The sequence below is a fragment of the Polycladidibacter hongkongensis genome, from assembly GCF_001561995.1.
GTDB lineage: Bacteria > Pseudomonadota > Alphaproteobacteria > Rhizobiales > Stappiaceae > Pseudovibrio > Pseudovibrio hongkongensis.
Genome location: NZ_LLWC01000024.1, coordinates 1 through 230686 on the forward strand (window position 1 = coordinate 1; position 230686 = coordinate 230686).

General features: G+C 54.2%; 207 protein-coding genes, 12 tRNA genes, 3 pseudogenes and 1 riboswitch (1 of these 223 cut by a window edge). Of the genes and pseudogenes, 139 read left to right on the forward strand and 83 right to left on the reverse strand.

Going from position 1 to position 230686, the window contains the following annotated elements; all coding sequences use genetic code 11:
• The 7 genes from AYK82_RS11495 to AYK82_RS11525 form a co-directional block, all read left to right on the forward strand.
• The coding region (locus AYK82_RS11495) for a DUF4815 domain-containing protein (protein ID WP_156453335.1) at positions 1-1892 on the forward strand (1892 nt) is incomplete at its 5' end.
• 15 nt (positions 1893-1907) lie between these two features.
• Positions 1908-2867 carry a hypothetical protein gene (locus tag AYK82_RS11500; RefSeq protein ID WP_068315770.1) on the forward strand — a complete coding sequence of 320 codons (960 nt, stop codon included), beginning with the start codon at positions 1908-1910 and terminating at the stop codon, positions 2865-2867.
• A gap of 6 nt (positions 2868-2873) precedes the next feature.
• Complete coding sequence (locus AYK82_RS11505; protein ID WP_068315773.1) at positions 2874-3290, forward strand: hypothetical protein; 417 nt, start codon at positions 2874-2876, stop codon at positions 3288-3290.
• 35 nt (positions 3291-3325) lie between these two features.
• Positions 3326-3550 (forward strand): Acb2/Tad1 domain-containing protein, encoded by a 225-nt coding sequence (locus AYK82_RS11510; protein WP_068315775.1) that lies wholly within the window; start codon positions 3326-3328, stop codon positions 3548-3550.
• Positions 3551-3666: 116 nt separating this feature from the next.
• On the forward strand, positions 3667-4899 hold the full coding sequence (locus AYK82_RS11515) for a phage tail sheath protein (protein ID WP_068315778.1): 1233 nt from the start codon (positions 3667-3669) through the stop codon (positions 4897-4899).
• Between the two features lie 27 nt (positions 4900-4926).
• The gene (locus tag AYK82_RS11520) at positions 4927-5436 is read left to right on the forward strand and encodes a phage major tail tube protein (protein WP_068315781.1); all 510 of its coding nucleotides are present in this window, start codon (positions 4927-4929) and stop codon (positions 5434-5436) included.
• A 62-nt stretch (positions 5437-5498) separates the two neighbouring features.
• On the forward strand, positions 5499-5789 hold the full coding sequence (locus tag AYK82_RS11525) for a phage tail assembly protein (RefSeq protein ID WP_068315783.1): 291 nt from the start codon (positions 5499-5501) through the stop codon (positions 5787-5789).
• 117 nt (positions 5790-5906) lie between these two features.
• Here AYK82_RS11525 and AYK82_RS11530 read toward each other — a convergent pair whose 3' ends face one another.
• Together AYK82_RS11530 and AYK82_RS17995 are read right to left on the reverse strand one after the other, a co-directional pair.
• Positions 5907-6233 carry a hypothetical protein gene (locus AYK82_RS11530; protein ID WP_068315785.1) on the reverse strand — a complete coding sequence of 109 codons (327 nt, stop codon included), beginning with the start codon at positions 6231-6233 and terminating at the stop codon, positions 5907-5909.
• Positions 6230-6397, reverse strand: a complete 168-nt coding sequence (locus AYK82_RS17995) for a hypothetical protein (RefSeq protein WP_156453336.1) — start codon at positions 6395-6397, stop codon at positions 6230-6232. The genes AYK82_RS11530 and AYK82_RS17995 overlap by 4 nt, the downstream gene beginning before the upstream one ends.
• 204 nt (positions 6398-6601) lie before the next feature.
• On the opposite strand from AYK82_RS17995, the gene AYK82_RS11540 reads away from it, so the two are divergent.
• The 6 genes from AYK82_RS11540 to AYK82_RS11565 all read left to right on the forward strand — a co-directional run bounded on the left by AYK82_RS11540 (position 6602) and on the right by AYK82_RS11565 (position 11996).
• Positions 6602-8953, forward strand: coding sequence for a phage tail tape measure protein (locus AYK82_RS11540; protein ID WP_068315791.1), 2352 nt, complete (start codon positions 6602-6604; stop codon positions 8951-8953).
• A 21-nt stretch (positions 8954-8974) separates the two neighbouring features.
• Complete coding sequence (locus AYK82_RS11545) at positions 8975-9400, forward strand: phage tail protein (RefSeq protein ID WP_068315794.1); 426 nt, start codon at positions 8975-8977, stop codon at positions 9398-9400.
• Between the two features lie 5 nt (positions 9401-9405).
• Positions 9406-9624, forward strand: a complete 219-nt coding sequence (locus AYK82_RS11550; RefSeq protein ID WP_068315797.1) for a tail protein X — start codon at positions 9406-9408, stop codon at positions 9622-9624.
• 6 nt (positions 9625-9630) lie between these two features.
• Positions 9631-10653 (forward strand): phage late control D family protein, encoded by a 1023-nt coding sequence (locus tag AYK82_RS11555; protein WP_068315799.1) that lies wholly within the window; start codon positions 9631-9633, stop codon positions 10651-10653.
• Between the two features lie 166 nt (positions 10654-10819).
• Complete coding sequence (locus AYK82_RS11560; protein ID WP_068315802.1) at positions 10820-11212, forward strand: MbcA/ParS/Xre antitoxin family protein; 393 nt, start codon at positions 10820-10822, stop codon at positions 11210-11212.
• 43 nt (positions 11213-11255) lie between these two features.
• Positions 11256-11996: an RES family NAD+ phosphorylase gene (locus AYK82_RS11565; protein WP_068315805.1), complete on the forward strand. Its 741-nt coding sequence runs from the start codon at positions 11256-11258 to the stop codon at positions 11994-11996.
• A 24-nt stretch (positions 11997-12020) separates the two neighbouring features.
• On the opposite strand, the gene AYK82_RS11570 is transcribed toward AYK82_RS11565, so the two are convergent.
• Entirely contained in the window at positions 12021-12236 is a 216-nt protein-coding gene (locus AYK82_RS11570; RefSeq protein ID WP_068315807.1) for a helix-turn-helix domain-containing protein, read from the reverse strand.
• A 428-nt stretch (positions 12237-12664) separates the two neighbouring features.
• Here AYK82_RS11570 and AYK82_RS11575 point away from each other — a divergent pair, with 428 nt between their 5' ends.
• From AYK82_RS11575 to AYK82_RS11595, 5 genes are read left to right on the forward strand one after another with little or no spacing between them, the layout of a single operon-like run.
• Entirely contained in the window at positions 12665-13510 is an 846-nt protein-coding gene (locus AYK82_RS11575; protein WP_068315816.1) for a lysozyme, read from the forward strand.
• 44 nt (positions 13511-13554) lie between these two features.
• Complete coding sequence (locus tag AYK82_RS11580; RefSeq protein ID WP_068315819.1) at positions 13555-13764, forward strand: hypothetical protein; 210 nt, start codon at positions 13555-13557, stop codon at positions 13762-13764.
• Positions 13761-14156 (forward strand): hypothetical protein, encoded by a 396-nt coding sequence (locus tag AYK82_RS11585; protein ID WP_068315822.1) that lies wholly within the window; start codon positions 13761-13763, stop codon positions 14154-14156. Before AYK82_RS11580 ends, AYK82_RS11585 begins: the two co-directional genes overlap by 4 nt.
• A gap of 15 nt (positions 14157-14171) precedes the next feature.
• The gene (locus tag AYK82_RS11590; RefSeq protein ID WP_068315825.1) at positions 14172-14498 is read left to right on the forward strand and encodes a hypothetical protein; all 327 of its coding nucleotides are present in this window, start codon (positions 14172-14174) and stop codon (positions 14496-14498) included.
• A gap of 12 nt (positions 14499-14510) precedes the next feature.
• Positions 14511-15764, forward strand: a complete 1254-nt coding sequence (locus tag AYK82_RS11595) for a metallophosphoesterase (protein ID WP_068315828.1) — start codon at positions 14511-14513, stop codon at positions 15762-15764.
• Here the strand turns inward: AYK82_RS11595 and AYK82_RS18000 are convergent.
• The 7 genes from AYK82_RS18000 to AYK82_RS11625 form a co-directional block, all read right to left on the reverse strand.
• On the reverse strand, positions 15761-15922 hold the full coding sequence (locus AYK82_RS18000; protein ID WP_156453338.1) for a hypothetical protein: 162 nt from the start codon (positions 15920-15922) through the stop codon (positions 15761-15763). The two genes, AYK82_RS11595 and AYK82_RS18000, sit on opposite strands and share 4 nt — an antisense overlap.
• A gap of 362 nt (positions 15923-16284) precedes the next feature.
• On the reverse strand, positions 16285-17268 hold the full coding sequence (locus AYK82_RS11600; RefSeq protein WP_068315830.1) for a hypothetical protein: 984 nt from the start codon (positions 17266-17268) through the stop codon (positions 16285-16287).
• A gap of 76 nt (positions 17269-17344) precedes the next feature.
• Positions 17345-18406, reverse strand: a complete 1062-nt coding sequence (locus tag AYK82_RS11605; RefSeq protein WP_068316437.1) for an ABC transporter ATP-binding protein — start codon at positions 18404-18406, stop codon at positions 17345-17347.
• Positions 18407-18431: 25 nt separating this feature from the next.
• On the reverse strand, positions 18432-19271 hold the full coding sequence (locus tag AYK82_RS11610; protein WP_068315833.1) for a carbohydrate ABC transporter permease: 840 nt from the start codon (positions 19269-19271) through the stop codon (positions 18432-18434).
• Entirely contained in the window at positions 19271-20311 is a 1041-nt protein-coding gene (locus AYK82_RS11615; RefSeq protein WP_082733912.1) for a carbohydrate ABC transporter permease, read from the reverse strand. Before AYK82_RS11615 ends, AYK82_RS11610 begins: the two co-directional genes overlap by 1 nt.
• Before the next feature lie 231 nt (positions 20312-20542).
• Entirely contained in the window at positions 20543-21775 is a 1233-nt protein-coding gene (locus tag AYK82_RS11620; RefSeq protein ID WP_068315837.1) for an extracellular solute-binding protein, read from the reverse strand.
• 43 nt (positions 21776-21818) lie between these two features.
• Positions 21819-22826, reverse strand: a complete 1008-nt coding sequence (locus AYK82_RS11625; RefSeq protein ID WP_082733896.1) for a LacI family DNA-binding transcriptional regulator — start codon at positions 22824-22826, stop codon at positions 21819-21821.
• 151 nt (positions 22827-22977) lie between these two features.
• Between AYK82_RS11625 and AYK82_RS11630 the strand changes: the two genes are divergently transcribed.
• From AYK82_RS11630 to phnE (AYK82_RS11650), 5 genes are all read left to right on the forward strand, one after another.
• Positions 22978-25380: a glycoside hydrolase family 9 protein gene (locus AYK82_RS11630; RefSeq protein ID WP_068315842.1), complete on the forward strand. Its 2403-nt coding sequence runs from the start codon at positions 22978-22980 to the stop codon at positions 25378-25380.
• 237 nt (positions 25381-25617) lie between these two features.
• A complete protein-coding gene (phnC, locus tag AYK82_RS11635) occupies positions 25618-26463 on the forward strand; it encodes a phosphonate ABC transporter ATP-binding protein (protein WP_068315845.1) in 846 nt (281 codons plus the stop codon).
• Between the two features lie 39 nt (positions 26464-26502).
• Entirely contained in the window at positions 26503-27432 is a 930-nt protein-coding gene (phnD, locus tag AYK82_RS11640; protein WP_068315848.1) for a phosphonate ABC transporter substrate-binding protein, read from the forward strand.
• 112 nt (positions 27433-27544) lie between these two features.
• A complete protein-coding gene (gene phnE, locus AYK82_RS11645) occupies positions 27545-28420 on the forward strand; it encodes a phosphonate ABC transporter, permease protein PhnE (protein ID WP_068315850.1) in 876 nt (291 codons plus the stop codon).
• 12 nt (positions 28421-28432) lie between these two features.
• On the forward strand, positions 28433-29788 hold the full coding sequence (gene phnE, locus AYK82_RS11650; protein WP_208976481.1) for a phosphonate ABC transporter, permease protein PhnE: 1356 nt from the start codon (positions 28433-28435) through the stop codon (positions 29786-29788).
• Between the two features lie 72 nt (positions 29789-29860).
• Here the strand turns inward: phnE (AYK82_RS11650) and AYK82_RS11655 are convergent, their stop codons facing one another.
• Positions 29861-30853 (reverse strand): HAD family hydrolase, encoded by a 993-nt coding sequence (locus AYK82_RS11655; protein WP_068315856.1) that lies wholly within the window; start codon positions 30851-30853, stop codon positions 29861-29863.
• 72 nt (positions 30854-30925) lie between these two features.
• A complete protein-coding gene (locus AYK82_RS11660) occupies positions 30926-32548 on the reverse strand; it encodes an arylsulfatase (RefSeq protein WP_068315858.1) in 1623 nt (540 codons plus the stop codon).
• A gap of 572 nt (positions 32549-33120) precedes the next feature.
• Between AYK82_RS11660 and AYK82_RS11665 the strand changes: the two genes are divergently transcribed.
• From AYK82_RS11665 to AYK82_RS11695, 7 genes are all read left to right on the forward strand, one after another.
• Positions 33121-34224 (forward strand): porin, encoded by a 1104-nt coding sequence (locus AYK82_RS11665; protein ID WP_068315861.1) that lies wholly within the window; start codon positions 33121-33123, stop codon positions 34222-34224.
• 399 nt (positions 34225-34623) lie between these two features.
• Complete coding sequence (locus AYK82_RS11670) at positions 34624-36066, forward strand: porin (RefSeq protein WP_068315864.1); 1443 nt, start codon at positions 34624-34626, stop codon at positions 36064-36066.
• A 696-nt stretch (positions 36067-36762) separates the two neighbouring features.
• The gene (locus AYK82_RS11675; protein ID WP_068315867.1) at positions 36763-38292 is read left to right on the forward strand and encodes a porin; all 1530 of its coding nucleotides are present in this window, start codon (positions 36763-36765) and stop codon (positions 38290-38292) included.
• A gap of 577 nt (positions 38293-38869) precedes the next feature.
• Positions 38870-40276: a porin gene (locus tag AYK82_RS11680; protein WP_068315870.1), complete on the forward strand. Its 1407-nt coding sequence runs from the start codon at positions 38870-38872 to the stop codon at positions 40274-40276.
• A 582-nt stretch (positions 40277-40858) separates the two neighbouring features.
• Complete coding sequence (locus AYK82_RS11685; protein WP_068315873.1) at positions 40859-42133, forward strand: porin; 1275 nt, start codon at positions 40859-40861, stop codon at positions 42131-42133.
• A gap of 387 nt (positions 42134-42520) precedes the next feature.
• A complete protein-coding gene (locus AYK82_RS11690; protein ID WP_172795236.1) occupies positions 42521-44164 on the forward strand; it encodes a porin in 1644 nt (547 codons plus the stop codon).
• A gap of 601 nt (positions 44165-44765) precedes the next feature.
• On the forward strand, positions 44766-45995 hold the full coding sequence (locus AYK82_RS11695; protein ID WP_068315879.1) for a porin: 1230 nt from the start codon (positions 44766-44768) through the stop codon (positions 45993-45995).
• An 86-nt stretch (positions 45996-46081) separates the two neighbouring features.
• Here the strand turns inward: AYK82_RS11695 and AYK82_RS11700 are convergent, their stop codons facing one another.
• Complete coding sequence (locus tag AYK82_RS11700; protein WP_068315882.1) at positions 46082-48334, reverse strand: transglycosylase SLT domain-containing protein; 2253 nt, start codon at positions 48332-48334, stop codon at positions 46082-46084.
• Positions 48335-48757: 423 nt separating this feature from the next.
• Between AYK82_RS11700 and dapA the strand changes: the two genes are divergently transcribed.
• From dapA to AYK82_RS11720, 4 genes are all read left to right on the forward strand, one after another.
• Positions 48758-49636, forward strand: a complete 879-nt coding sequence (gene dapA / locus AYK82_RS11705) for a 4-hydroxy-tetrahydrodipicolinate synthase (RefSeq protein WP_068315885.1) — start codon at positions 48758-48760, stop codon at positions 49634-49636.
• Between the two features lie 54 nt (positions 49637-49690).
• Positions 49691-50170, forward strand: coding sequence for an SsrA-binding protein SmpB (smpB, locus tag AYK82_RS11710; protein ID WP_068315888.1), 480 nt, complete (start codon positions 49691-49693; stop codon positions 50168-50170).
• 59 nt (positions 50171-50229) lie between these two features.
• Entirely contained in the window at positions 50230-50757 is a 528-nt protein-coding gene (yjjX, locus tag AYK82_RS11715) for an inosine/xanthosine triphosphatase (RefSeq protein WP_068315891.1), read from the forward strand.
• Between the two features lie 254 nt (positions 50758-51011).
• A complete protein-coding gene (locus AYK82_RS11720; RefSeq protein ID WP_068315893.1) occupies positions 51012-52724 on the forward strand; it encodes a methyl-accepting chemotaxis protein in 1713 nt (570 codons plus the stop codon).
• Positions 52725-52809: 85 nt separating this feature from the next.
• Here the strand turns inward: AYK82_RS11720 and parC are convergent, their stop codons facing one another.
• From parC to rpoZ, 9 genes are all read right to left on the reverse strand, one after another.
• Positions 52810-55059 carry a DNA topoisomerase IV subunit A gene (parC, locus tag AYK82_RS11725; protein ID WP_068315896.1) on the reverse strand — a complete coding sequence of 750 codons (2250 nt, stop codon included), beginning with the start codon at positions 55057-55059 and terminating at the stop codon, positions 52810-52812.
• 56 nt (positions 55060-55115) lie between these two features.
• Complete coding sequence (recO, locus tag AYK82_RS11730; RefSeq protein WP_068315899.1) at positions 55116-55898, reverse strand: DNA repair protein RecO; 783 nt, start codon at positions 55896-55898, stop codon at positions 55116-55118.
• 27 nt (positions 55899-55925) lie between these two features.
• Complete coding sequence (gene era / locus AYK82_RS11735; protein WP_068315908.1) at positions 55926-56870, reverse strand: GTPase Era; 945 nt, start codon at positions 56868-56870, stop codon at positions 55926-55928.
• Positions 56871-56903: 33 nt separating this feature from the next.
• Entirely contained in the window at positions 56904-57614 is a 711-nt protein-coding gene (rnc, locus tag AYK82_RS11740; RefSeq protein ID WP_068315911.1) for a ribonuclease III, read from the reverse strand.
• A 70-nt stretch (positions 57615-57684) separates the two neighbouring features.
• Entirely contained in the window at positions 57685-58437 is a 753-nt protein-coding gene (lepB, locus tag AYK82_RS11745; protein WP_068315914.1) for a signal peptidase I, read from the reverse strand.
• 228 nt (positions 58438-58665) lie between these two features.
• Positions 58666-59085: a holo-ACP synthase gene (gene acpS / locus AYK82_RS11750; RefSeq protein WP_068315917.1), complete on the reverse strand. Its 420-nt coding sequence runs from the start codon at positions 59083-59085 to the stop codon at positions 58666-58668.
• Between the two features lie 54 nt (positions 59086-59139).
• Positions 59140-59757: a DUF2062 domain-containing protein gene (locus AYK82_RS11755; RefSeq protein ID WP_068315920.1), complete on the reverse strand. Its 618-nt coding sequence runs from the start codon at positions 59755-59757 to the stop codon at positions 59140-59142.
• A gap of 193 nt (positions 59758-59950) precedes the next feature.
• The gene (locus tag AYK82_RS11760; RefSeq protein ID WP_068315922.1) at positions 59951-62194 is read right to left on the reverse strand and encodes a RelA/SpoT family protein; all 2244 of its coding nucleotides are present in this window, start codon (positions 62192-62194) and stop codon (positions 59951-59953) included.
• Between the two features lie 92 nt (positions 62195-62286).
• The gene (rpoZ, locus tag AYK82_RS11765) at positions 62287-62682 is read right to left on the reverse strand and encodes a DNA-directed RNA polymerase subunit omega (protein WP_068315924.1); all 396 of its coding nucleotides are present in this window, start codon (positions 62680-62682) and stop codon (positions 62287-62289) included.
• Positions 62683-63409: 727 nt separating this feature from the next.
• Here rpoZ and AYK82_RS11775 point away from each other — a divergent pair.
• Entirely contained in the window at positions 63410-63994 is a 585-nt protein-coding gene (locus tag AYK82_RS11775) for a LabA-like NYN domain-containing protein (RefSeq protein WP_068315930.1), read from the forward strand.
• A 112-nt stretch (positions 63995-64106) separates the two neighbouring features.
• On the opposite strand, the gene AYK82_RS11780 is transcribed toward AYK82_RS11775, so the two are convergent.
• The 6 genes from AYK82_RS11780 to hemB form a co-directional block, all read right to left on the reverse strand.
• A complete protein-coding gene (locus AYK82_RS11780; protein WP_068315932.1) occupies positions 64107-64892 on the reverse strand; it encodes an arginyltransferase in 786 nt (261 codons plus the stop codon).
• A 92-nt stretch (positions 64893-64984) separates the two neighbouring features.
• Positions 64985-66823, reverse strand: coding sequence for an SLC13 family permease (locus AYK82_RS11785; protein ID WP_068315935.1), 1839 nt, complete (start codon positions 66821-66823; stop codon positions 64985-64987).
• Positions 66824-66898: 75 nt separating this feature from the next.
• On the reverse strand, positions 66899-67417 hold the full coding sequence (locus AYK82_RS11790) for an RDD family protein (protein WP_068315938.1): 519 nt from the start codon (positions 67415-67417) through the stop codon (positions 66899-66901).
• 176 nt (positions 67418-67593) lie between these two features.
• Positions 67594-68157, reverse strand: coding sequence for an RDD family protein (locus AYK82_RS11795; RefSeq protein ID WP_068315941.1), 564 nt, complete (start codon positions 68155-68157; stop codon positions 67594-67596).
• Between the two features lie 132 nt (positions 68158-68289).
• Positions 68290-69525 (reverse strand): threonine ammonia-lyase, encoded by a 1236-nt coding sequence (locus AYK82_RS11800; RefSeq protein WP_068315944.1) that lies wholly within the window; start codon positions 69523-69525, stop codon positions 68290-68292.
• A 119-nt stretch (positions 69526-69644) separates the two neighbouring features.
• A complete protein-coding gene (gene hemB, locus AYK82_RS11805; RefSeq protein WP_068315947.1) occupies positions 69645-70670 on the reverse strand; it encodes a porphobilinogen synthase in 1026 nt (341 codons plus the stop codon).
• Between the two features lie 270 nt (positions 70671-70940).
• On the opposite strand from hemB, the gene AYK82_RS11810 reads away from it, so the two are divergent.
• From AYK82_RS11810 to AYK82_RS11885, 16 genes are all read left to right on the forward strand, one after another.
• Positions 70941-72083: an acyl-CoA dehydrogenase family protein gene (locus AYK82_RS11810; RefSeq protein ID WP_068315950.1), complete on the forward strand. Its 1143-nt coding sequence runs from the start codon at positions 70941-70943 to the stop codon at positions 72081-72083.
• 45 nt (positions 72084-72128) lie between these two features.
• Positions 72129-73214 (forward strand): enoyl-CoA hydratase/isomerase family protein, encoded by a 1086-nt coding sequence (locus AYK82_RS11815; RefSeq protein ID WP_068315952.1) that lies wholly within the window; start codon positions 72129-72131, stop codon positions 73212-73214.
• Between the two features lie 71 nt (positions 73215-73285).
• Positions 73286-73717: a DUF6163 family protein gene (locus AYK82_RS11820; protein WP_068315954.1), complete on the forward strand. Its 432-nt coding sequence runs from the start codon at positions 73286-73288 to the stop codon at positions 73715-73717.
• A 41-nt stretch (positions 73718-73758) separates the two neighbouring features.
• Positions 73759-74661, forward strand: a complete 903-nt coding sequence (gene mmsB, locus AYK82_RS11825; protein ID WP_068316444.1) for a 3-hydroxyisobutyrate dehydrogenase — start codon at positions 73759-73761, stop codon at positions 74659-74661.
• A 164-nt stretch (positions 74662-74825) separates the two neighbouring features.
• Entirely contained in the window at positions 74826-75338 is a 513-nt protein-coding gene (gene ldtR, locus AYK82_RS11830; RefSeq protein ID WP_068315957.1) for a transcriptional regulator LdtR, read from the forward strand.
• Positions 75339-75635: 297 nt separating this feature from the next.
• Positions 75636-77027 carry a L,D-transpeptidase family protein gene (locus tag AYK82_RS11835; protein WP_068315960.1) on the forward strand — a complete coding sequence of 464 codons (1392 nt, stop codon included), beginning with the start codon at positions 75636-75638 and terminating at the stop codon, positions 77025-77027.
• Between the two features lie 23 nt (positions 77028-77050).
• Positions 77051-77230 (forward strand): DUF6898 family protein, encoded by a 180-nt coding sequence (locus AYK82_RS11840; RefSeq protein ID WP_068315964.1) that lies wholly within the window; start codon positions 77051-77053, stop codon positions 77228-77230.
• A 211-nt stretch (positions 77231-77441) separates the two neighbouring features.
• Positions 77442-78752 carry a serine hydroxymethyltransferase gene (glyA, locus tag AYK82_RS11845; protein ID WP_068315967.1) on the forward strand — a complete coding sequence of 437 codons (1311 nt, stop codon included), beginning with the start codon at positions 77442-77444 and terminating at the stop codon, positions 78750-78752.
• Between the two features lie 103 nt (positions 78753-78855).
• Complete coding sequence (nrdR, locus tag AYK82_RS11850) at positions 78856-79338, forward strand: transcriptional regulator NrdR (RefSeq protein ID WP_068315969.1); 483 nt, start codon at positions 78856-78858, stop codon at positions 79336-79338.
• 127 nt (positions 79339-79465) lie between these two features.
• The gene (gene ribD, locus AYK82_RS11855; RefSeq protein ID WP_208976482.1) at positions 79466-80605 is read left to right on the forward strand and encodes a bifunctional diaminohydroxyphosphoribosylaminopyrimidine deaminase/5-amino-6-(5-phosphoribosylamino)uracil reductase RibD; all 1140 of its coding nucleotides are present in this window, start codon (positions 79466-79468) and stop codon (positions 80603-80605) included.
• Between the two features lie 24 nt (positions 80606-80629).
• Positions 80630-81232, forward strand: coding sequence for a riboflavin synthase (locus AYK82_RS11860; RefSeq protein ID WP_068315975.1), 603 nt, complete (start codon positions 80630-80632; stop codon positions 81230-81232).
• Between the two features lie 159 nt (positions 81233-81391).
• Complete coding sequence (gene ribH, locus AYK82_RS11865) at positions 81392-81841, forward strand: 6,7-dimethyl-8-ribityllumazine synthase (protein ID WP_068315978.1); 450 nt, start codon at positions 81392-81394, stop codon at positions 81839-81841.
• A gap of 6 nt (positions 81842-81847) precedes the next feature.
• Positions 81848-82339 carry a transcription antitermination factor NusB gene (gene nusB, locus AYK82_RS11870; protein ID WP_068315980.1) on the forward strand — a complete coding sequence of 164 codons (492 nt, stop codon included), beginning with the start codon at positions 81848-81850 and terminating at the stop codon, positions 82337-82339.
• 57 nt (positions 82340-82396) lie between these two features.
• Entirely contained in the window at positions 82397-83407 is a 1011-nt protein-coding gene (thiL, locus tag AYK82_RS11875) for a thiamine-phosphate kinase (RefSeq protein WP_068315983.1), read from the forward strand.
• 94 nt (positions 83408-83501) lie between these two features.
• The gene (locus AYK82_RS11880; RefSeq protein ID WP_068315986.1) at positions 83502-84722 is read left to right on the forward strand and encodes an MFS transporter; all 1221 of its coding nucleotides are present in this window, start codon (positions 83502-83504) and stop codon (positions 84720-84722) included.
• 178 nt (positions 84723-84900) lie between these two features.
• Positions 84901-87030, forward strand: coding sequence for a sodium-translocating pyrophosphatase (locus AYK82_RS11885; protein ID WP_068315988.1), 2130 nt, complete (start codon positions 84901-84903; stop codon positions 87028-87030).
• 205 nt (positions 87031-87235) lie between these two features.
• On the opposite strand, the gene AYK82_RS11890 is transcribed toward AYK82_RS11885, so the two are convergent.
• The gene (locus tag AYK82_RS11890) at positions 87236-87673 is read right to left on the reverse strand and encodes an outer membrane protein assembly factor BamE (RefSeq protein ID WP_068315991.1); all 438 of its coding nucleotides are present in this window, start codon (positions 87671-87673) and stop codon (positions 87236-87238) included.
• 135 nt (positions 87674-87808) lie between these two features.
• Between AYK82_RS11890 and AYK82_RS11895 the strand changes: the two genes are divergently transcribed.
• The 6 genes from AYK82_RS11895 (at position 87809) to AYK82_RS11925 (ending at position 92372) form a co-directional block, all read left to right on the forward strand.
• A complete protein-coding gene (locus AYK82_RS11895) occupies positions 87809-88354 on the forward strand; it encodes a ubiquinol-cytochrome C chaperone family protein (protein ID WP_068316008.1) in 546 nt (181 codons plus the stop codon).
• A 46-nt stretch (positions 88355-88400) separates the two neighbouring features.
• A complete protein-coding gene (locus AYK82_RS11900; protein ID WP_068316011.1) occupies positions 88401-88976 on the forward strand; it encodes a YceD family protein in 576 nt (191 codons plus the stop codon).
• A gap of 228 nt (positions 88977-89204) precedes the next feature.
• Complete coding sequence (gene plsX / locus AYK82_RS11910; protein WP_068316017.1) at positions 89205-90251, forward strand: phosphate acyltransferase PlsX; 1047 nt, start codon at positions 89205-89207, stop codon at positions 90249-90251.
• A 15-nt stretch (positions 90252-90266) separates the two neighbouring features.
• The gene (locus AYK82_RS11915) at positions 90267-91244 is read left to right on the forward strand and encodes a beta-ketoacyl-ACP synthase III (protein ID WP_068316019.1); all 978 of its coding nucleotides are present in this window, start codon (positions 90267-90269) and stop codon (positions 91242-91244) included.
• Between the two features lie 125 nt (positions 91245-91369).
• Positions 91370-91684 carry an integration host factor subunit alpha gene (locus AYK82_RS11920; protein WP_068316022.1) on the forward strand — a complete coding sequence of 105 codons (315 nt, stop codon included), beginning with the start codon at positions 91370-91372 and terminating at the stop codon, positions 91682-91684.
• A gap of 31 nt (positions 91685-91715) precedes the next feature.
• Positions 91716-92372, forward strand: a complete 657-nt coding sequence (locus tag AYK82_RS11925) for a MerR family transcriptional regulator (RefSeq protein ID WP_068316025.1) — start codon at positions 91716-91718, stop codon at positions 92370-92372.
• Positions 92373-92374: 2 nt separating this feature from the next.
• On the opposite strand, the gene AYK82_RS11930 is transcribed toward AYK82_RS11925, so the two are convergent.
• Positions 92375-92959: a TetR/AcrR family transcriptional regulator gene (locus AYK82_RS11930; RefSeq protein ID WP_068316028.1), complete on the reverse strand. Its 585-nt coding sequence runs from the start codon at positions 92957-92959 to the stop codon at positions 92375-92377.
• Between the two features lie 86 nt (positions 92960-93045).
• On the opposite strand from AYK82_RS11930, the gene AYK82_RS11935 reads away from it, so the two are divergent.
• Genes AYK82_RS11935 through AYK82_RS18005 form a run of 3 tightly spaced genes read left to right on the forward strand, consistent with a single transcriptional unit; the run spans position 93046 to position 94232 of the window.
• Positions 93046-93759, forward strand: coding sequence for an alpha/beta hydrolase family protein (locus AYK82_RS11935; protein ID WP_208976483.1), 714 nt, complete (start codon positions 93046-93048; stop codon positions 93757-93759).
• A gap of 36 nt (positions 93760-93795) precedes the next feature.
• The gene (locus tag AYK82_RS18215; RefSeq protein WP_208976484.1) at positions 93796-94050 is read left to right on the forward strand and encodes a hypothetical protein; all 255 of its coding nucleotides are present in this window, start codon (positions 93796-93798) and stop codon (positions 94048-94050) included.
• 17 nt (positions 94051-94067) lie between these two features.
• On the forward strand, positions 94068-94232 hold the full coding sequence (locus tag AYK82_RS18005; protein WP_156453340.1) for a hypothetical protein: 165 nt from the start codon (positions 94068-94070) through the stop codon (positions 94230-94232).
• A 317-nt stretch (positions 94233-94549) separates the two neighbouring features.
• On the opposite strand, the gene AYK82_RS11940 is transcribed toward AYK82_RS18005, so the two are convergent.
• Complete coding sequence (locus AYK82_RS11940) at positions 94550-95374, reverse strand: hypothetical protein (protein WP_068316030.1); 825 nt, start codon at positions 95372-95374, stop codon at positions 94550-94552.
• 372 nt (positions 95375-95746) lie between these two features.
• Here AYK82_RS11940 and AYK82_RS11945 point away from each other — a divergent pair, with 372 nt between their 5' ends.
• The 9 genes and pseudogenes from AYK82_RS11945 to AYK82_RS11985 all read left to right on the forward strand — a co-directional run bounded on the left by AYK82_RS11945 (position 95747) and on the right by AYK82_RS11985 (position 107946).
• Positions 95747-96211 carry a hypothetical protein gene (locus tag AYK82_RS11945; protein ID WP_068316033.1) on the forward strand — a complete coding sequence of 155 codons (465 nt, stop codon included), beginning with the start codon at positions 95747-95749 and terminating at the stop codon, positions 96209-96211.
• A 205-nt stretch (positions 96212-96416) separates the two neighbouring features.
• Positions 96417-97076, forward strand: coding sequence for a protein-L-isoaspartate O-methyltransferase family protein (locus AYK82_RS11950; protein WP_068316036.1), 660 nt, complete (start codon positions 96417-96419; stop codon positions 97074-97076).
• Between the two features lie 442 nt (positions 97077-97518).
• Complete coding sequence (locus AYK82_RS11955; RefSeq protein WP_068316039.1) at positions 97519-98889, forward strand: TolC family outer membrane protein; 1371 nt, start codon at positions 97519-97521, stop codon at positions 98887-98889.
• A gap of 255 nt (positions 98890-99144) precedes the next feature.
• The gene (locus AYK82_RS11960) at positions 99145-99855 is read left to right on the forward strand and encodes a DUF2497 domain-containing protein (protein WP_156453341.1); all 711 of its coding nucleotides are present in this window, start codon (positions 99145-99147) and stop codon (positions 99853-99855) included.
• A gap of 154 nt (positions 99856-100009) precedes the next feature.
• Entirely contained in the window at positions 100010-102844 is a 2835-nt protein-coding gene (locus AYK82_RS11965) for a valine--tRNA ligase (RefSeq protein ID WP_068316045.1), read from the forward strand.
• 152 nt (positions 102845-102996) lie between these two features.
• Positions 102997-103416 (forward strand): annotated as a pseudogene (locus AYK82_RS11970) (DUF2155 domain-containing protein); the annotation flags it as partial.
• A 253-nt stretch (positions 103417-103669) separates the two neighbouring features.
• The gene (locus AYK82_RS11975) at positions 103670-104377 is read left to right on the forward strand and encodes an ABC transporter ATP-binding protein (RefSeq protein WP_068316053.1); all 708 of its coding nucleotides are present in this window, start codon (positions 103670-103672) and stop codon (positions 104375-104377) included.
• Positions 104374-106737: an ABC transporter permease gene (locus AYK82_RS11980; protein WP_208976485.1), complete on the forward strand. Its 2364-nt coding sequence runs from the start codon at positions 104374-104376 to the stop codon at positions 106735-106737. Before AYK82_RS11975 ends, AYK82_RS11980 begins: the two co-directional genes overlap by 4 nt.
• A 6-nt stretch (positions 106738-106743) precedes the next feature.
• The gene (locus tag AYK82_RS11985; protein WP_068316058.1) at positions 106744-107946 is read left to right on the forward strand and encodes an efflux RND transporter periplasmic adaptor subunit; all 1203 of its coding nucleotides are present in this window, start codon (positions 106744-106746) and stop codon (positions 107944-107946) included.
• Between the two features lie 59 nt (positions 107947-108005).
• Here the strand turns inward: AYK82_RS11985 and AYK82_RS11990 are convergent, their stop codons facing one another.
• The 6 genes from AYK82_RS11990 to AYK82_RS12015 form a co-directional block, all read right to left on the reverse strand.
• Positions 108006-108467 (reverse strand): hypothetical protein, encoded by a 462-nt coding sequence (locus tag AYK82_RS11990; protein WP_068316060.1) that lies wholly within the window; start codon positions 108465-108467, stop codon positions 108006-108008.
• Between the two features lie 177 nt (positions 108468-108644).
• On the reverse strand, positions 108645-109313 hold the full coding sequence (gene aat, locus AYK82_RS11995; RefSeq protein WP_068316062.1) for a leucyl/phenylalanyl-tRNA--protein transferase: 669 nt from the start codon (positions 109311-109313) through the stop codon (positions 108645-108647).
• Between the two features lie 11 nt (positions 109314-109324).
• Positions 109325-110680, reverse strand: coding sequence for an acetyl-CoA carboxylase biotin carboxylase subunit (gene accC, locus AYK82_RS12000; protein WP_068316065.1), 1356 nt, complete (start codon positions 110678-110680; stop codon positions 109325-109327).
• 14 nt (positions 110681-110694) lie between these two features.
• Complete coding sequence (accB, locus tag AYK82_RS12005) at positions 110695-111150, reverse strand: acetyl-CoA carboxylase biotin carboxyl carrier protein (RefSeq protein WP_068316067.1); 456 nt, start codon at positions 111148-111150, stop codon at positions 110695-110697.
• A gap of 346 nt (positions 111151-111496) precedes the next feature.
• A complete protein-coding gene (locus tag AYK82_RS12010) occupies positions 111497-112255 on the reverse strand; it encodes a DsbA family protein (protein ID WP_208976486.1) in 759 nt (252 codons plus the stop codon).
• 72 nt (positions 112256-112327) lie between these two features.
• A complete protein-coding gene (locus AYK82_RS12015; RefSeq protein ID WP_082733901.1) occupies positions 112328-113773 on the reverse strand; it encodes a M48 family metalloprotease in 1446 nt (481 codons plus the stop codon).
• A gap of 160 nt (positions 113774-113933) precedes the next feature.
• Here AYK82_RS12015 and AYK82_RS12020 point away from each other — a divergent pair, with 160 nt between their 5' ends.
• On the forward strand, positions 113934-115085 hold the full coding sequence (locus AYK82_RS12020) for a pyridoxal phosphate-dependent aminotransferase (protein ID WP_068316450.1): 1152 nt from the start codon (positions 113934-113936) through the stop codon (positions 115083-115085).
• Positions 115086-115184: 99 nt separating this feature from the next.
• Here AYK82_RS12020 and AYK82_RS12025 read toward each other — a convergent pair whose 3' ends face one another.
• Both AYK82_RS12025 and AYK82_RS18220 read right to left on the reverse strand, forming a co-directional pair.
• A complete protein-coding gene (locus tag AYK82_RS12025; RefSeq protein WP_068316070.1) occupies positions 115185-118652 on the reverse strand; it encodes an Rne/Rng family ribonuclease in 3468 nt (1155 codons plus the stop codon).
• 802 nt (positions 118653-119454) lie between these two features.
• The gene (locus tag AYK82_RS18220; RefSeq protein WP_208976494.1) at positions 119455-119670 is read right to left on the reverse strand and encodes a hypothetical protein; all 216 of its coding nucleotides are present in this window, start codon (positions 119668-119670) and stop codon (positions 119455-119457) included.
• A 28-nt stretch (positions 119671-119698) separates the two neighbouring features.
• Here AYK82_RS18220 and AYK82_RS12035 point away from each other — a divergent pair, with 28 nt between their 5' ends.
• The gene (locus AYK82_RS12035; protein WP_244265760.1) at positions 119699-120868 is read left to right on the forward strand and encodes an N-acetylmuramoyl-L-alanine amidase; all 1170 of its coding nucleotides are present in this window, start codon (positions 119699-119701) and stop codon (positions 120866-120868) included.
• Between the two features lie 194 nt (positions 120869-121062).
• A complete protein-coding gene (locus AYK82_RS12040) occupies positions 121063-123501 on the forward strand; it encodes a penicillin-binding protein 1A (protein ID WP_068316078.1) in 2439 nt (812 codons plus the stop codon).
• Positions 123502-123595: 94 nt separating this feature from the next.
• Here AYK82_RS12040 and AYK82_RS12045 read toward each other — a convergent pair whose 3' ends face one another.
• Positions 123596-125209: an arylsulfatase gene (locus AYK82_RS12045; protein WP_068316080.1), complete on the reverse strand. Its 1614-nt coding sequence runs from the start codon at positions 125207-125209 to the stop codon at positions 123596-123598.
• Positions 125210-125521: 312 nt separating this feature from the next.
• Here AYK82_RS12045 and prfB point away from each other — a divergent pair.
• Together prfB and AYK82_RS12055 are read left to right on the forward strand one after the other, a co-directional pair.
• A protein-coding gene (gene prfB / locus AYK82_RS12050) for a peptide chain release factor 2 (RefSeq protein WP_156453342.1) occupies positions 125522-126653 on the forward strand; the annotation gives its coding sequence in 2 pieces (ribosomal slippage) (positions 125522-125590 and positions 125592-126653; 1131 coding nt in all).
• Between the two features lie 203 nt (positions 126654-126856).
• On the forward strand, positions 126857-127363 hold the full coding sequence (locus AYK82_RS12055; protein WP_156453343.1) for a hypothetical protein: 507 nt from the start codon (positions 126857-126859) through the stop codon (positions 127361-127363).
• Positions 127364-127945: 582 nt separating this feature from the next.
• Here AYK82_RS12055 and AYK82_RS12060 read toward each other — a convergent pair.
• The 3 genes from AYK82_RS12060 to AYK82_RS12070 form a co-directional block, all read right to left on the reverse strand.
• On the reverse strand, positions 127946-128167 hold the full coding sequence (locus AYK82_RS12060) for a hypothetical protein (protein WP_156453344.1): 222 nt from the start codon (positions 128165-128167) through the stop codon (positions 127946-127948).
• 11 nt (positions 128168-128178) lie between these two features.
• Complete coding sequence (locus tag AYK82_RS12065) at positions 128179-128736, reverse strand: IS110 family transposase (protein WP_068316091.1); 558 nt, start codon at positions 128734-128736, stop codon at positions 128179-128181.
• Between the two features lie 92 nt (positions 128737-128828).
• Complete coding sequence (locus AYK82_RS12070) at positions 128829-130073, reverse strand: MFS transporter (RefSeq protein ID WP_068316093.1); 1245 nt, start codon at positions 130071-130073, stop codon at positions 128829-128831.
• Between the two features lie 70 nt (positions 130074-130143).
• Between AYK82_RS12070 and AYK82_RS12075 the strand changes: the two genes are divergently transcribed.
• Positions 130144-130557 (forward strand): helix-turn-helix domain-containing protein, encoded by a 414-nt coding sequence (locus tag AYK82_RS12075; RefSeq protein WP_068316096.1) that lies wholly within the window; start codon positions 130144-130146, stop codon positions 130555-130557.
• A 77-nt stretch (positions 130558-130634) separates the two neighbouring features.
• On the opposite strand, the gene AYK82_RS12080 is transcribed toward AYK82_RS12075, so the two are convergent.
• The 4 genes from AYK82_RS12080 to bcp form a co-directional block, all read right to left on the reverse strand.
• Positions 130635-131024 (reverse strand): hypothetical protein, encoded by a 390-nt coding sequence (locus AYK82_RS12080; protein WP_156453345.1) that lies wholly within the window; start codon positions 131022-131024, stop codon positions 130635-130637.
• A 135-nt stretch (positions 131025-131159) separates the two neighbouring features.
• On the reverse strand, positions 131160-132524 hold the full coding sequence (locus AYK82_RS12085) for a M23 family metallopeptidase (RefSeq protein WP_068316102.1): 1365 nt from the start codon (positions 132522-132524) through the stop codon (positions 131160-131162).
• 128 nt (positions 132525-132652) lie between these two features.
• On the reverse strand, positions 132653-133492 hold the full coding sequence (locus AYK82_RS12090) for a ferritin-like domain-containing protein (RefSeq protein ID WP_068316105.1): 840 nt from the start codon (positions 133490-133492) through the stop codon (positions 132653-132655).
• 28 nt (positions 133493-133520) lie between these two features.
• Positions 133521-134165, reverse strand: coding sequence for a thioredoxin-dependent thiol peroxidase (gene bcp / locus AYK82_RS12095; RefSeq protein WP_425272579.1), 645 nt, complete (start codon positions 134163-134165; stop codon positions 133521-133523).
• Here bcp and AYK82_RS12100 point away from each other — a divergent pair.
• From AYK82_RS12100 to AYK82_RS12110, 3 genes are all read left to right on the forward strand, one after another.
• Positions 134150-137443, forward strand: a complete 3294-nt coding sequence (locus AYK82_RS12100) for an AsmA-like C-terminal domain-containing protein (RefSeq protein WP_068316110.1) — start codon at positions 134150-134152, stop codon at positions 137441-137443. The two genes, bcp and AYK82_RS12100, sit on opposite strands and share 16 nt — an antisense overlap.
• A 118-nt stretch (positions 137444-137561) precedes the next feature.
• Positions 137562-138293: a phytanoyl-CoA dioxygenase family protein gene (locus AYK82_RS12105; RefSeq protein WP_068316113.1), complete on the forward strand. Its 732-nt coding sequence runs from the start codon at positions 137562-137564 to the stop codon at positions 138291-138293.
• Positions 138290-139294 (forward strand): TylF/MycF/NovP-related O-methyltransferase, encoded by a 1005-nt coding sequence (locus AYK82_RS12110; RefSeq protein WP_068316116.1) that lies wholly within the window; start codon positions 138290-138292, stop codon positions 139292-139294. The genes AYK82_RS12105 and AYK82_RS12110 overlap by 4 nt, the downstream gene beginning before the upstream one ends.
• Before the next feature lie 159 nt (positions 139295-139453).
• Here the strand turns inward: AYK82_RS12110 and tyrS are convergent, their stop codons facing one another.
• From tyrS to AYK82_RS12130, 4 genes are all read right to left on the reverse strand, one after another.
• Entirely contained in the window at positions 139454-140707 is a 1254-nt protein-coding gene (gene tyrS, locus AYK82_RS12115; protein ID WP_068316118.1) for a tyrosine--tRNA ligase, read from the reverse strand.
• 110 nt (positions 140708-140817) lie between these two features.
• On the reverse strand, positions 140818-141201 hold the full coding sequence (locus AYK82_RS12120) for a bleomycin resistance protein (RefSeq protein WP_068316122.1): 384 nt from the start codon (positions 141199-141201) through the stop codon (positions 140818-140820).
• 460 nt (positions 141202-141661) lie between these two features.
• Complete coding sequence (gene glnA / locus AYK82_RS12125) at positions 141662-143071, reverse strand: type I glutamate--ammonia ligase (RefSeq protein ID WP_068316125.1); 1410 nt, start codon at positions 143069-143071, stop codon at positions 141662-141664.
• 144 nt (positions 143072-143215) lie between these two features.
• The gene (locus tag AYK82_RS12130; RefSeq protein WP_068316128.1) at positions 143216-143554 is read right to left on the reverse strand and encodes a P-II family nitrogen regulator; all 339 of its coding nucleotides are present in this window, start codon (positions 143552-143554) and stop codon (positions 143216-143218) included.
• Between the two features lie 334 nt (positions 143555-143888).
• Here AYK82_RS12130 and AYK82_RS12135 point away from each other — a divergent pair, with 334 nt between their 5' ends.
• From AYK82_RS12135 to AYK82_RS18370, 4 genes and pseudogenes are all read left to right on the forward strand, one after another.
• Entirely contained in the window at positions 143889-144281 is a 393-nt protein-coding gene (locus AYK82_RS12135; RefSeq protein WP_068316130.1) for a VOC family protein, read from the forward strand.
• A gap of 48 nt (positions 144282-144329) precedes the next feature.
• Complete coding sequence (locus AYK82_RS12140) at positions 144330-145871, forward strand: bifunctional ADP-dependent NAD(P)H-hydrate dehydratase/NAD(P)H-hydrate epimerase (protein ID WP_068316132.1); 1542 nt, start codon at positions 144330-144332, stop codon at positions 145869-145871.
• A gap of 122 nt (positions 145872-145993) precedes the next feature.
• Positions 145994-146076 (forward strand) — tRNA-Leu (locus AYK82_RS12145).
• Positions 146077-146406: 330 nt separating this feature from the next.
• Positions 146407-146688 (forward strand): annotated as a pseudogene (locus tag AYK82_RS18370) (integrase core domain-containing protein); the annotation flags it as partial.
• A 354-nt stretch (positions 146689-147042) separates the two neighbouring features.
• Here AYK82_RS18370 and AYK82_RS12155 read toward each other — a convergent pair.
• Together AYK82_RS12155 and AYK82_RS12160 are read right to left on the reverse strand one after the other, a co-directional pair.
• Positions 147043-147119: transfer RNA gene (locus AYK82_RS12155), tRNA-Pro, on the reverse strand.
• Positions 147120-147249: 130 nt separating this feature from the next.
• Positions 147250-147789: a polysaccharide biosynthesis/export family protein gene (locus AYK82_RS12160; RefSeq protein ID WP_172795237.1), complete on the reverse strand. Its 540-nt coding sequence runs from the start codon at positions 147787-147789 to the stop codon at positions 147250-147252.
• A 338-nt stretch (positions 147790-148127) separates the two neighbouring features.
• Here AYK82_RS12160 and AYK82_RS12165 point away from each other — a divergent pair, with 338 nt between their 5' ends.
• A complete protein-coding gene (locus AYK82_RS12165) occupies positions 148128-150296 on the forward strand; it encodes a hypothetical protein (protein WP_156453346.1) in 2169 nt (722 codons plus the stop codon).
• Positions 150297-150381: 85 nt separating this feature from the next.
• Here the strand turns inward: AYK82_RS12165 and AYK82_RS12170 are convergent, their stop codons facing one another.
• On the reverse strand, positions 150382-150597 hold the full coding sequence (locus AYK82_RS12170) for a DUF2842 domain-containing protein (protein ID WP_068316144.1): 216 nt from the start codon (positions 150595-150597) through the stop codon (positions 150382-150384).
• A 254-nt stretch (positions 150598-150851) separates the two neighbouring features.
• Here AYK82_RS12170 and AYK82_RS12175 point away from each other — a divergent pair, with 254 nt between their 5' ends.
• On the forward strand, positions 150852-151976 hold the full coding sequence (locus AYK82_RS12175; protein WP_208976487.1) for a COX15/CtaA family protein: 1125 nt from the start codon (positions 150852-150854) through the stop codon (positions 151974-151976).
• A 50-nt stretch (positions 151977-152026) separates the two neighbouring features.
• Here AYK82_RS12175 and AYK82_RS12180 read toward each other — a convergent pair whose 3' ends face one another.
• The 5 genes from AYK82_RS12180 to AYK82_RS12200 all read right to left on the reverse strand — a co-directional run bounded on the left by AYK82_RS12180 (position 152027) and on the right by AYK82_RS12200 (position 156337).
• Positions 152027-152383: a DUF1622 domain-containing protein gene (locus AYK82_RS12180; RefSeq protein ID WP_068316147.1), complete on the reverse strand. Its 357-nt coding sequence runs from the start codon at positions 152381-152383 to the stop codon at positions 152027-152029.
• A gap of 111 nt (positions 152384-152494) precedes the next feature.
• Positions 152495-153247: a flavodoxin family protein gene (locus AYK82_RS12185; RefSeq protein WP_068316151.1), complete on the reverse strand. Its 753-nt coding sequence runs from the start codon at positions 153245-153247 to the stop codon at positions 152495-152497.
• A gap of 222 nt (positions 153248-153469) precedes the next feature.
• Positions 153470-154759: an O-acetylhomoserine aminocarboxypropyltransferase gene (locus AYK82_RS12190; RefSeq protein ID WP_068316154.1), complete on the reverse strand. Its 1290-nt coding sequence runs from the start codon at positions 154757-154759 to the stop codon at positions 153470-153472.
• Between the two features lie 301 nt (positions 154760-155060).
• On the reverse strand, positions 155061-155480 hold the full coding sequence (locus AYK82_RS12195) for a CoA-binding protein (protein WP_068316157.1): 420 nt from the start codon (positions 155478-155480) through the stop codon (positions 155061-155063).
• Positions 155481-155515: 35 nt separating this feature from the next.
• Positions 155516-156337, reverse strand: a complete 822-nt coding sequence (locus tag AYK82_RS12200; RefSeq protein ID WP_068316160.1) for an enoyl-CoA hydratase — start codon at positions 156335-156337, stop codon at positions 155516-155518.
• A 269-nt stretch (positions 156338-156606) separates the two neighbouring features.
• Here AYK82_RS12200 and AYK82_RS12205 point away from each other — a divergent pair, with 269 nt between their 5' ends.
• The 4 genes from AYK82_RS12205 (at position 156607) to rpsI (ending at position 159025) form a co-directional block, all read left to right on the forward strand.
• Positions 156607-157047, forward strand: a complete 441-nt coding sequence (locus AYK82_RS12205) for a PaaI family thioesterase (protein ID WP_068316163.1) — start codon at positions 156607-156609, stop codon at positions 157045-157047.
• Positions 157048-157180: 133 nt separating this feature from the next.
• The gene (locus AYK82_RS12210) at positions 157181-157669 is read left to right on the forward strand and encodes a hypothetical protein (protein ID WP_156453347.1); all 489 of its coding nucleotides are present in this window, start codon (positions 157181-157183) and stop codon (positions 157667-157669) included.
• Positions 157670-158081: 412 nt separating this feature from the next.
• Positions 158082-158546 carry a 50S ribosomal protein L13 gene (gene rplM, locus AYK82_RS12215; RefSeq protein ID WP_068316169.1) on the forward strand — a complete coding sequence of 155 codons (465 nt, stop codon included), beginning with the start codon at positions 158082-158084 and terminating at the stop codon, positions 158544-158546.
• 2 nt (positions 158547-158548) lie between these two features.
• Positions 158549-159025 (forward strand): 30S ribosomal protein S9, encoded by a 477-nt coding sequence (gene rpsI, locus AYK82_RS12220; RefSeq protein ID WP_068316172.1) that lies wholly within the window; start codon positions 158549-158551, stop codon positions 159023-159025.
• A gap of 264 nt (positions 159026-159289) precedes the next feature.
• Here the strand turns inward: rpsI and AYK82_RS12225 are convergent, their stop codons facing one another.
• Entirely contained in the window at positions 159290-160198 is a 909-nt protein-coding gene (locus AYK82_RS12225; protein WP_068316175.1) for a LysR family transcriptional regulator, read from the reverse strand.
• 94 nt (positions 160199-160292) lie between these two features.
• Here AYK82_RS12225 and AYK82_RS12230 point away from each other — a divergent pair, with 94 nt between their 5' ends.
• Positions 160293-160934 (forward strand): class I SAM-dependent methyltransferase, encoded by a 642-nt coding sequence (locus AYK82_RS12230; protein ID WP_068316178.1) that lies wholly within the window; start codon positions 160293-160295, stop codon positions 160932-160934.
• A gap of 52 nt (positions 160935-160986) precedes the next feature.
• Here the strand turns inward: AYK82_RS12230 and AYK82_RS12235 are convergent, their stop codons facing one another.
• On the reverse strand, positions 160987-161595 hold the full coding sequence (locus tag AYK82_RS12235; RefSeq protein WP_068316181.1) for a DUF6653 family protein: 609 nt from the start codon (positions 161593-161595) through the stop codon (positions 160987-160989).
• A gap of 29 nt (positions 161596-161624) precedes the next feature.
• A complete protein-coding gene (locus tag AYK82_RS12240; RefSeq protein ID WP_068316185.1) occupies positions 161625-163436 on the reverse strand; it encodes a PHA/PHB synthase family protein in 1812 nt (603 codons plus the stop codon).
• A gap of 330 nt (positions 163437-163766) precedes the next feature.
• Here AYK82_RS12240 and AYK82_RS12245 point away from each other — a divergent pair, with 330 nt between their 5' ends.
• Positions 163767-164081, forward strand: coding sequence for a hypothetical protein (locus AYK82_RS12245; RefSeq protein WP_068316188.1), 315 nt, complete (start codon positions 163767-163769; stop codon positions 164079-164081).
• A 31-nt stretch (positions 164082-164112) separates the two neighbouring features.
• Here AYK82_RS12245 and AYK82_RS12250 read toward each other — a convergent pair whose 3' ends face one another.
• Complete coding sequence (locus AYK82_RS12250; protein ID WP_068316191.1) at positions 164113-164478, reverse strand: pyrophosphohydrolase domain-containing protein; 366 nt, start codon at positions 164476-164478, stop codon at positions 164113-164115.
• A 235-nt stretch (positions 164479-164713) separates the two neighbouring features.
• On the opposite strand from AYK82_RS12250, the gene AYK82_RS12255 reads away from it, so the two are divergent.
• The 5 genes from AYK82_RS12255 to AYK82_RS12275 all read left to right on the forward strand — a co-directional run bounded on the left by AYK82_RS12255 (position 164714) and on the right by AYK82_RS12275 (position 170751).
• Positions 164714-165898 (forward strand): LL-diaminopimelate aminotransferase, encoded by a 1185-nt coding sequence (locus AYK82_RS12255; RefSeq protein ID WP_068316194.1) that lies wholly within the window; start codon positions 164714-164716, stop codon positions 165896-165898.
• Positions 165899-165974: 76 nt separating this feature from the next.
• Positions 165975-167300, forward strand: a complete 1326-nt coding sequence (locus AYK82_RS12260) for a homoserine dehydrogenase (protein WP_068316197.1) — start codon at positions 165975-165977, stop codon at positions 167298-167300.
• 48 nt (positions 167301-167348) lie between these two features.
• Positions 167349-168344 carry a class II fructose-bisphosphatase gene (gene glpX / locus AYK82_RS12265; RefSeq protein ID WP_068316199.1) on the forward strand — a complete coding sequence of 332 codons (996 nt, stop codon included), beginning with the start codon at positions 167349-167351 and terminating at the stop codon, positions 168342-168344.
• A 161-nt stretch (positions 168345-168505) separates the two neighbouring features.
• Positions 168506-170335 (forward strand): single-stranded-DNA-specific exonuclease RecJ, encoded by a 1830-nt coding sequence (gene recJ, locus AYK82_RS12270; protein WP_244265761.1) that lies wholly within the window; start codon positions 168506-168508, stop codon positions 170333-170335.
• Between the two features lie 44 nt (positions 170336-170379).
• Positions 170380-170751: a DUF423 domain-containing protein gene (locus AYK82_RS12275; protein WP_068316202.1), complete on the forward strand. Its 372-nt coding sequence runs from the start codon at positions 170380-170382 to the stop codon at positions 170749-170751.
• A gap of 198 nt (positions 170752-170949) precedes the next feature.
• Here AYK82_RS12275 and AYK82_RS12280 read toward each other — a convergent pair whose 3' ends face one another.
• The gene (locus tag AYK82_RS12280; RefSeq protein WP_068316205.1) at positions 170950-173019 is read right to left on the reverse strand and encodes a M3 family metallopeptidase; all 2070 of its coding nucleotides are present in this window, start codon (positions 173017-173019) and stop codon (positions 170950-170952) included.
• Between the two features lie 47 nt (positions 173020-173066).
• Positions 173067-173567, reverse strand: a complete 501-nt coding sequence (locus tag AYK82_RS12285; protein WP_068316209.1) for a CAP domain-containing protein — start codon at positions 173565-173567, stop codon at positions 173067-173069.
• Between the two features lie 292 nt (positions 173568-173859).
• On the opposite strand from AYK82_RS12285, the gene AYK82_RS12290 reads away from it, so the two are divergent.
• The 9 genes from AYK82_RS12290 (at position 173860) to AYK82_RS12330 (ending at position 183904) form a co-directional block, all read left to right on the forward strand.
• A complete protein-coding gene (locus AYK82_RS12290; RefSeq protein WP_208976488.1) occupies positions 173860-175947 on the forward strand; it encodes an ArnT family glycosyltransferase in 2088 nt (695 codons plus the stop codon).
• An 11-nt stretch (positions 175948-175958) separates the two neighbouring features.
• Positions 175959-176990 carry a phosphatase PAP2 family protein gene (locus tag AYK82_RS12295; protein WP_068316212.1) on the forward strand — a complete coding sequence of 344 codons (1032 nt, stop codon included), beginning with the start codon at positions 175959-175961 and terminating at the stop codon, positions 176988-176990.
• Positions 176991-177055: 65 nt separating this feature from the next.
• A complete protein-coding gene (locus tag AYK82_RS12300) occupies positions 177056-177823 on the forward strand; it encodes a glycosyltransferase family 2 protein (RefSeq protein WP_156453348.1) in 768 nt (255 codons plus the stop codon).
• Positions 177824-177832: 9 nt separating this feature from the next.
• Positions 177833-178150: a lipid-A-disaccharide synthase N-terminal domain-containing protein gene (locus AYK82_RS12305; RefSeq protein WP_068316215.1), complete on the forward strand. Its 318-nt coding sequence runs from the start codon at positions 177833-177835 to the stop codon at positions 178148-178150.
• Between the two features lie 606 nt (positions 178151-178756).
• Positions 178757-179779, forward strand: a complete 1023-nt coding sequence (locus AYK82_RS12310; RefSeq protein ID WP_068316216.1) for an amino acid ABC transporter substrate-binding protein — start codon at positions 178757-178759, stop codon at positions 179777-179779.
• A 71-nt stretch (positions 179780-179850) separates the two neighbouring features.
• On the forward strand, positions 179851-181053 hold the full coding sequence (locus tag AYK82_RS12315; RefSeq protein ID WP_068316217.1) for an amino acid ABC transporter permease: 1203 nt from the start codon (positions 179851-179853) through the stop codon (positions 181051-181053).
• 1 nt (position 181054) lies between these two features.
• Positions 181055-182185 carry an amino acid ABC transporter permease gene (locus tag AYK82_RS12320; RefSeq protein ID WP_068316218.1) on the forward strand — a complete coding sequence of 377 codons (1131 nt, stop codon included), beginning with the start codon at positions 181055-181057 and terminating at the stop codon, positions 182183-182185.
• A gap of 28 nt (positions 182186-182213) precedes the next feature.
• Positions 182214-183011 (forward strand): amino acid ABC transporter ATP-binding protein, encoded by a 798-nt coding sequence (locus tag AYK82_RS12325; RefSeq protein WP_068316219.1) that lies wholly within the window; start codon positions 182214-182216, stop codon positions 183009-183011.
• Positions 183012-183250: 239 nt separating this feature from the next.
• Positions 183251-183904: an outer membrane protein gene (locus AYK82_RS12330; RefSeq protein WP_068316220.1), complete on the forward strand. Its 654-nt coding sequence runs from the start codon at positions 183251-183253 to the stop codon at positions 183902-183904.
• Positions 183905-184139: 235 nt separating this feature from the next.
• On the opposite strand, the gene AYK82_RS12335 is transcribed toward AYK82_RS12330, so the two are convergent.
• The 5 genes from AYK82_RS12335 to cls all read right to left on the reverse strand — a co-directional run bounded on the left by AYK82_RS12335 (position 184140) and on the right by cls (position 189080).
• Complete coding sequence (locus AYK82_RS12335) at positions 184140-184763, reverse strand: outer membrane protein (protein WP_068316221.1); 624 nt, start codon at positions 184761-184763, stop codon at positions 184140-184142.
• A gap of 376 nt (positions 184764-185139) precedes the next feature.
• Positions 185140-185781: an outer membrane protein gene (locus AYK82_RS12340; protein ID WP_068316227.1), complete on the reverse strand. Its 642-nt coding sequence runs from the start codon at positions 185779-185781 to the stop codon at positions 185140-185142.
• Positions 185782-185999: 218 nt separating this feature from the next.
• Positions 186000-186833 (reverse strand): 3-mercaptopyruvate sulfurtransferase, encoded by an 834-nt coding sequence (gene sseA / locus AYK82_RS12345; protein WP_068316230.1) that lies wholly within the window; start codon positions 186831-186833, stop codon positions 186000-186002.
• 3 nt (positions 186834-186836) lie between these two features.
• Positions 186837-187553 carry an alanyl-tRNA editing protein gene (locus AYK82_RS12350; RefSeq protein ID WP_068316233.1) on the reverse strand — a complete coding sequence of 239 codons (717 nt, stop codon included), beginning with the start codon at positions 187551-187553 and terminating at the stop codon, positions 186837-186839.
• A gap of 96 nt (positions 187554-187649) precedes the next feature.
• Positions 187650-189080 carry a cardiolipin synthase gene (gene cls / locus AYK82_RS12355; protein ID WP_068316235.1) on the reverse strand — a complete coding sequence of 477 codons (1431 nt, stop codon included), beginning with the start codon at positions 189078-189080 and terminating at the stop codon, positions 187650-187652.
• A gap of 162 nt (positions 189081-189242) precedes the next feature.
• On the opposite strand from cls, the gene AYK82_RS12360 reads away from it, so the two are divergent.
• Positions 189243-190301, forward strand: coding sequence for a bifunctional transcriptional activator/DNA repair enzyme AdaA (locus AYK82_RS12360; RefSeq protein ID WP_068316236.1), 1059 nt, complete (start codon positions 189243-189245; stop codon positions 190299-190301).
• Between the two features lie 40 nt (positions 190302-190341).
• Here AYK82_RS12360 and AYK82_RS12365 read toward each other — a convergent pair whose 3' ends face one another.
• The 6 genes from AYK82_RS12365 to AYK82_RS12390 all read right to left on the reverse strand — a co-directional run bounded on the left by AYK82_RS12365 (position 190342) and on the right by AYK82_RS12390 (position 193263).
• Positions 190342-191379, reverse strand: coding sequence for a cysteine synthase A (locus tag AYK82_RS12365; protein ID WP_068316237.1), 1038 nt, complete (start codon positions 191377-191379; stop codon positions 190342-190344).
• Between the two features lie 185 nt (positions 191380-191564).
• Entirely contained in the window at positions 191565-192230 is a 666-nt protein-coding gene (locus tag AYK82_RS12370) for a hypothetical protein (RefSeq protein ID WP_068316244.1), read from the reverse strand.
• 181 nt (positions 192231-192411) lie between these two features.
• Entirely contained in the window at positions 192412-192816 is a 405-nt protein-coding gene (locus AYK82_RS12375) for a hypothetical protein (protein WP_068316245.1), read from the reverse strand.
• A 164-nt stretch (positions 192817-192980) separates the two neighbouring features.
• A tRNA-Asn gene (locus tag AYK82_RS12380) sits at positions 192981-193055 on the reverse strand.
• 22 nt (positions 193056-193077) lie between these two features.
• Positions 193078-193152 (reverse strand) — tRNA-Asn (locus AYK82_RS12385).
• 36 nt (positions 193153-193188) lie between these two features.
• Positions 193189-193263 (reverse strand) — tRNA-Asn (locus tag AYK82_RS12390).
• Positions 193264-193497: 234 nt separating this feature from the next.
• A riboswitch (cobalamin riboswitch) is annotated at positions 193498-193755 on the forward strand.
• 38 nt (positions 193756-193793) lie between these two features.
• Between AYK82_RS12390 and cobU the strand changes: the two genes are divergently transcribed.
• The 6 genes from cobU to AYK82_RS12420 are packed head-to-tail and all read left to right on the forward strand — an operon-like array spanning position 193794 to position 201783.
• Positions 193794-194366 carry a bifunctional adenosylcobinamide kinase/adenosylcobinamide-phosphate guanylyltransferase gene (gene cobU, locus AYK82_RS12395; RefSeq protein WP_068316249.1) on the forward strand — a complete coding sequence of 191 codons (573 nt, stop codon included), beginning with the start codon at positions 193794-193796 and terminating at the stop codon, positions 194364-194366.
• Positions 194363-195496, forward strand: coding sequence for a cobalamin biosynthesis protein CobW (gene cobW, locus AYK82_RS12400; protein ID WP_068316250.1), 1134 nt, complete (start codon positions 194363-194365; stop codon positions 195494-195496). Before cobU ends, cobW begins: the two co-directional genes overlap by 4 nt.
• A 6-nt stretch (positions 195497-195502) precedes the next feature.
• Complete coding sequence (gene cobN, locus AYK82_RS12405; RefSeq protein WP_068316252.1) at positions 195503-199267, forward strand: cobaltochelatase subunit CobN; 3765 nt, start codon at positions 195503-195505, stop codon at positions 199265-199267.
• A 27-nt stretch (positions 199268-199294) separates the two neighbouring features.
• Complete coding sequence (gene cobO / locus AYK82_RS12410) at positions 199295-199924, forward strand: cob(I)yrinic acid a,c-diamide adenosyltransferase (protein ID WP_068316254.1); 630 nt, start codon at positions 199295-199297, stop codon at positions 199922-199924.
• A 49-nt stretch (positions 199925-199973) separates the two neighbouring features.
• Positions 199974-200306 carry a YrhK family protein gene (locus AYK82_RS12415; RefSeq protein ID WP_082733906.1) on the forward strand — a complete coding sequence of 111 codons (333 nt, stop codon included), beginning with the start codon at positions 199974-199976 and terminating at the stop codon, positions 200304-200306.
• Positions 200269-201783 (forward strand): cobyric acid synthase, encoded by a 1515-nt coding sequence (locus tag AYK82_RS12420; RefSeq protein ID WP_082733907.1) that lies wholly within the window; start codon positions 200269-200271, stop codon positions 201781-201783. The genes AYK82_RS12415 and AYK82_RS12420 overlap by 38 nt, the downstream gene beginning before the upstream one ends.
• Before the next feature lie 10 nt (positions 201784-201793).
• On the opposite strand, the gene cbiB is transcribed toward AYK82_RS12420, so the two are convergent.
• The 5 genes and pseudogenes from cbiB to AYK82_RS12445 all read right to left on the reverse strand — a co-directional run bounded on the left by cbiB (position 201794) and on the right by AYK82_RS12445 (position 205766).
• Entirely contained in the window at positions 201794-202765 is a 972-nt protein-coding gene (gene cbiB, locus AYK82_RS12425) for an adenosylcobinamide-phosphate synthase CbiB (protein WP_068316257.1), read from the reverse strand.
• Positions 202766-202771: 6 nt separating this feature from the next.
• Positions 202772-203767 carry a threonine-phosphate decarboxylase CobD gene (cobD, locus tag AYK82_RS12430; RefSeq protein ID WP_068316258.1) on the reverse strand — a complete coding sequence of 332 codons (996 nt, stop codon included), beginning with the start codon at positions 203765-203767 and terminating at the stop codon, positions 202772-202774.
• 123 nt (positions 203768-203890) lie between these two features.
• Positions 203891-204340 (reverse strand): hypothetical protein, encoded by a 450-nt coding sequence (locus tag AYK82_RS12435; RefSeq protein ID WP_068316260.1) that lies wholly within the window; start codon positions 204338-204340, stop codon positions 203891-203893.
• A gap of 243 nt (positions 204341-204583) precedes the next feature.
• A pseudogene (locus AYK82_RS18010) lies at positions 204584-204703 on the reverse strand (IS3 family transposase); the annotation flags it as partial.
• Between the two features lie 286 nt (positions 204704-204989).
• Entirely contained in the window at positions 204990-205766 is a 777-nt protein-coding gene (locus tag AYK82_RS12445; RefSeq protein WP_068316262.1) for a hypothetical protein, read from the reverse strand.
• A 242-nt stretch (positions 205767-206008) separates the two neighbouring features.
• Here AYK82_RS12445 and AYK82_RS18120 point away from each other — a divergent pair, with 242 nt between their 5' ends.
• Positions 206009-206326, forward strand: coding sequence for a hypothetical protein (locus tag AYK82_RS18120; protein ID WP_172795238.1), 318 nt, complete (start codon positions 206009-206011; stop codon positions 206324-206326).
• Positions 206327-206546: 220 nt separating this feature from the next.
• Here the strand turns inward: AYK82_RS18120 and AYK82_RS12455 are convergent.
• Positions 206547-206620 (reverse strand) — tRNA-Cys (locus AYK82_RS12455).
• 824 nt (positions 206621-207444) lie between these two features.
• On the opposite strand from AYK82_RS12455, the gene tig reads away from it, so the two are divergent.
• The 8 genes from tig (at position 207445) to AYK82_RS12495 (ending at position 215154) form a co-directional block, all read left to right on the forward strand.
• Positions 207445-208791: a trigger factor gene (tig, locus tag AYK82_RS12460; protein ID WP_068316264.1), complete on the forward strand. Its 1347-nt coding sequence runs from the start codon at positions 207445-207447 to the stop codon at positions 208789-208791.
• 390 nt (positions 208792-209181) lie between these two features.
• A complete protein-coding gene (clpP, locus tag AYK82_RS12465) occupies positions 209182-209817 on the forward strand; it encodes an ATP-dependent Clp endopeptidase proteolytic subunit ClpP (RefSeq protein WP_068316265.1) in 636 nt (211 codons plus the stop codon).
• A 234-nt stretch (positions 209818-210051) separates the two neighbouring features.
• Positions 210052-211317 (forward strand): ATP-dependent Clp protease ATP-binding subunit ClpX, encoded by a 1266-nt coding sequence (clpX, locus tag AYK82_RS12470; RefSeq protein ID WP_068316266.1) that lies wholly within the window; start codon positions 210052-210054, stop codon positions 211315-211317.
• A 433-nt stretch (positions 211318-211750) separates the two neighbouring features.
• Positions 211751-214180 (forward strand): endopeptidase La, encoded by a 2430-nt coding sequence (gene lon / locus AYK82_RS12475; RefSeq protein ID WP_068316269.1) that lies wholly within the window; start codon positions 211751-211753, stop codon positions 214178-214180.
• 156 nt (positions 214181-214336) lie between these two features.
• Positions 214337-214639: an HU family DNA-binding protein gene (locus AYK82_RS12480; protein ID WP_482811860.1), complete on the forward strand. Its 303-nt coding sequence runs from the start codon at positions 214337-214339 to the stop codon at positions 214637-214639.
• A 237-nt stretch (positions 214640-214876) separates the two neighbouring features.
• Positions 214877-214952, forward strand: a tRNA-Val gene (locus AYK82_RS12485).
• Between the two features lie 26 nt (positions 214953-214978).
• Positions 214979-215054, forward strand: a tRNA-Val gene (locus AYK82_RS12490).
• A 24-nt stretch (positions 215055-215078) separates the two neighbouring features.
• Positions 215079-215154: transfer RNA gene (locus tag AYK82_RS12495), tRNA-Val, on the forward strand.
• A 66-nt stretch (positions 215155-215220) separates the two neighbouring features.
• On the opposite strand, the gene AYK82_RS18125 is transcribed toward AYK82_RS12495, so the two are convergent.
• Positions 215221-215562 carry a hypothetical protein gene (locus AYK82_RS18125; RefSeq protein WP_068316272.1) on the reverse strand — a complete coding sequence of 114 codons (342 nt, stop codon included), beginning with the start codon at positions 215560-215562 and terminating at the stop codon, positions 215221-215223.
• A gap of 38 nt (positions 215563-215600) precedes the next feature.
• Here AYK82_RS18125 and AYK82_RS12505 point away from each other — a divergent pair.
• The 19 genes from AYK82_RS12505 to nuoN all read left to right on the forward strand — a co-directional run.
• Positions 215601-215677: transfer RNA gene (locus tag AYK82_RS12505), tRNA-Asp, on the forward strand.
• A 44-nt stretch (positions 215678-215721) separates the two neighbouring features.
• A tRNA-Asp gene (locus tag AYK82_RS12510) sits at positions 215722-215798 on the forward strand.
• A gap of 45 nt (positions 215799-215843) precedes the next feature.
• Positions 215844-215920, forward strand: a tRNA-Asp gene (locus tag AYK82_RS12515).
• A gap of 416 nt (positions 215921-216336) precedes the next feature.
• Complete coding sequence (locus AYK82_RS12520; protein ID WP_156453351.1) at positions 216337-216516, forward strand: hypothetical protein; 180 nt, start codon at positions 216337-216339, stop codon at positions 216514-216516.
• Between the two features lie 40 nt (positions 216517-216556).
• On the forward strand, positions 216557-216922 hold the full coding sequence (locus tag AYK82_RS12525) for an NADH-quinone oxidoreductase subunit A (RefSeq protein WP_068316275.1): 366 nt from the start codon (positions 216557-216559) through the stop codon (positions 216920-216922).
• Positions 216913-217497 carry a NuoB/complex I 20 kDa subunit family protein gene (locus AYK82_RS12530; protein WP_068316280.1) on the forward strand — a complete coding sequence of 195 codons (585 nt, stop codon included), beginning with the start codon at positions 216913-216915 and terminating at the stop codon, positions 217495-217497. Before AYK82_RS12525 ends, AYK82_RS12530 begins: the two co-directional genes overlap by 10 nt.
• 63 nt (positions 217498-217560) lie before the next feature.
• Positions 217561-218163 (forward strand): NADH-quinone oxidoreductase subunit C, encoded by a 603-nt coding sequence (locus AYK82_RS12535; RefSeq protein ID WP_068316282.1) that lies wholly within the window; start codon positions 217561-217563, stop codon positions 218161-218163.
• An 11-nt stretch (positions 218164-218174) separates the two neighbouring features.
• On the forward strand, positions 218175-219359 hold the full coding sequence (locus AYK82_RS12540) for an NADH-quinone oxidoreductase subunit D (RefSeq protein ID WP_068316284.1): 1185 nt from the start codon (positions 218175-218177) through the stop codon (positions 219357-219359).
• A complete protein-coding gene (nuoE, locus tag AYK82_RS12545; protein ID WP_068316287.1) occupies positions 219359-220165 on the forward strand; it encodes an NADH-quinone oxidoreductase subunit NuoE in 807 nt (268 codons plus the stop codon). Before AYK82_RS12540 ends, nuoE begins: the two co-directional genes overlap by 1 nt.
• Positions 220166-220168: 3 nt before the next feature.
• Positions 220169-221467 (forward strand): NADH-quinone oxidoreductase subunit NuoF, encoded by a 1299-nt coding sequence (gene nuoF, locus AYK82_RS12550; RefSeq protein WP_068316290.1) that lies wholly within the window; start codon positions 220169-220171, stop codon positions 221465-221467.
• Between the two features lie 19 nt (positions 221468-221486).
• A complete protein-coding gene (gene nuoG / locus AYK82_RS12555; protein WP_068316292.1) occupies positions 221487-223583 on the forward strand; it encodes an NADH-quinone oxidoreductase subunit NuoG in 2097 nt (698 codons plus the stop codon).
• Between the two features lie 10 nt (positions 223584-223593).
• Positions 223594-224658, forward strand: coding sequence for an NADH-quinone oxidoreductase subunit NuoH (gene nuoH / locus AYK82_RS12560; RefSeq protein WP_068316294.1), 1065 nt, complete (start codon positions 223594-223596; stop codon positions 224656-224658).
• 1 nt (position 224659) lies between these two features.
• Complete coding sequence (locus AYK82_RS12565; protein ID WP_068316296.1) at positions 224660-224899, forward strand: hypothetical protein; 240 nt, start codon at positions 224660-224662, stop codon at positions 224897-224899.
• A gap of 41 nt (positions 224900-224940) precedes the next feature.
• Positions 224941-225423 carry an NADH-quinone oxidoreductase subunit NuoI gene (nuoI, locus tag AYK82_RS12570; RefSeq protein ID WP_068316298.1) on the forward strand — a complete coding sequence of 161 codons (483 nt, stop codon included), beginning with the start codon at positions 224941-224943 and terminating at the stop codon, positions 225421-225423.
• A 117-nt stretch (positions 225424-225540) separates the two neighbouring features.
• Complete coding sequence (locus AYK82_RS12575; RefSeq protein WP_068316302.1) at positions 225541-226152, forward strand: NADH-quinone oxidoreductase subunit J; 612 nt, start codon at positions 225541-225543, stop codon at positions 226150-226152.
• A gap of 88 nt (positions 226153-226240) precedes the next feature.
• Positions 226241-226549 carry an NADH-quinone oxidoreductase subunit NuoK gene (gene nuoK / locus AYK82_RS12580; RefSeq protein ID WP_068316305.1) on the forward strand — a complete coding sequence of 103 codons (309 nt, stop codon included), beginning with the start codon at positions 226241-226243 and terminating at the stop codon, positions 226547-226549.
• 7 nt (positions 226550-226556) lie between these two features.
• Positions 226557-228557 carry an NADH-quinone oxidoreductase subunit L gene (gene nuoL / locus AYK82_RS12585; RefSeq protein WP_068316307.1) on the forward strand — a complete coding sequence of 667 codons (2001 nt, stop codon included), beginning with the start codon at positions 226557-226559 and terminating at the stop codon, positions 228555-228557.
• Complete coding sequence (locus AYK82_RS12590) at positions 228557-230080, forward strand: NADH-quinone oxidoreductase subunit M (protein WP_068316310.1); 1524 nt, start codon at positions 228557-228559, stop codon at positions 230078-230080. Before nuoL ends, AYK82_RS12590 begins: the two co-directional genes overlap by 1 nt.
• 16 nt (positions 230081-230096) lie before the next feature.
• Positions 230097-230686, forward strand: partial view of an NADH-quinone oxidoreductase subunit NuoN gene (nuoN, locus tag AYK82_RS12595; RefSeq protein WP_068316313.1) — the 5' portion only. The gene runs 853 nt beyond the window's last position; 590 of the gene's 1443 nt are visible here — the first part of the coding sequence; it begins with the start codon at positions 230097-230099; its stop codon lies beyond the right edge, outside the window.

The window sequence follows — 230686 nt, forward strand, 5'->3', positions numbered from 1 at the left end:
AGGTGCACAACGATTTTGCAGGGACGCCGCGCGTTGAGAATAACGGCCCGGGCCGCTACACCATGCAGGATATCGGCGAGCTGGCCTCGCTGCTCTATCGCCAGCTGGATGCGCTGGCTTTGGCGCAATCGCGTCAACGCTTGGCAGACCGCGAGCCACCGGCAAGATACGGCATATTTGCCGATGCGCATGTGGATGACCGGTTTCGTGATGCGGGGGCAGTGCAGACACTGGCCTCCTCTGGCGGCGTCTTGGCGCTGGCACTGACAACAACCGTGCATAATCTGGCGCTGCAAACGGTAGCGACATTGCCCTACGAATTGGAACCAATTGTCGAGCAGCCCCTTAAAAACGACTGCGTGAAAATCAACCGCTTTGCCAATTTCGAGCCCGATCCGGCAGAGATCGAGGTTACCCCTGCCAGCGATTTCTGGGTGGATGTGCGCGAGGAATGGGCCAGCCAGCGCACCCGCACCATTCGCGGCGGCGGCCCGCGCACAGTGAGCAGCGTGGAGCAACTGGGCGCCCGCGAGGAACCTGCCAGCTTCATCCGCGCGCAAACGCTGGCAATTGAGCTCACCCGCATGGCCGCAGGCGAACGGCTGCAAAAACTTGAATTTGACGGCGTGGACATGACGCCCGCAGGCGCGCATGTGGCTGATGAGGACGGCGCTTTGCAGATCGCCCTGCAAATACCGGCGCTCACATTCCCCGTAGGAGAAAAACTGGTGCGGGTAACGGGGATGGCCGGATCATGGGCCGAGGCGAGCTTTACCGCACGCGGGCGCACCTTGGTGCAGATGCGCCGGCGCGTGGTCACACGGTTTGAGCAGTTGCCACGGCGGGTGCGCCGGCGGCGCAATGATCCTCGCGGCCAGATCGTTATCCTGCCAGATCAGGGCCGCCATCTGGGAGCGTTCTGGGCGGAGTTCTGCGCCATTGGCGACAAAACAAAGCCGGTGGTGTGCGAGCTGCGCGCTGTGGGCGGTGATGGCGACGTGCTGGATGAGGTATTGGCGCAAACGCAGGTGGATATGAGCACTGTGAGCACAGGTAACTGGACACAGTTTGTATTTGCCGATCTGCCCTATCTACCGCGTGACCGGCGCTATGCGCTGTGCCTGCTCACCGGCGATAACGAGCACGCCATATCGCGCGCTATTGTGGGCAATGCGGTGGATTTTAACGACCAGATCCGCGTCACCAAAAACGCCTATGCATTGGGGAATGAGGTGGAGAGCTCTACCGGCTCCAGCTGGAACCATTTGCACGATAGTGACTTAAAATTTGCCTTGCATGCGCCGCGCTTTACCCAGCTGGAAACGCGCCTATCACTTGGCGTGGTGGAGCTAACCGCTTGCTCGGACCTGCTCATTCGCGCCGCTGTGGAGCTGCCCGAGGCGGGCTGCGCGGTACATTTTGAGGTGGAGCGCGCCAGCGGTGAACTGCTGGTGCTCGAGGCCGATACGCCGCTGCAGCTGGACGCGTTTTTAGATGAGCATGTGGAGGTGTTTGCGGTGCTCAAAGGCACGGCCACCGCATCGCCAGTGCTCATGCCCGGTGTGCAGCTGGTTGCAAGCCAGCTCGCCAGCAGCGGCCAGTATGTCAGCCGCGCGTTTAAAGTAGGCGGTGCGGATAGTCTGCCCGTGCGCGTGGATGCGCGCCTGCCAGCCGGGGCTACCGCCACCATATCGGTGCGCGATAAATCGGGCGGCTGGGTAGAGCTGGCGCAGGGTAGTGCCGAACCGCTGGACCTGCCGGGCTGGCAGGATGTTCGTTTTAGCGCGGACCTCTCCGGCCAATTGGGGCAAATGAGTGCGGTAAAAATCGAGCTGACAGGCACACCGGCGGCGCGGCCTTACATTGCCGCCACCCGCGCCGCTGCGATTTAGGAAAGATGAGCGATCATGGCAAAAACCGACAATCTCGGCCTCGATCTGATCGATGGCACCACTAAAAACGTTGCCGAGGAATGGAAGAAATTCAACAGCAACAGCCAAAAACTGGATGGCGCGGTGGCGCAGGTAAAATCGGAGCTGACGGGCAAAGCGGCGGCCGACCATGGCCACCAGATCGAGGAGGTGCAGGGGCTGGCGCTGGAACTGGCCAAAAAAGCCCCGGCCAATCACGGCCATAAACTGGACCAGTTGAGCGATGTTGAGGCGCAGGCCGCGCCCATCGGGGCGGTGCTGGTGAAGCGCCCCTCCGGCTGGCAGCCACTGCCCGGCGCGGCAGAGGAAATCGCCAAGGTCAAGGATAAGGCAGATGCAGCCACCACAGCCACCGCTCTCCAGCAGGTAGAGGCAGATGTACAAACCGCGCTAGAGACGAAGGCGGATAAGGCGGAGGTTGCTGGCTTAAAAACCTATGTAGGAATAGAAGAAAAAATCATTACAAAGTCGGGTCCATTCCCACTACCTCAAAACGCTTTCGGTCCGTTGAGTATCGAAGTTGTTGGCGGCGGTGGAACTAGGATCAGTGGAGAACCCTATACCGGCTCTGGCGGGTATTCCAAAAAAATACTGTCTCCAATCCCGATTGGGCTTATTTTGGATTGCGAAGTGGGGCGCTCCTCTCGGCCTACTGGGGGGACAACATCAGTGACGGCGGTTGGCGTGAGTATGCACGCTACGGGTGGCGGCGAGCGCAAGAATCAAGGGTTGGGTGGCGGTGGAGATGTAAACCTTGGCGGCGGTTATGGCAACTTCCCTCCGGGGGAATATATTCAAACCAAACGCGCCGCCGTATGGCTCGTGCATGGCATGGGTGCGTGGGCGGGGGGTGGTGTTGAAGCAAATGGGCAGAACGGTGCAATCCGTCTCAGGTATCTAGTCAATAAGCCGTATAATGATGCAATCACCTTGTGAGGTCACATGACAGCAACCTTCAAAATATTGTCTACGAAAAATGTGATTGTTGGCCGCGCTACCCCTGAGTTTGAAAACTGGCTCACCGGCAAATACGGCGCGGATGGCTGGGAACGGGTTCCAGATCCAGAACCAGAGCCCCCAACCCGCCCCGAGATTATCACCCAGATTAAAGCCGAAGCGCATCGCCGGATTATCGCGTTTTGTCCTGAGTGGAGGCAGCGCAACCTGACAGCTCGCGGCACCGAGTTTGCGCTCAAACTCTCACAGGGCGGCACTCTCACTGCGGCAGAGCTGGCAGAGGTCGAGGCTGGGCAGGCGATCTGGGACCACATCACCGCTATCCGCAATGCATCGGATGTAATCGAGGCCATGGAGCCACTGCCTGATGACATAACCGCCGCTGAGTTGTGGCCTGACTAAACTCAATACACAGACCTTAATAAGGAGAGGCGTAAATGGACAATCAACACCGTAAAATCAAAGGTTATCGTGAGCTTTCTCAAGATGAAATTGACTTGATGAATGAAATCAAGATCAAAGGGAAAGAACTTGGCGAATTGACAGAAAAACTATTCAGCTCAGATGCAATAGATAAGCGTTGGTTGGCGATTGGCACTACGAACCTACAGCAAGGGTTGATGGCGCTAACCCGCTCAGTTGCAAAGCCAGACTTCTTTTAAGATCGGCCTTATGTCTGAAACTAGGAAGGTTTTGAACATAAGGCAGATCTTATACTCAGTTTCGATGATAACCACCACCCGCCCATTGAGGCGGGTTTCTTATTGGAGACACGCACATGAGCAAGCCCGCGATCGGCATGCAATTCTCGTCGCCCAAAGATCAGTCGTTTCCGGTCACCAAGGGCGATCTAAGCAAAGTTCTGGTAATCGATACCAGTGAAGACGCATCAGAAAGCGAATTCAAGCTGGATACGCCGGTTCGTTTTTCATCCTCTGACACTGAGGCAACGGATGCGTTAGGCACAGGGCTCCTAATGAGCCATATGCGCGGAATTCAGGACCAACTAACCGGCCTCAATTCCTCAGCTGATGTCACTGTTGTGCGCACTAAAAAAGACGCCGACGCAGCAAAAACAGCGGCGTCCATCAAGGGAGTTATTGATGGTATTGACCAAATTCCATCAGCTGTAAACGCAACGCCGGGCGTTGTTGTTGCAGGCTCCACGGCCTACCGCGCCGATGACACAACCGCCAGTCCGGTAGTTGCAGCGCTCGAAGCCAACCTTGGGAAAATCCTCGCTGTTGCGCCAGTTGATGTGGACCCGACCACAAAGGAAAAGTCCATATCAGCACGTGAGAAAATGACCTCTGGTCGCGTGTTTCCTATCGGGGTTGCAGCTCGTGTTTATGAGGGTGAGAATATCGTTACCCGCGGCATGGCGGCCCGCGTTGCTGGCCTCATGGTGCGCACCGATAACCAGCATTTCGGCATGCCATTTCAACCAATCTGCAACCGCCCAATTTATGGGTTAGCAGGGCTCAACCGTACAATTCCGTTTAACTTTCTAGATGGGGGCAGCGAAGGACAGCAGATGCTAGAGGCGGACGTCTCGATCATTGCTGAGGGCGAAACTGGCGTTTATGGGTCGGTTGCTGATGGCGGTTACCGCTTTATTGGTACGGACATGGCTGGGGCCGAGGGTCATTGGAAACAGCTCCACCAAGTGCGCGGCACGGACTATATCAAAACCCAGTTGATCAAGATTACCCGCGAGCGCTTGGGGCCAAAAATCAGCCGCGGGCTTGTAGAGGCTTGGTTGCAGGACATCACCTACATGCTGCGTGACTTGAAAGCCGGAGGTTACATTCTAGGCTATACCCCAGCGGAGAAAATGTTCACAGCGGATAAAAACAGCCCTGAAAACATTCGCTTGGGCGAGTTGAATATTGAAGTGGGCCAAGAAGAGGCGAGCAGCTTTAAGCTCGCAAACATCGAGATGCAGCCCTACCGGCCAGCTGTAAAAGCGCTGGTTCAGGACATCATCAACGGGTTGAACACAACCGTCTAATCCCCCTGATTTCAGGAGCATACTACCATGCAACAGCCGCTAAATATCGTGGGTGATATTGACCTGCGCCGCAAAGACGCACCGGAGATTTCCCGTGCCAACATCCTGACCAAGCTGCACATTCCCAGCCCTAAATTCAAAACGGTTAGCCATGCGCCGGGAGGTGGGCGCGGCAGCGTTGATTTTATCATGCCCCGACTGGAGGCTCTTGAGCCTAAGGCAGAGATCAAGGGGGAGGACCCTGATCTGCGCAAAATGTTTGGCGAGCCGACGGCATGGACTTTCGCAGCTTCCATGCGCGTTTTCCCTGAAAACCGCTGGGTCTCCTATCGCGGCGAAATATATGGGGCAATCGCTGAATTTGAAGGCGATGAAATGACCGGGGAGGAGCTGGCGGGCTTTAACCTAGTGTTCAAAGAGGTGTCCCGCCTTGTCGTGCAGCGAGATGATGAAGAGCTGTTTTACTGGGACTATTGGGAGCGTGAGTTGCGCCCCAGCTCAATGGCGCAGGCATCCAAACGCGCCCTTGGTATTTAAACAATTCTGACCAACTTAAGACCCTTAAGGCATTTGCCTTGGGGCTTTTTTATAGGTGCTGCATGACAGAAACAACAGGTGTTACAGTTAAACTTGATTATCCAGTTACCCATGATGGCCGCGAGATTAACGAGCTTTCGTTCCGCCGGATGCGGGCAAAGGATGCTTTAATCGCCGAGGCCGAGACGAGTGAAGTTAAGGCAGGGTATCTGCTCTTTGCTAATCTGGCGGGTGTTGACGTGGCAGTTGTCGAAGAGCTGGACATGGAGGATTTTGTAAAGGTTGGCGAGGCAGTAGCGCCGCTGCTGGGAAAGTCGGGGCTCGATCTCATGAAAGCAAAAGCGGAGGGGTAGCTTGGCGCTGCCTCATTGCGCAGTCCGCAAGGGAACTCAACACACCGATTGATCAGGTGGAGGAGTGGGAGATCGATAAGCTGATATCATACTCCCGCTCCCTGAAAAGCTTGCGGCCTAATCGATAAAACCTGCCGCTTTGGCTGAGCGGCGGGCCTGCATGCAGTGGGCTGCTTTTTGAGAGGCTCCCATGTCGCGGAGATTGTATTTCGTGCCTTCGATCATCATATCTAACGACCCCATGAAGCTCATGTCATCAGCGGGAATCTTGGCCTCAATCCAGCTTTCAATTGCCGCTTGATCAAGCGTTAGGTCACAAATGTCCTCCGAGGCAATAAGCCCTCCCAGTTCTGTCGCAAGCTGCATTGATACCAGATCGTTAAATGCAAATGCAGGAGCAGAGAGTAAGCCGCCTGCAACTGCTATTACCGCTAGATGCCTCATTGCACGACCTCCTCGGTAATGACTTTCTTGCCTCTGGTAAAAAGTACAAAGAGACCAAGGATAATATCGCCGAGAACCCAAAAGGTCAGCAGCATTCCGCTGCCAATTGTGCCGCCAATGGCAAGGCCTGCCGACTCAGCGTCGCTCTGAATGGATGAACTCATCTCTCCTAATTCCGCCCAGTAGGCGACAAGCCATATTAGCATTAAGGCATTGAAGATTATGAAAAGCCACTTGAATATTTGACCAAAAAATCCCCGCTGCCGCTTTTCTATTCTAACTGTCCTCGTCATTCGCAATACCTCGTTTAAGTAAATGCAGATTGAATTCTTCTGAATTCATGTAGAAACGAACGAAAGAAGTTAATCATGTCTGTTCTTACGTCACAACTTGTTTTGTCTCTCGTAGATAACGCAACGAAACCTGCGCGAGCTGCCGCGAATAACATTGTGTGGCTGAAGGAAAAGGTTCGCGATACGTCAAGGCAGATGGGGCATATGCGCGGGGCGATGCTAGAGGCTGCAGGTACTGGCTATTTGCTTGCTCAAGCGATTTCGCAGCCCATTCAGGCGGCGACAGAGTTTGAGAGCGCAATGTCGGATGTGAAAAAGGTTGTCGATTTCGACACGCCTGACGGCTTTACAGTTCTTTCTCGCGAGATCCGCGATTTGGCGCTAGATATTCCGATGGCGGCCACTGAAATCGCATCGCTTGTCGCAGCAGCAGGGCAGGCAGGTATGGCAGGCGGCGAGTTAACTCAATTTGCCGAGATGGCTGCAAAGGTTGGTGTCGCTTTTGATATTTCCGCAGAGCAAACCGGGGAGTCTCTTGCCAAAATCAAAACAGCGCTGGGTCTTTCTATTGAAGAAACCCAGCTGCTTGCAGATGCCATGAACCATCTATCTAATAGCAGCGCCTCATCTGCACCAGATATTTTGAATTTTATGCGCCGCGTTGGTTCAATTGGGCTACAATACGGGTTCACCGCTGAGCAAACGGCAGCCATCGGATCGGCGATGATAGCGGCAGGGGCAGAGGCAGAGGTGGCTGCAACGAGTTTCAGGAACGTGGGCAAAGCGCTTGCGCGCGGTGAAAGCGCCACGAAATCACAGCGGGAAGCCTTTGCAAAACTTGGCCTTGATGCAACCAAGGTTAGCAAGTCATTGCAAAAGGACGCTGTCGGCACACTCAAGGCAATAATTACGCGCATTCGGCAACTGCCCAAGGAAATGCAAGCGGCGACACTCACGGATCTTTTTGGCGATGAAGCGCGCGCTATTGCGCCTCTCATTGAAAATTCGGAGCTCCTTGAGCAGGCGCTAGGGGCTGTTGGTGATCAGACCAATTATGCAGGCTCAGCTCAGGAGGAGTACAACGAGCGGGCAAAAACAACTGCAAACGCTATTCAGCTGTTTAAAAACAACATGAACGAACTTGCAATATCACTCGGGAGAGCGCTGCTTCCAGCTCTAAACGACATTATGGCTGCGATTATTCCGTTCGTGCAGGCGTTGTCGGAGTTCGCTTCAAATCACCCAGAAATAACAGCTGCTGCTGTTGCGATCGCAGGCAGCCTCGTTGCGCTTCGCGTTGTGACGATTGCATCCCGCTTTGCGTTTCTAAACCTAAAAACTGCTGTGTTTCAGTGCGCTTGGTTTGTCGGCAGGGCAACAGCGGTGATCCGGACAGCGCTTGTCGGGCTGCGCGCTGCGCTGGTTGGCAGCTGGCTGATGGGAGCGGTATCCGGGGGCGGGTTCTTCGGCGCGTTGACCGCTGCTGCCTCAGGGGCTGCGGCTGTGATGTCGTGGGTCGCCGGGGCTGTCGGTGCCGCAGTTGCCGCTATATCTGCTCCCATTGTGGCACTTGTCGCGGCGATCGTGGCTGCAGTCGCTGCAATAGCGCTTGTGATCTACAACTACTGGGAGCCGATCAGTAACTTTGTCTCAGGGTTTGTAGGGGCCATAGCAGATGCTTTGAGCACCTTGTTTGAGACTTTAGGCAGCTGGTTCGCTAGCCTCGCCTCAATGCTCGGCGAATGGGCAACGCAGCGGCTGATTGATATTGCGGGGCTGCTGGGCATTGATCCGGAAACTGTTCGCGCCGCTTTAGGTATGGCCTACAATCTCATCCAGAGCAGCCTCAACAATATCGTAGATTTTGTTCTTTCGATCCCGCAGCGCGTGGGCTCGTGGATCTCTGACATTTTTACAATGAATGATTATTCGGACGCTGCTGAGCAAGGCTTCCGCAACGCGGGTCGGCGCGCTGGTGAGGCGTTGGTGAACGCGATCAAGGAGGCGTTCTGGGGGTTGATTGAATGGTTCAAAAATCTGCCAGATCTGATTATTGATGCAATCGGCTCTATTGACATGAGCAACCTGATCAAATGGCCGGATTTATCTTTTTTGGGTATAGGGACACCTTCTGTAAAAGTCGACGGTGCCCGTGCTGCGGGCGGGCATATCGCAGGCGGGAAAACCTATCTGGTAGGTGAATACGGCCCTGAACTGGTTACGCCTGGCGCCTCTGGATATGTCCACACAGCAGGCGAGACCGCGGCGATGCTTTCGGGCGGGCAGGGTGCGGCGCAAGCGGTCGCCGTTAATTTTGGCGATATTCATATCAGCGGGGTTGAGGATGCCGAGGGCGTAATGGCGCAGCTCATGGATCGAATTGGCGATGCAATGAACGGCCTACAGGCCGACCTTGAACCGGCATAGGGAGGATTGGCTTTGCTCTACATGATCGGGGCTGTGATGGTTGATACATTCCCATTTTCAGCGGATAAAGCCGTACTCACAGGGACTGCAAGCATTGCACGTAAAAGCGTTATCGGGGGCATTCGGCCGGGTGAGTTTACCGGCGATGAAGGGCGCAAGCTCAGCATCTCAGGCACAATCCTGCCCTCTAAAATCGGCGGCCTGACGGAGCTAAACTGGCTCAACTCCATGCGGGCGAATGGTGATGTCGTGCCGGTTACGCGCGGCGATGGGGTTGTGCTTGGGCTGTACGCAATCAAAAGCGTAACGGAAACGCATAAGCACTTGCTCGATGACGGTGTGGGATTTGAGGTCGAGCATCAGATTGTGCTTGATGAAATGCCGCCAGAATTACCCACTCCCAAGCAGCTCATAGGCCAGCTGCTTTCCCTGTTTGATTTGAGGTGATTGGAATGCGTACAATCAAAATTGCAGGCGACAATCTCACTCTGGATCTGCTGCTTGCGCGGGAGTTCGGGGAAGGAGGGGCAGGGCTGCTCAATGCAGCACTCTGGCTTAATCGCGGGGTTGCAGCGGGGGTGCTACTAGAGCAGGGATCCTTGATTGCCTTGCCTGATTTACCTGCTCAAGCAGAGCGGCCCAAGCGAAAAACAATCGACTTATTCGGGTGATTAGCAATGTCAGGTTGGAAAGTGGACTGGCGCGTTGAAATCGAGGGTGAGGACATATCGCAGGACCTGCGGCCTTATCTCATGAGCATCTCTGCAACTGATAAAGTGGGGCTGACATCTGATCGTTGCTCGCTGGTATTGGATGATACGGATGGGCAGATAAAACTGCCTAGCGCTGGCAGCAAGCTCACGGTGTATCTCGAGAACTACAAAGTATTCGAAGGCGTAACAGAGCGGCCAAAATCAACCGGCTCGCGCGGTGGAGGGATGAAGCTCACCGTCAAGGCCAAGGGGACAGATGATGCAAGCAAGATCAAGCAGCCGTTGACACAGCACAAGGACGGTGGCTCGCTTGAAGACTTCTTGCAGGGCCTAGGCAAAACAACAGGCGTCGAGATCGTCGTAGACAAGGCGCTTGGAGGGATAACGCGAAACTACTGGGGGGTGGCGGGTGTAAGCCTGCTGCAGGCTGGCCAACAGCTCGCCAAGGAGCATAGCGGCATCTTTAAAGTGCGGGGCAAAAAGGCAATCCTCAAGGCAAAAGGTACAGATGATAAGTTACCAGAGGTGGTCTGCGAGCGCGGTAAGAACCTGATCAGCTGGAGTGTTGAGCCTCGTGACTTGAGGCGTGTGTTTGCAGGCGGTAAAGCGCGGCACTTTGATCGCAAAACAGCCAAAGTCAAAGAAGTGAAGCGCCCATGGAAGCAGGCCGAGATCGATGGAGGACTGTCAAGCGGGGACGAGCGGGTAGATAATGCTTTGCGCGCAATGGCAGCAGATGAAAGCACCGCAGAAAAAAGCATCGATGCCGCCGAAAGCCGGGGCAGGCGTGAGGGCGGCACTGGCACAGTGACAATAAACCTCGAACCCGCAGCGCAGGCAGAGGCCCCTTGCAGGCTCAAGGGGCTGCGTTCTGGCATTGATGGGCTTTACCGAATTGAAAGCCGCACGCACAAGGCCTCACGAGGGGCAGGGGCAACCACAACGCTAAAGATCAAGGATCCTCAAGGCGGGGCCGGAGAGCGTTAGTTTTTGCTAGTTTATCCGCACGTTATAGCGTGCTGATAGAATTACTTTGGCAGAAAAAGGGGAGGCGGTATTGCAGGATTGCTCTTGCAAATGCAACCAAACACTTTATATCTTTCATATGTAAATGCAAGATTTGTGACTGTTTTATTGGAATGGGGAGGTCGAAATGGTTCGCCAAGATAAACGCGATAACCACGTAGACAATAAAGATAATAAGGAACGTGTAATTAGTGGAGCGGTTTTAAAGGCTGCTGAAAAATTAGGTTTAACCGATACTCAACTTGCTAAGGTATTAAAAATAAGCCCCTCCAAGCTCTCTCGTGGGCGAAAAAGTGGTGCATTCGTGAAGGAGAGCGGAGCCGAGTATGACCTTGCTCTTCAAGTCATCAGAATTTTTCGTGCACTAGATGCGCTTTCTGGCGAAGACTCTGTCTATGTTCAGAAATGGATGACAAACAAGAACCTTACTCTTAATGGGCGTCCAATTGACTTGGTTCAGGATATCGGTAGCCTTGTAAGAGTTGCTGATTACTTGGATTCGAGAAGAGCTATTGTCTAGGAAAAACTTACTTCTTTGTGAGCCTTATCCCTATGAGAAAAGAGTGTGCTGGCGTCTTGTCGAGGCGCAGCACATCAATAGTTGTCGAAAAATTACCGAAAGCACTGAAGACTATGATCTGCTCGAAAGTGAACTGGAAAAGATCAAGCCGCCTGTAAGTGAAGAATTTCAAAATAAACACTTTTTGTTTTTTACACCAACTCGATACAAGCCATATCCAGCTTCGCGGTTTCGAGTATCAGACTCTGATCATGCTGTTTATTACGCAAGTGAAGATGTAAAAACTGCAGTCTACGAATGTTTGTTCTACAAACTAAAAACTTTTGCGGCTTCTCCAGATAGCGGGCTACCTGCGAACTGGATCAATAAGTCAGCGATAAAAACGCCAGTTAAAGCCTGTAGGCATTTAGACCTCACGAAATCGCCGTATGTTGAGCTTTCCAATCAATGGACTGATCGAAAAGACTACAGCTGCTGCATCGGTCTAGCCGATGAGGCATACAAAAATGATGTTGAGCTTATTCGCTATCAGTCAGTTCGGGACCCTGAAAAAGGTGCGAATTTAGCGATAATGCGAGCAAGTGCCTTTCTGGAAAGAGAGCCGAATGTTGCCGGGAGCTGGAAGGTTCTTTTTAATAAAACCAATATCAGCCTTGTTTGCGAAAACCCGGTGCAGCGCTTTGACATATCTTTGGATGCCTTTGATTATGACGAAGACATCCGTAAGTTTGTCAGATCGCTAAGAGGCGATGTATTCGGCGAAGTTTTACGTGAGGATGCGTAGAGACCACCCACAACCCTAGACGCTCTAGCCTTTGCCTTGCGGCCATTCAGGCGGGCGAAACCCTGACAGGAACCAGCCCATAGCCCGCACCATTGTTGCATGGGGCTTGGATGATGATTTCTTCTCTGCCGGTATCTCCGAGCGCTGAACGGTGATCAGGCTAACGCCCAGAACCTTTGCTAGCTCGGACTGGGTGAGCCCGAGCTGTTTACGCGCTGCCTTGAATTCCTCAGGTGCCATTAGACCCAGCCAAAGTTTACGGCCATCAGGCCAAGGATTACGAGGGATAGGGCAATAGAGAGGTAAGTCAGTTTATCTTGCTTTGACATTTCTGTGCTCCTATATTGAAGAAAGGAGTGCAACCCCCTCGGCCAAGGGGGCTGCGTCGCTCACCTTACCAGTGGTGCAGGATGTTTATAATAAACAGCCCGACTTACACCAGTTGGAGAGCGATAGAGACGATTTGCAAGTTCATCTCTTTCTCCTTTCGTATGTGGCGGGGATGGCCTATCCATCCCCCCTCACCACACTTATTTTTATACTACGCAATGTAGTATTTTCCAACCTTAGTTTCAGAAAATTCCGCTGTTTTTCGCCGTTCTGTGAGAAATCACGAGCGGTTTTTTTGTGTTGGTAACCCTGTCAAAACCAAATCAGGAAAATCAATCATGGCAAATCGTTTATCGAGCCGTGGTGCGCGGTTTATTGCGCGCCACGAGGGCATTGTGACGACCGCGTACCGCTGCTCTGCCGGGGTGATGACCATCGGCTGCGGCTTTACCGAGCGCAGTCGCATATTCAAAAGTTGGTGGCGGGCCAAGCACGGCCGCCCGTTGCGGCTGGGGGACAAAATCAATCGTGGTGATTGCCACATGCTGCTGAAAAAGATGTGTGATGAGGAATACGGGGCGGCGGTGAGCCGTATGCTGCCCAAGCTGCGCGGCTATGAGCACGACGCCTGCACCTCTGTCACGTTTAATCTGGGCACGGGCGCGCTCAAGTGGCGGTGGGCGCAGCCGCTAAAATCTGGCGGGGTGAAACAGGCCGCGCAAATTCTGCGAGGGGGCTACAATCGGGCGGGCGGTCGTGTGCTGCCGGGGCTGACTGCGCGGCGTGAAAGCGAGGCGCGCCTGCTCGTATCAGGTGATTATGGTCTTGATGCCCCTGCGCCGCTCCCAGCTAAAGCCCCGGCGTTCCCAACCGCCAAAAAACAACTGGCGGCGCTTGGCTATGGTGGTGCGCATTTTGCCCGTGAGCTCAAGCGGTTTCAGAAAGCCAATCCGCCGCTGGTGGCAGATGGCATATGGGGACCTGCCTCGGCAGCAGCTGTGCGGCGCAAGCTGGAGCGCAAACGGGCCGCGCAAAGCGGTGGCGGGCTGGCAATCATCGGGGCGGCAGCTGTTGGCGGCGGTGGGCTTGATCCGGCCTCGCTCGCGATCGGGCTGGCCTGCGCTGGGGTCCTGTTTGGTCTCTACCAGTTCCGCGGCAAGATTTTAAAGCGCAGGCGCGCGTAAGCGCAAACCTTACATCTCCCAAACAAAGGTTCATGGAGGCACGAATGTCACTTCTAAAAGGTTGGCGCACGCGACTTGCGGCGCTGTCACTGTTTTTGCTCGGGCTATTGGAGGCGGTAGATCCGCATCTGTTGGTGACGTTGCTGGGCGAAGAGGCCCGCTCAGGGGTGCTGTTGTTCTACGCGGTTGCATTTTATGGCCTGCGGCAGATCACCAGCACACCCGCAGGCCGCAGCGGGGAGCCGCCGCGATGACTTGGTTCCTCTCTAAAATTATGGGAGCGTTGGGGGGCGGTTTGTTTGACCGCCTTTTTCAATCCATCGATCACGCGGGCCTGCAGGAAACCGAACGCCAACGCCTGCGGGCGCGGGTGATCGAGGCGCAGGTTGAGGCGGATGCTGCAACGCGGATGCGAGCCATGCAAAACAAATGGTTTTGGCGGGCGTGGTCATTGTTTGCCCTGCCTCTGGGGCTGTGGTGGGCGCTGGTTCTCATCGATACGGCTCTCGATCTGCCCATTGTGGTGCACGATTTGCCAGACTCAGTGCGGCCATGGGCCGATACGATTTTTTATGGGCTGTTTGGGGCAGGCGCAGGCCTGCGTACGGCTGAAACCATAGCGAGCGCCATCACGCGGCGGCGCTAACTAACTGGAGCAAACATGAGCGACCCAATTCAGGCCCTGCTGGGTCTCAAAATTATGCATCTGATCGCCGGGCTCTGTGGTGGGCTCGTCCGGGTGATCGTGCATCCGCGGGCCAGCCTCGCCAACACCATCGGCGCAACGGTGGTGGGCGCGCTGGTGGCGGGCTATCTAACCCCTGTGGTCGCGCCCGTGCTGGAGCGCTGGCTCGGCCCGACTGATGCAGGCGTGGAGGGCGCCACCGGCTTTATGCTGGGCATGTGCGGGCTGGCGCTGAGTGAAGGGCTGATCAAACTCGCCCGCCGCTGGCGTGATGATCCTGGCGTGCCAAAATTTCCTAAATAGAGAGAGGTGCCCATGGCGACGCCACCCGTACCAGATGAGCAGCTGAGACAAGCTGCACAGGCGCTTTCTACTTTTCCTACAAAAGCGGCGGCGGCTGAGGCACTCGGTCTGCCAATTGGGACATTTAATAATCGCATTCGCAGAGCCGCCGAGCGTGGGTTTGTTGAGTTTACCGCGCAACCTCCTGATGGGTTTGCGGTCCGCTCAGTCTCGTTACAATGCGATGCGCAGGGACAGGTAAAAAGCAAATCGGTAAAGCTCGCAAAAGAGGCAGGCGAGCGCCTCGAAATTCCTGCGGGGCAGGCGGTGAGGGGTGTTTCCGTGCTCACCGATGAGGAGGGACGAGAGGTCGCCCGCTGGACTAAAACCAGCCGTGAGGAGGCGGGGCAGCTCGAAGCGCTCAGGGCTGCATTTGCAGCCATGTCAGAGACAATAGAGCGCGTCCCCTCATTACCTGCGCCAAGCACGCTAGATAGCTCACTGACAACAGCTTATATCGTCACTGATTTCCACCTTGGCCTTCTCGCATGGGGTGAGGAAACAGGGGGTGAGGATTGGGATATTCAAAAGGCCGAGCAAACTTTTCAGGGCTTTTTTGAACTCGCGGTAAATCGAGCGCCAAATTCGAAAAACGCGGTCATCGCAATTAACGGAGATCAGTTTCATTGGGATGGCATGGACGCGGTAACCCCTACGAGCAGGCATCTGCTGGACGCCGACACCCGCTTCCCTAAACTGGTGCGGGTTGGGATTCGCTCTATCCGGCGCGCGATTGATCTTGCGCTCTTAAAACATGAACAGGTCAGCGTTTACTGGGTGACAGGGAATCACGATATCAGCAGCTCAATTATGATGCGGGAATGGCTTGCAATTCTCTATGAGCTAGAGCCGCGCGTCTGGATCGACACCACTCCATCGCTTTACCACTGCCACGAAGCAGGGCAAGTCGCGCTGTTTTTCCATCACGGACACAAGCGCAATATGACCAATGTTGCCGAGACGTGGGTTGCTAAGTTCCGTGAAATTTACGGGCGAACGACACACCACTATGGGCACCTAGGACACCTGCATCATAAAGAAGTGCGGGCAAAAGAGAGCGGGTTGATGGTAATAGAGCAACACCAGACCCTCGCGCCATCGGACGCGCACGCAGCGCAGGGCGGTTATATTTCCAAGCGCGCGGCGCAGGTCATTACCTATGATCACGCGCTTGGTGAGGTTGGGCGCCTAACAATCTCACCAGAGATGATAAAGCGGGCAGCTTAGAGCCAGTACTCGGGTTCGAGCTCTTCAAGTTCGGAGCCAAACAATAAAATTCTCTCAAGTTCCTCAGGTGTCAGGTTGATTAAAAGCTCTATTGTTTCATCATCATTGCAAATTATTCTTGCGCGAACAGCGATGTAGTCAATCAAAACCTGAAACATTATTATTCCTAACGCATAGTCATTGAACAAATTACATGAACAATTTTGCGATATGGACAGCGCAAAACAATGGCAACAGTCTCAAAATGCCCTAGGGTTCGCTACTTTAGTATTATTGCATGTATGTGGAGGAGTGTGGATGGGCCGCGCACTATGCCGCGATAGCGTTCACGCTCCATTTTGGCCCACTCAGGGTCAGACTGGTAATGCGGGGTTTTTTGAGAAATTTGTTAGGGGTTGGATGTTAAAACGCTAATGATTTCAAAAGGCGAAATGGGCCGATTTTGCCCCTAACAAGTCCAAGAAACCGCAGAAAACAGCCATTGCTCTAATCCCTCCGTGTCCGCCATCCTCTTTCAAATTCAATAGTTTATGTTTGCCCGAGATAGATACGGTGTTTGGTCTCTACTCGTTTTCGAGTATGCGGGCTTGACTTTGCATTTATCGTCTTTGTCGCAGGTGATGAAACGGAACGCGAGTTCTGTGCCGCCAAGGGGCAGGGTGTAGATGTATTTTCTATCAGGCTGACCAGTTACTTTTTCCAGTTCATGCAGAATTTTATCATCTTGGCGCGTGAAGTTAGCAAAGGTGAATTCGTGGCAACGGGTAACTTTGTCAGTGTAATGTTTTAGGTAGCGACCGGCGTTGTAGTGGGTGAATTTTTCAGGGCCAAGTAGGCGCTCGTTGGTGCCGACCAGTGGCTTGCAGCGACCTTTGCCTGTTTGAAAAACATAGTCTTCACTTTGGTGCTGATGTAAATCTTTTAGGAACATGCCAAAGTCGGCAAGTGTGCCGTTACGAGTGATCAGCTCCTCGTTAAAATAGGCATCTTGCAGGCTTATCAAACCATCGGAGAGCTGAACCAGAGTGACGACATGTGTTGCTTGTACCTCTGGAATGCCAACGTCAATAATTCCGGCTTCAAATCCAAAGAGCTTGTAGAGATCCGCAAGGAAAAGTCCGGTCCCACCGCACCAATAGCCAAGTCCTTGATCGATCGCCATATAGCTGACTTCAAAAGGGGGATGATGATAGATCTGGTAGCCGACTTCCTCCTCAAACAAACACTGTGAATCTGCCCGATTTATGTTTGCGTAGGCCCATTCGCGTATCTTACGAATGCGGCTGCGCTCAGAGTCTGCAGGGGCTATATCTGCTTCTACGGTAATGGCGCGCTGCAGCCAGAATTGCCCGGCGTCCGTGAGCCGTACTTGCTCTTGCGTGAGTTGTTGGTAACGTAGTTTAGCTTGTTTCGCGCTATGACGATGTACATGGTGGGTGATGATTATGCTTGCCGCAATTAGAAAAACAGCGACAATCCAAGAATAAATGAGTGAACGGCGCATCGTGTTTCCTCAATGGGTTCGATGCGCCGATTTTACCTGCTGGAGCTGTGCGAAACAGCCTTCAAATACCGTGGACTTAGTTAGCGAAGATGTGCAGCTTGTCCGTTGGTAACGAGAGGGTCACCTCCGCGTTGCTAGCAAGATCTTGCAGGGTATTATCGGTTGCTGTGATGGTGTTCTTGCCGAATTTCACCTTGAGGTGGTTTTGTGCGCCGGTGGGCTCCACATGGTCCAGACGTCCGGTGATGTTGATCGCGCCCGCTGCTGCCTCGCCTAGATGAAGATGTTCGGGACGCATGCCGATGATAACCCTGCCCGAAGCACTTTGGGGCGCCGTTTGGGGGCAAGGCAAGGTTACGCCGCCGTCCAGTTCGATTTGAATGGTATCGCCGGACTGGGTGAGTTTGCCCTCTAGCAGGTTCATGCTTGGAGAGCCGATAAACCCAGCGACGAACGGGTTGGCGGGTTTGGTGTATAGTTCTTTCGGAGTGCCGACTTGCTGGATGATGCCCTCGTTTAAAATAACGATGCGATCTGCCAAGGTCATGGCCTCGATTTGATCGTGGGTGACGTAGATTGAGGTGGTGCGGACTTTGGCGTGGAGGCGCTTGATTTCCTCGCGCATTTGCACACGCAGCTTGGCATCCAGATTGGAGAGAGGCTCGTCGAACAAAAACAGGCTCGGATTGCGCACTAGAGCGCGGCCCATGGCGACGCGCTGACGCTGGCCGCCGGATAGTTGCGAGGGCTTGCGGGTGAGCAACTCTGTCAGATCAAGAATGGCGGCAGTGTCGGCGACCCGTTGATTTATTTCTGCCTTGGGTACGCCGGAAATGCGCAGGTTGAAGCCGATGTTTTCGGCCACATTCATGTGCGGGTAGAGGGCGTAGGACTGAAAAACCATGGCCACGTTGCGCTCGCGCGGGGTGAGATCGTTGACCACATGCTGGCCAAGAACGACGTCACCGGAGGTGGGCTCGTCAAGGCCGGAGATGAGGCGGAGCAAGGTGCTTTTGCCACAGCCTGAGGGGCCAACCAGCGCTATGAATTCGCCCTCGCTTACATGAATATCGATGTTTTTCAGCACCTCTGTTGCTCCAAAGGATTTGCTGATGCCAAGAAGATCGAGTGAAGACATGAAAATGGATCCTTCTGGTTCGGCCTTAGCCTTTGACAGCACCCGCGGTCAGGCCTGCCATCATTTGACGGGAGAAAAAGAGGAAGGCGATCAGCAGCGGCAACATGGAAAGGAAGGTACCGAGCATAACTGCGCCCCACGGCGTGTTGGCAAAGGATTGCACCGAACGCAGTGCAAGGGTGAGGACGTATTTATCTGGTGAGGACAGGACGATGAGCGGCGAGAGGAAATTGTTCCAAAGGCCAATGAACATGACAATGCCAACAGTGGCCATCGCCGGTTTGATAAGCGGCATGACCACGGACCAGAAAATACGAAAGTGCGAACAGCCATCGATTTTTGCGGCGTCCAGCAGCTCCTTAGAGATAGAGGAGACCATGTATTGGCGTACAAGGAAGATGCCAAACGCGTTGGCCACGCCGGGAAACCAGATGGCAAAGTGGGTATCAAGCAGGCCGAGGAATTTTACCGTTAGAAAGAACGGGATCAACATCAAGACCGGCGGTACCATCATGGAGGCTACCATGAGGCCGAAGACGATGTTTTTGCCGCGAAACTCGAAGGCAAAGAAGCCGTAGGCGCACAGGGAGCAGAAGAACACCGCCCCGATTGTACCCAAGGTGGCAACGGTGAGGGAGTTCCACAGCACCAGCCAGAAGGGCATGATTTCTAAAAGGCGCTGGTAGTTGTTGAGAATGTCATCGCCAAAATAAAAGGGAGGCGGCGCGGAGAAGATTTCCGCCCGTGTGTGCGAGCCCATCATGGCGACCCAGACAAAGGGGAAAATCGTTATCAGCACGCTGACAATCAAGAAGCCGTATTTGGCGGTGGCGGTTGCGCTGAGGGAAAGGGATTTTGTCGACATTAGCGGTTGCCCTCCATGCCTTTGCGGCCATTGAAATAAAAGTGGATCGAGGTAGCAATGGCGATGATGAGGAACAGTATCCAAGAGATAGCGGCGGCGGCGCCCATTTCCAGCCATTCCCAGCCCACCAGATAGAGGTAGTAGGAGGTGGTCAGCCCTGCTTGGCCCACACCGCCGGTGTCGCCTGAGGTGAGGATGAACGGCTCTTCAAAGAGTTGCAGATTGCCGATGATGGTAAGGGTCATGGCGAAGAAGATGAAGGGGCGGATCATCGGCAGGGCCACGTGCCAGAATTGTTGCAGGCGGTTACAGCCATCCACTTTGGCAGCATCGTATACATCTTGGGGCACGGTGACGAAGCCAGCGGAATAGATGACGATGTTGAAGCCGGTGTATTTCCAGATGACCACCGCGGCAATGGCGGGTTTGATCAGGTCTGACTTGGTGAGCCATTTGATGGGCATCACGTCTGGTACCCACGCGAACAGGGCGCCAATGAGCGGAAGTTTGGAGGCGCCCAGCAGCATTTGGTTTAAAATGCCGGTGTTGGCCGAGTAGATAGAGTAGAAGATCAGCGCCACGGCGACAGTGGAGGTAATGAAGGGGATGAACATGGTGGCGGTGAGCACATGGCGCAAGCTGGAGCGCACGGCGTAGACCAAGAGATAGGCAACTGGTACGGCGATTAGGTGTTGCGGTACACCGGAGACAATGGCCAGCCAAAAGGTGTTATAGAGCGACTTCCAAAGCCAAGGGTCGTCATAGGCCTCCACATAGTTTTGCACGCCGACATAGTTCATGCCGGAAAGACCGGTTACTGGGTTCCACTCTTGAAAGGAGAGGTAAACAGAGAAGGTTAGGGGGAAGAGCGTAAACAGGCAGAAAATAATGATAAAGGGGCTGATAAATAGCCACGGCTGAAGAGAGTTAAACAGTCGGCGTCCGCGTTTTTTGGGGGGGCGGATGAAATGGGTTTCAGGCAGCGGGGGATGACTGGTCTCAGCGCTGCGGGGAGCAGGGGATAGGGCCTGATCACTCATGAGTGGTTCCTGATGCTTGGTGTACGGCAGGGCAATTCCTTGATGCCTTGTGCCATGGCACTGGAGAACTGAAAGGCTGCTGTTTGTAAAAAAGAAAAAGAAGCTGCGCACGTTGCGAGAGCCAATAGGGACAGGGCAATCGGGTTGCCCTGCCATTGCTTTTAAACTCTGCTGAGTTTGGGTATTGATCGCCCGCGAAGCTTTGGAGTTGCCAAGCCCCGCGGAGCTTGCCTATTTCACGCGGCGCTTGATGAGACGCTCTGCTTCCTTCAGGGCCTGTTCGACAGGCTTGCCTTCGTTTAGCACCTCGCGCAGGACCCCGTTCAGCACCACATCTTCGGCGATGAGATCGCCTTTCATTGGTGCAACGGCAGGCACGCGCTGGGCCACATGGGCGAAGAGCTGACGACCTTGCTGCCCTGCTAGGAAATCGATCGGCTCATCAAAGGCGCTGTCGGTGTAGGTTTGGGTCAGCACAGGGAAGGCACCAATGTTTTTCAAGCCAGCTATCTGCGCGCGCGGATCGGCACTCATAAACTTGATGAATTCCCAAGCTTCCTTTTTGTTCTTCGCCTGTTTTGGAATGGCGAGGAAAGAGCCGCCCCAAGAACCGTAGATACCATTTGGCAGGTTGGAGACGCCCCAAAGGCCGGCGGTGTCTGGTGCCATCCAGTTTTGCAAGTGCCCCAGTAGCCATGCGCCAGAGAGCTGGGTGGCGACACTGCCGGATTTAAAGGCATCATACCATTCGTTGGTCCATGAGCCGATTTCGGCGTCCAAGCCTTCATCGCGGATGGTTTTGGCCAGATTGAAGGCGGTGACAAAGCGCTGCGACGTGATGAGCGAGTTGCCGTCCTTATCGAAGTAGAAGCCCTCGCCTTCTTTAACTGTCGTGCGGATGATAAGCCCCGCCACATCCGCGGCATCGGCGATCAGGTAGATGTTGCGCTTTTTCAGCTCGCGGCCATAGGCAATGTAGCTGTCCCAATCCTTGATGACACTGTCGATGTCGGTGCCAACGGCTTTGAGTGCATCGCGGCGGTAGTACATAACGCCCGGCCCGATGTCGACTGGAATACCGTATTGATTGCCATCGGCGCCTTTGCCTTGTGCCCATGCATAGCCGACAAACTGGTCTGCAAGGGCGTCGGCGCCGTAGTCCGCACCGGAGAGATTTTCAAAGCCACCGGAATTGATGAAGGTGCCAATAAAGCCCACATCCACAATCGCGATATCACCGGCACCGGAACCGGTGGCAAGGTTGGTGGTGAGGCGCTTGTGGTGATCGCCGTGGTTGTTCATCTGGTAGGTGATGTTGGCGTCAGCATGGTCTTCTTGATAGACCGGAATGATTTTGTCCAAATGCGAGTTGAAATCGGGGAAACCGTCAAGGCGGATGTCCCCTGCTTGAGCTGAAAATGCCATTAGTGACGCGGCAATCCCAAGTGCCAATGTCTTACGCATATAAACCTCCCTATGCGTGCTAAAATCAGGCAATTAATCTATTCTAGCTTCCAAGCGAGGTGACAGACGCACGCTGTTTGACTGTCGCCTCGAACTCTCTCTTTCCGTCAAAAAATTCTTGCTTTCCGGTGAACTCGGCCAGAGCCAAAAGGCCTGCAGCCTTGCCGATTTCATTGAGGGGCTGGCGCATGGTGGTGAGCTTTGGTGTGAGATATTGCGCCGCTTCAACATCATCAAACCCCAGAACGGAGAAGTCAGCGGGGGCGGATAGGCCATACTCTTGTGCTGCTTCTATGCCAGCGATTGCCATCTCATCGCTTTGGAAGAAAATGGCAGTGTAGGGCACAGCGCGCTTTTGCAGCTGTTTGAAGCCATCGTAACCGCCCTTAAAGCCAAAGCGGCTTTTGACAACCAGATCCTCATTGAGCTCCAAACCACGTTTTTCAAAGGCACGTCGAAAGCCTTTGGTACGGGCCAATGCTTCATGAAACTCATCGGAGCCGGTGATCATGGCGATCTGGCGGTGACCGCAATCCAGCAGATAGTTTGCAGCGCGCTCCCCGGCGGCTTCATTGTCCAGATAAATGCAGCGCTGGCAGTAACCCTCCAAGTGCCTATTAAGCAGAATGATGGGCTGTTTTTCCTGCAGGAGGGGGCGCAGCTGTGCGTCCGTGAGCTGGTTGGTATGCATAACAATAGCATCGCACTGGCGATCTAGCAGAGAGGTGAGGGCCTCCTGCTCGCCTTTTGCGCTTTCGCGCGAGGATTCTGCTATGGTTTTGTAGCCGTGCACTTCCAACGCTGTTTCAACTCCCTCCAGCATCTGGCCGTAGTAGGTTGAGGCAAAACGGTTCACGATGACCCCTATGGTGCGTGAGGTTTTGCTGGCCAGAGTTCGTGCATAGTGATTGGGCCTGTAGCCGAGTTCCTTGATGGTTTTCTCCACCAATTCCCGGGTTCTTTTGTCTACCTTTTCCGGCTGGTTTATGACCCTTGATACCGTGGCGGTAGAAACTCCCGCAGCGCGGGAAACAGTTGCTAGTGTGACCAAATTGTTATTCGCCAGTTTTTGTTAGACCGGACGCTCCCTATTTTCTCGGCCCTTTTTTCTTGTCGGTTGCTGCGTAGCGCAACTGCAATCATAATCATTCTGATATATGAAAGCGCTTTCATCAAGTGATTTTAAGCGGTGTGGGGGGCAAATGACTGGAATTCGTTGGGTGAACTTAGCCGGGGTTCTTGGTATCTCTATGAAAAAATTGGGATATTTTGTTGGTATTCTGTCATTTGTGCTGTGTTTTTCCAGTGTCAGCCTAGCGCCGTTGGCGGCAGAAGAGAGGCCGCAAAAAACTGTGGTTCAGTTGTCTATCCCTGAAGTCTCGGGGGATTTATGGAAAAAGGGCCGCTTGAAGGCTTCGATAGATTCGCGAGGCGGCATTACACTGCGTGATGAAACGCAGCAGCCATTTGATGACGCGACGTTCTGGAGTTTGCGTTTTAATCAGGCGCTTCCCTTTGGGCGCAAATATTTTGAGATGCGTATTGAGATCGGTGCTTCTCACACGCCGTTGTGGGCGGGCAAGTTGTTGCAGCCCATACTCAACGGGCAGGAAGCTGTGAGCGCGATGGCAGATAATGGCGTGCCCTCGTTTCAGCTTTCACGCGGGCCAGACGGGAAGGGGTTCCTGCCGCCGCGCGCGGGAGTTTTCCGGATGGTTTTGGGTCGCGATGAACTGTCGCTCTCCGAGTTTTCGTTTATGACCGCCGGTGCCGAGGCCACGCAGATAAGGCTGAGTGATTTTCGGATTGTTGTGTGGCCTGAAAAGGATGAGCGCGTATTTGCGCAGCGTCCGCGCGCATCTGCCTTGCCGTTTGCGCCCAACGAGCCCAAAGGGGTGTTCATCGATTGGCGTGATGGGCTCGGCAAAGGCGACGATCTGCAAGAGTTTGCCGATGTGGCGGTGCAACTGGCGGGACCGGTACAAGCTTTGGATGCGCAGGCATTGGCACATGCGGAGCAGTGGTTGGAGACCGTCCCTGTAAGCCGGGTGCGCTCGCGGGCGTCGCATAGCCGGGTTTCCCGCCTTTATCTGGAGCATCTGCAGGACAAGGGGCATTATCAAGTGTTTGTGCCCGCCACGCATGAGCGGACGACAGGGCAGGCAACCGCAATCCAAATTGGTAAGGCTTATGACGCGGTGGCGCAGGAGGCCAAAAAGGCTTGGGGGGCATTTTATACGCTTTCCAGCGGAGATGAGGGGCCCTATGCCGGGGCGCATAGGCAAGACAAAGCTGCGCTGCTTTTCCCTAATGGCGCGCGCAGGATGGATGTTGCAGGCGGTTGGTATGATGCGGGTGACTATGGCCGCTATACGGTGAATGGTGCCTACTCGCTGGCGTTGATGCTAGTGACAGCCTTGCATGCAAAAGATGCGCTACCGGAGGACGTTTCACCGCTGGCAAAGCCGTCGCAGATGAATGATGCTGCGTGGACGAGCAGCTGGCACGCGGTGGCGCTGCATGAGCTGCGCTGGTTGCTTAAAATGCAAAGGGCGGATGGTGCTGTTTATCATAAGGTCGCCAGTCAGCGGTGGCCGCTGGATACAACGACACCCTTTACCGATAGTGCTGACAAGTGGGTCATGCCCGTCACAACAACAGCAACAGCAGATTTTGCCTCGGTGATGTTGTTGGCAAGTGAGGTTTATGCGCAGCTTGGCGGGCAAGGCGCGGATGCTTTGGCGTTCAGGTTTCGCGAAGCTGGGGAGCGGGCGATGACATGGCTTCGGGCGAACCGCGAGCTTGAAATGGTTGAGCTCATGTATGGTGGCTATGAATATGGCGGGCCATATGATGATGACGATGATCTGGACGAGCGCCTGTTTGCGGAGGCAGCGTATTGGTATGCAACTGGGAGTGAAGTTTCCTTGAATTTTATCACGCAGCACTTGGGGGAGATGGTGGTGTCCACCGTGCATCCGAAGAAGGGGTTGGCGTGGGATGAAATGGCGGTGCTGGCGCACTGGGCTTTGTGGACAAAGCGGGATCAATTGCCAGAACAACTGGCAAGCGACGTGGAGCGGGGCCTGCGCAAGGCGGCACATCATGCAAGAGTGCTGATGCAACGGTCATTCTGGGATATTCCCTTGAAAGAGGGGGAGAACACGGTATGGGGGTCGAACAGTGTTTTGGCCGGAACCGGTTGGCATTGGCTGATGTGGGCGCGAGCCAGTGGTGATGGGCGATACAGCGAGAGCGCGGCGCAGCTGCGGCACTGGTTTTACGGAGCCAATCCGCTGGGCCGCACTTATGTAACCGGTGGGCCGGTGTCGGCGGAGGTGGGCTCGGTTACCAAGTTGCCCCATTTTCGACCGGCGATGTCTGGAGCAATCACGATGCCCGCGGGTTTTCTGATTGGGGGGCCAAATACCACCTTCTTAAAGGGCGACCCGGCCTTGGGCAGGCTAAAGGGGAAAGCGCCGCTTCGCGCCTATGCGGACCATCCTGGCTCATTTGCAACCAATGAAATTGCCGTGAACTGGCAGGCGATGTGGGCGGTGTACCTAAGCTTGCTAATGGCAGAGTGGCCATATTTGCGGGAATGATAAAGCGGACCTACGTGATTTTGCGAATCTGAACAAGCGGGCGCAAGAGCTGCCCTTGAGGGTGCAACGTAAAAAAGCTGCGAGATCTAGTGTCATAAAAAGGATATATTCTGGTGTAGTACGTAGCGTCTATCAACTAGTTACAGTCTGCTTCAAATAACTTTAAAAATAACGTCATCGCACTGTAACATTGCTATGGCCTTTGCGTAGTTGAAAACGTAACGCATGAGGTCTTTCGTGATCCAGTTCGAAGCCGTTCGAAAAGAATTTGGCGCCCATGTGGCTGTAAAAGGTGCAAGTTTTTGTGTCGACAAGCCGCAGATGATCGGAATTATTGGCCGTTCCGGCGCTGGCAAGTCCACCTTGCTGCGCATGGTGAACCGCCTGACGCCAGCGACGGCTGGCTCCTTGAAAATTGATGGTGTTGATGTGTTGGCCCTGAAGGGCGCTGAGAAACGCCGCTGGCAGCATGATTGCGCGATGATTTTTCAGCAGTTCAACCTTGTGCCTCGCCTTGATGTGCTGACTAACGTTATGCTCGGTCGGCTCAACAAGCACTCGACAGTAGCCAGCCTTTTAAAAATGTTTAGCCGCGAAGAGCGGGCGCAGGCACTGATGAAGCTGGAGCGTCTTGGTATTGCCGAGACAGCGATGAAGCGGGCGGAGAACCTCTCCGGTGGCCAGCAGCAGCGCGTGGCGATTGCCCGTGCATTGATGCAGGAGCCGAAAATGCTGCTTGCAGATGAGCCGATTGCTTCGCTCGACCCGATGAATGCGCAGGTGGTGATGGATGCGCTGCGGGCCATTCATACCGAAGATGGGCTGACTGTTATTTGTAACTTGCATACCCTTGATACAGCGCGGAATTATTGTGACCGCGTGATCGGGATGCGTGATGGTGAAATCGTATTTGATGGTTTGCCGAGCGAGCTTTCTACCGCTGTTGCCCGCGATATTTACGGGGCAGACGAGAGCTTTGACGAGGCGACAACGAAAACCTCTCTTGCTGGCAGTGGTGCAACGCGTGCCGATGAGGGGGAAGCTGTGGCAGTGATGCCAATACCAGCTTCGATACCGGCCTAAGGGTCTCTTTATTTTTCTAAAAACACATGGAGTGTTCCGATGAAGTTTGTTGCTAAACTGGCAGTTGCTGCTGCTGTTTCTGCTGCTGCACTATCCGGCTCTGCCGCTGTTGCTGCAGACAAGATCACTGAATTCCGTATTGGTATTCTGGGCGGTGAGAACGAGGCGGACCGTCTGCGTTCCAACCAGTGTCTGGTTGATCGCTTTGAAAAGCTGCTGGGCGTGCCTGTTAAACTGTTCCCGGCTGCTGACTACGCCGGTACCATCGAGGGCCTGAAGGGTGGCAATCTGGACTATGCCGAGCTGGGCGCCTCCGGTTACTCCGCAATCTATCTGGCAGACCCGAAGGCTGTTGAGCCGGTTCTGACCACCAAACAGACAGACGGTGCGACCGGTTACTATTCTGTGATGGTTGCTCGCGCTGATAGCGGCATCGAGACCCTAGAAGATCTTAAGGGTAAGCGTCTTGGCTTTGCGGATCCTAACTCCACTTCCGGTTACCTGATCCCGTCCGTTGCGTTTGACGACATGGGCCTGAATGTTAAAGAGTACTTTGCCTCCACCCAGTTCTCTGGTGGTCATGAGCAAAACGTTCTTGCCGTTTTGAACGGTGATGTTGACGGCGGCGTAACATGGGCCTCTGGCGTTGGTGAATGGGAAGAAGGTTACACCTCCGGTAACCTGCGCAAGATGGTCGACAAAGGCATGGTTGATATGTCTGATCTGGTGCAGATCTGGCAGTCACCACTGATCCCGAATGGCCCGCTCGTGCTGCGCTCTTCTTTGCCAGCTGACGTTAAAGAGAAAGTCATCGCTTCCCTGAAAGCCATGGTGCATGACGACACCGAGTGTTTCTATTCCGCGCAAGGCGGCGAGTATGCTGACTTTATCGATGTTGACCACAGCTTCTACAAAACCATTGTTGAAGCGCGTCGTCGCAAAATCGAAGCGAAGAAAAAAGCTAACTAATTAATGCCGGGCGCGGAAAGAGGAGATCTTTTTCCGCGCCCTTTTTGCGCGGGGTTTTTAAGCTGGCAAACAAGTTGCCAGAATACCCTTACTGCCTCTTCAGGAGATGATCGTGGCCGCTAGAGACTTTGTTGCTGCCTCCCCTAAACTCAATGAAATTGAGCTGGCTTACCACCGGGTTTCCCGGCAGCGAAATTTGTACACCTTGTTGCTGTTGGCGGCATGTGTTTTTGCCATCTTTGGCGGGCTGATGATTGCCAATGAAGCCAACTCGGGAGATTTTTGGGTTGGGCTATCGCAGTTTTTTGATTACCCGGTAGATTTGTTTGTTGGTGCCTATGAAAAAGGGTTGGCCGGGCTTGGCAGTCTTGTGGTGCACTACTTCCCCTTTTTGCTTGAAACACTGAATATTGCGTTGGTCTCGACCGTGATTGCCTTTGGGCTAGGGGGCGCGCTTTCCTTTGTTGCGAGCCGCAATCTGGTGCAAAGTCGGCTGTTGGTGTTTTGTATGCGCCGGATCATGGATGTGACACGCGCCTTTCCTGAAATTGTGATTGCGCTGCTTCTGGTGCTCATATTCGGACCGACGCCTGTTGCTGCGGTGGCTGCGGTGACGTTTCACACCATTGGGGCGCTGGCCAAACAGTTTTCAGAGACCAATGAGAACGCAGATATGAAGTCGGTGGAAGGCATTCAATCTGTTGGCGGAAACTGGTTTGAGCAAGTGCGTTTTGGTGTGTTGCCGCAGGTGCTGCCGAACTTCTTCTCCTATGGTTTGTTGCGGCTGGAAATCAATGTACGTGCCTCAGCCATCTTGGGGTTTGTGGGCGCAGGTGGCCTTGGGGCCGAGCTAAAGGCCGTGGTGGATTGGAACTACGGTGCGGACATTCTGGTGATTATCTTCATGCTGGTTATATCAATCACCACAATTGATTACCTCTCTGGCCTTGTGCGCCGGAAACTTATCGGCACAGCCGGTGCGCACTAGGGGATGGATGCTATGAGCAAGACAAATATTGCAGATGTTGAAGCAATGGCAGCGAAGTATCCCGATGTAGTCGCCTTACCGCTGGCGAAGCGGCTGGTTGGCCCGCTGGCGACATTGGCGGTGGCCTGTTATCTGGTTTTCAGCTTCTTTGCCTTTGATGTATCCGGTGTACTTGGCAAAGCGCGGATGGATATGGCTAGCCTTTACGCGCTGGATGCGTACGCACACAAAGTGCATGTGAAGTACCAGTTCAAAAAGCCAGAACAAGGCTACATTGTTTCGCTTGAGGGCAGCAAGCGGGCTGTTTACGAGCAGCATCCAGAATGGGTGCAGACAAATGGCGCAGATGCACAGATTGACCTTGGGGATGACGGGATCTTACAGATATCGGGTGGGATTATGAGCTACAGCCATCCCGATTATGCCGAGCCGCTGCGCTTTGCTGTGGGGGATGGGGTGCCGCGTTATTTGGGCGGTGAACTGCCGGAATGGTTGAAGCTGTCCAAAACCCAAGTGAATGCAAGGCCGACGCTTTACACCCGTATCTGGGCAACCAAAAGCAAGGTGGAAGTGCAGCGCTATTTTAATGGCTGGGAGAACTTCTGGTTTGATTTTGACAGTGTGCTGAATGGTATGAGCTTTGGGCAGATTTGGGCCCTTGTGTTTTCCGCGGAGCGCATTGAGCCCGAGCGTTCTAATCTTTCACTGGTGTTCTCTGAATTCTGGACGAATGCGGAGTGGCAGCATGGTGAGGTAGCTTATGCCCTGTTGCAAACGCTGGTGATGGCGGTTGTGGGTACGTTGATCGGTGGGATCGTTGCTTTGCCGCTGGCCTTTGCAGCGGCGAATAACGTGAACCCTTCCAAGCTTGGCCGTTTTACTCTGCGCCGCTGTTTTGACTTTCTGCGCGGCGTTGACAACCTGATCTGGTCGTTGATTTTCATCCGTGCGTTCGGACTTGGGCCGCTTTCAGGAACGTTTGCAATTTTCTTCACGGATACGGGAACGTTCGGCAAGTTGTTCTCAGAGGCGATTGAAAACGCGGATAAAAAGCAGGTGGAGGGGATGCAGGCAACGGGTGCTTCGCCGGTACAGAAGTATCGCTTTGGCGTGTTTCCGCAGATCTTGCCGCTGTTCGTTTCGCAGATGCTGTATTATTTGGAATCCAACACCCGCTCGGCGACGGTTATCGGCGCGCTGGGGGCCGGGGGGATTGGCTTGAAGCTGCTGGAAACAATGCGCACCCGGCAGGATTGGGAGAATACCACCTATTTGATCGTGCTGATTATCGCGGTGGTGATTTTGATGGACAACATGTCTGGCTGGCTGCGCCGCAAACTAATTGCGGGAGGTGCTGAGGGCAAGTGATACCACTCTTTGTTTGAATTGAGTTAATTGGGGAGGGCAGGTTGCTGCGCTCCCCTTTAACTTGTTCAGCTCTTACTTGCTGAAAACCGAGCGCCAATCCTGCACCATGTCGATGACAGTCCAGCCGTGTTTTTGGGCGTTTGTCATTACTTTATCAGTGTGGCTGTCGTAGGCGGTTTCGCGCTTGTCATCTGTATGGTGTACCAGCAGCGACAGGCCGCCATTGGCGCTGGTGTATTGCAGCATTTGCAGGTCGCCATTGGAATTGCCAGCTGCCAGTGTCGGCGCATGGCCGAAAGTGGCATTGATCAGCCGTGCTTTGGCGCTCCAGTTGTTGATGTATTGAATGCGGTAGGCGCGGGTTATAGCGGTGCCTTCCTCGCGCATGGTGAAGTCACGATGCACACTGGAGCCGAAGACATTTTGCGGCGGGATGCCGTAGAGCTCTTGCGAGAACAGTTTTAGAAAGTCGCCTTCATCGGCGGTAAAGATGTAAACTTGGAACTGATTGTCTTTTAGATAGGTGATCAATTCGCGCATGGGCGCGTAGGTGAGCTGGTTCAGGGGGCGCTTGAACTTGGGGTGCTGCCAGTCCTTGGCCCAGTTGCGTATCCAGTTCGCGTAGTCGTTTGTGGTCATGCCGCCGTAGGGGACCGCCATTAATTGGCCCACAAGAGAGTCTAGTCCCTGATTTTCATAGAGGGCCTTGAAGTAATCCAGTTTTTTACTGGCAATGGCTGTATAAGGTTGCTGTTTTTTGAGCGATGGGTTTTGCTGCATCTGCTCTTTCATGCGTTCAAAATTGGCGAGCACATGGATATAGAGCGGCTTTTCTGTCCACAAGGTGCCGTCATTGTCCAAAGTCGCAATGCGTTGATCTTGTGGTACAAATCGCGGGTTATCCGGATCGATAACGGCTTGAACAAACGCAGTGATCGCGGCTTTGGTTTGCGTGTCCTGCCATGAGGGGAGCGGATCAGCGGCAGAAGCGAGAAGGGATGTTGGCCCGATTGAGCAAATGCCAAGAAAAATGAGCGTGACGGCTCGTTTGAGTGTTTTATGCATCACCTAACCCTCTAGATAGAATTAAGAAAGGACAGTGCGTCCTTCCCTTTTGCTGGTTTCAAAGGTCAAGGGCTATTGATTGACCTCAATGCCTTGCTTCTTCAAGATCGGTTTTACCTTTTCCATCAAACGGAAGCGGTTGATCGTGATCGGGCCGGTATAGGATTCCGATTGCAGTTTGCGGGGCGGGTACTTCTCGTAGCTCTTGACCACCTTCTCCAGCTCTCCCATGAAGAACGGGACGGTCCATGTATTCTCACGGCCAGTGGTCATGAATATATCGTAGCGCTCCTGCGGGTCTTCCCAGAGGTTGTAGACTTGGGGGACAGTGGCGACATATTTTTCAGCTCCGCGCCAGCCGAGTTCCGGTGCTGGTGCGTCGGAGCCAGCTTTGGCGCCATTGTCACCGCGCATGTTGAAGACCGCTTTCCATGGGCCCATGCGAATGGCGCCGGGTGAGAGCTCTTGCTCTGTGAAATAGAGCCAGTGGTTGCGTGAGGATTTGCCTTCGCCAAACAGAACCGGGCTCATATCGTGGCTGTCGAAGATCATGGGTTTGCCTTCTCGATCTTCTTTGGGTAGATCGACGCCCGCAAGCGCGGCGAAGGTGGCCATGAGATCAAGTCCGCCGACGATTTCCGAACTTTTAGAGCCTGGTTCAATTTTCCCTTTCCACTTGAAGATGGCAGGAACGCGCCAGCCACCATCACGGTCAGTGCCTTTGGTACCGCGGAATGGGGTCATGCCAGCATCAGGGTGGACATCTTGCCAAGCGCCATTGTCAACAGTGTAGAAAACGAGTGTGTTTTCCTCGATACCAAGCTCTTTCACCTTGTCGAGCAGCTTGCCGGTATGGAAATCCAGCTCAACGACCTTATCGCCGTATTTGTTTTTGATTGCCGATTTGCCCACAAAGTCCTTGGAGGGTAGGTTGGGCTGGTGGTTGGCAGCCCAATTGATCGACATGAAGAAGGGCTTGTCTTGCTTTGCGAGCCGTTCCAGTTCCGCAATTGATTTTTGCTGGGTTACCGCATCAAGATTGGCAAGGTCTTCGACTGTCATGTTTGCCGCTGTCAGGACTTCCTTGGTCTTGCCGCCAGCTTCTCCCTCTAGGACACCCGTGGTAATTTTGCGAAAGAACGCGCGTTGTTCATCCGACATTTGCGGATTGAACTCTTTCATCATGTAGGTGTAGGCGTTGAGGTGATAGAGAAAAGTGTTCTCCATTTTGTCGTAGCCATGCGCGGTGGGCAAGGCGTAGTCGCTTTCGCCCAAGTGCCATTTCCCCGCGAAGTAAGTGTTGTATCCGGCTTCTTTCAAGAGTGAGGCCAACGTCCACTCAGCGGCTGGAAGACCGCCGCCTTGACCTTGGAAGGCAACTGTTGTCATGCCGGAGCGATTTGGGATACGGCCGGTTTGCATTGCTGCGCGTCCAGGTGTGCACGACGCCTGAGCATAAAAATCGGTAAAGATCATTCCTTCATGCGCCATTTGATCAAGATTTGGCGTATCCATACCTCGCGCCTTGCCGCCGAAATAGGGGCCAAGATCCCAGTATCCGGTATCGTCGGAGATGATCATTAAAATGTTTGGCTTGCTGCCAGCGGCGCTGCTTGTCTTTTCCGCTTGGGCGTAAGTGGAGGAGGGGACAGCGAGCAGGCTTAGCGTCATGGCATATTTTAGCAGTGTATTCATGACTTCCTCTCTTTAGCGACGTGCTTACCAATTCAACGGTGTTTAAGTTGAGGACTTGCTAAAGAGTCTGGTCAATTTCTGCTTACACGATGGCATAAAATATGAGGGATTGCGCTGTTGACTTGGAAATAACTGGTGGGTGGTGTTTGAGTATTTGACAACTTAGCAAGTGTGGTTTGTTGGCGGATTTTGTTTAGGTGGATTGTTGCTTGGTGACATGAATCTTTGTTGTTTGCAGGGCGAGATATTAATTTTATGGATATTGTATATGTGTAGTATTTAATAACTTTGCTTCGCTTATGACTGTTGTAAATTTTGAATTTACAAAAGTTATACGAAGTATGTAATCTCAATCACAATTTAAAATCTATAGTATGCATCTTTATGTGATCAATATCACAAAGTATATAGTGTGATTTAGATGCAACAATACGTAAATTGATCGGTTTTTATCTTCGTTTGCGGGTTCTGCGTCCCTGATTTTCCATTAGACAAGAGCTGCGGACGTTGGTTCGGGACAGGCTTTCTTAGCGAGTATGCCCGGGCTAGGCGTCTGACAGGAATAAATCTCGATGACAACATCGAGCAAAAACAAAGTTTGGAAGATCGAAATGAACTTTAAGGCTCTTGCAATCGCTGCTGCTGCAGCTGCTGCTGCAACTTCTGCTCAAGCTGCTGACCTGCCAGCAGTAGATGCTCCTGTTGATTACGTTCAGGCTTGTGATGCTTTTGGCGCTGGCTTCTTCAAGCTGCCGGGCAAAGACACCTGCATCCGCGTTGGTGGTCGTGTGCGTACTCAGGTTGTTTCCGGCGACCTGAAAGGTGATGCGAACGACTACGAAGGTTACGCAAAAGGTTACCTGCGCCTGACTTCCATGACCGATTCTGAAATCGGCCTGATCAAGACCTACGCAGAAGTATCTGCAGCGCATCACATTCATGGCATTTCCGATGATGCGACTGCCGAAGATGTATACATCCAGATTTCTTCCAATGTTGGTAGCTTCCTGATCGGTAAAACCACTTCGCAGTTTGACGGTTTCACTGGTAAAGCTGCGGTTGGTGTAATCGGCCGTAACTTCTCCGACACCGGCACCTTGCAGGTTTCCTACACCGCAGCTCTGGGTAATGGCGTAAGCGCAGCTGTTGCAGCTGAATCTTCTTCCTACCGTGGCGGTGAAGATCACAAGGTTGACCTTGTTGGTAAGCTGAAAGTTGCACAAGGTTGGGGTTCTGCTCAGCTGGTTGGCGCTTACCACGATGTATATGGTACGGATGATTCCGGTTACGCAGTTGGCGGTACTGTTAACCTCGGCCTTGGCGCTGTTGGTCTTGCTGGTGCGTCTGCAAACTTCCAAGCTCAGTACGCTGACAAGGCAATGGACTACCTCGGCTTTGAAGCTGCTGGAGAAGCAACCCAAAAGGGTTATGCTCTTTCCGCAGGTCTTGGTTTTGCGCTGACCGAAACTGTTTCCTTCGAAGTTGATGGTTCCTACCTGAAAGTGGAAGATTCTGCCGTAGCATTCGACACCAAGCGTTCCGCAGTTGACGGTTCTGTATCTTGGAAGCCTGCTGCTGGCCTGCTGCTTGCAGTTGACGCTGGTTACGCTGAAACCAAAACCGATGCGAAAACAAAAGAAGCAAAACTCGGTGCGCGCGTACAGTACACCTTCTAATCAGTTTACCAGATAAGCTGGTTATTGTTGGTGAGGCCCGTCAGCCATGTGCTGGTGGGCCTCACTGTGTTTTGGGCTGTGAAAAAGCGATTCATCGCAATTAATTTTCACTTATCGCGGATTTCTGCGGTTTTTTAGCAAATGCTTCGACAATTCTAAATTCACCACGCATAATATGTGTGCTGCATTTGCAACAGAAGTTCCCTACAGAAAGTGGTGTGGCCTTTCAATCGTTCTATCTGGGTTGCGTTCCAGCATTTTGTGATGCACTCATACGTTCGTTGGCGAGGCACGAACACGTATAGTTTGTGCTGCCGACACGGGATTTCAGCTCGGGCGCTGCTCCAAACAGCGCGCAAGAGAAGCTGAATACAGAGACTTATTGGAAGGTCAGGACTAATGAACGCTAAACTTATTGCTATGGCTGCCGCTGCTGCAGCTGCTGCAACCTCCGCACAGGCAGCTGATCTGCCTGTTGCTGCTGAGCCAGTAGACTACGTACAGGCTTGTGACACTTTTGGCGCAGGCTTTTTCAAGCTGCCAGGTAAAGACACCTGCATCAAAGTTGGTGGTCGTATTCGTGCAAACGCAGTAACCGGCAACTTCAAAAAAGGCGCTGACGGTAAATCTCAGGCGAAAGAATACTCTTTCTACACCAAAGGTTACCTGTACCTGACATCCATGACCGACACTGAAATCGGTCTGATCAAGACTTACTCCGAGTTCACTGCAACTCACGATCAGGCAGGTGCTTCTACCGTAGGTATCGGCAATGCTTACATCGATCTGGGTATCGCTGGTGGTCAGCTGGTTATCGGTCGTGCCGGTTCTAAATTCAACGGCTTCACCGGTTATGCAGCTGTTGGTGTTGTAGACCGCAAGATGTTTGATAACGACGTTCTGCAGGTTTCCTACACCGCTTCTTTGGGTAACGGCATCTCCGCAGCGCTGTCCTTGGAAGATTCCAACAAGTACGGCGGCGCAGACAACAAAGTTGACTTTGTTGGTGCTCTTGAAGTTTCCCAGGGTTGGGGTTCTGCGAAAATCGCAGCAGCTGCACACCAGAACGAATACAAGAAAACCGGTTACGGCGTAAACGGTAAGGTTGAGCTGGATCTGGGTCAGTATGTTGCTGGCACCAAAGTTGCCTTCGGCGCTGCTTACGCAAAAGACGCTCTGGCATATGTTGATGCGAAGAACGCAGACGTAACCTACACAGCAGAAGGTTGGCAGAACTTTATCAGCGCAAAAGATTACGCTGATATTAAGCTTGCAGGTAAGCTTGATGCAACCATTCTAACAGCGGCAGAGCAAGAAATTGCGAAGGCAGCAGGCTTGGCTCTCGATGCAGATGGTTCTCTTGATGCTGACTTCGCTGTATTCGATGCGGATGATGAAGCAGCAGCAGTTACTGTAACCGATGAAAACGTTCTGCTGAGCACTGCTCTTGCTGGCGCGCTTAATGCAAAAGGCGCTAAAGCCTACGCATTGTCTGGCGGCGTGAAGTTTGCTGTTACTGAAGAAGTTACTTTCGCAGTTGATGGCTCCTACATGAAGCTCGACAACAAAGGTACACTGGCTCACACCGGTACAGCAATCGCCGCAGCGGACTACGGCTACAACTTCGAGCAAAAAGCTTACGCAGTAGATGGTTCGATTTCTTATGCTCCAGTTGCAGGTCTTGTGCTTGCTCTTGACGCTGGTTGGGAAAAGAAAGACACCACCTTTAAGTATGACTCTGTTGGCTCAATCGTTGGTGGTGCTGCTGTTAAGGCAGCCCGTAAGGTTAAGTCTTCTGCTGACACCGTTAAAGTTGGTGCACGCGTACAGTACACCTTCTAATTGCCTACCGGCCTCGCCGGTGCGTAATGCATGATTTGAGCCCGCCAGCAGCTTGCTGGCGGGCTTTTTTGTGATTTGGCCTGTAGGCACTGACATCAAGGGATCGCGCAACGTGGGCACGCGCCCTTAGGAGCTGCGCGCCTCTCAGAGCGCAGGGGCTGCTGAGGTGTGGCTGATGAACTCACAATCAAACGAGATTATTGCAGTATTTAGGCGTATCCTGCCGATCTGCTGCGAGACCGCTTAGGAAAATTGAAGATCATCAAAAAGGCAGCTTGATAACCCGTCATTCGAGAATCAATATGCAGATGACAGTGCCATTTGCATGAAATCACACAAAGTATGCATGATTTCTGTCTGGTGCTGTTGATAAGGCGTTCTTATGGATTTCATAATAGATATTCTTATTAACGTACTGAAAATATACAATTTATTCCAATAGACAAAACCAAGTTTCTCGAAAAATCGAAAGCATGTGCAGTATGCAAAAGAGGTAAAATTGCAACACAACCTATGAGAGAACAATGTGAGACACATAGAACATTAATTGCATACTTGCGCCAACCGCGCCGTTCATTAGGTTGAAGGCCATCGAAATAAATCAACTTAAGGTTGTTTTTGCTCGTACTTGTGCTGAGCCTGAAGTTATCAGCTTTGCACCTTCCAATGAAATTTCTGAATTTAAGGTCAGGACTAATGAACGCTAAACTTATTGCTATGGCTGCCGCTGCTGCAGCTGCTGCAACCTCCGCGCAGGCAGCTGATCTGCCTGTTGCTGCTGAGCCAGTAGATTACGTACAGGCTTGTGACACTTTCGGTGCCGGTTACTTCAAACTGCCAGGCAAAGACACCTGCGTTAAAATCGGTGGCCGCATCCGTGCGAACATCAAATCCGGTAACCTGAAAGTTAAAAACGAAGGTAAGAACTACGAGTTCTACACCAAAGGTTACTTCTATCTGACCTCCATGACCGACACTGAAATCGGCATGATCAAAACCTACAGCGAGTTCGTTGCGCAACATACCGCGCATGACGTGGACTCCGATAAGGATGGTCACCAGAATGTAGCAATTGGTCTTGGTGATGCGTACGTTCAGTTCACCTTGGGCAACACCGACGTTTCCGTTGGTAAAATGGGCGATGCTTTCGCTGGCTTCACCGGTTATGCTGCTGTAGGCGTTGCGCACCGCGACTGGGCTGACACCGGCTCCTTGCAGGCGCGTGTTGTTTCTTCCTTGGGTAATGGTCTGTCCGCTACTCTCGCAGTTGCAGATTCTGACTACCTTAAAGGTGGTAAGAACAAAGTTGACCTACAGGGTGCTTTGGAATTCGCACAGGGCTGGGGCAAGGTTAAAGTTTCCGGTGCAGCGCACCAGACTGCCTACGACAAAACCGGTTATGCTGTGAACGCTAACGGCGAATTCACCTACGACATGGTTACTGTTGGTCTTGGCGCCCAGTACTCCAAAGACGCGCTGAAATACGTTGGTGCTAAAGCTGGTGATATCACCGGTTTCGGCGTTGATGTTAAGGAAGGTTTGTATCTGGCTGCAAATACCGATGCTGTAAAGTACAAGTACGATGCTGCTAAGATTAAAGCGCTTTCAGACTTGGGTATTGCGGCAAACGCCGCTGGCGACAATCTGGTAGTTACCGCTGTGGATGCGGGTGATTACACCGATGCGCATAAAGCCGCAATCAAGGTGCTTGGCGGTGACGCTAGTGCGAATCTTGATGATGCTGCTGCGCTTGCATACGTAAATGGCGTGTTCGGTTCTGGTAATGCGGCAACTGCTGGTGCGGCGTTCAAACGCGTTGAACTCGTAACTGCCTACAACACAGCAGCTGCTGCTGCGCTGGCAAACAGCGAAGCAAAAGGTGCAAAAGCTTACAACGTACACGGTGGTGTGAAGTTTGCACTGACCGACGAAGTAACTCTTGCGGTTGACGGTTCTTACCAGAAAATCACTGCAAGCGGTTCCTTCTCCGATGCCAAAATCGGCGACGGTAAAGCATACGGCTTTGACACTGACCGTAAGGCATATGGTGTAGACGGTTCTATCGCTTACTCCCCAGTTGCCGGTCTGGTTCTGGCGCTGGACGCTGGCTGGAACAAGTCTGAAACCACCTTCACTGCTGAATCTCTGGACCGTAAGAGCAAAGCTAAGCAGACAACTTCTGCTGACGACGTTCGCGTTGGTGCACGTGTACAGTACACCTTCTAAGGTGATTGGCTAATTCTTGGCAGCATGGCTGCTATAGAGTTGACGGGCTCGCGGGGGGTAACTCCGCGGGCCTTTTTGCGTCCTGCGCAGGGGGGGTGGTGATTGACTCGCGTGGTTGGTGGTTAATAGCCATCTGCCCCTGATGTCATGGGGGTGGTATGGGGGTGGCATGGGGCTCGCGTCGGGGTGTTATCGAGCGGTTTCTTTCCACAGAGCCAATAAATTTAAACAGTTTTGGAAGTATTTATGTATTCTCGATGGAGAATTTTTCCAAGAAACCGAAACTCCAATAGTCTAGATAGATAGAATTTTATCTATGTGGAATGAATAGTAGGCATTCGTTGATTTTGTTGCATTTTTGACCGTGTTTATTTTGACACACCCAATATTGATGGAGCGATCAAACTAGATAATCTTGACAGTGCTGCGTTGTCGGGGGCGCGGAAAAACATATGGTTGGTGCAGCGCTGAACGGCACTCCTCTTGGATGGCTGAACGGGGCTGACAGTTTGCGCGGGGATCTTCCAAACATTTTCGCGCCTTCCAATGAGACTTTATATTCCGAAGGTCAGGATTTATGAACGCTAAACTTATTGCTATGGCTGCCGCCGCTGCTGCTGCTGCAACCTCTGCTCAAGCTGCTGATTTGCCAGCTGCTGCCGAGCCAGTTGACTACGTACAGGCTTGTGACGCTTTTGGTGCCGGCTTCTTTAAACTGCCAGGCAAAGACACCTGCATCAAAGTTGGTGGCCGTATCCGCGTAGATGCGACTTCCGGCGATCTGCAGGATTCCAAAGGCGACGAGTACAAGTTCTCTTCCAAGGGTTACCTGTACCTCACCTCCATGACCGACACCGAAATCGGCATCATCAAAACCTACACCGAGTTCACCGGCAAGCACGATGAAAAGGGTGGCGAGAAAATCGGTTCTGGCGACACCTACATCCAGTTCTCTCTGGGTGCTGGCGATCTGTCCTTCGGTAAAATGGGCGATGCCTTTGCCGGCTTCACCGGTTTTGCCGAGGTTGGCGTAGCTGACCGTGACTGGGCTGACACCGGTTCCTTGCAGGTTCGTTTTGCTGCTCCGCTTGGCAACGGCGTAACTGCAACCATGGCGCTGGCAGATTCCAACGCTCTTGACGGTGCAGATCACAAAGTTGACCTGCAGGGTGCTTTGGAAATGGCACAGGGCTGGGGCAAAGTTAAGGTTTCTGCTGCTGCGCACCAGAGTGCCTTTGACAAAGTCGGCTATGCTGTGAACGCAAATGGCGAGTTCACCATGGACGCGATCACCATCGGCCTTGGCGGTCAATACGCGAAAGACGCTCTGAAATACGCTGGTGCTTCTAACGATGATGTGACCTTTGCTAAGGAAACTGGCGCGTATCTCGCAACTGCTGATGATGCGAAGAAAGTTGCTTTGAACGAAGCTATGGCTGGAAAAGGTGAAGGTCATCTCGTAACAACTGAAGAAAAGGCGCTTTATGCGGCAGCTGGCGTTACTCTTGATGTTGATGATGACGGCGAGTTAAAAGATACATTCACCGCTGTGGACCTATCCGATACTGCTGTAGCGAACTATGCAATTAGTGATGCAGTCTCAAAGGCGCTTAACGCAAAAGGTGCGACTGCATACTCCTTCGGTGGTGGTATGAAGTTTGCCGTTACCGACGAAGTGACCTTCGCCATCGACGGTTCTTACCTGAATGTATCTAACGACGGTTCCGTGTCTTACGAAATCGACAGCGAAGATGTTGCGTTCGGTTATGACTTCAATCAGGTTTCCTATGGTGTAGACGGTTCTATCGCCTATGCGCCGGTTGCTGGTCTTGTGCTGGCTCTGGATGCCGGTTGGGACCGCACCGAAACCGACGTTACCTACGACATCGTAGACACTAAAGACGACAGCAAGAAGGCGTCACGCAAGTCTTCTATCGAAGACGACAACTTCAAAGTCGGTGCACGTATCCAGTACACCTTCTAAGGTGTTTGGCTAAATCTCTTGCAGCCGAGCTGCAGGTGAATTTGATGGCTCGCGGGGGCGACTCCGCGGGCCATTTTCGTTTGCCAGAGTGTCTTTTTTGCGTGTGGGCCGACCAAGAATTTGCGGCAGATTCTGTTGTTTGCGGCGCGGCGGGCTGTTGGCGGGCGCCGAATTTGATTGTTGCGGATGCCTAGGTTTTTAGCTGCATGGAAGCGCATCTGGTAATTGTTGCAGGGCTGTTGAAAAACAAAACCATAGAAATGATTGAGTATTCGTGCGGAATGAATAGCTAATGGAAGCTTATGGTTCCTGTCTGAAACTTGTGTTTATTTCGACTTTAGTATTTTGGAACTGTGATTTTTGTGCAAGTGGGTCGCTGTTGCTTCAGAGCTACAGTTTATGCCCCACCATTTGATGCAATGGCAAAACTGCCCCCGATATTCTTGAGGAAGGAGCGGGAAGGGCGCATGGTCCTCTCCAGCGGCGGTGCTTTGGCGATCCTGTCGCTGATGAACATAACCTTTGCCCCACGCGTTTTCCACCTATGCGGGGGCTGATATCTCATTGTGAAGGTCAGAATTTATGAATGCGAAATTGATTGCGTTGGCAGCAGCGGCTGCCGCGAGCGCTGGCTCTGTATCTGCTGCGGATCTGCCAGCGGTTGCTGAACCTGTCGATTATGTGCAAGCGTGTGATGCGTTTGGCGCCGGTTACTTCAAGCTGCCGGGTAAAGACACCTGCATCAAGATCGGCGGGCGTTATCGCGGCACCATCATCTCCGGCAATATGCAGGATGACAATGATGGCAAAAGCCATGGTGACGAGTACACCTTTGAAAGCCGTGGTTATCTCTATCTCGACAGCATGACCGAGACCGAGATCGGTCTTATCAAAACCCATGCGGAGTGGATCACCGAATACACCGAGGATGGTAAGAGTAAAGCCAAGGTGGACGATACCTACATCCAGTTTGGCATTGGCAATGGCACATTGACCATTGGTAAGCTTGGCTCTGTCTTTGATGGCTTTACCGGTGCAGCGGAAGTTGGCGTTGTCGGGCGTAACTTCTCTGATACCGGCCTGTTGCAGGTGAACTATCGTGCTGCGCTGGGTAACGGCGTGAGCGCCGCGATTGGCCTTGATGATTCCAATTCCCGTGGCGGTGCTGACCACAGCGTTGATGTGGTGGGTGAGCTTGGCATCGAGCAGGGCTGGGGCTCCTTCTCTGTGGGTGCGGCGATGCACGCGGTGAAGGATGACTTTGTATTGAAGGATACTGCTGCGGGTTCTGAAACCGTTCTCGATCTCGATCCTGAAAGTGATTATGGCTATGCGGGCCGTGCAACCTTGGGCTTGAATCTTGATAGCTTGGGCATTGGCGGCGCGGAAGTCACCTTCCAGGCGGCATATGCCAAGGCTGCGCTTGACTATCTTGGTCTGGGCGATAACGTCGGCAAGGTGACCTATGTTTCCAGTGATACTACACCGGTGACCTATGAATCATCTGATTCGATTGCGCTGCTTGAGGCCATTGACGCTGATGGTTACAGCTTTGGCGGTGGTATGAGCTTTGCGCTGACCGAAGAGGTGACGTTCGCCGTTGACGGGTCATATGTGCAGGTTGATGCGGACTACGAGAACTACGACTGGGACATCAAGCGTAGCGCCGTGGATGCGTCAATCACTTGGGCGCCGGTTGCAGGTCTGAAAGTTGCCTTGGATGCGGGTTACGCCACAGCTGAGCTGAAGCAGAAGGTGACTACTCCAGCTAGTGGCAGCGCTGCTGCATCAGTTAAAACAACGAAATACGACTCGGATGAGGCAAAAGTTGGTGCGCGCGTTCAGTACACCTTCTAGGCATTCTGATTTGGTTTAAAAACCAAAGAGTTTTCGCGAAAAATACGAAGCCCGTTGCGCAGTAATGCGCTGCGGGCTTTCACTTATGGGTTGTGCACGCAAAAAGGGCAAGTGTGACTAAATTTGTATGCATCTTGAAGCTGTGCAAATCTGCGAACACTATTAACACATTGAATATTTTAGTGAAATTTAGCTCTCATTAGTTGCCTCGTTGCGTGAATGCAACACGCAGTAGAATGTGCCTTATTATGCATGCGTGTAACTAAAACTTTTGGTTGCGTTTTGTGTGTGCATATAGCAATGAATGGTACATCAACTAATCCTAAGGTTGTGCCTGTGGCGTATTTCGCCGTGGGTCTCGATTTTCTGAATTTAAGGTCAGGACTAATGAACGCTAAACTCATTGCTATGGCTGCCGCTGCTGCAGCTGCTGCAACCTCCGCACAGGCAGCCGATCTGCCTGTTGCTGCTGAGCCAGTCGATTACGTACAGGCTTGTGACAGCTTCGGCGCTGGCTTCTTCCAGCTGCCAGGTAAAGACACCTGCATTAAAGTTGGTGGCCGCATCCGTGCGCAGGCAACCTCCGGCAACTTCAAAAAAGGCGCTGACGGTAAAACCCAAGCGAAGAACTACGAGTTCTACACTAAGGGCTACCTGTACCTGACATCCATGACCGACACTGAAATCGGCATGATCAAAACCTACACCGAGTTCGCTGCAAAGCATGACCAGGCAGGCGACGCCAGCATTGGTATCGGCAATGCCTACATCGATCTGGGTATCGCTGGTGGCCAGCTGGTTATCGGTCGTGCCGGTTCCAAATTCAACGGCTTCACCGGTTATGCAGCTGTTGGCGTTGTTGATCGCTCCATGTTTGATAACGACGTTCTGCAGGTGTCCTACACCGCTAACTTGGGCAACGGCATTTCTGCTGCGGTTTCCTTGGAAGATTCCAACGCATATGGCGGTGCGGACAACAAAGTTGACTTCGTTGGTGCTCTGGAAGCAAAAGGCGACTGGGGTTCTGCGAAAATCGCAGCTGCTGCTCACCAGAACAAATTCGAGAAAACCGGTTACGGCGTAAACGGTAAGGTTGAGCTGGATCTGGGTCAGTACGTTGCCGGCACCAAAGTTGCCTTCGGCGCTGCTTACGCAAAAGACGCTTTGGCATATGTAGATGCGAAAAACTCTGTTGTCAGCTACACAGCGCAGACACTTGCCGAAATCAACCCGACGGCTGATGCTGACGCTAAGATCGTGAAAAGACACGAAGATGTTACTCTAGTCTCTGGAATGGCTGGAGATAAACTGGATGCTTACACTGATGGCGTAGCAGGGTTGAATGGTGGTCTTGCTGCAACTCGTGGCGATTTTGATGCTGCGGTGTTGAGTGATGCAGAGATTAAAGCGGCAAAGGATCTTGGTCTCACAGTGACCGAAGTTGTTTATTCATCGGCTGATGGTGCAAATGACTTGAAGGGTACAATTCTCGGTCAGGTATATGCTGAGCCTGCTGACTACACAGCGTGGGAAGCAACTTTCGCTGATGATGCAGAGCGCGATGCAGCGCTTGGTGTGCTTAGAGCAAAAGCAGTTGTTGGCACTGAACAGCTTGCGATCAGCAACAAGCTTGCTGGTTCGTTGAACGCACAGGGTGCAAAAGCCTATGCGCTTTCCGGTGGTCTGAAGTTCGCACTGTCTGAAGAAGTAACCTTCGCGATTGATGGTTCCTACCAGAAAATCACCAATTCCGGCAGCTTCAAATATGCTAAAGCTGGTGTGGTGAATGAATCTACCTATGGCTATGATTTTGATCGTAAAGCCTACGGTGTAGACGGTTCTCTGGCTTATGCTCCGGTTGCAGGTCTGGTTCTGGCGCTTGATGCGGGTTGGCAGCGTGTCGACACCACCACCAAGTATGACACTGTAGACACCATTACAGCTGCTGATAACTTCACTAAGAAGAAGCAGAAGTCTTCTAGCAAGACTGACACCATCAAAGTTGGTGCGCGTGTACAGTACACCTTCTAAGGTTTCTTAGTGGATTGTGATGTGTGGCGGCGCAGGCATTAATGGCTTGCGCCGCCGCTTTGTTTTCTAGGCCTCGTAGGATATAACAAGGGCCTAGGTGGGGGCGCGAATTTAAGGATGGAACGAGCTTGTCCTGTATGCTTAAGCTTTGCACAGGCCGCAGCACATAGTCTGGGCGCGTAAACTTGACAATATGTGTTGCGAGACACGTTCTCTTTGCAGTTTCTCCGATATAAGCGGAGACAATTCTCTGGTTGAAGAATAAATCCTGACCTTCAATCAGTCTCTGGCCCGGCGGTTCCAACCCGCCGGGCTTCCCATTTTAAGGGGCTATTTTCTTAGTGTTCCTTATCAAACTCATGCAGTTATGGGCAGTTTTTCAAATTTCATAGATTTTCTCTGAAAATCCTAGATCCTCCTTAAGAAGACGTAGATGGTAAATGCTGGGATGCATCTAGGGTTATGGCTTTGACTTGGCTTTTGTTCAGGATTGCGAGCAATCTCTATTGGCAAATATTCTCCTAGTCATGAAGTGGCGAAGAAACATCTAGTGCTTAGGTGCTTGGCAATCTCTTCGCGACCAAGGTGAGTGGAGAGTGGTATGGGGCTAAGGGGATTTAGCTTTGCAGCAATGATGTGCGCTGCGGCGGCAGCGCAGGCCAGTGATTTGCCGAGGCAGGGGCGCGCGCAAGCCGAGCCGTTTACGCTGTTAGAGCCTGTCGATTATGTGCGCGTATGCGACCAGTACGGCGCCGGTTTCTGGTTTATACCCGGGACCGACACGTGCCTGCGCGTTGGTGGGCGGGTGCGCGGTGAAGTATTACATAACAATTTAGGAGCGCGGCCAGATGGCTGGTTGCTCGCGCCGGACCCAACCTTTGACAGCCGCTTTCGCGAGGGATTGCTGTTTCGCTCAAGGGCTAGTGTGCGCCTAGATGCGCGTACGCAGAGCGAGTTTGGCTTGCTGCGTGGTTACATCGACATGGAAGCGCGGCTCATCTCAAAGCGCGATGGGGTGCATGGGGCGGATGACAATCCGCTGCGGCTGAACAAGGCCTATGTGCAGGTGGGGGGCTTTACTTTTGGCAGGGCGCGCTCGCAGTTTGACTACTTCACAGGGGCGACGATGGGGGCTGTAAAGCGAAACTGGTCCGATCGCGATACTTTTTCAGCCGCTTACACGGCACAGAGCGGGCAGGGGACGGCGTTCACACTGGCGCTTGAAGATAGAACGGCGCGCGATAGCGGCGTTTATGTGGGAAAGAGTGGTCTAAATGGTGTGGCGGCCAACCGATATCCGGATTTGGTGGCAGCACTGCGCACAGACCAGTATTGGGGCAGCTTTCAGGTGGCCGGTGCGTTGTCGGAAGTTCGCTCTAGGGACGCAGATGTTGACAGCACGGTTGGTTATGCCGCGATGGCCGGGCTGATGTTGGCCGTGCCGCAACTTGGGGCGAGTGATGCGCTTGCCTTGCAGGTGCAATGGGCACAAGGGGCTATGGATTATATGGGCATTGACAATGTTTACAATGCAGCGCTGAGCGCAGGGAAAACCAAACTAACGCAGGGTGTGTCGGTTTCAGGCGGTTTTACCCACTATTTCAATGCGCAGTGGCGCAGCGATCTGGATGGCAGTTATGCCGTGGTGCATGTGCCGCAAGGTGCGCCGCAGGACAGCTATTCGCGGGTCGCGGTGGATTTTGATGTGGTTTACGAGCCGGTGCGCGGTTTTGAGTTGGGTGTTGATGTGGGCGCGGCGCGGGCGTTCATTGAAAACGAGAAAGACTTTAATGAAGTCAGTGCATTGATGCGTGTGCAGCGGGTGTTTTAACGGGTATTGCGTCACCGCTGCGAGAGTGGAAACAGGCTGGCAGATGCCAGCCTGTTTCGCATTAATGCGGGCAAAACTGTTGCTGGCTAACCGCGTGTCAGGTCGGAGATGATGGCCAGTTGCGTCTTGCCCATTTTGCTGCGGTAAACCTGCACTGCTTCTAAAACACGCTGTACGTAATTTCGGGTCTCGCCATAGGGAATCTTCTCGACCCAGTCGATCGGATCTATCTTCGGATCACGCGGATCTCCAAACCGATCGATCCACTCGTATGCCTTGGATTTCCCTGCGTTATAAGCGACAAAGGCAAGAATGTAAGAGCCGTTGAACTCTCGGGTGAGTTGGGCCAGCAGATTGCCACCAAGGGTGGCGTTGTAAGCTGGATCCGATGTAAGCCGGGATTTGGAGTAGCGCAGCGATAGGCTTTTTGCGGTGCGCTTCGCCGTTGCAGGCATCAGCTGCATCAGGCCCAGTGCGCCAGCGTGGCTTTTTGCTTTTGGATCAAATGCGCTTTCCTTGCGCGAAATGGCGTAGATTACCGGCAGTTCGATTGGTGGAGTTTTGATGGCGCGTGGTGGCAGTGTTTCTAACGGAAAGGACACCCCGGATAGTTGCGGGTGCTGGGTTGTTGCCCGCTTGCCGGCCATGACGGACCAGGCCGGCTTGCCCATGTAAGTGGCCAGATGCGTGAGCAGACGCAACTCGCCCTTATGGGCCAAGTTACTGGCAAGATGGGCGTAGAGGCGTACGGCCTTGTCATGTTCACCTATGGCTTTTAGCCGGTAGATGGCCATGACGAGTTCATTTTGATTGAAGCTTTGCGCCTCAATATCAGTGAAGCTATAAGCAGGCTCGAGGGGGAGGCGGCTTTCACCTAGCTTGGCCATTGCCAGTTGACCGTAGTACGTGGCCGGGAATGTGGTGGCGGCGGAGTAGTGCTGAATAGCGGCGGTGGTGTTTCCAAGGGCTTCATGGCTGCGGGCCTGCCAGTACTGCGCGCGCGCACTGGATACGGGTTTCTTGGCGATTTTCTCCAGTTTCTTAAAATGGGGTAGAGCGCGACGTGGGTCGTTCATTGCGCGTAAGGCAAACCATCCAGCATGAAATTCAGCCTCAGCAATGTCCGATGGTTTTTGTGACTGGTGCGCGGCGGCGACTTTGTATGCGGCCGCGCCATGGCCTGTTTCCGCAAGGTGCCGGGAGACGACGCGCCGTTGAATCCACCATTCCGCGGGATCGGTCGCAGCCTCGGCGCTTGCGGAAAGCGCCGCGAGCCAGCGTCCGGCAAGGTCGTAGTCTCCGCTGGCACGGGCGGCCTTCACCATTGCATAAATGTAAAGTGGCTCATCCCTAGAGGATTTGGAAAGCGCTGCCAATTTACTGGCTCCGCCTTTTTGGCCGCGAAGCCGGGTGATGGCCGCAGAGAGAAGGCGCTGTTGTTCGCTCGTGAGGTAGCTTGCCAGTTTGGAGGCACGGGTGTAGCGGCCCTCCATCACGTGTGTCTGGGCGCGCAGCCAGTGTAGCTGAGCAGGAATGAGACGGGCCAGATCTTTTAAGGCCTCGGCTTCTTGCTCATTGGTAAGCGCGTCGCTTTGCCAAACGTTTGTGATAAGTTTGGTGGCTTCACTTGTATTACCGATTGTCAGGTAAGCGCGGGCGAGGGCAAGTTTTCCAGCTGCAGCCTCAGGCGTGCTTTGGCCGAAGGCTCCAATGACTTGCGTGGGCGTAAGCTTTGCGGCAGCCAAAGACTGTTCTGCTTTGGCGCGAAACGTTTTTACACTTGGCCAATTGCCAGCGGTTGCGGCAAACTGGGAAATGTAGGCAGGGGGGATTTGCGGTCCGCCATAAGTTACCAAGAGCCAGTCAGCAAGGCGCTTGTCAAGACCGCGCGAGATTGTACGGCGCTGCTGCAGAGCCTCTGCAGTTTTGCCCTCGTCAATGAATTTGATAAGGCGGGATAGGTTGGATTTTCCTGTGTGAACCTGTTGCCTCTCAAGTCCTTTTGCAAACAGGCGGTGCGCTTGCGCCCGCATTTCATTCGTAGTTCTTGCAGTTGGTAGCGTGCTGTAGCGAGACCGGGTAGGCGGAGCGTAGGCGAGCTGCTGAGCTGCCGCGGTGCCGAGGTGCTGCGCCTGTGGTTTTTGCCGGGGAAAGGGGACGGCGATGCCGCCGTCAGACATGGTTGGTGCGCCATACCCCGCTGGCTTGGGCAAGGGCTTCGAGCTGGTGTAACCAAATCTTTGGGCGGATAATGCGTGGGCCGACGTGGAGGCAAAGCACAGCACAGCAAAAACTTGGGCGGCAAGAAGGGCGCCCGCTTTGATCGGTCGAGATGGCATTCTCATCCTTTCTTCGCCCAAAAAACTTAGAAAACTGGTTATTTGGACGTGCTGGCCAAACGACTGGCCCTAAAACACGTGGTTTCATGTCATTGCTGAGATTTGCGGCGGCAATATGAGGGCAACAAAAACGCAGCTTCATTCTTGCGCCTAAAAGACACTTTTAAGGTAAATTTTGCTTTAAACCCAGTGTTGAATTAAGGCTTGCTTTATCCCTAAGATCTTTATGTTGTTATTTTTGCATATCGGGACGACAAGGTTTTGCCCAAAGCCTTTGCCAAAGCTTCAAAAAGCTGAGGATGCCTTGTGGGATTGGCTTTTGGGTACATTGCGAGGGGCGCTTGTGGTGATTAATGTGGCAAAGCAATTTTGACTCATCTAGCAAGGCGCACGAGGCGCCTGCCATTTTACGAGGACCCTGAGATGTTTAAAGGATCAATCCCTGCCCTGGTCACCCCTTTCAAGGATGGTGCGGTGGATGAAAAGGCCTTCCAGGAATTCGTGGATTGGCAGATAAAACGGGGCTCCCACGGGCTTGTTCCCGTGGGCACTACTGGTGAAAGCCCAACGCTGACCCATGATGAGCACAAACGCGTTATCGCGATGGCCGTGGAGGTTTCTGCAGGCCGGGTGCCGATTATTGCCGGTGCTGGTTCAAACAACACTGTCGAGGCCATTGATTTTTGCCAGCACGCGCAAAAAGTGGGCGCTGATGGGCTGCTGATTGTGACGCCTTATTACAACAAGCCCAATCAGGCGGGCCTAAAAGCGCATTTCTCGGCGTTGGCCAGCGAGGTGGATCTACCAATCCTGATCTACAACATTCCCGGGCGGTCGGTGATCGATATGAGTGCGGATACTATGGCAGAGTTGCATAGTGCGCACAAAAACATCATCGGCGTGAAAGACGCTACTGCAAATATGGCACGGGTTAGCGAGCAACGGCAGGCCTGCGGCTCGGACTTTTTGCAGCTTTCTGGCGAGGATATAACAGCGCTAGGCTTCAACGCGCATGGTGGGCTTGGCTGTATTTCGGTAACGGCAAATATTGCTCCTGATCTGTGTAGCCAGTTCCAAGAGGCGACACTTGCGGGTGATTACGCAGCAGCGCTGGCGATACAGGATAAGCTCGCGCCATTGCATAACGCATTGTTTATCGAGCCAAATCCGACCGGCGCAAAATACGCGCTCTCTCTGCTTGGCAAAATGAGCAATGAGCTGCGATTGCCATTGGTGCCGGTGAGTGAGGCGACACAGGTTGCCATTCGCGCGGCAATGGTGCATGCAGGGCTTATTGACTAATTATCGTGACGGGCGGTGCCTGCACCGCCCGCACGCAAGCTTTAAGGAAGATCCATGGCTGCCAAAAAAGGTAGCGCACCAGAGCGCACCGTGATTAGTGATAACCGCCGGGCGCGCTTCAACTACGAGATTGAAGAGGTGTTTGAGGCTGGGATCGAGCTAAAAGGCACAGAAGTAAAATCGCTGCGAACGGGCAAGAGCAATATCGCTGAATCCTATGCAGCCGAGTATCAGGGCGAGATGTGGATCTACAATATCTACATTCCCGAATACAAGCAGGGCAACCGGTTTAACCACGAGCCGCGCAGGCCACGGCGTCTGTTGTTGCACAAGCGGCAGATCAATAAACTATCCGGTGCTGTGCAGAAAGACGGTAAAACCGTCGTGCCATTGAAAATTTACTTCAATGCAGATGGCCGTGCAAAGATCGAGATTGCGTTGGCTCGCGGGAAAAAGTTGCACGACAAGCGGCAAAACGAGAAGACGCGGGACTGGAACCGCGAGAAGCAACGCTTACTTAAGACAAGCGTTTAAATTCAGAGTTAAAGTTCAAGGCAGCGGGTAACCGCTGCCTTTTTTGTTTGGAGAGAAGTATGCTGGTAATTGTGGGCTCCACCAATCCTGTGAAAGTTCGCGCAGTACAAAGAGCGTTTGCGACAGTGTTTGCGCCTGATGCACTAGAGGTGCGCGGTGTTACAGCAGCGTCAAAAGTTCCAGATCAGCCGATGGGGGATGCCCAAACCCTACTTGGCGCTCGAAACCGAGTGGCTGATGCACGCCATCATGTGCCCGGCGCAGACTTTTATGTGGCCCCGGAGGGGGGAATCGATTGCATCGGCACACATGAGTTTGCGTTCGCGTGGTTGGTTGCAGAAGACAAAAATGGACGAGAAAGCATTGGCCGGTCCATGACTTTACCCTTGCCCGAAACTATTATGAGCAAGGTTCACGCAGGTGTGGAACTGGGTATTGCGTTTGATCAGGTGTTCGGAACAGAGAATTCAAAGCATAATGACGGGGCTTTTGGAGTGATAACCGGCGGGCTACACACGCGCGAGAGCATCTACTACGACACATTGTGCTCTTCTCTTATGTTATTCAAAAATAAGGAATTTTCCTGATGTCTTAGAGGTAGTGATGTCCTTATGAAAGGAATTTTCAAAAAAGCGTAGACGAGAATCGATAGATACTTGTCGTGATATTTTTGTATAGTGGCACTAATGAATATTAGTGTTTTTCTAAACTGAAGTATAATAGGTGCTTTTAAGCTTAAACTGTTGACGCATACACAGGAAACTACGTAAACCTGAGGTATTATATGGATGCATAACAATTTGTGATGTATGCATATTTTTTTCATGTGTTGGAGGGCCTTATGCAAGGACTTTGGGCGCGTCGCAGTTTGATCACCAAAGGGGCGACTTTGGTCGCGGTGGCTATCCTGTTGGCGCTTGGAACGCTTACAGCGATTACGGATTATCTACTACAAAATACGTTGGAAAAGGAAGTTATACACCGGCAGGAGTTTAACATCCGGGTGGCTGCCGAGCAGTTTGCCCTCGACCAAGAAGAGGTTAAAGTCAACTACACAAGCGCCAATCAGGTTGAGCGAATTTCCCTAGCGCAACTGCCTGAATTTACTGACCACAGGATGATTGACCACATAGGTGAGTTGATTGGTGAAACGGCGACCGTTTTTGCGTGGGATGAAGCGACACAAGACTTTTGGCGCAAGACCACCAACATCAAAAAGTCTGATGGTAGCCGTGCGGTTGGCACCCGTCTTGGTCAGAATGGCAAGGTATATCCAGTCGTTACCAAAGGCGAGACTTATCTAGGTGAAGCCATTATCCTTGGAATTCCCTATTACACACTTTACGAGCCTATTTTCTCCGGATCGAAGGTTGTGGGCATTCTTTACGTAGGTATGGAAAAGGCCAATGTGGATGCAATGGTCGAACGGGTCCGTGATGGTTTGATGATGGGGCTGCTGATCCTTGCAGTTCTGCTGACAGGCGCTGCGGTTGTCGGTATGCGGATTATGCTGGCACCGATACCGGTTATAACTTCGGCGCTGCATGCATTGGCAGAAAACCGTGATGATGTGGAAGTGCCCTATGCCAAACGTCAGGATGAAATTGGCCGCATGGCGCAAGCGTTTCTGGTGCTGCGTGACAATAATGCTGAGCGGTTGCGCCTGCAAGAAGCGCAGGTTGCCGAGCAAGCTGAGCGTTTGAAGCGGCAGGAGCACATTGATGTCTTGCTAAATGAATTTGACACAGCCATTCAACAAAGCCTTACTGAAGTTGGCAAGTGGGCTGATGAGATGGAGCATACTGCCGAGGGGCTGTCGTCGATTGCCGAGGCAAGCGCAGAGCAATCCACCGGCGCCGCGGCTGCTTCTGAAGAGGCCTCGACAAATGTTGGGGCCGTGGCCACAGCAGCTGAAGAGCTAAGTGTATCGATTGGTGAAATTCGCCGCCAAATCAGTGAGACTTCAAAAGTAATCACCGGTGCGAGCGATAGCGCACAGCAGACCAATGAACGGGTTGAGGCGCTGGATCAATCTACTCAAAAAATCGGAGAAGTGGTTGATCTTATTCGTGATATTGCAGAGCAGACCAACTTGTTGGCTCTGAATGCCACCATTGAAGCGGCACGTGCCGGTGAGATGGGGCGTGGTTTTGCAGTGGTCGCGAGCGAAGTGAAGGAGCTTGCAACACAAACCTCCAAAGCTACTGAGGAAATCTCGGCGCAGGTTGAGGGGATTCAGGGGTCATCACAGGCAGTGGTCGGAGATATCGCTTCGATTAGCGAGACCATGGCACAGGTAAACAGTTATGCTGCAACTGTTGCGTCTGCGGTTGATCAACAAAGCGGAGCCTCGGAAGAGATTAGCCAGAATGTGCAGATGGCGGCGAGCGGCACGCAGCAAGTGGCTGCGGGTATGGCGGAGCTGGCCGAAGCGGTTGACAAAACACGCGGTTCAGCAGAGCGGGTACTTAATGTTTCGCAGGCACTGAACGCGCAGGCACAAATGATCCGTGATGCGTTTACCAAGTTGATGCAGGATGTGCGCGCTGCCTAGGCCTGTGGCTGCGTATTAAGAATAAAAGCCGCTGCGTTGAAGCAGCGGCCTTTTTTTATGTTTGAACTGTATCGTCGGTTATCTGCTAGAGGCTATTGCCGCCAAACTTGTTGGTGCGCGGGAAGCCGTTTGGAGGGAGGCGCCCAGCCTGCCCGCGATCGCCTAGCCAATCCACCAGATCGTCCATTGTGCGGGTGAAGGTACGCCCAGAGCTGTCGTGCCAGCTCAGACCGTCCTCGGACTTGAACACCTTGGCATCAGCAATGCCGCCGTCACGGTAGCGCTGCAGGCGGACACCACGGCCGCGGGTCATTTCAGCGATTTGCGCAAGCGGGAACACAAGCAGTTTACGATTGTCGCCAATGACGGCCACTTGATCGCCATGGGCTGGAATGCAGAGCTTGGCCTCTTCGGGGGCGCTTACGTTCAGGACCTGTTTGCCCTTGCGGGTGTTGGCAACAACGTCGCCTTCCTTGACGATGAAACCACGTGCGTCGGTTGTGGTGAGCAGGAGTTTGCGTTCTGGATCATGCGGGAAGACTGTTAGAATGTCTTGCGCCTCGTCCATATCTACCATGAGGCGGATTGGTTCGCCATGGCCGCGGCCTCCGGGCAGTTTGTCCGCACCCAGGGTAAAGAATTTGCCGCCGGTGGTGAAGACCAGCAATTTGCTAGTAGTCTCGGCGTGGAAGGAGAGTTTGAGCGCGTCGCCTTGCTTGAACGAGACATTGCTTACATCCTGCGCATGGCCTTTCATGGCGCGGATCCAGCCTTTTTCTGAAACAAGAACCGTGATGGGCTCTTTTTCAATCATAGCTTGCTGAATGTCTTCCAGATCGCGGTCATTGGCCGTGCCGAACTGGCTGCGGCGTTTGCCGATCTCTGTTTCTGGACCATAGGCCTTGGCAATCTCGCCGATATTCTTGGCGACCCGCTTCCATAGTTTGGCGGGTGAGGCGAGCATGGCCTCTAGGCTGTCGCGTTCTTTGGACAGCTTGTCATGTTCGGCGCGAATTTCGATTTCTTCCAGCTTGCGCAAGGAGCGCAGGCGCATGTTGAGAATCGCTTCGGCTTGTACATCGGTCAGCTCAAAGGCGCGAATAAGTTCGGCTTTGGCGTCGTCTTCCTCACGGATAATGCGGATGACTTCGTCAATGTTGAGATAAGCGGCCAGATAGCCTTCCAGCACTTCCATGCGGTGGCGGATCTGCTCTAGCCGGTGGTTGGAGCGTCGCACCAGCACATCTTTCTGGTGGTCAAGCCATTCTTGCAAGACATCTTTTAGCCCCATCACTTTTGGGACAACGCCGCCGGAAAGTACGTTCATGTTGAGCGAGAAACGGCTTTCCAGATCGGTGAGTTTGAAGAGTGAGGCCATGAGCAATTCCGGATCAACGGTTTTGCTACGCGGCACCAGAACCAAGCGGATGTCTTCGGCAGATTCGTCCTGCACATCATCAAGAAGTGGCAGTTTGCGTGCGGTAAGGAGCTCGGCAATTTTTTCGATCAGGCGGGATTTTTGTACCTGATAGGGGATCTGCGTGACAACAATGTTGTAGGTGCCGCGCGGGCCTTCTTCCTTGTGCCACTTGGCGCGGGTGCGGAAACTGCCGCGTCCGGTTTTGTATGCCTCGACAATAGAGCCTTGATCATTGACGATTACGCCGCCGGTTGGGAAATCCGGCCCCTTGACATGGGTGAGCAGCTCTTCTGTGGTAGCGTCCGGTTCCTTGATCAGGTGCAGACAGGCATTGCACAGCTCATAAGCGTTGTGTGGGGGAATTGATGTGGCCATGCCAACAGCGATACCGGTGGAGCCATTGGCCAAGAGATTGGGAAAGGCACCGGGCAGAACAACGGGTTCTTTATCGAGGCCATCATAAGTTTCGCGAAAATCAATGGCGTTTTCGTCCAGTCCGTCAAGCAAGCGGATGGCAACATCGGTCATGCGCGCTTCGGTGTAACGCATGGCTGCGGCGCTGTCGCCATCGATATTGCCGAAGTTGCCTTGGCCATCAACCATCGGATAACGGACCGAGAAATCCTGCGCCAAGCGCACCAGTGCGTCGTAAATCGCCGCATCACCGTGCGGGTGGTATTTACCCATGACATCGCCAACCACGCGGGCACACTTTTTGAAACCGGCTTTGGGGTCCAGTTTAAGCAAGCGCATGCCGTAAAGAATGCGCCGGTGTACGGGCTTGAGGCCATCGCGCACATCCGGCAAGGCGCGGTGCATGATCGTTGTCAGCGCGTAGGACAGGTAGCGTTCTTCCAGAGCATCTTTGAGATTGATGGTCTGGGACGCGTCAAAATCAGTGCGTTCGTTTCCCATGGCCCTTGACTAGCTTCTTAAAGGGGGTTTCGCAAGATGTTTGCAGGTGAAAATGGCTAATCTGTCACATTTTCACTGGCGGAATGCTGACTTCGCCGCAACGCGTTTAAGTAGCTATCGCGGGCGGGTGGCCAGTTTAACGTGCGAGGTTCGTAGATGTATTTATGAAGAAAGTAGCCGGTGAGCTCGAAGCCCTTGACGATCTCCTCAATAGGTTGAGGCAGCATTGCTTGAGTGGCAAGAAAACTATTGCTCTCATCGTTGCTGCGTAAAAACGCGGGGAGTTCGAGCAGCTTTGCCGCGTATGGCGCGCCTGCAGTGCGGCAGACGGCGCGTCCTGAACGGGGCGAGACCCAGATTAGATCTTCTGTCGCACCCGTTGCCGCGCAATTCGTAAGATCCAAGCCGAATCCAAGTTCTCCCAGCAGCTCAAGCTCAAAGCGCACGAGCAGCAGTGCGCCGATATGTGGATCATCCAAATGATCAAGGATTACATCGAGCGCATGAAAGAGACGGGGGTGCGGATCGCGCTCGGGCAAAAGGCGCAGGAGGGCGCAAAGGGTTTGCAGGGCGTGTAAGGAGTGCGCCGCTTGCATAAGCGCGGCGGCTCGTTGTTGCAGTGGCTCGATGGTGAATGCGCCCAAATGCTCATCCAGGCGGCCACGCCAGGCCAGCGAGACATGATTGCCCGGTTGCAGAGAAGGCTGTTGGCGGCGCGAACGGCCTCCGCGTACAAGCCCCATGCAACGGCCCCGCTCCAGTGTCATTACCTCCAGCACAAGGTTGTTTTCCCCTTGCTTGCGGCTGCCGATAATAATGCCTTCGCCCTGCCACTGCATGTTTGTTCCTCTTGGGTTTGCAGCTGGTTAAAGCGGGAAGTCCAGCCCCATCTGGCGGTAGCGCTCGGGGTCATCCGACCAGTTTTCACGCACTTTAACGAAGACAAACAGGTGAATTTTTTGCTCGAAGGCTTCTTGCATTTCTTCACGAGCGGCGGAGGAGATAGCTTTGATCGCCTTGCCATTTTTGCCCAGAACAATGGATTTTTGGCTGTCGCGCTCTACAAAAATGGTTTGTTCGATACGTACAGAGCCATCTTTGCGCTCTTGCCAAAGATCGGTTTCCACCGTGGAGATGTAGGGTAGCTCTTCATGCAAGCGCAGATAAAGCTTTTCGCGGGTGATCTCGGCAGCGAGCATGCGCAGCGGAACGTCTGATGCCTGATCTTCTGGGTAGAGCCACGGCCCCTCCGGCATTTCACCGGCGAAATATTCCAGAATGTCCTTGGTGCCGCTGCCGGAGAGGGCAGAGATCATGAAGGTCTGGTTGAATTTGGTGTACTCGTTGGCTTTCTTGGCCAGATCGAGCAGTTTTTCGCGCTTGGTGATATCGACTTTGTTGAGCAGCAGCACCTTGGGCATTTTGATGTTTTGCAGCTCGGTCAGAATACGCTCGACGGCTTCGGTAATGCCGCGGGTGGCATCAATGAGAACGGCGATAACGTCGGCGTCTTTGGCGCCGCCCCATGCACTGTCGACCATGGCGCGATCCAAGCGGCGGCGGGGGCGGAAAATGCCCGGCGTGTCGACGAAGACAATCTGGCTTTCGTCTTTGATGGCAACCCCGCGGATCATAGTGCGGGTGGTCTGCACCTTATGGGTGACAATGGAAACTTTCAGGCCGACCAGTTGGTTCAGCAGGGTGGATTTGCCTGCATTGGGCGCGCCGATCAGCGCGACAAAGCCCGCCTTGGTTGGCTGTTGGCCCGCTGGGGTCTCTTCCGGTGTTGGTTCTGGTGTGAATTCGGTCATTTATGGATGTCCCTTTGCGGTGATTGGCGGGGCCTAGCTCTCGGCCCAAACGCCTTCACGGACAAGAATTTCGGTTGCGGCGGCTTGCTCGGCTGCGCGGCGACTTTTGCCTTCAGCTCTGGCCGGATGTGTGTCGGAGATGGTGACCTCAACAACAAAGAGCGGCGCGTGGTCGGGGCCTTTGCGGTCGATGATAGCATAAGTCGGGGTGGGTTTGCCTTTGCCCTGTACCCATTCTTGCAAGGTGGTTTTGGCGTCGCGCAGGGGGCCAGCGTAGGACTTCATGCGCGGGGCGAAAAACTTGCGGGTGATGCGGTCGGCCTCGGCGTAGCCGCTGTCCAGATAGATGGCGGCGAGGATGCTCTCGCACATATCGGCAAGCAGAGCTGCTTTGGTGCGGCCACCTGAACGGGCCTCGGCATCGCCAACGCGCATGTGATTGCCCAGCCGCCATTCTTTGGCGACTTCGGCGCATGTTTCTTTCTTTACAAGCTGGTTGAGCCGGCGGGCGAGTTCACCTTCTTCCGCTTTGGGGTATTCAGCCTCCAGCATGGTGGCGACGGAAAGGCCCAAGACGCGGTCACCGAGGAATTCCAGGCGCTGGTAGCTGCTGTCGGCGGCTGCGTGCAGAGGTAAGGCGCTGGCGTGGGTGAGGGCGCGCTTTAACAGGAGCTTGTCTTTAAAGGTATAGCCGATCCGCTCTTCCAGCTTGTGATCGTTCTCGTTTTTTTTGTTCTTTATCATTTACGTGCTTACGGTGTGAAAATTCGAAGCGCCGGGCTGAAGGGCCCGGCGCCAGTATGCGCTTAAAAGCTTAAAGGGTTGTCCCCAAGCGTTCCCAGCGAATGGACCAAGGCCATTTCCAGAACATCCATGGGGCGGCGCCTTCTTCCAGCGAGAAGAAGATTACATCGGCCCGGCCCACGAAATTTTCGAAGGGCACAAAGCCCACAGCGCTCATGACGCGGCTGTCCTGCGAGTTGTCGCGGTTGTCACCCATCATGAAATAGTGTCCAGCTGGGACTTTAAACACGCGCGTGTTGTCGGTGGTGCCGTTGGCAAACAAATCCAGCGTGTGGTAGGAAACGCCGTTCGGTAGGGTTTCCATGTAACGGGTAACGCGGCGCGGGGTGCCAGAGGCATCCTTTTCGATAAAGTCATCAATGCGCTCGCGCTTTACAGCTTTGCCATTGATGAACAGTACGCCATTTTGCATCTGAATCTCATCGCCCGGCAGGCCGATAACGCGTTTTATGTAGTCGGTGGAATTGTCGCTCGGCAGTTTAAATACTGCGACATCGCCGCGTTTGGGTTCGCCGGACCAGACACGTCCATCCATGGGTACCAAGCCAAAGGGGAACGAGTATTGGCTGTAGCCATAGCTGAATTTGGAGACGAAGAGGTAGTCGCCGATCAGCAGGGTATCTTTCATCGAGCCGGAGGGAATGTTGAACGGCTGAAACAGAAATGTGCGCACAACAAGAGCGAGCAGTAGCGCCTGTACAACAACCTTGATGGTCTCGTAGACGCCACCATCCTGTTCTTTGCTATCTTGGGACACGCTCATGATTATCCTTAGTTGTCAAAAAGAAAGCGGCCCAGCTGCCGCGCTAAAGCTTCTTGTGCTGCAAGTTGCAAATGCATGGGCAACCTGCGCTATCTAACATAGTAGGCACTCATAGCCGTTCAAGAGCCACTGTGCAATGACAACGGGGCAGCTCTGCGGTTTTTTATGGGAAGAAGGGGCGAGGGCTGTCTATATGTCGCGTAGATCGGTTTTCGTGGTCACCGGCGGTTATGCTTGCGGCTCCGGCCAATCGACGGGGCGGGCGGAGATGACAACGAACGCTTGTGCCCACGGAAAGTCATCGGTGATGGTGACATCAATCTGCGCGGTAAAGCCGGTGGGCGTCATGGCGGAGAGGCGTTCAGCGGCTTTGCCGGTCAAGTGCATGGTGGGTTTGCCGCTTTTCAGGTTAACAACGCCCATTTCTTTCCAAGCGGTGCCCATGGACAGGCCGGTACCGAGGGCCTTTGAGCAAGCTTCTTTGGCGGCGAAGCGTTTGGCATAGGAGGCGCTGCGGTTTTTCCGGGTTTCCGACTTTGTTTGTTCGATCTGGGTGAAGACGCGCTCCTGAAAACGTTGGCCAAATCGGGCGAGCGTTTTGTCGATGCGGCGGATATCGCAAAGATCTGAACCGATACCTAGAATCATCTGCGCGACCTTTCTTCAGCTGACTTGAAACAGGATGGGCGACGAAAAGCCTGCTTAGGCCTCCGGGTCTTGCATCTCCATGATATGCTGGGCGCGGCGCTTTTGGAAATGCTGAAAGCGGTTGCGCTGATAGGCTTCTACGGCGCGGCGTACAGGAAAGTAGAAGGCCAAGCCACAAATCAGGGCCAGTGGTAGGGAGCCTACCAGCATTGGCACAAAGGTATCCATGGAGTGGCTGAGGAAGGCCTGCGCTTTTTCAAGCAGTGGCATGTCAGCGTGTTTAAACTTTTTTGCGGTAAGCTTTAGTGCCTTGATTGGCGGGGCATCCTTAGCCTCTTGATAAAGCAGGAAACTGCCGAGCTTGTAGGTGGTCGCCCAGATGAACGGAAAAGTGAGCGGGTTGCCTACAGCTGTGCCGAGTGCGGCGGCCAGCATGTTGCCTCTGGTCACAAATGCCAGAATGAAGCTGAATATGAAATGAAAGCCCACAAATGGCGTGATCGAGGCGGCGGCGCCGCAAGCAAACCCCATGGAGACGGTGTGGGGGCTGGCGGAAAGACGCAACACCCGCTTGCCGAAGTATTTGGCCGAGCGCAGCCAACTGCGGCGCGGCCACACGGCCACGCGAAGGCGCTCTAGGCGAGATGGGGTCTGTCGGCGTTTAAAGAGCATTCCCTGAACTTCTTTTGTTGGGCATCTGCCTTTTTACATCCCTAAAGTTATGGGGCGCTTTAGCCGGATACACTGCGATTAAACGAGGTTCAAGGAAAAATCCGGCTATCGTGTGGTTGCAAACCATTTTTCCTTGCAGCTACTGGTGGCCCGGATAACGTTAGGTTGCTTTCGTCATCCGGGTGCCTGATTTTTAACCGTTAATGCGCTTTGCATTGGAGATGTTGGCCTTGGAGCGCAACTGATTCAGGATCTGATTGAGGTGTTTGAGATCCCAGACTTCCAAATCTATCCGCATCTCGTGGAAATCCGAGGCCTTGCGGATCATCTTGATGTTGTCGATGTTGCCTTGCAACTCGGCGATAACCTTGGTGATGGTGGCCAGCGAACCGGGCTCGTTGACTGCAAAAACCGCGATCTGCGCCGGGAAACGCTCCGGGTTGTCGGGATTTAGTTCCCAGCGGACATCGAGCCAACGCTCCGGTTGATCTTCAAAATCTTTTAGATCAGGTGATTGAATTGGGTAGATCGTGATGCCAACACCGGGGCTGAGGATACCGACGATGCGGTCGCCGGGCACTGCGCCGCCATTTGGTGCAAAGCGCACGGGAAGCGTGTTGCCCATGGCGCGGATTGGAAACGGGCTCGCCTTTTCTTCGCCCTCAGCGCCACCACGCGCACTTGTTTCCGGAACCTTGAATTTAACCGATGAGCTTTGACCAAGGTCGAACCAGCCATCGGCTGCGGTGGCTGCGGGCAGGGCAGTTTTTGCCCGCTCTGCGGCTTCTGGCTTTACATCGGGGTAGACCACTTGCAGGATTTGCTCGGCTGACAACTCGCCGCGGCCAACGGCAGCGTAGATGTCCAACAGGTTTTCTTTGCTCCAAGAACCGGCAAGGCCCTCCAGATCTTCTGGCACCAGTTGTTTACCAGCGCTTTCAAACGCGCGCTCCAAGATATGGCGACCCAAGTCGCCATATTGCTGGCGGGCTGAGGCTCGGGTGGCGCGGCGAATTGCGGCGCGTGCCTTACCGGTGACGGCGATATTTTCCCAAGCTGGCGGCGGGGTTTGCGCTTTGGAGCGAACGATTTCAACTTCGTCCCCGTTGGCCAGCACAGTGACCAGCGAAGAAATGCGGCCATTCACTTTACAGCCGACACAGGTGTTGCCGATGTCTGTGTGGACGGCGTAGGCAAAATCGATTGGTGTGGCGCCGCGAGGTAAAGCAATGAGTCGCCCTTTTGGCGTAAAGCAGAAGACCTGATCGTGGAATAACTCCAATTTGGTGTGCTCAAGGAATTCTTCTGGGGTATCGCCATGGGCGAGCATATCAATGGTGGAGCGCAGCCAGCCATAGGCGCGCGATTCTGCTGTCAGACCAGAGATATCGCGCCCGCCGGAAACGCCATCCTTATAAAGCGCATGCGCGGCAATCCCGTTTTCGGCGATGCGATGCATGGTGTCGGTGCGGATTTGCAGCTCGACACGCTGGCGCTTGGGGCCGACCACGGTGGAGTGCAGCGAGCGGTAATCGTTTTGCTTTGGCGTAGAGATGTAGTCCTTAAAGCGACCCGGCACACAGGGCCAAACTGTATGGATAACCCCAAGAACCCGATAGCAGGCCTCGACAGTGTTAACGATAACACGGAAGCCGTAAATATCGGAGAGCTGCTCGAAACCAAGGGATTTTTGCTCCATTTTGCGAAAAATGGAGTAGGCACGTTTTTCGCGGCCGCTGACCTTGGCGGTGATGCCACGCTCGGCGAGGCGCTGGGTAAGATCCGCCTCAATGTCAGCGATGATGCCTTCGTTTTTCCCGTGCAGCTGCGACAGGCGCTCTTTGATGGTCGCGCAGGCTTCAGGATAGAGGGTTTCAAAGGCAATATCCTCCAGCTCGTCGCGAATCTCCTGCATCCCCATTCGGCCTGCGAGCGGTGCGTAGATCTCCATGGTTTCTTCGGCGATGCGGGCGCGCTTGTCTTCGCGCATGTGATGCAGCGTGCGCATGTTGTGCAAGCGGTCGGCCAATTTGACCAGTAGGACGCGCACATCATCGGAGATGGCGAGCAGCAACTTGCGGAAGTTTTCCGCTTGTTTGGCTCTGCGTGATACCAAATCAAGCCGCGAAATTTTGGTAAGACCTTCAACCAGCTTGCCGATCTCTTCGCCAAACAGCTGGTCGATTTCGGCGCGGGTGGCGTCGGTGTCCTCAATGGTGTCGTGCAAGAGCGCTACGGCGATGGTTGCGTCATCCAGCTTTAGTTTTGTGAGGATTGCTGCAACTTCGAGGGGGTGGGAAAAATAGGGGTCGCCGGAGGCGCGGAATTGGGAGCCGTGCTTTTGCATGGCATAGACGTAGGCCTTGTTGAGGAGTGCCTCATCGGCATTGGCGTTGTAACTGGTAACGCTTTCAACAAGTTCGTACTGACGCATCATGGGAATTGGGTCGCTTCAGGCAAGGTTTTGGGAATTCCTGCAGCGCCAAAGAAAAACCGGCGCCGACAGGGTCGGCGCCGGCAAAATTGGGCTTAGTAGTCGTCTGTCCGCTCTGGCGGAACCAGACCCTCTAGACCTTTAAGCAGGTCTTCCTCGGTCATGGTATCAAAGACAACTTCGCTGTCGTCGGTGGACGACATTTCAACGGCTGCCGGATCGCTCGGAATCATCGGGGCGGTCTCTGGCTCTGGCTCATCTACTTCTACATATTTTTGTAGGGAGTGAATGAGATCTTCCTTGAGATCCTCTGGGCTGACGGTTTCATCAGCGATTTCGCGCAGGGATACGACGGGGTTCTTGTCGTTGTCGCGGTCGATCGTCAGAGGGGAGCCGCTGGAAATCATCCGGGCGCGATGGCTGGCAAGTAGGACCAGCTCGAACCGGTTTTCGACTTTGTCGATGCAATCTTCGACGGTCACGCGCGCCATAGATATACTCCGTATTGGTGGGAATTCAGTCCGACACTCTTATATGGCTTTTATTTTGCAAGCAAGAGCCTATCTGCGTTTTTCTAAGAAGATATGAAGGGGTGTCTGTATGCTATTTGAAATAGCGAAGATGAAGATTGAAATAACGTAACGATAATGCATTTGCATGTAACCGTTTTCAGGGTCAAATTTTTAGAAAATTTTCGTTTAACTGAAATTTGTGAAAGGAATGATTGTCCGGTGGCAAAAAACTCGGCGACTATTTTCTCGATAATTTCATGAAATCCGTTGAAAATACAATGCGCTTCCGATTTTTCTTGTGTGATAGGTTCTTTGAAAACTTAGTTGCTTTGCTTTGGGTTAAATTATTCTTAGAATTTTGTGTGCGCTTGCGTATGGTTTTCGCTGGATATTTGCTTTTGATTCTTAATAAGTACTAATAGATGCTGAGTTTCTGTTGATTTTAATATGCTAAATCTGTCAATTTTTTTCAGCATGCTTTAGTTTCGTTTTTCGAGAGATGGGGGCGTTCGACCTTTATTAACGGGTCCGTCTCATATAGGAGGTAGTGGTCAGTGTCGGCTGGTGATATAAATCTATCACGAGGGCCGCATGATTGCGCGGCCATGTAAAAAGTCTGTAAGAAGAAAGCCAGATCAGATTTTTTACTGGATTGTGTTAGAGTTTAAAACAAGCGTTGCTGTGCACTGGAAAGGCAAACGAGATTATGTTCGATCCTCGCGAAAAAATAGCTTTATTTATTGATGGAGCAAATCTTTATTCAACTGCCAAGGCCATCGGTTTTGACATTGATTACAAACGATTGCTTAAGGAGTTTCAAGCCAAGGGGTACTTATTACGTGCCTACTACTATACAGCGCTTGTCGAGGAGCAGGAATACTCGTCTATCCGGCCGCTGATCGATTGGTTGGATTATAACGGTTATAAGGTGGTGACCAAGCCGGTTAAGGAGTTTGTTGATTCTACCGGGCGCCGCAAAATTAAAGGTAACATGGACATCGAGCTTGCCGTCGACGCCATGCAGTTGGTTGATCATGTTGATCACGTGGTGTTGTTCTCAGGTGATGGTGACTTCCGATCTTTGGTTGAGGCGTTGCAGCGCCGTGGCCGCAAAGTATCTGTTGTCTCTACTTTGCAAACGCAGCCGCCGATGATTGCCGATGATCTGCGCCGTCAGGCGGATCACTTTATCGAGCTCAGCACGCTGATGCAGAAGGTTGGGCGAGATCCTAGTGAGCGTCCGCAGCGTATGATGGATGAGGATGAGGGTGCGGTGGAAGACGACTACTGATCGCACGTTGATTTCTAAGAGTTTTTTAGGGGAGGCATAGCCTCCCTTTTTTGTAGTCATCCCCTTTTGTTGCCAATGGCTTTAGCGGTGCAAAGCTTCAAGGCGATATCGGCTAGTGTCCGAACTGGCCAAGCGGGTCGTCCTCGACTTCGCCGTCGTCCTCTACCCAGCCTGCGGCGCCTAGGTGTTGCTGGGGTTGAAAGCGGCGTTTGTAGGCCATCTTTTGAGAGCCGTTCACCCAATATCCCAGATAGACATAGGGAAGTGCAAGGCTGCGAGCACGTTCAATGTGATCAAGTATCATGTGTGTGCCCAAACTACCCTCGGAAAAATCGGGGTCAAAAAACGAATAGACCATCGAAAGCCCGTCTATGAGGCGATCGGTCAGAGCGACGGCGAGTAAGGGGCCTTGTGAATGCGCGCCTGTGTTCAGGTCCACAGTGTTGGCGCGATACTCGATGATTGCTGTTTCGACGTGAGTATCTTCGATCATGAGTGCGTATTCGGGCAGCGTCATGCGGCTCATGCCGCCGTCATTATGGCGTGCGGCGAGATATTTTTGAAACAGATCGTACTGTTCTGCCGAGGCGGAGGGGGGCAGTTCCTCGCCAACTACACTGCGCAGACGCTGCCATGACCTGCGGAAAGAGCGGGTCATCTTGAACTGGCTGGCACAAACGCGCACCGAAACGCAAGCGCTGCACTCCTCGCAGGCCGGGCGATAGACAATGTTTTGCGAGCGACGAAAGCCACCTTGCGAGAGCACGTCATTCAAAGACGTGGCGTTGGGGCCGACAAGGTGTGTAAAGACCTTGCGCTCTTTGCGGTCCTCCAAATAAGGGCACTCGCTGGGGGCGGTGAGGTAGAATTGCGGGTTTTCAAAAAACTGCCGTGTCATTCCTATCCAGATCTGTCCAGAGGTGTTTCGCTCTCAGGCCACCATTGTTGCAGAAAGCCGATAGGTTTGTCATCTGCAAATCTATCGGGCACCTAGAGGCCATAGTAGAACGGGGCGACTAGGGAGAATGTGAGCCAAACAATGAGTGCCAGCGGGGTTCCCGCCATAAGAAAATCGGAGAAACGATAGTGGCCAGGGCCCATGACGATCAAGTTGGTTTGGTAGCCAATGGGGGTGGCAAAGGAACAATTGGCGGCAAAAATCAATGCCACGATGAAGGGTTCAACCGGAGCGCCGACACGGTGGGCCATATCTATCGCGATGGGTGTGAAGATTACGGCCGTCGCGTTGTTGGAGAGCAAATTCGTGAGGATGGCGACCACGGCAAACATCAAGGAGAGCAGCATGGCCGGAGAGCTGCCCTCGGCGATGGAGACCAGCGTTGAGGCGATCAGGCTGGCGCCGCCAGAGGCTTGTAGGGCGAGTGAAGAAGCAATGGAGGTACCGATGAGCATAAAGATGCGGCTGTCCACGGTGCGCAGGGCTTGGCGAATGTTGAGGCAGCCACAGGCGATCATGGCAAAGCATCCGGCAGCGGAGGCCACCACGATGGGGACGAGGCCAGAGATGGCCGCGGTGATCATGGCTGCAAAGACAAACAATGCCCGGCGGGCATATTGTCTTTGCGGGAGCTCGGTTGCGGACCAATCGAGCAGGAGGACATCGCGGTTGCCGCGCAAGCGACCTATATCTTCTTCGTTACCGCCAATGAGGAGAACGTCACCGGCCTCCATGCGAATATCGGTCATGGCCATGCGGGGCATGCGGGAGCGACGCTGCAAACCGGTGACAACACAGGCGGTATCGGCATGAAACCCAGCCTGAGCGATGGTGCGGCCGATCAGGCGGGAGCCGGGAGCAACAACAGCCTCAGCTAGTACCAGAGCGCCTGAGGGGGTGGTGGTGGTTTCTGTGTCACCATTGCCGTTGCTCTCGTTACTATCGGCTGGCAACAGAGGGTTGCGGCGGCTCATGGCCTTCGTGAGAGTATCACGCGTAGCGGCGACAATGACAGTGTCGCCGGGCGAGAGAACCACGTTTTCAAATGGAGGCAGCAGGGGGCGCTCGCCCCGCTGGATGAGGCGCACGGTCATGTCTTTCAGGCTGGGAAAGAGACCGGCCACGGCTTTGCTGCCAGCCAGTGGATGGCCATAGGTGATTGGGATTTGCGCGATAAACTGTTTGCCGCTGGTGCCGCGAAACTCTTCGGCCATGGTTTTGCGCGGGGTGAGCAGGCGCGGCATGACAAACAGGACGTAAAGTACGCCTACAGAGATAGTAAGGAGGCCAATTTCAAAGAAGCTAAAGAAACCAAAATCGACCTCTCCGGAGGCATTAGCGATGCTGGCCACAAGCAGGTTGGTTGAAGAGCCGATCATGGTGGTCATGCCGCCAAGGATGGTGATGAAGGATAGCGGCATTAACATGCGTGCGGGAGAGCGGGCGTGGGCGGCGGCAACTGCTGTGATTATCGGCAGGGCCATGACGACGACAGGGGTGTTGTTCAAAAAAGCGCTAAGCGCGCCGACGATCAGCAGCAGAGGGGTGAATGCCAGCCATTTGCGACGGCGCGAGACTTTGAGAACGAACTGGGCCGGCTTTTCAAGCGCGTCGGTATGGAACAGGCCTTGACCAACGATCAGCAGGGCGATGACGGTGATAAGGGCTGGATTGGCAAAGCCGGTGAGCAGGTCTGCCGGGGATAGCTGGCTGCCTTGCCATTCAAGGCCGCTAACCTGCGCGATAAGCATTAAGGCGACAAGGGAGCCAAGCGCTGTGATTTCGATGCTATAGCGTTCAGTTGCATAAAGCAAAATGGTGATGCCTATGGTGGCAAACACAAGAATCATAGGCAGACTGAACGCGTCCATTGCAGCTCCGTTGACTTCGCCGGGCAAGCAGTTGTGCTTTAAGTGTTTAGCTGGCTTGCCCGAATTCGTGAAGTCTCAGGTTCTACCAGTATCCACGGTCAGATCAACTGGCGCGGCGGTGTTGATCACGATTGTTCCAAGAACAATGTCGTGGAGCAAGCGTTTTTGATTGCTCAGCAGAGAAACGAGGAGCACCAACGGGGTTAACAAGGAGACCGAGAAGTAGAAAAGCAGTGTGTGCGCAAGGGCGTAGGCGGGATCCATTGCGGTTCCGTTGGTGCGGCGCATTTGCAGGCCCATGGAGCGCATACCCGGGGTGGCGGAATTTGCGCCGCCAAGGGTAAGGCAGATGTAGCCGAGCGCAACTGCTGGCCACAAAATGGCATAGAGCAGAAAGCCAAGCCCCAAAGTGACGATTCCAAGCACAAAAACAGCAACAAAGGCAATGGCGAACACAATGGAGATGGCAATAAAGTCTATCAGGAACGCAAAGATGCGCTTTGAGCGTACAGAAGAGAAGAGGTCTTTGCGACCATAAAACTGGTAGTTCTGTTGTGTCTGCGCAGGCTTGTGCATGGAAAGGTCGGTGCCCATCGGTTGTGTCCCAAATACTTAAAAATAAAGAGGCTGCGTAGTTCATAGTGTGTTTTGCGCAGGAGCTCTAGGGTTTCTTGTAGGATTGCTTGGAAAAGCTCTGGGATATATCTGGGGGCGCTTGGTGCCGCTTGCAAGGGGTATCCTTGCAAGCTGTTGTTTTTGGATAGGTTGGCTTAAGCGTTTTGCTTTCCTAGTTTGTCTTCTTCAAAGTCGCCATAGGCGCTACTATTCACGACAGCTGTGCCAAGTATAACATCATGTAGGGTACGCTTGTAATTGCTGATAAGCGGGCAAAGCAAGAGGGGAAAGAAAATAGTCCCAATAGAGAAGATGCTAGCGGAAAACACCATGAATGAGATAGCGTAACTGAAGTTAATTGGTTTTCCGTCATTCCTAAAAGCTTTCAGTCCTACGGCCTGCATTCCCGGTGTTGCTTGTTCTTTACTGCCTAATGTGTATCCATAGTAAATAAAAGGAAGTAAAAAAAATAGTAAATTGAGGGGGTTTGAGGTAATTAAATAAATGACGGTGTGTAATTCGTAATTTTGGTATGCTATATTATGAATGTCTGTTCCCAAGAATGATAATACAAAAACCCCGAGCGCAAAAATGGCTAAATCGATGATAAGCGCAAAGAAGCGCCTTCTTCTCGTGTTTTCGATTAAAGAACTTATCTGATCATCGCTAAATTTATTATAAAATTCAGCGGAACGGAAAGCGGAAAATTCACTATGCATAATTACACCCTATTTAGTTAAAATATAATGGTGCATAGCTCTAAGGTAAATAAAAGGTTGTTGCAATGGTTTGCGCAGCCAGAAATTGAAATGACTGCGCAAACATCCGCTCTTTAAAACAGAGTTGTGTATTTAGCTGTGATCCCCTTGGCCCAAAGCTGTCACTGTTATGCCTTCTGCTTCCAGCGAGGAAATTATTTCTTTGGCATGTTCTGCGCCGCGGGTTTCGATGGTCACATCTAGGGTTGCGCCTTTTGCCGGTACATCGAGGAACATGCGCTGGTGCGAGACCTCTAGGATGTTACCTCCCAAATCGCCGATAATACCAGAGATCAGCGCCAGTAGGCCGGGCCGGTCTGGAATAGTACAGCGGATTGACATGATATTGCCATCGCGGACCAGCTCGCGCAGCATGATGGAAGTCAGCAAACGCGGATCGATATTTCCGCCACAAAGAACAAGGCCAACCTTCTTGCCCTGAAAACGGGCCGGATCAGAAAGCACGGCGGCCAGCCCCGCAGCACCGGCGCCCTCGGCGATGGTTTTTTGTAGGGTTAGGTATGTGTTTATGGCTTTTTCAATGCGGGTTTCGCTTACCAGCACCACGTCATCCACGTGCTGTTTTACCAGCTGAGCGGTGAGGGTGCCGGGGGTTTTTACAGCGATGCCCTCTGCCAGCGTGTTGCCGCCCGCCGCGCGAGACTGGCCCTTTAATGCGTTCCACATGGAGGGGTAAAGCTCGGTCTCCACGCCGATGACCTCGATTTGCGGTTTAAGCGCTTTAGCCGCAACAGCCATGCCGGCAACCATGCCGCCACCGCCAACTGGGATAACAAGGGTGTCCAGCTCCGGCTCATCCTCCAGCATTTCCAGCGCAATGGTGCCCTGACCGGCGATGACATTCACATCATCAAACGGGTGCACCCATGTATAGCCATGGGTCTTGGCAAGGCGCTCGGCCTCGGCGAAAGCATCTTCTACGGTTTCACCGGCAAGCACCACCTGCGCGCCAAAGCGGCGGGTGGAATCTACTTTTACATGAGGCGTGGCCTTAGGCATGACGATAACCGCGGGAATGCCAAGGCGGGTGGCGTGGCGGGCAACGGCCTGTGCGTGATTGCCTGCCGACATGGCAATGACGCCACTTTGGCAAGCGCTTTGCGGCAGGGTGAGCAATTTGTTGAGGGCACCGCGCTCTTTAAAAGCGTTTGTGACCTGCATGTTTTCGTATTTCACGTAGATCTGCGCGCCTGTGCGCTGACTGAGTTGCGGGGAATACAAAAACGGGGTGCGCATCACTTGGCCAGCAATGGCGGCGGCGGCGCTGGTGATTTGATCGAGGCTGAGGGAGGGGAGAGACTGTGTCATGTTTTGTGCTTTTGAGTGTTGGCCCTGCTGCCTTGACCCTTCTGCTTAGGGGTATCTGGCGGGTGTCGCCAGATGCGTGGGTGGCGGGTGTTATGGGTAGACTTTGCAAGTGCGCGGTTTTAAGCGCGGGATTTCAGCTTTTTAGCGACGTCCAACGCGAAGTAGGTCAGGATGCCATCGGCACCGGCCCGTTTGAACGCGAGCAGGCTTTCGAACATGGTTTTTTCAAGATCCAGCCAACCGTTTTGCGCTGCGGCGTGGATCATGGCGTACTCACCAGAGACCTGATAGGCAAAAGTGGGGCTAAGGAACGTGTCTTTCAGGCGGCGGACAATATCCAGATAGGGCAGACCGGGCTTTACCATGATCATATCGGCGCCTTCTTCCAGATCAAGGCGGGCTTCTTCCAATGCTTCATCGGTGTTGGCCGGGCTCATTTGATAGGTGCGCTTGTCGCCTTTCAAGGTGCCGCTGGTGCCTACCGCATCGCGGAAAGGGCCGTAGAAGGCAGAGGCGTATTTGGCGGAGTAGGCCATGATCTGCAGATCTTCAAAGCCGTTGTTGTCCAGCGCCTTGCGGATGACGCCGATGCGGCCATCCATCATATCGGATGGGGCAATGATATCGGCTCCAGCCTCGGCCTGCACCAGCGCTTGGCGAGCAAGCAGGGCGACAGAGGCGTCATTGACAATGACTTCGCCTTGCAAAAGACCGTCGTGGCCATGCAGGGTGTAGGGGTCTAGCGCCACATCTGTCATCAAGCCAATGGGGATGCCAGCGGATTTGATGGCACGCAGGGCGCGGCAGGTTAGGTTTTGCGGATTAACGGCCTCGGCAGCGTCCTCGGTACGCAAGTGGGCAGGTGTGTTGGGAAACAGCGCCAGTGCGGGAATACCAAGCTCGGCAGCTTCTGCCGCTGCCTTGACCGCCAGATCAACACTCATACGGGCCACGCCGGGCATGGAAGATACGTCTTCGCGGCGGTTCTCCCCTTCAATCAGAAAAATTGGCCAAATCAGATCGCTGGTGCTAAGCGCGTTTTCCTGAACAAGGCGGCGCGACCAATGGGTGCGCCGGTTGCGGCGCATCCGGCGTCCGCGCAAAACGTCGTTGACGGCGATGGTGGCTTGGCTTGGCTCTTGCATCTGGCGGATCCTTTTCGTTTTGCGTACACTTGCGGGGGCGGCCCCTTAAGGGATATTCGCGCTTACTATGTTGGCGAAGCAGTAACATTGCTCATTTGTCAAGCAAACCCAAAACCGAGAAAATTGGCCATGAGTTCAATTTTTTTTTGATCACGATCAAGCTTAAGCTGCGTCCATGCAGATTTGCCAAGGTGTCGCGTCAAAACGATCTGTCTTGGTTTAAAAAATACCGACTGGTCGGGAAAACTATTTGTGTTTTGGGAGGGACGCATGGATTTTGCAGCAAGCGAGGAGCAGCGCGCTTTTATCGAAATGGCCGCTGCCTTTAGTGCCGAGCGGCTCGCGCCGGGGGCGGCGGCATGGGACCGGGATAGCCATTTTCCGCTGGATGTGTTGCAAGAAGCGGCAGAGCTGGGCCTCGCCGGGCTTTATGTGGATGAAGCCTCTGGCGGCAGCGGGCTGGGGCGCCTTGACGGAGCGTTGATCTTTGAAGAGCTGGCAAAAGGGTGTACCTCCAGCGCGGCGTTTCTCTCGATCCACAATATGGCGGCGGGGATGCTTGATAGGTTTGGTTCGCCGGAGCTAAAGGGGCGGTTTTTATTGCCGCTATGTGCCATGGAAAAAGTGGCGAGTTACTGCCTGACCGAGCCGGGATCCGGCTCTGATGCCGCGTCCCTGCGAACCAAGGCGGTGCGTGAGGGGGACACTTACGTTTTAAATGGGTCCAAAGCCTTTATCTCCGGCGGTGGTGTTTCTGATCTGTATTTTTGTATGGTGCGTACGGGCGGCGAAGGGGCGGCGGGTGTTTCCTGCGTTGTCGTTGAAAAAGGGACGCCGGGCCTCTCTTTTGGGGCCAACGAGCACAAGATGGGGTGGAAAAGCCAGCCAACGGCGCAGGTGAATTTTGAAAACTGCCGTGTGCCCGTGGCTAACTTGCTTGGAGAAGAAGGGCAGGGCTTTAAGATTGCCATGGCAGGGCTTGATGGCGGGAGGCTGAATATCGGCGCCTGTTCGCTGGGTGCGGCGCAGGCCTGCCTTGAACAGGCGCAGACTTATATGGACGAGCGGCAACAATTTGGCCGCAAGCTATCGCAGTTCCAAGCGTTACAATTCAAGCTGGCGGATATGGCAACAGAGTTGGAGGCGGCACGATTGCTGTTGCATAAAGCGGCGGCGCTGCTGGACGCAAAAGATCCAAGTGCAACCAAATATGCGGCAATGGCCAAGCGACTGGCCACCGACACGGGTTTTAGGGTGGTCAATGAAGCCCTGCAAATTCATGGAGGCTATGGCTATTTGCAGGATTATCCTCTGGAGCGTTTCCTGCGGGATGTGCGGGTGCATCAGATACTAGAGGGGACAAACGAAATCATGCGCGTAATTGTAGCGCGGGAGATGTTGGCGGGCCGTTAGGGCAATGACACGTTTTAATAGGGATAACAGAACACAGAGGTTGGAATGAGTGACGTATCTTTGACAGTTGAAGGGCGTGTAGGGGTGATCACCTTGACGCGGCCCAAGGCCCTTAACGCTCTCTCGCATGACATGATCCGGCAGATTGATGCGCAGCTTGCAGCTTGGGAGCAGGATGTGGGAATCGCTTTTGTGCTGATTGAGAGTGCAAGCGAGCGGGCGTTTTGTGCTGGCGGAGACATCAAGCAAATCTGCCTTGATGGCATGAGCAAGGCGAAACAGAACCACGCTTTCTTTATTGACGAATATGAAATGAACAAGCGCCTTTATGCCTATGATAAGCCGGTGGTTTCGTTGATTGACGGCATTGTTATGGGGGGAGGCTTTGGTTTGGCCGGACATGGTCGTTATCGGGTTGGCAGTGAAAAGACGAAATTCGCCATGCCGGAGGTTGGTATCGGCTTTTATCCAGACGTGGGCAGCGGGTATGTGCTCTCGCGTATGGAAGATGGGTTTGGCTTTTATCTTGGCCTCACGGGCGGCGTTGTTGGGCAGGGTGATGCGTTTGCCTGTGGGTTCTTGACCCATTGTGTGGCGAGCGCTGACATGCGTGCGCTGCGCAGTGCCTTGGTTGCGCTTGAAGCGGCGGGCGAGGTGGAGGCGGTGTTGCGGCGCTTTGGCGGCGAGGCGACGCTAGAAGAGGCTTGGGCGCAGCGGGCCCTTCTCAAGCGGTGCTTTGGCGGGAATTCAATCGCGACAATCCTCGGGGCGCTAGATGAGGCCACAAGCACAGCCCCGGCGGCAGCCACACAGGAGTTTGCCAGTAAAACGGCGGCGCAGATTCGCAGCAAATCCCCCACCAGCCTTGGTGTTACCCTTAAGCATCTTCGAGGCAGCCGCAATCTGGATTTTGTTGCCTCGATGGAGCAAGAGATGCGCATCTCGGGGCATATGCTGATGAACCCAGATTTTTATGAGGGTGTGCGCGCGGTTGTTGTTGATAAAGATCATCGGCCTGATTGGCAGGAGTTCTCTGATTCCGCAGCGCAAGAACGCTTCACAGCCAGCTTTTTAGCGCAGGAGCCTGATTGGAAACGGCTGCAAGAGGGGGTGCAATCGCGCGTTGTTTAATCATAAAATGCGCCGAACTTGTGATTCCCTCGCATTGGCGCAGGGGCATCTTGGATCGAGAGGGCTGAAAGATGATGGGGCAAAGCGGGCTTAGTGCACCGGGCCATGCTGCAGCAGCGCGTGCTGTGCTACCTATGCAGCGTTGGCAGGAAATTTATTTCCGCGTGCTGTCGGCTATCATGCTTGGTCTTGGTCTCTATCATTGGGCAGTGCTGATCCAAGTGGTGCCGCTTTATGACAATACCTTGTTATCGATGACCATGGTCCAACAAGCCTTGGTCATCGCCAATAGTGTTTTAAGCTTGGTGGTGGCCGTGGGGCTTTGGCTGCTGGCCAGTTGGGGCGGAATTCTCTGGCTGGTCTATGCGTGTGCGCATGTGTTGCTGGTGTTTGCTGCGCCGCGTATCGTACCGGCGAGTACAACCGAAGTCCTATTGTATCTATTTGCAATCGCAGTTTACCTGATCCTTATGTTTTTAAAGGGTCGGGAGGCAAGGGACTAGTAACCCGCCGCCCAGCCCACATGTGCATTTGGGAGGGTGGCATGAACGAGACAGCATTGCGGATCGGGTTTATCGGCCTTGGCAATATGGGTGGTCCGATGGCGGCAAATCTGGTGGCGGCAGGCCACGAGGTTTGCGGGTTTGATTTAAGCATTCGGGCGAGCGATGCGCTGGTTCTGGCAGGGGGAACCGCCGCGACGTCTCTTGCTCATGCGGTTGAGAACGCGGATGTGGTTATTTCCATGCTCCCTGCTGGCCAACACGTGGTGGCCGTGTACTCCGGCCCTGACGGCGTGCTGCGCCATGCAAAAGAAGGTGCGTTGTTCATCGACTGTTCGACAATTGATCTGGAAAATGCGCGTTCTGCCAGTGCGGCGGCGGCGGCAAAAGGCTTTGAGATGCTGGATGCGCCCGTTTCCGGCGGCATCGCCGGAGCAGCGGCTGGGACGCTGACCTTTATGGTTGGCGGTAGTGTGTCCGGTTTTGCCCGCGCAGAGCCACTGCTAGCAATTATGGGGCAAAAAAGCGTCTATGCGGGTGAGAGTGGGGCGGGGCAGGCCGCGAAGATCTGCAATAATATGCTGCTTGGTATCTCGATGATCGGGACTTGCGAAGCGTTTGTTCTAGCAGAACGCATGGGGCTGGAGCCGCAGAAGTTATTTGACATTGCCTCAACATCCTCTGGTCAGTGTTGGTCGCTCACGTCCTACTGCCCGGTGCCGGGACCTGTCGAATCATCTCCTGCCAATCGGGACTACCAGCCCGGCTTTGCCGCTGAATTAATGTTGAAAGACCTTGGACTTTCTCAGGAAGCGGCCAAACTTTTCGGCACGCATACACCTCTGGGGCAACATGCTGCACAACTCTACAAAGATTACTGCGAGCATGGGGGACGTGGCCTTGACTTTTCAGGGATAATCAAGTTTCTCAGAGAAAAGGTTTGAAGGCGCTAAAACAGTACTACATCTTTCCGACTAGTTCGGGCCGAAAAAATTAAGAGAAAATTCACTTAGTCTCTTAAGTGGTTCTTAGATGCGGTGAGATAAATTTGCCTCAACTGCGGAATAAATAATAGATAGAAGATCTGAACTGAATGAGGCGCGACCAGATGGAAAATACTAACCGTGCTGTCGAGGTAGTAAATCAAGAAGGTGAGGCGGCAAGCCTGAAAACTTCTTACCTAGAAGCGCTGACATTGATCGAGCGACTGCACCGTCGCTTGCTTGATGTTATCAAAGACGAGTTTGACCGTATGGGCCGCTCCGATGTGAACAGTGTGCAGGCATTGCTTCTGTTCAACATTGGAGATGCGGAACTGACGGCGGGCGAGTTGCGTACGCGTGGCTATTACCTTGGCTCGAATGTATCTTATAATCTGAAGAAGCTGGTAGAAACCGGCTATATCAACCATGAGCGGTCCCAGTTAGATCGGCGCTCTGTTCGGGTGAGCCTGACGGAAAAAGGCCGCGAAGTGGCGCAGATTGTAGATGATCTCTATGGTCGTCACATTCTGTCCGTTGAGCAAGTTGGTGAGCTTGGTAACGAGAAGCTTGCGGAGCTGAACAAGTCGCTTCGTCGCCTCGAGCGCTTTTGGACAGATCAGATCCTTTATCGGCTTTAAGCGTTTTATTGCTTGGATTACAAAAGGCACCTTGGCGCAAGGTGCCTTTTTTGCGGTTGCAGTCGTATGTTTGCTGCGGCCCTGTGGCAGCTGCCGCGGGTGACGACTTGGCCGCTTTTCTTTGGAAAACTCGTGCGGGCGATCACTTGAAAAGCGCAGGACATTAATCCGCCATATTGAGCTTTTCTAGCTCATGCTTTAGCCAGAACCTTGTCAGTTGAAGGCAAGGCACAGGCGCTAGAAGCGTCTGACGAAATTTGCAGTGTTGCAACTGCGGGAACTTGTTGGTGCAGGAGAATGAGTGCTGTGGCCGGTGAAAAGAGAAAATCCCTTCATCAAGGGATGCTGATTGGTGGACTATGCCTTGCCGGCGGGGCGCTGGCGAGTGTTGGTGCAGCTCAGGCGCAGATCCGTTTGCTAAATGTGGAACAACCACAAAATGCGGCGCCTGCGACAGGAGTGGTTCCAGATGGGTTGCCACAAGCACAACCTGAATATGTTCCGGCAAATGCTGCTGCTAACTCTGAAATATTCGAGGAGGCGGAGTGGGCTGACGGTTTTGATGCCTCATTTGTCGACGCCCGGCCACTGGACAAAACCGCGCCAACAGTCTCGCACTATAGCGTGAGCTATATCGGCCAAGCTGTGCAGCGCTATGAGAACATTGTGGCGCAAGGGGGCTGGGAGCCGGTTCCTTACACAAGCAAGCCGTTGCGGGTGGGTATGCGTCATAGCGCTTTGGTGCCACTGCGTAAAAGATTGATGGCAGAGGGCGACCTGCCGGTTTCAGTTGGCATTTCCGAGACTTTCGACAGTTTTGTCGATAAGGCCGTGCGCCGCTTCCAGTTGCGCCATGGCTTGGTGGCCGATGGTATTGTCGGTAAAACGACCATCGAAGTGATGAATATTCCGGCGGTGGAGCGGCTCAACCAGCTGCGGATCAACCAAGTGCGGGCGGCGGAGCTTGCGCCGAAACTGGGCGATAGTTATGTCTTGGTGAATGTTCCTGCGGCGCGGATCGAGGTGGTTGATCATGGTATGGTGCGCTCGCGCCATACGGCTGTCGTGGGGAAGATAGACCGACAGACACCGCTGCTGGACTCTGAGATTTTCGAGGTGAATTTTAATCCGTACTGGACTGTTCCCACCTCGATTATCCGGCGCGACCTCATACCAAAAATGCAAGAGGACCCAAGCTATCTTGCGGATAACCGCATTCGCATTTTTGATTGGCATGGCAAGGAATTGCAGTGGCAGGAGATTGACTGGACTACGGATCAGGCAACGCAGTATCGCTTTACGCAGGATCCGGGGGATGGCAATTCTCTGGGATCGGTGCGGATCAACTTCCACAATAAGCACCAAGTCTACCTGCATGATACGCCGGAGCAATCCCTGTTTGGCTCGGGCTACCGGTTCCACTCTTCGGGTTGTGTACGCGTGCAAAATGTGCGTGAGCTGGTGACGTGGTTGCTTGGCTCTACCACGCCGGAATGGGATCGCCAACGGGTTGATGAAGCTATTCGCGGTGGTGCGCGTGAGGATGTGAAGCTGAAGGCCCGGGTTAAGCTGCATCTCTCCTATATCTCCGCGTGGGCACAGGCAGATGGATCGGTGCATTTTCGCGATGATATCTACAAGATGGATGGCGAGGGGCAAAACCTCGTAGGAGCGCAGAAAATCCAGTAGTGTTTTGCTAGAGGAGTGCGGGGATGATGGCGGATACTGCGGTCTATTTCGAGTTTGTGCCTCTCGGCGCGCAGGTCAAAGTCTCCGCGATTTGCGCCAGTACGGGGGTTGAAGTCTCGCTTCTGGTGCCAAAAACAACACCGCAAACCTATATGCAGGACTTGGCGCTGCGCAAGTTACGCCGCCGCTTGGCGCAGGATTAGCCGGCTAGGTTTTCTTATGTGAGAAAACCCTCATTTTTCAACGACAGCTAGCGCTTGTGAGATCCCGGGTTTGGTATGCATATATCTTGTGGGCGACCCTTGGTTTGCTTGCACAAATATGGTAGTAGCCTGATCCCGAACACGGATAAAAACACGTTGCACCGATTGCAGGTGACACTTTCTTCTTTTCCAGAGCGTGATGAGGCCACCCATGACCATCTCCGAGACTATTTCAAAGCCGCTTTACCCTGACTTTTTCAGTGGTTCGCTGGCTGAAGGCGATCCGGAAATCGTGAGCGCGATCAATGACGAGTTGAAACGCCAACAGAACGAAATCGAGCTGATTGCGTCTGAAAACATCGTTTCTACCGCTGTGCTGGAGGCGCAGGGCTCTGTCTTGACCAACAAATACGCCGAGGGCTATCCGGGCCGTCGCTATTATGGTGGTTGTGAGTATGTTGATGTGGTTGAGCGTCTGGCAATCGAGCGCGTGACCAAGCTGTTTTCCTGTGAGTTTGCCAATGTGCAGCCAAACTCCGGTTCGCAGGCCAACCAATCGGTGCTGATGTCTTTGGCTAAGCCGGGCGATACCATTTTGGGTATGAGCCTTGATGCCGGTGGCCACCTGACACACGGTGCCAAGCCGAACCTGTCCGGTAAGTGGTTTAACGCGATCCAGTATGGTCTGGACACGGCGACCGGCTATATCGATATGGACGAGGTTGCCAAGCTGGCCCGTGAACACCAGCCAAAAATTATTGTGGCCGGTGGTTCTGCGTATTCCCGCGAGATCGACTTTGCGGCGTTCCGCGCGATTGCTGATGAAGTTGGCGCCTATCTTTGGGTTGATATGGCGCACTTTGCCGGACTGGTTGCCGGTGGCACGCACCCAAGCCCGTTCCCGCATGCGCATGTTGCAACCTCCACCACACATAAAACCCTGCGCGGGCCGCGAGGTGGCTTGGTGCTGACCAATGACGAGGCGATTGCCAAGAAGATCAACTCTGCGATTTTCCCTGGATTGCAGGGCGGGCCGTTGATGCATGTGATTGCGGCGAAAGCTGTTGCCTTTGGCGAGGCGCTGCGCCCAGAGTTCAAAACCTACGCGCAGACAGTCGTCGAGAATGCCAAGGTGTTGGCGCAGACGCTGGTTGAAGGCGGTCTGGATATTGTTTCTGGTGGCACGGACACCCACTTGCTGCTGGTTGATCTGCGCCCAATGAACCTGACCGGAAAAGCTGCCGAGAAGGCACTTGGCCGTGCGAACATCACCTGTAACAAAAACGGTGTGCCGCTTGATCCGCAAAAGCCGACGATTACCTCCGGTATTCGCCTTGGGACACCTGCGGGCACCAGCCGCGGATTCGGGCCAGAAGAATTCCGCCAAATCGGTCTGATGATCACCGAAGTTCTGGAGGGCTTGCGCAAGTCAAACAGTGATGAGGGTGATGCGGCGGTTGAAGCTGCGGTGAAGGAAAAAGTGCTGAAGCTGACTAGCCAGTTCCCGATCTATGCCGGTTAAGTCTGGCGGGCCGCCGGGGAACTGGCGGCCCTCGTTTTTTGCCGACCCAGTTTTGCTTGGCTTCGGTGTTTGTGAACGTTTGCTTGATCCCAAGGAGTTTTAAATGCGTTGCCCGTATTGCGGTGGAGAAGACACTCAGGTGAAAGACTCGCGTCCGACCGAGGATAACACCTCGATCCGGCGGCGCCGTGTCTGTCAGACCTGTGGTGGGCGCTTTACCACTTTTGAGCGGGTGCAGCTGCGCGAGCTGACGGTGATCAAGAAAAGCGGGCGGCGGGTGCCGTTTGACCGGGAAAAACTGATGCGCTCGGTGCTGATCGCCACTCGTAAGCGTCCCGTAGAGCCAGAGCGTATCGAGCGCATGGTATCCGGTCTGGTGCGGCAGCTGGAAAGCTCTGGCGAAAGTGACGTCATGGCAGAAGACATAGGTCATCTGGTCATGGAAGGCCTCAAGACTCTTGATGATGTGGCGTATGTACGTTTTGCCTCAGTTTACAAAAATTTCCGTGAGGCTAAGGATTTCGAGGCGTTGCTCGATGAGCTGTCCGATGGTGATGAAGATCCATTGTTGATGCCAGAGCGCTAAGTGTGGCATACGCCGCAGTATTTGGCATTGCTGGTCGTGCCCTATTATTAATGCAAGTGGCTTCCGGTTTTGTCGTAATTGCATTAGTGTTCAGTTCTATTTGGTTTTCTGGATAAGGACGCAGCGCTTGCAACGTCTCTCGCCTTTGCAAAATGATCGTCGTTTAATGGCTGCGGCGTTGGCACTTAGTCGGCGTGCGCTTGGGCGAACCCGGCCAAACCCGGCTGTCGGGGCGCTGATTGTGCAAGAGGATGCGCGAGGGCGGCAGATCGTGGTTGGGCAGGGCGTGACGCAGCCCGCCGGACAATCCCATGCAGAAATTGTGGCACTGCGCGAGGCGGGGGACAAAGCCCGCGGCGCGACGGCCTATGTTACGCTGGAACCCTGCGCCCACTATGGCCGCACGGGCCCTTGCGCCAGAGCACTGGTTGCTGCCGGTGTTGCGCGGGTGGTGTTTGCCGTTGGCGATCCCAATCCGGCGGTTTGCGGCAAGGGCCGGCAAATTCTGGAAGAGGGCGGTGTGCAGGTCACCCGCGGTGTTTTGAAACAGGAATGCAGCGAGGTTCTGGGTGGTCATCTGGCCCGGGAGGTGCACTCGCGCCCGTTTGTACAGCTGAAGATGGCGATCTCGCGCGATGGGTTTATTGGCCGACACGGGGATGGGCAAGTGGCGGTAAGTGGCCCGTTAAGCAAGCGTTATGTGCATGCCTTACGTGCGCAGGCCGATGCGATTGTAGTGGGGGTTGGTACGGTCATTGCGGATGATCCCTCGCTGACCTGCCGTCTGCCGGGTATGGAAGTTTTTTCCCCTTTGCGTGTGGTGTTTGACAGCCAAGCGCGGTTGCCGTTGGACAGTCAGTTGGTCCGTTCGTTGGATACGCATCCGGTTATGGCGATTGTTGGTGATCACGCTCCGGCGGATCGGGTGGGCGCGCTGGAGCGGGCCGGTGTCGATGTGGTGGTGAGTGATTGCCGCGTGGGTGAACGTCTTTGCCTTGACGAGGCATTGAAGAGTTTGAAAATGATGGGGCTCACCCGTTTGATGGTCGAGGGGGGCGCACAGCTTGCCCGGTCCTTCCTAGATGAGGGGCTTGTTGATGAAGCGTTGATCTTGCGCGGGCCGCATGATATCGCCGCGGACCGACCCGCCAGCGGCATTGAGCCTTTTGGCGGGGATGGGCTCTTGCCGCTTACCGCCGGGTATCACGGAGTGCCGCTGCGCCGGATTGGCGAAGACCGGCTGTGGCGCTATACACGCAAAGCGTGAGATGTGTTTAAGGAAGATACGACTATGTTCACCGGAATTGTGACAGATGTTGGCCGGATCGTGAGCTGCGAGGCCGTAGCTGCCGGGCTGCAAAGCCGGATAGCCACCGCCTATGATGCCAATTCGATAGATATCGGTGCCTCGATTGCCTGTTCGGGCGTGTGCCATACGGTGACTGCCAAGGGCTGTGAGGATGGGCAGAACTGGTTTGAAGTGGTCTCAGCGGCGGAAACCCTGCGGCTGACCACGGTTGCAGACTGGCAAGCAGGGCAGGAGCTTAATCTTGAGCGCTCGCTTGGGCTTGGTGCCGAGCTGGGTGGCCATCTGGTACAAGGGCATGTGGATGGGAAAGCCAAGATTGTGGCGCTGGAACAGCATCCCGAGAGTGTTTATATCAAGTTTCAATGTGCGCGAGAATTTGCCCGCTTTATCCCAAAGAAGGGATCCGTGGCGCTGGATGGCACGTCTTTGACGGTTAACGAGGCGGAAGGGGAGACATTCTCGGTTTTCCTTATTCCGCATACGCTGCTGGTTACCACTTGGGGGCAGCGCCGTCTTGGAGACGATGTTAACCTTGAAGTTGATATGATGGCGCGCTATGTGGCTCGCCTTGCAGAGTTTTCTTGAGAGGCTTTGCGGGGGCGCTGTTAATCAGCTGGCGCGAAACATATAAAACCGCTGGACTTTAGAGGCTACTCGTGGTTCCTCTAGCGCCCAAGGTTATCCCAAGAGTGCCATAAGCGGCCTTCGCGTTGGAGAAGGTCCCAAGCAGGAAGCGAGACTACCATGACGTCTGTGCCAAATATCCTCGTTATCGAGGCGCGTTTCTACGAAGATCTGGCAGATGCCCTTTACGAAGGGGCTGAAGAGGTGCTGGAGCGGGCTGGTGCGCGTATCTCGCGTGTGAGTGTGCCGGGCGTTTTGGAGATTCCTGCGGCTATGTCTATGGCGCTCGCAGCTATTGAAACCGGCAGTGCCGACTATGACGGCTTTGTTTTGCTTGGTGTTGTGATTCGCGGTGAAACCACGCATTACGATGTGGTTTGCAATGAATCTGCCAGAGCGATTATGGAGCTGGTGGTTGATGCTGCTGTGCCGGTGGGCAACGGGATCCAGACAGTTGAAAACGAAGAGCAGGCATGGGCACGTGCCAGCCTCGACCAGAAGAACAAGGGCGGCGGCGCAGCCGAGGCTTGCCTTGCGATGATCAAGGTACGCGACCGCTTCGGGATTTAAGCAAGTATGGAACAAGAGAATAATAAGGGCGCAAAAGCGCCTCGTCTGGTTAACAAGCGCGGCGCGGCGCGGCTTGCCGCTGTGCAGGCTGTGTACCAGCTTGAAGTTGGCGGAAGCCGGGTGAATGACGTTGTCAGCGAATTTGAAGTGTTTCGCCTTGGGCAAGAGCTTGATGGCGAGAAATACCGCGATGCGGATGCGGCGTGGTTTCGCGATCTGGTGCAGGCGGTGTTTGAAGAGCAGAAGATTATCGATCCGAAGCTGCACAGCATCCTGTCACAGGATTGGCCGCTAAAACGGGTTGATGCAACTTTGCGCTCTATTTTGCGTGTGGCCTATGCGGAGCTTTTGCGCAAAAAAGATGTTCCGGCGAAAGTGATTATCAACGAGTTCATCGAGATTACCAAGGCGTTTTACGATCAAGACGAGCCGAAGCTGGTTAATGGCTTGCTCAACCGCTTGGCGCGTGATGTGCGCGCGGACGAGTTTGACGCCTAGGCAGCGGCGGGTCTTGGGCAGGTGTGCCCGAAGATAAGAATATGAAGGAGGCGGCGCATGGCTGCTGGTAGACTTGGCGAGTTTGAGCTGATTTACCAGTATCTTGCGCCGCTTGCTGTTGGGGCAGGGGCTGCGGCCTTGCGCGATGATGCGGCGACCTATTGCCCTGAAGCTGGTCATGAACTGGTGATCAGCAAGGACATGTTGGCGGCGGACCGACATTTCTTCGCTTGTGATCCGCCGGAAATGATTGCGCGCAAGGCGTTACGGGTCAATTTTTCAGATATTGCCGCCAAAGGGGCGCGGCCGAAGGCGGTGTTGCTCGGGCTTGGTCTTGGCGCCGATTTTACCGAGGATTTTGCCAAGAGTTTTTGCAAGGGCCTTGCCGAGGATCTGGTTGGCTATGGCGTGGAGCTGCTGGGCGGAGATACCATTGCCAGCGGGGCGGGGCTGATCCTTTCGGTGACGGCGTTTGGAGAAATGCCGCAGGGGTCTTGCGTGCGCCGCTTCGGTGCGCGGGCTGGCGATATTGTTTATGCGACTGGGACAATCGGCGATGCGGCATTGGGGTTGCAGCTGCGCCTTAAGAGCGATGCGGCGCAGCAATGGCGGCTGGACGGCGCGCGGCAAAGGGAGCTGCTCGATCGTTACTTGCTGCCAGAACCGAGAGTTGATGCGGCAAATGCTGTGCGGCTTTACGCTAATGCAGCGATGGATGTGTCTGATGGGTTGATTGCGGATCTGGCGCATATCTGCAAGCAAAGCGGCGTAGATGCACACCTTGATGTTTCGCAGGTGCCATTGAGCGCGGCTGCGGCGCAGGTGGTGGCGCAAGACACTCAAGCGCTTAAAACCGTGTTGACTGGCGGCGATGACTACGAAATCCTCTGCACTGTGGCGATGGAAAATACCGGTACCTTTGAGGCCGAAATGACGCGAGCGGGTGTTCCAGTGCGGCGTATCGGGCGGATGCTCGCACCTAAAGCGGGTGCGCAAGGGCGGGTGCAGCTGACACACAACGGCGCGGCGTTTTCCCTTGACAGGGAGGTGGGCTTTCGGCACTTTTAGCATTTGCTTGAATACCTCGCCTAAAGCCTCTTTCAAGGCCAGTTTCGTCCGTCCTCTTTTCATTTTTATTATTGTTGTTTTAGGAGGTCACCCCATGACTGCTTCCCTGATTGTTGACGACCGCCTTGCCAAGCGCAATACGGTGCTGCTTGCGTTTTTCCAAGCGATTTCCGGCTCCGGTACAACAGTGTTGTATTCCAGCGTTGCGCTGTTGGTTTCAGGTACCATGAGCGTTGACAAGTCTTTGAGTACACTACCGGTGTCGCTTCTGGTGGTCGGGACAGCTCTTGGCGCGTTACCGGCGGGTATGCTGATGCGTCGCTATGGCCGGCGCAATGCTTTTATGTTCGCCGGAATTATGAAAGCCTGCTGTTCTTTGCTGCTGGCCTATGCGGCCCTAGTGAGTGATTTTCTGCTGCTGTGTTTAGGCGTGACCGGGATTGGTCTTCTTGTTGCTGTATCTTTGCAAACACGATTTGCGGCGGCTGAGGGGGCATCTGAGGCGTTCCGCCCCAAGGCAATTTCCTATGTGATGCTGGGCGGCGTGATTGCTGCAATTCTGGGGCCGCAAACGATCATCTATACTAAGGACTGGTTCTCCCCGTTCGTCTTTGTCGGCGCCTATCTGGCTCAGGCTGCCTATTATTTGCTCGGGGCGTTGGTGATCTCTTTCCTGCGGTTGCCGCAGGTCAAGCAAGAAGAGGCGCAGGTCAAAGAAAAGGGCCGTTCGCTTGGGCAGATCGTTCAACGGGGGGATTATCTCATTGCTTTAGCGTGTGCGGCGCTCAGTTATAGCCTGATGACGTTGTTGATGACTTCTGCCCCTTTAGCAATGGTGAGTTGCGGCTTTAGCGAGTCGGATGCAGCCCTTGGAATTCAGTGGCACGTTTTAGGGATGTTTGTGCCGAGCTTCTTCACCGGATCGTTAATTAGCCGCTTTGGAACTACGCGTGTTATTGCCGCAGGTTTTGTGCTGACAGGGCTTGCCGGGGTGGCTGGTTTGACCGGTATTGAGCTGACAAATTTCTGGGGTGGCCTTGTTTTACTTGGCGTGGGCTGGAACTTTTCTTTTATTGGATCGACGCATCTGCTCACCTCTACTTACAGTGAGACGGAAAAGTCCACCGCACAGTCGTTTAACGATTTCATTGTGTTTAGCTGTGTGGGCCTTACGTCTTTTTCCTCTGGAAAGTTATTCTTTACCGCAGGTTGGGAAACCATCAACCTGATCGTGTTGCCGGTGGTGTTTACTCTGCTGGTTCTTCTTGTTTTTCTTGGGGTTAAGCGAATGACTTTGAGTAAGAAAGAGGGCTGATCGTTGTTTTGGGGTAGTAGTCGTATACGTACTACAGACGACTACCCCTTAAATCCTCCTTGACGGATAGTGCTGGGCATATACCGTCTTACCTATACGTATCTCCTGCTTGTCAGGTGCTGCGTTGTACTTTGCATCTATTCTAAATGGGTGCACTCGTAATCCTAGGGGAGGATTTATGACTGAACTGATTATTGCTATTGGGTGCGGACTATTGTCTGTCATCTACGGCGTCTGGGCGATCCGCAGTGTGCTGGCCGCTGATGCCGGGAATGCACGCATGCAGGAGATTGCTGGCGCCATCCAAGAAGGCGCGCAGGCCTATCTTTCCCGTCAATACACCACCATTGCCATTGTTGGCGTGGTTATCTTTGCTTTGGTGGCTTATCTGTTGTCATTTACCGTGGCGATTGGTTTTGCCATTGGTGCGATCCTGTCCGGTGCAGCTGGTTTTATTGGTATGCTGGTTTCTGTGCGTGCCAACGTGCGTACCGCGCAAGCGGCGAGCCAGAGCCTTGGCGCCGGTTTGAGCATTGCGTTCCGCTCTGGTGCGGTCACCGGGATGTTTGTTGCCGGTCTGGCGCTGCTTGGCGTGGCGGTTTACTACTACATTCTCACCGGGCCAATGGGGTATGAACCAACCTCGCGTGCGGTGATTGATGCACTGGTGGCGCTCGGCTTTGGTGCCTCTTTGATCTCGATTTTTGCCCGTCTGGGCGGCGGTATCTTCACCAAGGGGGCCGATGTTGGCGGTGACCTTGTTGGTAAAGTGGAAGCCGGTATCCCTGAGGATGATCCGCGGAACCCGGCGACGATTGCCGATAATGTGGGTGACAATGTGGGTGACTGCGCCGGTATGGCCGCTGACTTGTTTGAAACCTATGCGGTGACGCTTGTGGCCACAATGGTGCTTGCGGCGATTTATTTTTCCGCATCGGCGATGCTCAGCGCGACCATGCTGTATCCGCTGGTGATCTGCGGCATCTGCGGTGTTGCCTCTATTTTAGGGACATTCTTCGTCCGCCTTGGTCAATCCAACTCGATCATGGGGGCGCTTTATAAAGGCTTTATCGCGTCTGCGGTTATCTCCGCCATCGCACTTTACCCAATCACCCACTGGGTGTTTGGCGGTATGGATGTGCAACTGACCATGTCCAACGGCATCAGCTATACACCGATGGCGCTGTTTCTTAGCGGCATCACCGGGCTTGTGGTGACGGGGTTGATCATTTGGATCACCGAGTATTACACCGGCACCGGTTATCGCCCTGTACGCTCCATTGCAAAATCGAGTGAAACCGGACACGGCACCAACGTTATCCAGGGGCTGGCGATTTCTATGGAATCGACCGCACTGCCTGCGCTGGTGATTATTTTCGGGATCATTGTGACCTTCCAGCTGGCGGGCCTGTTCGGTATTGCCATTGCAGTGACCACGATGCTGGCGCTTGCCGGGATGGTTGTGGCGCTGGATGCGTTTGGTCCGGTAACGGATAATGCGGGCGGTATCGCAGAAATGGCCGAGTTGCCAGAGGATGTGCGCAAGACCACCGATGCGCTGGATGCTGTTGGCAACACAACCAAGGCCGTTACCAAAGGATATGCGATTGGTTCGGCCGGGCTTGGGGCGCTGGTGCTGTTTGCGGCGTATACGGAGGACTTGAAGTTCTTTATCGCCAATAGCGACCAGTTCCCTTACTTTGCCGGTATCGAAGCGGGCGCGCTCGACTTCTCCCTGTCAAATCCATATGTGGTTGTTGGCCTGTTCTTCGGCGGCTTGTTGCCGTTCCTGTTTGGCGGGATTACCATGACCGCAGTTGGCCGCGCTGCTGGTGCGGTTGTTGAAGAGGTTCGGGCGCAATTCAAAGAGCATCCGGGGATTATGCAGGGGACAGAGCGGCCAAACTACGGCCGGGCCGTGGATATGCTGACCAAGGCAGCCATTCGGGAGATGATCGTACCGTCACTGTTGCCGGTGCTTTCCCCAATAGTGTGCTTCTATGCGATCAGCGCAATTGCTGGTAAGGCCAACGGCTTTGCGGCGCTTGGCGCAATGCTGCTGGGTGTCATTCTCACCGGTTTGTTTGTGGCACTTTCCATGACCGCTGGCGGCGGCGCATGGGACAACGCCAAGAAGCACATCGAGGATGGCAATCACGGTGGTAAAGGCTCCGAGGCGCATAAAGCTGCTGTGACAGGCGATACGGTTGGTGACCCTTATAAGGATACCTCTGGCCCTGCCGTTAACCCGATGATCAAGATCACCAATATTGTGGCCTTGCTTATTTTGGCTGTGCTGGCTCACTAAGGGCGATAGTTGACTAAAGCGTTTAAAGGGCGGGGGAAAATCTCCCGCTCTTTCTTGTTGCTGATTGGGCTAGAGGTGCGGGCTGCATTTTCCCAGTCCATATTGCCCCAGTCGGGCAAGGCCCACGCAGGGCAGGGCAAAAGAAAAAGGGTTCCCTTGGTATCAAGGAAACCCTTTTGCCGCTTAACTAAAAGCAGTCGTGCTGTTACAGACGCATGGACGGGTTCTGGGCGCCGCGCAGGATTTGCGTCAGGAAGCCGTAATCGGCACCGCCAGTGCGGGTTTTGCGGTTGAGGTAGTCGACCACCTTACCATCTTCCAGACCATAGGAGCCCATGTCTTTGACGAAGCCTTCCTCGTCAAAGTAAACGGCGACGACGCGTTGGTCGATGATGGTTGGCTTGAAGAAGGCCACAGTCTCGGTTCGCTGGGAGATATAATAGTAGGCCTCTCCGTCCAGATCCGAAGTGGTGGAGGGGGTTCCCAACAGCAGCTCGACCTGCTCGCGGCTGGAGCCGACGCTGATCTCTTCGATGGCCTCGGTGGAGACCACGTGACCATGGGTCAATGACTGGGTAAAACATCCCCCAAGTGGCATGGCCAAAATGGCCACCAGCGCTGCACTGCGCGCAAAATTCAACATGCGTTACACCTTGTAGACTTGCAAATTGATCCAAAATCAATCATTCAAGCGAGTTCGAATTGCTCTTTTAATCAGTATGCGTATCGTGTTGGCAGCTTTAAGGCAACCACTGGTTCGCATGAGGATATTCGCAGTATGCTATTCAATTTTCTGCAGCGGCGGCGCTTGAAGCCGGTTTATGCGGCCTATGCCAGTGTGGTTGAACAGGCGCGCCAACCGGTTTTCTATCTGGATTATAAGGTGAAAGACAGCGCTGAGGGGCGTTTTGAGCTAATTGTGTTGCACTGCTTTTGTTTGCTTAAGCGGCTGGATGGCAACGGGGCACATGCCAAGCATTTTTCACAGGCACTGTTTGATCTGTTTTTTGAGGATATGGATCAAAGTATGCGTGAACTTGGTATTGGTGACGAAGGTGTGCGGCGGCGTATTCGCAAGATGAGCGAATCGTTTTACGGGCACTCCCTTGCCTATGCTGAGGGGCTGAAGGCGCCAGATGACACAAGGCTTGCCGATGCGCTGGCCAAGAATGTCTATGCAGATGAGGCGCTCAGCGGTGCCTTTGCCAAGGAAGCGAGCGCGCTTGCAGCCTATGTGCGCGGCGTCTTAAAGCAGCTTGCGGGGCAAGAGATAAAATCCTTGCTCAAGGGCGAGATTGTCTGGCCGCAGCCAGACGCGTTTTAATCCGCTATAAGCAGACAGCGAACAAAAGAAACCTAGGAATAAGTCGATGAGCGATACAGCCTATCCATTCTCGCAGATGTTTGATGTAACAAGGCTTGCGAACACGCCCAAGCATGTGAAAATCGAGTTGGACGAGCGTGCGCGTGCTGACTTGGCTAACACCTATGATCTGGCGGAGGTTGAGAGCTTCTCGGCAGAGCTGGAAGTGCGACCGTTCCGTCGCAAGGGGGCGGCGGTGCGCGGTTCATTATCTGCGCAGGTTACACAGAAATGTTCTGTGACGCTGGAACCTGTTCGCGAAACCGTCAACGACACATTCGAGCGGACGTTTATTCCCGAGGAAGCAGAGCGGCCACGGCGCCAAAAGGTTGATGAAGAGCTTGAGCTGCTGGTGGATGTTGAGGAGAAGGATCCGCCGGAGGGATTTGCCGGAGGCTCGATTGATCTGGGTGCTGTGCTTTGCGAGCACTTCGCGCTCGCGCTTAATCCATTTCCGCGGGCGGATGGGGTGTTGATGGACGAGAAATATGCGCCGCAACCGGAGGATGAAGCGCAGATAGAAGAGGAAAAACGGCAAAACTCGCCCTTTGCGGCCTTGAAGGCGCTTAAGGATAATTCCTAGATAGTTTGCCAAGGTTTGCGCATTCTTGCGGCGCTACCGGTTCGCACAGGCGCCGCGCGCTTATTCGCATGTAGACTGCGCATGTCCAGGGCAGGGGAACTACGCGGCCTCTTGCTTTGGCGGGCTTGAAGGGGTACATGCCGCATTAAAAGAATTGGAGCTGTTGTGGTTTTTTCTGCGCGCTCTTGCCGCTACGGCCACAATTATTAAATGGGACTACGCTTAGATATGCCTGAGAAAATTCGGATTTCACTGGACGCCATGGGCGGCGATAACGGGCTGGACACCGTTCTGCCGGGCGCTGATCTGGTGCTGCAGCGTTGCCCTAATATCCAGTTTAGCCTGTTTGGCAATGCGCAAGAGATCGAAAGCCGGATTGGTGCCTATCCGAAATTGGCAGCCACGGCGAAAATCGTAGATTGTGCGGTCTCCATTACGATGGACGAGAAGCCCAGCCAAGCGCTGCGCAAGGGGCGCGGCAAGTCTTCCATGTGGAATGCGATTGCGGCGGTAAAAGAAGGTGAGGCGGATGTCGCCGTTTCAGCTGGTAATACCGGTGCGCTTATGGCGATGAGCAAGTTCTGCCTGCGCACGATGGCAGGCATTGAACGCCCGGCGATTGCCGCGATCTGGCCTACTATGCGCGGCGAATCGATTGTGCTGGATGTGGGGGCGACTGTTGGCGCGGACGCGCAGCAGTTAATCGACTTTGCGATTTTGGGCGGTGCCATGGCGCGCTCTATGCAAGGGATCAGCCGTCCGAGTATCGGCTTGCTCAATATTGGTGTTGAGGAAGTCAAAGGCGTTGAAGAGGTGCGCACTGCAGGGCGGATGCTGCGCGAGATGTCTCCTGCCAATCTGGAATATGCCGGATTTGTTGAGGGGGATGACATTGGCAAGGGCACCGTGGATGTGGTGGTAACCGAGGGTTTTGCCGGAAATATTGCGCTGAAAACAGCCGAGGGAACGGCCAAGCAATTGGGAACCTATCTGCGTTCGGCTATGAAACGGACCTTGATGGCAAAGATCGGCTATCTGTTTGCCCGAGGTGCTTTTGAGCGCTTACGGGCAAAGATGGACCCGCGCAAAGTGAATGGCGGGGTGTTCCTTGGGCTGAACGGGATTGTTATCAAAAGCCATGGGGGCACAGATGCGGAAGGGTTTGCCTCTGCTGTCGAGCTGGCTTATGACATGGCAAAGAATAAATTGATTGAAAAAATCTCCGAGGATCTGGGCGATTATCATCGTGGCCGCTTCTCGGAAGACAACGTTTAAGTGGAAGGTGGCAAGATGAGCGCACGTCATTCGGTGGTATTGGGCTGCGGGAGTTACCTGCCTGAGAAAGTCCTCACCAATGAAGATATGACGAAATTCGTCGATACTTCAGATGAGTGGATCGTGCAGCGCACCGGTATTCAGCAGCGGCATATTGCTGCTGAGGGCCAGTACACCTCTGATTTGGCCGTTGAAGCTGCAAAAGCTGCGCTAGCTGATGCAGGGCTTGATGTTGAAGATATCGATCTGATTGTTGTGGCAACTGCGACACCGGACAATACCTTTCCTGCAACTGCGGTAGAAGTGCAGCAAAAGCTTGGTATGCGCCATGGCTATGCATTTGATTTGCAAGCTGTATGCTCTGGATTTGTTTATGCTGTAAGTACTGTTGATGCCTATCTGCGCGGCGGGCTCGCCAAGCGGGCGCTGGTGATTGGTGCGGAGACGTTTTCGCGCATTCTGGATTGGGAAGACCGCACCACCTGCGTTTTGTTTGGTGATGGTGCTGGTGCCATGGTGATGGAAGCGCGTGAGGGCACAGCGGAAGAGGCTGGCCGTGGTGTGTTGTCCTGTCAGTTGCGCTCAGATGGTAGCCACAAGGAAAAACTCTATGTGGATGGCGGGCCGTCTACCACACAGACCACCGGACACCTGCGCATGCAAGGGCGTGAAGTCTTCAAGCATGCTGTTGGCATGGTGACCGATGTGATCAAGGCGGCGTTTGAGGATGCCAAGGTCACCGCAGATGATCTGGATTGGTTTGTGCCGCATCAGGCCAACAAGCGGATTATTGATGCCTCAGCGAAAAAACTGAGCATAGCGCCAGAGAAGGTGGTGCAGACTGTGGCGCTGCATGGCAATACCTCTGCGGCATCGATTCCCCTCGCGCTTGATAGCATTGTGCGCGAAGGTAAGGTGAAACCCGGTGATCTGGTTATGCTGGAGGCCATGGGCGGCGGCTTTACTTGGGGCGCGGTGCTGCTGCGTTGGTAAAATTTTAGCTAAAAGGGCCGCTTCGCGAAATTATGTTGACCAACTCCGTTTAACTTTATACCGTATCCCTTTGAGAACTATCTATATATTCTTGTTGGGAAGTGGTTTTGGTTTTGGAGGGTTAAATGAGCAGTCATACGGTGACCCGTGCGGACTTGTGCGAAGCGGTTTATCAAAAGGTAGGTCTGTCACGCAGCGAATCTGCTGAGTTGGTGGAGCAGGTGCTTGCCGAGATTTCTGGAAGCTTGGAGCAGGGCGAGACGGTGAAACTGTCTTCATTCGGGTCATTTGTGGTGCGCTCGAAAGGCGAACGCATTGGCCGTAACCCGAAGACCGGTGAAGAAGTGCCGATCTCTCCGCGCCGCGTCATGGTGTTCAAGCCAAGCAATGTGCTGAAACAGCGGATTAACGAAGCGCTGCTGGAAGAGGTGGACGCTTAAACGTTTGCCGCTCATATCCTAAGGGTAACTCGTGGTTAAAACAGCCGAAGCCTTCAAGACAATCAGTGAAGTGGCGAGCGAACTGGATTTGCCGCAGCATGTGCTGCGGTTTTGGGAGACCCGGTTTAGCCAGATTTCGCCGATGAAGCGCGGAGGTGGGCGGCGCTACTACCGCCCTGAGGATGTAGAGCTGTTGCGGGGCATCCGTCATCTGCTTTACGGAAAAGGCTACACTATCAAGGGTGTGCAGCGTATCTTGCAAGAGCAGGGCGTGCGCTATGTGATGACCGTCTGGCGGGATATGGCCTTGCCCGGGGGGGGAGCGCCACTTACGCCCGTACAGTCTATGGGCGGGATGACAGACAGCGCCGCGTTGCCGCCAGTTGATGTGCAGACGGGTAATGGCGAAGGGCATGGCTCAAGCAGCACGCAGGGCGACTTAGATTTGTTTAGTAGCGGCGACGATGCCCACGAGCCACTTCCTGCAGGTGTGTTGCCGGATGACGCGCCGCGGGTGGACGGCGCCAGCGGCTTCCGGTTTATGGATCGGTTCCGCGGTGGAGAGCGCGAAGGGTTTGAGGCCGGGCCAGTTCGCGGCGTTGGCTTGAGCGCTGGTGATGTGGAGCGCTTGCAGGCTACTCTCTACGAATTACTGGAATGTAAGCGTAAGCTGGATCAGGTGAGTTAGTGCTAGGTGGTGGGTTTAACTAGCCCGTCTATGAGCAAAGAAACCATCTGGTTTACATAAACTACGCTGTTCTCGCCTTCTGTCATCGCCAAGTTTCCGATTGCCCGCAGAAGATCAAAAGGGGCCACTTCGCTTCGCAAGCTGCCAGCTTTTGCCGCTTCAGTAATCAGACCGGCTAATGCTGGCTCAAATCTAGTTTTGAAATATTCGGGAAGCTCTTTGTAGGCATCATCGCCTGAGTGCAGGGCGGCTGCCAATCCCTTTTTTGTGCTCATGAATTCAGCATATTGTTTTAACCAGCTGCGGAGTGCGTCCGCTGGCTGTTCATGCTTAGACAAAGTTGGTGCGGAACCGGCGCACACATCAATTTCGCGTTGAAACACAGCTTTTATTAGGTCTGAGTGCTTGGGATAGCGGCGGTAAAGTGTGGCAACTCCCACGCCCGCAGCAGTGGCAATATCCCGTACCGGGGCGTCAACTCCAGATTGCAGAAAAACTTTCTTTGCGGCAAGCAGCACAGCATCTGCATTGCGCTTTGCATCCACGCGTAACTTCCTGCCTTTGCCTAGCTGTTCATCAGATGTCATGGTGCTTCTCCTGCTGTTAATCGGAACAGTGTTCCGATTTTAGATTTTAGTATGTGTAACGTCGCTTTTTTTAAAAGGGGAAGTTCATGAATAATTTGATCACGAAGGCAGAAGTCTTGCCTATGAATAATGCTGTGCAAACAATTTCTATTGATCCGGTCATTCTAAAGGCGCCGTTTCGGCCAATTCCTATGCAATTGCGGATAACAGCCCCGGTTTCGGGAAGTGAACTGCCAATTGTGTTGCTGTCGCATGGTGCGGGTCCGTCCTTGTATCTTTCTTCAAAGGATGGGTATGCGCCGCTGGTGTCTTTTCTTGCCGGGCAAGGGTTTGTGGTTATTCAGCCTACGCACGCCAATTCCAGAGTGGCCGGGCTTTCGCATGAGCTGCCTGGCGCTCCGCTTTTTTGGCGGATGAGGGGCAAGGAGATGAAGCATATCTTAGATAATCTTGCTGTACTTGAAGACATGGTTCCCTTGATCGCGGGGCGTATTGATCATGATCGGGTTGCGGCAGTCGGTCATTCGAAGGGCGGGCAAACTGTTGGGATGTTGCTTGGCGCTAGGCTAACGGATCCAAACGACTTGGAGGCTATCGATGTCGATGTTTATGAGCCGAGGGTGAAAGCCGGTGTGCTGCTTGCGCCCCCAGGGCGCGGCGGTGATTACCTTAGTGATTACGCGCGCGAGAACTTTTCGGAGCTGAATCCTGATTACCTGCATCTAAAAACCCAGTCACTTGTTGTAATTGGTGATGATGATGTGAATCCGTTCATTACCGTGGCGGGTCCTGAATGGTAAAGGGCAGCTTTTGAGGATAGCGTAGGTGCCACGCATTTGTTGACAATTGCTGGTGCGAAGCATGGGCTAGGCGGTATTGCTGGCTATGACGCAGCAGAAACCGAAGACGAGGATCCAGATCGACTTGCGGTTGTTCAAAGATCTACCGGTGCCTATCTAAGATCTTGTTTGTATAGCGATAATGCTGGATGGCAGGAGGTGGTTAATACTCTGCAAGTGGATGCAAAAGGCCTAGCTCATATCGAAGTGAAGTCAGAGGTGGCTCGGTCCGCCGGGGCCTGTGGCAGCTGAGTTCACCTTGATGTGCCTTGGCAATACCGCTTCTTGAAGAAATTGCGGCGCATGCTGTTGCTAAGCCTGATCTGGGAGCCGGCTACACTGCGATAGTGGTGGGTGGTTTGATTTTTGATTTTAATTATGATCAGACCATCGGCCTAATCATCCGTTCTAACCCGTTCTGGTTGCGGCGCTGAACATGTCGCCAATACTGTAAGGAAGCGGGCTTTTGTCAATAACGCGAAAATGCCAAGGTCGTGCCCGGCCCGCTTTGGAAGAGTAGTTTTTGCAAGAGCATCAACACCCGCGTTCACGGCGAGTGCCCAAGTTCTTAACTCATCTATATGTTTCGTGTTGCCCCTATCAAGAGTAAAGAGCGGAGGAGATGCCGCAAAGCAACACGACACTACAGTGCAAGGGGCAAGCGCTGACTGGCGCTTTGGGCTAAATATCTGATGGCCCCAAAGCCCCCACATATGTGGAGGCTTTGGTGTGGTGTTGAAACGAGAGGTGTCTATAGGTTCTTTTTAACCATGGCATACGGATCTTTATTCTTAATTACGTGCCAGCCATCGTCAGAGACCCTCTCCTTGGCGCCTTTTTTTACTTGTGCGTAGACGGGCTCTTCTTCGGAGTGATCGGCAGTTGGTTCATAAGGAATATCGTAGATTACGTGATCAACTTTGTCTTGTCTTTCCAAGCGAGATGAGTTGGGTGTGTTTTGGATTTTTCCTGTAGATTTCATAGTGTAAAGTGGGTTTTCGAATTCGATTTTTTCGCCATTATCACTGCTACTATATAGATCATTGATTACGGTTTCTTTCGTGGCCGCGTTATAGAAGGAATTAAAGCTGGTTGCCTGTGGCAACTCATTTGTCGCTTCTTTTACCGCGCTGCGCAAACCGTCTATTAATGCGCTGATATCACCTACTTTGGCCGTGGTTGTCTTTCCTTGAGAAGAGCTGGCATTTTTGCTTTCAAGACCCGCATTGGCCATTGCCCGGTTAAGAAACTCTTCGATTTTTGGGTCTTTGTCGCTGCTGATCAACCCATTGAATTTGAGGGAATTTGTGATTTCATTTCGGGCTAAATTTTTGATTAGATTAAAACTATCGACTTTTTGCTCGTGTAGCTTGGCGCTCTTTGAGAAAGGGAGAAGAGCGTTTTTAATCGTGCCGCCGATACTGTTCTTGTCTTTAACATATATTTCATTGCCGCCATCTTTACCAAATCGCAACTGGGCATTCGAGTCGCCGTCGAGCCCCTCCTTGTGGAGTCTTCCTGCCAATGAGCTTAATGACATTGTGCTATTGGTGGAAATTGGTCCTGAAATGCCCATGATATATTCCTTTTAGGATTGCTTTTGAAGAGTTGTAATCACTGTGTCGAAGCTGAATTTAGAACAATACGTTACGGAGAATGTGCCCAAGGACACAATGTGGCAAGAAAATGGACAGCTCGGTAAAAATTAGCGGCGTTGCGCCGCTTTATTGGGTCGCTGATGTGCCGCAAAGCACACATTTGCGGCAGGGCTGGGCATAGGAAACGGGTAGCTGCCCCGCAGCTTTTCCTTGAGTGTCTTAGGTGTTTGGTGGCGAGCGCGTCGTCTCGTTTTTCAAAGCCTTCAAGATATTCCAGAATAGGGTGCGGGCGCATTTTTCAAGTCACATGGGTGCTGGATCTGTGCCCATTGAGCCAATAGGAAATGACCATGAACATTAAACAATGTGTGCTTGCTCTTGCCTCTCTTGCGGTGGTTGCGGGTTGTCAAACGCAGACGCAAGGTGTTGGCCGAATTCAAAGCGCGAGCGGTGTGGCCGTGCAATCTGTCAATTTCACCTTTAATGAGGAAGCTTTTTCCGATGGCGCGCAAGTGACGGCTTCCTTGCCAAGTGGGGAGATGTTCACCGGTAAAATGGTGATTGGCAAGAAGGAAACTGAGAAGTTTGGCGAGAGTTTCGACATCAATTTCGATGATGATGATGACGACGACATCTCGACTTTCAACAGCTCCACATCAACCACTTACAGCTCCACCGCAACGGGCGTTCTGTTTAGCTCTACCCGGACAATGCAGTGTAAAATCACGCTGTCTTCTCCTAGCATGGGCTTCTCTGAGGGGGGTGTTGGCCAGTGTAAACTGTCTACCGGCGAGATTCTGCCAGTTCAATTCTAAGGGAACTTGGCTAACGTCGTGAAGATGCAAATGGCGGCTCATGAGGCCGCCATTTTTGTCTTGGTCAGTTGCACTATGGGCGCTCAAGGCTTGTTTGAGTGCTCTTAGAATAGATTTTAGTAGTTTTTTGTAGTTGTTTGCTTGCAAGCACGCAGGCGGCGCTTTATTCACGGGGCAAAGATTCAGTTTTTACTGCGAGGGCCTCATGGTTGATTTTGCTGTGTCCAGAACCCGTATGGTGGATAACCAACTGCGGACCAATGATATTACCGAATTGCGTTTGCTGGACGCCATGGGCGAGGTCCCGCGCGAGCGGTTTGTCGCAAAAGGCAAAGAGGCGCTGGCTTATATTGATGAATGTGTTGCTGAGAATGCGGAGGCGACCCGGTTTTTGCTAAAGCCACATATTCTTGGACGCATGGTGCAGGCGGCGAGCATTCAGCCAAGTGACGTTGTTCTTGTGGTTGGTGCGGGTGCCGGCTACGCGGTGGCCGTTGCGGCAAAACTTGCAGAATCTGTCGTGGGTGTCGAGTGTGACGCGCAGCTGGTGCAGGCGGCAAGTGACACGCTTGTGGACTTAGGCATCGACAATGCAGCCGTTATTGAGGGCACCTTGAGCGAAGGATATGCACAAGAGGCACCCTATGATGTGGTGTTGGTCAACGGATCTGTAGACGAGGCGCCGAAGGGTTTGTTGGCTCAGCTGAAAGCAGGTGGGCGTCTTGTTTGTGTCGAGGGACAGGGGAATGCTGGCGTTGCGCAAATTTATGTGCTGAGTGAAGGTGTTGTGTCTGAGCGTTTCGGCTTTAACGCAACCGCGCCAAGGTTGCCGGGCTTTGAGAAGGAAGCTGGTTTCCAGTTTTGATTCTCTCCACAGAAACATGAGTTTACGGGCTCCGCAGTTTTTGCGGGGCCTTTTTCATAGAGCGTGCACTGGTGTGGTGCAGATGGGTCGCACATGTGCAAGATGTTTTTGCATGCATATATGCTGTTGAAAAGCTAAAGCTATTTGTGTCGCAAACCATTGCTGCTGGGGAAATGCAGCAAATTCGTGCGACTTAAATCACAATGAGGTCAGTTTCCACTTAATCATCCCTAAGTTTCATGTTAGGTAATTTTCACGGAATTCGGGTCAGATCCCTGCCATTTTTAACTATTTAGAAATGAAGGTATGGATCAGATCTGAGCAGCCCTATGAGATTTTAGCGTGTTTATTCGCTCGTCGTGATCGGTTATGGTCTTGTTTAGTGGCATGTTCTGTTTGTGTTGGTTTGCGGTTTGAATAGATCTTGATTGAGGCTTGAGAAGTGGTTTTTCCAAGAAACTTAGCAGTTGCAGCGGTTAGTTTTGCGGCATTGCTGTCTGCGCAAAGCGCAAGTGCCATTACACTCACAGGTGCGCTTACCGCGACCTATCAGAATAACCCGACGCTTAATGCAGCGCGAGCGCAGTTGCGGGTTGTCGATGAGCGTGTTCCGCAGGCGTTGGCCGGATGGCGTCCGACCATTGCTGCGACGCTTCAAGCGGGGATGGTCAACCGTTCCTCGCAAGCGTTTACCAATCGCGGGTTCCGAGATGCATCTGCATCTTTGCAGCTTACCCAGCCATTGTTTCGCGGGTTTCGCACCGTAAATTCTACTCAGCAGGCAGAGGCTGTGGTGCGCGCTCAGCGGGAGGATCTGCGGGTTACCGAGCAAACAGTCCTACTGCAAGCCTCGACCTCGTACATGGATGTAATTCGCGATACGGCGCTGGTTTCACTGCGCCGCAGCGATTTAAAATTCCAAGAAGAGCAAGTGCGGGCAGCGAAAGACCGGTTTAACGTCGGTGAGGGAACGCGCACGGACGTCTCGCAGGCGGAAGCTGGCCGGGCGCGGGCACAATCGGCACTGAACAGCCAATTGGCAGCGCTTAACTCCAGCCGTGCAGTGTTTAAGCAGATTATCGGTCTTGATCCGAAAAACTTGAGTGCTCGCTCCAACGTGACACGTCTGCTGCCGAAATCTGCTAATCAAGCCGTAACTTTGGGGCAGGAGCAGCATCCATCGATCCTTGCGAGTTTGCATCTGGTTGATGCGGCTGTTTATGCCGTGAAAACCGCTGAGGGTAGTCTGCTACCAAGCGCTGACTTGCAGGCAACGGTTTCAACTTCAGACAACACTCTTCCTGGTGTCGGCGGTGGGACAACCAACACTGCGAGTGTCTATGGCCGTGTGACCATTCCGATTTACTCTGCTGGCCGAACCTATTCATCTATCCGTCAGGCGAAAGAAGATTTGGGCCGTACGGAAGTTCTGGTCGACGTTAGCCGTGATTCTGTGCGTGCCGGCGCCATTTCTGCATGGGGCCGTCTGAATGCGGCGGTTGCCTCTATCTCGGCAGCTGAATCCGAGGTTTCTGCAGCCAAGCTTGCCTTGGAAGGGGTCATAGAGGAGCAGCGTGTGGGACAGCGGACCACGCTTGATGTTCTTGATTCGCAAAGTAACCTTGTGAATGCGCGTGTGACTTTGGTGACAGCACAGCGTGACCGGGTGGTGGCAGCTTACGCGTTGCTCGCTTCTGTTGGTAGCTTGGACTATGAAAACCTCGGTCTCACTGGCGAACGCTATGATCCAACGGCTCACTATCATGCGGTGCGCGACAAGTGGTTTGGCCTACGTACTCCGGATGGCCGATAGGTCCATCGGTTGAGTTGTATTTGATGAAGGGAGGCTTTTGCCTCCCTTTTTTGTTGTGGTTTTGGTTTACCGGTGAAAAATCCTTGGCTTTCCGCGCGGAGACACGTGTTGCGAACTTGATAGCGTTGGAAAAACCTCGAAAGCTAAGGGGAGTGTTTGGGCTCTCGGCGGAGTTCAATTATATTTTGCCCTTGAAATACACTGGGGCGATTCATCTGGGTTGGGATGGATTGGCGAAGTCAAAAGGGGATTGCCGTGGAAGCTGCCGCAAAAACTCAAGAACCTTCCATGGAAGAGATCCTGAGCTCGATAAGAAAAATCATATCCGAGGACGACAAGCCGGCTGAGGCAGCTGCCGATGCTGAGCCCACCTCTGATGCGCCAGGTGCTGCAATGGAAAACAAAGAACTCTCACAGAACGAGCTGGATCAGCTTTTTGATGATGCCCCCGCTGCCAGCGACAGGGTTGATACACCTGAGGCGATGAGCGAAGCGTTGCAGGATGACGCAGAAGACGTTCTGGAGCTTACTGAAAAAGATCGTTTGGCGGCAGATATGGAAAAAAGCGTGCCGGAAATTGTCGAAGGGTTGAGTGTGGACCTGGATGCGCCGAGCGGGGATGTGGTGTTTGACCAGCTTGCCGAAGCGAAGGCTGATGCTGCGCAAGATAGTCTTGGCGTTGATGGATCTGCCGCAGAGGCCCTAAAATCAATGATGGGCGAAATGGCAGGGGCGACGCACGCGCAGGCGGAGGAACAGCTGCTTTCCGAAGCGACGAATTCGGCGGTTGCCTCCGCGTTTGGTGGATTGGCGACGACCGTGCTTTCCAACAATGCGCGGACCTTGGAAGACCTGGTGCAGGAAATGCTGCGGCCAATGTTGAAGCAATGGCTAGATGCGCAATTGCCGGGCATGGTGGAGCGGTTGGTGCGGCAGGAAATCGAAAGAATTTCCCGTAGTAAATAGCTGGAAAAGCGGTTAGAAGTAGTTTCGTGCGCCGCCTGGAGCCAATGGCGGCGCTTTTTATTGTCCGCTTGGTGGCAAAGCGGCTGCGGGTTTTTTGGCGAGTGCCGCGTTAAAATTTGCAGAGATACACAGTTACAATTGGATGACCTGAGGTATGTTGGACAAGACCTATGAGGCGGCAAACATTGAGCCGCGGATCTACGAATCCTGGGAAGAAGCAGGGGCTTTTAAAGCCGGAGCTGGTGCTAAAGACGGCGCGGCGACCTTCTCGATCGTGATACCGCCGCCCAATGTGACAGGCTCGCTGCACATGGGCCACGCTCTGAATAATACCCTACAGGATTTGATGGTGCGCTACCAGCGTATGAAGGGCCGCGATGTGTTGTGGCAGCCGGGCATGGACCATGCCGGTATTGCGACGCAGATGGTGGTTGAGCGGCAAATGGCGGCGGATGGTTCCAATGTGACCCGCCGTGATATGGGCCGCGAAGCTTTTGTCGAGCGCGTCTGGAAGTGGAAGGGCGAGTCTGGTGGGATGATCTTCAACCAGCTGAAGCGCCTTGGCACATCTTGCGACTGGTCGCGCGAGCGATTCACCATGGATGAGGGGCTTTCCAAAGCGGTGCTCGAGGTCTTCGTCACCTTGCACAAGGAAGGCTTGATCTACAAGGACAAGCGGCTGGTTAACTGGGATCCAAAGCTGCTTACCGCGATTTCCGATCTGGAAGTTGAGCAGAAGGACACCAAGGGCCACATGTGGCACTTCCGCTATCCGCTTGCGGATGGTGTTTCCTACGAGTTTCCGATTGCGTTCGACGAGGATGGCAAGGCCACCGAATTTGAGCGGCGCGACTATATCGTGATTGCGACAACACGACCTGAAACCATGCTGGGCGATACGGCGGTTATCGTACATCCGGATGATGAACGCTTTAAGGATCTGGTTGGCAAAGAGATTGTGCTGCCGCTGGTGGGCCGACGTATCCCGATTATTGCGGATGATTACGTTGAAATGGACACCGGCACTGGGGCGATGAAGGTTACCCCGGCGCATGACTTTAACGATTTTGATATTGGCAAGCGCCACGACTTGCGCATGATTTCGGTCATGGACCGTGAAGCGAAGATCGTGCTGGCAGACAATGAAGAATTCCTCGAAGGTATTGAGGAAAGCGCCGAGCTGAAGATCTGCATTGAAACGCTGGAGGGCGTGGAGCGCTTTGCGGCGCGTAAACAGATTGTTGCCATGCTGGACGCACGTGGCCTGTTGCACGAGGTTGTTGATCATCCGCATATGGTTCCCTATGGTGACCGCGGCGGCGTGCCGATTGAGCCGATGCTGACCGATCAGTGGTATGTGGATGCCAAGACCATGGCCATTCCGGCGATTGAAGCGGTGCGCGAAGGGCGTACCAAGTTCGTGCCGCAGAACTGGGAAAAAACCTATTTTGAATGGATGGAAAACATCCAGCCATGGTGTGTTTCCCGGCAGCTGTGGTGGGGGCATCGCATCCCGGCATGGTACGGGCCTGATGGTCAGGTGTTTGTCGAAAAGAGCGAAGAAGAAGCGCTGGCTGCAGCTGCTGCCCATTATGGCAAGCCTGCCAAGGTATTGGAGCAGGAAGCAGCGCGGGCCGAGCATGAGCGCCCAAGCGACGGCGAAATTGCGCTTTTCCGTGATGAAGATGTGCTTGATACGTGGTTCTCTTCGGCGTTGTGGCCGTTTTCCACGCTTGGATGGCCGGAGAAAACACCGGAACTTGCCCGATATTACCCAACTTCTGTGTTGGTGACCGGCTTCGATATTATCTTCTTCTGGGTCGCCCGGATGATGATGATGGGCAAGCACTATATGAAAACCGAGCCGTTTGACACGGTGTACATTCACGCGTTGGTGCGCGATGAGCACGGCGCCAAGATGTCCAAATCCAAGGGCAATGTGATTGACCCGCTGGAGCTGGTGGACGAGTTTGGCGCGGATGCGCTACGTTTCACCCTGATTGCGATGGCGGCGCAGGGCCGTGATATTAAATTGGCAAAAAGCCGCGTGGGTGGCTATCGTAACTTTGCGACCAAGCTTTGGAATGTTTGCCGTTTTGCGGAGATGAACGAGTGTCATCCGGTGGCAGGTTTTGATGCCGGACTGGTGAAGCAAACGCTTAACCGCTGGATTGTGACAGAGCTGAGCCGCGCGGTGCGTGAGGTTTCAGAAGCGATTGATACCTACCGCTTTAATGATGCGGCCGGGGCAGCTTATCGCTTTGTCTGGAATACGTTCTGCGACTGGTACATCGAGCTGGCCAAGCCGATCTTCAACGGCGAGGACGAGGATGCCAAGGCGGAAACCAGAGCGACAGCCGCGTATGTGCGCGATGAAATTCTGAAGTTGCTGCATCCGTTTATGCCGTTCATCACCGAGGAGTTGTGGGCGCGCACTGTTGAGGGGCGCGAGAGCCGCGAAAATATGCTGGTGCTATCTGAGTGGCCTCAGCCGGTGGGCGAAGATGAAGCGGCAGCTTCCGAGATCAACTGGCTCATCGAGCTTATCAGCCAGATCCGTTCGGTTCGCTCGGAAATGAATGTACCGGCGGGTGCGAAAATTCCGGTGGTACTGACTGGCGCTAACGACGAGACTGCTACCCGGCTCAAGCTGCATGAAGGGGCTATTTTAAAGAATGCCCGCGCTGAAAGCATTGCCTTGGCAGATGAAACCCCGCAGGGCTCGGCCCAGATTGTGGTGGGTGAGGCGACTGTTTGCCTGCCGCTTGCTGGTGTCATTGATCTTGGTGCTGAAAAAGCACGTCTTGAAAAAGAGCTTGGCAAGATTGACGCGGAGTTGATGAAGCTCTCCAAGAAGCTCGATAATCCAGGCTTTGTAAGAAAGGCGCCCGCGGATGTGGTTGCAGCTGAACGCGTTCGCCTTGGTGAGCTGCAAGAGCGCAAGATCAAGGTGGGCGAGGCGCAGGCACGCCTTGCGGCACTTGGCTAACAAACAACGGGAGGGCGCGGGCTAAAGAGCCTGCGCCTTTTGTTTATTGTTGATTTTGCTGGCAATTTTAAGCTGTGCCATGGGATTGCCCTCATTTTCTGCATTTAGATAGGTATTGACCTAGGTTTAAAAGGTGTTTGAGGACCTTGATGATGCTTAAAGCAGTGATGACACGTTTGCAGCGCGGGGCTGCGCTGGCTCTAGGTGGGCTTTCGATTGCTGTTGTCATGGCAGGGGCGGCAGAGGCTGCCCGACAAGAAAATGGCGTGGCCCATTTTAGCGGTCTTGATAAAATAACTGGCCGCATCACCGAGTTTGACGTCTATCTGGGCGAGACTGTGCAGTTTGGCGCGCTACAGGTAACGCCGCGGGTGTGTTATTCGCGGCCACGGACAGAGAAGGCGCAGAGCACTACCTTTATCGAAGTTGATGAGTTGATGAAGGACAAGCGGGTTCAGCGAATCTTTACCGGCTGGATGTTTGCCTCCAACCCCGGTGTGCATGGGGTTGAACATCCTGTCTATGATATTTGGCTTGTGGATTGTCGCGGGTATTCATCCGCACCGGTGCCCGCAAACTATGAAGGGCCTCAAGTAGAAGACCGCCCTGCATATGACGGATTGGCCGGAGACGACTTTGTCTCCAGTGGTTTAGTTGGTATTCCGCAGCGAAAACCTTAGTCGTATTCTGTATGCATTTATTAAGTTTGATGTTTTGTTAGTCTCATTAGTACTGTAATAGGTATGAATACCTAAGCGCTGATGAGGAAGTATAAGCTATAATGCCAGAAATACACTGAATTGTGGTGTGGAGGCTTAAGCTTAGATGGCGCATGCGCTTTTTCAAACACAAGACCTAACGAAGACATACACCAGCAACAATGTTGAGGTGCATGCGCTGCGCGGTGTGTCGCTGGAGCTGTTTAGCGGCGAGTTGACTGTACTGCTGGGGCCATCAGGATCTGGTAAATCTACCTTTTTGAACATTCTTGGGGGGCTGGACACACCCTCTGCTGGTTCGGTGTGTTTTGATGGCGCTGAGATCGCCGGGTATAGCGAGCGGCAGTTGACGCGGTATAGACGAGAACGGGTCGGCTTTGTTTTTCAGTTCTACAATCTTATTCCAAGCCTGAATGCCTACGAGAATGTGGCTTTGGTGACGGAGATTTCTAAGGAGCCGATGGATCCGGCGGAAGCACTTGCGCTGGTCGGGCTAGAGAAGCGGGCGCGGCATTTTCCCGCCGAGATGTCTGGAGGTGAGCAGCAGCGGGTGGCGATCGCCCGGGCCATTGCCAAGCGACCACAAGTGCTCTTGTGTGACGAACCCACAGGGGCGCTGGATTCGCGAACGGGCGCGTTAGTGCTTGAGGCGTTGCAGCGCACCAACCGTGAACTTGGCACAACGACTGTGGTGATAACGCATAACGCAAGTATCCGAGAGCTGGCGAACCGGGTTTTTACCTTTAAAGACGGGCAGGTGGGGTCGGCTGAGATTAATAAGGCACCAAAGCAGGCTGGCGAGGTGACGTGGTGATCGGCGCGCTTGATAAAAAAGTGTTGCGCGATCTACGGCGTCTGTGGCCGCAAGTCTTGGCGATCGGGCTGGTTATGGCGTGTGGGGTGATGACCTTGCTGATGGCCTCTGGCTCTTATCGTTCACTGCGGGAAACGCAGCTGGTTTATTACGATCAATATCGTTTTGCCGATGTGTTTGCCAAAGTGGTTCGGGCGCCCAACGTGTTGTTGCCGCAGATGCGCGAAATCGCAGGAGTTGCGGCGGTAGAGGGGCGCATATCCACCGGCGCTATTCTGGAAATGGAAGGGATGAGCGAGCCTGCGTCTGGGGTTGCGGTGTCTTTGCCTGCCGGTGCGGATGCGAGCGTCAACAAGTTGTATGTGCGCGAGGGGCGCTTGCCACAGGCACACAGTACCAACGAAGTGGCGATTGATCATCGTTTTGCTGTCGCGCATGGGCTGCGCATGGGGGACCATTTTTCCGCGATTATTCATGGCCGGCGGGTTACATTGGAGGTGACCGGCCTTGTGCTGTCACCGGAGTTTATCTATGCCATTGGCCCTAGTGACTTGGTGCCTGATGCGCGGCGGTTTGGTGTTCTGTTTCTTTCGCACCATGCGCTGGAGGGGCTTGTAGATCTTGAAGGTGCATTTAACGACGCGGCTATCCGACTTAGCCGCGGTGCCTGTGTGCCTTGCGTTATGCGGCAAGTGGATTTGTTGCTGCGCGATTACGGCGGTACGGGCGCATTCGGGCGCACAGACCAAACATCGCATGCGTTTCTCGATTCAGAACTGACACAACTTGAGGGGATGGCGCGTATTTTGCCGCCGGTGTTCCTGTTGGTGGCGGCATATTTGGTAAACATGATCTTGTCGCGCATGATTGCGTTGGAGCGCGAGCAAATTGGCCTGTTAAAGGCCTGTGGCTATACCTCGTGGCAGGTCGCTGGCCACTATGCCAAGCTGGTGCTGGCAATTGCGCTGCTGGGAAGCCTGCTGGGAAGCGTGGCGGGAAACTGGGTAGGCCGCGGACTGACGCAGATGTACAGCGCGTATTTTTCTTTCCCGTTTTTGGTGTTCAAGCAATCTCCCGATCTTTACGTGCTGGCCATTGGTGTTTGCAGTGGTGCAGCGCTGGCAGGGGCAGGGCGAGCCATCTTCAAGGCAGCGCAACTGCCGCCAGCGGTGGCGATGCGCGCGCCGGTGCCCGAGCGGTTTCGCGGTGTGTTGTCGCTGCGAGCGAAGCAGGGCGGACTGTCGAAGCTGTCCGTTATGGGGCTACGCCATTTGCTCCATCATCCGGTGCGAGCTGCCATGACTATGGTGGGCATTGCCTTTGCTGCATCGCTAGCGGTAACGGCGCTGAGTATGGTTGGTTCGCTTGACTACATGGTTGAGCTTGCGCTCTACCGGGCGGAGCGGGCCGATGCACGGCTCCAATTGGTGGAGGATCAGCGCGGTGACGTTTTGCACGAAATTGCGCGTTTGCCAGCAGTGCGCAAGGTTGAGGCCTATCGTAACGAGCCTGTGGTTTATCGGGCAAATGGCAAGGTCAAACGCGGTTCGATTACTGGCAAACCCCTTGGTGCGCAGCTCTCGCGTACGCTTGGGGTTGATAAGTTGCCGATGGCGCTGCCGGCGGCTGGACTGATCCTGCCGACCCGGCTTGCGGGGTTTTTGGGTGTTGTCCCCGGTCAACTGGTGGAAGTTGCGTTCACGCGCTTTGGAGGCAGAACAAGAGAGTTGCGCGTCGCGGGTGTTTCCTCAAGTTTTGTGGGAATAGCCGGTGTTATGCGTCTTGATGCCTTGCACCGCGCAGTGGGCGAGGGGGAGCGGCTCAACGATGTTGCCGTGATGGCTGACCCTTTGGCGCTTGATGCCCTTTATAGCGAGATCAAGCAAACACCGGGGCTTGGCGGCATTGCCCTGCAAAGCCTATCCCGCAGGAAGTTTCGTGCCAATATGGACCAAAACATGGGAACGATGATTTCCGCGTATTTTCTGGTGGCGATGATTGTCGCGTTCGGGGTTGTTTACAATTCGTTTCGTATTCAGCTTTCGGAACGTGGCCGGGAATTGGCCAGTTTACGCGTTCTGGGTTTTAGCAGTGCCGAAGTGTTTCAAGTTATGCTGGTGGAAATGGGCGTGATTGTGGTGCTCTCGCTACCGCTTGGTTGGCTGCTTGGCTTTGGTTTTGCAGCCATGGTGGTCAAAGGGATCGAAAGTGATTTGTTTGCGCTGCCGTTGGTGGTGAACGCCGATGCATATGCATATGCCGCCCTTGTGATTATCGCCAGTTCATTGCTGTGTGGCGGTGTAATTTGGCGTCGGGTGGCCCGTCTTGATTTAATTGCAACGCTGAAAGCGAGGGAGTAGGCCCCAATGGTGAGTAAAGGCAAGTTGATTGGCGGCGGTGTGGCCGCTGTTGCGCTGACCGCATTTGTCTGGGCTATACAGCCGCAGCCGGTGTTGGTGGAAGAGGCGTTGGTGTCGCAAGGGCCCTTGAGCCTCTCTATTGAAGGGGATGGCCAAACCCGTGTGCAGGAAGTCTACCGTATTTTTAGCCCGGTTGCTGGGCGCGTGTCGCGGTCTCTTCTGGATGTCGGGGACGTAACCATTGCCGGGGAAACTGTGATCGTGCGCATTATGCCGCAGGATCCTCCGTTCATGGATGTGCGCGATAAGGCCAAAGCAGATGCGCGGGTGTTGATGGCACAGGCGAATCTACAAGTGTCCGAGGCAGCGTTGGATGCGGCGCGGTCCGCTGCCAAGCTTGCCCGTAATGATCTGGAGCGGGCCAAGAAGCTGGCGCGCTCGGCGACAATTTCCGATGCACAGCTGGAACGGGCCAGTGTTGATGTGGACTTGAAAGAAGCTGAGATCGTGCGGGCTCAGGCAACTGTGGCGCTGCGGCACAGCGAGCTGGACAGCGCCGAGGCGGATTTGATCGAGCCTAAGGGCTATGTGGATCCGGAAAGAGCAGCGGAACTTGGATTTCCGATGATTTCACCTATCAACGGCGCGGTGCTGAAGTTGGCAGTTGAAAGCGAACAAAGCGTGCCTGCCGGAGCGTTGCTGGTGGAAGTCGGGGACCCAGATCGGTTAGAGGTGGTTGTCGATTTGCTGTCGCTTGATGCGGTGCAGGTGAGGCAGGGCGCCAAGGCGACGCTTAGCGCATGGGGCGGGCCGCCGCTATCTGCCGTGGTGCGACGGGTCGAGCCTGCCGGGTTTACCAAGGTTTCTGCCCTAGGCATAGAAGAACAGCGGGTCAATGTGGTGTTGGACCTCGTTGCTCCGGATGCGCGACTTGGGCATGGCTATGAGGTGCGGGCGCACATCGATGTCTGGTCTGCGGATGATGTGGTTCAAGTGCCGATGAGCGCCTTGTTTCGCTATGAAGACAGTTGGGCGGCCTATGTGAACGAAGAGGGTAGTGCCCGGCTGCGGCTGCTGTCTGTCGGCAAGCAGAATAAGGATGCAGCGCAAGTGCTAGAAGGCTTGCAAAAGGGGGAGCGGGTCATTCTGTTCCCAAGCGATAAGCTGGCCGACGGGGTAGCCGTGGCGCCGCTTGTGAAAGACAAGTAATCACAGGGTTATGGGCAATAGGCGGAGTGGATTGACTTCGCCTGTCGCTGTGGCGGATGCTAATCCTGTGCCTTGGCCGGTCTGGTCCAGTGCAGCAGCACGAGCAGGATGACCCCTGCAAGTAGCCATGATCCAACATGGAACACCGGATTGTCATAGGGCAAGTAGTGCAGCGTGAAGAAGAAATTCGGGTCAACCCATTGATGGGAAGGTCCGAAAATACTGCCATGCTCGGCAACATATTGCATCAACCAATACCAGTCGTCGGCCTCCAGCTCTCCTGCCGCTGCCAATTCGGCATAGTGGTCACTGGTATATTTATAAAGCAGGTTGATGCCCATATGGGCAGCACTGCGGGCAAGGAAATACAGGTAAAGAACAAGAAAAAAGATAAACCACTTGCGTATACCTGAGCGACGTGGACTGCGAAAACTGTAGGCAGCGATGATCTCTTCTGGAGAAGGTGCCACGCCATTGTTCAACGGCTTGCTTGTGGCCGATTCTGCGAGAGTTCCTGACATAGTCATAGCTTCCCCAAAGCTTTAATACGGGTGCGGCAGGGCCGAAAAATTCCTGTTGTTGGTGCAGGCGGCGCTTGGCTATTTTGCCGGTGATGGGGTGGTTATTTGCAACGCGCCTTGCAGATCATAGTTAAGCGCTTACATGACAATATCAAGAGGCGTTTGGAAGAACTTTTTTCACCTATCTGTCGCGTAGCGCAAGACATCAGCGCCAGTGCTGGCTTGCGGTAGGGCGAAGAAATCTGCCTCTAGTGGAAGGGCACGCTCCAGCTGGATTTCATAATCGGCGCTTGGAATCTCGGTTGTGCCGAATTGCGCGAGATGATCAGTTTGAAACTGGGTGTCGAGCAAGACGTAGCCGCCATAGCGCAAGCGGGCGACGAGGTGGACAAGGGCCACTTTGGATGCATCGCGGGCGCGGGAGAACATGCTTTCGCCAAAGAATGCGCCGCCCAGTGCGACGCCGTACAGGCCGCCAACCAAATTCCCTTGCTGGTACACTTCGATCGTATGTGCGCAGCCGCTCTCAAACAAAGCGGTGTAGAGCTGTTTGATTTGCGGATTGATCCAAGTGTCCGTTGCATCTGCGCGCGGCGCGGCACAAGCATTGATGACACTTGAAAAATCGGTGGAGGCGCGCACTTCAAAGTGATCACCGCGAATTGTGCGGGCAAGGCGGCGGGGAATGTGCAGGCGATCGAGTGGGAGGACACCGCGCATTTGCGGCTGGAGCCAGAAGAGCTCGGTGGAACCGGCGCTCTCGGCCATGGGAAATACGCCGCAGGCATAGGCTTGCAGCAAAAGCTGCGGCGTAATTTCAACTGGCGTGTCGCTGTCGTTAGCCATAGAATTGCAGACTACTGCTCTTTTTGGCTTTCTTCAGCGAGGAACTTCTCCAGCCAGTGGATGTCGTAGGCACCATTTGCGATGTCTTGATTGTCCACCAGTTTGGTGAAGAGCGGGATGGTGGTATCAATACCATCAACCACGAATTCCGCCAGACAGCGGCGCAGACGCATCATGCATTCCACACGGGTGCGACCATGCACAATCAACTTGCCGATTAGGCTGTCGTAATGCGGCGGGATTTTGTAGCCTTGATAAACGCCCGAATCCACACGTACGCCCAAACCGCCCGGTGGGTGGTAGTGGGTGATTGTGCCTGGAGATGGGGCGAACGTGGCCGCATTTTCCGCATTGATGCGGCATTCGATGGCATGGCCTTCAAAAGTCACATCTTGCTGATCGATGCCAAGGGTAGCGCCTGAGGCGATGCGAATCTGCTCGTTCACCAGATCAATGCCGGTGACCATCTCAGTAACCGGGTGCTCCACCTGCAAACGGGTGTTCATTTCGATGAAATAGAACTCGCCGTTTTCATAGAGGAACTCGATGGTGCCAGCTCCGCGGTACTTCAACTTGCGCATGGCATCGGCGCAGATTTCGCCAATGTTTTTGCGCTGTGCATCGTTGAGGGCCGGGGATGGGCATTCCTCGAAGACCTTCTGGTGACGACGCTGCAAGGAGCAATCGCGTTCACCAAGGTGGATCGCGTTGCCTTGGCCATCACCCAGAACCTGCACCTCGATGTGGCGCGGCTTGCCTAGATACTTTTCCATATAAAGCGCATCATCACCAAAGGCGGCTTTGGCCTCAGCGCGGGCGGTGGAAATAGCGGTGTCCAGATCTGCCTTGGTCTGCGCGACCTTCATGCCGCGACCACCGCCACCGGCAGCCGCTTTTACCAGCACCGGATAGCCGATATGGTCGGCAATGGCGTGCACATCGTCTTCTGGCGTGATACCGCCGTCTGAGCCCGGCACAACCGGGATGCCCAGCTGTTCAGCGGTGGTTTTGGCCTGAATCTTGTCACCCATGATGCGGATGTGATCAGAGGTTGGGCCAATGAAGGTGATGCCGTGTGCCTCAAGAATCTCTGCAAAGCGGGCGTTTTCGGAAAGAAAACCGTAGCCGGGATGCACCGCATCGGCGCCGGTGATTTCACAGGCAGCGAGGATCTGCGGGATATTCAGGTAGCTGTCACGGGCCACAGGCGGCCCGATGCACACACTTTCATCCGCAAGGCGGACGTGCATGGCATTCTCATCGGCGGTGGAGTGCACAGCCACTGTGGGAATACCAAGCTCGCGACAGGCGCGCAAAATGCGTAGGGCAATTTCGCCGCGGTTCGCGATAAGGATTTTGGAGAACATGCAAGTGCCCCCGATTATTCGATGATGACCAGAGGCTCGCCGAACTCGACCGGCTGGCCGTCTTCAACCAGAACTGCGGTGACGCGGCCAGACTTAGTCGCCGGGATCTGGTTCATGGTTTTCATCGCCTCGACGATGAGAACAGTGTCGCCTTCGCGGACAGTGTCGCCCACTTCTACAAAGTTGCGTGCGCCTGGCTCTGGTGCCAGATAAGCGGTGCCAACCATTGGAGAGGTCAGAGCGCCGGGATGGTTTGCAGCATTAGCAGAGACGGCAACTTCGACAGCAGCAGCCGGGGCCGGTGCAGCAACAGGTGCGGCAGAAACAGCGCGGGCTTCAACAGAAATCTGGCGGGCAACGCGGATGCGCAGGTCGTTCTGCTCGACTTCAATCTCGGAGAGATTGGTTTCGTCCAGCAGGTCTGCCAGTTGACGGATCAGCTCCTGATCAAAAGATGCTTTTTTGCTCATTGTGTCTTTGTCCCGTTAGGAGGCCTCTTATACGGCCTTCTTTTAGGTTTTTGAGGGATGTCCCCTCGTTCAGGTAAACTTGTTGTTCAATCCATCGACGGATTGTTTCGGACATAGTTGGTGTCACACGCATTTAAAATTCAAGAACTGCCAAGGTTGTTTTTCCTGTTGGCTGCGAGAATCTCAAGGTGTTTCCCATTGACCGATCGATAATTGGGCTAGTTATAAGAGTGAAGCGGGGTAAGGGAAAGGGCAAACCCCGCTTTGGCCAGTCTTGCACCCTCATTTTCAGGGTAAAAGGTGGTGTTTTGCCAGCATTGCGCTGCGTTTATAGTTTTGTCGCGCCCTATTTGCTGGCACGCGCTGCATTGATTTGCTCAGAAAGCCGGTCAAAGCCAACTGCGCCGATGGAAACATCTGAGGTCAGATCCTTGCCGCCAACCACGTAAGACGGGGTGCCAGTGAGCGACAGCTTTTCCGCGATGGTGAAAACTTCGCTCAAGGTGTCGCGAATGGCGGAGGAGGCAAGAGCTTCTTGCAGCTTGTCCTGATCGATGCCCAGATCCTTAGCGGCTTTTAGCGCGGATTGTTTGTTGGCGCGGCCTTTTGCACTCATCAGCGCTACGTGGAAATCCTGATAAAGCTCTGGTGCCACATCGTTCACGGCGATTGCGACCTGTGCCGCCTCCATGGAGGGCTGGCCTAGCACCGGGAACTCTTTGAGGACGATGCGTAGGTTTTTGTCCGCCTCGGCAAGGCGCAGCATGTCGGCCAGAGAACGGCGGCAGTAGCCGCAATTGTAGTCGAAAAACTCAACCAGCGTTACATCGCCTTCAGGATTTCCAAGGACGACCTGATTGGGCGAATCGTAAAGGATATCTGCGACCTCTTCCAAGGCGAGACGCTTTTCATCCTCTTCCTTAGCGATGCGGCGTTTTTCCAGCTCTAGCAATGCCGCTTCGACTACTTCCGGGTTGGATACCAAGTATTCTTTGATGATGTTTTCAACTGCGGTGCGATCCATTTCCTGCGCAAGCGCCGGTTGGTATGCCGTTGCGCCAAGCATCAAGGCTGAGACGGCTAGGCAGGTTTTAAATGAGGTCACTGGTTTTCTCCCTCTGGCCTTTGTGCTTGGCCAAATATGAAAGGCTGGCGAAAGCCAACTTCGGTGTAAGTGTTAGTTTGCGCGGATCGTTAGGATATCATCTGCCATTTGCCATGCTGGCGTGCCGGTTTTGAGTTTCTTTTTGGCGCGCTTCGCGTAGCGCTGTGCCCCGCGAATGTCGCCGCGGTTTAACAGCGAACGGGCGGTGGCAAGGTCTGCGGTTGCTGTGTCGCCCATACGGCCGGCAGCGATCGCCAATTGTGCATAGCCGGTGGCGGAGTTGGGGTCTTTTCGAAGGGCTTTTTGCAGGACAGATTTTGCTTGGGGCAGTAATGATTTATCATTGGAAGCCACCATAGCGTATCCCAACCAAACCTCTAATTGCGGGTCGCCCGGCAGATACTGCAGGGCCTTGCGGAAGGGCGCGACGGCTTGTTTCGGCTTGCCACCTTCCAGCAGGGCTTGGCCCTTGAGCTCATAGAAATACGGATTTCCCGGCATTTTGCGAATGAGCGCATCAATCTTCGGAACGGATTTTCTAACGCCGTCGCGCTGCATGGACGCCACGGCGCGGGCGTACTGCGCGGGCAGGCTCTTGTTCTTTGGCGGATAGGCCTTGAGCACAGTGCTTGGATGGTTGGTGAAAGCGTAAAGTTTGGCGCGAACCATTTCATGCTTAAACTGCAGAGCCTTAGGGGCCGGGATATTAAAGTATTTAGAACGCTGCGCTTTGGTTTTCAGCGCATTGTAGCGCTCCCGCGGCATGGGGTGGGAGAGGGCGTAGGGGTCCACATAACGGGCGGAGAACAACGCCTGATCGGCCATCTCCTCGAAGGTTTTGAGCATGCCCTTCGGGCTCTGTTTGGTGCGCTCCAGATAGCGCAGGGCGGCTTGGTCGGCAGAAGCCTCTTCGGTGCGTTTGTAGGCGAGGAATGAGCGCTGGCCGATGGCGCTTGAGCTCATGGCGGCAGCCGCGCCGCCTTGGGTGGTACCACCACTGCCTGCTGCGGCTCCGGCAGCAGCGGCGCCAGCGCCGAGAATCATGCCAACAACGGAGATGATTTGCGCATTGGCCGCGGCCTGACGCATGCGAACCAAGTGATTGCCTGCAATGTGGCCGGTTTCGTGTGCAAGAACGCCGATGACCTCGCCTGGGGTTTTTGCATCCAGAATAACGCCGAGGTTGATGAACATGCGGCGGGAATCCGGTACGAATGCATTGAAGCTTTTGTCGTTGACGAGGATAATTTCAACTTGGCCCGCAGGTAGGCCTGCGGCGCGGAAGATTGGCTTGGCGTATTGCCGGAGCAAGTTTTCCGTTTCAACATCGCGGACCAGCGGCAGTTTGCCTTGGGCGCTGGCGAGCGGGGCAATAAGAGTTTGTGCGGCTAATATGGCAGCAGTAAACGTGGCTGTGACGGATTTGAGGCGTGTTTTTTCCGGCTTCGGCGCAGCAGTGCGCTGGCGCTGTTCAAAGTATACCTTAATGGTATGACGGCACTTGGAAAATACAGGCATCGACAAGCCTCTTGTGGTCTTGAGTAAAAACAAGCAATAAACCCTGACAATAGCAGATACTATTCGCCGCTTCCTTAATAACAAAAGGGGGCGGGAATTTGGCGGGGGATTTATGGTTTTCCAGATGCTTCGTCAAATCGGGTCAGGGGACTTTCTTTTTATGTTCAAGAGTTCTACGCGGGCAGAGGTTTTTCCATTTCAGGCGATGGAAGTAATGCAAGCTGCAAACAAGATGGAAGCGCAGGGCAAGCGCGTCATCCATATGGAAATTGGCGAGCCGGGCGCGCCCGTGCCGGAAAAAGTCCGCGAAGCGGCTTTGCAGGCGTTGAAGGTGCCGAAATTCTCCTACACCGAGGCGATGGGGATCGCGCCGCTTAAGAGCGGGATTTGCGATCTTTACCGGCGGCGCTACGGGGTGCAGGTTGCACCGGAACAGGTGATGATAACTACGGGCTCTTCTGCTGCTTTTAATCTGATTTTCCTGAGTGCTTTTGAGGTAGGTGACAAGGTGGCGCTGACCTCGCCGGGGTATCCGGCCTATCGCAATATTCTCAAATCTCTGGGGCTTGAGGGGGTTGAGCTTGAGGTTGACGAGAGTACTCGCTGGTCGCTTAGTGCCGCACAGCTGCGCAAGGCGCATGCGGAACATGGCCTAAAAGGGGTGTTGCTGGCCAGCCCGGCCAACCCCACTGGCACGATGATGACACCGGAAGCGCTTAAGGAAATCTGCGAGGTCTGCGAAGAGTTGGGGCTCTGGTTTATTTCGGACGAGATTTATCAGGGGCTGAGCTTTGCCGCGGGTGAGGAAACGGCGCTCAAATTTTCTAAAAATGCGATTATTATCAATAGTTTTTCCAAGTACTATTGCATGACAGGTTGGCGCATTGGCTGGATGGTGTTGCCGCAAGTGTTGTGCCGGCCGGTGGAGAAGGTGGCGCAGAGCCTATATATTTCCGCGCCGCATCTTTCGCAGATCGCCGCAACCGCTGCGCTTGGCTGCGAAGAAGAGTACGATACGATTAAGGCAGGCTATGCGCGCAATCGAGCGCTGTTGCTGGAGGTGTTTCCACGCCTTGGTCTTGGTAAAACGCTGCCAGTGGATGGCGCTTTTTACATCTATGTGGATGTGTCCGAACTCTCAGATGATTCCATGGCGTTTTGTAAAGAGATGTTGGATAAGGCTGGGGTGGCGGCGACGCCCGGTATCGATTTTGATTTGCAGCGCGGACACAAATTTGTGCGGTTTTCGTTTGCCGGTAGCTATGAAGATATGCAGGAGGCGTGTCAGCGGCTGGAGGCTTGGCTTGGCTAGTGTGCTGTTGCTGGCTGCCTAGCCAATTTAGCAATGCAATAAAAAAGGCGGTGCCGCTGGCACCGCCTTTTCTAATTATTACGCAATGTAATTTGCAGCCTACAGGAAGTTGCGGCGCTGCCACCAGCCACCGCGGCGCGGGGCAGGTTCTTCTTCCTCGCTGGCAACATCCACCTGCTCGCCATCGACCATACGAGAACGGGTGACGACCGGCTGTTTCGGTGCTTTGGGCGCTGCCGGTTCTGCTTCTGCCTGCTCGGCTACCTCGTCTTGAGCAGGTGCAGTATCCGCTTGCATTTCCGGAGCCGCTTCAGCTGGTTGTTCTGTAGCTTGCTCTGCATCTATCCCTGCCTCTGACTGGGTTGCGGCTACTTCTGTTGATGGATCTTCAACGGTTTCAGTCTTCGCTGCAGGTTCGGTTATGGCTTCAGTGTCGACAGCATCGCTAACAGGCTTTGTAGAGTCCGGTTCTGTAGAAGCTGGTGCGTCGTCTATCGCCTTACCAACAGGCTCGTCAGAGGTGACCGTCTCAGCTGTTTGCTCTTGCGCGGTGATGTCTTCGTGCGCTTCGGGCGTTGAAGCTTCGCTCGCTGCGCTATTTTTGATGGCAGGTGCAGGCTCTGCGACGGCTTCCGGCTTCTCAGCTTGCGACGAGGCCTTGGCGTTTTCCTGTAAAACGTCAGCTTGTGCGGCTGCAGTTTTTGTTTCCACCGCTGTCGCAGTGCTACCGTTAGAGGTTTCGGCTAGGTCCGGCGTTTCAAAAGCCGGTGCAGACGGGATGACAACCTGCCCCAGAAAGGTGGCAGCAGCAGTAGCTTCCTCCGTTGCCTCGGCGGTGTCGGGTGTGGCGGCTTCTGTGCTCTCTACAGTGGCTTCATCGGTTGCTGTCTCTTCTGCAGCACCACGACGGCGGGAGCGCCGGCCACCGCGACGGCCGCGACGACGCTTACGACGGTTTTCCTCGTCTTCGCTGTCATCTTTTTCACCGGCCTCGCCGCTTGCTACGGCTTCGGCGTCGTCATTGGTGTCTTTTGCTTCGCCGTTGTCTTCGTTTGCTGCTTCTGTTTCAGAAGCATCACCTTCACCACGGGAGCGACGGCGGCGGCGGCGGCGGCGTTTGCGACGGTCACCTTCGTCGGCGGTGATGTCGTCATTGGCTTCCGGCGCATCTTCGTTGTCGTCGGCCTCGGCCTCGGCTTCGGCCGCAGCGATGGCCTGACGGTCCAGCTCCTCTTCTTCCTTGGCAGAAAGCGGGGTGATGCTGTCAGGTTGAACAAATACCGGAGCCTTACCAAGGCGTGACTGTGGCGAGACAGGTTCGCCGCGATCCAGCGCGAAGTGCTGTTCGGTGACGCTGTCATCTGCCATTACGGCGATCGAGAGACCAAAGCGGTTCTCCAGATCCATCAGGTTGTAGCGCTTCTGGTTCAGGATATAGAGGCAGACCTCTGAAGGTGTGCGAATAATGAGGTCGTGGGTTACCCCGCGCAGCAGCTGCTCTTCGAGCGAACGCAGGATATGCAGGGCAACGGACTCCACTGAACGAACAATGCCGGAGCCACGGCAATGCGGGCACACAACGGACGAGCTTTCCAAAACGCCTGTGCGCATACGCTGGCGTGACATTTCCAGAAGGCCGAAATGCGAAATGCGGCCAACCTGAATGCGCGCGCGGTCCGACTTCAGACATTCCTTCAACCGTCGCTCGACGGCACGGTTGTTGCGGCTCTCTTCCATATCGATGAAGTCGATAACCACGAGGCCTGCAAGATCGCGCAGGCGTAGCTGGCGGGAGATTTCTTCGGCGGCCTCAAGGTTGGTAGCGAGCGCGGTGTCCTCGATGTTCTGCTCGCGGGTGGACTTACCGGAGTTGACGTCGATAGAGACCAAGGCTTCGGTCTGGTTGATGACAATGTAACCGCCGGATTTCAAAGTGACTTCCGGAGAGAACATCGCATCTAGCTGTGCTTCAACGCCAAAGCGGGTGAACAGCGGCGAAGCATCGCGGTATGGTTGCACGTTTTTGGAATGGCTTGGCATGAGCATGCGCATGAAGTCTTTTGCTTCACGATAGCCTTCCTCACCTGAGACCAACACCTGATCGATGTCTTTGTTGTAAAGATCACGAATGGAGCGCTTGATCAGGCTGCCTTCTTCGTAAACAAGCCGCGGCGCAGCGGAATTTAGCGTAAGAGAGCGGACGCTCTCCCATAAGCGCAAGAGATATTCAAAATCGCGTTTGATTTCCGCTTTGGTGCGGCTGGCGCCTGCTGTACGCAGAATAACGCCCATGCCGCGCGGCACATCCAGATCACTGGCGATCTGCTTCAGGCGCTTGCGGTCAACCGGCTTGGTGATCTTGCGTGAAATGCCGCCACCGCGATCGGTGTTTGGCATCAGCACAGAGTAACGGCCAGCAAGCGAGAGGTAGGTGGTCAGCGCGGCGCCTTTGTTGCCACGTTCTTCCTTTACAACCTGCACCAGCAGCAGTTGGCGGCGCTTGATGACCTCTTGGATTTTATAGTTGTCCCGCAGGCGGCGAGGGCGCTCTGGCACCTCTTCCATGGCGTCTTCGTTGCCAACCTGATCGACGGAGTCGCTGTCTGCATCTGCATCGGCGTTGTAATCAGAAGCGGTGTCTTCATTGTCCCGGCGGCCACGGCGACGGCGGCGCGAACGCGAGCGGCGGTGGTCGCGGCGACCACGACGGCGTTCGTTGCTGTCTTCTGTAGATTCTTCAGCAGTTTGTGCATCTGCATCTGACGAAGTCTCGGCTTCTTCAGCGTCAGAGTCGTCTTCTGCTGCTGCTTCAACGCCAGTATCGCCCTCACTATCGTCAGAGTTTTTGGCGTCTGCATCCGAAGCCGTTGCTTCTTTTTCAGTTTCTTCCTGATTAGCAGCGTTGTGTTCTGCCCGTTGGGCAGGAGCGGCGTCATCGGACGTAATTTCTGAGATTACCGGCGCCGCAGCGACATCTTTCGTTGCCGCAGCATCGCTCGGTGCTTCCGGTGCCTCGGTTTCTGGAGATGGTGCCTTGTCCGCCTCAGCATCGCTTGGTAGATCTTGGTTGGACAGCGCGTGTACATCTTCCACCACATCGTCGCCTGCTGGGGCGTCGAGGCGGGCAAGTTGTTCTTCTTCGTCCTCTTCTTCGATCAGCTCGGAGACGACATCATCTTCTTTGGCGGCTGCGCGCGCAATTGCAGCTTCTTCACGGGCAGCTTCCCGCTTGGCTTCTTCGCGTTCACGGCGCTCACGTTCGCGCTGGTTGGCCTCTGCTTCGGCAGCGAGTTGCTCTTCCAGTGCTTTGCGATCCGCCTCTGGCAGCTGGTAGTAATCTGGGTGGATTTCGCTAAAGGCGAGAAAACCGTGCCGGTTGCCGCCATATTCTACGAAGGCCGCCTGCAGGGACGGTTCAACCCGTGTGACTTTAGCAAGATAGATATTTCCGCGCAGCTGCTTGCGATTTGCAGCTTCAAAGTCGAATTCCTCTACCCGATTTCCACGCACAACCGTTACCCGGGTCTCCTCCGGGTGGGTTGCGTCGATTAGCATTTTGTTTGCCATTAAATGATGTCCCCGCAAGCGGCGCCAAGCACTGGCGCAGGAGGCGCGACTTTATGCTCATGTGGTGCTGCTCACGTTGTTTTTGCTGTTGATATTAAGGCCGCGCGGGTCGGCAGGCGCACACACATCACCAGCAGGGGCTGGCCAATGGGCCAGCGCGCGGCTGCTGTTGATGCTTAATAATGCGCGCATGTTGTTCAAAACCGCGTGCCCTTCTTCAAAATTGGTTGGGCGACAGAAACCTGCGCGCCTTTTTGCCAGCAATGCTGGCGGTGATATGCGTATCTGTTGTGCCGGAGCCGGGGCATTGCCGCGGGTCTCGGCCGCTTGGACACGTAGAATTCGATTTTAGGGTTTCAAAGGCTGCCAAGGCGGGCCTTAAACGAAACCAGTCGTCGGTTAGCTTTGGTCTATCTGCGGTTTCACGACGGCTGCAACCACCAATACTAACGGAATTGCCTCAACAAAACGTAACAGAGGGTGGCGTGCCAGCGGCGTGTGTCTTGCGGGTATTTAGGCAATCGGCGCTGAGGGTATTCAGCATGCCGTGTCTTACCAGATTTATAAACACCAGACGCACAGGGCGGGTCAGCGTACCTCGTGAACGCAATAAACTCATCTTTCTTTTAAGCGGCAAAGTGGTGCAATGCAAGAGCGGGATTCCAGAGCTGGCTCAGGACGTTGGATAAGCTTGGTGTCAGGCTAGTCCCCTAAAAATATGCACATCTGTGTTTTTTATGGTCGAGTTCGTAGCGTGAAAGCCTTGTAACAGGGTGACTTTAGATAAATTGTCTTTTAATTCTCATAATTCATATTTTGCAGTGTCTTGTGCAGGTTCGGGGGACTTGGTGACAAAGAGTGTCAGGAATATTTGCAGTTGGTCCACATGGTTTTTTGGGGTGGTGCTGCTTGCGCTAACGATATCGGTGGTCGCAGCCCCCACGTTTTCATATGCACAAGGACCAACGAAGGCGGTGACAATCTCTTCTGCCCGTGTGGCTGGGGATAGTGCGCGCACGCGTTTTATCCTCGATATGGAGGAGGAGGTGCGTTATGCGCTCACATTCTTGGCGGACCCGTACCGTGTTGTTATTGATCTTGAGCAGGTGCTTTTTGATTTTTCCAAAACACCTGATGAACGGGCGCGCGGATTGGTGAATGGCTGGCGTTACGGTGCTGTCGCCAAGGGGCGCTCCCGTGTCGTGCTTGATCTGGCTGCACCTGTGATGCTGGACAAGACTTTTATGATCCCGAAGGTTCAAGACCAACCAGCGCGCTTGGTGATTGATCTGGTGGGGGCAAACCGTGATGCATTCTTGCGGCAGGCGGATGAACTGAATGGCAAGTCTGCCGATTACATTCGTGACTTTGGCGCGCACAATTCCCACCCTCAGGTTGCGGTTGGTAAAAGCCAGAATGCGCAAAATGCAGGCAAACTCGGTAATGCTTCTGCGGTTGCGCTGGCTATTGATGCAGGAGGCATGGCTGCACAGCCGGCTAAGCGAGCGGGGCGCAAGTTGATCGTTCTGGATGCGGGGCACGGGGGAATTGATTCTGGTGCGGTTGGTGAAAAAGGGACGCTTGAAAAGGCGGTGGTGCTACAATTTACCTTGATGCTTGCTGATAAGCTGAAGGCTCTTGGCCCCTATGATATTCGTCTGACCCGGGATAATGACCGTTTTATTCCATTGCGCAAACGGCGCGAGTTTGCCCATGAGTTGCAAGCGGATTTATTTATTTCGCTGCATGCGGATTCGATTACCGAAGGGGCCGAACATACGCGCGGCGCTTCGGTGTATACCTTGTCTGAGAACGCGTCTGACCGGCTGGCGGCGACGCTGGCGCGGCAGGAGAACAAAGCGGATTTGATTGGCGGTATCGACCTTTCGGAGGAGCCGGAGGATGTGGGCAATATTTTGCTGGAACTGGCGCGGCGGGAGACTGAAAACTTCTCGGTGCATTTTGCAAGGTTGGCCGTGGAGGAGCTGAAAAGCGCTACCCGGGTGATCAATAAGCCGCTGCGCTCTGCGGGGTTTGCAGTGTTAAAAAGCCCGGATGTGCCCTCTGTCTTGGTGGAGTTAGGTTTTTTGTCGAATTCACATGATGAAGCCATGCTCACCTCTGATGATTGGCGCGAGCGGGCATCGGATGCGCTGGTTGAAGCCATCAACGCTTTTTTTCGCGGACGCATTGCACAGCAGGGCAGCTCGGACTAGGAAAGCATCTGGTGTTTTCTTTAGTATCGCCTTAGCAATGCCACAAAGAAAGGCCAGTTGAAGGCTGAAAACGCCCGCTATTTTGCGGGTTTTTGCGCTTGATTGCTGCGTTTTGAGGCGGCTTATCGGGATGAACTGCGAGGATTGCCAAGGCCATCTTCTGGCAATTTGGTGAGGCGGAAAGACAAGCTGGTATGAAAGTTTTTGCAAGAATCATTGGCTATCTGTTTTCGATCGGGGCGGTTTTGGGCCTCATCGGAGCGGCGGGCATGTGGATTTACCTGCAGGGCCTGACCAAGGATTTGCCGGATTATACCACCTTGAAGAATTACGAACCGCCGGTAATGACCCGTGTGCATGCCGCGGATGGGCAGTTGCTCTATGAATTTGCGCATGAGCGGCGGTTGTTTTTGCCGATCGAGGCGATGCCGGATCGGTTGAAGCAGGCATTTATCTCCGCCGAGGATAAGAATTTTTACAATCATATCGGATTGGACGTGACTGGCCTTGCCCGTGCGGTGATCACTAACGTAAAAAACTTGGGCTCCGGACGGCGATTGGTTGGCGCCTCGACGATCACCCAGCAGGTGGCGAAGAACTTCCTGCTCACCAACGAGCAAACCTACATTCGCAAGCTGAAAGAGGCGCTGCTGTCGCTGCGCATCGAGCAGGCGTACACCAAGGACGAAATTCTAGAGCTTTATCTCAACGAGATCTATCTGGGCTTGGGGGCATATGGGGTTGGCGCTGCTTCGCTGATTATCTTTGACAAGTCGGTGCATGAACTGGAGCTGCAAGAGATCGCCTATCTGGCAGCCGTGCCCAAAGGCCCATCGAACTACCACCCTTACCGCCACCGCGAAAAGGCATTGGCGCGGCGGAACTGGGTGATCGACCGAATGGTTGAAAACGGTTATGTGAGCGCGGAAGAGGCAGAGGCGGCGAAAGCCAAACCGCTGGATGTGAAGCTGCGCCAGACCGGCATTCATGTAACCGGTGCCGATTACTTTACCGAGGAAGTGCGGCGGCGACTTGCAGATCAGTATGGAGAAAAACGCCTTTACGAGGGTGGCTTATCTGTGCGTACCTCGCTTGATACCCGCATGCAGAAAGTGGCCCGCAAGGCGTTGACCAACGGGCTTATCAAGTTTGACCGGGAACGGGGCAGTTGGCGCGGGCCAATAGCGCAACTTGATTTGGCGGCCGGAAACTGGGCGAAAGCGCTCCTGAAGATTGGCGGGCTAGCCGATATGCCAAGCTGGCGGCCTGCTGTTGTACTTTCGACTTCGAATGAGCGGGCGGAGATTGGCCTGCGACCAAAATCCAAGACCGATGCGGCCAATCCACAGCGGGCGAGCCTGCGCCTTAGCCAAATGAAGTGGGCGCGGATCGACAAGCGCGCACCGCGCAATGTGCGGGAGGTGTTGCGGCCCGGTGATGTGGTGTATGCGGAGAAAGTGGGCTCTGGCTACGAGCTTCGACAGGTGCCGGAAGTTTCTGGCGGTTTGATTGCCATGGATCCGCAGAGTGGGCGCGTTTTGGCGCTGGTGGGTGGTTTCAGTTTTGATATTAGCCAGTTCAACCGGGCTACGCAGGCAAAGCGGCAACCGGGATCGGCATTCAAGCCGTTTGTTTACGCCGCGGCGCTGGATAGCGGTTACACACCGTCCTCTGTGGTGCTTGATGCGCCGATCGAGATTGATCAAGGCGGGGATCAGGGCATTTGGAAGCCGAAAAACTACGGCGGCAAATACTACGGCCCATCAACATTGCGCACGGGTATTGAACTGTCGCGGAACTTGATGACCATTCGCCTTGCAGAAGATATGGGTATGGATCTGGTGGCGGGTTATGCCAAGCGGTTTGGCATTTACGATGATATGTTGCCGGTGCTTTCCATGTCGCTTGGGGCGGGGGAAACCACCTTGATGCGAATGACGAATGCCTATTCGATGCTCGCCAATGGTGGGCGGCAGGTGCGGCCGACACTGATTGACCGAGTGCAGGACCGCTACGGCAAGACCATCTACCGCAACGATCAGTTGCTGTGCGCAACCTGTTCGGCCTATGACTGGGAAGAACAGGAGGAGCCGGTGTTGATTGATACACGCGAGCAAATCCTTGACCCGATGACCGCTTACCAGATCACCTCGATGATGGAAGGGGTGGTGCAGCGTGGCACGGCAACAAGTGTTAAGGTGCTCGGCCGTCCTGTGGCAGGCAAGACAGGCACAACCAACCAGGAAAAAGATGCGTGGTTCCTTGGTTACACGCCGGAATTGGCCGTTGGGGTTTATATTGGCTATGACACACCGCGGCCAATGGGTAAGGGTGCGACAGGCGGCGGGGTTGCTGCGCCGGTGTTTACCGCCTTTATGAAAGAGGCTTTGGCAGGAGCGCCGCCACAAGAATTCCCGCTGCCAGCGGGGCTGAACCTGATCCCGATTAACCGGCGCACGGGCCTGCGCGCGGATGCGGGGGCACCGGGCACAATTCTGGAAGCGTTTAAACCGGGTAACTACCCACCGGATAGTTACTCCGTTATTGGCTTTGAAGATGAAATCGGGGAGTATCGCGATGTCTCCAAAGAAGCAGGCGAGGCTGTGATGCTTGGGACAGGCGGTCTTTACTAGGCACTGGTATCAACAAAGAAAGGGAGGCAGCGGCTTCCCTTTCTTTGTTGCGGTGGCTACCCTTTTGGTGGGCAGTTTTTTCAAGTGTTATAGTTTATTGCCCTTGGGGTGAGGAGCGTTTCAGCTTCTTCCTGATATCGTCTATGTTGAAGGTTGCTCCTTCCTGCATCGGGGGGAAGGTAAGGAAGGTCTTACCAAGCTCCAGCACTTTTTCCTGCACAAAGACATAGCGCCAGAACTGGAACCCCCACCATTCGAGTGCGGCAATTGACTGGCTTATAGTGGTGCGCTCGAAGGGATCGAGGCGCAGGTTAACAATACCGGGCCAATTGACGGGCACAGGCGCACCGAACCAGCCCCCGGGTTGTTCTAGAAAAGTGTATTTGTAGTCATTGATACGGGCTGCCCCGAGCTTGCTTTCGGCAAAGTACCAAATTTCCTTGCGCTTGCTGGGCGCGGTGCCTGCAAGCATTTGTGTTTGGTCATAGCCATCGAGGTGAACCTTGTAGTCGGTGCCATCCAGTTTACGCCCCGCGAGCAATTCCTGCTTGATGTTGGGCATACCAGCGGCAGCAGCAAATGTTGGCAAAAAGTCGAGGCCAGCCATAATCTCGTTATTGACAGTGCCGGGAGCAACAGTGCCGGGCCAGCGGATCACCATAGGAGAGCGGAAGCCGCCTTCTGTTACCATGCCTTTTCCGCCTGCGAAGGGTGTTTGCCCGCCATCGGGCCATGTGAAGTTTTGAGTGCCGTTGTCGGTGGTAAAGACGAGGATTGTGTTGTCCTTCAAGCCATGCTTGTCCAAATGGGCATCCAATGCGCCGACGATGTCATCAAGCTGGGCCATGCCTGCTTCTTGCAAGGACCAGCCGTTTTTATCGTTGCGCATGTTCTGGTATTTTTCCGGCAAGTGGGTGAATACGTGCATGCGGGAGGGGTTGAGCCATAAGAAAAACGGCTTTTGCTGCTTTTGAGCTTCGTCGATAAAGTTCGTGGCGTGCTCGAGGAAAACCTCATCAATGGTTTCCATGTTCAGCTCGACACCTTCGACAGGATATGGTGGCAGTTCGCCTTTGTCGATGATGCGCTGTTTGCCCACTTCGCCCCAACGGGGTTCAACGGTTGGGTCGTGCTTTTGCGTGGCAAAAGAGTGGACCACGTTGCGGGGGCCGAGGGTTTTGAGTTTGTCGCGGGGATAATTGGGGTGCCACGGGTCTTCCATGGCGTCCAAGTGATAGAGGAACCCAAAGAACTCATCAAAGCCATGTACGGTTGGCAAAAACTTGTTGAGGTCGCCGAGGTGGTTCTTGCCGAACTGGCCGGTCATATAGCCAGCTTCTTTCATGACCTTGGCAATTGTGGGGGCTGCGGCTGGCAGGCCTATGGTGGCTCCGGCTTGGCCGACGGTTGTCATGCCGGTGCGGATGGGCAACTGACCGGTGATGAAGGCGGCGCGCCCGGCGGTGCATGAGGCTTGGGCATAGTAGTCAGTAAATATGGCCCCTTCGGTGGCGATTTGATCGATGTTGGGAGCGCGTCCGGCCATCATGCCGCGGTGATAAGCGCCGATGTTCCATATGCCGACGTCATCGGCCATGATTACAACGATGTTGGGTTTTGTTGGAGGCTCTTCGGCGGCCAAGGCAGCAGGAGAGGCAAGAGCGGGGGCGATGGCCGCAATGAGAGCAGCGACAAAGTGCTTCGGCATTGAAATATCCTTAGCTCGATGGGCGGGATTATCCTCTTTTCCTCGCATGCTAGGGGCAAGGTTTGCGGCGGCGCTAAGGTTGGAAATCGGTTTCTATTCAAAACCCGCTTAAACCTCAGAGAATTGATTAACGCGACTTGTCAGCTGACTAACGGTGGTACCTGATTATCTGTAGAGCAGCGTCCGTTTTGGATGAATAGTCGGGGTGTGCATGCGCCGCGCCATTGAAAAGCGAGGAATGGGCGACTAATGTCTGCCTTCCAATGATTTGACGGGCGGTGGGCCCGATGACACGTAGTGATGAGGTATCCGATGCGCGCTGAAATGCAGGCGATCGTGGATGACATCCAGCAGGCTCTCAGCTTGCTGAGGAGGCATCTTTGACTGGGATGTGGCACTTGTCCGTTTGGACGAACTGAACGCACTTTCTGAGGACCCTGAGCTTTGGAATGACCCGGCCAATGCGCAAAAGTTGATGCGCGAGCGGCAAAATCTGGAAGACAGCATTAACGGGGTAAACGGGCAGAGCCAAGAGCTTGCCGACAACATCGAGCTTATTGAAATGGGCGAGATGGAAGATGATCAATCGGTGATTGACGAGGCTGAGGCGGCGCTGCGCGAGTTGCAAAGTGCGGTTGGTAAATTGCAGCTGCAATCCTTGCTCTCTGGCGAGGCTGATGGCAACGACACCTATGTTGAGATCAACTCCGGCGCTGGCGGGACAGAAAGCCAAGACTGGGCGTCCATGCTGCTGCGTATGTATCGGCGCTGGGGCGAACAGCGCGGCTTCAAAGTTGAGCTGATGGAATACAATGATGGCGAAGAGGCCGGTATTAAATCTGCCACTTTGCTTTTAAAGGGTGAGAACGCCTATGGCTGGATGAAGACAGAATCCGGTGTGCATCGTTTGGTGCGAATTTCGCCTTATGACAGCAATGCCCGTCGGCATACATCGTTTGCCTCTGTTTGGGTGTATCCGGTGATTGATGACTCGATTAATATCGAGATTAACGAAAGCGATTGCCGCATTGATACGTACCGGGCCTCTGGCGCGGGCGGGCAGCACGTAAATACCACCGATTCTGCTGTGCGTATTACTCACCAGCCGACGGGTATTGTGGTGCAGTGCCAGTCTGAGCGTTCGCAGCATAAAAACCGGGCAACGGCCTGGGATATGTTGCGGGCTCGTCTTTATGAGGCGGAGTTGCAAAAGCGTGAGGCGGCGGCCAACAAAGATGCTGCGGCCAAAACCGACATTGGCTGGGGGCACCAGATCCGTTCCTATGTGTTGCAGCCCTATCAGCTGGTGAAAGACTTGCGCACCGGTGTGGAAAGCACCAGCCCACAAGATGTGCTGGATGGCAAGCTGGATGGCTTTATGGAAGCAACCTTGGCGCAGCGCGCCTTTGGCGAGGGGCCAGCCTCTATCGAGGATATCGACTAAGAGAATTTGGCTTTTGCTGCAGTGATTAGAAGGGCTCCGGCGATATGTCGAGGCCCTTTCTTATGTGGACGACTGTCAAGCCCACCCACTGATGCTGCGAATGCAAACGCAGTCTGTCAATGTCGGCTGAGAGCCCATTTTACTATTGCTGTAGAAGATGCAAACGGTCGTCAATGGATCTGATTAGAACGAACGGGGCAATTATGCTAAGTCATGATGCAATAAACGCAGACAAACAAAAAAAAGAACGAAGTAACGCCTCCAAGGTCATGCGTAAGTTCGCACGCAAACTGGATACTCTAGACCTTTTAAGAAAACGGCAAACCACTTGGTTCGTCAGGGAGGCGGATCACATAGCCCACTTCATTCACGTTCACAAATTTAAATTTGGACCTTGCTTTCGCGTACATCTCGGTATCCGAGTACTGAATGATGACTTTGAATCAATTGCGTTAAATGGTCCAGATCATACCCAAGGGCTTGAATACACCGATGATGAGGCCTCGTTGGAAGTCTGCGCGACCGCAATGTACGATTTTGCCCGTATCAAAGGAGAAGACTGGTTCAACCAACAAGAACCTTCACTGCTTGCAAGTGATCATAGCTGGCTTACAGACGACACTCGAAATTTGCTTAGATACGCCCTGAATGGCCATTCAAATTCGGAGAATGTTCATCGTTCGCGTGCGCTGTTGGGCCTTGGAAAGTAATGACTAACCGATGCAATATCCGCTTCATTTCTCGATAGCCGTCTTTGGTTCCCTCGCAGCGAAAGGTCGCTTTATCCCACATCTGAGACATTGGGCTTTGGCTGCAGCAAAGCTCTCGGTGTCTGTCAAAGGCACCGAGTTCGGAGGCCGAACCAACACTGTTCACCGAGCTGCGTAAGCCTTTTCTTATTCGTGCCTGACATGATGATGTAAGGTAACCAAGTACCTCTTTCGGTACGCGCTGGTTGATGGGGATGCTACCCTTTTTTACTGTCGGTTATGCTGACCGGACCCCGTGCGCAGCATCCCCCATTGGCGTAGGCGGTGTGTCCACCACCAGTCGCCAAAGCTTGATTGCGAGCTTGCGGGCAACAGCAACAATGGCCTTCTGCCCGATCCTATGTTTCGCAAAATGTCGATTGTAGAGTTCCTTGGCTTCTGTGTCGCGCCAGGCCGCATTTCCATGCGGCTTCGATGAGAATACCGCGCAGGCGTTTCTGGCCCACCGGCCTGATCCTGGCGCGGGCTTGCACTGCCGACGCTCTGACTGAACACTGGGGCCAGACCAAGATATGAGGTCACTTACTCTGGTCTATTGAACCTTTCCGGCGAGAACAGTTCGGCCAGAAAGTTGTATGCGGCTGTCTCTCCCACTTCGACAATGGACGTCAGTCGTTCGAAAGTTTGAGCGTGCATGCGCTTGGTTGCGGTTCGGATCTCCGCACGCAGCACTTTGTCTTCTGATAGCAGAAACAGATACTCGCGCACCATCGAGGCAAGAGCCATGTGGTGCTGTGGCGGCACATCCAGCGCCGTCAAGTCGGCGGACGCGGCCTGTGACCACTTTTGGATGCTGGGTGGTTCATCAATCCCAGACGCCAGCAAGAAGCCCTTGATCTTCTGTTTGATCTTGCCCCGCTCTCCGTAATCCGTTTGCGGCGACGCACCAAGGCCCGGTAGCCCTCTTGTTCGACTGACGGGATTGCAATCGGGTGCAACAGCCCTCGCGCATAATACGTCGCCAGCTTCACCGCATCCAGTTGGTCGTTCTTGGCCGCCGCAGCATATCCGCGCGGAATGCGTGAAGCAGCAATGACGGATACGTTGAAACCCGCATCTGCCAAAACTCGTGAAAGCGAGAAGCCTATTGGGCCAGATTCATAGACGATTTGTTCAATGTTGATACCGAGTTCTGCTAACTGATGCGACAGTGTGGCCTCGCCTGCCGGACAGGTGTAGCTCTCAACCAACCCGTCGTCTTTCGAAAACAGCGCGACAGAATAGGTCTTCTTGTGAACATCAAGGCCAACGACGACAGGCTGGTCTTCAACCGCAGCCACAAACCGCGAAATGCGTGTCGCTTTCTTTACCATGCTGGAAACTCCTATCGTTGGAATGTTCCGGCATCGCAGAAGTCAGCTGCGCCGCCGTCCAGCATGGTATTTTTTTGATTGTCGAGCTTTGGTCAAGGCCGTTTGATCTTCTGCTCTTGCAATTGACGTGTGCCATGAGCGAGGGCGAGACCCGTGGTCAAGACGAGGCAGAGCATGGAGAAAATGCGGAGCGTGGCGTCTTCTCCCACGGCTTTAAAAAGTGGCATGGAGATAAAGACCGAGAGGACTTGCCCCATGAACACAGAAGTTGTCAGGAGGCCGCTGCACAGGCCGCGTCGATGTGCGGGGACGATTGAGAGCATGATGGCCGGGAAAGCGGGCATGGCGAGGGCATATCCGGCACCGATAAGGCCAGATGCGCATAGGATTGCAATTAAGGAGCGCGAAGGCAAAGCGGCAAACCCGACAGCCATTAATAGGAATGCCGCCGCAAGCACTGCTGACGCTCCGAGCAACTTGCGCAAACGGGCATAGAAGACGGCAGATAGTCCGCCCGCCAGCATGACTGAGCCCAGAGCAAGGCCGGTGGTTGTGGGACTGTTAAAGCCTTTGGCACCCAGAATAAACGGTATCTGTGTTGGCATTACAAAGAACAGGGTGTTGGTTGCCATTTGTAGAAGCAAAATACCCAAGAACAACAGATGGAAGCTTGAGACTTGGGGGGGACGTGGAGTTGCTACATCGCCTGAACCTGCCTCAGAGTTTACGTGGGTTGTTGCTTGGCTGGGAATTGTGCGGAAAGCGAAAGGCATAACAAACAAGGACAGCTTGTAAACGGCAAAGGGAAGGAAGGGTGAGAAGAGTGCAAGCAGGCTGGCGAGAGAAATAAAGCAAAGACCGCCAAGATTGCGGGCGGAGGTTTGTAGCCCCATCAAGATATTGCGGTGCTGCGATGAAAAGAGGTCCCCTATTAAGGCTGTCTGGGTTGACATAATCAATGCCACAGCGATGCCCAGAAGCAAACGGGAGGCGAGAATTGTCCAGAGCGTCGGCAGGTAGAGGCCTGCGCTACCGGCCAGGGCAAACAGTAGCAAACCGGAGAGTAACAGGGCGCGGCGGCCATATTGATCTGCCAACCAACCACAAAACGGGGCGACCAGAATAACACTCGCGGAGGGCGCCGAGACCAATAGGCTCGTAAGCCATTTGGCATGGGGCTGCTGGGAGAAAGAGGCGGCTATACCCGGCAGGGCCGGGCTGATGGTGGCGTTTGCCATGACGGTGAGCGTGGCGATGAGCAGCAAGGTTAGGGCGGTGGGGTTGTGGGAGAGCCGCCCAACTGGGGGCGGTGCCTTATAAGCGGATGCATGGGGCAAAGCGGATTTCCTCTTGCAATATGGTTTGAATGCAAGGAGGTTACGACTTCAAGTCAACTTGAGGTCAACCATGGATTTGCTTGATATTGGCGAGGTTGTGCGACGCTCTGGCGTTAAGGCCTCGGCACTGCGTTACTACGAAGAAATTGGATTGGTGCGATCTGCCAGCAGGATCGGGCTTAGACGGCAATATGAACCGCAGGTATTGACGCGGCTGGCAGTGATAACGCTCGCCAAATCCGGCGGGTTCTCGCTTACGGAAATCGCGCAGATGTTTGATGCTAGTGGGCAGTTGCGGATATCACGCAAGGCGATGCACGCAAGAGCGGATGAGGTTGAGACGCAAATTCAAGAGCTTATGGCCCTGCGGGATATGTTGCGACATGTGGCTGAGTGTCCAGCGCCGAGCCATTTGCAGTGTCCCTCGTTTGTGAAGCTGCTAAAGAGCGCGGTTGCACAAAAAAGGGCTGTCCTATCCTCCTGATCGGGGCTTTGCAAGGCCGCCGTGCTTGGCGCAAGGTGTGAGGGAGTGGAGCGCCAAGCAGGTGAACAGGTGATTTGCTAGTTGCCCAGAGGGGCATAGTCGATGCCGGTGCTCGCGCCAAACCGGATAACACGCAGATTTTCTGTGCTGGTGTTTTTCTCGATCTTAGCGGACTGGTTCGAGCCGGTGCAGGATGCTGTGCCAGCCTTGGGGTAGTCATCAATGCTTAAAGCGCGAATTACGGTGATGGTGCCCAATGCCAGCTTTTTCCCGGGGCCAATGAGCGCTTGTTCGTTGGCCTCAAGTTTAACCGGCTGATTGAAATCAACGGTGACGTTGATCGGGTGATCCAAGGTGTTGACCAGCATCTGGCAACCAGTTTTTAGCTGGAAGCCATTTGCAGACAGTGCTGGCGTGGTGAAAAGAAGCCCTGCTGCAGCGGCCACTAGTAAATGGATGGTTTTCATCGTCTTTTCCTTGTTGTTTGCGCTGTGAAGCACATGCGCTTGCAACAGGGAGACGAAAAGGCGCGGGAGTTGTGCACGCTCCAATGGTTAAAAGGTTAGTGCTTTGTTTCCGGCAGTTGGCAGATGACGGCGCGGCTAGGACGCGGCGCTGAGCGCATCGGCGACCTTTAAGAACGGCATTGGATCGACCGGTTTGCCGTCAACCCTGGTTTCAAAGTGCAGATGAGGGCCGGTCGAGCGACCGGTGTTGCCTGCAAGGCCGAGGGTTTCGCCCGGAATAACCATCTGCCCCTTTTTGACGGTGATCTTATGTAGGTGCGCGTATTTGCTGGTGATACCGTTGCCATGGTCGATTTCGACGGCAAGGCCATAGCCGCCATTGCGCCCGGCGAAGGTGACACGCCCCAGCGCACTGCTGGAAATCGGGGTGCCGGTTTTTGCCGGAGCGTCGATGCCATGATGCATGGCCGGTTTGCGCAGGAAGGGATCCATGCGCGGACCGAAGGCACTGGAAATTTTGAGTGTCGGCAGCGGCTTTTGCAGTGGCAAGCGCTCTTGGGCAACCAGCAGGGATTGCCGTCGGTCGAGCGCGTTTTGCAATAGGGCGAGGGCATCGGCGGGCTCTGCCGGGTGATAGGGCCCGCCAATGGCGGGTGCCGGGGCTTTTTCGCTTGCAGATTGCAACATATCGCGGCTGGCGGTGTTGAGTGGTAGGGCTTGCAGCAGCGCTAAACGGCGTTGAATATCGGCTTCAGCTATGGTCGTTATGGCGTTGGTGTTACTTGCCAGCTCTTGGCTCGTTTTAGCAAGGCTACCGCGCAAGGCACTAGCTGCGTTGGCGAAACTCTCATTGGGACGCGGGGGAGAGGGCAGATTTGCGTCCAGTGCCACTTGGCTTGCGTCTTGTGGCAACATGGCCGTTTTTTTTTGTTCTAGCGCAATAGTGATTTCATTGGGCACACCTCGCAGGAAAAATGCTTGTGTTTGGCCTTGCTGCGGTACCAGCAGGGTCTCGGCTTCAAACCGGGGTTGTACGTCATTTACGTTCGGGTTTGGCACGCCACTGACCTTGGGGCGCGGTTCCGTACTATTTTGGGGCAAGAGGCCAGAATTACCGGCGCTGTTTAGCAGTGGTTGAAGCTGCTGTAGATCCTGAGCTAACTGTTGTTGTTGCTGGCGTAGTTCCGCAAGGCTGGTTCGCGCCTGATGCTGGGCGAGGGCGGCATTGCTGCGCTCGGTGTGCAGCTGGTGACGCAGAGCGGCGAGCTGGTTTTCTAGGCGCTCTGTTTCTTTCAAGTGGGTGGTCACCAATGAGGTGAGTAGGGGCTGCTTCCACTCATCAAATGCGATTTTTCCAGCAAATCCGGTTGCCCCGGCAAGGACTGATGCCATGGGAAGGGCGAGAACTACAACTGCCCACGGTATGCGCCGCAGGCCACGCGGACCTGCATAGACCAGTTGGCGGGCATAGTTTGGTTGTTGTTTGTTGGTTCGCCCCATAATAGTTCGCCCTATCACATCCCGGCCCCTAAACCGGGCCACCTCTTAAAAGGTCCATCGCAAATAACTGGTATAAATTACCAATCATATAGCGCTGTGTATGGTTAATAGAGCGTAAGCAGAACGCCTCAACCTATAATTTTTATCAGGGGCTTGTAAAAATTGGGGGTGAGGCCCGCCTCAGAGCGGGCGCGATCATTGAATGGCGGTTTGAGAGAGCCGCGAAAATGGGTGCGAACGAGTTTTTGGAAATGCGGTACCGGGCGGATGCGTTCACGGTCGCACATGAAGCGGAACCATTTAGCACCGAATGCGACGTGTTTCTTTTCGTCTTGATAAATGCGCTCAAGCGCCGACGCGGTGTCCTCGTCTCCTGTCTTGCGGGCTTTGGCAATCATCGGCGGGGTGACATCCAGCCCGCGCGCTTCCAGCAACATGGGGATGAGTGCAAGGCGGGCAAGCAGATCGTGGCCGGTGGACTGTGCTGCATGCCAGAGGCCGTCATGGGCAGGAAGGTCCCCGTAAGCAGCATCAAGTCGGGAAAGGCGGCCTTGCAACATGGAAAAGTGCAGGGCTTCTTCCAAACCCACTTGGACCCAGTCATCATAATAGGAGCGTGGTAGTGATATTTGTGCAAAGCGGCCAATTAGATCCCACGTAAGATCGATGGCGTTCAACTCGATATGGGCGAGCGAGTGCAAGAGAGCAACTTTCCCTGTTGAGCCGCCAATGGCGCGTTTAGGCATATCGCGAGGTGCGAGCAAGACCGGCTTTTCCGGCCTTCCCGGCCGCTCAGGCATGGGGAGAAGCGTTGGGCCCCGCAACGAGATTTCTCGGGAAAACCAAGCGTTGGCGAGCGCATGGGCCAGATCGACCTTCAGTTGCAGATCGGCAGTTGTGACGATTTTTGCAGCGCCTGCCTGAAGTGACCCAAGCGAAGCGGAGAGGGAGCGGGTTTCTTGGTCCATGCGGTGGTTTTCACTCAACTGTTTGGTGCTAAAGCACGCGTGCGGCCTCGAGAACGGCTTCGGCGTGTCCGGCGACTTTAACTTTGCGCCAGAGCTTGGCGATATTGCCGTCCTTATCAATTAAAAAAGTGCTGCGCTCTATGCCCCAAAATTTCTTTCCATACATATTTTTTTCCACCCAAACTCCATAGGCTTCGGCGGTTTTGTGTTCTGTATCGGCGCCGAGGGTGAATTCCAGTTCATATTTCGCCTTAAACTTGTCATGCTTGCGTGCTTCATCTGGAGAAATGCCGAGGATCGTGATGCCAAGCGCATCGAATTCGGCCTTAAGCTCGTTAAACGCGATTGATTCCTTTGTGCAACCAGGGGTGTTATCCTTGGGGTAAAAGTAGATAACCACAGCTTTGCCCAGATGTTGCGCTAGAGAGAAAGTTCCGTCGCTATCTGTTGGCAATGTGAACAGCGGGGCTTTGGCACCCTCCGTCAGTTGCGGGGTTACGGTGGTGTTCATGTGCGTTGTCCTTTCTTTAGGGAAGGCGGCTTGATGCGAAAAAAAACAGTTTTGATGCGTTGGGGACGACAGCTTGGGACGAGCCTGATATTCAATAGGTGTCCTGCTAGATTCGTGTTTCAACCCTAAGGAATAGCAGTCCGCTGATGTCTGATGATCCAAATCTTCAAGGTTCTTCCAGCCAATCTACTTTGTTAAAGTGGGTAAAGCGATCTCTTGTGGCAATTGTCTGCCTTGTTATTCTGGCAGCTGTCACCCTAGCTATCAGGCTGATGTCCGGACCTGTTGCTATTCCCTATGTTGCCGAGATTGCTGCACGCAGCTTCTCTTCTGCGCCTGTGAAAGTCAAACTTGGTGCGGTGGAGTTCGCCTATTCGGCGGAAAAAGGCAGCTCACTCATTCTTAAAGACGCCTTGTTGCAAGTGTCAGGACGGGCTTCGGCGCAAGTGCTGTTGCCACAGGTTGAAGCGCAGCTGTATTTGCCTTCCCTGCTTTGGGGAGATGTGCAAATAACGTCATTGTCGCTCGTGCGGCCTAGTGCGCTGGTGACGTTGCAGACCAGCTCGGAACCCCTGCCGAAAGCGCAAGTGCAATTGGTGGCGCTTGACAAGTTTTCTGTTCTGATCGCTTCGGAATTGCGGCGGTGGGATCTTGAAAAAATTCACGTGGAAACCGGTGCCGTGCGCGTAAAATACACCGACAGCACCTATATCGCCCGTGGGATCGATGCGGATTTTCTGCTGCTTGATGATCTGGCCTTCGCTGCAAATGCAAATGTGGCTGGCCGGGAGGGGCGATGGCAGTGGGAGCTACGCCGCGATGTCGACCTGCATAGTGGTGAAAGGGAGCTTAGCGTGCGGATCAACGATGCAACCTTTGCAGACTTGATGCCGCTACACAGCGCGCGCACCGCGCCAGAGATTGCACAGGCGCGAATTTCTTCCAAGGGGCTTGCCCGTCTTGATGCAACTGGGGCCTTTAAGGATGCCTCGCTGGAAGTAAAAACGGAAAATCTGAAATTTGGCCGTAACGAGGAAGACATTCGGCTGGACAGTGTTGATCTGGCCTTTTCCATGCGGCGCAATATTAATGATTTGATTGTTGAGCGGGCGATCATTCGCTCAGGCGATACGCGCTTTGTGATGGGTGGGGTTGTAACGCCCCCGCTCGGGCAGGATGAGCCGTGGACCTACACGCTTGGTTCGCGCGAGGTGGTCCTTGCCCCTACAGATGTGGATGCGAAGCCGCTTATCTTTTTTGATAGTCATGCAAGTGGCCGCCTAGACCCGGCAGAGCAGACGTTCTACATCGATAGCGCTGCCGGGATTGGGCAGAATTTGCGTGTGTTGGCAGCTGGTTCCATCTATTACGGCGCAGGAGGGCCCTATGTGGCGCTGGCGGTGAACTCCCCTAGCCTGAATGTGGGACAGCTCTTGCAAATTTGGCCGGTTTCTGCGGCCCATGAGACGCGTTCATGGCTCACCGAGCATATGGTCGGCGGCATGGTTCGTGAGGTGAAGCTGGATATTGCGCTTGGTCCGGCGGCTTTTGACGGCATCAAGGGCGGTGATCCGGGCTGGCGCGGAGATGATATTACCGCCTCCTTCGACTTTGATAATTTGGCGCTGCGACCGCTGGAGACTCTTCCAGTGGCAGGTATGCTATCTGGAAACGGAAAAATAGCAGGCGAATCCCTCGTGATGGAGGGCGGCGAGGGCGCTTTCTATATGCAAGATGGCAACCGTGTTGCCATTCCGTATATTCGCTTTGAGGCGGCGGACTTGGCCAAACCGGGGCCGCAGCTGGCCCGCTTGGAGCTGGAACTGGCTGGCAAGGCGGATGATCTGGCGGTACTCATCGACTCAGAGCCTGTTGACGCATTGGAGCAGCTTGGTGCTGTGCCTGCGGACTTTTCAGGAAAGGGTGAGCTGAAGGTCAAGGCGGCATTTCTGCTTGAGAAAGATATCAAGGTTGAGGATGTTGAATGGTCGGCAGAGCTGAAAACCGATGGGCTGAGCAGCAAGGCGGAGTTTTCCGGGCAAATCTTAAGTGACGCCGATCTTACCATTAGTGCAAATAACGAGAAACTCAGGGTTCAAGGCACAGGCAAACTGAATGGGCTCAAGGCTGACTTGGATATGAGTGTACCGCTTGGCAACGAAGGCGGCGTTTCCAAACAGGATATTGTCCTGAAAGCTTCTGCAAGGGACTTTGCCAAGCAAGCACCGGGCATCACCGAATTTGTACGCGGTCCGATGACGGTGCAGGTGGATGAAGAGGGTGATGCGCAGGTTTACAATCTGGATTTGCGAGAAGCACAGATAATGCTGGATCCGGTCGGTTGGAGCAAAGCCGCTGGCGTGCCAGCAAGGGCCCGATTCAGGCTGGAAAGCTCGAAGAAAGGGTTGGTTGTTCAGAATTTTTCTTTGAGTTCGGACGGGGTTGATGTGAGAGGCAATTTGCGGCTTAGCAGCAAAGGTGACCTGCTGAAGGCCAGTTTCTCCCGGTTTAACTTACGGCCAAGCGATGATGTCCAGCTGAGCCTTACACGGCAAAAGAAAGGTGCTTTGCTGGCCAAAGTGCGTGGCAGCAGCTTTGATGGCCGTTCTGTTCTTGCAAAGTTGACCGGTGGAGAAGAAGCGGACCCGAAAGACAAGAGTAAAGTTTCGTTTGTGTTTGATGTGCTCTTGCAGCGTGTAACCGGATTTCACAGTGTGTTTGTTCAGGATTTTAAACTGAAGGGGCAGGCGCATAATGGGCAGTTGCAAAACATTTCTGTGCAAGGCAAGACGCAGGGCAAGAACGATTTTTCGGTGGCGCTGGCACCAAGTGAGAGTGGATCGAGCTTTGCCGGATCATTGGTGAACACGGGCGAGGTACTACGTTTTCTCAATCTGTTTGACAGAATGCGTGGCGGGCGCGGTGATGTGCAAGTGCAGATGCCGAGCCAGAAGGACTGGCAAGGGACTTTTGTTGTCAAGGACTTCTCGATAATTGATGATAAGGCGATCAAGGCACTGGCTAAAGTTCCAGCTTCTCGCAGAACCGCTGCCAACAATGAGATTTACAGCGCGGCGGTGCGCTCTGGCGAAGCTTCATTCCAGAAAATGGAAATGCCGTTTGTGCGCAATGGAGATGTGATCCGTATTGAGGGTGGGCGCCTTGTTGGGGCGGTGCTTGGCGGGTCTTTTGAGGGAGCGGCTAATCTTAAGACAAAAGCCTTGGATCTAAAGGGAACTTTTGTTCCTGCCTATGCGATCAACAACCTGTTTGCAAAGCTACCAATCATCGGGCTTGCGTTGGGTGGAGGCTCGCAGGATGGGGGGCTGATCGGTGTGACCTATAAGCTTGAAGGGACGTTCAACAACCCTAAAGTGAAGGTGAACCCGGCCTCTGCAATTGCTCCGGGAATTTTCCGACGCATTTTTGAATACAAATAGCATGTAGCCATCACCCGAGACCCAATGACAGCCCCGTGGATTTCGCGGGGAAAATAGCGGGATTGTCCTAGTGCGTTGGCTGCGCAAGACTGTGTTTTGTTGATGAGGTGCAAAACACATGTTGGATTTGAGCGATGCTGGGCAGCGATGCTTTGATGCCGCGATATTTCGGGCAGATGGTGTGCAGGTGCTGCGCGATTTTTTTAGTGAGAACGAGCTTGCCGATGCCCGCCAACAGTGGCGTGATGCAGCTGAGGCTGGGGAACTTCAGCGGCAGGATCGTTTCTTGCTAGGCTGTCTTAGCGGCGAAATCTCCAGAATTTGTGAAAGTCCGAAGCTGCTTGATATTGCACAGAAGCTGCTTGGCGATGATATCGCTCTGTATATGAACCGGCTGTTGGTGAAGGACGGGGTGTGGAGCGGAGAAGTGAGTGTTCATCAGGATCTACCTTACTTCAACGGTTCTGCTCAAAAGATTTCATTCTTTATCGCGCTAGAGCCCTGTACTGCCATTGCAGGTAACGGGGGCTTGAGTTTTGTCAGGGGCTCGCACCATTATGGTCCTTTAGAACGTGGTACAATACAGCTGCAAGACTGGCCGCAGATGGAAATTTTGTCACCGTCTTTGCAAGTTGGTGATGTGGTGGCCATGGACTTTTTGTGCTGGCACTACTCGGAAGCAGCGGTGAGAGCAGAGCCTCGTCCCTTGTTACAGATTGTCTATCAAAATGCTTGTGATGGAAGCTACAGTGGCCGGCCATTTGGCGTTGCAGAGCCGCGTTTGATGCGCGGGATCTGGCGTACCGAGCACTTTGCCGAGCTGCGCAAGGGGATCGTACCGGACGCATGAATACTCTTCTTGAAACAATTGGTTGGCTTGAGCGCAAGGGCTATCGTCGTGTTGCGGTATTGCTGAACACCTCCCATACTTCAGGGGTACCTGTTGGTTTTAAAGGCGTGTTGTTGCAGGTGGGCGCGGGAGCGCGTGGGCATAGCGGTGTCTTTGGACCGCGCAAAGAACGGATCCCTTTGCAAAATTGTCCCGCTGATGTAGATGCCATCGTGGTTGCAGATCCAGCGTTCTATGCTACAGCGATGCGGCTATGTGAGAGTTTACAGCGCAAGGGTGTTGTGGTTGTCCCGGCAAATCGGGAAGCGCTTGCCTCTCTTAAACTGCGTGGGCTAGATGCGCAGCGCGCCGCATGGGAGACTTCGGCTGCGGCGAACTATGTGGCGCGTTGTAATTTAAAGGGGCACTACCTCGAGTTTGGCTGTTGGTACGGACGTTCCTTTTTTAACAACTATCACGAAATGAAGCACTGGCTGGCAGGGGACTTCTTTGCATTTGATTCCTTTGCCGGACTGTCCGCACCAAAGCCTTTAGAATCTGAGTATACGGGCGGGGACTTTGCGCTAGGCAGCTATTGCTGCAACAAGGAAACGTTCTTGCTGCTCTGTGAGATGGCGGAGGTCGCCAAGGAGAGATTGCGCGTCACCGAGGGGTTTTACGAGACCACATTAGAAAAGCCTGCGAGCGCGTATGGGTTGGCAGATAAATCGGTCTCCGTATGTGTAATCGACTGCGACTTGCTGGAACCAACAAGGCAGGTATTGGAGTTCGTCACGCCTCTGCTTGAGGATGGGGCACTCATTTACTTTGATGATTGGCGCTTGACCCGCGCCAGCGCAAAAGTGGGAGAGCGGGCAGCAGCATTGGAGTGGTTGGCGGTCAACCGCCAATTCGAATTGATCGAGTTTGACCGCACACATTGGCAGCATCAGTGGTTTATTTTGGGCCGCCGGGAACCTGTGATCGAAAACGAGCGGGCACAGTTGGTTGTGCCGGTTTGACCCCTGTTGCGCTTTTGTTAGGTTGTAGATTGATTGGTCACAAAGCCGAGGCGTATTGGGAGTTTGGATCAAGGTTTTGATCTATGCCTGCGATGGTCACAAAAAACCCTCCTATGCAATGCTAGGAGGGTTTTATATCAGGTATTGCGTGATAGTGACTTATACCGGTTTGATAAGTACGTGCTTCTTTTTGCCTAAGGATAGTTTGATCTTGCCATCCTCAGCAATATCGGCAAGCGAGACGGTTGTGGTGTGATCGGCGACGGCCTTGTCATTCACGCGCACTGCGCCTCCCTTAATATTCCGGCGGGTTTCGCCGTTGGAAGCGCATAGCCCGGCGGTAACGTAAAGGCCGAGCACACCGATGCCAGCGTCCAGCTCATTGCGGGAAATTTCGATGGTTGGCAGACCTGCGGCGCTGGCGCCTTCTTCAAAGGCTTTTCGCGCTGTCTCCGCGGCTGCTTCGGCGGCTTCGCGGCCATGCAAAAGGGCAGTTGCCTCTGTGGCCAAGACTTTTTTTGCCTCGTTGATTTGTGCGCCTTCAAGAGCGGCCAGCTCGGCGATTTGCTCCATCGGCAAAATAGTGAAGAGCTTCAAGAAGCGCTCAACATCTGCATCTTCTGTATTACGCCAGAACTGCCAGTAATCGTAGGGGCTGAGCATATCTGCGTTGAGCCAGATGGCACCTGCCGCTGTCTTGCCCATTTTTGCGCCGGAGGCGGTTGTCAGCAGCGGGGTGGTAAGGGCAAACAGTTCCTCATCGGCAAGGCGGCGGCCAAGGTCAACGCCGGAGAGAATGTTGCTCCATTGATCTGAGCCGCCCATTTGCAAGCGGCAACCGGTACGGCGGTAGATTTCCAGATAATCGTAGCCTTGCAGCAGCATGTAGTTGAATTCAAGGAATGAGAGGTGCTGCTCTCGCTCCAGTCGCAGGCGCACACTGTCGCGCTGAATCATCTGGTTTACCGAGAAGTAGCGGCCGACATCACGCAGAAACTCCATGTAGTTGAGTTTCAATAGCCAGTCGGCATTATCCAGCATCATCGCATCAGCGGGGCCATCGCCATAGCTTAGGAATTTTTCGAAAACCTGCTTGATGCCGTCCTTATTGGCCTCAATGGTTTCGTCGGTGAGGACTTTGCGGCTTTCGTCTTTGCCGGTCGGGTCGCCCACCCGCGTGGTGCCGCTGCCCATTAGTGTGATCGGGCGGTGGCCGCTTTGTTGAAACCAGTAGAGCATCATGATTTGCACAAGCGAGCCGACATGCAAACTGGTGGCGGTGCAATCAAAGCCGATATAGGCGGTTACAGTCTCCTTGGCGCACAGCTCGTCCAGCCCATCTGCATTGGAAAGCTGATGGATAAAGCCACGTTCCTGCAACGTTTTCAGGAATTGGGATTTGTATGTGCTCATGGTCGCAACACCCGCCTCAAGTTTAGAATAAACAATGTTGGCAGGTGTATAGCGAAGATTGGCGGGAATTTCACGCGCAAACCTACGGATAATCGCAGGAGAATGGCATTTTAACCGGGCAGATGGCTTGGATGACCGAAGCGGAGCAGGTTGCCATGGGGATCATGGATGTAAAACTCGCACATCCCCCAAGGGCGGTCTGCAAGCTCCGACAGTTTTGCCAGAGGCGATTCTCCCCATGGCTTCTGCTGAAGTTGCGGATAAAGATCGTCAATGCCATCACCACGAATGTAGATGGAGCTGTTCTGGCAATAATCCGGCTCTTCAGTCAACCAAAACATGATTTCCAGATTACCTGCCTTCAAGACCAAAGTGGTGTCATCTTCGAAAGAGACCTGATCGAAGGCAAGAAACTTCTGATAGAATTCTTTGGTTTCTTGCAGGTCTAGAGATGGAAGGTTAGGGAGGATTTGCAGGTTTTGATCAGCAAGCATGAGATTTCCTTGCGGTGTTTGTGCACGTTTGCGGCACTCATTGATAGTTGTGCCACCTTGTTTGTTTTGGGCAGGCTAGGCTACGAAAGTTACGCGAAACCTACCGGTTGGTTGCGTGCTAAAGGGCACTTAACCGGTTCGTGAACAGCGTTTCCAGCAAGGCATTGATTTTAATGAAAAAAGGTCTTTGCCCACAGGCAAAGACCTCAGAGGTAGTTCGGGATAAGCCGATAGCAGGCATCGGCCTTGAAGAAGATACTGCTTTAAATTGGTGACGTGCGCATGACATTTCGCAGAATGCTTCCTTGAAAACCAAGAGGGCGGGAACATTGGTGTTTGTATTTTTCCCTCAGGAGAGGGCGGATGGCTTGCCTAAGACGTCGATGGAATAACCAAAATAAGAAAGGCCCCGGCCGCTTGAGCAGCCAGAGCCTTCCCCTCTGGTTATGCGCTAATGAGCTTATACAGAGTAGTACATGTCGAACTCGACAGGGTGTGGGGTCATGTCGGTACGCATGACTTCTTCCATCTTCAGTTCGATGTAGGCGTCGATCTGGTCATCATCCATCACGCCGCCTGCTTTGAGGAAGTCACGGTCAGCGTCGAGGCTTTCCAGAGCTTCACGCAGGGATGCTGCCACGGTTGGGATCTCTGCGAGTTCTTCCGCTGGAAGATCGTAGAGGTTTTTGTCCATTGCGTCGCCCGGGTGGATTTTGTTCTTAATGCCATCAAGGCCAGCCATTAACTGGGCTGCGAACGCCAGGTACGGGTTTGCGGATGGATCCGGGAAGCGAACTTCAACGCGCTTCGCTTTTGGCGAAGAGGTGAACGGGATACGGCAAGACGCGGAGCGGTTGCGGGAAGAGTATGCCAGCAGAACCGGTGCTTCATAGCCAGGAACCAGACGCTTGTAAGAGTTGGTCGAAGCGTTGGTGAAGGCGTTCAGCGCTTTTGCGTGCTTCAAGATACCGCCGATGAAGTATAGAGCGGTTTCAGAAAGATCTGCGTACTGGTTGCCAGCGAATTTTGGCTTGCCTTCTTCCCAGATGGAGAAGTGGCAGTGCATGCCGGTGCCGTTATCGCCAAAGACAGGCTTTGGCATAAAGGTAGAGGTTTTGCCGTAAGCGTGTGCAACCTGGTGAACCGCATACTTGTAGATCTGCATGTGGTCGGCCATGGTGGTCAGCTCTTGGAACTGCATGCCAAGCTCGTGCTGCGCAGCGGCCACTTCGTGGTGGTGCTTTTCTACTTTCACGCCCATTTCGGTCATGACAGAAAGCATTTCGGAGCGGATGTCCTGACAGCTGTCTATTGGTGGGACCGGGAAGTAACCGCCTTTTGTGCGTGGACGGTGGCCAAGGTTGCCAGACTCGTACTCGCTGTCCATGTTGGATGGCAGCTCGCCGCTGTCCAGTTTAAAGCCGGTATTGTATGGATCAGCTGCGAAGCGCACGTCGTCGAAGATGAAGAATTCAGCTTCTGGACCAACGAACACGGTGTCGCCAGCGCCGCAAGCTTTTACGTAGGCTTCTGCGCGTTTTGCCGTCATGCGTGGATCGCGGTTGTAGCCTTCACCGGAGATCGGGTCGAGGACATCACAGAAAACGGAGAGGGTTGCTTGTGCGAAGAATGGATCGATGTGTGCAGATGCAGCATCTGGCATCAGCATCATGTCGGATTCATCGATTGCTTTCCAACCGGCAATGGAGGAGCCATCGAAGGCAACGCCTTCAACGAACATGTCTTCGTTCACCTGGGAAATGTCCATGGTGACGTGCTGCATTTTACCGCGCGGGTCGGTGAAACGCAGGTCAACGAATTTTACGTCTTTTTCTTCGATGAGTTTGAGAACTTCAGCGGCCGTTGTCATAACGTCCTTCCCCTTCTTTCCAGTCGTTATTTGGATGGTCGCCCCGGTGGGTGTGCCGCGGGTCCCCCTCCCATTTAGTTCCCGCAGGATATGCGGGTTGTTGCAGCGCTGTAAGCGGTCAACCTACAGCGAAAAATGCATGTGCTAAACCGCTTCCTCACCGGTCTCGCCGGTACGGATGCGAATTGCCTCTTCAATATTGGAGACGAAAATTTTGCCATCGCCGATGCGGCCTGTCTGGGCGGCGTCTCGAATGGCTTCAACGGCCTTATCCGCCAGATCATCAGTAAGAACGATTTCAACCTTAACTTTAGGCAGGAAATCGACCACGTATTCGGCGCCGCGGTACAATTCTGTGTGACCTTTCTGGCGGCCAAAGCCTTTCGCTTCGGTAACCGTGATGCCTTGAAGGCCAACTTCTTGAAGTGCCTCTTTGACTTCATCCAGTTTGAATGGCTTAATAATCGCCTCGATTTTCTTCATAGCAGCACGTCCCGTTTTGCAGTTGCTAGATTATAAGCAACAAGCGTGCCAGTTTTTTGTTTTGGCGGATTTGCCCGAATTTTTTGCGTTCATGGGGCGTGGGGCAGTGTCAGGAGTTGATTAAAAACAGGGCCGATGCACAAAAAACAGTCACTGTGATTAGTTTGTGGGCGTTTTGAGGTGGTTCTTAGAATTTTATTGCCGGTGCTTACGAGTTGGTTGGGGTAGATTGGCATTGGCTTGCGTTTTGTGGGGGCGTAGCGACGACGGCAGGACTTCTTTAAGGGGGGATCTGGCACTGTCGCTGGTAAACTTAATACGCGGGAGCGGTTTTATGCGGTTGGTATCTCTAGATCATGTGGTGGTGAATGTTTCCTCGCTCGAGAAGGCGGGGCAGTTTTATCGCGACGTGTTGGGTATGCTGGAGGTTGAACATGCCAAGGGGCGCAAGGCCTATCATTTCGGCTGCCAAAAGGTGAACCTTGTCGAGGTGGAGGGGCAGGTGAGGCCAAATGCGAAAGTTGCAGCTCATGGGGCGGCGGACCTTTGTTTTTTGGTTGAGAATATAGATGAGGCTCTGGCGCATATGCACGGGCGCGGCGTGAGCATTGAAGAGGGGCCGGTTTATCGTAGCGGGGCCGCCTCGGCGATCCGCTCGATTTATGTGCGCGATCCTGACGGAAATCTAATCGAGTTGGCACAGCCGGAAAATGTGATGATTATTTAGCGTGGTACGGCGCGCTGGGGCGATACGGTTAAAGGTGGGAGTGGGCTTATGGGGCAGGTGTTGCTATCCCCCGCGCAGATGGCGCGAGCGGATGCGCTGACTATTGCGGCGGGAACCGCAGGTTTTACGCTGATGCAGCGTGCTGGAAAAGCGCTGGCGGCGCAGGGTGAGAAAATGCTGGGCTGCGGTGGCCGTTTTGTAGTGGTTTGCGGGCCGGGTAACAATGGCGGTGATGGACTGATCGCCTCTGCGGTGTTGCGGGAGCTTGGGTATCGCGTTGAGGTGCTGTTGGTTTGTGCGCCAGATGCCTTGACTGGCGATGCAGCGCTAGCGTTAGCGCAGTGGAGTGAAGCTGTGTTGCCCATAGGCAGCGCGGCGGGTTCACTAGCCAAACTTACGCAGAATGACGTGGTTATCGATGCATTGTTTGGGGCCGGGTTGGTGCGGCCCATCGAGGGCGCTTTGGCCGAACTGGTGGCTTCTATAAATGCAAGTAATGCCAAGGTGGTGGCCTGCGATTTACCAAGCGGTGTAGATGGTCTGAGTGGCCAAGTGCTGGGCTGCGCAGTCGAGGTGGATGCAAGCCTCAGCTTCTTCCGCGGTAAGCCGGGGCACTATTTGTTGCCGGGGGCGTCTTTGTGCGGTGAGGTGCATCTGGCGGATATCGGTATTGATGCGGGCGTACTTGATCAAATCCAGCCAATGGTGCGCCGAGTTGATTGTGAGGATGTGTGCGCATTGCTGCGCGTTCCACCTGTAGAGGCGCACAAGTTCAGCCGTGGGCATGTGGCTGTGTTTAGCGGCGGTGTGCTGCAATGTGGTGCTGCTCGGCTTGCGGCGCGGGCGGCGCAGAGGTGCGGCGCGGGTGTGGTTACGCTGGTGGGGGATGAAGCGAGCGCATTGCTGCATGCTCATCATGAGACTTCGATCATGACCGCTGCCTTGCTTGAGCGCGCGGACAAAGTGCCGGAGCTGATTGGGTGGCTTGCGGCGCGGCGCGTGCAAAGCGTTGTTATCGGCCCTGGTTTTGGAGTGGGGCGGCGATGCCGGGAAATGGTGGCAGCTGTGCTTTCCGCAGATGTTGCGGTGGTGTTGGATGCGGATGCGTTGACATCGTTTGCCAATGATCCGCAGACATTGTTTGCCCTGATTGCTGATCGTGCCAGTGGCAAGCCGGTGGTGTTGACGCCGCATCATGGAGAAATACAGGCCCTTTTCGGGCAGCTTATTCCGCAGTTGGGTCAGGGCTATTGCAATAAGCTGGAGATCTGTAAAACGGCAGCGCGCCTGAGCGGGGCAATTGTGCTGTATAAAGGCCCTGATACTGTCATCGGTGCGCCCGACGGCCGCCTTGCAATTTGTGATGCCGGGGTGCCGTGGTTGGCTACGGCAGGGGCAGGGGACGTTTTGTGCGGGGTAATTGCGGCTTTCCTTGCGCAAGGTGCAGATGGTCAGAAGGCGGCAGCAGCTGGCGCTTATGTGCATGGGCGGGCCGGGGCGCATGCAGGGGCATTTCTTGTTGCCGAGGAGTTGGTTTGTGCGCTTAAGCCGGTGCTTGTTGATGTGCGAGATACCGCTGAGCAAACGTGAGGAATGTCCAATTCTGCTGTTTGTGCTGGAAAACTACAAAAAAAACACAGGAATGGCAAAGAGTTGCAAAACGGATGTTGACTTATGCGCTCAAGATCAATATTCACCCCCTCACAGCATAAGCGGCTGTGGCGAAATTGGTAGACGCACCAGATTTAGGTTCTGGCGGGAGACCGTGGGGGTTCGAGTCCCTCCAGCCGCACCATAAACCCGATTGCTAAGTGATTGTAATCACTTAGCAATCGGGTTTTTACTTTTTTAGGATTTATCCAGCCGCACTTTTTGCCCTGCAAAATGCCCTAGATTTTAAAAATTGGGGAATTGGGCGTGCAAAGGAATGACCGCTATTTAAAGCTGCGGGGCGGGCGCTGGCATTATGTGCGCCGCGTACCTAAAAAGGCTTTTTACCTAGATTTGCGGGCTACTTAGATTTGGGAGGGGCAAGATCAAGCTTGCCCTGAGACCTCCTCGCTTGAAGCAGCCCGGGCGCGCTGATGCGCTTCAAATGGCACTGGCTCGATGAGGCAATGTAACGGGGCTTGTGCATCATTCTGACCGCGGTTTCCAATACTGTTCTGATGAGTATTGAACACTGCTTCGAAGTGCCTGCATCAGGCAATCCATGAGCCGTAAGGGCCAGTGTCTGGATAATGCCCCTATGGAGAGCTTTTTTGTCTCGCAGATCTCGCTGAAAAAGGCGCTCGTGCATCGCACCACGTTCTCTTTAAGGCATCAAGCTAAGGCTGAGATTTTTGGGTATATTGAGGTGTTCTACAATCGTCAGAGACGGCATTCAGCGATCGATTACAAGATGCCTTGTCAAGCATACGAGGCAAATGGCTGCAGAACAGGTTTAATCAAACTATCCGGGAATAGGGACGAACTCGGCCGTAGCAACTTGTGTGCATGGACTGGCCGGAGTTATGTTGGATCCTGGTGCGGGTGATGGTGACACGGTTCAAGTCTCTAGTGTTCTCGTAGATCATCGGCATTGCGCCGGTTGCACATGTTGTCAACTAGAGCAGAGATTGGAAAGATAAACCGGGGTTGGGGTTTTGGGTCTAACTAAAATTGTAGAAGGAGAGGGTAAAATATTGGTAGAGCAATACTGCATTGGTACGTATGCACCAATGATATACTTTACGTTCTCAAGCTAACCTATTGGAATTGTTGGTCGGGCAGGCCGGATTTGAACCGACGACCCCTTCACCCCCAGTGAAGTGCGCTACCAGGCTGCGCTACTGCCCGAACCAGTGTCTGTTGCTGAAGGCTAAGGCCCTCTCGACATTGAGCTTCGTAGCCGGTTGCTCCGCGTTTTTCAAGTGCTTGTTTTTAGCTGCCTATATCCTTGGTGGAAAAGCTCGTAGGGAGGAATAGCCTAGGGAGGTGGAGGCGGGTCGTTTAAGATGTAGGTTAAAGTGTCCGCAGGACGAAGACGGGTCAGTCCGCTGATTGCTTTGCTCTTCAGCGCAGCGTTCCTATTGGTTAGCTCAACCCGCCCAGTGCCGGGTTGTGGGAACGGTGTGCCGGAGGTTGCAAGTGCAGAGGCGGCTGTTATACCGGGAAAGAAGCGCACCGCGCCGGGGCGGGCTACAGGGCCAAGTACATAGATCGGGCGGGTTTTTACCAGCTCGATTTGAATGTCAGCTTGGCGGTAGAGTTTTTCTGTCAGGCGCTGGTGTACTGCGGTCTGGAGAGCGGTGACGGTCTTATGCGCGGCGGGTACTGTACCTATGAGAGGAAGGATGATTTCACCGCGCTCGCGCAAGGTGTAGATGCCTTCCAGTTCTTTGTGAGGGGTGAGGATAAGGCGTATTTGATCGCCTTCGGCAAGTGTGAGAGGCGCACGGACGACATTCGTTTGCTGATGTAAGTTGGGCGAAGCTTGTGCTGTCTGAGAATTCTGGGGTGGTTTCATTTGTGATTGCGGCGCCGCAGGCGGCCGGTTTTGCGGGGCAGTGGAAGAGGGCGGCGGCGAATGCGTTGGTGTTGGCATGGGGGAGGCAGTGTTCTCAAACGTAGCGTGGCAAGCTCCGAGCAATAGGAGGAGCAGGTTTGCGACGATCGTGCCTCGCAATGGGGCTCTGTTTTTGTTGGATTGAGGGCGCGCCATAGACCTACTTTGCCTGCCATTTGCAAATAATCTAGGTATAGGGGGGGATTGGCGCAGGCAAAATCGTCACTTTTAACAGTCTGGTTACCATAGTCGCGCATTTTTGTGGAAGTGTGATTTTCGAGTTGAGTGAGGGGCGCGTTGTGCCACATCTGCGAATCGTCATTGATTACAAGCGCGTGATGGAACAATTACAGCGATTTATGCTGTGGTGGTTGCCGACGCTACTTGTGTTATCTGCTGCGGTTTTTTTGTTGATGTGGTCGGAGGCACCGCATTATCGGGCTAGCGCGCGGTTGTTGATCGAGACACAAGAGGCGGCGCGGGAGTTATTACCTGATGGCAGCGAGGCTCAGTGGCAAAGCCTGGAAGCACAGCTAAGCGATGCGCAAATGCAGGTGCTACGCTCGCGCGCACTGGCAAGCGGGGTTGTTGCGGCGCAACGTGATCTCTTGCCCGATGTTTTTCCGGTGTGGCCGTCCAGCACGCTTGCTGGTTGGGCCCGTGGTTTTGGTCTAACGAATTGGTTTGATCATCGAGGGGCGTTTGAGCGTTCGGTCGATGGGTTGATGGCAAACATGCGACTTGAGCGTGTAACGGGCTCTGCCATGTTTGCAGTTCAGGTTACCGCGCTTGATGCCCAGATGTCGGTGCGACTGGCAAATGACGTGGTGGCGGCCTATTTCAAAGAACAGGAACGCGCTTTTGCGGCAGCGGCGGAAGTGGCGGCGCAGAAATTGCAACCGCAATTACAGCAGTTGCGCAGCGAATTGGGGGCAGCGGAAGATGCGCTGGCTGCGGCTAAGCAAGCGGCCGCGGCGGAGGAGCTTGAGGAGGAAGCAAATACCGAGCCCACGCTGTTTGGCGCGCAACAGCTGCTAGATGAACAGCGGCTGGCGCGCCTTGAAGCGGAGTTGCAAGACACTTTGCATTGGCAAGGTATGCTTGCTCGCAGCGCGGCGCAAGGTGGCCTTCCGGCGCAAGTCGATGCGACGCGCTTTGGCGCGCTGGCACAAGCTGTCAAGGATGTGCAACAGGCGAATAAGGGCCTGCAAGATGCGTTGTTGGAATTGTTGCCTGCCCACCCCTCCATAAAGGTTTTGGAAGAAAAAGCGGCACTTGCCAAGCGGCGCTTGGCAGAGCAACTGCAAAATACGGTTGATGCACTGGCGCAATCTGGCCGCGAGCTGCAGGGGCAGATTGCGGCGCTGCGCTCTACCTTGCGCGCGAGGCAAGAGACTTTGAGCCAGCAAGCGCAGGCTGATGCGTTGTTGTTGCAAATGCAAGAAGATGCGGTGCGAAAGAGCCGTGAGCTGGAGCGTTTGGTGGCCCATTTTGAGCGGTTGCAGCAGGTGGAAGACCGGGCTACCGGGCTCGGCACAGCGCGCGTGGTGAGCCGCGCGACTGCCCCAGAAGCACCAGAGCCGAAATTTGCGGCATTGGTGGCTTTGACGGTGTTTTTGGTGGGGGCTATAGGCGGCGCATTGTTGCGGGTACTGCTGACGTTTACAAGTGGACACGGGCTGCGCAAAGAGAAGTACCTGAGCGAGAAAATCAAGGTCCAAGCACCTGTTGAAGCGCAGGCGATCAGTGGACGGGCCAGCGATGCGGTGACCGCACAGATCGTAGCTGAACAACAAGAACAGCAGTCACCCTTGGAGGCACCTGCTGCCGGGGAGCGAAGCGCGCAGCCAATCGACGGTGATGACGACAGTGAGTGGCAAGGGGCAAAGCGTGCTGTGCAGCGGGTTGTGGTGTTATCGGTTGATAGCGATGCATTAGCCAACAAGGTCGCGTTTTCGTGCGCACGTAGGCTTGCCAACAAGGGTGTGCAGTCGTTGTTTGTGGAGGTGCGGGCGCACGGGGGCGGACAGGCCGCAAGTGCGACCGAAGCCTATTACCGCGAGGGGGAAGCGATGGACGGGTTTTCCGAGTTGCTGGCGGGTAAGGCATCGTTTTCCCGTGTGATACACCGGGATCTGGAATCGCGGGCACATGTCATACCGGCGGGGAAGGGGCGTATTCGTTCTCGTTTTGTGGAAGAGGGGCGCTACGACTTGGTGATGGAGGCGCTTGATGCCACCTATGATGTGGTGGTTGCAGATTTAGGGCTGGTGGATCCAAGTCTGGTTAATGCGCAGCTGCTTTCCGAGGCAGATAAAGTGATCGTGGCAACAGACGGTTCGCCTGCTGGTCCGGAGCTGGAGGCAACGCTGGCGGCGTTGGAGGCCCATTGCCATTGTACGATTGAGGTGGAACGGGTGAGCGCGCCCGGGGCTGCGACGCAAGTGCTGTTTGATATGGCCGCGTGAGCGTGGCGGAAATGATAGATGCCTGATGGTGGGCAAGCCGTAGGCCGCGCAATAGTTGGTGCGGCCTGCTTGCTTTTTCGTGTGCCTATTGGTTTTGTGTGGTGGTTTTGTACATCCACTTGATGATGTAGCCAGCCGGGAACACCCAGAGCAGCCCAAAAAATGCAAAGAACAAGATCTGCAACGACCAGTGTTTGCCGTACATGGTGAGATCGCCGATAACCATAACGATGAAGCAGTAGACAATCACGAAGGTGACAAGTGCGATCATGCCGAACAACCGGCGCAGGCTTGGGGGCATCTGGTCTGATCCTTTTTATTGGTGTAGGCAAGCGAGCTGAGCGAGCGACCTTGCTGCCAAATAAGTGGCGCCTTGCCTAGCATAGGGAAAGTGCGATTGCCTAGGTGTTTTCGGTGATGAACGCGAAAAAGCTGGAAGAGGCGAATAAAGCGCCGTGCGGCTGCGCAAAACAGTTGGACACTGAAAAAAATTGCCCTAAAACCACGACTTAAGTGTTTTTGTGTAGGCGTTGGTTGTTAAAGGGAGCGCATTTGATGCGTGGGCAAAAGGCTATGGGAGTTGGTGCCGCGGCATCGGTTGAACGTCAAAGCGGCGCGATTGCAGGTGTGCAGGAAAGAACCGCTTACTCAGCGCGGCAAACGCGCCCTTTACGCCTATGGCTTTATTTTATCTGTTTCTTAATTGGCTGCACCGTTGTCGTTGGCGGTGCCACGCGGCTAACCGATTCTGGGCTCTCGATTACCGAGTGGAAGCCAATTCACGGGGTAATCCCGCCGCTCTCGCTGGCTGAGTGGGAGGAGGAGTTCGCCAAATACAGACAGATTCCCCAGTATGAGCAGATTAACGCGGGTATGAGCTTGGCGCAGTTCCAGTTCATTTTTTGGTGGGAGTGGGCGCATCGCTTGCTTGGGCGTTTTATCGGCTTGGCGTTTTTTGTTCCCATGGTGGTGTTTTGGATGCGAGGACAGGTGCCGCAGTGGTTGAAACCACATTTGGTGGTGGCGCTGGGGCTCGGCGGGCTGCAGGGCGCCATTGGTTGGTGGATGGTGTCCTCCGGTCTTGTGGACCGGGTGGATGTGAGCCAGTATCGCCTCGCGGTGCATTTAAGCGTGGCCTGTGTACTGTTTGCCTATCTTTTTTCGTTGGCTCGAATGCTGGTCGTACCTGTGGTCACGCAGTTTAACCGCGGTTTGGAGCGGGGGGCGCAGCTACTTATCCTTTTGGTTCTTATTCAGATTTTCCTCGGGGCACTGGTTGCCGGATTAAATGCGGGCATGGCTTACAACACGTGGCCGCTGATGGACGGGGCGTTTTTGCCCGGCGGCATGTATCCGCTGTCGCCTTGGTGGCTTAATCATTTCGAGAATGTGAAACTGGTGCAGTTTCAGCATCGGATGATGGCCTACCTGTTGTTACTGCTGGCCGGACTTTATCTGTGGGTGGTGCAAAAGCACGTAAGCGCTGCTGAGGCTGGGTTGCGCCGGGTTGCTAGGCTGCTTGAGACGGCTTTGGTTGTGCAAATTGTGCTGGGCATAATGGCGCTGCTCAGCGTGGTGCGACTGGACTGGGCGCTGGCCCACCAAGGCTGTGCGCTGGTCGTCTTGGCAGTCACCTGCGAGTTATGGGTGCGCCAGCGTCGCGTTCAAGGTGACACGTGAAAGCGTTCGCGGTGATCGACCGTTTGGCGCGGCGTGTCGGGTCTTTGCGATTATTCATCAGGGGGTTCCGCCCGGACTTCTTTAAGGTCTAAGCCTAGGAAGAAGGCAAGAGCAGAACGGATGAGCACAAAAACTGCAAGGGTTGTGAGGTTTTCCAGATCGTGTGCGAGGCCGGATTTGATAACATCGGAGACCACCATAAAATCGATTGCTAGGATGACCTGACTGAGGAACTCCACTCTCATTTCTTGATAGGCTCTGGCGCAGCGGAGCCCGCGCATTCGGTGTAGCTCGAATCTGGTGTATTTTAAGAGAAACTTGACAACCGTAATTGCTAGTATGGTGTAGCCAAAATAGTCGACTAAAACGGTTAGATACTCAAGAAATAGCGAGATCGGCGGTGCCATGATTACGGAAGTTCCAGAATTTTCTAATCGTTTCTTGTTTGTTGAGGCTTGCGCACGTTGCCACTTGGGCAAGCGACAACGTGGATTGATATTCAGCGCGTTTTGCCAAGGTTAATCGGGCATATGTTCTTTCATGTATGCCATTGCTTGTTGCATGGCTTGCATCTTTACCTTGTTGCGCTCCATCATCTTTTTGTTGTGCTGTTTTACGGAGATGGTGTACGGGTTTTGCTGCAAAACTTTGGCCATGTGCAGCAGATTGATTGCGGATAGCTCTGCGTTTCGCCTTACATAGGGGGACATGGCTCCGCCCGCTTCAATGTAACTTGCCCCTGGGCCGGCATCCCCTACCCAATACAGGTCGGTGTTGGGAGGGGCTGTCACGCCGAAATGCAAAAGATTGGCAATGGTGTTTGCAACGCAGTCGTGGCTGCCGTCCTCATTGCCTGTGACAACACAGCCAACCACTGACCCGTAAAGTGGAAACTGGCCAGTTTCCTCGCACATCACGGTTTTTGTCGAGCCATCAAGCCTTTCGATCACACGTTGCATAACTGAGGAACGTACGCCCATCCAGATCGGCATTGCAGGGACGATTATGTTGCAGTGCTTGATTTTCTCAAGAATAACGGGCCACTCGTCGCCATCTCCTTCATCATTGGAGACGCCCGGTTTAATATTGTAGTCGACTACCCTGACAATTTCGCAATTGATGTTAGGCTCGTAGTGTTTCAAGCGATCAATAAGAAGATTGCAAAGTGCTTCGGTATTTGAAGTTTCTGGTCCCGACTTTAAAGTACAGTTAAGAAAGAGTGCATTAAGTTCTCCTTCCTTTTTAAGATTGTGAAACAGGGAAATCGGCATTTAATCCTCCGTCGGGCTTGCCATTTGTCCTTGGTTGCCTGCACAGAGGTAGCTTGATTGTTTAAATATTGCGTGCTGTTAGTATATGTGTTTTTTGATTTTGCATAAATACTTTGTTGGGTAATGGTGGGGGTAATCTCAGCTTGCTTCTGCTCTAGATATTAAAAACGGCGCTTGCGCACCGTTCTTTTTCTTTTCTAGGAATTGGTCGTTGCGCTGGCTTTACACCGGCACTTTGGCCAGTGCTTGCTCCAGATCAGCGATGATATCTTTTGCATCTTCAATGCCGATGGAGAGGCGGATCACATCCGGGCCCGCGCCAGCGGCCGTTTTTTGCGCATCGGTGAGCTGGCGGTGGGTGGTTGAGGCGGGGTGGATAATCAGCGAACGGGTATCGCCGATATTGGCCAGATGCGAGAACAGCTCAACGGATTTGACCAGTTGCACGCCCGCGTCGTAGCCGCCTTTCACGCCAAAGGTAAAGACAGCGCCTGCGCCATTGGGGCAGTATTTCTGCTGCAAGGCATGGTAAGGGTCGGTCTCAAGGCCTGCGTAGGAAACCCACTCAACGGCTTCGTGATTTTGCAGGAATCTGGCCACGGCCAGAGCATTGTCGCAGTGGCGCTGCATGCGCAGGGCCAAAGTTTCGATGCCGTTGAGCAGATAGAAGGCATTTTGCGGCGAGATCGCCGGGCCCAGATCGCGCAGGCCAAGCACGCGGCAACAAATGGCAAAGGCCATGGTACCAAATGTGGTGCCGAGAACCATGTCATTGTATTCAGGGCGCGGCGTGGAGAGTAGCGGGAATTTGTCTGATGCCATCCAATCAAATGTGCCAGCGTCAACGATTGCACCGCCCATGGAGTTGCCATGACCACCCATAAATTTGGTTAGGGAATGCAGCACAATGTCGGCGCCGTGCTGGATCGGTTGGCACAGATAAGGTGTGGCCATGGTGTTGTCGACAATCAGCGGCACGCCTGCTGCCTTGGCCACTTTGCTGATGGCGGCGATATCCATAATGACGCCGCCCGGGTTGGCGAGGCTCTCGATGAACACGCAGCGGGTGTTCTCGTCAATGGCATCAGCAAAGCTTTGCGGGTCGTTGGCCTCAGCCCACTTCACTTCCCAGCCGAAGCTTTTGAAGGAATGGTTCAGCTGGTTGATGGAGCCGCCGTACAAGCGCTTTGAAGCGACGATGTTGCAGCCCGGTTGCATGAGCGTATGAAAGGTGAGCAGCTGGCCCGAGTGTCCGGAGGCAACTGCAAGCGCTGCGGTGCCGCCTTCCAGCTTTGCGACGCGCTCTTCCAAGACCGCGGTGGTCGGGTTGGTGATGCGGGTATAGATGTTGCCGAAGGCTTGCAGGCCGAACAGGTTGGCAGCGTGATCGACATCTTCAAACACAAAGGCGGTGGTTTGATAGATCGGCGTGGAGCGGGCGCCGGTGGTCGGGTCTGGCTGTGCGCCGGCATGGATGGAAAGGGTGTTGAAGCCCGGTGTGGTTTCGCTCATCTGGCGTGCCTCTCATACTTTTCTCTGGGAAGGGCTGCAGTTGCAGCTGGCGACACTATGACGCGAGCAGGGGGATTCTGGCAAGCAGGACAAAAGCATGGAGAGCAGGCATCGGCTGCCTCGCAAGGTTTGTTGCTACAAATGTTTAGTTTGTCTCAAGTCCAATGGGGCTACGATCTGCGCAGCTCCGCCGGATAGAGGGAAGGATTTTTAGTTTTTTATAGAGAAAAAATCAGCGCAACCTGCTGCCACAACGTGAAAGCGCCAAATGGCGGCAGGTTTTCAGTGGCGAGGTAAAGTGCTAACCGCCCAGCTCTATCTTAGGGCAGCGATCCATGATCACTTCCAGCCCCTGTTCTGTGGCCTTGGCGGCGGCATTCTGGTTGATGACACCTAGTTGCATCCAAATAGTGCTTGGGGTGTTTTCAAGCGTCAAGGCCTCGTCAATGATCGCGGCGGCAGCTTCAGAATTGCGGAAGATATCAATCATATCGATCTTTGATGGTACGTCTGCAAGACTGGCATAGACCGGTTCTCCAAGCAACTCGCCGCCTGCAAGGCCGGGGTTGACCGGAAACACCTTGTAGCCATTGTCTTGTAAAAACCGCATGACTTTATAGCTTGGGCGCTCGGGCTTGTTGCTGGCCCCAACAAGGGCGATGGTGTTGACCTTGGCCAACACCTCTTGGGTGTAACCTTGCGGGTAGGGTTGGGTGCTCATGCCATTGCGTCCTTTTAAATAGCTTAGGTGTGATACTAGCTGTCAGTAGTCCAGACCGGTTCCCGCTTTTGCAAGAAGGCGTTGATCCCTTCTTCTGCATCGGTATCCAGCATATTGTGGGTCATGACCTCGCCTGTATAGGCGTAGGCCTGCGCCAATGGCATCTCCTGTTGTTTGTAGAAGGCTTCCTTGCCGATCTTTAGTGTCTTGGCCGACTTGGCAGCGATGGTTTCGGCATATTTCTGGACGATCTGTTCCAGATAATCGCGCGGGATAATGCGGTTGATTAAGCCAAAATCCTTTGCGGTAGAGGCGTCTATGGCTTCACCGGTGAGTAGCATCTCCATAGCTTGCTTGCGGTTGGCTGCGCGGGAGAGGGCTACCATCGGCGTAGAGCAGAACAGGCCGATGTTGACACCCGGGGTGCAGAATGTGGCGGTATCAACGGCCAGAGCGAGGTCGCAACTGGCAACAAGTTGGCAACCGGCGGCGGTGGCAACACCGGTGACGACGGCGATGACCGGTTTGGGCAGGGCGACGATTTGCTGCATCAGTTTTGCACATTGTGCGAAGGTTTCCGCATAGAACGCCTTGCCTCCATCGGCATTGGCGCGGGCAGCGGTGAGTTCTTTCAGGTCATGGCCTGCGCAAAACACTTTGCCTTCGGCGCCCAGCAGAATCACCTTTACATGTGGATCCGTGCCGGCAGCTTCAAGCTCGGCGGCGAGTGCTGTCATCATTTGCCTGGAGAGCGCGTTCATTTTCTCAGGTTGTTGCATGACGAGGCGCAGAACGCCGTTGTGCAACAGTTTGCCGATGAGCGGGCGATCTGCAGCGTCTTGAGGGGTGGCGGTCATGCATCAATCCTTTCGCGAAGGCAGGTAAAACGTGTTTGTTAGCGCCGTTTATAGCAGTAAACAAAGCGAAGAGAAGGGGGCGAGGCGTTTGTACCCGTGCGATTAACAGCTTGCAGTATGTCACCTTTTGCAAGGTTCTCTTGCAAGTTCACCCAATTGCCTAGTGGTCTTTGTAGGTGTGTGTCTTGCAGGCTCTACTGATCGGGGTTCGCGCTGGGGCGAACACGGCTTGTGCGGGCGGGAGCTCAAAGCGAAGCGGGAGGGGAGCTATGCAGCTAAAACTTGATGCAGGTCAGTTGGAGCGCTACCTGCAGGAGGTGTTTCCGCAGATCTATGGAAGAAACCCGATTTACCGGATCGAGGCGGTTGGCGCTGGCTATGCGCAGGTTTCGTTGACTGCAGGGCAGGAGCAGTTGCGGCCCGGTGGCACTGTATCTGGGCCCGCGTTGATGGCTCTTGCCGATCTTGCGGCCTATGCGGTGATTCTGGCGCATGTGGGCAGGCAGGCATTGGCCGTTACGACAAGCCTGAATATAAATTTTATGCGCAAGGCGGAGGCAGGGCTGATAGACGGGAATTGCCGGTTGCTCAAGCTCGGGCGGCAGCTCGCGGTCGTCGACTGTATGTTAATCGAGCGCAGCAGCGGTCAACTTATCGCCCAGGCCAGCGCGACCTATGCTCTGCCACCCGTAGCAACAGCTGTGCCCTAGCTGTATTGTTTGGAAAACTCTAGCAAAAATCATGGAGTGCGCCCGCTGCAAAAACGCTTGTACATGAAAAGATAAAATTTTAATATATTTTTAACGTATGTATCCGGCGTTTTTGGGCAGTGAGGGCGTTTTCGTGTTTTTCGAGTTGCGTAGAGTGGTCGGTCTAGGCCTGTTGTGGCCATTTCAGGCTGTTTCGTTTTTGCTTAGTGTTGCGTATCTGGCGTTTTTGGGTGTGAATGCCCTGCTCATTATTGTCGTGCCAGCCCTATGGGATTTGTATGTGGTGGAGGAGCCGCGCCTGATGGGGGCATTGCGGCGCACATCTTTTTATGAAGAGACAGCGTTTTGGGGGGCTCCTTTTCTGTTTCTTATTCTTGTGTTTTTTAACTTGCTGCTTGCTAACGCACTGCTGAATACGCACATTTATCGTGGTGCATGGCGGTTGTTTCGCCCCGTTCACTATGCGCCGCTTTCGTTGCGCAGTTATGGCATCGCGATCTTTGGTTTATGCTACTACGCTGCATGTTATGGGGCCGACTGGTTTCTCTATGAGTTCCAAGTGCAAGCCTTTATGCAGCAGGTTGCCTCCGTGCGGCAAACGCTGGTTGCTTTGGTTTCTTAAGTTGCATGGTTGTCTAGGCGCTGCTTGAACAGGACATGGCTTGCGCAATGGGATTACAGCCAATTTCAAGGGCCGCTTGCTGTTTTGGAATCGCATGGGGCAGGGTATGCGTATGCGGTAGCCGTTGCGGGTTTTAGATATGCTAATGCATCGGGTACTGCCTCTCCGAGTTTTTAGAGAGATGGCGTGGAAAAGCGCAAAAAAACGCAGGAAAAATGTGGTATTATAATACCTATTTGTTAAGGCGTTGAAATAATTAGATTTATTGAGGTGTTCTGAATTTTTTTGTACTTGACGTTGATCCTGCTTCCGCGTATCACCCATTGCCGACGAGGGGCATCGTCGCAGCGGCTTGTCTGCTGGATGATGTTGCCTTGAACGAATTCAACTGTCCAATTAGCGGTACAGAATAATGAAAACTCACTCTACCAAAGTGGCAGAGGTCGAGAAAAAGTGGATCTTGATCGACGCAGAAGGCGTGGTTGTTGGCCGTTTGGCTGCATTCATTGCTAACCGTCTGCGCGGCAAGCACAAGCCGACCTACACTCCACATATCGACGATGGCGACAACGTTATCGTTATTAATGCCGACAAGGTTGTTCTGACTGGCAAGAAGTACGAAAACAAAAAGTACTACTGGCACACCGGTCACCCAGGCGGTATCAAAGAGCGTACAGCTCGCGCTATCATTGAAGGCCGTTTCCCAGAGCGTGTTCTGGAAAAGGCTGTTCAGCGCATGATGCCAGGTGGGCCGCTGTCACGTCGTCAGCTGTCTAACCTGCGTGTTTACGCGAACGCAGATCATAAGCATGAAGCTCAGTCTCCAGAAGTGGTTGACGTGAAGAGCTTGAATGCCAAAAACGCACTGAGGGGTTAATTATGTCTGAGCTACAGTCCCTTGAGGATCTGGGCGAAGCTATCGCCCCAGCAGCAGAAGAAGCTCCTGTACATGTACAGAAACTGGATGCGCAAGGCCGTGCCTACGCAACCGGTAAGCGTAAAGATGCGATTGCCCGCGTCTGGATCAAACCAGGCACCGGCAAAATCACCATCAACAAGCGTGAGTACTCTGCTTACTTTGCACGCCCTGTGCTGCAGCTGATCATTCGTCAGCCAATCATGCTGACCGAGCGTGATGGCCAGTACGACATCACTGTCACCGTTACCGGTGGTGGTCTGTCCGGTCAGGCTGGCGCGGTTCGTCACGGCATTTCCAAAGCCCTGACCTACTACGAGCCAGAGCTGCGCGGCGCGCTGAAAAAAGAAGGCTTCCTCACCCGCGACAGCCGTGTGGTTGAGCGTAAGAAGTACGGTAAGGCGAAAGCCCGTCGTTCCTTCCAGTTCTCCAAGCGTTAATCTTCGCTTGCACAAAGCTTATGGAAAGGCCGCCCTTTGGGTGGCCTTTTTCTTTGAGTAATACTCTAGTGGTTTCAGGAGTTGTGCGAACTGGGAGAACTAACGAGTGAGGCTGTTTAAATCTATTTGCAGTTGTATCTTGCTGGATGATGTATGGGATTTTTACGACCCAGCGCATTGCGATCTGTGTTTTGCACCAAAGTCATTGGTGAAGCGAGTAATTACACGACATTCGCTTGCCCCCGTTAGCGAATGGGGGCACCATTACAAAGCCGGAGCGGGGTTTTCTGTTTTCAAAGCCTCTGCGAGACTATCAAAGACAAGGCGGATCTTTTTGCTGGTGTGCAATTCCCGGTGCGTCACCAGCCATGTTGGATAATGGACTGTGAGGGCATCTATGTTAATGCGCTGCATGGTGGGGTGCAGCGCGGCGACTGCATTTGACATGGGAATAATACCATAGCCATTTAGGGCCAGCTGCCACGCCATGAGGCCGCTGGCACTGCTGGTGTAGCAGTGGGTTGCCGTGAGTGGGATGCCATGTTCTTTCAGGTATTCGATGTAGCGATCATCATCACCAAAACCAACGAACTGGTGTCCCGCTAGCTCTTTCATAGACTGCGGCATTCCGTTTTCCATGAAGTAGCTTTGCGAGGCGTAGAAGCCTGCGGTGTTTTCGCAGACAAGGCGGGCAATCAACTCCGGCTCTTGCGGGCGTACATGGCGAATGGCGATGTCTGCCTCGCGCCTGCGTAAGTCTTGCAGGTGGTTGGAAACAATAATTTCTAGGCGGAGATTTGGCGCTACCTTGTGTATCAGGTCAATGGCCGGGGGCAATGAGTAAAGGGCAAAAACATCGCTGGCGGTTATTGAGAGGGTGCCTTCAATGGTTTCAGCCTGACCTGCGGCATAAAGCGAGGCGAGCTCGGCCGCTTCCGCCATTGGGCTGAGCTGGTCGGCGATCGCTTTTCCTGCGTCGGTAAGGACCAGCCGCCTGCCAATGCGATCAAAAAGCAATGCGCCCAAATCCTCTTCAAACGCCGAAATTTGGCGCCCCAGAGTTGGTTGGCTCATCTTCAGCGCCTCGGCCGCGCCTGTGAGCGTACCGCAACGGGCGACGGCGAGAAAAGCGCGGGCGTGGTTCCAATCAAAGGCGTGTGCGGGTTGTTTCATGCAATTTTGAATGGTTTAAGTACGACATTGGCCGATTATAGCGCGAAACTACTGTGTTAGATAACTCCTAATTGCTGCTGTTAAGGAGATTATTATGCAAACTGCGGAAACATTCTGGGATAAAACTGCCAGTGGTTATGTGAAGTCTGCAATTTCGGACATGGATGCCTACACCTTTACTTTGGAGCGCACCCGCTCTTATCTCAAGTCCAGTGACCGAGTGTTGGAAGTGGGGTGTGGTTCGGGCATGACTGCATTGAAGCTGGCCGGTAGTTGCGGCGAGATACTTGGTACTGACATCTCGGGAAAGATGGTGGATTACGCCCGGAAGGGGGCGCGGGATCAAGGGATTGTCAATGCCCGCTTTTTGAGGGCCGGGGCAGAGGATGTGTTGGCCGGAGAGGGGCGGTTTAATGCAATCATGGCGTTCAACCTATTGCATTTGGTGCCGGATCTGCCGCAAGTCTTGCAACAGTATCACGACATGCTGGAACCCGGCGGACTGTTTATTTCCAAGACATTTAGCCTGCAGGACAGCGGTTTTGATGTAAAGATTGCATTGATGCGGGGCGTGTTGCCGCTGATGCAGATGGTCGGCAAAGCGCCTGAGGTGTTCTTCTTTACAGTGTCCGAGTTGGACAAGATGGTTGAAGCGGCGGGATTTGATATTCTCGAGACAGGCAACTATCCGGCAAAGCCACCGCGCCGTTATATCGTGGCTCGAAAACGCTGCTAGGACTGCCCGCTATGGCTTCAGTTGCCAAGATGCGGCGGGCAAGGCCAAGCTTCTATGAACTCTTGGCGCGCTTGGAGTTGTCGTTTTGTGGTGTGCGCAGCCAAGTACGGTAGACCGGGTTTTTCTTGGTCATGCCAATGTAGAGCTGTGCCAGAATGTTTAGCTGTGCCGCTTTGCTGGCATGACAGATCAATGTGGCCGCCATGGCCGGTAGAAGCATGTGTGCATAAGCAAAGAAACAGGCGGCAGCAAAGCATAGGAACGAGGCGATCTGAAGCGCGAGTGCTTGCAGGTTTTGCCGTTGTGGGACAGGCACCAGCCGCTGATTGAGCCAGACACGCTCGCCGAAAATTGCGTGCGCATACCACGTTTGCTTTGGACCTGTGCCAGCAGCGATGCGGGTGCTGGCCAAAGTCCATGCAATCAGCACAATCAGCGCGGCCAAGGTGTGTGGCCAATCGAACTGGTGTTTTTGCCACAGAGCGAGCTGCAAGAGGGGAAGCGTAATGGCGCGCAAGCCCAAGCTCCACCAAGAGGTAGAGCGCAGGCGTGCCGTATCTTTACCCATTCCGGGGCTGAGGTGGCCGACGAAACGGCGCTCTGCCCGCTGCGGCGCGCGCCGAAAGTGGCTTTTTGCATTAGGTGGCAGTGATTTGGGCATCTACCGATCTTGGCCCTGTTGTTTTTGTCCTAGTACCTCACTTTAACATAGGTGCCGGGCGCTTCAGTATATTTTTTCGCTGCGGCGGTGGATGGTTTGCGCGCCTTTACCGTTTGCGGGTCTTGACTGGTGATCCATTGTTGCCAGTGCGGCCACCAAGAGCCTGCGTGTTCCTTGGCGTTTTCTTGCCAAGAGTCTAACGAACCATGCGGGGCAGGGCCGGTCCAGTATTGATATTTTTGTTTGTGCGGCGGGTTAACGACACCGGCAATGTGCCCTGATCCGCTGAGGACAAACTCGCACTCACCGCCAAGGAGCTGCGCCCCTTTGAAGACAGAGGTGGCCGGGGCGATGTGATCTTCTTTGGTGGCAAGGTGGAACACGGGAATGGTGATGTCGTGCAGCTGTAGCGTTTCTCCGGCCAGCTGCATGGTGCCTGAGGCAAGCTCGTTGTTGAGGTAACAGCTGCGCAGGTAAAAGGAGTGGCAGGCCGACGTCATGCGGGTGCTGTCGGAGTTCCAGTAGAGCAGGTCGAAGGGGAAGGGCTCTTGGCCGCGGATATAGTTGTTCACCACGTATGGCCAGATAAGGTCGTTGGCGCGCAACATATTAAATGCATTGGCCATTTTGCTACCTTCAAGATAGCCTTTGGCCTGCATGCGGGCCTCTAGCGTGGATAGTTGCTCTTCATCAACGAAGATTTGCAATTCACCTGCCTCGGTGAAGTCCACTTGGGTGGTGAGGAAGGTGGCACTGGCAAAGGGGGAGGGTTCTGTCTGCTTTGCCAAGTAAGCAAGAGTGGCGGCCAGCAGGGTGCCGCCCACGCAGTAGCCAACTGCATTTATTTCTTTGGTGCGGCAGACTTTTTGCAGTTTCTCGGCGCATTCCAGAACGCCTTGGCGCATGTAATCTTCAAATGTTTTGTGCGCGAGGGTCTCGTCCGGATTGACCCAAGAAATGACAAAGACAGTGTGCCCTTGTGATACGGCCCATTTTATCCAGGATTTCTCCTCGTTCAAATCAAGGATATAGTACTTATTGATCCAAGGGGGGATCACAAGCAGCGGGCGTTTTAGCGCTGTTTGCGTACTTGGCGCGTATTGGATCAACTCGCAAAGCTCATTGCGCAGGATGACGGTGCCGGGGGTGGTGGCGATGTTCTCGCCTACCGTGAATTTGCTTTGATCGGTTTGGCGAATGCGCAAGTGCCCGTGCCCGGCGCGGATATCCTCGGCCAATTTATCAAGGCCATCGACCAGATTTTCCGCGTTGTTGCCTAGGGTTTCCTGTAGAAGCTCAGGATTGGTGAGAACGAAGTTTGATGGCGACATGGCGGCGGCCAACTGACGCATGTAGAAAGCGGCTTTACGGCGGGTATGGTCGTCCAGTTCGTCCGCTTCTTCCACCAGATTTTGTGCCCAATCGCTGGTGAGCAAGTACATCTGCATAAGAAAATTAAAGAAATTGCCTTGCTGCCATTGTTCGTCTTTGAAGCGCTTGTCTTTCGGGTCTGGCAGGACAGGGTCTTGCGGTGCGTCGCCCACCATGGTCTTCAGGGTGTTGTTCCAGATGTTCATATAACCGGACCACAGGCGGGTTTGGGCCTCGATGGCGCGGGAGGGGTCTTTCATCCAGTATTCGGCAACAGGCGAGAGGGATTTGACGAGATTAGCGAGATCCTCTGGTGTGGTGTCGCTGGTTTGTTTGGTCTCGCGCGGCTCCAGATAAGCCGCAAGGGCCTTGCCGCCGTTTTCTGCCATTTTGGCGAGGTTTTGCGCAAATGCCTCGGGGTTGTTCACAATGAAATCTAAGAGGGGGTTGGATTTGCTTTGCGCGGTCATGGAAAATTCCTTGGATCATCAAAACTTGAACTGCAATGGGCCCGTGACCAAGAGAGGAGAGGTGCATGGCGTTTTGATCGCATGCTTCGCCCGCTCTTGTGTTGCCTCTCAAATATTGGGGGCGGCTTGGTATAAGCGCAACTCGTCATAAGTTGGGGGCAGCGGCCAACCTAATCAACGCTAATGTCAGCGCTGTGAATTGAGCACCCTGAAAAAACAGGGGGTGAATACTCTGAGATGCTGGTAGAAACCAAAGGTTGCAAACCACGTATTGTGCTTTAAAACAGGCACGGGTTTTGAATTTTTGACTTTCTAATTTAGGGGATTTTGATGCGCACTGCTGCCGTTCGCCAAGTGGTTATCGTGGGGTTACTTGGTATTTTGGTGTCCGCCTGTGCGTTTAACGATAGCTTGACGGTGTACGAAGCGGCAACGGATGAGCCTCCGACGCCACTGCGTGGGCTGCAAGAGACGCAGCAAGAAAAGTTGCTAAGCCCGGCTGGCAAACAGGCGCGCATAAACCAATTGGGTCAAGCGGCGCAGGGGAATGAAGCCGAAGGTGGGGCGGTAAGCTCCAGCGGTGCAACAATTGCAGAAATCCAAAGCCTTGCCCAAAAGCAGAAAGAGCAGCTGCAAGCGCCTTAGTGTTTTGTATCGCGTTGTTGGACCTGAGGCTTTAGCTATCTGATGCATCTTCTTGCATGTGTAGGCACGCGGGAAGCGCGCTTAGGCGGGCAAACCATTTTTCATCAAGGGCACTTTCAATATCTAGCCCCGCATGATCGGCAAAGAGGAGCAGGTGTGCCATGACATCGGCAGCCTCGCGGTTCAACTCGTTCAATAGCTCGTCTGCACTTGCGCCATTGGTGCGGCCTTGGCCACTGTGTTTCAGGTAGGCCGCGGTTAGCTCCCCCAATTCTTCGGTCAGCTTGGCCAGATACCACATGTCGTTGCGTTCAATAGCAAAGGCTTTTGCATAGATATCACTGACCTGTTTGGCCTTCTCAGTTAGTTCCGGAAGGGTTCTTGCGGTTTTTGCCATTAAAATTGGTCTTTCCTCATCAATCGAAACGGGAATATCGATGCTAAACTAGGTAAGCTCTACTGTTCTTTCACAGGGAACGGTGGCAAAGCAAAAAAAACGCCGGAATATGCCTATGGAGCGATGCAAAATGTCGCGCCACCTGCTAAACCCGAGACTACCCAGATGATTCATATGGGTAATCTAAAACCTTAGATAGCATTTGCGAAATTAGTAAGAAAGCGAGACTCGCGTCATGGAAGACTTTCACAAGACACGCCGGCTACCGCCATATGTCTTTGAACAAGTGAACCGTCTGAAAGCAAAAGCGCGAGCGGCGGGAGCCGATATCATTGATATGGGTATGGGCAACCCGGATCTGCCAACGCCACAGCATATTGTTGATAAGCTGGTGGAGACTGTGCAGAATCCGCGCACACACCGCTATTCCGCTTCCAAGGGGATTCCGGGCCTGCGTAAAGCGCAAGCCAACTATTACGAGCGCCGCTTTGGCGTGAAACTGAATCCGGATACGCAGGTTGTGGCCACCCTCGGCTCTAAAGAGGGCTTTGCCAATATGGCGCAAGCGATTACGGCGCCGGGTGATGTGGTGCTGGTGCCAAATCCGAGCTACCCGATCCATGCCTTCGGCTTTCTGATGGCCGGTGCTTCACTGCGCTCAATTCCGGCAACACCGGGGCCGGAGTTGTTTGAGGCGCTGGAGCGGGCGGTGATCCACTCTGTACCCAAGCCAATTGCAATAATCCTATGCTTCCCGGCAAACCCGACAGCGGCCTGTGCAGATCTGGATTTCTATCGTGATGTGGTGGCCTTTGCCCGCAAACACGAGATCTTTATCCTGTCCGATCTGGCGTATTCTGAAATTTACTTTGGCGATACGCCGCCACCTTCTATCTTGCAGGTGCCGGGGGCTATGGATGTGGCGGCAGAGTTTACCTCGCTGTCGAAAACCTTCTCAATGCCGGGTTGGCGCATGGGTTTTGCAGTTGGCAACGAGCGGTTGATTAGCGCCTTGGCACGGGTGAAGTCCTATCTGGATTATGGCGCGTTCACGCCAATTCAGGTTGCTGCGGCCACTGCGCTGAATGGCTCTGACGCGTGTATTCAGGCAACCCGCGAGGTATATCGCAAGCGCCGTGATGTGCTGGTGGATACGTTTGGCCGGGCTGGCTGGGATATTCCTTCGCCGGAGGCCTCGATGTTTGCTTGGGCACCTATCCCCGAAAAATTCGAGCACCTTGGTTCGTTGGGCTTTTCCAAGATGCTCATCGAGAAGGCCGATCTTGCCGTGGCGCCGGGTATTGGCTTTGGCGAGCATGGCGAGGGGTTTGTCCGCCTAGGCTTGGTAGAGAATGAACAGCGGATCCGTCAGGCAGCGCGCAACTTGCGTAAGTTGTTTGATAATTCTAAATCGCTGTAAACATAATAGATGATAAGGAAACCGGGCTCTTTAGCCCGGTTTTCGTTAGAGAACGAAGTAGACAGGTCATTCGATTATGAGTGCAAAGATCAAAGTAGGTGTCGCCGGACTGGGAACAGTGGGCGTTTCGTTTTGTCGCATTGTGCTGGAAAAGGCACAGATGCTGGCCACCCGCAGTCAATGCCAGTTCGAGCTGACCGGGGTGACCGCCCGCTCAAAAGGAAAAGACCGTGGCATAGATTTGTCCGGAGCGCAGTGGTTTGACGATGCGGTGTCGCTGGCGAAGGCGCCCAGTATTGACGTCTTTGTAGAGCTGATTGGCGGCGAAGATGGTGATGCCCTTGCCAGTGTGGAAGCGGCGCTGAAAGCTGGAAAGCACGTTATTACCGCCAATAAAGCGCTGCTTGCCAAGCACGGTGTGGCGCTGGCCACGCTTGCAGAAGAGAACAGTGTTAGCCTGAATTACGAGGCGGCGGTTGCTGGCGGGATTCCAATCGTTAAGAGCATGCGCGAGACGCTGGCGGGCAATGATGTGAGCCGCGTCTATGGCATTTTGAACGGCACCTGCAACTATATTTTGACGCGGATGGAGCGCGAGGGCTTGTCCTTTAATGCGTGTCTTGCCGATGCGCAGCGCCTTGGCTACGCAGAAGCGGATCCGACCTTTGATATTGAAGGTTATGATACAGCACACAAGCTGGCATTGCTGACATCGCTGGCATTTGGCACGCAAGTATCAGCCGATGATATCTATGTGGAGGGGATTACCTCGATCACTACGGCAGATATTCTGGCAGCTGAGGAGCTTGGGTACCGTATCAAGCTGCTTGGGGTGGCACAGAAGACCGATACAGGTATTGAACAGCGCGTTCATCCGACAATGGTGCCGAAAAACTCGGCGATTGCGCGGGTGAGCGGTGTTCTCAATGCAGTTGCCGCTGATGGGGATGCTGTGGGCGAGGTTGTGCTGGTTGGTCCCGGTGCTGGGGGGGATGCAACGGCTTCCTCTGTTGTAGCAGATCTGATCGACATTGGCCGCGGTGTACGCCTGCCGGTGTTTGGCACCCCTTGTGCGCAGTTGCAGCCTTATAAGCGCGCGCTGATGCGCCGCCATGAGGGGGGGTACTACATTCGTCTTACCCTAAAAGATACCGCAGGCGCCTTTGCTCTGATTGCGCAGGAAATGGCACAAAAAGGCATCTCCTTGCAATCCATCGTCCAGCGACGCGGCCCGGTGGGCGCAGAGCCGGTGAACGAGCAGGATGGCAAAGAGCCGCTGCCGGTTATTTTGATTACCCATGACACCACCGAATTGGCGGTGCGTGAGGCACTTGAATCTATCACAGCCCTGAATGTGATTGATGGCAAGCCGCAGATGTTGCGGATTGAAAACCTAAACTAAACCCTGCCAGTGTTACTGGATGGCAAACGAACTCTGCCGAGGAATGGAATGGCGACAGGTATAACCGAGGAAATCGACGTTCTGGATCGAATCCTGACGTTGGAACTTGCGCGTGTGACAGAACGGGCTGCCGTTTCTGCTGCACGGTTGCGCGGACGTGGGGACGAGAAAGCCGCAGACCAAGCTGCGGTGGATGCGATGCGCCGCGAGTTGAACCAGCTGCCCATTGAGGGAACGGTGGTGATCGGCGAGGGTGAGCGCGATGAAGCGCCTATGCTCTATATTGGCGAGAAGGTTGGCACCAAAGCGGGACCGAAAGTGGATATTGCCCTTGATCCGCTGGAGGGCACCACTTTGTGCGCTAAGAATATGCCAAACTCTATCGCGGTGATTGCGCTGGCGCCGGAGGGGGATTTGCTAAATGCCCCTGATAGCTACATGGCGAAAATTGCGATTGGGCCGGGTTATCCGGCGGGCACAATCAATCTGGATGATCCAATTGCGGTGAATCTGGATCGTGTTGCCAAGGCAAAAGGTGTGCCGGTTGGTGAGCTTACCGTGTGTGTGCTGGACCGGCCGCGCCACGCAAAGCTGATTGACGAAATCCGCGCTGCCGGAGCCTCTATTTACCTGATTGGTGATGGGGATGTGGCTGGTATTATTCATACCACCAACCCTGATGAAACCGGCATCGACCTTTATGTGGGCACTGGCGGTGCGCCTGAGGGCGTACTGGCGGCAGCCGCGCTGCGTTGCATCGGTGGCCAGATGGAGGGGCGACTTGTTATCACCCGCGAGGAGCAGGTGGAGCGGGCGCACCGGATGGGCATTGAAGACATCCATCGCAAGTTCACCATGGAAGAAATGGCGGGCGGAGATGTGATTTTTGCCGCAACAGGTGTAACCGATGGCAACTTCCTGCGCGGGGTGAAGATGGGGCGCAACCATATCTCCACGCATACGGTGGTGATGCGTTCCAGCACGGGCACTGTGCGCTTTATCGAGGCGCAGCACCACCAGCTGGAAAAATTCCACTTGGATTAACAGCGCAGGTTGTTTTACAAAGCGGAATAAGGGCGTGTGCGTAAGGCATGCGCCTTTTTCTTTTTTGCCGCGGACAGCTTTGCTAAGCGCATAGGAAAGCGGCTAAAGTTCATCAACATTTTTGCAGCACATAACAGCACACCAGACAAAGAGAGACACACGTGGCATTTGCACAGGCAGCGGCGCAGCATCCGCTTATCCTCGGGGTTCGGCAATCGGCTTTGGGGCGCAGTTGGCGAGACCGCCTATCCGAGGAAGGGGCCGTGCAGGCACTGGCGATGGCGCAGCGGGCTGGGCTGAACGAGGTTGTGGCGCGGGTTCTGGCCGGGCGTGCTGTGGGTTTGGCGGCGGCAGAGAGTTTTCTCAACCCGTCCTTAAAGGAGTTGATGCCCGATCCTTCTTCCTTGGTGGATATGGATAAGGCAGCGGCGCGGTTTGCCACCGCGATTGTAGAGAGGACGCCGCTTGCGGTGTTTGGCGATTATGACGTGGACGGGGCAACCTCGGCGACGCTGCTGCTGCGTTACTTGCGCCATTTGGGCATTGAGCCGCAAATTTACATTCCTGATCGGTTGATTGATGGCTATGGCCCCAATCCGGCAGCGCTGGAGCAGTTGCACGACCAAGGGGCGCAGCTGGTGGTGAGCGTGGATTGTGGCTCGACCTCGTTCGAGGCGTTTGCGCATGCTGCCAAGCTGGGGCTTGAGGTGTTGGTGCTTGATCACCACCAAGTGGGTGAGACGCTGCCCCCGGTGGGCGCATTGGTCAACCCGAACCGGCAGGATGATCTGTCCGGGCAAGGCCATTTGGCAGCTTGCGGCGTGGTGTTTTTGTTTCTGGTGGCTGTCAATCGCGAATTGCGTGCCAAGCATAGGGCGACTGCGGCACAATTGCCGGATCTGATGGCATTGCTTGATTTGGTGGCACTTGGCACTGTGTGTGATGTGGTGCCGCTCAAGGGGCTTAATCGCGCCTATGTGACCAAGGGCCTGCAGGTGATGGCAAAGCGGGAGAATGTGGGGCTGGCGGCGCTTGCGGATATTTCGCGGGTTTCTGGCAAACCGAGCCCGTTTCATCTGGGGTATATGCTCGGCCCGCGCATCAATGCGGGTGGGCGCATTGGCGATTCTGCGCTGGGGGCCAAGCTGCTATCCTGCGATGATCGCAGTGAGGCGGAGCATTTGGCAGCAACATTGGAGCGGCTTAACAAAGAACGGCAGGCGCTGGAAGCGGTGATGCTGGAAGAGGCGGAGGCGCAGGCTTTCCAGCAATGCAGCGGGGATAGTGAGGCGGGACCGGCGGTGCTGTTAACGGGCTCTGATGGCTGGCATCCTGGTGTTGTGGGGCTGTTGGCCTCGCGCTTGAAAGAACGTTATACGCGCCCCAGCTTTGCCATAGCCTTTGGCAAGGATGGGCTGGGTACTGCCTCGGGTCGATCCATTGACGGTGTCGATCTGGGGGCAGCGGTGCGGGCGGCTGTGGAGGCCGGGTTTTTGGTCAAGGGTGGCGGGCATGCCATGGCAGCGGGGCTGACGGTAGAACAGAGCAATGTGGCAGAACTTAGGGCGTTTATGGATGAGCGGCTGCGTGATGATGTAGCCGCAGCGCGGCAAGAGCGGGTGCTGAAGCTGGATGGGGTGGTGACCCCGGCCGGGGCGAGCGTGGCGCTGCTGGATCAGTTGGAACAGGCAGGGCCATATGGCGCAGGGCACAGTGAGCCGGTGTTTGCGCTGCCCTCTGTCTTGGTGAAATATGTTGACGAGGTTGGCAAGGGGCACCTGCGGGTGACACTCGGGGGCAATGACGGTACCAGTTTAAAAGCAATAGCATTTAAGGCACTGGGGCAGCCACTGGGAGACTTGTTGCAGGCCTCGCGGGGCAAAGCCTTGCATGTTGCTGGCGCCCTCAGCCTTGATACGTGGCAGGGGCAGCCTAAGGTGCAGCTGCGCATTATTGATGCGGCGCGGCCAGAGACATCGCGCTACGGGTAAATTGGGCAAGCTTTGGTAGGTTTGCAGGAGATAGGGACAATACTATGAGAATTTGGGCGGCGACGGCGCTGTTTGCTAGTGGATTGAGCGGAGCTGTGGGTGTGTTGAGTGCTGCGGCTGCGGCTCATGGTGATGGCGCTTATTTGGGGTTGATCTCGCAGTTCACGCTAACCAGTGCCTTGGCGTATCTTGGATTGGCGTGGTTGCTGCAGGGCCAATTTAGCCGGATGTTTCAGGCGGCACTAATCGCTATGGTTGTAGGTGAGTTGTTGTTTTGCGGTGACTTGGCGGTAAGGCTGCTAAGCGGGGAGCGTATGTTTTACATGGCGGCGCCCACAGGGGGCATTGCCATGGCGATGGGCTGGTTGTTCTTGTCCGTTGGCGCGGTTGTCTGCGCGTTTCGCAAGCCGGAATAGCTGAATATTGCCATTTAGCCAATGTTTAGGGTGGTGGAAAGCGGGCTGGCGAAATCAAGCTCGCCCATCCTCTTGGCAAAAAAGAGGCGAGACACGGAACAGACCGGTCTCGCCTAAACAGAGTTTGGTGCATCAATAGAGGCAATAAATGCCTGATGCACCTTATGGTTGAGTCAACTTGCCTGAAACTGACTAGTACTAATCTAAGGTTGTATTGCTTAACTCTAACAACCCGCGACCTCGCAGCAATGCGGTGGCATCTGGCAATGCTCCGCGAAAGGCAATATAGGCGTCTTTGGGGTCTACGCTGCCGCCGACGGAAAAAACATTATCCTTCAGCGACCGAGCGGTTGCGCCGTCAAATGGATCGCCAGCTTCTTCAAAGGCGGCAAAGGCGTCTGCATCCATAACTTCTGACCAGAGATAGCTGTAATATTCGCTGGCATAGAAATCTCCTGCGAATGCATGCAGTAAATGCGGTGTGGCATGGCGCATAACGATTGCCTCGGGCATACCGATTTCGGTTAGAATGCGTGTCTGTTCTGCTTGCAAATCATCTGGAACGGGGCCGGTATTCTGGTGCAAGGCAGCATCGACCATGGCCGTTGCCAAGTACTCGACAGACTGGAAGCCTTGATTGTAGGTTTCAGCCGCTTTGATCTTGGCAAGCAGGGATTGCGGCATGGGCTCGCCAGTTTGTGCGTGGCGGGCAAATTCCTCCAGAATCTGCGGGGTCATGAGCCAGTGCTCCAGAAGCTGGGAGGGCAATTCGACGAAATCGCGCGTGACCTTGGTGCCTGATAGCGAGGGGTAGGTCACATTGGACAGCAAGCCGTGCAAGGCGTGGCCGAATTCATGGAACAGGGTGCGGGCATCATCCAGCGTAAGCAGGGTTTGTTGGCCTTCCGGCGCCTTGGCGAGGTTGAGCACGTTGACAATAATCGGCTTGGCGCCGCTGCCCAGCTTGTGCTGGTCCTGAAACGAGCTTTTCCATGCGCCAGAGCGTTTGGAAGGGCGGGCGAACAGATCGGCAAGGAACAGGCCGATCTTGCGGCCATCCTCATCAAGAATATCAAAGGCGCGACAATCTTCGTGATAGAGTTCTAGGTCGAAGCGTTCTTTTGCGGTTACGTTGAAGAGGCGCTGCGCGGTCTTGAAGATAGCTGCCAGCATGTTCTCCAATGTGAAGTAGGGTTTTAGCTCCGCCTCATCCAGATCGAAGCGGGCCTTGCGGTTTTGCTCGGAATAATAGCGCCAGTCGTGGGGGCGAACGAGCAGATCTGCGTCGTTCGTTGTGGCAATAGCTTGCAGCTCAGCTGTTTCTGTTAAAGCCTTGCGACGGGCAGGGTGCCAGACCTTGGCGAGCAGATCGTTGACCGCCTCTGGCGTACCGGCCATGGTGTCCTCAAGTTTATAGTGGGCGTAGGTGGGGTAGCCGAGAAGCTTCGCCTTTTCCTGACGCAGCTTGAGGGTTTGGCTGACGATGGCCCAATTCTTTTCATTTCCACGGGAGGTGAAGGCGGTGAGCAGCTTTTCACGCAAGGTGCGATTCGCTGAAAACTGCAAGAATGGCTCGTAAAGGGAGCGAGACAATGTTACCACATAGGGGGCTTTGAGGTCGCGCGTGCGGGCAGCTTCTGCGGCAGCATCCAGCAGGAATTGCGGCAGACCCGCAGTGTCCTCCGCGCTTTCCAGCGGTAGAACAAAAGCTGCTTCGTCCTGCTGGACATTTTGCGAGAATTGGGTGCCGAGGGCGGCAAGCTCCTGATTGATTTCACCGATGCGGTGTTTGGCTTCGTCATCAAGACCGGCGCCTGCGCGTTTGTGTGCCTTGTAGTAGCGCTTCAAAAGCTGGAATTGTTCTTGCGTCAGATCCAGCTTCTTGTGCTTTTCAAAAAGCGTGGCGATACGCGCGAACAGTTGGCTGTTCAGAAGCACTGCGGTGTTGTTCTGCGCGATCTTCGGGGCCATTTCGCGCTCGATTTCTTGCAGTTCGGCAGAGGTATGCGCACTTGTGCGATTGTAGAACACCGCGGCTACTTTCTCCAGAGCGATCTCACAGAGTTCCATAGCCTCAATGGTGTTTTCAAAGGTGGGCTCCGCCGGGTTTTGAGCGATGCGGGCGACATTCTTCAGCCGTTCTTGCATGCCCTGTGCGAATGCAGGGCGGTAATGGGCCGGATTGATTTGTGCAAAGGGCGGCAAACCGTAGGGGGCTGTCCAGTCTTGTAACAATGGGTTTTGCGCGCGCGTTTTTTGCAGTGTCATGCATCCTCCGATGACCAAGCGGTGCTAAAAAGTATTGTGGGCTTTAGTTAGGAGCCGCTGAGCGGGGCGGCAAGGGTCATAACCCAGAAATTGCGATAGGTGCCATCGGCACGACTGGTGCGCGCGATGCCCATATGGGTAACATTGGGATTTAGCAGATTCTTGTTGTGATCTTTTGAGGTTTTCCAGCCGGTTATGGCTGCGTCCAGCGAGGTGTAGCCCGCTCCAAGGTTTTCTGCACCGGCAAAAGAGCGGTAATTGTTGGTCTGGGTGCGCTGTTTCAGCGAGTAGGCTGAGTGCCACGAGGTGGCGAGGCTGTCCTGCTGGGCGATATGGTTCGCCATATTCTGTGAAACGCTTTTAAGGTGCAGATCGGCTTTAAGCGGTGCAAGGCCATGGCTGCGGCGATAGCTGTTCAGCTTTGCCAGTGCGGCGCTTTGGCTTATGGCAACTTCGCTCATATCGACATGCTCTGTAGAGGTGGAGTTGCAACCCACCAAAACTAAAAGACCAAGCAGTGCACAGGCGCTGATGTATAATTTGCGCATTGTTCCCCCGAATGAAATGAATGCTTGTTATTGCTCTTATACAAATGACAGAGCAAGAGTTCCTTTTGCTGGATGGTCTTTATGCCAGAATTCGGTTTATGTGAAAATTGTGGCTTGCCGCAATGATAATTTCGGGGACGAGTGCGGCTTTCACTGGGGTTGACTTGCAGAATCTTACAAAATGCGCTGCAAGCTACAAGACTTGGCGTTGATGCGGGTCGCGCTATGGCGCGGTCAATCAGAGGTTAACGCTCGCACTCTAGTATCGGCGCGGTTGTTTTGGAGATTATGGATGGAAGACAAGAATAAGCCAGACCAAGATGACGCGCGCGCGGGCACAGCGGACACAGCGCCGCAGACGAAGAGCGGTGAGGGCGATAGCACCCGTGAAACACAGCACGAGGATAGGCTTCAGGGTGTGGGCGTAGATACTGCCGATGCGCGCTTGCCACAAGATATTGCGGACCCTGAGGTGGGCGCCGTCGATACAAGCCCTGCTGCACGTGATGAGAGCTCCGATACAACAACGACAGGGGAGGTGCGCGAGGTCGCTGCTGCGCAAAATCCCGCTTCTCAAGCAGAGTGTATGGCTTCGCGACAGAGCGCGCAGGAGCAGGCTCATGAAACTGCTCAGGATCAAACAAAGGCCGAAGAACAGGCCAAGAGCAATCCCGCTTTGCCCATGTGGCTGCGGGTGTTTGGCCACCGCTTGATCGCCCCGTTGTTTTTGATCTTGTTCAGCCTCGCTATGTTTTGCGCTGGGCAGATGGCGGTGCCGCCGCTTGATCGCGATGAGCCACGCTTCACGCAGGCCTCCAAACAAATGTTGGAGAGTGGCGATTATGTTCAGATTCGTTTTCAGGATGAGGGCCGGAACAAAAAGCCGGTGGGGGTCTACTGGTTGCAAGTGGCAGCAGCCAAGCTGACGGGGTACGGGGAGGCCGCGCCTTTGTGGGTTTACCGCCTGCCTTCCTTGCTTGGTGCCATTGCGGCAGTGCTTGGGACATATTGGGCAGCGCGAGCGTTTATGGGTCCAGCGGCTGCGCTTACCGGTGCTATGTTGCTGGCGACGACGATTATATTGAGTGTAGAGGCGCGACTGGGTAAAACCGATGCCGCCTTGCTGGCGTTTATAGTCTTGGCACAAGGGGCGCTTGCGCGGTTGTGGTTGCGTTGGCGCAGCGCAAGAGATGCAGGCACGCTGGATACACTCAAAATTCACTGGCCTTTGATGTTGGTCTTCTGGGTTTCTTTGGGCATATCAACGCTTATCAAGGGGCCTGTGGGGCTAATGGTAAGCGGACTTACGGTTGCCGGGCTAGTGGTGTACGAGCGACGCTTGGCACTCGTGCGTATGCTGGCGCCACTGTCCGGCTTGGCGGTGTTGCTGGCGCTGGTGTTGCCGTGGTTGATCGCCATTTATCTGGCCACGGACGGAGCGTTTTTCCAAGAAGCGATTGGGCGAGATCTACTTGGCAAGGTTTCGCAGGGACAAGAGGGGCATGGCGCGCCGCCTTTGACTCATTTCGCGATCAGCTTTGTGATTTTCTGGCCGCTATCAGCGTTTGCTGTGCTTAGCGCCCCGGCGCTGTGGCGGGCGCGTAAAGCACAGGTTTTGGTGTTTGCGCTTTGCTGGCTTGTGCCATCGTGGCTGGTGTTTGAGTTGGTAACAACCAAGCTACCGCATTACACAATGCCGATGTTGCCAGCTCTGGCAATGGCTGTGGGGGCGGTTTTGCTGCTGGAACCTGCAGGTGCGCAGCGGTTGTGGTTGCGCCGCACTGCTGCGGGGCTGCTTGGGCTGGTGGCGGTGCTGGTAGCGATAGCCGCTTTAGCAGGGCCTGCATGGCTGGGCGTTTGGCCTTCACCTGCTGGTGCGGCGCTATGTATTTTCGGCGCGGTTCTGGCTGTTTGGTCGGCGCGGCAGATGCTGCGCCAAGAAGTGCTTGCCAGTGTGTTTGGAGCTGGCGTTAGCGCAGCGGTGGTGATGACCGGCTTTTGGGGATTTGTGGGCCCGTCGCTTAGCCCGATCTGGCTATCGCCTCGGCTGGTGGCAGCGATTGACAGCGGTAGCCATTGTGCAGAACCGCAAGTGATCACGGCTGGGTTCAACGAGCCGAGCTTTGTGTTCTTGCAAGGCACAAAAACCATACTGGCGGATGGCACAAGGGCGGCTGAGTTCCTATCTGAGGGCAACAGCTGCCGGGTTGCTATAGTCGATCAGCGGCACAAAGCAGCATTCGATGCCGCTGTGCAGGCACTTGGTTTGCATGTGACAAAGATTGGTCATGTGGACGGGCTGAATATCAACGGGGGCAAGGAGATGTCCATTGATGTGTTGCAGCGGGCAGCAGAGACCGCGCCAGTGCGCACAAACTAAAGGGAAAAGACGTGACGCAGCCTTCAGACAACGAAAAACAAGAGGCAGTAGCTGATACAGCGCCAACGGCAGATCCCAAGCCAACGGATCCTCTGGAAGTTACGGAAACAGGGACGACCGGCGGACCCGAAGTGGAAGAGGCAAGAGGCGCGCACCTTGGTACGCGTCTGAGCGCTGCGGGTGAACAGCTGCAAGCACAGACCAAGAAACGGGGCAAGCTGGCGTTTGGCGGCTTGTCGCGCTGCTGGCATTATTGGCAAGCAAGAGGCGTGCGCCATCAAGGCGACCCAGTTTTTGCCGCGACACCGGCTGTTCTGCGTTGGCGAGACTTTGCAGCCTACGTGCTTGGGCCGGTTGCGTTATTGCTTGTGTTTGCCGATCCTGTATCTGTGCAGTGGGCACGGGAATTGCCGCCTAGCTTACACGGTTTTTTTCGCTGGCTTACGGATTTTGGCACCTCAGGCTGGGTATTGGTGCCAACAGGGGTGTTCTGTCTGATAGTTCTGGCCTGTAACTTCAATAGCGCGGCGAGTGCTGCGCAGCGGGCGGCGCAGAGGCTTGTCGGTGTGGCAGGCTATTTGTTTTTATCTGTTGGTCTTTCCGGCCTTGCTGTTGTGGCCCTAAAGTGGAACATCGGTCGGGCGCGGCCACGACACTTTGATGAGTTGGGACCTGTGGCGTTTGATCCATTTGCTTGGCAAAGCAGTTTTACCAGCTTTCCAAGTGGTCACTCGACAACCGCCGGAGCGTTGTTTGTTGGCTTGGCGCTGTTGTTTCCCAAAGCGCGGCTGGCGTTGTTGTTGACGGGGTTCTGGATTGCGATGAGCCGTGTGATCACCGGCGCACATTACCCAAGCGATGTAGCTGCGGGGCTCATTCTGGGTGGAGCGTTTTCGTTTTTGCTGGCGCGTGCCTTTGCACGGCGCGGCTTTGCCTTTAAAAGACAAGACAAAATTTGGTTGCAACCGCGTTATGACGGTGAAGTTTTACTAAGCAGTATAAAGCGGTTATTGCGTTCTGCGAAAACTGCTTTATTCAGCTAGGCTAATGCAAGATGCTGAACCGGCGCACACCTAGGCGAATGGTGCCGGTATTAAGGATAAGAGCGATGAGCGAGCGAGCACAGGCAGCAGAATTGGATGTAAGTGTTGTCGTCCCTGCAAAGAACGAGCAGGACAACCTGCCGATATTGCTGGATGAGATTGCAAGTGCTTTGGAAGGCACCGCTTTTGAAGTTGTGGTTATCGATGATGGCTCAGATGACAATACCGCGCAAGTGATGCAGCAATACGGTGAACAGAATGGTTTCTTGTTGTTGCTTCAGCACGCCAAGTCATGCGGGCAAAGCTGCGCAGTGCGCACCGGGCTGTCTCATGCCCGGGGCAAGGTTGTGGTGACCATTGACGGGGACGGGCAGAACGACCCCTCTTATATTCCCGCACTGCTTGAAGCGTTGGAGCGCGGCGGGCCGTCTGTCGCGTTGGCGGCGGGGCAGCGGCTTGGGCGCAAGGCCAGCGTGTTCAAGCGCTATGCCTCCAAATGGGCGAATGCCTTGCGCGGGGCATTACTGAAAGACAACACGCGAGACAGCGGTTGTGGCTTGAAAGCGCTGCGCCGCGAGGTGTTTTTGCGGTTGCCTTACTTTGACAGCTGGCACCGGTTTTTGCCTGCGCTTGTGATCCGCGAGGGGTACGGTGTAGTGCATGTTGATGTGGTAGACCGCGAGCGCCAGCACGGCGTGTCAAAATACGGTATTTTTGATCGGGCTCTGGTGGGTATCCTTGATCTTTACGGGGTTTGGTGGCTACGCCGCCGCCGCAAAAGCGTACCTTTGGTTTCGGTGGTGTTTGACGGCCCCGCGGGTAAAGCACAATAGGAGCCTGCCATGTTGAATGACCTTTATAACTGGTTCTATACGGTTTTTATCAGCAACCTGGATTACTGGGTCATATTGGGGTTGGTGGCACAAGCGCTATTCATGATGCGGTTTGTGGTGCAGTGGATCGCTTCGGAGCGGGTGGGCAAATCCATCGTGCCGGTGGCATTCTGGTTCTTCTCGATCGGGGGAAGCGCTTTATTGCTGGTTTATTCAATCAAGCGACAGGATCCGGTGTTTATTGCCGGTCAGGGCCTTGGGATGGTTATCTACCTGAGGAATCTGTGGTTGATCTACAAAGAGAAACGGCGAGACCCAAGCTTTTAACCTAGCGTCACCTGGAGTGAGGCTTATAAGTTTTCAAAAAACCCACAATTTTTGTAGGAAAATTATCGAAGAGCGCAATTCTGCGCTCTTTTTTTTCGCGCGCTGTGCTCTTCTAGCATTTTCATGCAGTTGCCACGAAAAATTACGTAGTCTCGTGGATCGAGGAAGCGAGCAGCAAGCAGAGTCTCATTGGAAAATTAGTTAAAATATATCAAGAATTTGCTAGTGGAGCCGTCGTTTTCTTTGCCTTTTCCTGCATTTATTAACTAAAGAACCTTTGTTTGCGTTGTCTTTATTCTGTTTTGTTTGTGTATATCTTTTTGTTTGCGTGTTTAATTGATGGGCACTTTATGATTAAGCAGCGGTCATCTGGTTCAAAACAATGCAAATACGATTAATCTTGGCTCTGTTTTGAAGAATATCTGAAATGCGCCAAAAAGCAGCACTTGACGATGACGTGTAAATGTCATCGAATGCTTGTCATGAGCCGACTAGAGCTAAAAGGGGAGCTCCATAGTCTTGCTATTGCAAGGGGATGAACAGGTAACGCCTGTTTAGCGGTTCTAAAAATAAATTTTAATTGGACAGAGAAGAGGCTCACATCCAATGGTAAAAAAAATCCTTCCAGTCGCGCTGGGCGCAGCACTCGGCGTTGCAGGTATTGCAGGGGCACAAGCTGGTACTCTTGATGATGTTAAGGCACGGGGCGAATTGCATTGCGCCGTATCCACCGGCCTTGCCGGTTTTTCCTACACCGATGCTGACGGTGAGTATCAAGGCTTTGACGTAGACTATTGCCGCGCACTTGCTGCTGCTGTTCTTGGCGATGGTTCCAAGGTTAAGTTCACACCAACCACTGGTAAGACCCGTTTCACCGCGCTGGCTTCCGGTGAGGTTGATGTTCTTTCCCGTAACACCACCTGGACCTTCTCTCGTGATGCCGACCTGAAGTTTACCTTCGCTGGCGTTGCTTACTATGATGGTCAGGGCTTCATGGTTCCTAAGGCTCTGGGCGTTGAATCTGCGCTGCAGCTGGACGGTGCGACCGTGTGTATCCAGACCGGTACCACCACCGAGCTGAACTTGGCTGACTTCTTCCGTGCGAACAACATGTCTTATGAGCCAGTGCCGATTGAGACAAACACTGAAGCACGTCAGAACTACCTTGCCGAAGCTTGTGATGTTTACACCACCGATGCTTCCGGTCTGGCTGCTAGCCGTGCGACCTTCGAAAACCCAGATGATCACATCGTTCTGCCAGAAATCATCTCTAAAGAGCCTCTTGGCCCACTCGTTCGCCATGGTGACGAGCAGTGGTCCGACATTGCCCGCTGGGTGCTGAACGCTCTGGTGATTGCAGAAGAAAAAGGCATCACTGCTGCAAATGCAGATGATATGGCAGCTAACTCCAAAGATCCTGAAGTTCTGCGTTTGCTGGGTACTTCCGGTGAGCTGGGTGCGATGATCGGTCTTGATAAAGACTATGCGCTGAAGGCGATCAAGGCTGGTGGTAACTACGGCGAGATCTTTGAACGCAATCTGGGTGAAAACACCAAGATTGGTCTGGCTCGTGGTCTGAACGCACAGTGGACCCAGGGTGGTCTGCTTTACGCTCAGCCTTACCGCTAAGCGATAGGGAATGTGGGCGCTGTCGCCGGAGTGGTGACAGCGCCCTAATTATAAAAAAAACGGGCAGCTAAATGAGTGTGACAACACCAATTGGGGGTGAGGAGCAGCGTTTCTCTATCGGAATGTTGTGGACGGATACACGGTACCGTTCTACGACGATCCAGATTATCGCTCTGTTCCTTGTTATGATTGCTGTAGGGTTCTTCCTGCAAAATATCTACCTAAACCTGCAGGCACTTGGGAAAGACTTTCGCTTTGATTTCCTGTTTGACCCTGCATCCTATGATATCAACCAGCGCTTGATCGAATATGACTCGCAGTCTCCGCATTGGAAAGCGGCTGTGGTCGGTATTTTGAACACGCTACTTGTGGCGTTTCTGGGCTGTATTACAGCGACAATAATCGGCGTGTTGGCCGGTGTTTTGCGTCTATCGAAAAACTGGGTCGTTGCCAAGTTGATGACCGTTTACATCGAAGGTGTTCGCAACGTACCGGTGCTTTTGCAGATTCTGTTGCTGTATTCGGTCTTTATCGAAGTCCTGCCAAAGCCCAAGAAGGCCGAGCCTATGCTTGATGGCATGTTGGTTGCAACCAACCGCGGCTTCTATATTCCTTCGATGGTGCTTGAGAGCGGCGCCGGTGTTGTGCTCGGTGTGTTTGCTCTATCTCTGATCGGTATTGTGTTCTTCCGTCGTCATGCACGCAAGGTGCAGGAGCAAACGGGTAAGGTTCTGCCGGTTGCGCTGGTATCACTTGGGCTGTTTGTGTTGCCTGCGTTGTTGGCGTTTTTTGCAATGGGGCAGCCGATAGGGCTGGAAAATCCGGAGCTCAAAGGCTTCAACTTCAAGGGCGGTGTGCATATGCGCAATTCGCTGGTGGCGTTGTGGCTCGCGTTGTCGATTTACACCGGTGCCTTTATCGCCGAGGTGGTGCGTGCTGGTATTCAGGCAATTAGCAAGGGACAAAGCGAGGCGGCTTTCGCACTTGGGCTACGTCCGGGCCGGACCATGCGCTTGGTTATTTTACCGCAGGCACTGCGTATCATCATTCCACCAACCATCTCCAACTTCCTTAACCTGACGAAGAACTCCTCCTTGGCCATCGCTGTTGGCTATATGGATGCGACCGGTACACTCGGCGGTATTACGCTGAACCAGACCGGCCGCGAGATGGAGTGTATCTTGTTGCTGATGGCGTTCTACCTGATTACATCCCTGACAATTTCCGGGGTGATGAACAAGTACAACGACATGGTTAAACTGAAGGAGCGCTAGGATGGCTGAGCAAAAAAATGCGATCGCCTTCGTGGCGCGTGAGGAAAAGCCACAATTGCCGGCGCCGGCATCTACGACAGGCGCTGTAGGTTGGATTCGCGAGAACCTCTTCTCTTCCATTCCAAACATGGTGCTAACCCTGCTGTCGATCTATCTGGTCTATGTCTCATTACCGGGGATTATCGACTGGGTGTTTTTGAAGTCGGTATGGACTGCTAACTCACTTGACGAGTGCCGGCAGATTTCCCGTGAAGGGGCGTGCTGGGCGGTTGTCAACGAGCGCTTTGGGCAGTTCATGTACGGCTTCTATCCGCAAGAGTTGCGCTGGCGACCCACCTTGGCATTCGTGCTGATGCTGGTGGCTTATGCGCCGCTGTTGTTTGATAAGCTGCCAGGACGCAAAGCGTTGCTGCTGCTCACTCTTACATTCCCGCTTGCGGCCTATGCGCTGCTTTGGGGCGGTATCCTTGGCATTGAAGCGGTACCTTCTAATAAGTTCGGCGGGTTTTTGCTTACCTTGGTGATCGGCGTTACCGGGATTTCGTTCTCGTTGCCGCTTGGTATTCTGCTGGCTTTGGGGCGCAGCTCCGATCTGCCTTTCATCAAGGTTCTCTGCGTCACCTTCATCGAGTTTATTCGCGGTGTGCCGCTGATTACCTTGTTGTTTGTCGCGTCGACCTTGCTGAACTACTTCCTGCCGCCAAGCTGGAGTTTTGACCTTATCCTGCGCGTGATCATCATGGTGACCTTGTTTGCCAGTGCCTATATGGCCGAGGTTATTCGTGGTGGTTTGGCTGCCCTGCCAAAAGGGCAGTATGAAGCAGCTGATGCGCTGGGGTTGGGCTATTGGCAATCCATGTATCTGATTATTTTGCCGCAGGCATTGAAAATTTCGATCCCCGGCATTGTGAACACCTTCATTGGGCTGTTTAAAGATACAACGCTGGTGTCGGTAATTGGCTTGTTTGATCCGCTTGGCATTGTGCAACCAATTTTGGCAGACTCGCGCTGGAATGGCCTTGTGGTCGAGCTATACGTGTTCGTCGCAGCGTTTTTCTTCATATTCTGCTTTGCAATGTCACGATACTCAATGTATCTGGAACGCAAGCTGAGTACTGGTCACGACCGCTAAGACCACCACAGAAATTTCGGAGATAACAATGAGTGATGTAGATATGGCCGAGGTTCAGGCCGACCGCTCAAAAATGCAAGTATCCGACACGGATGTCGCGATTGAAATCAAGGGCATGAACAAGTGGTATGGCGAATTCCACGTTCTGCGTGATATTGATCTGAAAGTTATGCGTGGCGAGCGGATCGTAATTTGTGGGCCGTCGGGCTCGGGTAAGTCCACCATGATCCGCTGTATTAACCGGCTTGAGGAGCATCAGCGTGGACAAATTGTCGTTGATGGCATTGAGCTGACCTCTGATCTGAAGAAGATCGACGAGATCCGCCGTGAAGTTGGTATGTGTTTTCAGCACTTCAACTTGTTCCCGCACCTGACGATCTTGGAAAACTGTACGCTGGCGCCGATCTGGGTTCGCAAGATGCCGAAGAAGCAGGCGGAAGAGATCGCCATGCATTATCTTGAGCGTGTGAAGATCCCTGAGCAGGCGAATAAGTATCCAGGCCAGCTTTCCGGTGGTCAGCAGCAGCGTGTGGCTATTGCCCGCTCACTGTGTATGAACCCGAAAATCATGCTGTTTGATGAGCCAACATCTGCGCTTGATCCAGAGATGATCAAGGAAGTGCTGGATGTGATGGTTGGTCTTGCTGAAGAAGGTATGACCATGCTTTGCGTAACCCACGAGATGGGTTTTGCACGCAAGGTTGCAAACCGGGTGATCTTTATGGATCGCGGACAGATTGTGGAACAGAACGAGCCAGAACCGTTCTTCACTAATCCGCAGCATGAGCGCACCAAGTTGTTCCTCAGCCAGATCCTGCACCACTAGGCTCTCGGTAATCTTGAGATAATAAAGGCCCGCAGCATTTCGTTGCGGGCCTTTTTTGTTGCTGTGCTTTGTTTGGCGGACACATGAACTGGCCGCTTTTTTGCTGCGCACGGGAAGTACTCCAGCTTGGTTGCTCATGCGCACTCCTGAACGCATTAGGTAGACGATAAGTGAACTATACAATACTACCTAAAGTTGTTATGATGCATTTCATACAATTTGCTTTGTGGAATCGATTGATGAAACTTGTTATTTTTGCCGCGTGTATCATGGCTTTTTCGCCAATAGTTGTTGTGAATGCAGAGGAAAACCCCAATTGGTCAGGTGTGTATCTGGGCATTAAGGGGGATTATGACAAGTTCACGTATGGTGGCTCCATCGGCAATGGAGGTAGGTCCAGCGACTTATCTCTTGGTGTTAGCCTGTATGGAGGCGTAAATACTGTGGTGTTGTCTAAGTTATTGCTTGGTGCCGAGGTACTAGTTGGCACAGGCGCTACAGAAGCATATGGCGGCGAAATTTCCTCTTACACAGTGGGTTGGCGCTTTGAAAAAAAGCGGGAATTGGAAGTTGAGGGCAGGGTAAGATTTGGCTTTGCTTTTGATCGTTTTTTGCCATTTGCTAGCGCAGGTGTAGGATATGAGCGCCTAAAGCTTGCATTTGAGCACGACGATGTTGCTCGTAAGCGACGTGTGCGCCATTCTACTCGAGCTAACAAAGTATTTTTCTCAGCCGGAACTGGTGTTGACCTGAAGATCTACAAGGGGTTGACTTTCCGCGGTGAATACAACTACCGCCGCAATTTCGGGGAAAAAACACGTTTCCTAAATCAATATCTCACAGATCCTAATACAGCTCACCGATTTTCAACTGGGTTACACTATCAATTCTGAGATTTGAAATTCGTGTTGTTATTCGAGACTGAATAGCAGCAAGCAGGTATTACAAACTGCAAGTGATAGGTAGAGCTGGGCAAACCACCGGTGATCTAGGCGGCGGAACGGGTTTAGCGCGCCCTGCTTTTCCTTCGGGCCGGTGTAAGCTAGTGCAAGCCGAAGGGTAAAAACAGTTACGCAAAAAAGGCGCCTTATCAGGCGCCTTCTGCTTGCTGACTTGGGCCTTTAAAGCCTAGAAGCTGTAGGATGCGCCAAAGGTGACACGATGATCGTGGCCTTTGACCTTTGTATCATCTCCGGTGGTTTTGAATTTGGTTTCGCCATAGTGGCGATAGTCATACTCACCGCGCAGTGTAACCTTGTTGGTAACTTGGTAGTCAAGCCCGGCACCGGCAGTGAAAAACACGAGGGTTTTTTTATCCTTAACGGAAGAAGCTACGTCGCTGGTTTCGAAACTTTGCTGCGACAGGCCAAACCCTGCGCTTGCGAAAGGAAGGAAGCGATCCACAGCGTAGCCAAGGCGCGCTTTGGCTTCGACATCAAACAGGCGCTTGAATTGCGAGTAGTGGGCGCCAACGGTTCCCTCTGTCTTTTTTGAAAGGTTGTAGCCGAGCGATGTTTCCAGACCTAGGACGAGCTTGTCGGACGTTGCAAAATTGTAGCCCGCGAACAGCGCAAATGCAGCGCCGTTTACTTCAATTTCGTTGCTCGTCTCCGGGGAGCCAATTGCGCCGAAGTTGTAGCCACTTTTGGCGCCGAGATATGCACCAGCCCAGTCTTGTGCATTGTTATTATCCTGAGCGAATGCGGTGGTGGCGATCACGGCCGCCGCTGCAGCAATTGAGATTCTTTTCATTTTATTCCTCGTAGGATGCGCGATGCAAACCCGGTATAAGAGCGTAGCATATATTGACAAGGTATAATTCAGGGATACGAGGAAAATAGTTGTGTGTGTTGCACAAGGGTCGCGCTGCGAGATTGGCTTGCCTATGAGTTGTCTCGGCCTTCCATGCAGCTTCTGATGGAAATCTCTTGGATTATCACCTGTGTTTTGCCAAGATCCCTAGGGATTGCGCTGTAGAACTCGTTGTCAGGCCTGTTGTGGGGAGGGCCTACTCGTGGTTTTTGGCACATATTTTTGCACAGGGTAGGGCGTGTCGTTAACGAGCTGTGCGTAACTAAAAAGGCGCCGCAGAGGGCGCCTTTCAGATGTCGTCTCGGGCCATTAAAGCCTAGAAGCTGTAGGCCGCACCGAGGGAGATACGGTGGTCATGGCCGGTTGCGGTTACATCGTCTCCGATGGTCTTGAACTTGGTTTCGCTGTAGTGGCGGTAGTCATATTCACCACGTACGGCGATGTTGTCCGTCAACTTGTAGTCAGCGCCGATACCTGCTGAGTAGAAGAGCACAGACTTGCTGTGAGTAGATTTTGAATCAGCATCTTCCATTTCTAGCTCTTGTTGAGAAAGTCCAACGCCTGCGCTTACAAACGGCAGTATGCGATCCATGGCGAAACCTAGGCGCGCTTTTGCATCAACATCTAGCTTTCGCTTGAAAGAAACTCGAGTAGTGTCTACTGCTACTGTGCCGACTTCTTTTTTCGCAAAGCCGTAGCCAACCGAGCTTTCAATACCTAGAATCAGCTTTTCGCTGAGTGCAGTGTTGAAGCCCGCATAAAATGAAAAGCCAGCGCCATTAATGGAAAAATCTTCGGACTTGCTCTTCTTATCTTTGCCAGACAACTCGCCGAAATTGTAAGCGCCTTTTACGCCAACATAGGCACCTTGCCATTTTTCTGCATCATTTGCCTCTTGAGCAAAAGCTGCAGGGGCGGCCAACAGAGCCACTGCTGCGAGCGCAATCATTTTTTTCATAATAGTCTCCAGAACTAGAATTTTACTAGGTTAGATCTAGAGGATGAAAAGATTCGTGCAAGCATAAGTTGCAATATTGGTTACATGTTTTGTGAATGATAAAAATTGAAGTAAATTAATATGCAAAATTCTAAGCAATTTGCGTCTTTGATTGAAATGACTTAAAGAGCGGCGCCGATACTAAGGTTAGGTTGCGGCGCCGACCTTGCTATTGTTGGTTATACTACTTCTGTCTCGGTGTTTGTTCCCCACTCTGCCCACGAGCCGTCATAGATTGCGGTGTTATAGTGGCCAATACGGGTGAGCGCGAGGACGAGGATTGCCGCCGTCACACCTGAGCCGCAAGAGGTGATGACAGGGTCTGCGCTGGCAATGCCCATTTGTGTGAAAATGTCGTTCAACTCGTCAACGCTGCGCATTTTGCCATCTTGCAACACCAGGGGGAAAGGTAGATTGAGAGCGCCGGGCATATGACCTGCGCGAACACCGGCGCGGGGCTCTGGCACTTGGCCGTTAAAGCGTTCGGGGGGGCGCGCATCCAGAACAAAGGTGCGGCCGTCCTTGAGGGCAGCTTCAACCTGAAGTAGTGAGCGCACCATGTCATGATTGAGACTGGCGGTGAACTGGCGTTCTTTTGGCAGCGTGTGATCATCTGTCAGGGGAAGCTTGGCGGCTTTCCAGGCAGGCAGGCCACCGTCGAGCACATAAACCTGTTTGACACCAAAGACGCGTAGCATCCACCAGACGCGGGCAGAAGAAAAAATGCCCATACCGTCATAAACAACGATGGACTGACCATCGCCAATGCCAAGCTGCTTCATTTTGCTGGCGAACTTGGCGGCGCTCGGTAGCATATGCGGCAGTGGACTTTCCGTGTCACTGACATCATCAATATCAAAGAACCGAGCGCCGGGAATGTGACCGGCAGCGTATTCGGCTTTGGCGTCACGGCCCATGTCGGGCAGGTACCAAGAGGCGTCAATGGTGACAAGGTCGGGGGCATCTAAATGCTCTGCAAGCCATTGAGGGCTGACCAGTGGGTCTTTCAGCACGGATTAATCCTCCAGAATAATACGGACACGGCGGTTTTCCTTGCCCTTGCTTTCGATTTTTCCAAGTTTGAGCCTGCCAATCTCGCTAGTCGTGTGCACATGTGTGCCGCCACAGGGCTGTAGATCGGTTTTCTCGCCGATGCGTACAAGGCGGATTCGGCCGGCGCCACGCGGGGGCTGGACACTCATGGTTTTCACCAGTTCAGGATTTGCATCCAACTGGGCGTCGCTTATCCATTCCTGCGTGACCGGGTGATCTTCTTCAACCAGTTGATTTAAGTGGGCGGTGATGGCATCCCGGTCAATGTCGGCATCCGGCAACAAAAAATCAAGGCGACCTTTGGCCTCGCTGACTTGTCCGCCTGTGACAGGGTAGGGCATCGCCTCCGAGAGCAAATGCAGGGCGGTGTGCGAGCGCATGAGGGCGTAGCGGCGCGGCCAATCGAGGTGGAGTGTGTATTTTTCGCCATGGACAAGTGCCGTTGGTTCTCCCTCGACTATGTGGATGATGTGTCGGCGGTCCCCGCTGTATTTGGTATTGGCAATTGTAAGGGTATCGCCATTGGCTAGCTCGATGGCCCCACTGTCGCCGGGCTGCCCGCCCCCTTGCGGGTAGAAAATGGTCCGATCGAACACCAGTGCGCCCTCTGGCGTTACATCGGTGAGCGTGGCCTCGCAGCTGCGCAGGTAGGCATCTGATTCAAAAAGTTTTTCAGTCATGCTATGTCGTCCGGTAAAAAATGCGATGGGAGTATGTTGGGTGCCGAGATAGCTATGGGTCAACCGTTTAATTGTGCCCCTAACAATACTTCGGGCCTAAAGTACAGGTGAAAACAGCCGGGCGGCGCGGGCGAGAATGCGGAAGCCATAGGCGCGGTCTGCTAGTTCCTGTTGGTTGGTGGGGCGGGCATTGGTGAAGTCTGCGCGCAGCATATCGGAAACGCTTGCGATCATTTTTGTTCCGGTAAACCACTGGGTGATCTCGAAGTTGATCGCCATGGAGCGGTTGTCCATGTTGACCGTGCCAATACCTGCCAATGTGTCGTCCACCAATACGACTTTCTCATGCAAAAAACCCTCCAGATAGCGGTAAACTTTGATGCCGTGGCGGGCCAGATCGTCCGCATGGGCATAGGAGGCGAGCCAGACCAGCCAATGATCAGCTTTTTCCGGGAGTAAAATGCGCACATCGACACCGCGCAGGGCAGCAGCATAAAGGGCGGTGAGGATCTCGATGCCGGGGACGAAATAGGGGCTGACCAACCATAGGCGTTCACGGGCGCGGGAGATGGTTTCGACAAAGGCGATGGCGCAGTCTTCCTGTTTGTCGGCGGGACCTGTTGGCATGGTAAGCACCGGCTCTTGTCCGGGCGTTGGCATGGTGTCGGGCAGGGTGATGTTTGGCGGGTTTCCGGTGGCCCAAAACCAATCCTGCACGAAAGAAAGGCTGGTGGCTGCACAGGCCGGGCCTGAGACGCGAACATGGGTGTCGCGCCATTTGCCAAACACTGCGGATTTTCCCATGTACTCATCGCCGATGTTGTGGCCACCGACCCATGAGGTGGTGCCGTCGGTGACGACGATCTTGCGGTGGTTGCGGTAATTGAGACGCATGGGGCCGAGCATGCGCAGCCAGCGGTGGCGTTTGTTGAAGCCGGAGACGCGTACGCCCGCCTCTTGCAACCGCTCGATATAGGCATAGGACAGCTGCCGAGAGCCGATATCATCATAAAGCAAGAATACCTCTACGCCGCTGGTGGCGCGTTCTATCAGAGCGTTTGCCAGACGCTCGCCGGTCTCATCGTGGCGGATGATGAAGAACTGCACCAGAATGAACCGCTGCGCCTTGGCGATGCCCTTGAGGATGGAATCAAGTGTGGCCGGGCCGTTTTGCAGCAACTCGCATTCATTGCCGCGCAGGAATGGCAGCGAGGTGATGCGGTTGTGTACCGGCCAAGCTGCGTTGGCCGTGTCATCAACAAAACTGGTGAAGCGCTGCAGAACCGCTTGTTCAAAGTAGGAGACGGTACGTTCAACCCTTTGATAGTCTTCAAAGCGTTTCCACGCGAAGATGAAATAGAGGAAGACTGTCGGAAAGGGCAGGAAAAACAGGGAGAGTAACCACGCAATTGAGCCTTGCGAGGTGCGTCCATACATGATCTCGCGGGCCGCGCACACGATGGCGAGCGCATAAAGGAAAAGGGTTATGGTGGCGAGGACTTCAATATTGACAGGTGATGAAAACATGGGGGCAGACTAGCTGATCACCATGGACGTGGCCAGAGGGTAACGGACATCAAGGGCGCCTTAAAAGAGCATTTTCGGACAGTGCGCGCAGCGGAGCCTTTTGAAGAATAGCTGCCCGTTTTGTGCGGGACGAAATCGGCGGGCTTTGCTAGGTAGAGAGGCATGATGTTTCAGTTGCCAAGCTCGGATGAGCTATATGATGCCCTGTTGCGGCGTGATGCTGTTTATGAAGGGCGTGCCTACGTGGGTGTGCGCAGTACCGGGATTTTCTGTCGTCTGACATGTCCGGCGCGTAAGCCAAAACGCGAGAACTGTGTGTTTTTCGAGTGCGTTGCCGAGTGCCTGGAGGCTGGCTTCCGCCCCTGCAAGCGCTGCGTGCCCATGCAGCAGGGGCAAGAGGCGGATCCGGTGGTGGCGCAGCTCTTGGAGGCCTTGGAAAAAGAGCCGCAGCGGCTCTGGAGTGAAAAGGATATGAAGCGGTTGGGACACGATCCCTCCAGCGTGCGCCGCGCCTTTAAACGACACTTTGGAGTGACGTTTTTGGAGATGGCACGGCAAAGCCGACTGCGGCAAAGCTTTGAGGTGCTTGAGGATGGCGGCAAGGTGATCGACGCTCAGTTGGAGGCGGGTTTTACAACAGCGGGTGGTTTTGCCAATGCCTTTGCCAAGCTGCTTGGTGTGTTGCCCTCTGAATTGCAGCAGGATGGCTTGCTAAAGGCGGATTGGATCGAGACGCCGCTGGGGGCGATGATTGCTGTGTGCGATACGCAGCACTTGCACTTGTTGGAGTTTTGCGAGCGCAAGGCATTGCCCAGAGAGCTGGCGCAGCTAAATAAGTTTTGCCGGGGGCAGATGGGGCTTGGGCGCACGGCAATTACCGAACAGATTGCCGCAGAGCTCTCGGCCTACTTCGACGGTAAATTGCAACGATTTGAAACACCACTGGCTCTGCATGGGAGCGCTTTTACCAAACAGGTTTGGCGGGCCTTGCAAGAGGTGCCATGCGGGGAGACGCGCAGCTATGGTGCGCTGGCTGTGCAGATGGGACGACGCAGTGCAGTGCGGGCGGTGGCGCGCGCAAACGGGGCGAACCAGATCGCGATTGTCATTCCATGTCACCGGGTTATAGGCGCAGATGGTGCCTTAACCGGATATGGCGGCGGGTTGTGGCGTAAGCAAAAGTTGCTGGAGTTGGAGCGGAAGTCCGCGATGGCGCGCTAGGGATAAGGGGCAACCGAAGTTGCCGCCTTTATTGAGAGCCTTATGCTGCTTCGAACGGGATGTCCACTTGGGCCTGCTGTTCCAGCCAGTGGGGGATGGGGAGGTGTTTTGCGCGTAGAAACGCGGGATTGTAGAGCTTGGACTGGTAGCGGCTGCCATAGTCACACAGGATGGTGACGATGGTATGCCCAGGACCGAGTTCGCGTGCCATGGCGATGGCTCCCGCCACATTGATTGCCGATGAACCGCCAAGGCACATGCCCTCATGTTCTGCCAGATCAAACAGAATTGGCAGGGCATCTTTATCGGCGATGTTGAAGGGCAGATCGACGTGCACATCTTGCAGGTTGGCGGTTATGCGGCCCTGACCAATCCCCTCGGTGATTGAGGAGCCGGAGGATTTGAGTTCGCCATGCTTGTAGTAGTGGTATAGCGCCGCGCCGTCTGGATCGGCGAGGCCAATTTTTATATCCGCGTTCTTTTCCTTCAGGCCAAAGCCGGTGCCTGCCAGCGTGCCGCCGGTGCCAACAGCACAGATAAAGCCATCGACCTTGCCATCGGTTTGCTGCCAGATCTCTTGGGCGGTGGTGCGGATATGTCCATCGCGGTTGGCTGTGTTGTCAAACTGGTTGGCCCAAATGGCACCTTGTGGATGAGATTTTGCAAGCTGTGCGGCCAAGCGACCAGAAACTTTTACATAGTTGTTCGGGTTGCGATAGGGAACCGCGGGAACCTCCACCAGCTGTGCGCCAGCAAGGCGGAGCATTTGTTTTTTCTCTTCGCTTTGGGTTTCTGGTATCACAATAACAGTTTTAAAACCCAGAACACTGGCGACAAGCGCAAGGCCGATGCCGGTGTTGCCCGCGGTGCCTTCAACAATGATGCCGCCCGGTTTTAATTGCCCCTTGGCGATGGCGTCTTCAATGATGAACAAAGCCGCTCGGTCTTTGACGGACTGTCCGGGGTTCATGAACTCGGCTTTGCCATAGATCTGGCAGCCGGTGAGCTGGGAGGCTTTGTCCAGTTTGATAAGCGGAGTGTTGCCAATGGCTTTTAGGGCGGAGCTGCGAATATCCATATGATGCAATCCAATTGTCGAACGCGCAAAAGCGCGCGCTGTGTTCAGTTGCGCAAATCTAGCGCGACAGTTGGAGTGCTCTCAAGGAATGAGGTTGTTTGCGATTTGAATATGTTGGATTTCATTTGCTGAAAGCGCATAATTGTAGAATGCGCTTTCCTGTAAGGGCGTTTTGTGATGTCGATTTAAAAAATATTTGCGCGTTCGGGTTTGCTTGCTGGCTTTGGGGGAGTGTTGGTGGTGATAACATCCAACAGCGATTGCCCTGCGCGTGCAAGTTCCAAGAGCGTTGATTTGTCTTGCTCATGGAAGGATGTTTGCAGCAAAGTAAGGGTTAGTTTTTGTGGTTCGGCGGGAAAGGGAACCTGGCTGACGACCACGGTCTGCGCATCTTGCAGGCGCTGTACGTTTTTCTTGGCGCCTTGCCGGGGCGGGGCGGCACTCACAGCGATAGCGCGCCCATCGGGCAACAGGTGGGTTTCATTCGCAGTAACTTCAGATTCGTAAACCACTTCGCCGTAGCCGTCGATCAGCTCTACCCATATAGCGTCACGCTGTGGCAAGCTGACTTTTCCGACCCACAAATCAAAGCCGCTGTCCAGCGGATCACTGTCTGCTTTATCCCTCGCAGGCGAGAGCGTGACAAGCAACGCGTCTCCGGGCAATTCATAGGTGGCTGTGCCTTGGCTGACGGCAAGGGAGGGGGGCTTCTGGGCGGGCTCAGTTGCCTTCGCGCAGAGGGACACTGCGAAGACGAACAGTAGGGCCAAGAGCGATGTGGCGGCGCATTCCAAGAAGCAAGAGTTGGCTCTAACAAGGGTTGCTGGCTTAGGGGCAATTGACTTAGGCATGGGGCCTCGCTTTTAATTGTTGTTGCAGCTGCGAGTGAAATCTGCCTCTAGATTGTGGTGTGATATATTAATAATTACCTGCCTTGGGGAAGGTGATTTGACTAAATCCTATGGGAAGTTGCCCTATGGTTGTCAAAGGCTTAATAGGGGAGATCGTGGATCTCCCCTATGTCGATACGCCTTATTCTAGATCGCATTCCTCGTCATCGGATTGTGGCTGGTAGTTGGGGGTTGCGATGATGGCGTCAACTTCACTGTCATCTGGGTCGCGGCCATCAAAGCAAAAGTTGCTGCTCATCGCTTTGGGCTCGTAGTAGCAGAAGTTTTGGTTTTTCTGGATCTCAATGCCCACATGGCTGGTGGTGTCGGTAAGCTCGGCGTAAGTGTCGGTGTCATGTGGGCGTTTTTGGAACAGGATGTAGTTTCCCTCTGCGGAGACAGTGACCTCTTTTTCATGATCGTCGCAATCATCTTCGCCAACATAGGGAATGGCGACATCGGCAAGAGCACTACTGGGCGCGGCTAAGAACGCAGCGGCCATAATGAGGCAGGCGGTTGAAAGTGTAAGGGGGCGAAGGGCAAGCATGGGACTCTCCTGAATTCGTTGGCATCAAATGTGATGCAACAGAAAGACGGGAGTGGTGGTGCGCATGTGAGTGCCTGCGGCAAAGCATGGTAAGTGGATGCTTACCCGAATTGGCCGGATTATTCTGGATGAGGTAAGGGGAAGTTTTGAAGATGGTAAAGTGATGGCTCCCCGGGCCGGATTCGAACCAGCGACCAAGCGGTTAACAGCCGCTTGCTCTACCACTGAGCTACCGGGGATCATCTCGCATTTTGATAAAAGTGGCTCCCCGGGCCGGATTCGAACCAGCGACCAAGCGGTTAACAGCCGCTTGCTCTACCACTGAGCTACCGGGGATCAACTTTTAGTCCACAAACTGCGATGGTAAAGTGATGGCTCCCCGGGCCGGATTCGAACCAGCGACCAAGCGGTTAACAGCCGCTTGCTCTACCACTGAGCTACCGGGGAATACTCACCCTTGGCAAGTTGCCTCGCCGTTTGTGTGAGGCAGCTTTTACAAAGGCTTGGCGGGTTTGCCAAGAGGATTTTTTAAAGAATTGTGATTTACTGACATTTTTCCGTGGCTTGAGCGATATTAATCCCCAAAACAGCAAGATTGCCTATGGGTTTTATCGGAACTTGCGCTTGTGGACAGCATGCGCAGGTGGCTTTGCATTGACAGGGGGTGGGGAAAGCGCCACAACTGCCCCTAGCGCTATTGGTGGCTGGAGAATTGTTTCATTCCATATGAAGCGAGTAGCCGGCTGAAACGGGAATGCGGTCCTTGTGCCTCTATTTTAGAGGTCGTGCAACAAGGAGGAAGCCGCAGCTGCCCCCGCAACTGTAAGCAGCGAGAATGCGCCTTTTAGGGCCACTGGAGAGGTGTTTGATCCCTCTGGGAAGGCAAGGGTGTTCGTTGGAGCTGCAAGCCAGGAGACCGGCTGATAGCGCAAGAGGATAAGCTTGACCGTCGGGTGGACGGAGAAGGAGCAGCAGATATGAGCATGGCTGAACAGCAGCCAGCGGCCACACGGTGTGCCAGTCTTGTGCTGGTTGTAGGCGGTGCCAGATCGGGCAAAAGCGCCTATGCGGAGCGCCTTGTGGAAGCGAGCGGGCGCGCTTGCGTTTATGTGGCCAGTGGCCAAGCCTTTGATGGGGAAATGCAAGAGCGCATCGGGCAGCACCAGAGCCGGCGCGGCGCGCAGTGGCGCACGGTGGAAGAGCCCTTGGATCTGGCGGGCGTGGTTGCGCGTGAAAGCGCGGCAGAGACCTGCCTCTTGATAGATTGCCTTACTTTATGGACCTCCAATTTAATGCATGCGGGCTGTGAGCTGGATACGGCGGCGAATGAGCTGTGTGCTGCGCTTTTGCGTGCACGTGGGCCTGTTGTGCTGGTGAGCAACGAGGTTGGCCTAGGGATTGTACCTGAGAACAAATTGGCGCGCCGGTTTCGCGATGAAGCGGGACGGATCAACCAGCAGGTGGCAAATGCCTGCGATACAGTAATGTTTATGGCAAGCGGGCAAGCCTTGCAGCTGAAGCCATCCCTTAATCCGGAGATACGACTATGACCAGCTTTGCTGCAGCACCTAAGCAAAAAATCCCAGCCGTTATCATCACCGGTTTTCTAGGGGCGGGGAAAACAACACTCGTTCGTAACCTTTTGAGAAAGGCGCAGGGCAAACGCATTGCGTTGATTGTCAATGAATTTGGCGAGATGGGCTTTGATGGCTCGCTGGTGAATGGCTGTGCGGATCCGGAGTGTAGCGCCGAGGAGGTGGTGGAGCTGGCCAACGGGTGCATATGTTGCACTGTGGCTGATGATTTCCTGCCAACTATGGAAATGCTGTTGGCGCGGGATCCGGCACCTGAAGTGATTGTTATCGAAACCTCCGGTCTGGCTTTGCCGCAGCCGTTGGTGCGGGCGTTTAACTGGCCCACGGTGAAGCCACTGGTGAGTGTTGATAGTGTGGTCAGTGTGGTGGATACGCCTGCGGTGCTTGCTGGCGGCGTTGTGAGTGACAGGGCGGCGTTGGAGAGCCAGAGGCTGGCTGACGAGGCGCTAGATCACGAGAGCCCGATTGAGGAGCTGTTTGCCGATCAGCTGACCTGTGCGGATCTGGTGGTGCTGAACAAAGCTGATCTTGTGGATGGGCAGGGGCTGGCGCAAGTCAAGGCGCAATTGACGCCGCGCCTGCGTGAGGCTGTTGAGGTGGTGAGTGCCCATGGTGGCGAGTTGGCGCTTGAGGTGCTATTGGGGCGTGATGCGGCGGCAGAGGATGATATGGCGCAGCGGCTTTCCGCACATGAGGCAGCGCATGAATCGGCACAGACAAAAGTACATCACCAAGCAGACGGGCATAGCCACGGCCATCATCACGATCACGACCACCACCATCATCACAGTCATTCGCATGATGATTTCACCAGCTCTGTGGTGGCGGCCAAAAGCTTTGCCAGCTTGAGGGACGTTGAGGCACAGGTTGCCAAGGCAATGGCTGTTGCTGGTGTGCTGCGTATCAAGGGGGTGGTGCGCATTGAAGGCAAGGGCGCGCCGGCCATGGTGCAGGCGGTTGGGCCGCGTGTGGAGGTCTGGTTTGCGGCTGGCAGCGAAATGGCGAAGCAGCTGGTGGTGATCGGGCTTGCCGGTTTTGATCTGGCTGCAGTGAAAGACCATATTGGTGCAGCGGTAAAGGCCTAGAACCTGATGCATATATTGGCAGGCCAGACACGGCGTCTGGATGAGGGGGAAGAGGCGGTTGATCTGTCTCAGTCCCCCGCGGATGTGCTGTTCTTAAGTGCGGCTGATACGGAGCTTGCGGGGCTTGATGCTGCTTATGCGCAGCTGGGGGCAGAGGCGGCGGGTTTTAGTTTGCGTCTGGCATCGCAGCTGGCTTTGTCGCACCCTTATTCGGTTGATCTTTATCTGGAGCAGACGGTTGCGGGCTCGCGCCTTGTGGTGGTGCGGCTTTTGGGCGGGGCTGAGTATTGGCGCTATGGCGTTGAACGGCTTGGCGCGATGGCTGCGGCGGGAGATATCCAGCTGGTTTTGCTGCCCGGCGATGACAAGTGGGATGACGAGCTTGCCCGTCTCTCCAGTGTTGATGATGGGGCTTATCGCGCGCTTTGGCAGTATCTGGTTGAGGGAGGGCCTGAAAATTTTGCCGGAGCGCTTCGCTATGCCGCGTATCTGGCCGGATGCATTAAGGGGGAGCCTGCCCCGGCGCGGCCCTTGCCAAAGGCCGGGCTTTACCTGCGCGGGCAGGCCTTGCCAACGCTGGGCGATCTTAAGGCGAGCTGGCAGGAGGGGCGACCCGTTGCGGCGCTGGTGTTTTATCGCGCGCTTTATCAAAGCGGCGCGCTGGCTCCTGTGGATGCCTTGGTGGCGGAGCTGCGGGCGCAAGGGGTGAATGCCCTGCCGGTCTTCGTGGCGAGCCTCAAGCAGGCAGAGTGCGCGGCGGTGGTGCGCGAAGTGTTTGCACAAGTGCCGCCTGATGTGGTGCTGAATGCAAGTGCGTTTGCGCTGTCCAAGGCCGGAATGAAGCATGAGCCGACTTTGCTTGATGCCCCCGGGGCGCCGGTGTTGCAGGTGATTTTCTCTTCCTCCTCAAGGCAGGGGTGGGAGGAGAGCGACCAGGGGCTATCCTCGCGGGATCTGGCCATGCATGTGGTGTTGCCGGAGCTGGACGGACGCCTGCTTACCCGGGCTTTGTCGTTTAAGGAGGAGGCCCCACGCAGCGAGGCAACGCAGTTTACGCCGGTGGATTTTGTGCCGGTGGCGGATCGGGTGGCATTTGTTGCGGAATTGGCGGCGCGCTGGGCGCGGCTGCGGCACCAAAGCGTAGCCGAGCGGAAAAGTGCGCTGGTGCTTGCAAACTACCCAAACAAAGATGGGCGCATGGCCAATGGGGTCGGGCTTGATACACCTGCATCTTGCTGTGAGCTGCTTGGTGCGATGGGGGTGGCCGGCTATGATGTGAGCGGTGCACCTGCCCATAGCGCGCAGTTGATGGAGCTGCTGTTGCAAGGGCCAACCAACGCACTGGCGCAAAGGCAGGGTCGGCAAGGGGGGCAGGTGCTGCCATTGGCGCAATATGAGCGCTGCTTTGCACAGTTGTCGCAACCCGTGCAAGCGGCGGTGGTGGCGCGCTGGGGCGCTCCGACGGATGACCCTTATCTGGAGGGGCAGGGACGCGCGGCCGGTTTCCGTTTGGCGCTGCATCGCTTTGGTAACACCTTTGTGGGCGTGCAGCCGGCGCGCGGTTATAATATTGACCCCAAGGAGACCTATCACGATCCGGATCTGGTGCCGCCGCACAATTATTTTGCTTGGTACTTTTATTTGCGCTTTGTGGCCGGGGTGGATGTGGTTGTGCATTTGGGCAAGCATGGCAATCTGGAATGGTTGCCGGGCAAGGCATTGGCGCTTTCGCAAGAGTGCTTCCCCGAGGCTGTGCTGGGGCCGCTTCCCAATCTTTATCCGTTTATTGTGAATGATCCGGGCGAAGGGGCGCAGGCGAAACGCCGTCTTGGGTCTGTGATTGTTGATCATTTGACACCGCCGCTCACACGGGCGGAGAGTTATGGTGCGGCCAGCGAGTTAGAAACCTTGCTGGATGAGTATTACTTGGCCAGCGGGGTGGATGCGCGGCGCATGAAAGTGCTGGGGCAGGAGATTCTTGCCTGCGCAACGCGCCATGGGCTGGATAAAGACATCGGCCTTGAGGCGGGTATGAGCGAAGAAACGCAGCTGGCCCGGCTGGATGCACATCTTTGCGATTTAAAAGAGCTGCAAATCCGCGATGGTTTGCATGTGCTGGGGCGCTCGCCGGAGGGCGAGCAGCGGCGGGACTTTTTGCTGGCTCTTTCACGTGTTCCGCGAGGGCAATCTGTGTGCGATCAGAGTCTGTTACGGGCGTTTGCTGAGGATTTGAATCTGGAAGGATTTGACCCGCTGGACTGCGCCTTTGAAAGGCCGTGGGACGGGCCGCGGCCGCAAATTCTGTCGCAGCTCAGCGATGCGCCGTGGCGACACTGCGGCGATACGGTTGAGCGGCTGGAGCTGCTTGGCATTGCGCTGCTTGATGGGGCGGTGCGCTTGCCGGAGGGCTTCACAAACTCCAAGGCGGTGCTTGAGGATGTGCTCGGCCGCTTGGGGCCAGATGTTGATGCGAGCGGCGCGCAAGAGATTGCCTCCTGCCTTGCGGGGCTTGGGGGGCAGTTTGTTGCCCCCGGGCCATCGGGCGCGCCGTCGCGCGGGCGGCCGGATGTGCTGCCAACGGGCCGGAACTTCTATTCGGTTGATGTGCGGGCGGTGCCAACGCAGACCGCATGGCAGCTGGGTGCGCGTTCGGCCGAGGCGTTGGCACTGCGGCATTTCCAAGAGGAAGGTGAGTGGCCGCAAGGGCTGGTGCTTTCTTGTTGGGGTACGGCAAATATGCGTACGGGCGGCGACGATATTGCGCAGGCGATGGCGCTTATTGGCGCGCGGCCGGTGTGGGAGGTTGCCTCAGGGCGGGTGAGCGGCTTTGAGGTGATGTCCTTGAGCGAATTGAAGCGCCCGCGGGTTGATGTAACCTTGCGGATTTCCGGGTTCTTCCGCGACGCGTTTCCTCAGTTGATCACCCTGTTTGACAAGGCGGTGCGGGCGATTGCGGCTCTGGACGAACCGGACAGCGCCAACCCGCTGATGGTGCGCGTCCGTGAGCAGGCGGCGCAGCTGGAGGGCGCGGGCCTGAGCCGGCAAGAGGCGCAAAAACGGGCAGCGTACCGGGTGTATGGCAGTAAGCCGGGGGCCTATGGTGCCGGTTTGCAGGCGCTTATTGATGAAGGGATCTGGCAGGAGCGCTCTGATTTTGCCGAGGCGTTTCTTGCTTGGGGTGGTTATGCTTACGGGCTTGATGCGCAAGGGACGGAGCTGCGCGATGATTTCAAGCAGCGGCTAGCTCATGTGGATGGCGTGGTGCATAATCAGGATAATCGCGAGCATGACCTGCTTGATTCCGATGATTACTACCAGTTTGAAGGGGGGCTTGCGGCAACGGTGGAGACCTTGCGCGGGTCGGCGCCGCAGGTTTACCATAATGATCACTCGCGCCCCGAGCGCCCGGTAGTGCGCACGCTGTCGGAGGAAATCGGCCGCGTGGTGCGTGGCCGTGCGGCCAACCCCAAATGGATCGCGGGGGTGATGCGGCACGGTTACAAGGGGGCGTTTGAAATGGCGGCCAGCCTTGACTACCTGTTTGCCTTTGCCGCCACAACGCAAGCGGTGCAGGGGCACCATTTCGACCAACTCTATGGCGCCTATATCGAAGATGAAGCGGTGCAAGAGTTTTTGCGGCAGGTTAACCCGGCGGCGCTGATGGAAATGGTACTAAGATTTATGGAGGCACAAGAGCGCGGCCTTTGGGTTTCGCGGCGCAACAGTGCTTATAGTGACTTGCAGAGACTGAAAGCGGCGCTGGCAGCTTGATGGCTTTGACAGGACGGAGGGATACGGATGGTTGAGAAGGCTCAATTGAGCGAGGCGGAGCTGGATGCGCGCCACGCAGAGAAAATGCGCAAGAAAAAAGCAGCGCGTGACAAGATTATGGCGACAAAGACCATCGAAAAGGGCCTGCTCATTGTGCATACGGGCAAGGGCAAGGGCAAATCGACCGCCGGATTTGGCATGGTGTTTCGCTCGCTTGGCCATGGGCACAAGGTTGCAGTGGTGCAGTTTGTGAAGGGGCGCATTGATACCGGCGAGCGGCTGGCGCTGCAGCGTTTTGATGATCTGGTGACCATCAAGCGCATGGGCGAGGGCTTCACTTGGGAAACACAGGATCGCCAGCGGGATATTGCGGCAGCGCGCGAGGCATGGGATGCGGCCAAAGAGCTGATCCTGTCGCGTGAGCACAATCTGGTGCTGTGTGACGAGCTGAATATCGTGCTGCGCTATGACTACATTCCCATTGACGAGGTGGTGTCATTCCTACGCGATGAAAAGCCGGAGGATGTACACGTGATTGTTACCGGGCGCAATGCCAAGGACGAGCTGGTGGAGATTGCGGATCTGGTGACCGATATGACGCAGATCAAGCATCCGTTCCGTTCTGGGGTGAAGCCGCAGGAAGGGATCGAGTTTTAGAGGCGGCGCTCTGGCAATGTTCTGGCGGCGTGGCTGAGGGAGATGGCAAATGAGGCTGTTTGATGCGAGGTTGCGCACGGCCACACGCTCCCATGCGGAGTTGGTGCGCCGCTATGAGCTGTGGCGCACGGTGATCGAGTTTTTGGCCGCGCTGTTGTTTGTGGTGGGCAGCGTGTTCTTCTTTTATGATGCGCTGCTGTTTGCTGGCACGTGGTTGTTTTTGATCGGCTCGATCCTTTTTGGAGTGCGGCCTTGCGTGCGGTTGCTGCTGGAATTGCATTTGCTGCGGCTTGATGTGCCTAAGGAGTTTCGCCCGCTTGGGCTTGAGGAGAGTGACAGGGCAGATGACGCAGGGCATAGGGGCTCAGAACATAGGGGCTAAAGGGCGACGCCCGGCATTGATGATTATGGGCACCGGCTCCAATGTGGGCAAGAGCGTGCTTGTGGCCGGGCTTGCGCGGGCTTATCGGCGGCGTGGGCTTAAGGTGATGCCATTCAAGCCGCAGAATATGTCGAATAATGCAGCGGTGTGTGCCGATGGCGGCGAGATTGGCCGGGCGCAAGCGGTGCAGGCGCAGGCTGCTGGGGTGCTTCCTAGCGTGCATATGAATCCGGTGCTTTTGAAGCCGGAAACGGATGTGGGCGCGCAAATCATTGTGCAGGGCAAGCGGTTTGGTACCTCGCGAGCGCGGGAGTATGGTAAGCAAAAAGCCAAGCTTCTTCCGTATGTTATGGAGAGTTTCTGCAAGATTGAATCATCTGCGGATCTGGTGCTTGTTGAGGGGGCGGGCTCGCCGGCTGAAGTAAACCTGCGCAGCGGAGATATTGCCAATATGGGCTTTGCCGAGGCGGCGGATTTACCTGTAGCATTGGTCGGCGATATTGATCGCGGCGGGGTGATCGCAGCCCTTGTGGGGACCTATGCGGTGCTTGAAAATATCGAGCGAAGTAGAATTAAATCTTTTATAATCAATAGGTTTAGGGGTGATCCTTCACTTTTTGATTCAGGCATTTCAGAGATTGATTCAAGAACAGGCTGGCGCTGTAGCGGCGTGGTTCCTTGGTTTGCGCAAGCAGCCGATTTACCGGCGGAGGATGCGCTCGATCTGGCCGGTGGGCATGGCACACAAGGTGTGGGAGGCGCGGTCAAGGTCGCTGTGCCGGTGATCAGCCGAATTGCGAATTTTGATGATCTTGACCCGCTACGGTTGGAACCAGCAGTAGACTTGGCTTTAATTCAGCCGGGTGAGGTTTTACCTGCGGATGCGGATCTGGTGTTGTTGCCGGGCAGTAAATCCACCATAGGGGATTTGGCGTTTTTTCGGGCGCAGGGCTGGGATGTGGATTTGGCAGGCCATGTGCGTCGGGGCGGCAAGGTGCTGGGGATATGCGGCGGCTACCAGATGCTGGGCATGCGTATTCACGATCCTGAGGGGCTTGAGGGTGCCGCGAGTACGGTTGCCGGGCTTGGGCTGCTTGACGTTGAGACTGTGCTTGCACCTGAGAAAACCGTCGTGGCGCGGCAGGGCGTGGCTCCGGCGTATGCTGCACAGGTGCGTGGCTACGAGATACATCTGGGGCGCACGGACGGGGCAGATTGTGCAAGGCCGTTTTTGCAGCTAGAGGGCGCTGGGGCCGACGGGGCTATGAGTGCAAGCGGTCAAGTGATGGGGACTTATTTGCACGGCTTGTTTGGTAGTGACGCGTTCCGATCTGAATTTTTGCGCGGTTTTGGCGCTGCTGCGCGCCTTGCCTATGAGGCGCGGGTTGAGCGCGCGCTGGACGCGCTGGCAGACCATCTTGAGGCGCATTTGGATCTTGATGGCTTGCTGGCGCTGGCGCAAAGCCGGTGCGGCTAGGGTGCCCTCTTTACAGGGCGCCAAGCAGAACAATTAGGAAGAAAAACAGGGCGCCAGCGGCGGTGCAAAGGCGGATGGCGCGCTGAATGTGGTGGGGCGTTGCGGCTTTGCTGCCCCTTGCATTCATAAAGGGGTCCTCCACCTTGTAGCCATCATATTGACGGGGGCCAGCTAGGGCTATGTTCAAGCTGGCGGCCATGGCAGCTTCTGGCCAACCAGCGTTGGGCGAGCGGTGCTGCGTGGCGTCTTGCAACATAACTTTTAGGGCGTGTCGCGGGTTGCCGCCATCAACGGGTGCGCAAAGGCAGAAGGCAAGGCCGGTGAGCCGGGCAGGGATGAGATTAAGCAGATCATCAAGGCGGGCAGCGGCCCAGCCGTAATGCAGGTAGCGCTCGTTTTTATGGCCAATCATACTGTCGGCTGTGTTGATCAGCTTGTAAAACACAAGGCCGGGCAGGCCCGCGACGAGCAGCCAAAACAGCGGAGCGATGACGCCATCTGAATAGTTTTCCGCGCAAGATTCAATGGCCGCACGGCTGACTCCCGCCTCATCAAGAGTGTCGGGGTTGCGGCCTACAATCATGGCCACGGCTTGGCGCGCGCTCACAAGATCGCCGCTGCGAAGTGGAACATACACTGCACGTACGTGGCGTAGCAGGCTGTTTTGCGCAAGCAGTACGCTGGCAGGCAGCGCAAGCAGCCACGCGCTCCACGGGGCTTGGTAGGCGGCACAACTTAGCAGGGCTGTGGGCAGGGTAAACAGCACAATTAATAGGGTGAGATCGCGCAGGCCGCGCCATTTTCGCTGTTTGTCGGAAGTGGTGCCCGGCGCATTGCTGCGGGCTTCAAGCGCGCTGATCGCTTTACCAAAAAAGACGACCGGATGTGATAGACGCGACCACAGCCAGCGTGGCTCGCCAAATGCGGCATCAAGGATGAGTGCGAGGCAACATAGGGCGAAGATATCGGGCATTGGGAGCATGGCGGGTTAGCAGCCTTTCTCAAAACCGGCAAGCGCTTCGCCCAGTCGCGCAATCTTTGCGGTGTCTTTGGGTAGGCCAATGCGCAGCCAAGTTGCGTCATAATCGAAATGGCGTGTCCAGATATGCTGCTGTGCAAGGTGTCTGTGCAGCTGTTTGGCCTGTTGGTGTTCAATCAGGGTGAAGAGATTGGTGCTACCGATAATTCTCAACTGGTGCTGTTGCAGGCAAAGGTGCAGCTCTTTCGTGCGTTGGCGGAGCTTGTGGCGCATTTGATGCTGCCAGAGTGTGTCGCTCAGGGCCTTAGCGCCGATTTCTAGTGCGGGACCGGCGATGGCCCAGCTGCCAAGCTGTGCCTCCGCCGCCTTGCAGATTGCCGGACTGCCGATCAGAAACCCAAGGCGCAGGCCGGCAAGGCCAAAGAATTTACCGAAAGATCGCAGCAATAACAGTGGAGCATCTACCACATAGGGTGCGAGGGAAAGCTCTGGTGCAAGATCTGTGTAAGCCTCGTCTACAAGAAGCATGGAGCCACTAGGGGATAGTGTGTTGGCGTGGGCGGCCAGTGCCTCCGGCTGGTGAATGCGGCCATCGGGATTGTTCGGATTGACCGTGATTTGCAGGGTTGGGCTTTGCGGTGTAGTGAGCTGGGCCGTGAGATGAACATCTCGCCCCGCTGCTCGCCAGCTCTCGGCATGGGAGGCGTAGGTTGGGCCGACTACCTCGACGCGCCTGAACGGGAGGAGTTGTGGCAGCAACTGGATCAAGGCCTGAGTGCCGGACGCGGCAGCTATTCCGGCAGTTTGGGGCACTGCATAAGCCTGCCGGGCGGCGTGGAGTAGCTGTTGCTGTGCAACTTTTGTTGGCAAGTGCTGCCAAGCGGCGCCGGTGATGTTCGGGATCGGATAGGGGGTTGGATTGATGCCGGTGGACAGGTCGAGCCAGTCAGTTGTCTCACCGCCAAATGCCTTGATTGCAATTGAAATATCCCCGCCATGCAACATGTGTGGTGCCCTATTGATCTTTCCGTCTCGTTCCTACTTTAAGGCGCAGGGCAAATCAATCTGGATTGGGCGGGCGGCAGCGATTGAGCTGCTGCCGCCTTCATTAGGTAGGTAAGCAATTTGTTAGAATAGTGGCGGATTGTTAAAAGCTTCGGAGCAGCCTTCATATCCTTTTGAGAGTAAGTTTGTATAAGTCCCGATTGGCTTACGGATAGCTTTTTCTGCGGTGCCGCCAGTAATTTCGCTGACAGTGACGCGGCAAACAATCCCGGAGTTTGATGAGAAGCTTACTTCAAGCTTTTGTCCGGCTTTGGCCTTGAGAGAGAATGGTACCGCACAAGAATAGGTGGTCGAGCCAGAAACGTTAGATCCCGTTACAAGATAAGTAAACTCCTTTTCGGCTCGAATAACGAGCTCCTGTGCCGCGTTTTTGTGAAACGCTTTAATACCCGGTATTCCAAGGCGTTTCTCGCTACTATTCAGAAGGTACCCAACACGAAGACGTGCCAATTCTTTCGGATTTACTTTGCACTGCTTGTCGTCAAAGCGCCTTACGCTCGAGCCAAATTCCATATTTGTCGCAAAACGAATATCAGCTGTGGGGCCGGAGGTTGGTGCGACGTGGGTTACCGCGGCGCAGGAGGATAATAAGAAAGCGCCGCAAGAAAGGATTGCGCTTCGTGTGATTGTAAAATTAAACAAGTACATCTCCCAAGATCGTCTGTAATGCAACTATAAGTAGAAATCTGCTTTCACTCAATTCCATTGCATAGTCAAGGGTATTTCCCCCATTTTTGGAGGAGTTTGGCAGGAGAGTTATGCTGCTAGTTTCAGCTTGTCGGCGGGGGTGGTGCCGCCGATGGCCATGTTTGGCCGGTTGTTGTTGTATGTCCAGAGCCAGTTGGTCGCTTCCGTTTGTACCTGTTCGATGGTTTCTAAACTGTCCGGGATTAGGGACGAGCTCCATATTTTGCTGAACGCCGCCTGCCAGACACGCCTCGCCAGCAATTGCGCGGGGTTCTGTGTCAATAATTTACGCCCCAAAGGCTTTGTGGCGCTGGTCAAGGCCGACCGGCGCGACGCTGAGCGGGTGGCCGCCAATGATCGCAACGGCAAACGCCGGGGGTGTTGGTGATGGATGAACTGACAAGCTGGCTTCAGCGGGTGCCCCTCATTAGACCTGGGCTGCCATTGCATACTGGGAAACCGGCGCAATCAATTCCTATCTAAATGCACAGTGATTCAGTGTCGGTGCTTTGCCATCAAGTAGCTTTGAGAGGATTGTTCCGACCCCTGGAGGTGCGCCAACATAGATTTTCGTACCGGTGCGTGAAATGCTCTGTACCTGACAAAATTTATCGTGAAAGACCTTGTCACAGCATTGGCCATTTACGTTTTTATCGCCTGGCGCACATATCCATGGGCCTGCTATCTGAAAACCGGTTTTCGGGCTGGGTATCGCAGGGCAAGAGCAGACTATCTCGTTTGCGCCGATGCTGCCAAGACCGGGGAAGGTTTTTCCTTGAGTGCTGGTGAAGCAAAGGCCGCCGTCACACTGGGCGGAATAGCCAGCAGGTGCTGTATCGTTGTTGCGGCAGGTGTAGATCGCAAGTGGTGGCCCCATACTTTCCTTCGCCGGATCATAATCGGCTTCTAATTGGCGAGGTGTCGCATACGTACTGACAGTAAAGCCATTGTCTAGCCCTGCTTCCAGTAGATCGCAGATATCTTGATCGTCACCATTTGCCTTAAAGTGGAAGGGCAAGGAGATGCTTTGTTCGTTTTTTACGTCGCATTTGCAATAGGCGACATTATCAAGTGTCCAGCACTCAGCAGTTGCGCAGAGAGCGAAAGTACTGGGAACGTCTTGTGTTATCGGGCATTGCTTGAAGAGACTTTTAGCTGGCGTTTCTGCTGCGAAGACGTTGTGCCCGCAAAAGAGCGCAGCGATACCAAACAGGATTGCAGAGAGGCAATTTTGCGGGAATGTGTAGGGCATTTCGTCTTTCCTTCATGGCAAGAGTACCGCAATTGGAGGATTTAATAGGGAAAAGCCATTAACGGCTAAGTAAGAGCGAGCCAGCGAGTTATACTAAAGTGAAGCAGTTGGGCTCATTGTTTGACTGTCTCGTGGACTGCAGCGGCTGGTTGCCAAAGGCGGCAAGGGTGTTGGTAGTTTGTTAAAAAGTGGCAGTGCGCGTTGAGTAACGGCTGAAGTCAGGCGCCAACAGGGGGGCACAAATGAGCGACCCAATTCTGGTCCTGCTGGGCCTCAAAATTATGTATCTGATCGGGGGAGTTCTGTGGCGGGCTGGTGCGGGTGATCGTGCATCCGCGTGCCAGCCTTTTCAATGCCATCGGCGCAACTGTGGTGGGGGCGCTGGTGGCGGGCTATCTCACCCCTGTGGTCGCGCCGGTGCTCGAGCGCTGGCTGGGCCCTGCCGATGCAGACGTGGAGGGGGCACCGGCTTTATGCTGGGCATGTACGCTCGGGCGCAATCGGATGGGTTGATCAAACTCTCCCGCCGTTGGTGCGATGATCCGCGGCTGCCGAAGTAGGTGCTTGTTCGGTTTCTGGATAGTTTTCGCTGCGTTTTATTGCAGGGTGATTAGTGAAGCGTGATCAACAAATATAAGAGATCGCGAGTGTGAAAATAGATGTCGCAAGGAGTGTGTGACGTTCATAAAAGGGCTCAGAATCCCTCACTTTTTTCTATTGCGAGAAAGGTGAGGGAAAAATCCCGGAAAAACTAATAAAAACAATGGCGCGGGAGAAAGGTGGAGGCCTCTGCCGGAATCGAACCGGCGTACACGGATTTGCAATCCGCTGCGTCACCACTCCGCCAAGAGGCCAACCGAATGGTGTGAAAGGGCTTTTCTGATATTTGGGCTCGATAGTCAAGCGGGTTGCGCAACTTTATCCGCAGTGTTTGGCAAAAACTGTTCATAAACCGTTCTTGTTTGATCGTTCTATCAGGGATTTGCTGTCAGCTTCTTCTGGCGTGTGCTCCTGCTGAATGGCTAGCCTTTGGTCTCTGGTTGCTTGCTGATTGCCCTCGCTTAGTTATTGGTGTTAGCGCGCGACGTCGGTCAGCTAGAACGAAGCTTGGCCAAAGAGGTGAGGGTCGCTTGCATTGGTTGTATTGATAGGTCAGGGCCAAACGGGTTGCTGCGCGTTTTGCAATCGAAGGACATGATGTCACTCATTTTGACGTATCGGTGAGATTTGCTCTGTGAAATTCTGGCAGATACGGTGAGAAGCCTTGCAACCACTTCGATTTTCAGTATATAGACGAGCCCAATCAAGGTTGATGCTTTAGTCGAGGAGAGCTGTGCATTTTGCGATGCTTTCCAAGAAACTGCCGTTATGGGCGGTGCTGATAAAGCTAAGGCATTGATGTAACTGAGATATTAACTTTGGATGGTGCGATCAGCCGCACCAAACCTTCCTGAGCAGCGTAGTGGGGACTTGATGTTCTTGTTGACCTGATTAGGAGAGATTTAATAGAGGGCGTTGTCGAAGTCCGGTTGGTTCTAGGCAGTTGATGCGGCAAGTTAAGCGTGGCTAGCGATAGTTATCCTCGGTTTTGTTGCTCTCAAGGCCAAATTTGATCGGTGCTTTAAGCAGGCGGATCGTCTGCTGTGAACGCGTCCTAGATAAGGACGAAGCAAAGACCATGCAGGTAACAGAGACCTTGGCCGAAGGCCTGAAGCGCGAGTTGAAAGTAGTGGTACCAGCTGCTGATCTGGCAAGCCGTCTTGATGCCTATCTTTTGGATATGAAAGATAAGGTAAAGATCAACGGTTTCCGCCCAGGTAAGGTGCCTGTTGCGCATATCAAGAAGCTGTATGGCCGTCAGGCAATGGCTGAGCTGATCTCAAATCTGATCAACGAAACCACCGGCAAGACCCTGGAAGAGCGCAAGGAAAAGCCTGCGCAGCAGCCAGAAATCGATCTGCCGGATGCCGATGCTGAAGCAGTTTTGGCGGGCGACAAAGATTTGTCCTTTGCCATTTCCTACGAGACTTTGCCTGAGTTTGAACTGATCGACTTTGCCAGCGTTGAGCTGGAGCGTCCGATCGTTGAAATTTCTGAAGAGGAAGTTGATGAGCAGGTAAAGCAGATTGCGGAGAGCAATCGTCCGTTCGAAGCCCGTGATGCTGGCGCGGAAGTTGTCAATGGTGACAAGGTGAAGCTTTCCTACCTTGGTAAGCTGGACGGCGAGCCATTTGACGGCGGTGCAGATGAGAACGGCGAACTGGTGATCGGTTCTGGCCAGTTTATTCCGGGCTTTGAAGAGCAGATCGTTGGCATGAAGGTGGGTGATACCAAAGTGATCGACGTGACCTTCCCTGAAGAATACGGCGCTGAGAACCTTGCTGGCCGCGCTGTTACCTTCGATATCGAGATTAAAGAAATTTTGGCGCCAGGCGACGTTGAAATCAACGATGAACTGGCAACCGGCCTTGGTCTTGAGAGCCTTGACAAGCTGAAGGAAATCGTTCGTGGACAGATCGAGAGCCAGTTCGGTGCGGCAACCCGCCAGAAAGTAAAGCGCGCTCTGCTTGACAAGCTTGATGAAGCTTACACTTTCGAGCTGCCTGAAAAGCTTCTGGAAACCGAATTTGACGGTATCTGGAATCAGGTTGAAGCGGAAATGAAGCAGACCGGCAAAACCTTTGAAGACGAAGAGACCACCGAAGACGAAGCAAAAGCGGAGTACCGCAAAATTGCCGAGCGTCGCGTGCGTCTTGGTCTGGTGCTTTCTGAAGTTGGTGAGCAGAACAAAGTTCAGGTTACCGATGATGAAGTGCAGCGCGCTCTGTTTGACCGTGTGCGCCAGTTCCCTGGTCAAGAGCAGCAGGTGTTCGAATTCTACAAGAACAACCAGCAGGCTTTGGCTTCCCTGCGCGCACCAATCTACGAAGAAAAGTGCGTGGACTTCATTCTTGAACTGGCTAAAATCACTGACAAAGTGGTTTCCAAAGAAGAGTTGCTCAAGCAGGACGAAGAGGAAGCCTAAGGCTTTTTTGGAGTGGATTTGGAAGGGGCCTCAGGGCCCCTTTCTTTTTCGCGGGCTTAAAGGGGAAAAGGCACTTATTTCTGCGCGCGCCCGATTTTTTATGGGTGACAGGGCAGGCGCCGGTGTCTAGCTTTCAAGCTTGGGGCGCGGGTGATTCAAGTGCTGCCGCTTTTGTGTTCGTAGGATAAGCTGGTCAGAGGGCTGGTGATGCCATCAGTGATCTTAAAGATTACCTAACTGGCTGTGACCTATGCTGCGAAGAGATGAGTGGGGGTATTGCCGCCTTTGAAATGCTGCAAGCGTTCAATGCCCAGAAAATTGGCGGGTCTGCCATTGCAAGGCCCGAGGATATCCTTATATGAGGATGTTCCAACTGATAATGGATGATGCATGACCGATCCTGTTGAGTATTTTAGTAATAGTCTGGTGCCGATGGTGGTGGAGCAATCCAACCGCGGCGAGCGTGCCTATGATATTTTTTCGCGATTGTTGAAAGAGCGAATTATCTTCCTTACCGGCCCGGTTGAAGATGGCATGGCAACGCTGATTTGCTCGCAGCTGCTTTATCTGGAAGCGGAAAATCCGAATAAGGAGATCGCGCTTTATATCAATTCACCCGGCGGGGTTGTGACATCCGGTCTGGCGATCTACGACACCATGCAGTTTATCAAGCCAAAGGTGACGACCCTTTGCATTGGTCAAGCGGCCAGCATGGGTTCGCTGCTGCTGGCTGGCGGCGCTGAGGGGATGCGTTTCTCTCTTCCGAATAGCCGGATTATGGTGCACCAGCCTTCTGGTGGTTTCCGCGGGCAGGCCTCTGATATCATGCTACATGCGCAAGAGATTTTGAAGCTGAAGCGCCGATTGAACGAGATCTACGTGAAGCACACCGGCCAGACCTATGAGGCGGTTGAAGAGGCGCTGGAACGCGATAACTTCATGAGCGCGGAAGAGGCAAAAGCATTCGGTCTGGTTGATAAAGTGATTGCGGATCGTGAATGTCTGGGTGGCGAGGAAAAAGCCTAGATGGATGCATTGGGAGCGGGCGGTCCTTGCCTGCCTCTCTAGAGCGGTGTTTTGATAAAGCACGGCCTTTTTCGCCGGATATTAGCGGTTTCTTTGGTGCGTCTGCTGGTTTTTGCTGGCAGCGCCATAAAAAACACTATATGCCGGTAAAACTAAGCAAAGATTTGCCAAGGGCCGGATGCTCTTGGAGAGTATATGAGGGGCGCCCCTCAAAACATCGCGAGGTTAGAACAGATGAGCAAAGCTAGCGGCGGCGATAGCAAAAACACGCTTTACTGCTCGTTTTGCGGCAAGAGCCAGCACGAGGTGCGCAAGCTGATCGCAGGGCCAACGGTCTTTATCTGTGATGAGTGCGTTGAGCTGTGCATGGACATCATTCGCGAGGAAAACAAATCCTCGCTGGTGAAATCCCGTGATGGCATTCCAACTCCGCAAGAAATTTCCAAGGTTCTAGATGATTATGTGATTGGTCAGAGCCGCGCCAAGAAGGTGCTTTCTGTTGCCGTTCATAACCATTACAAGCGCCTCAACCATGCGGCCAAGGGCGAGGATGTTGAACTTTCCAAGTCCAATATCCTGCTGGTTGGACCAACCGGCTGCGGTAAGACGCTGTTGGCACAAACCTTGGCGCGCATTATTGATGTGCCGTTCACCATGGCAGATGCAACCACGCTAACCGAAGCGGGTTATGTGGGTGAGGATGTTGAAAACATCATCCTGAAGCTGTTGCAGGCAGCTGATTACAATGTAGACCGCGCCCAGCGTGGCATCGTCTACATCGACGAGGTCGACAAGATTACCCGTAAGGCGGAGAATCCGTCGATTACGCGTGATGTGTCTGGTGAAGGTGTGCAGCAGGCCCTTCTGAAAATTATGGAGGGTACGGTTGCCAGCGTGCCGCCGCAGGGCGGGCGTAAGCATCCACAGCAAGAGTTTTTGCAGGTGGACACCACCAATATCCTGTTTATCTGCGGCGGTGCATTTGCCGGCCTTGATAAGCTGATCTCCGATCGTGGCCGTTCAACCTCTATCGGCTTTGGTGCAAGTGTCATGGCTCCAGAAGATCGTAAGGTTGGTGAGTTGTTCTCTGAGCTCGAGCCTGAAGATCTCCTGAAATTCGGCCTTATTCCGGAATTTGTCGGGCGTTTGCCCGTGGTGGCTACACTGGAAGATCTGGATGAGGATGCGCTGGTCACCATCTTGCAAGAGCCAAAGAATGCGCTTGTGAAGCAGTACCAGCGTCTGTTCGATATGGAAGAAGTGGCGTTGACCTTCCACGAAGATGCCCTGCGGGCGATTGCGCGCAAGGCCATCCAGCGTAAGACTGGTGCACGTGGTCTGCGCTCTATTCTTGAGGGAATTCTGCTTGAAACCATGTATGAATTGCCTGGGCTTAAAGGGGTCAAGGAAGTGGTGATCTCCGCCGAGGTTGTGGATGGGGATGCACGTCCACTCTATATCTACGAGGAAATGAGCGAGACATCTGCGACCAGCGCCTAAGACGGCCATTACCCAAGTTTAGGAAGGCGGGCTACTATGGTCCGCCTTTTTTGTGCGCGGGCGGACATTCGCGTAATCAAAGGTGATTGTAGGTGGCGCTGGGATGAGCGGTAAACGAGCGCATTTGGTAGGATGGGCGTTTTTTGTGGTTGTCAAACCCTAGCTCAGTTTTAGGTAAACTCGCCAAGATACTTAGGTTTTTGGTGGGTATCGGCATTTGTGCGTGGCTAAAGTGCTTCGATTGCTTGACAGGCAGGGGGTGCGACGCCACCTAATGTAGGTTAACGGCAGTCTGGCATCTGCGCTTGTGCCTTATGAAAAAGGGCAGGATGTGGATGGCCGCAAGGGGCGGGGCAAGGCTCTGCTGGCAAGGCTGCGAATTTTGTCCGCCCGGCGTTAAGCCAGAAGGGCGGACTAGAGGAAAGGAAAAAATATGGCTGACATTGACACGCGCCAGAGCGAAGAGGGGAACGGCAAAACGTTTCCAGTGCTGCCGCTGCGCGATATCGTCGTGTTTCCGCATATGATCGTGCCGTTGTTTGTCGGGCGTGAAAAATCCATTCGTGCGCTTGAAGAAGTGATGAGCGCTGATAAGCAGATTCTAATGGCGACGCAGATCAACGCGTCCGATGATGATCCTGAGACAGACCAGATTCACACAGTGGGGACTTTGGCCACTGTGCTGCAGCTGCTGAAACTGCCAGACAACACTGTAAAGGTGCTTGTCGAGGGTGGCTCTCGCGCGCAGATTACCCAGTTTACCGATCGAGAGGATCTGTTTGAAGCGGAAGCGGTAATCCTTGATGAGGCGGGTGAGGACGAAGTCGAGGTTGAAGCGCTGGCACGCTCTGTGGTCAGCGAGTTTGAGAACTACGTCAAGCTGAACAAAAAAGTTTCGCCGGAAGTGCTTGGTGCGGTGAACCAGATCGAAGATGCTTCGAAGCTGGCGGATACCATTGCCTCGCATCTGGCTGTAAAGATTGAAGAAAAACAGGATATCCTTGCTACCACTTCTGTTGGCTCGCGGCTTGAAAAAGTGCTTGGGCTGATGGAGAGTGAAATCTCTGTTTTGCAGGTGGAAAAGCGTATCCGTACCCGCGTCAAGCGGCAGATGGAGAAGACGCAGCGCGAGTACTATTTGAATGAGCAGATGAAGGCCATTCAAAAGGAGCTAGGCGATAGCGATGATGGACGCGATGAGCTGGCTGAAATCGAAGAGCGCGTTGCCAAGACCAAGCTGTCGTCAGAAGCGAAAGACAAGGTGAATGCCGAGCTGAAGAAGCTGAAGCAGATGAGCCCAATGTCTGCCGAAGCGACTGTGGTGCGCAACTATCTGGATTGGATCCTTGGTATTCCTTGGGGTAAAAAATCCAAGGTAAAGACCGATCTGAAGCTGGCAGAATCTGTGCTTGATACGGATCACTATGGTCTGGAAAAGGTCAAGGAACGGATCATCGAGTATTTAGCAGTACAGACACGCGTGAGCAAGTTGCGCGGCCCGATTCTGTGCTTGGTCGGTCCTCCAGGGGTTGGTAAAACATCGCTGGGTAAATCCATTGCCAAGGCGACGGGCCGTGAGTTCGTGCGCATGTCGCTTGGCGGTGTGCGCGATGAGGCGGAAGTGCGCGGGCACCGACGCACCTATATCGGCTCCATGCCTGGCAAAGTCATACAGTCTATGAAAAAGGCCAAGAAGATCAATCCGTTGTTCTTGCTTGATGAGATTGACAAGATGGGTATGGACTTTCGCGGGGACCCGTCTTCGGCGCTTTTGGAGGTGCTGGATCCTGAGCAGAACGGTTCCTTCATGGATCATTATCTGGAGGTTGAATACGACCTCTCCGAGGTGATGTTTGTGACCACTGCCAACACGTTGAATATTCCCGGTCCATTGATGGACCGTATGGAAGTGATCCGAATTGCCGGTTACACCGAGGATGAAAAGGTCGAGATTTGCCGTCGTCACCTGCTGCGCAAAGGGATGAAGAGCCACGGTTTGAAAGAGGCCGAGTTTGAAGTTTCAGATGAGGCGCTGCGGAAGGTTATCCGCCTCTACACCCGGGAGGCGGGGGTTCGTAACCTCGAGCGCGAGATCAACACTTTGGCGCGTAAGGCGGTGAAAGATATCCTTACCACGGATAAAACCGCGATCTCCGTTGATGAGGCGCTGACTGAAGAGTATCTCGGTGTGCCGCGATTCCGTTTTGGCCAGATGGAAGACGAAGATCAGGTTGGTGTGGTCACTGGCTTGGCGTGGACAGAAGTGGGCGGCGAGCTGCTGACCATTGAAGGCGTGATGATGCCGGGTAAAGGCAAGATGACCGTGACCGGTAACCTCAAGGACGTGATGAAGGAATCAATTTCCGCTGCTGCGTCTTATGTACGTTCCCGTTCGCGAGATTTTGGGATCGAGCCGGTGTTGTTCGACAAGCGTGAGTTGCACGTGCACGTGCCGGAAGGGGCAACGCCTAAGGACGGCCCATCTGCCGGTATTGCTATGGCAACAGCGGTTATCTCGGTTATGACTGGCATTCCAGTGAAAAAAGATGTGGCGATGACCGGCGAGATTACCTTGCGGGGCCGTGTGTTGCCGATAGGCGGCTTGAAAGAGAAGCTGCTTGCGGCACTACGTGGCGGCATCAAGAAGGTGATGATTCCTCAGGACAATGCCAAGGACTTGGCGGATATTCCGGAGAACGTGAAGAACGCGTTGGATATCGTCCCTGTTTCGCAGATGGATGAAGTGCTGAAACACGCGCTTGTCCGGGCGCCTGAGGCCATTGAATGGACCGAGGCTGACGAGGCGAAACAGACCGAGGCTCTCGTTAAGGAAGCCTCTGAAGGTGTCCGTACTGCGCACTGATTGGTAAATTTGCCAGCTATTGAGGAAGCCCCGCCTTGCGCGGGGCTTCTTTTTTTGGAAAACAGGGGTAGAAAGCGCAGAAACCTGCGGTTTTTGCTTGATTTGAAGGCCATTTACCACGAATGTCCAAGCGAGGAGTGCGGTACGAATCCAAGTATCGCGCATTTTTTGAAAGGGACTGTCATGAACAAGAACGATCTGATTGGCGCCGTTGCTGAAAAAACCGGCCTGACCAAAGCACAGGCTGGCGAAGCTGTTGAAGCGGCATTTGAAGCCATCACCGAAACCCTGAAGGGTGGTGACGAGGTTCGTATCATCGGTTTTGGTAACTTCTCTGTGTCTGCTCGTGCAGCGACTGAGGGCCGTAACCCACGCACCGGCGAAACCATTCAGATTCCTGCTTCCAAAACACCTAAGTTTAAAGCAGGTAAAGGCCTGAAGGACGCAGTCAACGCCTAATTGGCCTGATTGGCATTCTTGCTCAAAGCCCCCGTCGCAACGCTGTTTCTTGGCGCTGCGCGGGGGTTTTTCTTTGTTTATGCGGAGGTGGGGCAGGTGTTGGGACAGCAAGTTGTGCACAGGGGAGGGGCAAAAAACCTAGATTCTTCACAGGTTTGCAAGAAAACACAATTATTCCCTTGCCAAAAAAAGGCAGCTTGGCTAAACAGCCCTCACGCCAAACGGCGGCAAGGAAATGGGCGATTAGCTCAGTTGGTAGAGCGCTTCGTTTACACCGAAGATGTCGGGAGTTCGAGTCTCTCATCGCCCACCATTTCTTCTGCCAGTGCTGTGATGTGCGGGCGATTAGCTCAGTTGGTAGAGCGCTTCGTTTACACCGAAGATGTCGGGAGTTCGAGTCTCTCATCGCCCACCATTCACACTCGGCTCCGTTTGTAGCGGGCGATTAGCTCAGTTGGTAGAGCGCTTCGTTTACACCGAAGATGTCGGGAGTTCGAGTCTCTCATCGCCCACCATTCCCCTTCCATTTTTTATTCTTGCTGAAATTCTGGAAATCCGGACAAGCGTCGTTGTTGTTCGTGTCAGCTTGCTGAGCTGTATCGCGAGGCTGCTGGCTTCGCCATGTTGGTCTGCTTAATTCTCCATGTTTTCTTTTTATCTTCTTTTTGAAATGGGGAGCCGCACCGAGGCAGGGTAGGGGGCAATAGATTCTCCGAATGTGTGCTTGACCGATTTTTAAAATGTTTCGCCAGTTCGCATCCTAGGTCTTTGAAGATAATAGGGTTCTGGCTGTGGGAAATGATTTTCTTATCCACAAAATCAGGGTTATTTTCTGCGAAAATGAGGTTTTTGACCGAGTTATTCAGGAAAATCTTGGCAATCGTATTTTGGGCGCTTGACTTGGGGGCGGGGAGGCCGTACATCAGCGCCACGTCAGGGCGACACAGCGCCCCTGAGGAGAGCGGGTGTAGCTCAGTTGGTTAGAGTGCCGGCCTGTCACGCCGGAGGTCGCGGGTTCGAGCCCCGTCACTCGCGCCACTTTCCTCAAAAGTGCTGTTCAAATTGACGCAAGTTTACCGGGAGCGGGTGTAGCTCAGTTGGTTAGAGTGCCGGCCTGTCACGCCGGAGGTCGCGGGTTCGAGCCCCGTCACTCGCGCCACTTTCTATTTAAGAAAGTGGGGAACTGGTAAGCAAATCAAAATGGGCGGGTGTAGCTCAGTTGGTTAGAGTGCCGGCCTGTCACGCCGGAGGTCGCGGGTTCGAGCCCCGTCACTCGCGCCACTCATTTTGAATAGACGAAAAAACCCGGTTGCCTCAGGCACCGGGTTTTCGTTTGTTTGGCACCAAGTAATTTCAATAGGTTCAGTGGCGCGCGCCGATCTGATACTTCACTGATTTGGGGCGAGAGTGGTAATCTGCAAGTTCGCGATAAGTAAATATGCGTAGCCAAGAGGGTGGCAAGCGGTTTAGCAACTGGCTGAAACACGCGAATTACTCGCAATTAGGGTGCTGTTGTTTGCGCAGGGCATGGACTCACTGGCGCGTTCGCTAGTAGTGGCTACGCAGTTTTCCACTTCTCGCGCTATTTTCCGATAAAAAAGAGGCAAATCGGCAAGTTTTTTTTGCAATACATGACTATTTGGTTCATATATTTATTTAGCAAGGAAACCTGCGGGTTTTTGCGTTGTGGCGTCGCTGTGACAATCTGTCTTAGCTGCGGCGTGGTGAATTATGGCGGTTTTGTGCCGCCCCTAGGGCTTGCGCAAGGCGCAAAGCATAAGCTAATCCAGAGCTCGCAAGTGGTGCCTGTCTGGTTGCTGGTGCATTTCTTCTTAGAGTTTTTGCCCTATTTCCAGATCATGACACTGTCAGTCTAGTTTTGGTCTCACCGGCCTCCCACGCGCAGGGACACGAATTATGGAAGACCTCTTGCGGGAGTATATCCCGATCGTTGTCTTTATCGGAGTAGCTTTGGTTATCGGGCTTGCTCTGTTGATTTCGCCATTTCTGTTGGCCTACAAAAATCCGGATTCTGAAAAGCTTTCTGCTTATGAATGTGGTTTCAATGCGTTTGACGATGCGCGCATGAAATTCGACATCCGGTTCTACCTCGTTGCTATTCTCTTCATCATCTTTGATTTGGAAGTTGCTTTCCTGTTCCCTTGGGCTGTTGTCTTTGGTGATTTGGGCTGGTTCGGCTTTGGCTCGATGATGATGTTTCTCGGGGTGCTGACAATCGGCTTTATTTATGAATGGAAGAAAGGGGCGCTGGAATGGGATTGATTTCCGACACCTCCCAGCCGCTGGTTTCCAAGCCTGCTACCGGCATTATTGACCCAAACACCGGACAGCCGATTGGCGCGACCGATCCGTTTTATCAGCAAGTTAACAACGAGCTGGCGGATAAAGGCTTTCTGGTTACGTCCACCGATAGTCTGATCCAGTGGGCGCGTACTGGCTCGCTGATGTGGATGACATTCGGTCTGGCATGCTGCGCTGTTGAGATGATGCATATGTCAATGCCCCGCTATGATGGCGAACGTTTCGGGTTTGCGCCGCGTGGTTCCCCCCGCCAGTCTGATGTGATGATTGTCGCAGGTACACTGACCAACAAAATGGCGCCGGCGCTGCGCAAGGTTTACGATCAGATGCCCGAGCCGCGCTATGTGATCTCCATGGGTTCTTGTGCCAATGGCGGCGGCTACTACCACTATTCCTATTCAGTGGTACGGGGCTGTGACCGGGTGGTGCCTGTCGATATCTACGTGCCGGGGTGTCCTCCTACTGCTGAAGCGCTGCTTTATGGCGTGCTGCTGTTGCAGAAGAAGATCCGTCGCACGGGAACGATCGAGCGATAGTTTAATCGGGTGGGAGCGATCTTCCACCCATTCCTTTTGGTCCAACGGACAGGAATTTGGTTCATGGACGAGACACTTAGCGATTTGGGCGAAGCGCTTGAGCTGGCTTTGGGGGAGTTGATTACCTCCCAGCAGATCGCGTTTGGCGAATTGACGCTGAATGTGAGCGCCGATAACCTGATCAAGGTGCTGCGCTTCTTGCGTGATGACACCCGCTGCGGGTTTGTGGCGCTGGTTGATATTTGCGGGGTAGATTATCCTGAGCGCGCACAGCGCTTTGAGGTGGTTTATCATTTGCTGTCACCGCGCCATAACCTGCGGGTGCGGGTTAAGGTTGCCTGTGACGAGGCGACGCCGGTGCCGTCGGCGACTGCGGTTTATCCCGGGGCTGACTGGTTTGAGCGTGAGGCCTACGACATGTACGGCATTTTGTTCTCCGATCACCCGGATCTGCGCCGCATCTTGACCGACTATGGCTTTGATGGCTTCCCGCTGCGCAAAGACTTCCCGCTAACGGGGTATGTTGAGGTTCGCTATGATGACGAGCGCAAGCGCGTTGTTTACGAGCCGGTGAAGCTTACCCAAGAATTCCGCAATTTTGATTTTCTCTCGCCATGGGAGGGCACAGATTATGTGCTGCCGGGCGATGAGAAGGCATCGAACTGAGGCGTGCGTTGATGGCTGAGGCTCAGGTACGAAATTTTAACATTAACTTCGGTCCGCAGCACCCTGCGGCGCACGGTGTGTTGCGCTTGGTGCTGGAGCTGGATGGCGAAGTTGTGACCCGTGTTGATCCGCATATCGGTTTGTTGCATCGCGGCACCGAAAAGCTGATTGAACAGAAGACCTATTTGCAGGCGGTGCCGTATTTCGATCGTCTGGATTATGTGGCGCCGATGAACCAAGAGCATGCTTATGCGCTTGCGGTGGAACGGATGCTGGGTATTGAGGTGCCAAAGCGTGGCCAGCTCATTCGCGTGCTTTACTCGGAAATTGGCCGGTTGCTGTCGCACTTGCTGAACGTGACCACACAGGCCATGGATGTGGGGGCGCTCACGCCGCCTTTGTGGGGGTTTGAGCCGCGTGAAGAGCTGATGGGTTTTTACGAGCGGGCTTGCGGGGCGCGCATGCACGCCGCTTATGTTCGTCCGGGCGGAGTTCATCAGGACCTGCCGCAGGAACTCATTGATGATATTGGCGCGTGGTGTGATCCATTCCTTGGCACGCTGGATGACATCGAAGGCTTGTTGACCGATAACCGTATTTTCAAGCAGCGTAACGTTGATATTGGCGTTGTTAGCCTTGAAGATGCGTGGGCCTGGGGCTTCTCCGGTGTGATGGTGCGTGGCTCTGGCGCTAAATGGGACTTGCGTAAATCGCAGCCCTATGAGTGCTACGAGGAAATGGATTTTGACATCGCCATTGGTAAAAACGGCGATTGCTATGACCGCTATTTGATCCGCATGTTCGAGATGCGCCAATCGGTGCGTATCATGAAACAGTGTGTTGAGCAGCTGTCGTCCATCAGTGGGCCTGTTTCGGCCACAGATGGTAAAATCGTGCCGCCGAAGCGCGGTGAGATGAAGCGCTCTATGGAATCGTTGATCCACCACTTCAAGCTTTACACCGAGGGCTACCATGTGCCCGCTGGCGAAATTTATGCTGCGGTGGAAGCGCCGAAGGGCGAATTTGGTGTCTATCTGGTTTCTGATGGCTCTAACAAGCCGTATCGCTGCAAAATTAAAGCACCGGGCTATGCCCACCTGCAGGCTATGGACTTCTTGTGCCGTGGCCACCAGCTGGCCGATGTTTCTGCCGTGCTTGGTTCTCTTGACATCGTATTCGGGGAGATTGACCGGTAATGTCTGTACGGCGTCTTCATCACGAGCAGCCCGAGAGCTTTGAATTCACGCCCGAGAATATGGCGTGGGTGAATAAGACGATCGAGCGCTATCCGCAGGGCCGTCAGGCTTCTGCCGTTATTCCCGTTCTATGGCGGGCGCAAGAGCAAAACGAGGGATGGCTCAGCGAGCCGGCAATCCGTGTGGTGGCCGAGCTGCTGGATATGCCCAATATCCGCGTTTTGGAGGTTGCAACCTTCTACACCATGTTCCAACTGCAACCGGTTGGTAAAAAAGCGCATATTCAGGTGTGCGGCACCACCCCATGCCAGCTGCGCGGCGCGGAAGGTTTGATCAAGGTTTGTAAAAGCAAGATCGCCAAGCATGCGCACGAGCTTTCCGAGGATGGTGATTTCTCTTGGGAAGAGGTTGAGTGCCTTGGGGCGTGTGTCAACGCGCCAATGGTGCAGATCTTCAAGGATACCTACGAGGATCTGACCGAGGAAAGCCTGACCCAGCTGATTGACGATATCGCTGCGGGTAAACCGGTAACTCCGGGGCCACAGGTGGCGCGCCGTTTCTCCATGCCGGAAGGCGGGGCGACCACGCTTGGCGATATTAAAGATGAAACCAAGGGCGCGGATCCTGTGCCAATGGCTGTGGCTGGCTCTGATGCGGTGACAAACCATTATGCAGGGGACGCGATCAACACTGGCGGGCCGGGTTATACTGGGGTGCCACGTCCGGCGCAGGGCGGGGTTGATGATTTTGCAGCGGCCTATGCCAAAGCGCAGGCTGCAGAAGCTGCGCAGAAGGGTGAGGGTTAAGCGATGTTGCAAGATTCTGATCGTATCTTCACCAATATTTACGGCGTGCATGATTGGGGCCTTAAAGGCGCCATGCAGCGCGGATCGTGGTCGGGCACCAAAGAGGTGATCGGCAAGGGCCGCGACTGGATTATTGAAGAGATGAAGGCCTCGGGCCTGCGCGGACGCGGCGGGGCTGGCTTTCCAACCGGTCTCAAATGGTCGTTCATGCCCAAGAAAAGCGACGGCCGCCCAGCTTATCTGGTGGTGAATGCCGATGAGTCGGAGCCGGGCACCTGTAAAGACCGCGAAATTCTACGCCATGACCCGCACCACTTGGTGGAGGGGTGTTTGCTTGCCGGTTTTGCTATGGGGGCGATTGCCGCTTACATTTATGTGCGCGGTGAGTTCATTCGCGAGCGTGAACGCCTGCAAGCGGCGATTGATCAGGCTTACGATGCTGGCTTGATCGGTAAGAACAACAAGAACGGTTATGATTTTGACATCTACGTTCACCACGGCGCCGGGGCTTATATTTGCGGTGAGGAAACAGCGCTGCTTGAGAGCCTTGAGGGGAAAAAAGGCCAGCCACGGCTGAAGCCGCCATTCCCGGCCAATATGGGCCTTTATGGCAACCCGACCACGGTGAACAACGTTGAATCCATTGCTGTGGCGCCGACTATTCTTAAGCGGGGCGGGGCGTGGTTTGCAGGTATGGGCCGGCCGAACAACGCCGGGACCAAACTGTTTGCCATTTCCGGCCATGTGGAACGCCCTTGTACGGTTGAAGAAGAGATGGGTATTCCATTCAAGGACCTTATTGAGCGCCATTGCGGCGGTATTCGCGGTGGTTGGGACAATCTTTTGGCTGTTATCCCGGGTGGGTCTTCTGTTCCTTGCGTCAAGGGCGAGGACATGCGCGAAGCCCTGATGGACTTTGATGGCATGAAAGAGGTTGGTTCTTCGTTTGGTACCGCTGCGGTGATAGTGATGGACAAGTCCACTGATATCATCAAGGCGATTGCCCGGCTTTCCTACTTCTACAAGCACGAGAGCTGCGGCCAGTGTACGCCGTGCCGCGAGGGCACCGGCTGGATGTGGCGGGTGATGGAACGCATGGTCAAGGGCGAAAGCTCCTATGAAGAAATCGACATGCTGTTCAAGGTGACCAAGCAGGTTGAGGGGCACACTATTTGTGCGCTTGGCGATGCGGCGGCTTGGCCAATTCAAGGGCTTATTCGCAATTTCCGTCCGGTGATTGAAGACCGGATCGACCAATATGTCGCCCGTAAACGCAGCGCTCCGGCGCAAGCGGCAGAATAGCGGGAGGCAGGAGCGAGAAATGCGTAAGATTGTCGTAGACGGCAAAGAGGTTGAAGTTCCAGCGGATTACACGCTGCTTCAGGCTTGTGAAGAAGCTGGCGCGGAAGTGCCGCGCTTTTGTTATCATGATCGGCTGTCCATTGCCGGTAACTGCCGCATGTGCCTTGTGGAAGTGAAGGGCGGGCCGCCAAAGCCGACCGCCTCTTGTGCCATGAGCGTAAAAGACATGCGTCCAGGGCCGGAAGGTCAGCCGCCGGAAGTGTTTACCAAAAGCCCGATGGTGAAGAAGGCCCGCGAGGGGGTGATGGAGTTTTTGCTCATCAACCACCCGCTGGATTGCCCGATCTGCGATCAGGGCGGTGAATGTGACTTGCAAGACCAAGCCATGGCGTATGGAGTGGACAGCTCCCGCTTTGGTGAAAACAAACGTGCGGTCGAGAACAAGTATATTGGCCCATTGGTGAAAACCATCATGTCGCGCTGCATTCACTGCACGCGCTGTGTGCGCTTCACCACCGAGGTTGCCGGTGTTTCCGAGCTGGGGCTGATTGGCCGCGGGGAAGATGCCGAGATTACCACATACTTGGAAGCGGCTTTGTCCTCTGAATTGCAGGGCAACGTGATTGACCTTTGTCCGGTAGGTGCGCTGACATCGCGTCCTTATGCATTTAATGCGCGCCCTTGGGAGCTTACCAAGACCGAGAGCATCGATGTGATGGATGCCATGGGTTCGGCGATCCGTGTTGATACGCGTGGGCGCGAAGTGATGCGTATTATGCCACGGATCAATGACGAAGTGAACGAGGAATGGATCTCTGACAAGTCCCGCTTTATCTGGGATGGTTTGAAGACCCAGCGCCTTGATCGCCCTTATGTCAAAGTTGACGGCAAGCTGAAAGCGGCGAGCTGGAATGAGGCGTTTGCCGCGATTGCGCAGAAACTCAATGGTGTTTCTGGCGAGAAGATCGGCGCGATTGCCGGTGATCTGGCTTCAACCGAAGAGTTGTTCGCACTTAAAGCCTTGCTGAACTCGCTTGGCTCTGAAAACGTTGATTGCCGTCAGGATGGGGCAAAGCTTGATCCTAGCCTTGGCCGTGGCAGCTACCTGTTCAACTCCTCAATTGAGGGGATTGAAGAGGCGGATGCGATCTTACTGGTGGGGACTAACCCGCGGCTTGAGGCACCGGTGCTGAATGCGCGTATTCGCAAAATTTGGCGGCAGGGTGGTTTGAAGGTTGCCTCTATCGGCACGCCGGAAGACCTCACATACGACTATGATTATCTGGGTGCTGGCACTGACAGTCTTGCCGCTCTGGCAAAGGGTGAGGGCGAGTTTTTTGCCACACTGAAGAGCGCCAAGCGGCCAATGATTATTGTTGGTGGCGGTGCGATGGCACGTGAAGATGGCGCAGCGGTGCTGGCAACAGCTGCCAAACTTGCAGGTGAAGTTGGTGCGCTTGATGAGGCGTGGAACGGCTTTAACATTTTGCACACAGCGGCGAGCCGTGTTGGCGGGCTGGATGTTGGCTTCGTGCCAACTGGCAAAGGCAAAGATGTGGCGCAGATGCAAGAAGCTGCGGCGGCAGGTGCGCTGGATGTGGTGTTCTTGCTTGGGGCGGACGAGCTGGAGATGGACGCCTTTGGTGATGCCTGTGTGATTTACTTAGGCACCCATGGTGATCGTGCAGCGCACCGGGCTGACATCATTTTGCCAGCAGCAGCTTACACCGAGAAGCCGGGCACCTATGTGAACCTTGAAGGGCGCGCTCAACAGGCAATCCGGGCGGCTTTCCCTCCTGGTGATGCCCGTGAGGACTGGGCTATCTTCCGGGCGCTGTCTGGCGTACTTGGCAAAGCCTTGCCCTTTGACAGTTTTGCGCAGCTGCGCGCTGCGATGGTGGCAGCTCATCCGCACCTTGGGGATGTGGACGAGATTAAAGCTGGTGCGCTTGGGGATGTTCAGGCAGTTGCAGCTGCTGGCGGACAGATGCAGGGTTCCGGTTTTGCGCCTGTTTATAGCGACTTTTACATGACTAACCCGATTGCCCGTGCTTCGGCGGTGATGGCGCAGTGTTCTGCTCTTGCCAAGAAGCGGTTGGCAGACGCAGCCGAATAGGGGACGAGGGATGAGCGAACTTTGGTTTGACTATGGTTTGCCGCTGGTCATCATGCTGGCGCAGAGCGTCTTGCTGATGGTGGTGTTGCTGCTGATCATCGCGTATGTGCTTTATGCGGACCGGAAGATCTGGGCCGCGGTGCAGATCCGCCGAGGGCCTAACGTTGTGGGCCCGTGGGGACTGTTTCAGAGCTTTGCGGACTTGCTGAAATTTGTGTTGAAGGAACCGGTTATTCCGGCAACTTCCGACAAGTTCCTGTTTTTGTTTGCGCCGCTGATTACGGTGGTGCTGTCGCTTGCGGGCTGGGTGGTTATTCCCGTTGCCGAGGGCTGGTGCATTGCTGATATTAATGTTGGCATTCTCTACGTCTTTGCGATTTCCTCCCTTGGGGTTTACGGGGTGATTATTGGTGGTTGGGCCTCCAACTCCAAGTACCCGTTTCTTTCTGCCTTGCGCTCTGCTGCGCAGATGGTTTCCTACGAGGTTTCCATTGGGTTTGTGATTGTTACCGTGCTGTTGTGCGTTGGCTCGCTGAACCTCTCTGACATCGTAATGGCGCAGAAAACCGGCCTTGCAGATATGCTGGGCGTGCCGTGGCTGACCATTTTGAACTGGTACTGGCTGCCATTGTTCCCGATGTTTGTGGTGTTCTTTGTCTCTGCGTTGGCAGAGACGAACCGTCCGCCATTTGATCTTGCTGAAGCGGAATCTGAATTGGTTGCCGGTTTCATGGTCGAGTACGGCTCCACCCCTTACATGATGTTCATGCTTGGTGAATACGTGGCGATTGCACTGATGTGTGCGCTTACCACCATCCTGTTTATGGGAGGTTGGTTGCCGCCGCTGGACTTCGCGCCGTTTACATGGGTACCGGGTGTGGTGTGGTTCTTCCTTAAGGCCTCCATGGTGTTCTTTATGTTCGCCATGGTGAAGGCGATGGTGCCGCGCTACCGCTATGACCAGCTGATGCGTCTTGGCTGGAAAGTGTTCTTGCCGCTGTCGCTGTTCATGGTGTTTGCGGTTTCTGCGGTGCTGATGGCTATGGGCTGGGCACCGACGAGCGGAGCGCTTTGAAATGGTTTCGGTGCCGGGACTGATCGGCGCCGCCCTCGGGCTGGTGCTGGGGCTTTTGAACCGCGCAATTCTGCTTGGCAGGGTCAAGATGCGTTCAGAAGCGCTGGCTCAGCATAGCCCTGAGAAATTAGCGCGTTGGCAGCAGAGCCTGCCAGCCTTGCGCCTCGCGATTTTTGTTTTAACCCTGATCGGTTTTCCGATCGTGGGCTATCTTGCCGCCGCCCAAATGGCTGGTGGCTGATGGCTCGAACCTTTGAATAGGAGAGGCTCGTGGCTACTGGAATGCAACAGGCCGCCAAATCGCTGCTGCTAAAGGAGTTTGTTTCGGCATTCTTCCTTGCCATGCGATACTTCTTCAAGCCGAAGCCGACAATCAACTATCCTTTCGAGAAAGGGGCGACAAGCCCTCGTTTTCGCGGGGAACATGCGCTGCGCCGTTATCCAAACGGGGAAGAGCGCTGTATTGCCTGTAAGCTGTGTGAAGCAATTTGTCCGGCGCAGGCAATCACCATTGAGGCCGGGCCGCGTCGCAATGACGGCACCCGTCGGACCACGCGCTATGACATTGATATGACCAAATGCATTTACTGCGGGTTCTGTCAGGAAGCGTGCCCGGTGGATGCGGTTGTTGAAGGACCGAACTTTGAATTTGCTACCGAAACCCGTGAAGAGCTGTTTTACGATAAGGAAAAACTGCTCGCCAACGGAGAGCGGTGGGAGCGTGAGATTGCGCGCAATATCGCAGCGGATGCGCCTTATCGTTAAGCCTTGGCCCGCAGGCGCTAGCGCGTGGCGGGCAGGGGCTTTGAGGCCGTCTTAAAACTAGTTTGTGCCAGTGCTTCGTGTGGCTGGCTCTTATGCAAAGGACAGAGGCAACCTAACATGGTTTTGCAGGCTCTTTTCTTCTATCTGTTTGCCGGTATTGCTGTTGCATCCGCTTTTATGGTGATCGCGGCAAGAAACCCGGTGCACTCGGTGCTGTTTCTCATCCTGTGCTTTATCAATGCAGCGGCGCTGTTTGTGTTGATTGGTGCTGAATATCTGGCGATGCTGCTTATCGTGGTCTATGTGGGCGCGGTGATGGTGTTGTTCCTGTTTGTGGTGATGATGCTGGACGTTGATTTTGCCGAGATGAAGCGCGGTGTTCTTCAGTATTTGCCGATTGGCGGGCTGGTCGGCTTTATCCTGCTGGCCGAGCTGTTGATGGCAATTGGCGGCTGGGTCATCATGCCAGAGGCTTATAGCGGCGGTGCGCTGCCGATTGTTGCCGAGGGCAAGCAGAACATCGCCCAGATCGGCGCGGTGCTTTACACCAAATACATCTTCTATTTCCAAGCCTGTGGCATCATTTTGCTGGTGGCGATGATCGGTGCGATTGTGCTGACTTTGCGCCATAAGCCAAATGTTAAACGTCAAGACATTCCAACGCAGGTGGCACGCACGCCGGAGACTTCTATTGAAGTGGTCTCTGTTGAGAGCGGCAAGGGGATCTAACATGGGTGTTGTTGGCGTGAATGAAACAGGCGCGGCTCTGCAAGTGGGCTGCTGTTACAAACACTTTGAATTCAAGCGGTGAGGTCCCATGGAAATCGGTCTATCTCATTACCTTTCTGTTGCGGCGATCCTATTTACCATCGGGATTTTCGGGATCTTCCTCAACCGGAAAAACGTTATCGTCATTTTGATGTCTATCGAGCTGCTGCTGTTGGCGGTGAACATCAACTTTGTAGCGTTCTCTGTGTTTCTTAATGATCTTGTCGGGCAGATCTTTACCTTGCTGGTGCTCACGGTGGCAGCAGCCGAGGCGGCGATTGGCCTTGCTATTCTTGTGGTCTACTTCCGCAATCGTGGGTCGATTGCCGTTGAAGACGTCAATATGATGAAAGGTTAAGCGGCGAATGTACTCTGCAATCGTATTTCTGCCGCTGGTTGGCTTTTTGATTGCCGGGCTCTTTGGCCGGGCAATCGGGGCAAAAGCCAGCGAATATGTAACCAGCTCCTTACTGGTGGTGGCGGCGCTGCTCTCTTGGGTTGCGTTTTTTGATGTGGCGCTTGGCACTGAAGCGCTGGTGCAAATTCCGGTGTTGCAGTGGATTTCTTCCGGTGCGCTGGATGTGACGTGGACGCTGCGTATTGATACGCTTACCGTTGTTATGTTGGTGGTGGTGAACTCGGTGTCAGCGCTGGTGCATATCTACTCCATCGGTTACATGCATCATGATCCGCACCGCCCACGTTTTTTTGCCTATTTGTCGCTGTTTACCTTTGCCATGCTGTCGCTTGTGACCTCCGACAATCTGCTGCAAATGTTCTTTGGCTGGGAAGGCGTGGGCCTTGCCTCCTACTTACTCATCGGCTTCTGGTTTAAGAAGCCATCGGCCAATGCGGCGGCGATGAAAGCCTTTGTTGTCAACCGTGTGGGTGATTTTGGTTTCCTGCTGGGGATCTTCGGCGTCTACATGATGTTCGGGACGATCAGCTATGACGATATTTTTGCGCAAGCGGGGGCGATTGCCGCCGGAACCGCGCAAAACGCGCCTTCGCTGGAGTTCCTTGGGTATTCGCTGAGCTTTGACAGCGCGATTACGGTTACCTGCCTGCTGCTCTTCCTCGGGGCTATGGGTAAGTCTGCCCAGCTGCTGCTGCACACCTGGTTGCCAGATGCGATGGAGGGGCCGACACCGGTTTCGGCATTGATCCACGCGGCGACCATGGTGACGGCGGGTGTGTTTATGGTTGCACGTCTTTCGCCGCTGTTTGAACTGTCGCACACCGCCTTGACCGTAGTTACCTTCGTGGGGGCTTCTACAGCGTTGTTTGCCGGTACTATTGGCTGCGTGCAGAACGATATCAAACGCGTGATTGCCTACTCCACTTGTTCGCAGCTTGGTTACATGTTTGTGGCGCTGGGGATCGGTGCTTACGGTGTCGCAGTATTCCACCTGTTCACGCACGCGTTCTTTAAAGCGCTGTTGTTCCTTTGTGCCGGGTCGGTGATCCATGCGGTGTCCGACGAGCAGGACATGCGCCGCATGGGCGGCTTGCGCAAGCATATTCCGGTGACCTACTGGACGATGTTTATCGGCACACTGGCGCTCACCGGCTTTGGTATTCCGCTTGTACATATCGGGCACACCTATTTGGGTACGGCCGGGTTTATCTCCAAGGATGCGATTATCGAAGCGACCTATGCTGGGCATAATGCAGCATCCAACTTCGCCTTCTGGATGACGATTGCTGCGGCGTTCCTGACATCGTTCTACTCTTGGCGTCTCACCTTCATGACGTTCCACGGCAAGCCGCGCGCTTCTGTGGATGTAATGAAGCATGTGCACGAGAGCCCGCTGGTGATGACAGTGCCTTTGTTTGTGCTTGCTGTCGGGGCGCTGTTTGCCGGCATGGCTTTCCAGAGCGGCTTTATTGGCGAGACCTATGACACCTTCTGGAAAGGGGCGCTGTTTACCGGGGCAGATAACCATGTGTTGCACGACATGCATCATGTGCCGATCTGGGTTAAGCTGATGCCATTTATCATGATGGTTGCGGGCTTCCTGCTGGCGGTGCAGTTCTATATCCGTAAACCGGACGCACCGAAGAAACTGGCCGAGCGGCACGATGCGCTCTACCAGTTCTTGCTGAACAAGTGGTACTTTGACGAGCTCTACGACTTCCTGTTTGTTAAACCTTCGCTGAAGCTTGGCCGCTTTTTGTGGAAGCGCGGCGACGGCGCGGTGATTGACGGCATGGGCCCTGATGGCATTGCCGCCCGCGTGCAGCAGATAACGGCGCAGGTCGTGCGTTTGCAGTCTGGTTATATCTACCACTACGCCTTTGCGATGCTGATCGGTGTGGCGTTTTTTATCACCCTTTCAATGTTCTCGGGCGGGGGAGCCCACTGATGAGCGATTGGTCCATTTTATCTATCACCACGTTCCTGCCGCTGGTTGGGGTGTTCTTTATCTTGCTGGTTCGCGGCGAAGATGAGGAAGCCAAGACCAATATCCGGCGGGTGGCGCTGATCACCACCTGTTTCACCTTTGTGATCTCCCTGTTCATCTGGGGCGGGTTTACCTATGAGAACCCCGGCTTCCAGATGGTGGAAAAGCACGAGTGGATGGGGGGCATGTTCTCCTACCACATGGGGGTGGATGGCATTTCGATGCTGTTCGTGATCCTGACCACGTTCCTGATGCCGTTTTGTATTCTGGCCAGCTGGGACAGTGTGCAGACCCGGGTCAAGGAATACATGATTGCGTTCCTTATTCTGGAAACCCTGATGATCGGTGTGTTTTGCGCGTTGGATCTGGTGCTGTTCTATGTGTTCTTCGAGGCGGGCCTTATACCGTTGTTCCTGATCATCGGGGTGTGGGGCGGGCCGCGCCGTGTCTATGCCAGCTACAAGTTTTTCCTTTATACGCTGCTTGGCTCGGTGTTGATGCTGATTGCGATCATGAGCATGTATTGGCATGCCGGTACGCTGGAAATTCCGGAGTTGATGCAGGCGAACTTCCCAGAGGGGATGCAGACGTGGTTGTGGCTTGCGTTCTTTGCCAGCTTTGCGGTGAAAATGCCGATGTGGCCGGTTCACACTTGGTTGCCAGATGCACACGTGGAGGCACCCACCGCCGGTTCCGTTATTTTGGCGGGTATCCTGCTTAAAATGGGTGGCTACGGGTTCTTGCGGTTCTCCTTGCCGATGTTCCCGCTGGCGAGCGAGTTCTTCGCGCCGATGGTATTTGCGCTTTCGGTGGTGGCGATTATCTACACCTCGCTGGTTGCGCTGGCGCAAGAGGACATTAAAAAGCTGATTGCCTACTCTTCAGTGGCGCATATGGGCTATGTGACCATGGGGATCTTCACCATGAATGCCTATGGTATTCAGGGGGCATTGTTCCAGATGTTGTCGCATGGTCTGGTTTCTGGCGCGCTGTTCCTTTGTGTTGGCGTGATCTATGACCGTATGCACACACGGCAGATTGCTGCTTATGGCGGGCTGGTGAACATTATGCCCAAATATGCGGTGGCGTTTCTTATTCTGACCATGGCGAATGTGGGCCTACCGGGTACTTCCGGGTTTGTGGGTGAATTCCTGACCCTGCTTGGTGCCTTTGAGGCAAACAGCTGGGTTGCGTTCTTCGCAGCAAGCGGTGTTATCCTCTCTGCGGCCTATGCGCTTTACCTCTACCGCCGGGTGGTGTTTGGGTCACTGGATAAGGAAAGCCTGAAATCCATGCTGGATCTTTCCTTGCGGGAGAAAGTGCTGCTGGCACCATTGGTGCTGCTGGTGATCTTCTTCGGCTTCTACCCAATGCCGGTGTTTGATGTGACTGCGGCCTCTGTGGATGTCTTGATTAACAATTACAACGCAGCTGTGCAGGCGGGGGCCAATGTGTCCAGCGCTGTTGCAGCCGCTGCGCACTAAGGGGGCGCGCTGACTTATGCAAGCTGAGCTTCTGCAATTTGCCGATCTGCTGCCGATGCTGCCTGAGCTGATGCTCGTGGGTGGTGCGCTGGCGCTGTTGATGGTCGGTGCGTTTGGTGGGGAGAAATCCGCGCCGCTGGTTACCGGGGTTTCGGTGGCTTTGTTGACACTGGCAGGCTTGACCCTGCTGGTGGCACCACATTATGGCGAAGTGTTTGGCGGGGCGTTTGTGCAGGACACCTACGCCCGCTTTATGAAAATACTCGTGCTGATTGGCTCCGGCTTTGCCATTGCCATGTCTGTTGCCTATGCAAGGTTGCAGAACTTTGACCGGTTCGAGTATCCAATCCTGATTATTCTTGCCACCGTTGGCATGATGCTGATGTTGTCGGCTGGTGATTTGATTGCCATGTATCTGGGTGTGGAGCTGCAATCCTTGTCGCTCTATGTTGTCGCCGCAATCAACCGTGACAATGCCCGCTCGACCGAAGCTGGGTTGAAGTATTTCGTGCTTGGGGCACTTTCCTCAGGGATGCTGCTTTACGGCATGTCGTTTGTTTATGGCTTTACTGCGCAGACCGAGTTTGACGCGATTGCCACTGCCAT

Coding starts and splice junctions, on each gene's coding strand:
- AYK82_RS11755 (WP_068315920.1), bottom strand. CDS start 59,757: ATGCTCTTTAAACGCCGACAGACCCCATCTCGCCTAGAGCGCCTTCGC.
- glpX (WP_068316199.1), top strand. CDS start 167,349: ATGGCGACAGGTATAACCGAGGAAATCGACGTTCTGGATCGAATCCTG.
- AYK82_RS11760 (WP_068315922.1), bottom strand. CDS start 62,194: ATGATGCGTCAGTACGAACTTGTTGAAAGCGTTACCAGTTACAACGCC.
- AYK82_RS11775 (WP_068315930.1), top strand. CDS start 63,410: ATGTTCGATCCTCGCGAAAAAATAGCTTTATTTATTGATGGAGCAAAT.
- AYK82_RS11655 (WP_068315856.1), bottom strand. CDS start 30,853: ATGCATAAAACACTCAAACGAGCCGTCACGCTCATTTTTCTTGGCATT.
- nuoG (WP_068316292.1), top strand. CDS start 221,487: ATGCGTAAGATTGTCGTAGACGGCAAAGAGGTTGAAGTTCCAGCGGAT.
- dapA (WP_068315885.1), top strand. CDS start 48,758: ATGTTTAAAGGATCAATCCCTGCCCTGGTCACCCCTTTCAAGGATGGT.
- AYK82_RS12300 (WP_156453348.1), top strand. CDS start 177,056: ATGAGCGAGCGAGCACAGGCAGCAGAATTGGATGTAAGTGTTGTCGTC.
- AYK82_RS12260 (WP_068316197.1), top strand. CDS start 165,975: ATGAGTGCAAAGATCAAAGTAGGTGTCGCCGGACTGGGAACAGTGGGC.
- AYK82_RS12420 (WP_082733907.1), top strand. CDS start 200,269: ATGACGCAGGGCATAGGGGCTCAGAACATAGGGGCTAAAGGGCGACGC.
- AYK82_RS11785 (WP_068315935.1), bottom strand. CDS start 66,823: ATGGACGCGTTCAGTCTGCCTATGATTCTTGTGTTTGCCACCATAGGC.
- AYK82_RS11935 (WP_208976483.1), top strand. CDS start 93,046: ATGAATAATTTGATCACGAAGGCAGAAGTCTTGCCTATGAATAATGCT.
- AYK82_RS11930 (WP_068316028.1), bottom strand. CDS start 92,959: ATGACATCTGATGAACAGCTAGGCAAAGGCAGGAAGTTACGCGTGGAT.
- cobW (WP_068316250.1), top strand. CDS start 194,363: ATGACCAGCTTTGCTGCAGCACCTAAGCAAAAAATCCCAGCCGTTATC.
- AYK82_RS11815 (WP_068315952.1), top strand. CDS start 72,129: ATGAGTGACGTATCTTTGACAGTTGAAGGGCGTGTAGGGGTGATCACC.
- tyrS (WP_068316118.1), bottom strand. CDS start 140,707: ATGAGCACATACAAATCCCAATTCCTGAAAACGTTGCAGGAACGTGGC.
- AYK82_RS12020 (WP_068316450.1), top strand. CDS start 113,934: ATGTTCAAGAGTTCTACGCGGGCAGAGGTTTTTCCATTTCAGGCGATG.
- AYK82_RS11820 (WP_068315954.1), top strand. CDS start 73,286: ATGATGGGGCAAAGCGGGCTTAGTGCACCGGGCCATGCTGCAGCAGCG.
- AYK82_RS11890 (WP_068315991.1), bottom strand. CDS start 87,673: ATGTTGAATTTTGCGCGCAGTGCAGCGCTGGTGGCCATTTTGGCCATG.
- AYK82_RS12305 (WP_068316215.1), top strand. CDS start 177,833: ATGTTGAATGACCTTTATAACTGGTTCTATACGGTTTTTATCAGCAAC.
- AYK82_RS11675 (WP_068315867.1), top strand. CDS start 36,763: ATGAACGCTAAACTTATTGCTATGGCTGCCGCTGCTGCAGCTGCTGCA.
- AYK82_RS11570 (WP_068315807.1), bottom strand. CDS start 12,236: ATGGCACCTGAGGAATTCAAGGCAGCGCGTAAACAGCTCGGGCTCACC.
- AYK82_RS12120 (WP_068316122.1), bottom strand. CDS start 141,201: ATGCTTGCTGATCAAAACCTGCAAATCCTCCCTAACCTTCCATCTCTA.
- AYK82_RS12275 (WP_068316202.1), top strand. CDS start 170,380: ATGAGAATTTGGGCGGCGACGGCGCTGTTTGCTAGTGGATTGAGCGGA.
- phnE (WP_208976481.1), top strand. CDS start 28,433: ATGAGCAAGACAAATATTGCAGATGTTGAAGCAATGGCAGCGAAGTAT.
- AYK82_RS12415 (WP_082733906.1), top strand. CDS start 199,974: ATGAGGCTGTTTGATGCGAGGTTGCGCACGGCCACACGCTCCCATGCG.
- AYK82_RS12445 (WP_068316262.1), bottom strand. CDS start 205,766: ATGCCCTACACATTCCCGCAAAATTGCCTCTCTGCAATCCTGTTTGGT.
- AYK82_RS12230 (WP_068316178.1), top strand. CDS start 160,293: ATGCAAACTGCGGAAACATTCTGGGATAAAACTGCCAGTGGTTATGTG.
- ribH (WP_068315978.1), top strand. CDS start 81,392: ATGACGTCTGTGCCAAATATCCTCGTTATCGAGGCGCGTTTCTACGAA.
- AYK82_RS12330 (WP_068316220.1), top strand. CDS start 183,251: ATGAAACTTGTTATTTTTGCCGCGTGTATCATGGCTTTTTCGCCAATA.
- rpoZ (WP_068315924.1), bottom strand. CDS start 62,682: ATGGCGCGCGTGACCGTCGAAGATTGCATCGACAAAGTCGAAAACCGG.
- AYK82_RS11720 (WP_068315893.1), top strand. CDS start 51,012: ATGCAAGGACTTTGGGCGCGTCGCAGTTTGATCACCAAAGGGGCGACT.
- AYK82_RS12045 (WP_068316080.1), bottom strand. CDS start 125,209: ATGCCGAAGCACTTTGTCGCTGCTCTCATTGCGGCCATCGCCCCCGCT.
- mmsB (WP_068316444.1), top strand. CDS start 73,759: ATGAACGAGACAGCATTGCGGATCGGGTTTATCGGCCTTGGCAATATG.
- AYK82_RS11590 (WP_068315825.1), top strand. CDS start 14,172: ATGAGCGACCCAATTCAGGCCCTGCTGGGTCTCAAAATTATGCATCTG.
- rnc (WP_068315911.1), bottom strand. CDS start 57,614: ATGATAAAGAACAAAAAAAACGAGAACGATCACAAGCTGGAAGAGCGG.
- AYK82_RS11530 (WP_068315785.1), bottom strand. CDS start 6,233: ATGAGGCATCTAGCGGTAATAGCAGTTGCAGGCGGCTTACTCTCTGCT.
- AYK82_RS12170 (WP_068316144.1), bottom strand. CDS start 150,597: ATGCCCCCAAGCCTGCGCCGGTTGTTCGGCATGATCGCACTTGTCACC.
- AYK82_RS11595 (WP_068315828.1), top strand. CDS start 14,511: ATGGCGACGCCACCCGTACCAGATGAGCAGCTGAGACAAGCTGCACAG.
- lon (WP_068316269.1), top strand. CDS start 211,751: ATGGCTGACATTGACACGCGCCAGAGCGAAGAGGGGAACGGCAAAACG.
- AYK82_RS12435 (WP_068316260.1), bottom strand. CDS start 204,340: ATGGAATTTGGCTCGAGCGTAAGGCGCTTTGACGACAAGCAGTGCAAA.
- AYK82_RS11975 (WP_068316053.1), top strand. CDS start 103,670: ATGGCGCATGCGCTTTTTCAAACACAAGACCTAACGAAGACATACACC.
- cbiB (WP_068316257.1), bottom strand. CDS start 202,765: ATGCTCCCAATGCCCGATATCTTCGCCCTATGTTGCCTCGCACTCATC.
- AYK82_RS11790 (WP_068315938.1), bottom strand. CDS start 67,417: ATGGGCACCGACCTTTCCATGCACAAGCCTGCGCAGACACAACAGAAC.
- AYK82_RS11620 (WP_068315837.1), bottom strand. CDS start 21,775: ATGCGTAAGACATTGGCACTTGGGATTGCCGCGTCACTAATGGCATTT.
- AYK82_RS12235 (WP_068316181.1), bottom strand. CDS start 161,595: ATGCCCAAATCACTGCCACCTAATGCAAAAAGCCACTTTCGGCGCGCG.
- AYK82_RS11540 (WP_068315791.1), top strand. CDS start 6,602: ATGTCTGTTCTTACGTCACAACTTGTTTTGTCTCTCGTAGATAACGCA.
- aat (WP_068316062.1), bottom strand. CDS start 109,313: ATGGCTAACGACAGCGACACGCCAGTTGAAATTACGCCGCAGCTTTTG.
- AYK82_RS12590 (WP_068316310.1), top strand. CDS start 228,557: ATGAGCGATTGGTCCATTTTATCTATCACCACGTTCCTGCCGCTGGTT.
- AYK82_RS12090 (WP_068316105.1), bottom strand. CDS start 133,492: ATGGACCAAGAAACCCGCTCCCTCTCCGCTTCGCTTGGGTCACTTCAG.
- AYK82_RS12110 (WP_068316116.1), top strand. CDS start 138,290: ATGAATACTCTTCTTGAAACAATTGGTTGGCTTGAGCGCAAGGGCTAT.
- AYK82_RS11780 (WP_068315932.1), bottom strand. CDS start 64,892: ATGACACGGCAGTTTTTTGAAAACCCGCAATTCTACCTCACCGCCCCC.
- AYK82_RS12205 (WP_068316163.1), top strand. CDS start 156,607: ATGCAGCTAAAACTTGATGCAGGTCAGTTGGAGCGCTACCTGCAGGAG.
- AYK82_RS12085 (WP_068316102.1), bottom strand. CDS start 132,524: ATGGGGCGAACCAACAAACAACAACCAAACTATGCCCGCCAACTGGTC.
- AYK82_RS11895 (WP_068316008.1), top strand. CDS start 87,809: ATGCTATTCAATTTTCTGCAGCGGCGGCGCTTGAAGCCGGTTTATGCG.
- AYK82_RS12065 (WP_068316091.1), bottom strand. CDS start 128,736: ATGGTAAAGAAAGCGACACGCATTTCGCGGTTTGTGGCTGCGGTTGAA.
- AYK82_RS12375 (WP_068316245.1), bottom strand. CDS start 192,816: ATGCTTGCCCTTCGCCCCCTTACACTTTCAACCGCCTGCCTCATTATG.
- AYK82_RS11545 (WP_068315794.1), top strand. CDS start 8,975: ATGATCGGGGCTGTGATGGTTGATACATTCCCATTTTCAGCGGATAAA.
- thiL (WP_068315983.1), top strand. CDS start 82,397: ATGGCTGCTGGTAGACTTGGCGAGTTTGAGCTGATTTACCAGTATCTT.
- AYK82_RS11810 (WP_068315950.1), top strand. CDS start 70,941: ATGGATTTTGCAGCAAGCGAGGAGCAGCGCGCTTTTATCGAAATGGCC.
- AYK82_RS11550 (WP_068315797.1), top strand. CDS start 9,406: ATGCGTACAATCAAAATTGCAGGCGACAATCTCACTCTGGATCTGCTG.
- cls (WP_068316235.1), bottom strand. CDS start 189,080: ATGTTTTCATCACCTGTCAATATTGAAGTCCTCGCCACCATAACCCTT.
- AYK82_RS12200 (WP_068316160.1), bottom strand. CDS start 156,337: ATGACCGCCACCCCTCAAGACGCTGCAGATCGCCCGCTCATCGGCAAA.
- AYK82_RS11695 (WP_068315879.1), top strand. CDS start 44,766: ATGGGGCTAAGGGGATTTAGCTTTGCAGCAATGATGTGCGCTGCGGCG.
- nuoK (WP_068316305.1), top strand. CDS start 226,241: ATGGAAATCGGTCTATCTCATTACCTTTCTGTTGCGGCGATCCTATTT.
- AYK82_RS11520 (WP_068315781.1), top strand. CDS start 4,927: ATGCAACAGCCGCTAAATATCGTGGGTGATATTGACCTGCGCCGCAAA.
- AYK82_RS11585 (WP_068315822.1), top strand. CDS start 13,761: ATGACTTGGTTCCTCTCTAAAATTATGGGAGCGTTGGGGGGCGGTTTG.
- AYK82_RS11605 (WP_068316437.1), bottom strand. CDS start 18,406: ATGTCTTCACTCGATCTTCTTGGCATCAGCAAATCCTTTGGAGCAACA.
- AYK82_RS12320 (WP_068316218.1), top strand. CDS start 181,055: ATGGCTGAGCAAAAAAATGCGATCGCCTTCGTGGCGCGTGAGGAAAAG.
- lepB (WP_068315914.1), bottom strand. CDS start 58,437: ATGAGCGTGTCCCAAGATAGCAAAGAACAGGATGGTGGCGTCTACGAG.
- AYK82_RS18125 (WP_068316272.1), bottom strand. CDS start 215,562: ATGTACGGCCTCCCCGCCCCCAAGTCAAGCGCCCAAAATACGATTGCC.
- accC (WP_068316065.1), bottom strand. CDS start 110,680: ATGTTCTCCAAAATCCTTATCGCGAACCGCGGCGAAATTGCCCTACGC.
- AYK82_RS11880 (WP_068315986.1), top strand. CDS start 83,502: ATGACTGCTTCCCTGATTGTTGACGACCGCCTTGCCAAGCGCAATACG.
- AYK82_RS12280 (WP_068316205.1), bottom strand. CDS start 173,019: ATGACACTGCAAAAAACGCGCGCGCAAAACCCATTGTTACAAGACTGG.
- clpX (WP_068316266.1), top strand. CDS start 210,052: ATGAGCAAAGCTAGCGGCGGCGATAGCAAAAACACGCTTTACTGCTCG.
- AYK82_RS12025 (WP_068316070.1), bottom strand. CDS start 118,652: ATGGCAAACAAAATGCTAATCGACGCAACCCACCCGGAGGAGACCCGG.
- rplM (WP_068316169.1), top strand. CDS start 158,082: ATGAAAACTCACTCTACCAAAGTGGCAGAGGTCGAGAAAAAGTGGATC.
- AYK82_RS11515 (WP_068315778.1), top strand. CDS start 3,667: ATGAGCAAGCCCGCGATCGGCATGCAATTCTCGTCGCCCAAAGATCAG.
- AYK82_RS11680 (WP_068315870.1), top strand. CDS start 38,870: ATGAACGCTAAACTTATTGCTATGGCTGCCGCCGCTGCTGCTGCTGCA.
- rpsI (WP_068316172.1), top strand. CDS start 158,549: ATGTCTGAGCTACAGTCCCTTGAGGATCTGGGCGAAGCTATCGCCCCA.
- AYK82_RS12190 (WP_068316154.1), bottom strand. CDS start 154,759: ATGAGCGAAACCACACCGGGCTTCAACACCCTTTCCATCCATGCCGGC.
- AYK82_RS12565 (WP_068316296.1), top strand. CDS start 224,660: ATGGTTTCGGTGCCGGGACTGATCGGCGCCGCCCTCGGGCTGGTGCTG.
- tig (WP_068316264.1), top strand. CDS start 207,445: ATGCAGGTAACAGAGACCTTGGCCGAAGGCCTGAAGCGCGAGTTGAAA.
- nuoE (WP_068316287.1), top strand. CDS start 219,359: ATGTCTGTACGGCGTCTTCATCACGAGCAGCCCGAGAGCTTTGAATTC.
- AYK82_RS12575 (WP_068316302.1), top strand. CDS start 225,541: ATGGTTTTGCAGGCTCTTTTCTTCTATCTGTTTGCCGGTATTGCTGTT.
- AYK82_RS12255 (WP_068316194.1), top strand. CDS start 164,714: ATGGAAGACTTTCACAAGACACGCCGGCTACCGCCATATGTCTTTGAA.
- AYK82_RS12365 (WP_068316237.1), bottom strand. CDS start 191,379: ATGGATATTCGCAGCTCCGCCCTAAAAGCCATTGGCAACACTCCGCTT.
- AYK82_RS11610 (WP_068315833.1), bottom strand. CDS start 19,271: ATGTCGACAAAATCCCTTTCCCTCAGCGCAACCGCCACCGCCAAATAC.
- AYK82_RS11990 (WP_068316060.1), bottom strand. CDS start 108,467: ATGTCAGGAACTCTCGCAGAATCGGCCACAAGCAAGCCGTTGAACAAT.
- AYK82_RS11525 (WP_068315783.1), top strand. CDS start 5,499: ATGACAGAAACAACAGGTGTTACAGTTAAACTTGATTATCCAGTTACC.
- AYK82_RS12225 (WP_068316175.1), bottom strand. CDS start 160,198: ATGAAACAACCCGCACACGCCTTTGATTGGAACCACGCCCGCGCTTTT.
- glyA (WP_068315967.1), top strand. CDS start 77,442: ATGACCATCTCCGAGACTATTTCAAAGCCGCTTTACCCTGACTTTTTC.
- cobO (WP_068316254.1), top strand. CDS start 199,295: ATGGTTGAGAAGGCTCAATTGAGCGAGGCGGAGCTGGATGCGCGCCAC.
- AYK82_RS12195 (WP_068316157.1), bottom strand. CDS start 155,480: ATGAGCACCCAACCCTACCCGCAAGGTTACACCCAAGAGGTGTTGGCC.
- AYK82_RS12250 (WP_068316191.1), bottom strand. CDS start 164,478: ATGGCAAAAACCGCAAGAACCCTTCCGGAACTAACTGAGAAGGCCAAA.
- smpB (WP_068315888.1), top strand. CDS start 49,691: ATGGCTGCCAAAAAAGGTAGCGCACCAGAGCGCACCGTGATTAGTGAT.
- AYK82_RS11840 (WP_068315964.1), top strand. CDS start 77,051: ATGATGGCGGATACTGCGGTCTATTTCGAGTTTGTGCCTCTCGGCGCG.
- AYK82_RS12080 (WP_156453345.1), bottom strand. CDS start 131,024: ATGAAAACCATCCATTTACTAGTGGCCGCTGCAGCAGGGCTTCTTTTC.
- AYK82_RS11630 (WP_068315842.1), top strand. CDS start 22,978: ATGACTGGAATTCGTTGGGTGAACTTAGCCGGGGTTCTTGGTATCTCT.
- AYK82_RS11575 (WP_068315816.1), top strand. CDS start 12,665: ATGGCAAATCGTTTATCGAGCCGTGGTGCGCGGTTTATTGCGCGCCAC.
- phnD (WP_068315848.1), top strand. CDS start 26,503: ATGAAGTTTGTTGCTAAACTGGCAGTTGCTGCTGCTGTTTCTGCTGCT.
- hemB (WP_068315947.1), bottom strand. CDS start 70,670: ATGCAAGAGCCAAGCCAAGCCACCATCGCCGTCAACGACGTTTTGCGC.
- AYK82_RS12015 (WP_082733901.1), bottom strand. CDS start 113,773: ATGCCTGTATTTTCCAAGTGCCGTCATACCATTAAGGTATACTTTGAA.
- AYK82_RS12185 (WP_068316151.1), bottom strand. CDS start 153,247: ATGCCGATTTCCCTGTTTCACAATCTTAAAAAGGAAGGAGAACTTAAT.
- AYK82_RS12130 (WP_068316128.1), bottom strand. CDS start 143,554: ATGAAGAAAATCGAGGCGATTATTAAGCCATTCAAACTGGATGAAGTC.
- AYK82_RS11915 (WP_068316019.1), top strand. CDS start 90,267: ATGAGCGCACGTCATTCGGTGGTATTGGGCTGCGGGAGTTACCTGCCT.
- AYK82_RS12175 (WP_208976487.1), top strand. CDS start 150,852: ATGCGTGGGCAAAAGGCTATGGGAGTTGGTGCCGCGGCATCGGTTGAA.
- AYK82_RS11685 (WP_068315873.1), top strand. CDS start 40,859: ATGAATGCGAAATTGATTGCGTTGGCAGCAGCGGCTGCCGCGAGCGCT.
- AYK82_RS12055 (WP_156453343.1), top strand. CDS start 126,857: ATGCTAAGTCATGATGCAATAAACGCAGACAAACAAAAAAAAGAACGA.
- parC (WP_068315896.1), bottom strand. CDS start 55,059: ATGGGAAACGAACGCACTGATTTTGACGCGTCCCAGACCATCAATCTC.
- AYK82_RS17995 (WP_156453336.1), bottom strand. CDS start 6,397: ATGAGTTCATCCATTCAGAGCGACGCTGAGTCGGCAGGCCTTGCCATT.
- AYK82_RS11920 (WP_068316022.1), top strand. CDS start 91,370: ATGAGCAGTCATACGGTGACCCGTGCGGACTTGTGCGAAGCGGTTTAT.
- ldtR (WP_068315957.1), top strand. CDS start 74,826: ATGGAAAATACTAACCGTGCTGTCGAGGTAGTAAATCAAGAAGGTGAG.
- AYK82_RS12525 (WP_068316275.1), top strand. CDS start 216,557: ATGGAAGACCTCTTGCGGGAGTATATCCCGATCGTTGTCTTTATCGGA.
- AYK82_RS11900 (WP_068316011.1), top strand. CDS start 88,401: ATGAGCGATACAGCCTATCCATTCTCGCAGATGTTTGATGTAACAAGG.
- AYK82_RS11510 (WP_068315775.1), top strand. CDS start 3,326: ATGGACAATCAACACCGTAAAATCAAAGGTTATCGTGAGCTTTCTCAA.
- AYK82_RS11860 (WP_068315975.1), top strand. CDS start 80,630: ATGTTCACCGGAATTGTGACAGATGTTGGCCGGATCGTGAGCTGCGAG.
- nuoL (WP_068316307.1), top strand. CDS start 226,557: ATGTACTCTGCAATCGTATTTCTGCCGCTGGTTGGCTTTTTGATTGCC.
- cobU (WP_068316249.1), top strand. CDS start 193,794: ATGAGCATGGCTGAACAGCAGCCAGCGGCCACACGGTGTGCCAGTCTT.
- AYK82_RS12325 (WP_068316219.1), top strand. CDS start 182,214: ATGAGTGATGTAGATATGGCCGAGGTTCAGGCCGACCGCTCAAAAATG.
- AYK82_RS11560 (WP_068315802.1), top strand. CDS start 10,820: ATGGTTCGCCAAGATAAACGCGATAACCACGTAGACAATAAAGATAAT.
- AYK82_RS12370 (WP_068316244.1), bottom strand. CDS start 192,230: ATGCCTAAGTCAATTGCCCCTAAGCCAGCAACCCTTGTTAGAGCCAAC.
- glnA (WP_068316125.1), bottom strand. CDS start 143,071: ATGACAACGGCCGCTGAAGTTCTCAAACTCATCGAAGAAAAAGACGTA.
- nrdR (WP_068315969.1), top strand. CDS start 78,856: ATGCGTTGCCCGTATTGCGGTGGAGAAGACACTCAGGTGAAAGACTCG.
- AYK82_RS12340 (WP_068316227.1), bottom strand. CDS start 185,781: ATGAAAAAAATGATTGCGCTCGCAGCAGTGGCTCTGTTGGCCGCCCCT.
- nuoF (WP_068316290.1), top strand. CDS start 220,169: ATGTTGCAAGATTCTGATCGTATCTTCACCAATATTTACGGCGTGCAT.
- AYK82_RS11945 (WP_068316033.1), top strand. CDS start 95,747: ATGAACATTAAACAATGTGTGCTTGCTCTTGCCTCTCTTGCGGTGGTT.
- AYK82_RS12245 (WP_068316188.1), top strand. CDS start 163,767: ATGCGCACTGCTGCCGTTCGCCAAGTGGTTATCGTGGGGTTACTTGGT.
- cobN (WP_068316252.1), top strand. CDS start 195,503: ATGCATATATTGGCAGGCCAGACACGGCGTCTGGATGAGGGGGAAGAG.
- accB (WP_068316067.1), bottom strand. CDS start 111,150: ATGAGCAAAAAAGCATCTTTTGATCAGGAGCTGATCCGTCAACTGGCA.
- nuoH (WP_068316294.1), top strand. CDS start 223,594: ATGAGCGAACTTTGGTTTGACTATGGTTTGCCGCTGGTCATCATGCTG.
- AYK82_RS12105 (WP_068316113.1), top strand. CDS start 137,562: ATGTTGGATTTGAGCGATGCTGGGCAGCGATGCTTTGATGCCGCGATA.
- AYK82_RS12140 (WP_068316132.1), top strand. CDS start 144,330: ATGGGGCAGGTGTTGCTATCCCCCGCGCAGATGGCGCGAGCGGATGCG.
- AYK82_RS11500 (WP_068315770.1), top strand. CDS start 1,908: ATGGCAAAAACCGACAATCTCGGCCTCGATCTGATCGATGGCACCACT.
- AYK82_RS12180 (WP_068316147.1), bottom strand. CDS start 152,383: ATGGCACCGCCGATCTCGCTATTTCTTGAGTATCTAACCGTTTTAGTC.
- AYK82_RS11690 (WP_172795236.1), top strand. CDS start 42,521: ATGAACGCTAAACTCATTGCTATGGCTGCCGCTGCTGCAGCTGCTGCA.
- AYK82_RS12310 (WP_068316216.1), top strand. CDS start 178,757: ATGGTAAAAAAAATCCTTCCAGTCGCGCTGGGCGCAGCACTCGGCGTT.
- AYK82_RS11700 (WP_068315882.1), bottom strand. CDS start 48,334: ATGCCATCTCGACCGATCAAAGCGGGCGCCCTTCTTGCCGCCCAAGTT.
- AYK82_RS12075 (WP_068316096.1), top strand. CDS start 130,144: ATGGATTTGCTTGATATTGGCGAGGTTGTGCGACGCTCTGGCGTTAAG.
- AYK82_RS11600 (WP_068315830.1), bottom strand. CDS start 17,268: ATGCGCCGTTCACTCATTTATTCTTGGATTGTCGCTGTTTTTCTAATT.
- AYK82_RS12100 (WP_068316110.1), top strand. CDS start 134,150: ATGTCTGATGATCCAAATCTTCAAGGTTCTTCCAGCCAATCTACTTTG.
- AYK82_RS11985 (WP_068316058.1), top strand. CDS start 106,744: ATGGTGAGTAAAGGCAAGTTGATTGGCGGCGGTGTGGCCGCTGTTGCG.
- clpP (WP_068316265.1), top strand. CDS start 209,182: ATGACCGATCCTGTTGAGTATTTTAGTAATAGTCTGGTGCCGATGGTG.
- AYK82_RS12535 (WP_068316282.1), top strand. CDS start 217,561: ATGGACGAGACACTTAGCGATTTGGGCGAAGCGCTTGAGCTGGCTTTG.
- AYK82_RS12350 (WP_068316233.1), bottom strand. CDS start 187,553: ATGACTGAAAAACTTTTTGAATCAGATGCCTACCTGCGCAGCTGCGAG.
- AYK82_RS11615 (WP_082733912.1), bottom strand. CDS start 20,311: ATGAGTGATCAGGCCCTATCCCCTGCTCCCCGCAGCGCTGAGACCAGT.
- AYK82_RS11795 (WP_068315941.1), bottom strand. CDS start 68,157: ATGCATAGTGAATTTTCCGCTTTCCGTTCCGCTGAATTTTATAATAAA.
- AYK82_RS11940 (WP_068316030.1), bottom strand. CDS start 95,374: ATGGGCATTTCAGGACCAATTTCCACCAATAGCACAATGTCATTAAGC.
- plsX (WP_068316017.1), top strand. CDS start 89,205: ATGCCTGAGAAAATTCGGATTTCACTGGACGCCATGGGCGGCGATAAC.
- AYK82_RS12530 (WP_068316280.1), top strand. CDS start 216,913: ATGGGATTGATTTCCGACACCTCCCAGCCGCTGGTTTCCAAGCCTGCT.
- AYK82_RS12040 (WP_068316078.1), top strand. CDS start 121,063: ATGAAAGTTTTTGCAAGAATCATTGGCTATCTGTTTTCGATCGGGGCG.
- AYK82_RS11580 (WP_068315819.1), top strand. CDS start 13,555: ATGTCACTTCTAAAAGGTTGGCGCACGCGACTTGCGGCGCTGTCACTG.
- cobD (WP_068316258.1), bottom strand. CDS start 203,767: ATGTTGCATGGCGGGGATATTTCAATTGCAATCAAGGCATTTGGCGGT.
- AYK82_RS11835 (WP_068315960.1), top strand. CDS start 75,636: ATGAGTGCTGTGGCCGGTGAAAAGAGAAAATCCCTTCATCAAGGGATG.
- AYK82_RS11800 (WP_068315944.1), bottom strand. CDS start 69,525: ATGACACAGTCTCTCCCCTCCCTCAGCCTCGATCAAATCACCAGCGCC.
- acpS (WP_068315917.1), bottom strand. CDS start 59,085: ATGATTCTAGGTATCGGTTCAGATCTTTGCGATATCCGCCGCATCGAC.
- AYK82_RS11965 (WP_068316045.1), top strand. CDS start 100,010: ATGTTGGACAAGACCTATGAGGCGGCAAACATTGAGCCGCGGATCTAC.
- AYK82_RS12360 (WP_068316236.1), top strand. CDS start 189,243: ATGATGTTTCAGTTGCCAAGCTCGGATGAGCTATATGATGCCCTGTTG.
- recO (WP_068315899.1), bottom strand. CDS start 55,898: ATGCAGTGGCAGGGCGAAGGCATTATTATCGGCAGCCGCAAGCAAGGG.
- AYK82_RS12160 (WP_172795237.1), bottom strand. CDS start 147,789: ATGAAACCACCCCAGAATTCTCAGACAGCACAAGCTTCGCCCAACTTA.
- AYK82_RS12315 (WP_068316217.1), top strand. CDS start 179,851: ATGAGTGTGACAACACCAATTGGGGGTGAGGAGCAGCGTTTCTCTATC.
- AYK82_RS11670 (WP_068315864.1), top strand. CDS start 34,624: ATGAACGCTAAACTTATTGCTATGGCTGCCGCTGCTGCAGCTGCTGCA.
- AYK82_RS12240 (WP_068316185.1), bottom strand. CDS start 163,436: ATGACCGCGCAAAGCAAATCCAACCCCCTCTTAGATTTCATTGTGAAC.
- AYK82_RS12285 (WP_068316209.1), bottom strand. CDS start 173,567: ATGCGCAAATTATACATCAGCGCCTGTGCACTGCTTGGTCTTTTAGTT.
- nusB (WP_068315980.1), top strand. CDS start 81,848: ATGGAACAAGAGAATAATAAGGGCGCAAAAGCGCCTCGTCTGGTTAAC.
- nuoI (WP_068316298.1), top strand. CDS start 224,941: ATGCAACAGGCCGCCAAATCGCTGCTGCTAAAGGAGTTTGTTTCGGCA.
- AYK82_RS11665 (WP_068315861.1), top strand. CDS start 33,121: ATGACAACATCGAGCAAAAACAAAGTTTGGAAGATCGAAATGAACTTT.
- AYK82_RS18120 (WP_172795238.1), top strand. CDS start 206,009: ATGAGCGACCCAATTCTGGTCCTGCTGGGCCTCAAAATTATGTATCTG.
- AYK82_RS11885 (WP_068315988.1), top strand. CDS start 84,901: ATGACTGAACTGATTATTGCTATTGGGTGCGGACTATTGTCTGTCATC.
- AYK82_RS11555 (WP_068315799.1), top strand. CDS start 9,631: ATGTCAGGTTGGAAAGTGGACTGGCGCGTTGAAATCGAGGGTGAGGAC.
- yjjX (WP_068315891.1), top strand. CDS start 50,230: ATGCTGGTAATTGTGGGCTCCACCAATCCTGTGAAAGTTCGCGCAGTA.
- AYK82_RS12540 (WP_068316284.1), top strand. CDS start 218,175: ATGGCTGAGGCTCAGGTACGAAATTTTAACATTAACTTCGGTCCGCAG.
- AYK82_RS12290 (WP_208976488.1), top strand. CDS start 173,860: ATGGAAGACAAGAATAAGCCAGACCAAGATGACGCGCGCGCGGGCACA.
- era (WP_068315908.1), bottom strand. CDS start 56,870: ATGACCGAATTCACACCAGAACCAACACCGGAAGAGACCCCAGCGGGC.
- AYK82_RS12335 (WP_068316221.1), bottom strand. CDS start 184,763: ATGAAAAGAATCTCAATTGCTGCAGCGGCGGCCGTGATCGCCACCACC.
- AYK82_RS11505 (WP_068315773.1), top strand. CDS start 2,874: ATGACAGCAACCTTCAAAATATTGTCTACGAAAAATGTGATTGTTGGC.
- AYK82_RS18000 (WP_156453338.1), bottom strand. CDS start 15,922: ATGTTTCAGGTTTTGATTGACTACATCGCTGTTCGCGCAAGAATAATT.
- AYK82_RS11660 (WP_068315858.1), bottom strand. CDS start 32,548: ATGAATACACTGCTAAAATATGCCATGACGCTAAGCCTGCTCGCTGTC.
- AYK82_RS12135 (WP_068316130.1), top strand. CDS start 143,889: ATGCGGTTGGTATCTCTAGATCATGTGGTGGTGAATGTTTCCTCGCTC.
- AYK82_RS11950 (WP_068316036.1), top strand. CDS start 96,417: ATGGTTGATTTTGCTGTGTCCAGAACCCGTATGGTGGATAACCAACTG.